Genomic DNA, 230686 nt, shown 5'->3' on the forward strand with positions numbered 1-230686 from the left:
AACCAGGTGAATGGTACCGCCGGTTTTGTAACCGTCCAGCTTTTCCATTTGCAACACCTCGTATATAATACCCTGGCCGGCTACCGAAGCATCGCCGTGGATTAATATAGGTGCAATTTTATCATGGTCGTCGCCGTATTTACTGTCAATTTTAGCACGGGTAATGCCTTCAACCACCGGGCCAACTGTTTCCAGGTGCGATGGATTAGGGCACAAACTTAAGTGTACTTTTTTACCGGTCGAAGCTTCGATATCGGTTGAGAAACCCAAATGATATTTTACGTCGCCACCAATGGTCGACTCTAAATCGTAGTTCTTACCTTCAAACTCGGCAAATATCTCTTTGTACGGTTTGCCCATAATGTTGGCCAACACGTTCAAACGGCCGCGGTGAGCCATACCAATGGTAAACTCCTCGATGCCTAATAATGAACCTTTTTCAATAACCGAATCAAGCGCAGGGATAAGTGCCTCGGCACCCTCTAACGAGAAGCGCTTTTGCCCCAGGAATTTTGTACCCAAAAAGTTTTCGAATCCTACAGCCTGGTTAAGCTTCTGCAACATGCGCGTTTTTTCCTCCTTAGAGAACGACGGCTGGTTGCGTTTGCTTTCCATCCTGTTTTCAAACCATTTGGTTTTAATAGGATTACGCATGTATTTATACTCGGCACCAATGGCCTGGCAGTAAGTATCTTCTAAAAGTTGACGAATGTCGCGCAGTTTGGCAGGGCCTAAGCCAATTTCTACACCGGCATTAAATACAGTATCCATATCGGCTTCGCTCAAACCAAAGGTTTCAAGCTCTTTGCCCGGATAGTACTTGCGGCGCTCTCGTACGGGGTTGGTTTTTGTAAACAGGTGACCGCGTGTACGGTATCCGTTTATCATATTCAGCACGTTAATTTCTTTTAAAACGTGCTCAGGGGTGGCCGAAGAGGCTGTGCCTGCGGCAGATTGAGGTGCCGAACCTTGACCAAAATCGAAACCTTCAAAAAACTTTTGCCAGCCGTAATCAACCGACTCGGTGTCTTGTTTGTAAGCCTCGTATAGTGAGTTTATATAGTCAGCGTTTCCGCTATTAACATAATTTAGACGATCCATCTGAATACCAATCTGTAAAACGGTACAAAACTAAGAATATATGATGTAAACTACACGGTTTAATTTGCTTTTGGTTTTGCATTTTTTTATATTTTGCAGATTAGTGACGGGTACTTAGTGTAAATAACGTTTGAGTTATAAATATTAACTCAAATTAAGCGGTGTGCAAATCTATAGATAGGTTAAAATGTTATTTCTAACGACAGAGAGAAATCTTATACGCTTGATAGATGTATAGTTTTCTCCTTAATTTGAATTACAGGGGAGAAATCAGATAATCATATTTACTCATTCAATCCATCACTCATTCACTCATTGAATTTGGGCGTTGCCTTCGGCCCAGGCTATCCGCTGCAAGTCCTACTTCGCTATCGCTGCGTTCCGGGCTTTACGCTACTATCCTTTACGCAAGCTGCAACTTAAATTTTTTTAACATATTCCTTTTATACTTGTTGTTGCAGACATGATAGCAGTTCCTATATATATTAAGGTACTCGTAGCAGCAGTGTTACTATCCTCATGCATGCAAACCAGTAAACCTGCCGATACCTATATTCCAAAAGATAACGAACCTGCAGTAAAACCCATCATTGTAAAAGCCGGGCAACCCGACGCCGATATTAATACAGGTAATACTGCCCCCGAACAATTAATTGCTTACGCCCGAACATTAAAAGGTATACCTTACAAATATGGATCGTTAAAACCCGACGAAGGATTCGACTGCTCCGGCTTTATTACTTATGTATTCAATCATTTTAATATCGTGGTACCGCGCTCATCGGTTGATTTTACCAATGTAAATACCAGCGTTACTTTAAGTGAGGCCAAACCTGGTGACCTGATGCTTTTTACAGGTACCGATAGCACCAGGCGTGTGGTAGGGCATATGGGCATACTGGTACAAACAGGAAGCGAGCCTATATTTATTCATTCAACATCGGGTAAAGCCAATGGCGTAACCGAAACCCCGCTGAATAGCTATTATCAAGGACGATATGTTAAAACTATCCGGGTTTTTAAGTAGAATAGTCAGTTATAAAATCGCAGTATAACTAATAAGTTAGTTTTTTTTGTTGTTATGATAACTACTGATCTGTAGATTTTGAAAGTAGGTATTGAATTTAATAATTTTAATAAATGTGCTTATTTGGTTAAAAAAAAGCATTTTTAGTAGATTAAATATTGAAGAAATGATAAAAGTAAAAACAAAATAAAATTTGTTGTAACGTTTTGAGTTAATGTTGTGTCTTATGGATATAAAACAAAAAACAATAAGTCATAACCTCAGTTTACAAACAATATGAAAACTTTAAAATCAATAGTATTAGGATTAGCTTTATTAGTAACTGCAAACATTGTTAAAGCCGACGAAATTATCCCTGCTACTGCAAAAACCAAAGCAAACGCTATCACCGCTTATGTAAGCAGCATCACTTTAGGTCAAAATGCCGACTTAGCCGATGTAGTTGACAACAGCGCCAAATTCAATGTTTTGCGTGGTAAAGAAGTGTTGAGCTTTAACAAAGCCGAAATGCTGAAATTTGCTAACGAGAATGAGAACGTTCGCCAGGATTGCAAAACTTCAGTAACCGAAGTTGAGAATAACGACGACATGAGCATCGTAAAAGTTGAAATGAACTTTGGTACTTTTACTCGTACCAACTATGTTACTGTAGCCAATACCGGCGAAGGTTGGAAAATTACCAACGTATACTCGGTATTCAAATCATAAGTAGGATACAAAAAGATAGTTTTAGTTAATCAAAGCCGCTCCTAATAGGGGGCGGCTTTTGTGTTTTATAAGCGTTTGTAGAGATGGCGGTACTTGCATTTTAAAACCTTATTGTATTCAAAAAGGTAGACGGCATCCTTTTCTTTTTAATGTATTAGCCATAATGTTACAAACGTTAATCACCATAAAACGCGATCACTTAAAATTACACCTCATGAAGCATCAGTATTTTGATTAAATGATGCAATTTGTTAACAAACTTGCTGCTATTACTCCCCTAATGTTAAAGAGTTGTTAAATGTGAAAATAACGGACACAAATGTGTAACGTTTGCAGTTAAGGCTTTGTCTTATAGATACAAAAGCAAATGAAAAACACATTATTTAACACTACAAATCTTAACGATATGAAAACCTTAAAATCACTTGTATTAGGCCTGGCCTTATTAGTAGTAGCTAACATTGCAAAAGCAGACGAACCAATTCCTGCTGCCAAATTAACCAAAAACTATGCGGTTGAAGCCTATGTAAACAGCACCACCCTGGGCATCAACGCCGACTTTGCCGGGGTAATTGAAGAGAACGCCAAATTCAATATCTTGCGTGGTAAAGAAGTGTTGAGTTTTAACAAAGCCGACATGCTTAAATTTGCCAAAGAAAACAAAGATGTGCGCCAGGACTGCAAAACTTCAGTTACCGAAGTAGAAAGCAACGACGATATGAGCATCGTAAAAGTTGACATGAACTTTGGCTCCTTTACCCGCACCAACTACGTAACCATTGCCAACACCGGCGAAGGCTGGAAAATTACTAACGTGTATTCTGTTTTTAAATAAGCAGAGAGAAACTCAATATTTATAACAAAAGCCACTCATTTGAGTGGCTTTTGTTGTTTGATATGTCCTTTGCCCTCGCAAGCGTCGCACTTGTGAAGAACATGTACTTACCACCACAAGGGAGAACCTTGCATTTATTCGCTTTAATGGAGTTTGAAATACTTGTTAGGTACACACGACACGCGTGCGTTAGCTAAGGGGCTTTATATCAAGGCAATCTTGCTAAATCGATTATTGACAAATGATATTTACTTTTGTAAAAAAGTATTATAAAGTGTTATCCCTAATTGTAATATTAATGGTGCTTAAAGGCAAAGGAACTATGCTGCTTGGCGTGTTTGCGGGTCTGATAACTATGACTGCTGCTTACTTTCAATGGAGTGAAAAGGATGAAGCTTCTAAAAAGAACAAAATTACTCAAGATGAGTTGAGGCAGTTAAACGAAGAAACGTTAAAGAAAACTCAAGAATTAGCTGATGCTTATAAAGATAATGCCGATTTACAAAAGGCAATTAGTAAAAAATCTGATGATATTGTTGAAATTACTAAGCAGTTATATACACTTTCTCAGCAGAATGCTGAATTACAAAAAGAACTAAATAACCATGTAACTGGAGGAGGAAATTTTCCAATACTGGATTTCTGGACTCATTCTATTGAGGTTACTGGTAAGGGTAAAGCCTTTGTTGCTGAATTCGATTTGTTAAATAAAGGTAAATATCCTCTAAATCATATTTCCTATGCCATTACCGATTTTTCAGGATATGAAATGATGCAGTTTATTAGAATTGCACGTGCACCAGGAGGAAGTTATTCTGTAGACAGTAAGCCAAATTCTTTTTATGAGCAAAATTTTCAAAACATTAACACATGGCAGCAAAGCCGAATTGTAGGGACTTTAAATGTAAATCAACGCTATCCGCTACAAAGCTCTGTGTACAGAGCTAATGGTGATAAAACACCTGTTATAGTTTTTAACATCACTTGGAATGGGGGAAATGTTATTTATTACATCACCTTCAATCAAGATGAGGATATGTTAAAATTGGAAAAAGTGTCAATAATATTAAATGGAAAATCAGTCGAGCCGGGTAAGCATTATGTTTTTAAATGCCATAAGTAAAAATTAAAAAAGCCGGTCTCTCAACCGGCTTTTTTATTATGGATTAGTCTTTCTCGCTTCCTGCATAGGGTTGCCGCCTGTGCTGGCTCCGCGTATGGTGTTTTGCTGTTTAAACAGTTCAAAGCGGGTTGGCGTGTATTCGCGCGGCCAGCTGTTGTTGCCTTCGTTTATGTCGGCAGTTTCACGGTAGGGATCAAGTTTAATGGCTTTTACCTCTTTGGTTTTGGCAAATACCTTGGTTACGTTAAACTCGTTGTGGCGCCAAATGTAGGCCGGTATTTTTTCGAGTTGTTTGCTGCCGTCGGTGTAGGTCCACTCTATAAATAAAGGCATGGGTAGGCCGCCTTTGTTGCTAAAGCTTACTTCGTAAAAGTAGTTTTTGCTATCATACAGTTTCTTTTCTTCAGGGCTCAGGGCATCGTACATGGCCTTGTAGCTTTTATCGGTAGCGGGTGTAGCGGCAAAACGATCCCACTTGCTGTAATAATCTTGCAGGGCAGTATCAGCTTCCACGGCTGAACGCATGCCTGCTTCCTTGTTGCGGGTGGTACTGATGTTGGTTAGGTTACGCTCAAACTGTGCACGGTCATAACTGCCTTCAACCTGTGCATTTTTAGTGTTCAGGCGATAGTATTTCACACTGTCTACAGATATGTCAACCGGGTCGGTGCCGTAAAACCAGCCTCTCCAGTACCAATCTAAATCCACCGCCGATGCATCTTCCATGGTGCGGAAAAAGTCGGTAGGAGTAGGGTGCTTAAAGGCCCAGCGTTGTGCATAGGTTTTAAATGCATAGTCAAATAGTTCGCGCCCCATTACCGTTTCGCGCAGTATATTAAGTGCGGTAGCCGGTTTCGCGTAGGCATTAGGGCCAAAGCGCTGTATGTTCTCCGAGTTGGTCATGATGGGCTCCAGCTCGTTTTTAGGCAGCTTCATGTAATCCACGATCTTATAAGCCGGGCCACGGTTACTTGGGAAGGTAGGGTCCCATTCCTGCTCGGTAAGGTACTGGCAAAAGGTGTTCAGTCCTTCGTCCATCCAGGTCCACTGGCGCTCATCAGAGTTAACGATCATCGGAAAAAAGTTGTGACCCACCTCGTGAATAACCACGCCGATCATGCCGTTTTTAGTGGCCTCGCTATAAGTGCCATCCTTTTCGGCACGACCGTAGTTAAAGCATATCATTGGGTACTCCATACCGTTGCTGGCCTCAACCGAGGTAGCACAAGGGTAAGGGTACGGAATGGTGTATTTGCTGTAAGTTTTAACCGTATGTGCAACCACCTTGGTGCTGTAACGGCGATAAATTGGATAAGCCTCCGGCCCGTAAACCGACATGGCCATCACCTTACGGCCGCCATCAATTTGCGTGGCCATGGCATCCCACACCACACGGCGCGATGATACCCAGGCAAAATCGCGCACGTTTTCGGCATGCCAGTTCCAGGTTTTGCGGGTGGTAGCGTGGCCTTGCAATGCTTTTTTTGCTTCGGCAAGGGTAACTACCTCTACCGGTTCTTTGTGAGAGTTTTGAGCTTTTTGCCAGCGTTGATATTGTGCCGATGTAAGCACCTGGCTGTAGTTAGAACATTGACCCGTGGCATCAACCACGTGATCGGCCGGTACATTAATGGCTACCTTAAAATCGCCAAAGGTAAGTGCAAACTCTCCGCGGCCATTAAACTGTTTGTTTTGCCAGCCCTGAAAATCGCTGTAAACGGCCATACGCGGGTACCATTGTGCCATGGTATACAAGTAGTTTTTATCCTCGGGAAAGTATTCATACCCACCACGGCCACCAATGGTTGAGCGGTCGGATATATTATACCACCATGCTATCTTAAAAACAAATTTAGCGCCCGGTGCCAGTGTTTTGGGCAGCTCAATACGCATCATGGTTTCGTTAATGGTGTATTTAAGGTTATTGCCGGCAGCATCTTTAGCGCTTACAATATGGTTGCCCAAATCAAGGTTATGCCCCATAATGCCCTGCAACTGGCGCAGGCTCATTTTGTCCTGCATCTTGCTTTCCTCAATTTTGGCGTTATCTCCGTCTTTTTTATGCTGATTTTCATCTAACTGCAGCCACAGGTAAGTTAGCGCATCGGGCGAGTTGTTGTAGTAGGTAATGGTTTCGGTACCATCTAAACGCTGTTTATCATCGTCGAGTTTGGCTACAATATCGTAATCGGCTTTTTGCTGCCAGTATTTTGGTCCGGGTGCGCCCGATGCCGAACGGTACATGTTGGGGTCGGCCAGTAAGGTGCTTCCCAATTGTTCAAATTTGTTGCCGTGGTTGCTGCCCGGATTGTATTCAATTTGCTGGGCCTGCAAAGCAGAAGTAAGCAGGAGCGACCCTGCCAGGAGTGAGTAAAATTTTTTCATCGAAAATGAATTAGAGCAAAACGCTCGATGCACATAATAAACGCTATTCCAAATATAGCAGATGAGAGGAATAATGTCCACTCACGGCGCTGAATTTTAAGGATATTAAGTAAAATGAATGATACGATAAGGATGCAAAGCACAATTAAAACCTGCCCAAACTCAAGCCCAAGGTTAAACGCCAGCAGTTGTGCCGTAATATTGCTGCTTTTACCCAGCAGGCTTTTTAAATAGTTCGAAAACCCCAACCCATGTATCAACCCAAAAAACAAAGCCAGTACATAAGTAATACGAAGCGTACCCGGCGAGCGTTTCTTTTTTACTATATTGATGAATGCTGTAATTATGATGGTAACCGGGATGAGGAACTCGATCAACGAAGTATTTACGCTGATGACGTTGAGTGCGCTTAAAGCAAGTGTGATGGAATGACCAACGGTAAATGCTGTAACGAGGATGAGCACCTTACGCCAGTCGGTTAGCAGATAAGAGCCGCAAAGTACGGCAACAAATAAAATATGGTCGTAACCCTGCCAGTCGCAAATGTGCTGCCAGCCCAGTTCAAAGTACAGGGAGAAATCATGCATCGGCTAAAAATAAAAAATATCGATAATAATAGCTTAATTTGTGTGAACACCGATGATTGAATCAGCAATGTTACCATACCTGTTTACTGCCTTTGTTAGCATATTTCATCCGTTTTATGTAAGCGTTACCGAAATTAACCATAACGCCAAAACACAATCGGTAGAGATAAGTTGCCGCATGTTTTATGACGATCTGGAGCATGTGCTCGAAAAACAAAACAATACCAAATTAGATATTGTAAAGCCTGCAAACAAAGAACAGCTGAACCGTTTTATTAGCAGTTATGTGCACCAGCATTTAATTATTAAGGTAGATGGCAAAGTGCTAAACCCCACTTATTTGGGCTTCGAAATTCAGGAAGATGGTGCATGGAGCTACCTTGAAGTTAAGGGCGTTGGCAAAGCGCAAAAAATAGAGGTGCACGATGATCTATTGTATACCGAACACCCCGAGCAGATCAACATGATACATGTAACCGTAAACGGCGAACGCAAGAGCACTAAGTTAGATAACCCCTCGGCCAATGCCTCGTTTAGTTTTAAGTAAGCAGCTATGAGATTTTACTCGGCCAAAAGCACATTTGTGAGTATTGTTATTGGGGCGGCTGTAGCCCTGATGTTTTTGCAAGTTTATATTGTAATTGATAAAGGCGGGCCAAAGTTGTTACTCCTTGTTTTTGCTACGGTTTGCACGTTGCTTTTATGGATGTGGTTTGCAACTTATTACGATGTGGAAGATAACCTGCTTTATTACCGGTCGGGCCCAATTAATGGGAAGATAGATATTAATACAATCCGCAAAATAGAAGTTGGCAAAACTCAATATGTGGGTTTAAAGCCTGCGTTGGCATCAAAAGGATGTGTGGTACATTACAATAAATACGATGATATATACTTATCGCCCAAAGATAAGGATGGTTTTATTGCAGCCCTGCTAAAAGTAAACCCTACTATTGAGGTTGTGGCTAACAAATAAGCAGCTAAAACCAAAGCGGTACGGTGTTTGTTAGGTAACGTTAGTGTAAAGTTGGTGATGTTGCATTAACAATTATAGCTAAAGTTGATATAAATCATTTTATAGCAGTATCTTGTGACCGACATTCACCTAATTCAATTTTTAAAAAAGATTCCTATCATGAAACTTCCATTTTTACCGATAGCCTTAGCCGCTATACTATTTACATCGGCAGGTTGTGTGAGCAAAAAGCAATACACCCAACTGCAATCAAACTATGATACGTTACAAAATAAGCACCGCGATTTGAACGTAAGATTTCTTAACAGCCAGCAAGAACTATCTAACGCTAACGTGCGTGTAAAAAGTCTTGAGGAGCAAATTGCATCAGGCCGTCAAAATCTGGCATCGTTACAGGCTGCTTTAGATAAGTGTTTAACCTCATCTGGCCAGGGTAACGTTAACATCTCTAAACTGGTTGATGAGATCAATTCATCAAACAAGTACATTCAGCAACTGGTTAACAGCAAAAATAAAAGCGACTCGCTTAACATGGTGTTAACCAATAACCTTACCCGCTCGTTAAGCCGCGAAGAATCAAAGGATGTTGATGTACAGGTACTGAAAGGCGTGGTTTACATCTCGCTTTCAGACAATATGCTGTACAAATCGGGCAGCTACGAAATATCTGATAAAGCCAACGCAACACTTACCAAAATATCTAAAATCATTACCGATTATAAAGATTACGAAGTGCTGATCGAAGGTAATACTGATAACGTGCCAATTAAACAAACCAACATCCGTAACAACTGGGATTTAAGTGCGCTGCGTGCATCATCAGTAGTACAGGCCCTGCAAACCAGGTTTAATGTTGATCCTAAGCGTTTAACGGCTGCAGGTCGTGGTGAGTATAACCCGGTTGCCGATAACAATAGCGAAGCCGGTAAAGTTAAAAACCGTCGTACACAAATTATCATTACTCCTAAGCTTGATCAGTTTATGGATTTGATCGATAAAGCTCCTGAAAAACCAGCTACTCCAACTACAGGTCAACAATAATTAATTGTTTATTTATAAAAAAAGCCGTCTTTCTGTTAATTCAGAAAGGCGGCTTTTTCATTATTTGTATTTTGGGATACTCAAGCTGGCCTTTACTCCATATTATAGGTAACAATCCCAATAATTATATGACATTTCTACTTATATGTTATCCATTTTAACGTGCCATCATCGCAATTTGAAGTATTTTAAATAGATTAGAGGTTTAAACTCAACTATTGATGGAACAATCCTCATCACAACCTAACTTAAAAAGCGAATTAGGCCTGCTCGACGGTACCATGCTGGTAGCCGGTTCGATGATAGGCTCGGGTATCTTTATTGTAAGCGCCGATATTATCCGTAATGTTGGCTCAGCAGGCTGGTTAATTGCCGTGTGGCTTATCACCGGTTTTATGACCCTTACTGCTGCCGTAAGTTATGGCGAGTTGAGCGCTATGTTCCCTAAAGCAGGTGGACAATACGTTTACCTTAAAGAGGCATATAATAAACTAATTGCCTTTTTGTATGGCTGGAGCTTTTTTGCGGTAATACAAACCGGAACTATAGCAGCAGTTGGGGTGGCTTTTTCCAAGTTTACGGCCTCTTTTTTATCATCTATGAGCTTTACTGCTAAGTGGGCACATTTGGTTAGTGAGGATACCATATTGTTTACTGCGCCGATAGGCAATTATGACTTCAAGTTTAGTGCAGCCCAACTGGTATCAATTGTCATCATTATTATCCTTACTTATATAAATACCCGCGGTGTAAAAGGGGGCAAGATTATTACAACCACTTTTACCTTAACTAAGCTGTTGAGTTTGTTTGGCTTAATTGCTTTTGGTTTTATTATGCTTAAAGGTGATGTGTGGGCCGCCAACTGGACCAATGCCTGGGATATGCATAACATTAATAAAGACGGTAGCTTTACTTCTTTAACTTTAGCTGCTGGGTTAGGTGCTGTAGCGGCATCAATGGTAGGCTCTATTTTTAGCAGTGATGCCTGGAATAGTGTAACCTTTATTGCGGGCGAGATGAAAAACCCGCAGCGTAATATTGGGTTAAGCTTGTTCTTAGGGACGATGATTGTTACCGTAATTTATGTACTGGCTAATGTGATGTATACCGCTGTTTTGCCATTACACGAAATTGCCACTGCCGAAAAAGACCGCGTGGCTGTTGCTGCTTCAACCGTTATATTTGGAAATATAGGTACTGTTATTATCGCACTTATGATTATGGTATCAACTTTTGGCTGTAACAATGGTTTAATACTGGCCGGTGCAAGGGTTTATTATACAATGGCTAAAGACGGCGTTTTTTTTAAAAAAACTGGTACCCTTAATAAAAATTCCGTTCCAGAATTTGGTTTATGGATACAATGTTTAGTTGCATCTCTGTTATGCTTGAGCGGAAAGTATGGGGATTTGCTGGATATGATTTCCTTTGTAGTGGTTATATTTTACGTGCTTACCATTGTAGGCATTTACATTTTGCGCATAAAACGCCCCGACGCGCCACGCCCTTATAAAGCCTTTGGTTATCCTGTTTTGCCAGCTATTTATGTACTGATGGGTTTAGCCTTTTGTACGCTGCTTATTATTTATAAACCCCAGTATACCTGGCCTGGCCTCATTATTGTACTCATCGGCATCCCTATATATTTTATTTCACAACGTAACGTAAAGCATGAGGATACCGTACTTTCTGATAATTAGTTTTTTAACTTTAAGCACAACCGTACAGGCACAAAAAAAGGTAAGTATAAATGCCGGCCTGCCGCAAAAACTGCAAGCTGCCGTTAACCGTTTGCAACTGGATAGTCAATGCAGCTACGCATCAATATCGTTAACCGTGCTCGATGCCGAAACCGGTGCACCGGTTTTTACCTACCACCCTGATATGGGTTTGGCACCGGCTTCTACCTTAAAAACGGTTACTTCTATAACGGCCTATAACCTGTTAGGGGCCGATTTTAAGTTTCAAACCCGGTTTGGCTACACAGGTACAATTGATGCCAACGGTGTGCTTAACGGCGATGTTATTATAAAAGGCGGCGGCGACCCCACTTTAGGCAGTTGGCGATGGAATGATACCAAAGAAAACTCAATATTAACCAAGCTGGTAACCGCCTTGCAACAGGCAGGAATTAAAAAAATAAACGGCCGAATTATAGGTGATGATTCGGTTTTTGACACCCAGTCTATTCCTGATGGCTGGATATGGCAGGATACCGGTAACTATTATGGTGCAGGTGCATCGGGCTTATGCTGGCGCGAAAACACTTTCGACATTAAATATGAAACCGGCGCAGTGGGGGGCCCGGTAAAAATATTGCGTACCTCACCCGCCATGCCTTATTTTAATTTCAAAAGCGAAGTATCAACCTCCGGCTCAGGCACGGGTGACAAATCATATGCCTACCTGCCTGTTGGTAATAAACAGATGTACATACGCGGGGCTTATGCTATTGATAAGGCTAAAAAAAGCATCAGCGTTGCCCTGCCCGACCCGGCTTACGATGCCGCTTGGCGCTTAACTGATACCCTTCGGCATTTAGGTATTACGGTTAGCAAAGAACCGGAGTCGACTATAACATTTAATTCAAAAACAGAAGTTATCCCCCCAATTGCAAAAGAACTTACAACCATAACTTCGCCCGATTTTAACCAGATTATTTACTGGTTAAACCGAGAAAGTATTAATCTTTACGCCGAACAACTGCTTAAAACCATTGCGCTTAAATCGGGCAAAGAGGTATCAACCAAAACAGGCGTTGAGGTGCTAAAAAGCTTCTGGAAGGAAAATGGAATTGACAGCCGCTCGCTCAACCTTTACGATGGCAGCGGCCTTTCGCCCGGCGACCGTATAACATCCCGCTCCTTAGCCCGTATACTCCTAACCGCGGTTAATCAACCTTGGTTTAGTCCGTTTTATGAAAGTTTACCCTTGTATAACAATATGCACATGAAAAGCGGAACCATTGCCGATGTAGTAGCCTATGCCGGTTACCAAACCCACAACGGACGCAAGTTGTGCTTTTCGGTCATGATTAATAATTATAATGGTTCTACCACCACTATGCGGCAAAAGCTATTTAAGGTGCTGGATGAATTGAAGTAGGTGTTAGAGTCAAGAGTACAGAATCAGGAATCAAGATAAAAGAAGCTAATAAAATCATGTCATTTCGACTTTAGGAGAAATCTTTTCAAAGCGATTAACCTTTCAGTTCGAAAAGATTTCTCGTTATCACTCGAAATGACAAGCGTAGAGAAAATTTATTCAGGGTCTGTACTCTGCACTCTTGTTTCTGTAGTCTCTTCCAAAAACAATCTCGCTACAAACATGGTATCAGCCTTATGGCCATAGCCTTTCAGCACTTTCATCTCTTCAAGCTGAAGACCTAACTCTTTAACCATAAAATCAACAGCATCCTCATTTTCGGCTTTAAAGGCCGAGCAGGTGATGTAAATGATGGGCTTGCCCGGCTTGAGGTATTTAACCACGTTACGAACAATGCTTTGCTGCAAACGCTGGAAAAATTCGATGCGGTGCTCGCCAAACTGGGTGATGAGTTCGGGAGTGCGGCCCCAGGTGCCCGAGCCGGTGCAGGGAGCATCGAGAATTATACCATCAAAGGCATAATTATGCATAATGAAGTCGGGGTTTTGCGTAAGGTCGAGTATCTTTTTCTGATATTTCATTAATCCTGCCTGCCGGAAGCGCTCATCGAGATTAGCCAATATAGACTCACGAATGTCCGATACTACCAACTTTATATCTGCCTGTTGTTCGTGCAAAAGCAACGATTTTCCGCCCGATGCTGCGCAGGCATCCCACCAGTTTTCCCAGCGTTGAGGTTTAAAGTAGTTAGCTGTTTGTTGTGATGAATAATCCTGTACCTCAAACCAATGCTGGTTAGGGAACAAGGTTTCGAGCTTGGTACCGTTGGGTAACGATAGGCAGTTGTTGCCTTCATCCTTAAAAGCAACTTCGGCTTTGGCAAGTATGCTTTTCACCTGCTGTTCAAAACCCTTACGCACGCGTATAAACAAATCGGGCTGAATAAAGAACGAACGTAAAAATTCGGGCGTATCAATACCTGCCGAAAGCTTGGCGTATAACGGGTAAACATCGTGCAGGTTAAATTCAGGGTGAGCGGTTTTAACCAGTTCCAGTTTTTCGTTAAGGGTAAAGGTTATGCAGGCTGCCCACTCGGGCTTAAAGTGTTGTAAAAAAGAGTTGGTTTGCGTGTTGCATAAAAACTCGGCAACCATCAGCCGGTCTTCGGGCGGCAGGTTGGGTAGCGCATTACCTATACGGAAATAGTTATAGATCAACCTGCTGGCCACGCGCCTATCGGTAGAACCCATTTGCTTGTTTTGCCTGAAAAACACAGGCAAAAACTTGCTTAATTGCACATCGCCCGGAAATTCGGCCAGTATGCGCTGAAATGTTTTAAGCTGATTTAAGGCTTTCATTCTACCTGCTTTAGCTCAAAGTTAGTGTATTTTAAAACGCTAACATGAGTGTTTATCCATCCTAATCCCGGCTTTTTAACAAACCAAAATTCATTATGCAATGCCTTATAATGGTGCTGGTCTAAATGTTCAAGCTCGTTACCATCCAAAGCCAGCACTTCACCAAAATACATTCCCTCATCAAAGCCTTTATAAGCATATGCTGATGGCTCACTGTTATATACTTTGCGGTAAGATCTGATAAAATGCACTGTTGCGGCAGCGCGGTAATTTAACCGCTCGGCCGATGTAATATGTGCTTTGATGCGCTGCAGCATATCGGCCTTTAAAAAGGTTAGCTTATCCCAGTTAGGGTGCCCAATCGTAGTTACCGGAAATTTTCGCGAAAGCGTATCTAAAGAGCGTAGGGTGGTAGTTAAAAACTGCTGGTTAACCGAGGGTACAATGAATACGTTTTCTACCTTATTATTAAGATGCTGCCTGAGCGGTGTAAGGTTCCCTTTTGATATGGTAGTATAAATAACCTGTATCCTGCGTTTACTCAACGTATCGATGGCCATTTTAAATGGAGTGGCAAACTTTTTATCGTCACTAAAACCCGATGACAGGATGAATATTTTTAACGGCTTAATATGGTTTCGCACAAACCTGGCTGCCGCAATAGCGTGATACTCCAGGGGCGGGTTGATGGTAATTAGTTTAGGATCGGCAAACTCCTCGGGTGCGGCCGGTGCAAGCGGCGATAATAGTGGCTTTTTGAGTTTTTGAGGCTTACCTATAAAAGTTTTTATACCGTTAGGAAAAACCGGCCCAACAATTAAATCACTACTGTTTACAGCCGGATTAACCGACAGCCCATGTGTGGCCGCTGCATCATCCTTGGTATCAAAAACCTGTAGTTTGTAGTTAAAGCCTTGCCCGGTTAGTGAGTCGAGTGCCAGGCGAAAACCCTGGTAATAATCAACTGCGATGTTAGCACTTTTAAGTTCGGCGGCGTTATAGCCTTTGGCCGAATTTAAGTTATCGAGGCTAAAAGGCAGTAATAGCGCAACGGTTGATATTTTACCTAACTGTGGCTTAACAGCAGGTTTAGTATTTGCATTGTTGCTGTTTTTATCCTTATCGGCCGTTGTGTTGATTGCCGGTTGCGACGGACGTGTTTTGCCAACAGGTTGTACCTTGGGCGAGCAGGCGCTTACCAAAATAAGCGCCAGCAGCCAAAGTTTTATTTTATTCCCACTCAATGGTAGCGGGTGGTTTTGAGCTGATGTCATATACAACCCTGTTAATTCCTTTTACGTTGTTGATGATCTCGTTAGAGATTTTGGCCAGCAGCGGGTAAGGTAAGTGGCACCAATCGGCGGTCATACCGTCTAATGATTCCACTGCACGTAAACATACCACGTTTTCGTAAGTACGTTCATCGCCCATTACACCTACCGATTGTACCGGCAGGTAAATAGCGCCTGCCTGCCAAACTTTATCATAAACACCGCCTTCGCGTAAATTGTTGATGTAAATTGCATCGGCCTGTTGTAAAATGGCAACTTTCTCAGGCGTAACCTCGCCTAATATCCTGATTGCCAAGCCCGGACCGGGGAACGGATGACGGCCTAAAATATTAGGGTCGATGCCTAAAGATTTGCCCACGCGGCGTACTTCGTCTTTAAACAAAGTATTTAGCGGTTCAACCACTTTAAGCTTCATAAAATCGGGTAAACCGCCCACGTTATGGTGCGATTTAATGGTAGCCGATGGACCGTTAACCGATACCGACTCAATAACATCGGGGTAAATAGTACCCTGACCTAACCATTTTACATCCTGTACCTTGTGTGCCTCATCATCAAACACCTCTATGAACACACGGCCAATAGCTTTACGTTTCTTTTCGGGATCTGATAAACCTTCAAGCGCATCGTAAAAACGTTGCTTGGCATCAACACCGGTTACGTTTAAGCCCATGTGCTTGTACGAATCCAATACCGATTCAAACTCATCTTTACGTAATAAGCCGTTATCAACAAAAATACAATACAGGTTTTTGCCAATGGCCTGGTGCAGCAACACCGCCGCAACTGATGAATCTACACCGCCCGAAAGGCCTAAAACCACTTTATCATCGCCCAGTTTTTCTTTTAAACCGGCAATGGTGGTTTCGATGAATGATTCTGAAGTCCATTCCTGATGACAGCCGCAAATGTCAACCAAAAAGTTTTTGAGCAATTGCTTGCCATCTAAACTGTGGGTAACCTCGGGGTGGAACTGTATGGCGTACGTGTCGGTATCTTTAATATGGTATGCAGCAACTTTTACACTATCGGTGCTGGCTATAATTTCAAAGTTATCGGCAACGGCGTTAATGGTATCACCGTGCGACATCCAAACCTGTGAGTTTGCAGGAATATCTTTAAACAGTTTGCTATCCTGGTTAATATACTGCAGGTTAGCACGGCCATACTCGCGGGTGTTAGAGGCCGAAACCTCGCCACCATTGTGCTGGGCTAAATATTGTGCACCGTAGCAAACGCCTAAAATTGGCATTTTGCCGTGGTGAGGCGCAAAATCAAACTGCGGTGCATCGGGCTGACGCACCGAATACGGACTACCAGACAGGATTATACCTTTTACGGTGTTGTCAACTTCAGGAAAATTATTGAATGGATGTATCTCGCAATAGATATTGAGCTCCCGTACGCGGCGTGCTATAAGCTGGGTAAACTGTGAGCCGAAATCGAGAATTAGAATTTTTTCAGGCATGGGCAAAGATAGTTTTTTAGGTTTAGATTTGGGGCATTGGATATGAGATTTGAAATTGGCTCGTTTAATAGATGATTTTTACAACAATTTAAGTATGCAAATACCCTGGCATCATTTATTTAAACCGATATTAATGCTCCTGTTTTTTTGCAGCGTGGGCGTAACCGCCAGTGCGCAAAATGCCGATAGCTTATTTAATGTTTACACTGATTTTAACTTGGCGCGTTTTCAGGATGAGTCATTAGAAGCTTTCCGGTTAGGAGAGGTGCTATTGCCTAAGGCTGATAAACTGCCAGAAAAAGCCCGTGTAAGTTTTTATAACAGCCTGGCTAAGCTTTATGAGGATAACAGCCAGTTTGAAAGGGCGTTACCACTATATGAAAAGGTTGCCGTAGCCCGTCCTGATTATTATGTAGTACATTTGGCGCTGGGGCATATTTACCTGCGCCAGGCCGAGGCGCTGGAAACAAAAGATAAGGCTGTATACACTGCATTGGTAAACAAAATTATACCTCATCTTGAAAAAGTACAGGCTTGCGACCCATATGATGAGAACCTTACTCTGATTAAAAAGCTATACCATAACATTAATAACGATGCTGGTTTTGCCACGCTCAATACCCGTTTAAAAACTTTGAAAAACAAATGCCTCGATATTTTAGAGGATCATTAATTACATGAAAACGCTTAAATATATAGCTAAATTTATAACACGTTTAGTGCTCATCTTGTTGCTGTTTGTAGGCTACCTGCTCATTCAGTACCGCGAAAAAATGCATAACTTAGGCTTTATTAAACTGCAGTGGCAGCTTATTTTTCCGGTAGTGCTTATATTGAGTTTCCTGGGATTATTCATTACAGCAGCCATCAAAAAATATAATCAGGGCGATTTAAATCTGCTGCTCATTGTAAACTCGGTAATGCTCATCATTTACGGCATGGCAATCTTTTTCAGGATCTATGCGTTGATAGGTCATTAATAATACCTCTGAAGGCATGAAGCATATCATCACCCTAACCCTTAGCCCTGTTGTGGACAAAAGCACAATGGTTGACCGCATTGTGGCCGACCAAAAACTACATTGTGACGAACCCCGTTTTGAGCCTGGAGGTGGGGGCATCAACGTATCGCGCGGGTTAAAGCGACTGAATGTTAATTCGGTAGCTATATTTCCGTCGGGCGGGTTAACCGGTCAGCATTTACAAGATTTATTGAAAGCTGAGCATATTAACCAGCTACCCGTACTTACCGAAAGGCTAACCCGCGAAAACTTTATTGTAGTTAACCGGGAGGTGCACGAGGAGTACCGCTTTGGTATGCCCGCCGTTGAACTTTTGCCCAAAGAGGAACTGGAGATATTAAGGGTAATTAAAAACCTGTCGCCCAAACCCAAATTCATGGTGGTGAGCGGCAGCATGCCTCCCGGTTCGAGCGATGATTTTTTTGGCTAAAATTGCGCGTATTGCCCGACAGTATGATGCCAAATTAATTGTAGATACATCGGGCGAGGCCTTAAAAAATGCTGTTGAAGAAGGGGTATACCTGTTAAAACCTAACCAGGCCGAGCTAAGCAAACTTAGCGGTATTGAGGTTAAGGATAAAGAAACGGTTGAGGAAGCTGCCCGTAAAATCGTTGAAAAAGGCAAATGTGAAACTGTTGTGGTATCATTAGGTGCACAGGGTGCTTATGTGGCAAGGCGCGGCTACTCTGAACATATTGAAGCACCCAATGTAGAAAAACGTAGCACCGTAGGTGCTGGCGACAGCATGGTTGCCGGCATGGTTTACGCCGCCGAAAGAGGGTTTGACATGCGACAGATAGTGCGCATGGGCATTGCCTGCGGCAGTGCCGCCACCATGAACCCCGGCCCTGAACTATTTAGGAAAGCCGATGTCGACCGGCTTTACGCAGAGCTGCTGAAGAAAATGAACTAAGAAACTTGTAGAGTCGCAGTACTTTGCGCCTCTTTTTTTACACATAGGTTATAGACACAAAGTATTGTGTCTATACTTTTTTCGGGAAAAGTCTTGGCGCTTGATTCTTGGCTCTTGGCTCTACTTTTTTTTCCTATTTTTGCCTGCTTCAAATAAAGTCTTTTATTAGAGGCTGTAAAGCTCAAGCATGGATATTTCAGTTGTTGTACCTTTATATAACGAAGTAGAATCGTTACCCGAATTAACCGCATGGATAGCCCGGGTAATGGACGAAAACCGTTTTACCTACGAGATATTATTGGTTGACGATGGCAGCCGCGATGGTTCGTGGGAAGAGATATGCAGGCTGCATGAGGGTAATACCGCCATTAAAGGCGTAAAATTCAGGCGCAATTACGGTAAATCGGCAGCGTTAAACGTGGGTTTTGAGGCAGCCCAGGGCAATGTAATTATTACCATGGATGCCGATTTGCAGGATAGCCCCGATGAGATACCCGCTTTATACCGCCGCATAGCCGAAGAAAAGTACGACCTTATTTCTGGTTGGAAAGCTAAGCGTTATGATCCGCTTACCAAAACCATACCCACCAAATTGTTCAACGCCGCTACCCGCAAAATGTCGGGTATCGACAATTTGCACGATTTTAACTGCGGCCTGAAAGCTTACCGCAAAGCCGTGGTTAAAAACATTGAGGTTTATGGCGAAATGCACCGTTACATACCCGTTTTAGCCAAATGGGCCGGCTTTACCAAAATTGGCGAACAGGTGGTTGAACACCGCGCCCGTAAATACGGTACTACCAAATTTGGCATGAGCCGCTTCATTAACGGCTTTCTCGATCTGCTTTCGATATTCTTTGTAGGCAAATTTGGCAAGCGCCCTATGCACTTTTTTGGCTCGATGGGGGTGCTGAGCTTCTTCATAGGGATGATTATGGCTATATGGATTTTAGCTGAAAAATTAATCCATATATCTAATAACGAAAAATATCGTAATGCCACAGACCAGCCTTTGTTTTACTTGGCGTTAGTTGCTATTGTGGTGGGTTTTCAATTGTTCCTAACTGGTTTTGTTGCTGAACTGGTTGCTCGTAGTTCATCAGACAGGAATAACTATCAGATAGAAGATAAAGTGTAACAATGCCTTATTTGTCATCTCGAACGATAGTGAGAGATCTTGTTCGTTGTACAGCCTGTCATTTGAACAAGATTTCTCGTTATCACTCGAAATGACAGCTTTTACAATAAACTACCTTATATAAATCCGAAATCGAACATCCGAATTCCGAAATCTAAAGAATGTTTTTTTCCATCATCATACCTCTATACAATCGTCCGCAGGAAATAAAAGAACTGCTGGAGAGCCTAACTAAGCAAACGTATTTGCAGTATGAGGTGCTGGTTATTGAGGATGGTAGCACGAATGATGCTAAAGACATTGTGGCAAGCTTTGCTAACCGTTTAGATGTACATTACTATTATAAAGCCAACGAGGGCCAGGGCTTTAGCCGCAACTTTGGTTTTGAGCGGGCCAAAGGCAGCTACTTTATCATTTTCGATTCGGATTGTTTAATACCGCCCAATTATCTCGAAACAGTATACCATCGTTTGAGTACAGACTACCTGGACGCTTATGGTGGCCCCGATGATGCTCACCCGTCGTTTACGGCCATGCAAAAGGCCATCAGTTACAGCATGACCTCGCCTTTTACCACAGGTGGTATTCGTGGTAATAAAAAAGGTATCGGGCAGTTCCATCCGCGTAGTTTTAACATGGGTGTGTCGCGTGAGGTTTGGGAAACTGTTGGCGGCTTTATCATCACCCGTTTGGGCGAAGATATTGAGTACAGCATCCGTATACATACCGCAGGCTTTAAAATTGGATTGATACCCGAAGCCAAGGTTTATCATAAACGCCGCACCAGTTACATGCAGTTTTACAAACAGCTGCACTTTTTTGGCAGGGCGCGTATCAACATTTCAAAGTTCTTTCCAAAGGAGTTAAAGCTGGTGCATTTTTTTCCGGCCGTGTTTACTTTGGGCGTATTGTTTACCCTCATAGCCAATGTGTTTGGCTTGCCAATTGCGCTATTGGGTAACTCTGTGTTAATAATAATAATTTTGTTGATATTTTTTCACTCACTGTTTAAAAATCAATCGTTAAAAGTTGCATTTTTGAGCATTGGCGCCGCATTTATTCAACTCATAGCTTACGGACTGGGCTTTATGCAGGATTTTTGGAAGCGTATTATTTTAAAACAACCGTAAACACTCTATGTATCACCCTTTTACCATTTCTGAAACCATTAAGGGCGCATGGGATGTTATTAAGAAAAACTATGTTTCGCTCATAGTATACTCGTTAATAATGCTGATTTGCTACCAGGTAATTCAGTTTCTTTTCGGGTTCATATTTTATTCTGATAATCCTTACGGGCAGGTTGCCAATGTACTGCTGGCCATGTTGGTGCAATCGTACCTTGCATTGAGCTTTTACCGGCTAATTTTTAACCCTAATGGACAGGCAGTATTACGAATTTGAGTTTCGAGATATTATACCATCATTTCGCATGGCGCTCTCATTCGTATCTATTGGTACGTTCTACATCATACTTATTGGCACCATCATATTTTTAAATCTTTTTGTTATAAAAGATGAAACCGTGCGGGTGGTGATGGATATTGTTGAAAAATTGAGCCTTGCTTACTTGCTTATTCGCTCCATATTTTGCCTGTGCTTTATTGTCGACGAAGATTCGGGGCCGGTTGAAGCATTACTGGAAAGTTTCAGAATAACCCGCAATAATTTTTTCAAACTTTTGGCACTTATACTTATTGTGGTTGGTTTTATAGCCATACTGCTCATGATTATTACCATGGCTATAACGGTATTGTTTGATACCGATAGCAATGGCTACATTGTTAGTATTGCAGGTATTGGCTGGTTTGCTATATCGTTCCCTATAGTACAGGTAATGATAATGGTATCGTACCGCAAACTGGTTTACAGCCAAAAAGATGTGGATGATGATGTGTCGGAAACTTTATAAGTAAAGATGGGCTTAAAATCCGTATTGAGCAAGTGGTTTGCCGCCTGGGTAAACCGCGATTTAAACCGCATCAGGCATAATGGTACAGCCTTGCAGCAGCAAACTATGCAACAATTGCTTGCCCAGGCACAAAATACAGCCTTCGGCAAAGACCATCACTTTGAAAACATACACACTTACGAAGACTTTAAACTCAACGTACCCATACGCGATTACGAGGATCTTCGCCCCTACATTGACCGCGTGGTTAATGGCGAAACCGATGTAATGTGGCCGGGCAAACCTGCTTACCTGGCTAAAACATCAGGTACTACATCGGGTGTAAAATATATTCCTATCTCTAAAGAGAGCATGCCAGAGCACATAAAGGCAGCCCGTAATGCCCTGCTCAGCTACATACACGAAACTGGTAAGGCCGGTTTTATTAATGGCAAAATGATATTTCTGCAAGGCAGCCCCATCATGAGTAAAAAACATGGTATCGACGTGGGGCGGCTATCGGGCATAGTGGCGCATCATGTTCCGGCCTATCTCCAAAAGAACCGGCTGCCCAGCTACGAGGTAAACTGCATTGAAGACTGGGAGCAAAAGGTTGATGCCATTGTTGAGGAGACTTATAATCAGGACATGCGCCTCATATCGGGCATACCGCCCTGGTGCCAAATGTATTTCGACAGGCTATCGGCTAAAGCGGGTGGCAAAAAGATCAAAGACATTTTTCCCAACTTTAAATTGTATGTGTACGGTGGTGTGAATTATGAACCCTATCGTGCTCGTATCGAAGAAAGCATCGGTTTCGGCATTGATACCATTGAAACCTACCCGGCATCCGAAGGCTTTATTGCCTTCCAGGATTCGCAAAAGGATAAGGGTCTGTTGTTACTTGTTGACTCGGGTATATTTTACGAATTTGTTCCATCCGAAGAATACTTTAATGCCAACCCTACCCGCTTAAGCCTGGCCAATGTGGAATTAGGTAAAAACTACGCGTTGATTATGAATACCAGCGCCGGTTTGTGGGGATATAGTATTGGCGATACCGTAAAATTCACTTCGCTCAACCCGTATAAAATTGTGGTTACCGGGCGCATTAAACATTATATATCGGCCTTTGGCGAACACGTAATTGGCGAAGAGGTTGAGCACGCCCTCATGAGCGTAGCTAAGCAAGAAGGTCTTGATGTGGTTGAGTTTACGGTTGCCCCACAGGTTACACCAACCGAGGGTTTGCCTTACCACGAGTGGTTTGTGGAGTTTGGCAAGGCCCCTGCCGATATGGAAAGCTTTGCCCAAAAGGTGGATGCCGCTTTGCAGAAAAAAAATATTTACTATTTCGACCTGATTGAGGGTAACATTTTGCGCCCTTTGGTAGTCAGAAGTTTGCAGGCCGATAGTTTTATAAACTTTATGCGTTCGCAGGGTAAACTGGGCGGACAAAACAAAGTACCCAGATTATCAAATGACCGCAAGATTGCCAATGCACTTGCAGGCTATATTATTTAGCCGTAATTTTAAAAGTTTTAAATAACTGTTCAAGCATCACAAAGCAGGCTCAGCCATAGTTTTTAAAGCGGAACAAGAGTTTTATAAATGCACATTACATCTCATCAAGGTATTAAAAATATCGCCATACTTGGCTCAACCGGCAGCATTGGTACCCAAACGCTGGAGGTTATAGCCGAAAACCCCGACAGGTTTAAAGCACACGTAATTACCGCTAACCGCAATGCTGCATTATTAATTGAGCAATCACTCAAATTTAATCCGGCTTATGCTGTTATTTGTGATGATAGCCTTTACCCCCAGGTTAAAGAAGCCCTGGCACATACCCAAATCAAAGTATTGGGTGGCTACCAGGAAGTTAAGCAAATAGTAACCCTGCCCGAACTTGATATTGTACTTACCGCTATGGTAGGTTTTTCGGGTTTGGAGCCAACCATTAATGCCGTAAAAGCCGGTAAGGATATTGCCCTGGCCAACAAGGAAACTTTAGTAGTGGCCGGTGAACTCATTACTGCTTTAGCCAAAGAACATGGCGTTAAATTGTTACCGGTCGATTCGGAGCATTCGGCCATATTTCAGTGTTTGGCCGGTGAGGAGAAAAACCCTATTGAGAAAATTATTTTGACGGCTTCGGGGGGGCCCTTCAGGAGTAAAGACAGGAAGTTCCTGTCAACGGTTACCCGTCATCAGGCCCTTAAACATCCTAACTGGGTAATGGGTGCCAAAATCACTATTGATTCGGCTTCGTTAATGAACAAAGGTTTGGAGGTGATAGAGGCAAAATGGCTATTCGACTTGGAATTAGAGCAGATAGAGGTTATTGTTCATCCGCAATCTATTGTGCATTCACTGGTGCAGTTTCAGGATGGCTCAGTTAAAGCACAGATGGGGTTACCCGATATGAAGCTGCCTATTCAATATGCCTTGGGTTATCCTGAAAGGATAAAGAACGATTATAAACGTTTCGATTTTACTGCCTACCCAACCCTTACCTTCGAAAAACCGGATATGGATACATTCCGTAATTTAGCTTATGCCTTTGATGCTTTGCGGGTCGGCGGTAATATGCCTTGCATTATAAATGCCGCAAACGAAGTTGCCGTGGCCGGTTTTTTGGCCGATAATGTGAGCTTTTTAGGTATGAGCCAGGTTATTGAACAATGCATGCAAAAAATACCAACCATTGCACATCCTACTTTGGATCATTATTTGAATACTGATAAAGAAACACGCATCTTAGCGCAAAATTTAATTGAGCAAATGCCGTTAAAGGCTTTGACTATTTAGAACGTAAAAACACAGAATGGATATAGTGATAATGGTAGGCCAGCTAATACTGGGCCTATCTATACTGGTAATACTGCACGAATTTGGTCATTTTATTGCCGCACGTGCCTTTGGCATTAAGGTAGAGAAGTTTTACTTGTTTTTTGATGCCTGGAACGTGAGCCTGGTTAAGTTTAATTATAAAGGTGTTGAGTACGGCATTGGCTGGTTGCCGCTGGGTGGCTACGTTAAAATTGCCGGCATGATCGATGAATCGATGGATACCGACCAGATGGCAGGTCCGCCGCAGCCCTGGGAGTTTCGTTCAAAACCGGCCTGGCAACGTTTAATTGTGATGCTGGGAGGCATTATTGTTAACATTATCCTTGGTGTACTGATTTTTTGGGTTTTAACTATTAAATACGGCGAAAGCTATACCCCTAACGATCAGGTAAAATACGGTATTGTACCGGGTAGTATTGGCCGTAGCATTGGCCTTAAACCCGGTGATAAAATAATATCAGTTAACGGGCAAAAATTAGTGCGTTTTGAGGATGTCATCAGTTCTAAAGTTTTGATGGGCAACAGCACATTGAATATAGAACGTGGAACTCAAAAGCTTGATGTAAAAGTACCAGGCAGCATATTAAATGATGTATCGGATTTGGGTACCGAGGAATTTATTAGCCGCATGCCCCGCAGTACATTTAAAATTGATACGGTAATTAAGGGTAGTAATGCACAAAAGGCAGGTATAAAAAATGGCGATAGCATTTTAGCCGTTAATGGCAAGCCTATCAGGTTTTTTGATGAACTTACATCGCAGCTTAAATTGTTTAAAAACAAAACCGTAGGGCTCACATTAAAGCGCGATAACGCTCTTATACCGGTAACTGCATTAATTAATAAAGAAGGCACATTAGGCTTTGCCGATGGCCGTTACGGCATACAGGTTAAGCGCGATTTACCAGAAGAGAAGACACTTAACTTTGGCTTCTTCGGTTCTTTACCTGTTGGTGCCTCACGTGCCTGGGGAACATTCAGCGATAATGCCAAAGGCTTAGGCAAGGTATTTACCGGCCAGGTTAAGGCTAATAAAGCCTTATCGAGCCCTATTGGTATTGCCAAGTTGTTTGGTAGCCATGTTGATTGGTTGCGCTTTTGGAGCCTTGTAGGTTTACTGTCAATGGCGTTGGCGTTAATGAACCTGTTACCTATTCCGGCTTTGGACGGTGGTCATGCCCTGTTTTTAATTATCGAAATGATTAAAGGCAAGCCATTAAGCGATAAGTTTTTGGAACGTGCCCAGGTTGTGGGTTTTGTTATTCTTATTACACTCATGGTGTTTGTATTTGGTAACGATATTATTAAGCTGATGAAGAAATAAACGCTGTCTTCATTACCTTGAAAAATCAAAAAAGCCCTCCATCGCGGAGGGCTTTTTTTGTGAATAAAAAACTACTACTATTTACTAAACAAAACTCTTGATTTAAGTTGTTTAAACGCTTAACTTACAGAGGTCAATTTCATGTTATAAGTTTAAAATTGCTATGTGGAGTATACGGTTTAGGAGCAATTTTTCAACTGTATAATTACCGTCAAAACACGGTAGGTGTTCAACAACACAAACTTTATTTTAGCATAAACTTTAAACCCTAATAAACACATGAAAACCCTCATCATCGCCCTCGTTACACTTATTGCAGGTGGCATTGCCGGTTATTACATCGCAGCACAAAAATGTGGTTCGTTGGATTTTTTGGACAAGGATGCTAAAGAAGCCTTTAAGAAACAGGTTATCAATAGTTATAGAGAAAAGCTGCTTGCTGAAAGACTAAATTTTGTTGATCCGCCAACGATTAGAATAGTACCGCCAGAATTTGCTAAGTCATTAATTCAAGAATATTTGCGTCAAAATGAAAGTGTAACTGACCCTTTGCAACAAGTTAGAACGAGGGGAGCTTTATTAAGAGGCTTTTTTATTAGCAGCGATGCCATAAAAAAAATGAGCGACGAGTTTGGTAAAGATTTTGCAGGTATTAGCCTTTATATTGCCAAGCATCCCGATGATATGGGTATCAAGAGTAATAAATTGACAGTTGTTGCATCAAGTGCAAAGAGGATACTTGCAGGAGATTTAGATGCCAATAAACCTAATCTTATCTTTACAAATGGAGCTATGTGGGAATATGTAGATCCATGCCCTACAAATTGTGGTACAGGTGACGGAGATGGAGACGGGGGGCCAAGAGTGCAACCATTAACCTCTGGACCTAAGAAAACGCCTAAAACACAATAATGAGTTTAAGGATATTAATATATTTGTTTTTATTAGCGATAATTTCAACTTACGGGCTGGTTAATTATAAAAAATTAACCAGCCCGTTTAAGCCTCTGATCGCACTTATTAGTTACACGCTTTTTAGTGAGGTTATGTGCCGTATACTCGCAGTTAAGTACCATAATAATATGATCATGTATCATATTATGCTGCTTGTAGAGTACCCGCTTATGGCTACAATTTACAGCAGGCTGTTTACGGTAAAAAACATACAACGTTTTATAAGGTATTCAGTTATTCCATTTGTTGTATTACTGCTCGCTAACTCTTTACTGGTACAAAAGATCAGGTTTTCTCCTTTTCATGTGGAATTCCCTTCACATATATTATTTTTAGCAAACGGCCTGTACTTAATATACTCATTATTACTTTTCGAAGCATTTTTGCACAAACCATCTGACATACCCATTTATAAGCAAGCCGCATTTTGGTTTAATACAGCCATATTAACCTTGTCGTCAACTTTGTTTTTACAGCTTGGTTTGCAAAATTATTTTGTAAGAAATGGTCATAAACCAGAGTTGATAGATACCATCGGGTATCTGATTAACCTTTTAAGTTATGTGCTAATTGGGATAGCTTTTTATACAGATGTTAGCAGATTAAAACAGCCTGTATATGAATCCAATTGATGATAGAGAGATAGAACTGCTTATTGTATCGGCGTTATTGTTTTTTTGTTGTTTAGTAGCCTTCATCATTTATTTTATAATCTTGTATAAAGACCGTCAAAATAAACATAAGCAGGAACAAGAGTTTTTGCAATCAAAATTCAAACAAGAACTACTTAAAGCCCAGCTCGAAATACAGGAGCAAACACTTACTACCATAAGCCGCGAAATACATGATAATATTGGGCAAGTACTATCATTTGTTAAACTCAATTTGGGTTCGGGCTTAACGGGTGGTGTTGAAGTAATGCAGCAGAAAATGACCGAAAGTCGTGAGTTGGTTGCCCAGGCAATTAATGATTTACGCGACCTTTCTAAAAGTCTCAGCTTTCATCATATTATGCATTTGGGTTTAGCTAAGTCTATAGAGATAGCAGCCGAACAAATAAACAAAAGCGGTTTATTAAATATTAATGTTAATATTGATGGAGAGCCTTACAGTTTAGGCGAACAGTCGGAACTGGTATTATTCCGTATTTTTCAGGAGTCATTAAACAATGCTTTAAAATATGCCGAAGCAAGCCATTTTGATATTGATTTGCAGTTTACAACTCAAATATTTAAATTAACCCTCATTGATGACGGTAGAGGGTTTTCGGTTGAAGAACGTATGCTGGAAGGGAGTGGGGCCGGGTTAAAAAATATCGAAAACAGGGCATCATTAATTGGAGCCACCGCATCCATACAAAGCGCACCCGGTAAAGGCTGCACCATCATAGTTTTACTTGACCATACCCTGCAATCACATGCCAACGGAGACCATCCAAATAGTATTAGTTGACGATCATAAGTTATTCAGAAGTGGTATTGCTGCCCTTATTAACAGTATACCCGGTTACGCAATAATGTACGAGGCTGGCAACGGCCTTGAGCTAAGCCGAAAGCTCACCCCTAAAACCAAACCACATATTATACTGCTTGATGTTAATATGCCGCAAATGAACGGTGTGGATACCGCAAACTGGCTTAAAAACGAGTATCCTGATGTTAAGATCATTGTGCTATCCATGTTTGAAGATGCCGATAAGGTATTGGCTATGCTTAAATTGGGGGTAAAGGGGTATATGCTTAAAGATGCCGAACCTGAAGAATTTGCCCAGGCACTTAGTAAGGTAGCCAACAATGAAGTATACTTTCCTCCGTTTGTAACCAAGCATCTGGTACATAACTTTAACCACTCCCAAGAAAAGGTTAAATTAAACAGCCGCGAAATTGAGTTTTTGAAGCTGGCGAGTACCGAAATGACCTATAAAGAAATTGCCGATAAGATGTGTGTAAGCGCCCGCACGGTTGACGGTTACCGCGACCAGCTTTTTGATAAGCTGCAAATTAAAAGTCGGGTGGGTTTGGTGTTATATGCTATCAAAAGTAAGTTGATAGAAATATAATGGTGATTTTGTAAAAAACAAAAGCCCGATCAGTTTACCTGACCGGGCTTTGCCACATCCAGCAATGTTGTTACTAAAGAACTACTGGTATTGTATATAAATAGGTTGCGGTTTGTATTTCAACACTTCTTCGGGCGTAAGCATGTGGTGAGGCGCCTTTTTTAAATCGTTTTTGTAGAAGAGTTTGAAACCGGTGAACTGAACAGGCTCAGGGAAAATATGGTTGCGGTAAGTACCCAGTTTAAGGTCGGGTTCGCCCCATCCGTCCATATCAATAATTACCTGCACTTCGGGGCGCAGTTTAATGTTTTTGTAGTTGGTTACCATTTTACGGGTAAAGCGGTGTACAACAAGCATTTTTGGAGGCAGGTTGTATTTTTTAACTAAACCGGCCAAATACTGGCTGGCATAGTTAATATCTGCAGCATCATATGTGCCAATTTTTTTGCCCGGCTTGCTACCGTCTTTCATCGAAAACTCTGGGTCCATACCAAAATGCACGTTAGGCATTTGCAGGTATTTCTCTAACAGCGGTAACTCGCTTTGTATGGTGCTCAAGGCAACCTGCACATCTAAAAATACCAAAGCATTACCTTTTTTGGCAATAGATAATACCGTATCGATTTGTTTAAACGGCATGCGGTAACGGTATTTACCATCGGCACCGGCTGCGCCTTGTGCTACTACGGCAATATAATGCAGGGCAGGTTGTACCGGTGTTTTCGGATCGGCTTTTTCCCAGGCTTTAACCTCGGTTTTTAGTTTGGCCAGCATTTCTTTTGGCGGTAATTCGCCCAAAATGCCCATTTTTTTGCTGAATAAGTTGCCGTAAAAAGCTACCACACGTTTGTATGGCAATACGGCTCCGCCAACCGGGTAAGGCTGTTTTTTTACAGGCCAGCGGCCGGTTGTATCGCCATTGGCTAAACGTACCAGCAAGCTGTCATATTTAGCCGTATCAATAGGGGTAGTATTTATTCTTAGCGTGTCTTCAGCAGTTTTAGTTGTGGAGACAGTTTTTTTTGTCGAATCGGTTTTACCAGCCGGTTTACCATTACCTGTGCAACTGGTCAACAATACAAACGACGATAATAAAACAGACGAAGAAAAGAGCAGGTTTTTAAATTTCATCATAAAGGTAGCCTTGCAGGCTTAATAACTTGCAGTATGTAATATTTTAGTACCAATAAAATTATTTACCTATCAGTACGTTGTAAATATAAATATTGCCTTTGTTACTTCCCCTTAAAATTCAATTAAATTTTATAAAACTTTCCAAATACGCCCAGCGGTAATTTAGGACCTGCGGTGGCTTGCAGGTATAGTTCACCTATTTCTAAATTTTCTACTTTAGGGTTTGCGCTGCGAATTAAATTCTCCACAATAACCGACGAAAAACCAAGCGAGTAGGTATTGAGTATGAGGAAATGTTCCTGCGGATCTAAGAGTTGCATTACATCGTTCATCATCTCGGTAATATGGTCTTCCAGCTTCCATTTTTCGCCGTTGGGGCCGTGGCCATAGGCAGGAGGATCGAGTATAATGCCGTTGTATTTTTTGCCACGTTTAATTTCGCGTTTAACAAACTTCAGTGCGTCTTCAACCACCCAGCGTATATCTTTAAGGTTCGATATTTCCTGGTTTTCGTTAGCCCAGGTAACCACCTGCTTAATCGAATCAACGTGCGTAGTATCGGCCCCGGCCGATTGTGCAATGAGCGATGCGCCACCGGTATAGGCAAACAGGTTTAATACTTTTGGCTTATTAGTTTTAAAGCGCTTTACGTTCTGTGCAATATAATCCCAGTTTACAGCCTGCTCGGGGAATACGCCAACGTGTTTAAACGAGGTCATGGCCATGCGCAATTTGATGGCAGCATCATTGTTTTTGTATTCAATATGCCAGCGGTCGGGCGTTTTAGGGTTCTTTTTTATCCATTCGCCGGCAGTGGCCGAACGGCCTTTAAAGCGAATATCATGGCGTTTTTGCCATTCGGCATCGGTGAGGGTTTTACCCCAAACGGCTTGCGGCTCGGGGCGTATCAATACAACATTTCCAAAACGTTCCAGCTTTTCAAAATCGCCGCAATCAATCAGTTCGTAATCTTTCCAGTGCGTTGGAGTAAGGAGTTGGATCATTCTATTCGGATTATCTTGTTGTCTGTTTTGAATGGTTAGACTTTACAAAGTTACAAAAAGTGAACTATGATGCACCTCACTTTTCATATATTGCCTATTGTATGCCAATTGAGTATAAAAAAGGTATTAACAAAAAAATAATGGAAATTGATCTTACAGATTGGAAGCTTGATTCAAAATATAATGATGACAAACGTTTGGTTACGGTAACCATTCATTTAAAATACCCTGAAATAGACTCCTTTCTTGGACTGAAACCTATAAAAAGAATAAAACAACTAAATAAGGACCAGATTAATAAATTGAATGCGCTCCTAATGTTTAATGTTTTAACTGATTACGAAGTAATAGGTACACCGAAGAGGCCAAGAGGGATTAAAGCAACTTTGGCCCTAAATTCATTAAAGAAAATTGAAGGCGATAATTTGTATAGTGGTGTTACTGTGCACAATGTAACGCATGCAAAAAAGCGGCCTGTAAAAAGTGAGCCAGGTACAAAGTTCTATTGTGTTAAGATGACCGTTTTGATAGAAATAGAGAAGTTGAAAAGTAAGAAACAAGACATTGAAGAGAGATTTGTCTTAATCAAAGCTACTTCGGCAGATGACGCTTATGAAAAATTAGAACTTCAAAAAGACAGCTATGTTAATCATTATCTAAATCCATATGGTAGGTTAGTTAGATGGCGAATAGATAGCTTTGATGATTGTTACGAAACTGATATTTTTTCACCAAAAGATATAGTTTCAGCTGAAGGCGTTGAAGTGTTTTCGAAATTGAAATCTAAAAAGCGTAAATCAGTTTGGGATGGTAAATTATAAGAAATTGTCCCATCTCTTATAATTTATTCGTATTAATCTACAACTTCTCTCTCGCCGCCTGTGTAAACTTGCTGGCAAATACAAAGTCGTTCAGCTCCTGGTTATCGGTATGGGCAATGTCTTTATTAGTACCTTCCCATGCTTTTTTACCTTGGTGTAAAAAGATAATATGATCGCCAATACCCATTACCGAGTTCATATCGTGGGTTACAATAACGGTGGTTATTTTATATTCCTGGGTAAGCTCATTAATCAATTCGTCAATTACAATGGAGGTTTTTGGGTCGAGGCCCGAGTTGGGCTCATCCACAAAAAGGTACTTGGGTTCCATGGCAATGGCGCGGGCAATGCCCACACGCTTCTTCATACCGCCCGATAGTTCGGCCGGGTAAAGCTTGTTTTTGTCTTTTAGGTTAACCCGGCCCAAACAAAAATTTGCACGGTCTAACTTTTCCGATTTGCTCATTTCAGAAAAAAGGTTGAGCGGAAACATGATGTTTTCCTCCACTGTCATCGAATCAAATAAAGCTGAGTTTTGGAACAGCATACCAATTTCTTTACGAATAGGCACGCGTTGCTCAAAATCCATCTCGGTAAAATCTTCGCCGCTAAAAATCACTTTGCCTTTAGTAGGTTCGTGCAAGCCTACAATACATTTAAGTAAGGTAGTTTTACCCGATCCCGACCCGCCGATGATGAGATTGTTTTTTCCTGCTTCAAATTTGGCGCTTATACCTTTCAGTACTTCATTGTCGCCAAACGTTTTAAAAATATCTTGTATCTCGATCATAGCATTGCGCTCGTAATAATTAAATCAGCAAAAAGAATAAAAATACAGCTGTATACCACGCCGGTAGTAGCCGATTGGCCAACTTCTAAAGCGCCGCCGCTGGTATAAAAACCCTGGTAAGCGCAAACAGAGGTAATAATAAAGCCGTAGAAAAATGCTTTTACCAACGCAACCTGTATAATAATAGGATTAAAACCATCGCGTAAGCCCATTACATAATCGGTGGTTGGAATATCGCCGGTAAAGGCACATGCTAAATATCCACCCAAAATGCCTAATACCATGGAGTAAATTACCAGTAACGGAATCATGGTTATGCCGGCAAATATTTTGGGCGCAATTAAATACCCCGGCGCATTTACTCCCATAATTTCAAGGGCGTCAATTTGCTCGGTTACCCGCATAGTGCCAATTTGTGAAGCAATGCTTGAGCCCACCCGGCCAGCCAGTACCAGTGCCGATATGGTTGGGCTAAACTCTAATATGGTCGAATCGCGCGCAATGCTGCCGGCAATGCTGCGTGGTACCAGCGGACTGGCCAGCTGGAACGCTACCTGTATGGTAGCTACCGCGCCTATGAACACCGAAATAATACCGATAATACCCATTGAACCTATGCCTATGGACACCATCTCGCGCATAATTTCGCCCCAGTAAACTGAAAATTTCTCGGGCTTTTTTAAGCTTAAGCGTATGAGCAGTATGTACCTGCCTAAAGTTGAAAACATGAATGTTGGTATATATGTGCGTTAAAAATACATTTTTATGCTTACGCTTTACAGCAATAAGCTAATTTGACTTACTTTTAAACATGGAAAACGCCCTCATAACCGGTGCCACTCAAGGCATAGGCCGCGCAATTGCGCTTGCATTTGCTAAACAAGGAATAAGTATGGCAATTTGTTCGCGCAATGTGAAAGATTTGGAAAACCTTAAAAATGAACTCCTCGATACAAACCCCAATATACAAGTAATTGCCCACCCGGCCGATTGTAGTAAGAAAGTCGAAGTGCTTGCATTTGCGCAGGCTGCGCAAGACAAACTGGGCTTTATAAAAATAGTTGTAAACAATGTAGGCGCATTTATACCATCGTTAGTGTTGGATGATGCTGATGGTGCTTTTGAAACCATGATGAATACCAACCTGATGCCTGCCTATGAACTTTACCGTTTTTTGGGTAAAAACATGCAGCAGGAGCGTAGCGGACACATTTTTAACATATGTTCGGCAGCTTCAAAAAGTCCGGCAATAAATGCTGGTACTTATAGTGTAACAAAAGCTGCGCTGTATAGTCTTAATACTGTAATGAAGCTCGAAATGCAGGCTTACAACGTAAAAGTTACCGCTGTGCTGCCAGGCTCAACATTAACAGGCTCCTGGGCCGGAACGGAAGTGCACCCTTCCCGGTTTGTGATGCCAGAAGATGTAGCCGCAGCCATCATAACTGCTTACAACATGAGTGTTGGCGCTAACACTGATGAAATTGTGATAAAGCCGGTTTCGGGACAGATTTAACTGAACCATTAAAGCTTAACAAAATGAACAACTATCATAATTATAACAAAAAATTATACCGCGACGAGCAAAATAAAATGATTGGCGGTGTATGTAAAGGCCTGGCCGATTATTTCGACATCGATGTATCCATAGTTCGTGCCATATTCCTGCTGTTCCTGGTTTTAAAAGGCGGCGGCGTGTTAATCTATATCATTTTGATGATCGTATTACCTAAAAAGCCTATTGGCTATTTTAACCCGGGTGTTGATTATACTGTACCGCCCCAGGCCGATTCGGCTCAGCCTTTTGCCTTTGAGCCTGAGCCCAAACGTAAAAATAGTAATGTGGGTTTAATAGCCGGTTTATTACTCATCTTTTTTGGCCTCATACTAACGCTTGATGAGTTTGACGTAATACCCAACTGGGATTTTAGTCACCTGTGGCCTGTTCCGCTGGTAGCTATTGGCCTGATACTTATATTCACTTCGGGCAAAAAAGAAAAACAACTTGATCCTAAACCTCCAATTGAATAACACCATGAGAAACGACAGATTATTTTCGGGGCTGGTACTGGTTATTATCGGCGCCGTATTTTTACTCAACAGTTTTAATGTTATTGATTTTAACTGGTGGAACTTGTTTAGGTTGTGGCCCATATTTCTGGTAATTGGTGGGGTAAACCTGCTGTTATCAAATACTAAAGCAGTATGGGCAACAGTAGTAAAAGTAGCTGTGTTGTTAATAGGGGTAGGCTTCTTGTTGTTTGCCAACACCAAACATTACAATCATTCAAGACCGTTTTGGCATTTTAATTTTAAAGATGATGACGATGGTATTGAGTTTAGTGATGGCGATATAAAAGAAAGGAAAGGCGATAGCGTAGTTTATCAGCAAAAGTACAATGATGAGAAATATGTGCATTTGAATATTGCCGGTGGTGCCACTTCTTATAAACTGGAAAGTGCTTCCGACAGTCTTTTTAAGGCATTAACCTACCAAAGCTTTGGCGATTATTCGTTCACCATGTCAAAAGACGATTCGCTTACCACGCTCAACTTCAACATGAAAGGGCACAATAACAAATTTCATTGGGATAGCGACCACATGAACGAAGCTCGTTTGAGTTTAAGCCCTATTCCGGTTTGGGATATTGAACTTAAAGGCGGCGCTGCCGAAGTCGATTTTGATTTTACAAAGTTCAAAATTCGTAGCGTTGAAATTAACGGTGGAGCAACATCTTCAAAAATAAGGATGGGTGCAACGGTGCCGGTATCTACACTAAGTGTAAACGCAGGTGCATCTGAAGTAGAAATATGGGTACCAAAAAATGCCGGTTGTGATATTGACATGCGCGGCGGTTTAACCTCCAAAAGCTTTGATGATTTCACTAAAGTGAGCGGTAATCATTATGTTACCCCTGATTTTGATAAAGCAACCAACAAAATCTATTTAAAATTCAGAGGAGGCGTATCAGACTTTAAAGTAAAACGATATTAAGCGATTTTTTTTCAACTGATTGATGAAAGGGCGGTTTCTTTTAAAGAGAAATCGCCCTTTGTGTTTTGAGTAGGAAAAATTCAGTGTGTTTAAAGATATTTTGTATAGTAATCTTTATAAAAAGCTATTTCTTTTGGAATTTATAGTAATAATTAATTTACCTTATTAGTATATTACGCAATCAATTACTACTACTTTGAAACGTAAGGACTTTTTATACCTAACCGGGATGGGAATGGGCGCAGCAATGTTGCCAAACCTGTCGGCTTTTGGTTCGCCGGTGCCGCATGATACCGTTTTGCAGCCTGTGGATGTAGCCCTGAAGAAACGCATGGCCGATGTAGCCCTTAATGCGGCCAAAAGTAAAGGCGCTACTTATGCTGATGCACGTATTGGCCGTTACCTTAATCAATCTATCAGTACGCGCGAATCGCGTGTGCAAAATATAGCCAGTTCTGAGTCGTATGGCATGGGCATACGTGTTTTGGCCAATGGCTGTTGGGGCTTTGCCGCAACCGATAAATTGGATAATGACAGCATTGCCCGCGCTGCACAACTGGCCGTAAGCATTGCTAAAGAAAACTCGCGCCTGCAAAGCGAGCCGGTGCAACTGGCTCCTCAAAAAGGCTACGGCGATGTTAGCTGGAAAACCCCTATCGAAAAAAATGCTTTTGAGGTGCCGGTTAAAGATAAGGTAGACCTGTTGCTGGCCGCCAATGCCGAAGCCCTGAAACTGGGTGCAAGCTTCATTAGCAATAACCTGTTCATGATCAATGAGCAAAAGTATTTTGCATCAACCGAAGGCTCGTACATCGATCAGGATATTCATCGCATGTGGCCAACATTTACCATCACCAAAACTGATGCTAAAACAGGTACTTACGAAACCCGTAATGCCCTGAGCTCGCCGGTAGGAATGGGCTTTGAGTATTTAATTCCCGATGAAAAAGAGAAAATCCAGGGCATATTTCCTATCTATAAAAAACGGTATGATATGCTGGAGGATGTGCGCATAGGCACCGCCCAGTTGGCCGAAAAATTGAATGCCAAACCTATTGAACCCGGTAAGTACGATTTAATACTCGATCCAACAAACCTCTTCCTCACCATACACGAATCGGTTGGTCATCCTACCGAGCTTGACCGTGTGCTGGGTTACGAAGCAAATTTTGCCGGCACCAGCTTTTTGACGCTTGATAAATGGGAATCGAAGAAGTTCAATTTCGGTAGCCCGATAGTAAACTTTGTGGGTGATAAAGTTCGTCCCGGCTCGTTAGGCGCCGTAGGATACGATGATGAGGGCGTAAAAACAGGCCAGTGGGATATTATTAAAGATGGTGTACTGGTTAATTACCAGGCCACCCGCGATCAGGCGCATATACTTGGCTTAAAAGAATCGCAAGGCTGTTGCTACGCGCAAACATGGAGCGATGTGCAGTTTCAGCGCATGCCAAATGTTAGTTTACAACCCGGTAAATCTGCTTTAAATGTTGCCGATATGATTAAAAATACCGAGAAAGGTTTGTACATGTTCGGCCGTAATTCTTACTCAATCGATCAGCAACGTTACAACTTCCAATTTAGTAGCCAGTTATGCTACGAAATTAAGGAAGGAAAAGTGGTAGGCATGGTAAAAGGCGCAGCCTACCAGGCCAATACCCAGGAATTTTGGAACTCCTGCTCGGCCATATGTGACGAAAGCGATTTCCGCATGGGCGGTTCCTTCTTCGACGGTAAAGGCCAGCCATCGCAGGCAAGTGCCGTATCGCATGGATGCTCGACAACCAAATTTGATAAAGTAAATGTGATAAATACGAGCCGACGTTTAGGATAGGTTAAATGTAAAAATCGTCATTGCGAGGTACGAAGCAATCTCTGAACTATGTTTGACGAACTTGCATCCGCAGAGATTGCTTCGTTCCTCGCAATGACGATAAGGCCAAAAGAAAATCAAACCAACTAAATATAAATAACCCGCCACTTGTGTTCTCTATTTAAGAAAACCCGGGGGCCTAACCTTACAACATTTGAACAGAAAACAATTTCTCTACCTCACCGGAATGGGTTTCGGTGGGGCAATGCTTAGCCAGGTACCCGTGCTGGGTTCGCCAATATCGCCCGAAGCCATGTTGCAGGGTGGTGTTGATGTGGCTACTAAAAAACGCATGGCCGATGTGGTGCTTAATGCAGCCCGCAGTAAAGGTGCCACTTATACCGATGTGCGCATTGGCCGGTACCTTAACCAGTATGTGGTAACACGCGAAAATAAGGTGCAAAACGTAGTAAATACCGAATCTTACGGTATGGGTATACGCGTTATTGCCAACGGCTGCTGGGGCTTTGCCGCTACTGATAAGCTGGATAACGATAGCATTGCCAAGGCCACCGTACAAGCTGTTGCCATTGCCAAAGAGAATGCCCGCCTGCAAAGCGAACCGGTACACTTGTTGCCCCAAAAAGGCTACGGCGAGGTAAGCTGGAAAGCACCCATAGAACGTAATGCATTCGAGGTGCCTATAAAGGAGAAGGTAGACCTGCTGCTATCGGTAAATGATGCAGCCATGAAAGGCGGTGCCAATTACGTAAACTCCATTATGTTTTTGGTGAACGAGCAAAAGTATTTCGCATCGAGCGATGGTTCGTACATTGATCAGGATGTACATAGGATATGGCCGGTTTTTGGCGTAACTAAAATTGATGCTAAGACAGGTAAATTTCAAACCCGTCAATCATTGAGTTCGCCTCGTGGTATGGGTTATGAATATTTAATGCCTCGCGAAAGCGATAAAATTAAAACTGCGCCCACCACATTGTACCGCGACCGTTACGATATGCTGGAGGATGCCAAACTGGCTGCTGTACAAGCCGAACAAAAGCTAAAGGCAAAATCGGTAGAAGCTGGCAAGTATGATCTAATTCTCGATCCATCGCACCTTTGGTTAACCATCCACGAGTCGGTAGGTCACCCATCAGAGCTTGACCGTGTATTGGGTTACGAGGCCAACTTTGCCGGTACCAGTTTCTTGACTTTGGATAAATGGGAGTCGAAGAATTTTAAATTCGGCAGCGATAAAGTGAACATTGTGGCCGATAAGCTGCAAAAAGGTTCATTAGGTGCCGTTGGGTACGATGATGAAGGTGTAGCCACTAAGCAATGGGATATTATTAAAGACGGCGTACTGGTTAATTACCAGTCCATCCGCGATCAGGGACATATTATCGGGCTTGAAGAATCGCAGGGCTGCTGCTATGCCGATAGCTGGTCGAGCGTTCAGTTCCAGCGTATGCCAAACATCAGCTTACAGCCGGGCAAAACACCGTTGAGTGTTCAAGAAATCATTAAAAACACCGAAAAAGGCATTTACATCATCGGCGATAGTTCATTCTCTATCGATCAGCAACGTTATAATTTCCAGTTTAGCGGTCAGTTGTACTATGAGGTTAAAAACGGGCAAATTGTAGGCATGTTAAACGATGTGGCCTATCAATCAAATACCCAGGAGTTTTGGAACTCATGTACTGCCGTTGCCGATAAGAGCGATTACCGTTTAGGCGGATCTTTCTTTGATGGTAAAGGCCAGCCGCAGCAGGTGAGCGCCGTAAGTCACGGATCGGCCACTGCCAAGTTTAACGGAGTAAATGTAATTAACACAGCAAGAAAAATCTAAACATATCATGTCGATTTTAACAGAAGAACAAGCACGCGCCTTACTCAAAAAAGCGCTCAGCTACTCAAAAGCTGAACAATGCGAAATTAACCTCAACGGAGGCGATTCATCTAACATACGTTATGCGCGCAACTCGGTATCAACCAGCGGTGCTATAAGCCGCAACAGTTTGGTAGTATCATCAGCCTTTGGCAAAAAGGTAGGTACGGCAACTATTAATGAGTTTGACGATGCCTCGTTAGAAAAAGTAGTACGCCGCTCAGAAGAATTGGCCCAGCTGGCTCCAGAGAACCCGGAGTTTATGCCGTTTTTAGGTCCGCAAACCTATGATGCGCCTTCGCCAACTTATGTGGCGGCTACAGCTAACCTTACGCCAAAGCAACGTGCCGATATGGTGCAGCAAAGCTTACAGGTAGCTAAAGACAATAAGCTGACCGCAGCCGGTTTCCTCGAAAATAGCACAGGGTATGCTGCCATGATGAATTCAAAAGGTTTATTTGCCTACAATACTACAACCGATGTGAATTTTTCGGTAACCCTGCGTACCGAAGATGGCAAAGGCTCAGGCTATGCTACTAAAGCCTACAACGATGTAAGCAAGATGGACACGCTGGCATTTTCTAAAATTGCCGCGCAAAAAGCCTCCGGTTCGGCAACTGCCAAAGCGTTGGAGCCGGGCAAATACACCGTAATTTTAGAACCTGCAGCCGGCATTGTGCTGCTCGAACAGCTTTACGGCAGCCTGGATGCTCGTAGCGCCGATGAAGGCCGCAGCTTTTTGAGCAAACCCGGTGGTAAAACCCGCCTGGGCGAAAAACTGGTAGATGAGCGCGTAAACATTTATTCAGACCCGGCAAACCCCGAGTTACCCACCAGCGTATGGAACGGCGACGGCCAGCCGCAAAAGAAGGTTAGCTGGATAGAAAAAGGTGTAGTGAAAAACTTGAGTTACTCACGCTATTGGGCCGAAAAGAAAGGCGTAAAACCACTGCCCGGTGCTGATGGCATTATTATGGAAGGCGGCACCAAAACCTTAGCGGAATTAATCAAAGGAACCGAAAAAGGTATATTGGTAACCCGCCTATGGTACATACGCGCGGTTGACCCGCAAACGCTGCTATACACAGGCCTCACTCGCGACGGTACGTTTTACATTGAGAATGGCCAGATCAAGTTCCCGGTTAAAAACTTCCGTTTTAACGAAAGCCCGGTAATTATGCTCAACAATCTCGAAGAACTGGGCAAATCAGAACGCACGGTAAGCGGCGAAAGCGGCTCGAATGCGTTGATACCACCTATGAAGATCAGGGATTTTACGTTTAGTTCGTTGTCTGACGCGGTTTAAATACTGTTTACATACAAAGGTCGGTTGTTTAACAATCGACCTTTTGTTTTTTACACCACGTCACTGCGATGAACGAAGCAGTCTCTGCGCATGCATATCCCTGAGAAATGTTGGTGTGCTTATCGCTTATCTACCGCTTCTGAGCCGCGGGGGCTCTTTGTTCTTTTCTTGATAAAAGAACCAAAATCAAGTCAACTCCCTATGCTTCGTTTGTCGCACATGCCCCGCCCTGCAAATCCGGGCAGCACCACGGGCTGCTCAGCTTTTGCCCTACTTCGTTCCCACATTGCCCCGCGCTTCAGCAAAACCTAAGAGGCCCTGCCCAACCGCACAGGCCATTATGTGCTGCCCGGCTTTCGCCCCGAAGCTGGGAGATGACGAAGAGAAAAGGAAGCTCGAAGGTAGAGTGAAAAAGCAAGGCGCAGCAGATGCATGCATCTGCTGCGCCTTGCACTGTTAAAAAGAGCGCAGGGCTTCCACAACGCCCGGCCGTGAGCTGGCCTGCGGGGGTGGCAAGGATGGTTGTGGATAGTCTGCCTAAGGCGGATACTTTGTAGCTATGACAAAGTAACAGCCCCCGCGGCGAATGAACGGAAAGCGACAGGCTCGCAAACTTTGCTAAAGTACACTGTCCTCCGTAGGGATTGCTTCGTTCCCCCGCAATGACGACGTGGGGTGCTAAAACATAAAAGGAGAATCGTTAACGATTCTCCTTTTATGTTTTATTGAAATGTAAGCTTATACAGCATCCGATAACGACGAAAACGTAAAGTCCCTGATCTTCATCGGTGGTATCATGTAGCTGCGGTAGCTTTCTACGCTGATAGCGCGTTCGGGCTTACCCAGGGCTTCCACGTTATTTAGCATAATGATGGGGCTCTCGTTAAAGCGCATGTTCTTGATCGGGAATTTGATTTTGCCGTTCTCGATGTAAAACGTACCGTCGCGGGTTAAGCCGGTAAGGGCCAGTACCTGCGGATCGACCATACGGATATACCATAGGCGCGATACCAGGATGCCTCGCTCGGTGCTCTTGATCATTTCTTCGAGGCTCATGTTGCCGCCTTCCATAATAATGTTGCTTGGGCCGGGCTGTGGTTTTACGCCTTTCTTTTCGGCCCAGTAGCGCGAGTAGCTCAGGTTTTTAACTACTCCTTTATCAAACCAATACGTTTTTTCTAAAGGCATGCCGTCGCCGCTCCAGGTACCTGAAGGTAATTCAGGATGAAACGGATCAGAGTAGATGGTTACTTTTTCGTCCAGCAGTTTTTCGCCTAAACGCGTGCCGCCGCCTTTTTTGCTTAAAAAGCTACGACCTTCATCGGCACTGCGGGCATCAAACCTAAACATGTTTTCCATCATGTAGGTAGCTGCGGTAGGCTCTAATATAACGGTGTATTTACCGGGCTCAATAGCGCGTGCACCAACAGAACCGGTTGCTTTTTGGGCTGCAATTTTAGTAGCACCATAAGTATCAAGCTTACTTACGTCGGTAAAGCCACGTGCGGCATATCCCGAGCCGGTACCTTCGGCATTACGGGTAGTTACCGAAAAGGTAACATCGCTTGATTTATTGTAGGCAAACAAACCGGCAGAGTTCATCACTGCGCGAAAATCAGTAGAGTTTTCGAGGAAACCAGCGGCCGATAAATTGGCAGCCTTGGTTACTTCTAAACTTTTTGCTACCAGTTCTGCACGGCTTTCGGGCGTCATGGCGGCTGTTTTTTCATTATAAGTTACCGCATCTTTAAACGTTTGCGGACCCAATGGTGGCATATACTCCGGGTTTGGCGGAGCCAGTTGGGCCAACTCTTCCGAACGGCGAACCACTTTTTCTAACGATGCATCATCAAACTCGTTGATGGTGGCTGTGCCTGTTTTTTTGCCATAGGTTGAACTTACGGCTAAACCTAAGGTACCTATATCGCCCGCAGTTGAAACTGCGTTTAGTGCATAACGTATATTACCGCCTTCGCTACCGCCAAGGCTCACTTCGCAGGCATCGGCTTTTGAATAGCTAAGCACTTTCTTTAATAAAGCCTGTGCTTCTTCTTTGTTAAGTATTGGCATATCCTTAATTATCCAATTTTGCGTTTAACATTAATTACATTCACTCCGGTAAACTTGGTGGTCGATGATCCGTGTGATACGGCGTTAGACTGGCCCGGCTGACCTTTACCATCATTGAAAGCACCGCCTAAACGGTAATCGCTTTCATCACAAACGGCCGCACATGAGTTCCAAAACTCCTGGTTAGTTGCCTGGTAAGCCACATCATTCAGCATACCCACAATTTTGCCGTTCTTAATTTCATAAAACAGTTGACCACCAAACTGGAAGTTATAACGTTGCTGATCAATCGAGAACGAGCCGTTACCCACAATATAAATACCTTTTTCAACGCTTTTGATCATATCGTCAACGCTCAGTTTTGCCTTGCCTGGTGCAAGCGATACGTTAGGCATACGCTGAAACTGTACATCGCTCCAGGTTTGGGCGTAGCAGCAGCCTTGCGATTCTTTAAGACCAATAACATGTGCCTGATCGCGTATGGTTTGGAAATTGGTTAATATACCATCCTTAACAATGTCGAATTTTTTAGGTTGAACACCTTCATCGTCATAACCTACGGCACCTAACGAGCCTTTTTGGTCTCTATCGGCCACAATGTTCATGTTTTTGCTGCCGAATTTGAAGTTGCCCGATTTTAGTTTATCAACTGATAAGAAGCTGGTTCCTGCATAGTTAGCCTCATAACCCAATACACGGTCTAACTCGGTAGGGTGAGCAACCGATTCGTGAATGGTAAGCCATAGGTGTGAGGGGTCTAATACCAAATCGTACTTACCCGGTTCAACAGATTTTGATGATACCTTTTCGGTGGCATTTTTGGTGGCGTTTTTTACGTCTTCCAGCATATCATACCGGTTTTTGTAACGGGTTACAATACCTTGTACTTTTTCAGCTTCTGATGGAATTAAGTACTCATAACCCATGCCTACCGGTGAGCTTAGCGCAGCACGGGTTTCAAAAGCACCTTTAGATGAATCGATTTTAGTTACGCTGAAGTTAGGGTACAGGCGATGAATATCCTGATCAATGTATGAACCATCGGTAGAGGCAAAGAATTTTTGCTCATTAATGGCTAAAATTGTTGAGTTTACAAAGTTTGCACCACCGGCTAAGGCTGCGCCGTTTACCGACATCAGCAGGTCTACCTTTTCTTTAATAGGCACCTCGAAAGCATTTTTTTCGATAGGTGTTTTCCAGCTTACCTCGCCAAAGCCTTTTTGAGGGGCCAGTTGTACGGGCTTGCCGCCAATTTTAGCGTTGGCTTTAGCTACGGCTACAGCGCGTTCGGCAGTTTTGGCAATACCATCTTTGGTTACATTGTTGGTAGCCGCAAAGCCCCAGCAGCCGTTAACCAGTACGCGTATACCTACACCGTACGATTCGGCATTGGCTACGTTGAGCACACGGGTTTCACGGGTAATTACAGCCTGGTTAAGATAGCGGCCAATACGTATATCGGCGTACGATGCACCTTTTGATTTAGCCGTGTTAAGGGCTACATCGGCAAGCTCTTTTTTAATGCGTGCGTCTACCTGATTCAGGGCCTCAGCCGGATCGATAGGCGTACCAAAGGCAGGCAGGTTGGGCAGCATCATCGCGCCGGCACCTACGCCCGAGAGGTAAATAAAATTTCTACGTTTCAAGATTTGATCCTCCTGTTTTGCAGTTAGTTATAGTTTGAGTTTAATAGTTTTTTAGAGCTGAATTGCAAACTTGCGTTCTATCCATAAAAATGTACAAGCTACCAATAAAATCATATAAAACCAGATTTTTGGCACCTCGATATCCTGAGTTTCTTGTATTTGTTTTGTTACAGTTTGCTTTTGAGTTTGATTAGCTGCAAAATCTTTATTGATTTTAATTTTTTGCATTTTTTTTAGGCTGTTCCACTCACTTTTGCTGTAATTATACCACCATTCGGTTGTGTTATTACCTGCTTTGGCTTGTTGCCAGCCTGCTTTTTGCGGCCAGTAAGTATTTTGCCATTGATAAGGTATGGCTGCATTCTGAGCAGAGTTATTTACTTCATCATTTATTAAAGATGAACCCGGTATTGCCGAACCTTGAAACAGTAGTTTTACTGGTTCATTTACGGTCGGAATTGCATCAGCTTTCCAGCTTTGAACCGATGCTGATTTACGTGCCGATTGACCAATTAGCAAAGTCCATAGCGCCGTATAATCAGTTTTATTACCAGACAACAGCCAGGTGTTTGTATGATTAAGCGTGGTAAAAGCAAGCTTGCCCGCACCGGCTAAAGTAATACCTGCTAACTCATGATTTTGTGCGTCGGATGCCAGTACCTGGGTATTGTTACGATAGCTGATGTACGACGGATCGATATTGAGTTTGGCAGTTTTTGCTTTTTGATTTTGCAGCGTTAGCGGTACCGAAAGCTGATCTTTAATGGCCATCGTAGTAACCGGGAAATCGCGCTGTAGCCACGACGCGGCTTTGTCCGAACTATCTGCCCGGACAATCACACCCAATCCTTTTTGCGTTACCTGGTTGCGAAATGCCCCGGCATCGGCAGGTGGAAGTGATTTAAAGGCAGACAGATCGCCAATTACCAAATCAAACTTGTCCAGCACCCCGGCCGATAAATGCTGCAGGTTCATCTTGTCGATGTTCACAAATTCCTCGCTGCTTTTATTTTGGCTAATGAGCGCGCGTGAGGCCACGGCATAACCATTTTCGCCCAGCCAGTTTTTCAAAAAGCGGGTTTCGAAGTTAGGCGCGGCATTCAGCATTAACACTTTCACCGGTTTGGCAGGTTCAATTTGTACGGGGATGCTTTCGTTACTTAGGGTATCATTACCCGACAGTGCCAATAACTGGTAAACAACCCTGCCAGTTGGTTTGGGTACAGTACTTAGTTGGAAAGCGCTCGTTCCTGCGGGAATAATTGCCGAATCTAAAGTGGTATTTAAACCTTTTAAAATCAAGCTAACTGGTTTTTCGATATCATTGTTATACCTACCCTGAACTTGTAGCGGTTCGCCGGTTTTGATTTTGCCAACCCAGTTTACAGCCTGTATTCCTGCCGGAGCCGATGGTGCGGTATAGGCAATGTGCAAGCCGTTCAATTGCTTTAATTCATCCTCGCTTAAACCGTAGCCTACAATTTTCACCTGTTTAAATGCGGGTTGATGATTGGTCAGTTCGTCTAAACTGCTAATGAGTTTAGCTTTGGAATAGCTGCTTTGGATAGCTTTATCCGTGGTATAAACCGGGGTGGCAGGAGGTAGGCTATCTTTATTAAAGCCATCGGTTAGTAATATGGCATCGCTGTTATCGGCAATGTTGGTTTTGCTGCTGTAACTAACGGGAAGTATAATGCAGGCCAAAGCTCCAAGCGAAATCCAGATGGCTAACAATCGCCAAACCAAACGGCGCTTATCGGCACGGCGAATTTCCTGCCAGGTGAAGAGCAGTGCCAGCAGAGTGCAAATGATGATAACCGCTAAAGTCCAGTTCATTGCTAATATTTACCGGTTTAAGTTTTTAAAATAACGTTGCCCCAAACCCATATCGGCCGTTGTGCTTACTGCCGATGGCATAGTTTTGCTGCCGGGCAGACTTTTCTGAATGGCCTTTTCAACAATAGAGCGGTCGGTACCCGATACTTTATTTTCAGAGGCCAGTATGCGTCGCATGGCGCTAACCGCCTTTAAATAAATACCCGGCTGTGCCGATGCCTGTACCGCCAACTGCTGACCGGCCAGCTGCAAAATGCGTTTATCGGCAGCAGTTAAAACCTGATGTTTAGATTGCTCCAGTATGGTTGCTGCCTTTTTCAACGTCTCAAATTTATCGGCAGTTGGTTTGATGTTTTGCTGGCTGACAGGCTCGGTAATCTTGCTCAAGTCGCCGGTTAAGCGCTTCTCCGGCTTAATGGGTGGTGGGTTGTAGCTGGTTTTAGCCACGAATGAGCGTGATTTTTGCTGAAGGTCTTTCAATAACCTTAAAGCTTTATACTCATAAGGCAGCGCTTCCTGCGGCTTGTATAAGCGGAGACGTAACTCGGCTTTCCACATCTCGTTAAGTGTAGCTTTGAGCTGCGCTTTGGCGGCAGGTTCTAAAAATGTCGCATCTTCGGCGTTGTCATGCTTATCGGTAAAGGCGTCCATGACCATTTTGGCATTGCCAAAGTTTTCGGCCTTGCCTATTTCCTGGTTGCCATCGCCCTCGGTTCCGCTTTCGTCTTCTTCTCCTAAAAACTTGCCGTAACGTAGGCGGAGCAGCTTTTGATCGGTACCCAACTCATTACAACGGTTTTTAAAGGCGGTTGCGCTAATGGTGTCTTTTTCTTTAAGTAGTTTTTCGGTATCGAGAATAATTTGGCGCTGGCTGCGGAAATACTCGGGTTTGATGTTAGCCGCGGCCACAATGCCATCCATGCTCAACAGTTGCGCTGTATCCTGAATGGAAACGATGAGTACATCGGTACGGCTTTTTTGCTGGTGCGTGTCTTGCGCCTGAATATAGAAGTACAACTCGTCGCCCGGCTCCATACCCAGTTTGGGCAAATCGATGGTGCGCTGTAAATCGTACTGGCGGTTATGTGCACCAAATGCGGCACTGAATGCAAAAGTGGTATCCTTAAACTTAACCGATTCGCCGCTGCCCTTGGCTACTGTGGCAAATATTTGTGCGTTGCTGATGCCGTAATCATCGGTAACGGTGGTGTTAATAGTCACACGCTGTGTCTCGCCGGCATCAATATGAGTATACTGTTTAGGCGTTTTAATGCGAATAACCGGGATGGCATCTTTAATCATTTGGATTTGGTAAAGGTCAGATAGTTTGCCATCAATGCTTACCTGGTAAAAACCGGCTTTGGTAATGGCTCTTTGTGTTTTCCAATCGGTTTTATTCGAACTACTTAATACTAATTTCTCACGCTCGTTAAATAATAGGAATACGTTCTTAACTTCAATATTAGTGCTTATGTTCCATCCAACCAAGGCACCTTCCTCGGCATCGATAGTGAATTTATCCTGTGTACGGGCACCCTTGCCGGTATAAGTAGGTGGAGTAATTTTTAATGAAATGCCGTCTATTTGGGGTAATATCTTTTCGGGCGGTGTGGCTTTTTGCGATGCGGAATTATTGGAACCGAATAGATTGCCGTTACTCGAAGATTTCCAATATTGACCTATTTTAAAGATTGCTAAACTCAACACCAATGCGCCCACAAATAACCAAGCGGTTTTCTTTAATCGTTGTGTAAATACTGCTGGTTCGCCGTGTAATTGGGTTAGGGTTTGTTCTACCTTGTTGAGTTGCAAGCGCTCTAATAAATTAAGTTCAGCGGCAGGTTTAAGAATGAGTTCGCTGCTTTCTTCCAGTTCGGGGTAGGAGATGTTTAAGTAACGGCAAATGGTTGTAACCTTAGTGCTCCACGGGCGGCGTAAAGTGAGGAGTAAACCCAATGCAATGGCAAATACTAAGATGCCTAACACAATTGCTTGATTAGGTAACAATCGGTACAAAATGCTGCCTGCCAACAAACCGCAGCTTGCCGCCAGTAGTACACTGGCCAGTAACTGGTAGCCAATGTAACGTTGCCTCAATTGGTTTACTTTATGTGATGCTGCCTGCTCCATTATGCAATTTCTGTTTTAGGTTTGCGATGTGCCAGCCAGCGTTCGGCTGCAAAAATGATGATGAGCGTCAGCCAGAAATAACGGCTGAGGCTTTTGTTTTCGATAGACTTTTCAGCGGCTACAGTGTGTTGTTCGGAACCTATTACAGGCATATACTGCTTAGCACTTAGTACTCGCTTATCATATACCGAATTATCCACCTCCGGCTTTACCATCAGTTTAAGCATCCACGCCGGGAAATTGCTGCTCCAAACCAAATTGTTCCACGCCGGGTTAAAGCGGCTGTAGAAATGGTAGATATTGGTTTGGTTTTGCTGCTCCAAAGCTAAAACGGGCTTGCCAAAACCATCCTGCCAAACGGGTTCGGCTTTTATATCGGTAGCGGTTATTGCTTTAAAGAGTCCCACTTTTTCGTCATCAGCCAAAGAAGGAGTAAACTCACCGGCGTTGCTCATCCAGCTGTTTACGCTGGTGGCCTTTCCTTTTTCGTAAACCAATATGTTTTTGGCTAATGCTTTATTAACGGGTTTATCCGACAGCCAAAATAACCACTCAGTATTGGCCTGTATTTGCGCCGGATTAGCAACCGTTTTTATACTGATTGGTCTTTGGCTAAACTGAATTACCGCCTGTAATGCCGCTTCGAGATAGTTAGCATCTAAACTGTTATTATCAGCATAAATAAGGATGTTTTGAGCATCGGTACTAACGGTAACAGGCTCTTGCTTGTTTCCTGTTAAGCTGATTTGCGCTTTGCCGTCGGTTGTGTTAATGGTGTAAGCCGAATTTGCTTTATCATCGTTCTTAAAATTGCTATAGGCATAAGCCGTGCCCAATGGTTTGCTCGTTCCCTGCACCACCCTAATCTCGCCGTTAGCAGTAAACCATGCATCCTGAATCCAGGTACTTACCGAATCGGCCGGGGTGTAGGTTTGCCATTTGAGGTTGAGCGCTACCTGCGGTTTTTCGCCGGTGAAGTACTGCATTTGGTTTGGCGTGAACAAATATACGGGAAGGGTAGAAGCTGTTTTGGTGTCTAACTCCCGCGCTAAGTTCCAGTAATTGGGGAAGGTGGCAGGTGATATTGTTTTGAGAGAATCTTTAGGTTTCAATAAGACTTTCTTTAAGTCGGATTTGGCAAAGCCGCTATTGAAATAATGAAACTCGTAACCCGCTTTGGTAAGCGAATCAACTGTAGGTTTAAACTTCTGATAGGTTTCGGTAAAGGTTTCTTTAGGGATGAGCACCCAGCCTTTTACTTTGGCAGCTTGCATCTTCTTTTGCAAAACCGGCATAGCCAGCAGCAAAGCCAATACAATCAGCAGCAAGCAACGAAGTATGAACAAAGGAATATCCAGCAGTTTAAAACTCCGGCTGCTTTTGCGCGATGCGGCATCAATGAGCGATACGCTGCCCACCTTCAGCACCTTACCCGAGCGGATATTCCACAGGTGTATCAGTACCGGGATGATTATCGCGGCAGCGCCAAAAAGCCATATAGGGGTTAGGAATTGCATAAAGTAGCCCCACCTAAATCCTCCCCGGGAGGGAGGACTTTTGAATTTTTATTGTTGTATATCTATTTGTATTCATTATGTCTGTCAATCTCCCTCTCCTTCAGGAGAGGGCCGGGGTGAGGTTAGCCTTTATTTCTTTGTACTAAAAACGCCCGCAAGGCTTCATCCAACGGTTGCGAGGTGCTGAGCATGCGGTGTACAATGTGTTTGCCTAATAACTGCATCCTGATGTTTTCTAAATGCGAATGAAGCGCCTCTTTGTATTGCTGCTTGGCTTGCGGACCAACCTGTATTACCTCGCCCGTCTCCAGATCTTCTAACGAGGTATAGCCTTTAAAATCGAAGTCCAGCTCGTTTTGCCCCATCAGTTGAAAAACAATGATCTCATGCCTTAATGCCGCCAGCGAATCCAGTAGTTTAAAAATTTCCCCTTCGGGCTGGTACATGTCGGTTATAAAAACAAGTAGTTCTTTTCGACCTGCACCGGCAAACAACTCTTTATAATGTACAGGCTGCGTAAATGTACCCGACGGTTTGATGTTCTCTAACTGGTGATACAACCGCTGCAAATGCTGCGGATCGGGTTTCGAAGCCAGCGAAAATAAGCCGCCTTCTTTAAAAACATATAAGCCCACGGCATCGCCCTGTAAATTGGCTAAGTATGCTAACGATGCCGCCAAATAACGCGCGTAATCAATTTTGCTCAGCGTACCGTCGTGGTGATTCATGGATGCGCTGGCATCTATCAAAAACCTTACGGATATGCTTGTTTCTATTTCCGATTCGCGGATGTAGTACCTGTCACTGCGGGCAAACATGCGCCAGTCGAGCCAGCGTAAATCGTCGCCAGGCTGGTAGCTCCGGTACTGACTAAACTCCAGTCCCGGCCCCTTAACGGTGCTTTTGTTAAAGCCGTTCATAAAACCATCAATAACCGTTTTTGCCAGTAAGGGCAAGGTTTTAATGGTGGTGAGCACTTTGGGGTCGAGCATGGTAATCAGTTGTCTGTTGCGGGTTGTGTGTTGTCTATATTTTATTGCGAGCTAAAACCCGCAACTCACAACAGACAACCCACAACTAAACTTTCGGTCTTTCTAACAATTTTATCAACTCAGCCGTTGCCTTGTCGGAGTTTATACCTTCGGCTTCGGCTTTAAAGTTCATTAATACGCGGTGACGTAGTACCGGTGTTGCCATGGCATGTATATCTTCTAATATTACTGCGTAGCGGCCTTTTAGTAAGGCGCGGGCTTTGGCAGTTAGTATTAAAGCTTGCCCGGCACGCGGACCAGCGCCCCAGCGTACCCACTCTTTTACGTAATCTAAGGTGGTAGTGTCGGGACGGGTGGCGCGGATGAGCTTGCTCACGTACATTACCAAATCCTCGCTTATGCTTACCTGGCGTACCAGGGCCTGGGCCTGTTGTATTTCTTCGGCGCTGATTACCGGGTTAATGGTGGCCTTGCCGGTGCCGGTGGTGCGGTTCAATATTGCAAATTCTTCCTGTTCAGTAGGATAGCCTATTTGTACGAGGAGTAAAAAGCGGTCTAACTGGGCTTCGGGCAGGGGGTAAGTTCCGGCCTGCTCAATGGGGTTTTGCGTGGCTAAGATGAAAAAAGGCTTATCTAACGGATAGGTTTGCCCACCGTAAGTAACTTCAAACTCCTGCATAGCCTCTAACAAGGCCGATTGCGTTTTGGGCGGCGTACGGTTTATCTCATCGGCCAGTATAATGTTGGCAAACAGGGGGCCTTTGTTAAACTTAAAAAAGCGCTTGCCGGTAACGTGGTCTTCCTCCAAAATTTCGGTGCCTACAATATCGGTAGGCATTAAATCGGGCGTAAACTGTATACGGCGAAACGACAGGTGCAACGCCTGCGACATGGTTTTAACCAGCAGGGTTTTGGCCAAACCTGGTACACCCTCTAACAGGCAATGGCCGCCTGCTAAAAATGCCACCAGCAATTCATCCAAAATATGCTCCTGCCCAACAATTACCTTTTGTATTTCAGTTTTTAACTGCGGAAGTTTCGCCAGCAGCGCTTTAACGTGGGTTTCTGTTAGTTCCAAAGCCTAATGTTATTTAAGTAAGCAGTATTGATATTCGTTTAAAGATAATTTGTACACAATAAGGCCAAATAAGATTTGGTTACTTGTATTGAGCATCACAAGATATTGGGATTTGGTGTTAAAAGCAGAATTATTTTGCAACTAATTAAATTAAGTATTCAAAAAATTACAAACACAGCAAATAAAAACGGTAGACGCATAAAATTTTGTACTACTTTTAGAGTTTTAACACAAATGTCATTAAGCTCTAAGTTTACTTTTAAACCCGTTTAAGCTACCATTCGGGCGATTGGGATACCGATCAGCGTATGCCAGCCAATATTTTGAACTCGTTGATGGAATATACCACCATTCCTATCGAAACAAAAGAAAAGGTGGTGGCGCTGAGCAGTCCTGATGTGTTTAACTCGCCTTTTAGTTATATGAGCGGCCACAAACTGGTGCAATTTGATGCCCAGGAGCGCGCCAACTTTAAAAAATATGTGCAAAACGGCGGCTTTGTGTTTGTAGATGATTGTAACCACGACATCGACGGGCTGTTTGCCAAATCGTTCGAGGCGCAAATGTCGTCCTTGTTTGGGCCGCAGGCTTTAAAGAAAATTCCTAATACCCACGAGCTTTACCGCTCATTCTTCACCTTTGAAAAAGGGCCACCAAATACTTCTTTTGAACTTAACGGCTGGGGCGACGACCTGGTGCACGATTACCTGAAAGCCATTACCATTAACGGGCGTATTGCCGTATTATATAGTAATAAAGATTACGGCTGCGAGTGGGATTACGACTTCAGGAACAAGCGATTTTTAGCCGAAGATAATACCAAGTTTGGTGTAAATATTGTGGTTTATGCCATGAGTTCGTAAAGGAACTGTAACTTTGACTGCCCACAAGGCACTCCTACACTATGGATGAGTTTTATGTTAAAGATGAAAAGGGCGAAAGAGGCCCCTTTACCTTCGAAGAGTTAACCGATGGTCGTTTAGAACCCGAAGACCTGGTACGTACCGGAACCTCTGATTGGGCTAAGGCCGGCGATTTAGATGATTTTGCCGAATACTTCCGCTTTGAGGGCTACTACTTTCCTACCGAAACTAACCTGGCCGGTTTTGGCATCAGGTTTCTGGCTTATTTTATTGATCATGTGGCTGTATCTTTCATAGTAGGTATGGGCATGGGCTTGTTCTCGGCCTACCTTCCATTTAAAATGGAAGCATTCGATTTGAAGAACAAAGACATGATGTTTTGGCTACAGGAGGTATACATGGTTGCGATGATTGTGTATAATGTAATTTTTTGTGCCTTGCCTTTAAGCAGCACGCCAGGCCAGGCCATATGCCGTTTAATCATTGTTGATGCCGAGGGCAAAAAAATTAGCATAGCCAAAGTAATTATTCGTAGCCCCATTAAGCTATTATCTGTTGTGTTATACGGCCTCGGAACCATTGCTGTATTTTTTACCCAATACCGCCAGGGCGTGCACGATTTAGTGGCTAAAACTTACGTGGTAAAAAGAGACGTGTTATAACTTTAGTAGCGCCTTGTGAAAATACATATTGTGGGCGCATCATGCGCAGGTTCAACCACCTTGGGTAACGCCTTATCTGCCCAAACCGGTTTACCGTATTTTGATACCGACTTTTACTTTTGGGAGCCATCCGAAATACCTTTCACTATAAAGCGCGACCGCGATGCGCGAATAACAATGCTTCGCGATGCTGTTGCTTTACACCCTAATCATATAATTGGCGGCTCGCTGGTAAGCTGGGGCAATGAATGGTTAGCTGCCTTTGACTTAGTGGTGTTTTTGTACGTTCCACCCGAAATACGAATACAAAGGTTAAAAAACCGGGAGTTAGAACGCTACGGCGACATAATTTATACTGATCCTGAACGCATAAGCGCCTATCAAAAATTCCTCGAATGGGCAGAGGCTTATGACACCAATGCCCCAACCGGTCGCTCCTTGCATGTACACGAAGCTTGGTTGAGCAGGGTTACCTGCCCGGTATTGGAGATAAGGGGCGATACTACCGTTGCCGAACGGGTTGAATTGATCCTTAATAAAATGAAAACCATCAATCCACCTCAATAAATTAACATTCGCTTGAAACAAGGTAAAGTCTATTATGCTTAACTTTGTGTGTTTATATAAAGCTATTTTTTGCGCATATGATGAATGCTGAAGCTGTTAAAGTGCTGCCCGGACAATATTGTAACTCATTAACCCAATACTCGCGTTTTGTAACTCGCGAGGTTACCATTGGCGATGTGCCCATGGGCGGCAATAATCCTATTCGCATACAAAGCATGACCACTACCGATACCATGGACACCCTTGGTACCGTAGAGCAAACCATCCGTATGGTTGATGCCGGTTGCGAGTATGTGCGCATAACAGCCCCCAGCATTAAAGAAGCCAACAATTTAGCCGAAATTAAAAAGCAATTACGCGCCCGCGGTTACAACGTTCCCCTGGTGGCCGATATTCACTTTACGCCCAACGCTGCCGAAGTAGCCGCCCGTATTGTAGAAAAGGTGCGCGTTAACCCCGGCAACTATGCCGATAAAAAGAAATTTGACGAAATAGATTACACCGACCTGCAATACCAGGGCGAGTTGGACCGTATCTTTTCAAAGTTTACCCCGCTGGTGAACATTTGTAAGGAGTACGGCACTGCCATGCGCATTGGTACTAATCATGGTTCGTTAAGCGACCGTATTATGAGCCGTTATGGCGATACCCCACAAGGTATGGTAGAATCGGCCATGGAGTTCATCCGCATGTGCGAGGCGCTTAATTACTATAACCTCTGCATCAGCATGAAGAGCAGTAATCCGCAGGTAATGGTGCAAGCCTATCGCCTGCTGGTGGAAACCATGGTAGCCGAAGGCATGAACTACCCGCTTCACTTAGGCGTAACCGAAGCCGGCGACGGCGAAGACGGTCGCATTAAATCGGCCGTGGGTATTGGTACTTTGTTGGAAGATGGCCTGGGCGATACCGTCCGCGTTTCTCTAACCGAAGAACCCGAAGCCGAAGCCCCGGTAGCTATTGCGCTGGTGCAGAGATACTCAAATAGAGTCAAGAATCAAGAGCCAAGAATCAAGACAGGAGAACTCACAACTGACCCATCGCAGGTTTTTTCCCCCTCTCCTTTGGAGAGGGTCGGGGAGAGGTTTCACAACCCCTACGAATACCAAAAACGCTCCACTTTCGAAGCCAACGCTTTCATTGGCGGACACATGGTGCCTCGTGTGGTAGTTGATTTGAGCAACCGTAACTTAAAAGATCCATCGGTACTGAATGATGCAGGGTACCTGTATTCGCCCGGCTTGGATAAATATAACATGGCCGATCAGTCGGTTGATTTTGTTTACCTGGCCGATAACCTGCCATCTTTTACCTTTCCGGGTAACCTAAAGCAGTTGTATAATTACAACACCTGGTTAACGCTTGCCAATAAAAAGAACTGTCACCCGGTATTTACTTTGGGTGAATATTTAGCCGGTACCGATCATTCATCAGCATTAAATTTAGTGCATATAAAACCGGCCGATTTTAACGCCGAGCAGTTTAAACAATTAGCACAGGATGAAGCATTGGTGTTTGTGTTAGAGACTGATGCCCTGCACGGAATGGCCGAACAACGCTCGTTCTTCTTCAACCTTACCGAAGCCGGGATGAATACCCCGGTAATTATAAAACGCAGTTATGGCTTTGGAGCGGAGAGCGAGGAGCAAGGAGCGCAATTGCAAAGTGAAACGCCAAGCGCTTTATCTATAGTGGATGCTAAAAATTCCGAAGTTTTAATCCCCGCTCCCCGCTCTACCGACCCCGTAACTCTTCTGCAGCTTTACGCCGCTACCGATATGGGTGCTTTACTGGTTGATGGTTTTGGCGATGGTGTTTGGATCGATGCACCTGCTATGCCTGCTGCAGTGATCACTTCAACAGCGTTCGGTATTTTACAGGCCACACGTTCGCGCATATCAAAAACAGAATACATCAGCTGCCCAAGCTGTGGTCGTACGCTGTTCGATTTACAGGAAACCACGCAAATGATACGCAGTCGTACAAGTCACCTCAAAGGATTGAAAATTGGCATTATGGGCTGCATTGTAAATGGTCCCGGCGAAATGGCCGATGCTGATTATGGATATGTAGGCGCTGGTCCGGGTAAAATTACGCTATACCGCGGTAAGGAAGTGGTAAAGAAGAACGTAAATACTATAAACGCGCTCGACGAGCTGATTGGTATCATCCGCGAAGATGGTAACTGGGTTGAGCCGGTAGCTTTAGCATAAAAATAGAAGGAGACTTGCCTCGCGCTAATCTCCTTCACGTTTCATTAAAACAAAAAATCTTACTTAGTTATATTGAAATGCTACTGCAAGTATGTCTTTGTGATTAGTGTCTGCTCTTTTAGTAATTAGGGCAGCCAGTATAATATTAAGAGCCTTTTTAATATGATCTTTGGCCGGATTTAGTTTCATATTAATCGCTTCCTCATATACCAGGCGCAGGCTGTCATCGTAAAATTTAACTAACTGCATTTTCGATCCTTTGTTGCTCTCAATTACCCAGCAGGCTTTTGAGGTGGCAGTTTGTGCATTGGCATAAGTAAAAATTGCGGTGATAAGGGTCAAGGTTAAAACTATCTTTTTCATGTTGTGATTTTTAAATTGTGTTTGATTATGTACCGAAGGTAAGCGGCCACTCAAAGTCTCAAAAGCAAAGTATATACAATAACTATTTGCGCAGATCAATGGCAATTGGGAACGTATCAATGCCGTTGGTGTAAAAAAAGTGCAGCTTAACGTAACAAATAATGCCGTTTGTCGACTGTACCGTGTAGTTGGTAGCAAAATTGGTCACCTAACTGTAATTGCTTGTAAATTAGCTTTATGAAAACCTGGCTTGATCTTAAAATTGGCACCTGGCCTCTTAAAAGGGTTACACTGCACGTGGCATTTTGGGTTATAGTGTACTTTATGTATACCGGTCTTTACGCTATTCAGCTTACATACGCCACTTCAATTCGCAACAACCTGTTTTATATACCGGTTCATATGTTTTACTACTACACGCTGGCATACTGGTTGGTACCCCGATATCTGTTTAACGGGAGGTATATAAAGTTTGAGATATACCTTATACTGCTCATGATAGTATCGACCCTAATAAGCCGGCTGGTTGGTATTTATATTGCAAACCCATACATTTTGCAACACGAACATCCCTCCGATTGGGGTTTTATTGAAGAGCAAAAATGGCCCCTGCATAAACAATTGTTTAACCTGTTAACCTTTGTTAATGCCTGGAAAGCTATGAATATGGTGGTATGGTTCGCACTCGTACTCAAAATGGTAAAACTTTGGGCCGAACGTAAGCAAGCTGCCTTGCAAGCCGAGTTGAATGCTTTAAAAGCACAGGTACACCCTCACTTTTTGTTCAATACGCTTAATAACTTGTATGCGCTAACGCTATCCAACTCACCAAAATCATCGCAGGTAGTGCTGGGTTTATCAGATATTTTAAGGTACATGCTGTACGAGTGTAATACAGAAAACGCATCGGTTAAGCAGGAGGTATTGGTGTTACAGCAATACATCAGCCTCGAAAAACTGCGTTATGAAGACCGCCTGGACTTGAATTTCACTATTGAAGGTGATTTGGAAAATAAGTTCATCGCCCCGCTTATTATGCTGCCTTTTGTTGAAAATGCCTTTAAACATGGCACCAGCGAAAAGCAGGGCGATGTATGGATCAACATAAATTTATCAGTAAGTGGTAACCTTTTAAAATTTAAGGTGTCTAATAGTAAACCGGATAGCTCACCGGCTGATGCGCAAAAGCACCATGGGCATATTGGTCTGCAAAACGTTAAAAAACGACTTGAATTGCTTTATCCATCGGCCCATCAGCTCAAAATTTTTGACGATGATGATGCCTATCTAATTGTATTAGAACTTGAACTTAACCCACAAACCAAACCACAGCCACAATTAGCACCCCATGAAAATACGTACGCTGATAGTTGATGATGAACCGCATGCCATTGAGGTAATTGATAACTATTTGACCAATTTTAGTGACATTGAGGTTATGGGTAAATGCAATGATGCCATGCAGGCTTTCCGCATGTTGCAGCAAAAGCAGGTAGACCTGATGTTTCTGGATATTAAAATGCCCGGCATTAACGGTACCGATTTGCTGCGAAGTATTAAAAAACCGCCCAAGGTTATTTTTACCACTGCCTACAGCGAGTATGCGTTGGATGGTTTTGAACTTAACGCGGTAGATTACCTATTGAAACCTATCCCGTTCGAACGGTTCTTACGGGCAATGGATAAGGTGTACCAATTGAACGATAGCAAATCGGGCGTACAATTAGTGCACGAAAATCTCCCGGCCAATACAGATGCTTTTTTATACCTCAAGGTTGACCGTAAAACCATCAAGCTCAACATAAACGACATTTTGTGGATTGAAAGCCTGCGCGATTATGTAAAAGTGGTAACCGCTACCGAGGTATACATCACTAAACAAAAAATAAGCTTTTTAGAAGAGATGCTCCCCGAACGCCGCTTTGTGCGTATACACCGTTCGTTCATCGTATCCATTAATAAAATAGGTTCGTTCTATTCGGGAGCTATTGAGATAAGCGGGCACGAATTGCCCATTGGCCGTAATTACAAACAAGATTTGCAAAAGCGGTTGCGGATGGAAAATATGCATTTTAGTTGATCACTATCGGAATTGTATAAGCGGCTCTTACGCTTTTGCCATTTAATTTTGCCGGTGTCCATTTAGGCGATAGTTTAAGTACTCTGATTATTTCTTTGTCAGCTTTTGAACCTATGCTTCGCAATACTTTAAAGCTTGAAAGTTCTCCATTTTTTTCTACCATAAATGAAATGATTTCTCGCCCCTTTATGCCTGCTATGCGGTCGGTATTTAATGTTTTTAAGATAAATTGATGAAACCTATCAAATCCTCCGGGAAATGAAGGCATAGTCTGAGGTTCTAAAACCATTCCATTAATTGGAATATCCTCAGGTTTTGCTTTATTGTGATCTTTGATTTTGATGGTTTGAGCTTCTGCTTTTTTAAAGAAGAAGTTAAAACCTATCAGCACTAAACCTACTGATACCCATTTTTTCCAAAAAGGGGCTTTCATACTTGAAATTTGGTTTTGTGTAAAGTGACCACAAATGCTATAATCGTTTTCGGCCATTACCGCCCTAAACTCCTCCACCTTACTATTGGTAAAATCATGAATGGTTTTATTGCACTTATTGCAATGACGGCCATTTGGAGTTGGCGCCATGGCATCCCAGTTTTCGGAACAGGTGAAGCTGAGTTTGACGTTCGTAATCTGATTTTCAGCCAAGGCAGTTAAATATTAAAGACGTTTGTAAATGAAATCTGCAGGGTAGCATTATTCCTTAGTTGTAAAAACAATTGGCACTGTGTACTGCACCCGTACTTTTTTTCCATAGGATTCGCCTGGTTTCCATTTTGGGGAAGCCTTCATTACACGCAGGGCTTCTTGTTCCATAGCAGGATGAGGTATTCGTCCTATTGCTTTCATATCGGTAAGGCTACCGTCACGGTTTACAACAAATGTAATGTTGACACGGGCACCACCAACATCGGCTGCTGCTACAGGGTATTTTAAATTTGCTTTGATATATTCTTGAAACTTAATGTAGCCGCCCGGAAACTCAGGTAGTTTTTCAACTGAAGTAAAAATGGTTGTTTCAAGTTCTTGTTTAGTTAGTTTTTGATCCGGAATTGGCTCATCAATCCGCACAGACTGAGCTATGCTGCTGTTTGTTAACAGGCATAAAACTAATATTACAGCTATTGTAAACAACTGATTTGAATAAGGTTTTAATTTCATATTACAAGTTTATTGGTTCTAAGCTACTAAAATACTTTATTATTAAAAACAATGTCATTTAAGCAATTATTTCTCGATGATGCTTATCCTGTCATCCTTTTTACACAATCTGTAAAATTTAAAACCCATGGGGTGATTACAGGGTTATCCAATAAAACAATATAACCCATGGCTAAAAATGTAGCAGAACAGGTAGTTGATATGCTTGCCAACGCAGGTGTAAAAAGAATATATGCAGTAACCGGTGATAGCCTTAATGAGATTAATGATGCTGTGCGCCGCAGCGACGGTAAAATACAATGGGTACACATGCGCCATGAAGAGGCCGGTGCCTATGCAGCTGCCGCCGAAGCTGAATTGAATGGTATTGCCTGTTGTGCAGGCAGCAGCGGTCCGGGCCATGTGCATTTAATTAACGGTTTGTACGATGCCCACCGGGCTGGTGCGCCAGTAATTGCCATTGCCTCCACCTGTGCATCACACCAGTTTGGTACCGAATATTTTCAGGAAACCAACACCATAAAACTATTTGACGATTGCAGCCATTACAACCAGATAGCCGTTACACCTAAACAATTGCCCCGTATGTTGCAGGCGGGTATTCAGTACGCCATCAGTAAAAAAGGGGTGTCGGTAGTTGGTTTGCCGGGCGATGTTACTTCTATGGATGCCGAAGAAGTGCTTTCATCTACCACTAATTACTATGCCGAACCGGTTATACGCCCTGCCGATCAGGACTTGCAAAAGTTAGCGGCGCTAATTAATGAGAGTGAAAAGATCACCATTTTTTGCGGTATAGGTTGTGCCGATGCGCATGATGAAGTAGTTGAGCTCTCCAAACGTATAAATGCCCCGGTAGGCTATTCTTTCCGCGGAAAGATGTTTGTGCAGCATGATAATCCTAATGAGATAGGTATGACCGGCTTGCTGGGCCTGCCATCGGCCTATCATAGTATGTACGATTCTGATTTGCTGATATTGTTAGGTACCGATTTTCCGTATGAGCAATTTATGCCTACCGATTGCAAAATTGTGCAGGTAGATGTGAAGCCCGAGCGTATTGGCCGCCGCGCCAAAGTTGATCTGGGTTTGTGCGGAAAGATAAATGATACGCTGCAAGCATTATTGCCACTGCTGCCTCAAAAAACTGATGATAGCTTTTTGCAGGATCAACTTGATTTATACAACAAGGTTAAAAATAACCTGCAAACCTATGTAGAAGACAAAGGTACAGCCAATACTATACACCCCGAATATGTGGCAGCTACCATTGATAAACTGGCTAACCAGGATGCTATTTTTACGGTAGATACCGGCATGTGCTGTGTTTGGGGAGCACGCTATATTAAGGGTACGGGTAAACGCAGCATGCTGGGTTCGTTTAACCATGGGTCGATGGCTAATGCTATGCCGCAGGCTATTGGTGCGGCCCTGGCTTGCCCCGACAGGCAGGTGGTGGCCTTAGCTGGCGATGGCGGGTTATCGATGCTATTAGGCGATTTAGCAACCATATCGCAATACCAATTGCCCATTAAAATTGTAGTATTCAATAACCGCTCGTTAGGTATGGTAAAGCTGGAAATGGAGGTAGCCGGCTTGCCCGACTGGCAAACTGATATGCACAACCCCGATTTTGCCCTACTTGCACAAGCTATGGGTATAAAAGGCGTAACGGTAACCGACCCTGAACAAGTAGAAACTGCCCTGCGTGATGCCTTCGCCCACAATGGCCCGGTATTGCTCAACGTAATGACCGACCCCAACGCCTTGGCTATGCCACCCAAACTGGAATTTGCCCAGGTAAAAGGTATGGCCTTAACCATGTCAAAATATATATTGAACGGCCAGGCAGGTGAGGTTTGGGATACCATAAAAGCTAATTACAAGCACATTAAGGATGTATTGTAAGGGATAGAAGCAAGAGCTGAGAACCAAGAGCCAAGAGTGAAAAAGCCGATGATTGAACATAATCATCGGCTTTTTTATGATGCAAAATTACGATTTGTACTTTCCCCACCAACCCGAGGTATAACTCTCGCCGGTTACTTCGGTTGGTTTGCCGGGTTCGGGCACGAAGAGGCTGAGGTTTTCTTTGGCGGCCAGTTCGAGGAGTATATCAATAGGCTCATGCCAAGCGTGCAGGGCAAGGTTAAAGGTACCCCAGTGTATGGGCATCATTTGTTTGCCTTTGAGTGCAAGGTGAGCATTTACGGCACTTAGCGGCCCCATGTGTATATCGGGCCAGTTTTTGCCGTAAGCACCAATTTCGAGCATGGTTAGGTCGAAGGGGCCATAGGCCTCGCCAATATCGGCAAAGCCGTTAAACCAGCCCGAATCGGCTCCGAAAAATATATTGTGGGTATGCCCTTTGATCACAAAGGCACTCCACAGCGTTTCATTACGGTTGGTTATACCCCGGCCCGAAAAGTGTCGGGTTGGAGCCGTGGTAAATGTACAATCGGTGCCTACCTGCGCGGTATCGCCCCAATCCATTTCGGTAATAAGGTGGTGGGCTACACCCCATTTTTTTAGGTATGAGCCAACGCCAAGCGATGTGTAAAATGGTATATTTTTAGTAGCCAAAACGCGTATGGTAGCCTCATCAAAATGGTCGTAATGGTCGTGTGAGATAATGATGGCATCCAGTTTAGGAAGCTGATCCAGCGGTAAGGGGGCTTTAAAAAAGCGTTTTGGACCTGCCCATTGCACAAATGAGGCGCGGCTACTCCAGACCGGGTCGGTGAGGATTCGTTTGCCGTCAATTTCTATCAGCAGGCTCGAGTGCCCCATCCAGGTGATGCGCAGGCCGCTTGCGGGTGGGGTTTGATATATGGCGGCATCTGTGTTAAAAGGTCCTAAAGTTTTTTTTGGGATGCTTTCGGCCTTGTTGTTGATGTATTCCCACAAAATAGCTGGCATTTTGTCAAAGCCGGCCTCATCGGTAGGTATCGGGTTGATGAATTTTTTACCCTCTTTGCGGGAGCCTTTAAGTTGCATATAAACTTTTGGTTCTTAAATGTTATTCTTTAATTTTTTCTTCTGAAAACCGCGAAATTGCCCGATTTTATCCCGGTATTTCATCAAGTGTTTCATGAAACATATTGAATACATGTAACGCCTGTTGTTGAACACCTTGAGTACTGGCATAACTCTGTCAGTACTTTTTACCACTCGTAATTCCGAGTAATCCTATAAAATTGATTAGTTTTCTAATCGTATAAGATTTCTCCTAACGTCGAAATGACAAGGTTATATTTTACAATTTCAATTCTCAGCTAAAAACTCCACTGCCTTGTTGCACAAGAGGTGCAAATCGGCTGGGAGTTCCGGTTGCAAATATGGGTGACCGGCACCAAAAACATGGTCGGCGTTAGGTAATATTACCAGTTGGGCATTGGGTTGCATGGATTTCAGGTCATGCGCATGGCTGGCGGGTACCACGCTATCGGCTGTGCCATGTATCAGCAGCCAGGGCTGGGCAACGTCGGCTGCACGGGCTAATATGTTTAGCCTTCCTGGGTTACGGTCCAAATCATCCAGCAAAGTAGCTTTTACCGGCATTTGCTGTCCGGTGCGGTGGTTAGGAAAGTGCATTACCCCGCTCAGTTTCCATTGCTTTTCTATCTGGGCAGGCCACAGGTTGCGGAAGGTGGCTACCGATGCCATGGTTATTAAGTGGCTTACCCGCTTGTCTTCGGCAGCTTTAATAATGCTGATGCCGCCACCCATGCTGTGGCCAATTAATATAACCGACTGGGCCGCCGGTATAACCGATCCGCTGCTCACCCAGTCTATCACATATTGCAGGTCTTCGAGCTCAATGCTAAATGTATTTTCGCTAAAAGCTATCAGGTCGGCAAAATCCACAGGCTGTTCGGGTGTGGTGCCGTTGTGCGAAAAATTGAATTTGAGGAACCTGAAACCATTTTGGGCAAAGTAACGGGCCACTAAGTGGTGTGTGCCCCAGTCTTTAAAGCCCTTAAAGCCATGTACAAAAATAATGAGCGGTGCGTTGGGTTTAACATCATCATAAGTTAAATCTGTAAGCATAATGCGGCCTTTGGCACCGGGCAGGGTAAATGTTTCGGTAGTGATCATGTAACTATATAAGTGCAGGGCCTACTTTTTTGTTTCGTGATGCCAGGCCAGCCACATCATTAGCAGCGGCTGTAAAAACAAACGCAGCCAGGCAATTAACGGGGTTATAAGGTAGCCGTTAACACGTGTGGGCGCTGCCTGAACCATAGCAATATGTACCGGTAAAAAAGCCGCCAGCATAATAATAAGCAAAGTTAGCCCCAGGTTACGGCTTTGCGGAAAAATAAGCATCAGCCCAAAGGCAACCTCACAGGCTCCGGCAACGTAATTTAATATGTTGGGGTAGGGAAGGTAGTAAGGAATGATGTCGATATATCCATCTGGATGAATAAAATGGTTTATACCGGCCGCCACATAGGCTATGATAAGGATTACCAGGCTGATCTTTTTAAGCATTTTGGTGAGTTGTGAATATTCAATAGTGAGTGTTAGTTAATTAGGTAAGGTAAATATAGGCTAAATTTGATGAGAAGACCAATCAACCACTCACTATTCAACCACTCACCAAACCGCTGTTTATACTCATTCTAAATTGCAGTGTTTGACAAAGTGTTGACATTGGTACATAGTATAACGTAGTACTTTTGTGAGTTAGATTTTTTGTAATAATACATAGGCTTTGAAGTATTTAAAGGTAATAGCTTTTACGCATAAGCAAATTGAACTGAAGGAACTCGGAAAGCTGGTGCTTTGTCAGGAAGACCTTACCGCAAAATTACAACAAGCAAAAGAGCAGTTTAACATTCCCGAAATGTTTTACCTTTCAACCTGTAACCGGGTTGAGTTTGTAATGGCTACCTCGCAACCGGTTGATAAGGATTTTGCCCAGCAGTTTTTGCAATCGTTAAGCGTAGGCTTATGCCCTTATTACATGAATACCTTTATTGATGCCGCTTCTATTTACGAAGACCAGGAGGCATTAACCCACTTATTAAGAACTTCTTGCTCATTGGAAAGTTTGGTAGTTGGCGAAAAAGAAATTTTAGCCCAACTGCGCAAAGCTTATGAAAGCTGCCGCGAGAATGGCCTCACCGGCGATTACCTGCGCATGGTAATGAGTTGCGTAGTTAAAACCGCCAAGGAAGTTTATACCCACACCAATATATCGCGCAACCCCATTTCGGTAGTATCATTGGCTTATCGTAAATTAAAGGAATTAAAGCAGTGTTCAAACTCGCGTGTACTTATTATAGGTGCCGGCGAAACCAACCGCAACATTTCTAAATATCTGCAAAAGCATAAGTACAGCAACTTTGCCGTGTTTAACCGCACGCTGGCCAATGCCCAAAGCATGGCGGCCGATTTAAACGGCGAGGCTTATGATTTAGATGCCCTTAAAACCTACAACAAAGGGTTTGATGTGATCATCACCTGCACATCGGCCACGCAGCCTATCATCACTCCCGAAATTTATAAAACCCTGCTTAACGGCGAAACCGAGCGCAAAACCATAGTGGATCTGGCTGTACCTACCGATACCGCCCCCGAAGTTTTAGAGCAGTTTCAGGTTAATTTTATAGGCGTAAGCACTTTGAACGAAATTGCCAAAAAGAACCTGCAGGAGCGTTACCAGGAGTTGGTGCATGCCGAACGCATTATCAACCAAAACATCGACGAGTTTTTGCCTTTGCTTAAGCAACGCCGCATTGAGGTAGCCATGCGCCAGGTGCCAGAAACCATTAAGCAAATAAAGCACAAGGCATTGAACACGGTTTTTGCCGATGAGGTGCAAGCCATGGACGAGCAATCGCGCCAGGTGCTGGAAAAGGTGATAGCCTACATGGAGAAAAAGTACATTAGCGTACCCATGGTTATGGCTAAAGAGATCATGATCAATAATAATTGATCGGTATATATAAATAAAAACAACCCGCAATGACTCATTATTGCAAAAAGCCCTGCATGCTACTGCTGCACGGTACAGTGTATATTTAGCATTGTTAACGTAATCTGTTTTACTTTTCTGTTGTAGCCGCTTTGTTAAAAGCTGCTTCATGTTATCGTTGTCGTATTTATCATTCACGTTTTTTTAAGCTGATGTTAAACCGGCTATCTGTTTATTATAATTTACGTTAATCATGTTATCTACCATATTAACCCCCAAACCCATCAAACAACAACACACCCGGGTTGCCACTATATTAGCTTTTGCACTATTACCATTATCGGGTTTTGCTACCGATATTTACATACCATCATTGCCCTCCATGTCTACATCGCTGCATGCCAGCAGTATTCAGGTACAGTTTACCTTAACCTTGTTTTTAATAAGCTACGGCGTGGGGCAGCTGTTCATTGGCAGTTTGCTGGATAGTTTTGGCCGCTATAAAATTAGTTTGATTGCCTTGGTACTGTTTGTGCTGGCCAGTTTAGTTATTGCCAATACGCAAAGCATTTTTTTGATTTATGTAATGCGCGTAGTGCATGGCCTCACCGTGGCCGGTATTATTGTGGCCAAACGCGCCTACTTTATTGATATGTTTACGGGCGATAAGCTGAAACACTACCTCAGCATGTTCTCCATTATATGGTCTACCGGGCCAATTGTAGCACCCTTTGTGGGCGGTTACTTTGAGGTAGCCTTCGGCTGGAAATCGAACTTTTACTTTTTGGCCCTATTTGGCGCCATTCTCTTCGTGTTAGAAGTATTGTACAGTGGCGAATCATTACAGCACTTTTCGGAGTTTGCCATTAAAAAAATTACCGGCATTTATGCCTCCATGATAACCACCGCCAGTTTTACCCTGGGTATTGTGATGCTGGCTTTGGCCTACGGTATGGTAATGGTGTACAACATGACCGGGCCGTTTATTATTGAACATGCCCTGCACCTGTCGCCCATTGTATCGGGCTATAGCTCGCTGGTGCTGGGCTTTGCCTGGATGGTAGGCGGCCTGATTGGCAAGGCAACCATCAACCGTCCGTTTTTTGGCCGTATGGTGGTCAATATTATTGTGCAGGTGTTTTTTGTAATTGCCATGCTGCTGGTAATGCCGCATATGTCGAACCTATACACGCTCATCCTGTTCGCATTCCTCATACATGTGGCAGCCGGGTTTACGTTCAACAACTTCTTTACCTTTTGTTTAAGCCGTTTCCCCAAAAACGCAGGCATAGCCAGCGGGTTGACCGGTGGTATCAACTACGTAATCATCTCGTTTTTAAGCTACGGCGTAGTAGCCGCCCTGCCCGCTAATGATTGGCATAATTTGGCGTTGAGCTACTTGTCGATGGTAGTATTATCGGTATTGGTAATGCTGGTGTTGAAAGGGAAAAAGGATGGCTTGGCGGCCGGGTAATAAACTATTCTTGAACCGGAATTTTAAGAATTTTTGGAATTTGCAGAATTGATGGGGTGGGAGCTAATCTAAACACCCTGTCATTTCGAACGATAGAGAGAAATCTTTTAAGAGCGACATAACCCACCATATTATTACTATGGCTGTGGGGGAGAGTGTGGGCTGTCGAAGCACTCTCTGAACTTTTCTTGAACCGGAACTGGTCTTGATTTTTTAGAATTTACAGAAGTAAGTACTGATAGGTAATTCTGTAAATAGTTTAAATTCTTAAAATTCCGGTTCAAACATTTTGGGCGTTTCCCTCCGGGTCGGGCTATCCGCTGCAAGTCCTCGTTTCGCTCCGCTGCACTGTGGGCTTTCCGCTATTATCCCTAATGCAAGCTGCGGTTTGTGGCTAATGTAAGGTTAGAAAATTGAAATTATGCTATCAATTGCTTACACCTAAACTGTCGTTATTGTATTCTTGAATCATCTTTTTCACTTTTGGAATGTTTCTGACTTGTGTTTGCAATCCATCCACCATTCGTTGAGAAAGTTTCAGAGATATATCAATCTTATCTTTATCTACTATTAAGAATCCTTTTGGTTGACCATAATTGAATAAAGCCCGTTGTTCAATTTTTTCATTATAAAAATTAGTTAGGGCATTTAAGTATGCAGTAGTATCATTTTTTGATTTGATTATAAATATGCTGTCGTCTTGAAAAAAACTATTAGTTTGCTGGCTATATTTATCCTTGAAAAATGTAACTGTATAACTTTTAAGAATAACTTCTTCATGTTTTGGAGTCTTTCCATTGCAAGAGAATAATATAAATATCAATAGGGCGTACGTAAGAGTTTTCATAAAGTAACAAACTGGTAAGTCATTATCTATTTAATAAACAGAGCCGTCATTTAAAATTAGTATTTTTTTCTTGCCATTCTATAATTATGCATGGAGTATGAGGGGGCATTAAATATTGTAATTATTAATAAAAACGCACTGCCCCAACTCCCTTTTTCCCCCGAGGCATCAGTGTTTTGCGGGTAGCACAAGCCTAAATTAAAGCACAGCACTAACGTAGCAAATAAACGTAGCCGCAAGTTTTCTTTTGGTTATTTTTCTTTTGTATAGAAGAAAAGTGACATCCACTGGCTTACGGCAAGTACATCTCAATGCTAACAAGGCACAGGCTAAAGCAACCGTAGAAACCGGAGCTGGTACTCAGTAACACCAGAATTATCTCGCCGGTCTGCTCTATTAAAAACGGCGGGTATGGAGTTTTAAATCTTCGCATCATAGGAATGACGATAACGTGACTACATACTTATAAAGGCATTCAAATACGCCCGCAACCGCACGAACCTTGTATCGTTACCGTACAGTTTATATAGTTAAAAATTTAATTAAGATATTGATTAACAGTTATATAAATTGTTCGGCACTGTGTTGGTTATGCAATTATTGAAGAACAAAGTTTTGTAAGTATGCTTAAAAACTACATTAAAATAGCCTGGCGTAACCTGCTTAAAAACAGGGTATATTCCTTCATTAACATTTTTGGGTTGGCCTTAGGTATGTCGGTGTCTATGCTTATTGGTTTGTGGTTGTGGGATGAGGTGTCGTACAACACCTATCACCAAAACTATAATACCGTTGCGCAGGTAATGATTACGCAAAACTTTGACGGACATGTTTATACCCACCCGGCAACTGCACTACCGCTTGCACCCGAACTGCGAACCAAGTTCCCGGCTGATTTTAAGCGTATGGCGCAGGCAACCTGGCCGTTGGAGCTCATGCTCAGGGTTGGTGAGAAAACCGTTGCAAGCAGCGGGTTATTTGCCGAACCTCAAATGTCTGAAATGCTATCGCTCAAAATGTTGTCGGGCCGGTTGGATGGTTTGAAAGATCCAAAATCGGCCTTTATTGCGCAATCATTAGCGCATTCACTTTTTGGCAATGGTAACCCGGTTGGGCAAACCATAACCATTAATAACCAAACCCCGGTTAATGTGGCCGGCGTTTATGAAGATGTGCCTCCTAACTCTACATTTGGAGAAACTAAAATACTTGCCACGTGGCAAGCCTATGTTGATACACAGCCCTGGGTGCGCAACTCTATGAAGGAGTGGAGCAATCATAGCTTCCAGCTTTTTGCGCAGGTTAATGATGGTGCTAATTGGGATGCCATCAACACTAAAATTAAGAATATAGCCAAACCGCATTTTGTAGAGGGTAACGATGAAGTGCAGTTATTTCCTATGAGCAAATGGCATTTATACAATGATTTTAAAGAAGGTAAGATAGCAGGAGGCAAGATCCGCTTTGTTTGGCTGTTTGGTATTATTGGTGTATTTGTACTGCTGCTGGCTTGTATCAACTTCATGAACCTCAGCACCGCACGGTCTGAAAAACGCTCGCGCGAGGTTGGTGTGCGCAAGGCCATGGGCTCGGTTAGGAGGCAGTTGATAGGGCAGTTTTTGAGCGAATCATTGGTAATGGCCGGCTTGGCCTGTTTTTTAGCTGCAGTGCTGGTTGTATTGTTTTTGCCTATATTTAATCAAATATCAAGTAAGCAAATCGCGTTTCCTTGGTTCAACCCGGTGTTTTGGTTGCTTACCATTGTATTTACGGTCATCACCGGATTAATTGCCGGTAGTTACCCTGCCTTCTACCTGTCGGGTTTTAATACGGTCAAAGTTCTTAAAGGCACGTTTAAAGCCGGGCGCTTTGCCGCACTGCCGCGTAAAATATTGGTGGTGATACAGTTTACAGTATCGGTAACATTGATCATCGGAACCATCATTGTGTTTCGCCAAATAAAACATGCTCAAAACAGGCCGGTAGGGTACCAGCGGGAGGGCCTGGTTAATATCCCCATGCGCAGTCCTGATTTAGATGGGCATTATAATGCTATTCGTCAAGACTTCCTGAGAACCGGCGTGGTAGCAGATATGGCCGAGTCGTCGAGCCGTGTTACTGCAATAAGCAGTAACCAGATCGGGTTTGACTGGCAAGGCAGAAACCCCAACACTACCCCCACATTTGGTACCATATCCGTTACGCATGATTATGGTAAAACCATTGGCTGGCAAATAATGCAAGGGCGTGATTATTCGCGCAGTTATTCGGCCGATACATCGGGTATTATCATTAACGAAGCTGCCGCCAAAATAGTAGGTTTCAAAAATCCGGTAGGGCAGACCATCGTCTTTAATAGTAAGCCGCTTACCATAACCGGTGTTGTAAAAGATATGATCATGGAATCGCCTTATATTCCAACCCAGCCTACAGTGTATGTATTGCGTTATGATTGGGCAGGTGAAATTTTGGTACGTATTAAACCAGGTGTACCGGTACATGATGCTATAACTAAGTTAGAAGCCGTGATGAAGAGGCATGACCCGAAAGGGGCATTTGAATACAAATTTGTTGACGACCTGTACGCCAGCAAGTTTGAGAACGAGCAACGCATAGGCAACCTCGCCACACTGTTTGCCATTCTCGCCATTGCCATATCATCATTAGGCCTGTTTGGTTTAGCATCTTTTGTGGCCGAGCAACGCACCAAAGAAATTGGCGTACGCAAAGTACTGGGTGCATCGGTATATAACTTATGGAGTTTATTGTCAAAAGATTTTGTGGTATTGGTGCTAATAGCCTGTTTTATTGCTATCCCACTGGCCTGGTACTTCCTGAGCGGTTGGCTGCAGGCTTATGAATACCGTACAAGTATTTCATGGTGGATATTTGGACTATCAGGGTTAGGTGCCATGTTTATCACCTTGCTTACGGTAAGTTTTCAGGCTATTAAGGCTGCAATAACTAATCCTGTTAAAAGTTTACGAACAGAATAATTCAAACTAACAAAGCCACTCCATGGAGTGGCTTTGTTAGTTAATATGGTTTATGTGTAAGTGTTATTTTACAGGTGCTTCCGCAACTACGGGTTTGGTAGTAACCTTTTTCCAGATGGAGTATGCTCCATAGCTGTATACAACTGCTATAAATAAGTAAATCCAGATGGAAATATTGTACCCGAATATGATAATGTATATATAAGGTACGCTAAAACTCGCGCAAGCAAATAACAGCAGGAACGTAACAGGTTTCTTTGCCCTTAAATTTTTAAGCACTAAACCCAGGAAAGTAAAAAAGAAAACTTTGCTGGTTAAATACAGGCAAGCTAAAAACAGCGGATTAACCCCATGGTCTTCTCCTAAAGTAAAAAGCCAATTTTTAAGCTCTAACAAATATTCCATCATCAATTGCAAGTATTAAACAGTGTACATTGTTTTAGCTCACTACCTAATTAAGGCAGTAAGGGTCTCAGCTATCCTGCAAGCTTCGATCAGTAAGACGTGACCAATTAACGGATGTTACATTAACAAGTTGTAAGTCTTAACCAATTAATATTAAGCCCTGCCCATAAGTTCATCCAGTTTGTTGCGCTCGGTTTGCAGTTCGCGGGCAAGTTTTTTCTCTTTTTCATTGGCTTTAGCCTTGTAGGCTTTGTATTCCTCATCAAGCTCCTCGTAAAGTTTAATGCGGTATTTAGCCTCGCGGCGTGCACTACCCGATTGGAATATCACTATGGCGGCTACAGCACCAAACACAATAACCAATCCCCACATAATACTATTATAAGCCGATTTGGAAACCGACATACCCAATAAACTGATGGCATCAACCTTGGAGTTCGATTCGCTCAGGCTTTGCTCTTTTGTGCTTACATCTGATTGCAGGTTCTGAACTGTTTTTCCCTGCTCGGCTATTTTAGCTTGCAGTTCTTTTACCTTTTTACGTTCGGCACGCAGGGTATCGGTAACGTTTTTATAAAAAGCAGTTAGTGGCGGCTTTTGGTAATTGTAAACTTTCGAGCTAAGGTACTGGTACTGGCCATTCAGGCTTTTATCGGTATTTACCGCTGCCGCTGCTACGGGTTGTTGTGCAGCATACGGATTATTTGCCGCCGGTTTAGCTACATATGCCCCGGCCGGTTTGGGTTTATATACAGGTTTAGTAATGGTTGGCTTGCTTTTTTTGGCAGAATCTTGAGCCGAGGATACAGCAATATTAGTAACAGATAATGCCAGCGCCAGTGCGCATGCGATATGCCGGTTTTTCATAAGCTAATTAAATTTGTATGATATAAACGGGTATAATTCGTTTATATGCTTGCTAATCAGTTGTTGTTTATAATAAAATAAAGGGGTGGCCTTTATAACGAATATAGGATAACCCAACGCAAATTAACAAACCATATTTATATTAGCCCCATGAATATCGGAATTATTGGTTTGGGAGATATGGGTAAGGTGTATGCCAAGGCTTTTGCCAAGGCTGGTTACACCGTTTTTGGATGCGATTTACCCCAAAACCGCGAAAGGCTCGAAGCTGAACTCGAACCATTGAATATTAAATTAATGGACGACGGCAACCAGGTAGCCCGACTGAGCGATTTGCTTATCTACTCTGTTGAAGCCGATAGCATGGAGAGAGTGGTGGCACAAACCAGCGGTTCTATAAAATACGGTGCTACTGTGGCTGGGCAAACATCGGTTAAGCACCCCGAGATAGCCATATTTGATAAATATCTGCCGGCCGATTCGCAGGTGGTTACCTTTCATGCCATGCACGGCGGTGGCTTTGAACCTACCGGGCAAAAGCTCATTCTCATCCGTTACCGGGCCGATGATGCCGCTTACCAGCGCATGCTCGACCTGTTCACAGCCATAGGTTCTGATATTGTTGAACTGGCCGATTACCACGAACATGATAAAATATCGGCCGATACACAAGCCGTAACCCACGTAGGTTTCGAAAGCATGGGCACGGCATGGGCTTCGGCAGGTTTCTTCCCCTGGGAAAATGCTTCTTACTTAGGCGGTATAGATAATGTGAAAATTCTCATCACCTTACGTATATTTAGCTATAAAGCGCACGTGTATGCCGGTTTGGCTATTTTAAACCCGTATGCCAGGCAACAGGTAAAACGTTATGCTCAGTCTGAGTCGGAACTATTTAAACTCATGATTATGGAAGATGAGCAAACCCTGCGCAGCCGCCTTTACAAAGCCCGCGATTTTGTGTTTCATGAAAGCCGTGAACCTATTATGCTCAACGATGCTGTGATGGATGAGTTTACCTTTCATGGCAGTGTAGAAGAACGCAAAGCCAACTCCCACCTCAGTATATTAAGTATGGTTGATGCCTGGTACCACCTGGGCGTAAACCCATATGATAATTTGATTGCTCAAACGCCGCCTTATCGCCTGCGTTTAGGTATTGCCGAATACCTGTTCAAAAACGATGAGTTGCTCGAAGAGTCTATTCAAACTGCTCTTTACGACAAATCCATCCGTGGAGATGATTTGGAGTTTCACTCTGCCGTGCGCGAATGGTCGTCAATTATCAACTACGGCGATATGGAAGGATACAAGAAACACTTTAATCAGGTGCAGTCGTTCTTTAGCCATCGTTTAGAAGAAGGACAGCAGCACAGCGCTGATATGATCAGGAAGTTGATGAAGAAATAATCTAATTAATCAAAATTTTGATTGATTAGATTACTTCATAGGAATTAGTTAAATTTGTTATCATGACCACATTAACCATTGAAATACCTGATAAAAGCACCAAGACTATCATTGAATTGATAAGTCAGTTGGGAGGGAAGGTTGTAACTGATGGGATTGAGGTAAAGAAGCAGCAAGTACTTGATGATATTGAAGAGGCTGTTGTTTTTATAAAGGACTATAAGGCAGGTAAAGTAAAAGCACAAGATATCAATCAACTGCTTGATGAGCTTTAATATAATAATTACGCCTCCTTTTGTGCGTGAACTTAAAAGACTTGCTAAAAAATATCCTTCTGTAAAGCAAGATTTTAGGGAGCTTCTTGAGGAACTCTCATTTAATCCACATATTGGAAAATCAATAGGTAATAGCTGTTACAAGATTCGTTTGGCAATCAGTTTCAAAGGAAAAGGTAAATCAGGTGGTGCACGAGTAATTACTTATGTGCAGATTATTGATGAGGAAATTTTTCTAATTTCTATTTACGATAAATCGGAAAACGACTCCATTTCCGATAAAGACATCATCTCAAAAATTGCCGGCTTGGGCAAATAATCTTAGCGCATCCGGTTGTTCCGGTTAACGTTTTTAAGTAGTATGTCTTCTCATAGCTAATCAATATTGCTTCTCGCTGATTATCAACCTCTAAAAACTTAGAAAATAATTAAGTAACTATTTGACAGCTAATTAAAAATTTCTATCTTTGCCCTCCCTTAAACCGGGAAAACCGCCTTGAGCGAAGCCCTACTGCTTCGATGGGCATAACAAACAAATTATTAAAATGTCAGGAATTATTGGAAAAAAGGTAGGAATGACCAGCATTTTTGATGAGGCAGGGAAAAACATTCCTTGTACGGTAATCGAGGCTGGGCCATGCGTGGTTACCCACGTAAAGTCTGTTGACGCAGACGGTTACGCAGCTGTACAGCTTGCGTACGATGAAAAGAAGGAAAAAAACACTTCTGCTCCTTTAAAAGGTCATTTCCAGAAAGCCGGCACTACGCCAAAGCGTAAGCTGGTTGAATTCAAAACTTTCGAAGACGAAAAATCATTAGGTGACACTGTTACCGTTGAGATTTTTGCTGCGGGAGATTTTGTGGATGTGGTTGGTACCTCAAAAGGTAAAGGATTTCAGGGTGTTGTAAAGCGTCATGGTTTTGGCGGTGTGGGTATGCAAACCCACGGTCAGCACAACCGTTTACGCGCACCAGGTTCACTGGGTGCTTCATCGTGGCCTTCACGCGTATTTAAAGGTATGCGTATGGCTGGCCAAACCGGTAATGCACGTGTTAAGGTGCAAAACCTTGAGGTTGTTAAAGTATTTGCTGAGCAAAACTTGCTGGTTGTTAAAGGTTCCATCCCAGGAGCTAAAGGTTCATTCGTAATTGTGGATAAGTAAGATGGAAATCAACGTATTAAATGTATCAGGTAAAGAAACAGGAGCCAAGGTGCAACTGTCTGATGCGGTTTTCGCAATTGAGCCTAATGACCACGCTATTTATCTGGATGTAAAACAGTATTTAGCTAACCAGCGTCAAGGTACTCACAAAGCAAAACAACGTAACGAAATTGCAGGTTCGACCCGCAAATTGCACAAACAAAAAGGTACTGGTGGCGCCCGTGCGGGTAGCATCAAATCGCCTTTGTTTAACGGTGGTGGCCGTGTATTTGGTCCGCAACCGCGCGATTACAGCTTCAAGCTGAACAAAAAATTAAAGCAATTAGCCCGTAAATCGGCTCTTACTTACAAAGCTCAGGATAACAGCATCGTAGTTTTAGAAGACTTTAACTTCGATAGCATTAAAACCAAAAACTATGTACAGTTAGTTGCTGATTTAAACTTCACCAACGAAAAAACTTTATTGGTGTTACCGGCTGCTAATCAAAATATTTATTTATCAAGCAGAAACCTGAAAAAAGCTAAGGTTGTAACTGCCGATCAGTTAAGCACTTATGATGTGTTAAACGCTGGCAAACTGTTACTTACTACTGGTTCTGTTAAAACTCTGGAGGAAGCGTTCGCTAAGTAATTATGGAGATATTAAAAAAACCTTTACTTACTGAGAAAATTTCTCTGTTGACAGAGAAACTTAATCGTTATGCTTTTAAAGTTGATCACAGAGCGAATAAAATTCAGATCAAAGCAGCAGTAGAAGCAATGTTTGGTGTAACTGTAACTGCAGTAAATACCATGAAATATGCCGGTAAACTGAAGAGTCGCTCAACTAAAGCAGGTACCGTAACCGGTAGACCAGCTGCTTACAAAAAAGCGATCATCACTTTAAAGGATGGTGAAACAATAGATTTTTACAGCACATTATAATTAAGAGAAATGGCAGTTAAAAGATTTAAACCGGTAACCCCGGGTACCCGTTTCAGGGTAGGTGCTGATTACTCTGACGTTACAACCAACGTTCCTGAAAAGTCATTGGTGGTATCGCACAAAAAATCAGGTGGTCGTAACAACACCGGTAAAATGACCATGCGTTATTTAGGTGGTGGTCACAAACAATCATACCGTTTAATTGACTTTAAACGTAATAAATTCGATATCCCTGCAACCGTAGCAACTATTGAGTATGACCCGAACCGTTCGGCTCGTATTGCCTTATTGCATTACGCTGATGGCGAGAAAAGATACATGATAGCTCCAGAAGGTTTAACCGTAGGTCAAACCGTTCTTTCAGGTGCTGGTTCACCTCCAGAGGTGGGTAACACGTTACCATTAAAGAACATTCCTTTAGGTTCTATCATTCATAACATCGAACTTAACCCAGGTCAGGGCGGCGTTATTGCCCGTTCGGCTGGTACATACGCTCAATTGTCGGCACGTGATGGCAAATATGCTATCATCAAATTGCCTTCAGGCGAAACCCGTATGATCCTGTCAACCTGTCTTGCAACTGTAGGTACAGTATCTAACTCTGAGAAAGCAAACGAAGTGTTAGGTAAAGCTGGTCGCAAGCGTTGGTTAGGTCGTCGTCCACGCGTTCGTGGTGTAGCTATGAACCCTGTCGATCACCCTATGGGTGGTGGTGAAGGCCGTTCATCAGGTGGTCACCCACGTTCACGCAAAGGTTTATTAGCTAAAGGCTACAAAACCCGCGACAAGAAAAAAACATCTGATCGTTATATCATAGAAAGAAGGAAGAAATAATGGCACGTTCGATTAAAAAAGGTCCTTATATTGATCATAATCTGGACAAAAAAGTTCAGGTTTTGAATGACTCAAGTAAGAAATCTGTTGTAAAAACATGGTCACGTCGTTCCATGATCTCTCCAGATTTCGTTGGTCATACATTTGCAGTACACAATGGTAACAAGTTTATCCCTGTGTATGTAACAGAAAACATGGTTGGTCACAAACTGGGAGAGTTTGCCCCAACCCGTACATTCCGTGGTCACGCAGAAAAGAAAAAATAAACAATGGAAGCAACACAAAAAGTAAAAAAATCTGTGCGCATCGCACAGCTTAAAACTGAGCAAAAAGCCCAGCAGGGTGGTGCTTCAGTTGCCAAGTTGAATAACTGCCCTACTTCGCCTCGTAAGATGCGTTTGGTGGTAGATCTTATCCGTGGCGTAAACGTAGTTAAAGCACTTAGCATTTTAAAGTTCACTAATAAAGAAGCTGCTATCCGCGTTGAAAAATTATTGCTTTCAGCTATCAAAAACTGGGAAGCTAAAAACGAAGGTAAAAGCATCGATGATAGTAACTTATATGTAAAAGAAGTTTCAGTTGGTGGTGGCCGTCAGTTAAAAAGACTGCGTCCGGCTCCTCAGGGCCGCGGATACCGTATCCGTAAACGCTCAAACCACGTAACTTTAATTGTGGATAGTAAAACCGAAATCAACTAATTAGAAATGGGACAAAAAGCACATCCAATAGGTAACCGTTTAGGAATCATCCGTGGTTGGGATTCTAACTGGTTTGGTGGCAACAACTACTCTGATAAATTAGTTGAGGACGAAAAGATCCGCAAATACTTATCAGTACGTATCGCTAAAGGCGGCGTATCTAAAGTAGTTATTGAGCGTACCTTAAAACGCATCACTGTAACAATTCACACTGCCCGTCCGGGTATCGTTATCGGTAAAGGCGGTCAGGAAGTTGATAAAATTAAAGAAGAGCTTAAAAAGCTTACTAAAAAAGACGTTCAGATCAACATTTTTGAAATTAAACGTCCTGAGCTTGATGCCCAGTTAGTAGCCGAAGGCATAGCTAAGCAATTAGAAGCCCGTATCTCTTTCCGTCGTGCCATGAAAACCACTATCGCATCAACTATGCGTATGGGTGCCGAAGGTATCAAGGTAATGACTTCAGGCCGTTTAGGCGGTGCTGAGATGGCCCGTACCGAGCAGTATAAAGAGGGTAGAATTCCTCTGCATACTTTCCGTGCCGATATTGATTATGCACTGGCCGAAGCTTTAACCACTTATGGCAAAATAGGTGTTAAAGTTTGGATATGTAAAGGTGAAGTTTACGGTAAACGTGATCTTTCTCCAAACATAGGTTCAACCAGCAGCGCAAGCGGCCGTGGCGGACGCCCAGAAGGTGCAGCAGGCTTTGGTAACGAGCGTGGTGGAAACGATCGCCGTCAAGGTGGTGGTGACCGCAGAGGTGGTAACAACCAACGTGGCCCAGGCCAAGGTGGTGGTAACCGTGGTGGCCAAGGTGGTAACCGTCCAGGTGGCCAAAATCGTCAGGGTGGTGGTAACCGTCCGGGCGGAAGCAGATAATTAATCAAGTTGAGATAACATCGTTTAGATATAAAAAGCAAATAAAATGCTACAGCCAAAAAGAACGAAGTTCAGAAAGATGCAAAAAGGCAGAATGAAAGGTGCCGCTACCCGCGGTACTGAGCTTTCATTCGGATCTTTCGGAGTTAAATCACTCGAGGCGGCATGGATCACCAGCCGTCAAATCGAGGCCGCACGTATCGCTGTAACACGTTTCATGAAACGTGAAGGCCAGGTGTGGATCAGGATTTTCCCTGATAAGCCTGTAACTAAAAAGCCTGCAGAGGTACGTATGGGTAAAGGTAAAGGTGCTCCTGAGTACTGGGTAGCGGTAGTTCGCCCTGGTAGGATCATCTTCGAAGCAGAAGGTGTGCCATTGGAAGTTGCTAAAGAAGCACTTCGCCTGGCTGCACAAAAACTGCCGGTACAAACCAAATTTATTGTACGTAGGGATTACGTAGAAGCATAGTCAGTTGTACAGGTTGCGGCCTAATATAAACCGCAACCTGTACCTGATAATTAATTAATAACAGAAGCGTGACGTAAGCATCCAACTTACCTCTCACTCATCAAAATTTTTCAAAAAATGAAAAGCTCAGAAATATCAGCGCTGTCAACCGAGGAGTTGGTTGCTAAAATAGGCGAGGAGAAAACTAATCTTACCAAACTGAAATTTGCTCATGCAGTTTCGGCTATTGAGAATCCTAACCGCATTAAAAATGTACGTAAGGAAGTTGCCCGTTTAAATACTGAATTAACCAAGCGTAAAGCGGCGTCAGCTTCTGAACAGCAATAATTAAAGCGTCGAAACAAAATGGAAAGAAATTTAAGAAAAACACGTACCGGTCTGGTAGTAAGCAACAAGATGGATAAATCTATCGTGGTTGCTGTAGAGCGGAAAGTGAAACACCCGATCTATGGTAAGTTCGTAAACAAAACTGCCAAGTTCATGGCTCATGATGAAACTAATACCTGTGGTATTGGCGATACCGTATTGATTATGGAAACCCGCCCGCTGAGCAAAAATAAAAACTGGAGATTAGTTGAAATTTTAGAGAGGGCTAAATAAGATGGTACAACAGGAATCAAGATTAACCGTAGCTGATAACAGCGGTGCTAAAGAAGTACTGGTTATCCGCGTATTAGGTGGCACAGCAAAGCGCTATGCCTCTGTTGGCGATAAAATTGTAGTAACTGTAAAAAGCGCTATCCCATCGGGTAACGTTAAAAAAGGTACTGTATCTAAAGCCGTAGTAGTAAGAACTAAAAAAGAGGTTCGCCGCAAAGATGGTTCTTACATCCGTTTCGACGATAACGCAGCTGTTTTGTTAAACAACCAGGATGAACCAAGAGGTACACGTATCTTCGGTCCGGTGGCAAGAGAGTTACGTGAAAAACAATTCATGAAAATCGTTTCATTAGCACCGGAGGTATTATAACCATGGAAAAGAAAATTAAATTAAAGATCCGTAAAGGTGACCTGGTGAAAGTTATTGCCGGCGACTCAAAAGGTCAGCAAGGTAAAGTAACTGAAGTTATTGTTGACAAAAACCGCGTAGTGGTTGAAGGTGTAAACATGATTTCAAAACACACCAAACCAAATGCAGCTAACCCTAACGGTGGTATTGTAAAAAAAGAAGCCGCTATTCATATTTCAAACGTTGCCTTAGTTGATCCTAAAACAGGTGAAGCAACCCGCGTTGGCCGTAAAAAAACTGATGCAGGTAAATTAGTAAGAGTAGCAAAAAAATCAGGGGAGGAAATTAAATAATGTCTTACGTTCCAAGATTAAAATCCAAATATAAAGAGGAGATCCGCACTGCACTGAAAGAAAAGTTTCAGTACAAAACAGTAATGCAGGTTCCTAAATTGGAGAAAATTGCCATCAACCAAGGTGTTGGTGCAGCTACTACTGATAAGAAACTTATCGATACTACTATTGCTGAGTTAGCAACCATTACCGGTCAAAAACCAGTAGCATCAAAATCTAAAAAAGATATCTCGAACTTTAAATTACGTAAAGGTATGCCGGTAGGTGTACGTGTAACTTTACGCGATAATAACATGTACGAGTTTTTAGATCGTTTGATTGCTGTTGCCCTGCCACGTATCCGTGACTTTAAAGGTATTAACGATAAAGGTTTTGACGGTAAAGGAAACTATACTTTAGGTATTACCGAGCAAATCATCTTCCCTGAAATTAACATCGATAAGATTAATAAAATTCAGGGTATGGATATTACCTTTGTAACTTCGGCAACTAACGATGTTGAAGCATTAGAATTGCTTAAACAATTTGGTTTACCATTTAAAAATCAAACTCCAGTAAACAATGGCTAAAGAAGGTGTAAAAGCACGCGAAGTAAAACGTGCTAAATTAGTAGCAAGATATGCTGAGAAACGCGCAGCCCTTAAAGCCGCTGGTGATTACGAAGCATTAGATAAATTACCTAAAGCATCATCACCGGTTAAATTGCACAATCGTTGCAAGCTTACCGGCCGCCCACGTGGTTATATGCGTCAGTTTGGTATTTCACGTGTAACTTTCCGTGAAATGGCCTTAGCTGGTAAAATCCCCGGCGTTAAAAAAGCAAGCTGGTAATAGCAAAATAGGTATAACAATTGCCGGTTGCAGGTTGAGAATTAAATTCTTACCTTTGCGGCCGGCAATTTGCAACATATACACGTTTGCAGGTGAGTAGTGGGACTGGAAAGTAGTGATACTTACCACTAAACTATTCGGCCTCAATAAATTGAATTTTTAACCGATGGAAGGTCGTCGTTGTGAAAACGAAGGAAACCGCCGTCATAATTTTATAAGATGAATACAGATCCAATCGCAGATTATCTTACACGAGTAAGGAATGCTATTAAAGCCAACCATAGGGTTGTTGAAATTCCTGCATCAAATCTGAAAAAGGAAATCACTAAGGTGCTTTTCGACAAAGGTTACATCGCTAACTTCAAATTTGAAGATAACGGCCCACAAGGCATTATCAAAGTAGCGTTAAAGTATCACCCTGTAACCAAAGTTTCGGCTATCCGTACGCTTACCCGTGTGAGCAAACCAGGTTTGAGGAAATATGCAGGCATGGACACTATGCCAAGAGTATTAAATGGTTTGGGCATCGCTATCCTGTCAACTTCAAAAGGAGTAATGACTGATAAAGAAGCCCGCGTGCAAAACATCGGTGGCGAAGTTTTATGCTTCGTATATTAATCGTACATAAGGAATTAAAGAAATGTCAAGAGTAGGAAAAGCCCCCATTACTATCCCTTCGGGCGTAACTGTTACTGTTAGTGATGCTAACGTAGTAACTGTAAAAGGCCCTAAAGGTCAGCTCGAGCAGGCGTTAGAAAGTGATATTACTGTATCACAAGAAGACGGCGTATTAACAGTAGTACGTCCAACTGATCAAAAACGTCACAAAGCATTACACGGCTTGTATCGTGCATTAATCAACAACATGGTTATAGGTGTAACCACTGGTTACAAAGTAGAACAAGAGTTGGTTGGTGTAGGTTACCGTGCAACCAATACCGGTAATACCTTAGACTTAGTGTTAGGTTTCTCTCACCACTATGTATTTGAGTTACCTAAAGAAATCAATGTATCCACTACTGCTGAAAAAGGTAAAAACCCAACTATTATCTTGGAGTCAATCGACAAACAGTTAATTGGTCAGGTTGCTGCCAAAATCCGTTCGTTACGTGCTCCGGAGCCTTACAAAGGTAAAGGTGTTAAATTCGTAGGCGAAGTGTTAAGAAGAAAAGCAGGTAAATCAGCATCTAAAAAATAATCGTCATGACAGGTAAATTATCAAGAAGAGACAGAATTAAAAAAGGAATCAGAAAACGTATTTCAGGTTCTGCAGAACGTCCGCGCTTGTCAGTGTTCAGAAGCAATAAAGGCATCTACGCACAGATTATTGACGATGTAGCCGGCAAAACTATAGCATCAGCATCATCTTTATCAAAAGATTTTTCGGCTACAGGTACTAAAGGCGAACAATCAGTTGCCGTAGGTAAACTGATTGCTGAGAAAGCAAAAGCTGCTGGTGTAGAATCAGTAGTGTTTGATAGAAATGGATACTTGTATCATGGCCGTATTAAACAACTGGCCGAAGGTGCACGTGAAGGTGGATTAAACTTTTAACCGTAACGAGTAATGTCAACAATAAATATTAAGAGAGTAAAAACCAGCGAGATCGAATTAAAAGATCGTTTGGTTAGCATACAACGCGTTGCCAAAGTAACCAAAGGTGGCCGTACGTTCAGCTTCTCGGCCATTGTGGTTGTAGGTGATGAGAACGGTGTAGTAGGTTACGGTTTAGGTAAAGCAAAAGAGGTTACTGAGGCAATTGCCAAAGGTATTGATGATGCAAAAAAGAACCTGGTAAAAGTGCCTATCATCAACAACACTATCCCTCACGAGCAAATTGGTAAGTTTTCAGGTGGTTTCGTTTTCTTGAAACCTGCTGCAAACGGTACCGGTGTAATTGCTGGTGGTGCGATGCGTGCTGTATTAGAGAGCGCTGGTGTACATAACGTACTTGCAAAATCAAAAGGTTCATCAAATCCTCACAACGTGGTTAAAGCCACTGTATCGGCCCTGGCGCAACTGCGCGATGCTTATACCGTAGCACAACAACGAGGTGTTAGTTTAGGTAAAGTATTTAACGGATAATCATCATGGCAAAAATCAAAATAACTCAGATTAAAAGCGTGATCGATAGAAGTGAGCGCCAGAAAAAAACTGTTGAGGCTTTAGGTTTAAAGAAAATTAACCATAGCGTTGAAGTTGAAGCTAATCCTGCTATCATTGGCATGATTAGAAAAGTTAATCATTTGGTAGCAGTAGAAAACATTTAATGTTATGAATTTAAGTAATCTTAAGCCTGCAGAAGGTTCTACTAAAAATAGAAAAAGAATAGGCCGTGGTACCGGTTCGGGCCGTGGCGGTACGTCAACCCGTGGCCATAAAGGTGCCGGTTCACGTTCAGGTACTTCAACAAAAGTTGGTTTTGAAGGTGGCCAAATGCCATTACAACGCCGTGTACCTAAGGTTGGTTTTAAAAACCCTAACCGTGTTGAGTACAACAGCATCAATTTAGATGCTTTACAACAATTAGCTGATACATATTCAATATCAACTATTAACTTTGATACCATGAAAGAACATGGTTTAGCATCTAAAAACGACTTAGTTAAAATCTTAGGTCGTGGTACACTGACTGCTAAATTAGATGTTCAGGCACATGCATTTTCTGCTACTGCACAAAAAGCTATTGAAGCAGCCGGCGGTTCAATTGTTAAATTATAATTCTCAATGAAGAATTTTTTCACCACATTATCCAATATCTGGAAAATTGAGGACTTAAGAGTGCGTATTTTAAACACACTCTTATTTCTTTTAATATACCGTGTAGGTTCATACGTTGCTTTACCAGGTGTAGATGCCAATGTTTTGAACAACCAGGCAGCTAAAGAAGGTTTGCTGGGCTTACTTAATATGTTTGCCGGCGGCTCATTCTCACGCGCTTCTATTTTTGCTTTAGGCGTAATGCCTTACATTTCTGCCTCAATTGTGGTGCAGTTACTGGGTATTGCTGTTCCTTATTTTGCTAAATTGCAAAAAGAAGGGGAGAGCGGCCGCAGCAAGATCAACCAATGGACCCGCTATCTTACCATTGCTATTACAATGGCACAGGCAGTAGGTTATGTTCGTTCGCAAATTACGCCAAATGCCATCAGCCCTGTATTAGGTTCGGGTTGGTTTACCCTAAGCTCAATTTTCGTATTAACCGCAGGTACCTTATTTGTGATGTGGTTAGGTGAAAAAATTACCGATAAAGGTATTGGCAATGGTATTTCGTTAATTATTATGGTGGGTATTATTGCCCAGTTGCCAGCTGCTATTATCGATGAGTTTAGCTCACGTGTAAGCGGCGCTAATGCAACAGGTGGCCCATTGCTATTTATTGTTGAAATACTGGCGCTGGTTGGTGTAGTAATGTTTACCATTTTGGTTGTACAAGGTACACGCAAAATTGCCGTACAATACGCAAAACGTATTGTAGGTAACAAGCAGTACGGTGGCGTACGCCAGTATATTCCTTTAAAGGTTAACGCGGCAGGTGTAATGCCTATCATTTTTGCCCAGGCATTAATGTTTATTCCGGCTACAATTTCTTCTTTCTTCCCTGATATTCAGTCGAACAGCGTACTGATGGCCTTATCAAACTATACCTCTTGGTTACACAACCTGGTATTTGCGATACTGATCATTTTGTTCACTTACTTCTACACTGCTATTACGGTTAATCCTAAGCAAATGTCGGATGATATGAAGAAGAACGGTGGTTTCATTCCGGGTGTTGCACCAGGTAATGCTACCTCTGATTATATTGATGCCGTAATTTCACGCATTACCCTTCCGGGTTCAATATTCCTGGCAATTATTGCTATCATTCCGGCTTTGGCCAACATATTACACATTAACAGTCAGTTTGCCCGTTTCTTTGGTGGTACCTCATTGATCATCTTAGTAGGTGTTGTTTTAGATACCTTACAGCAAATTGAAAGTCATTTGTTAATGCGTCATTATGATGGTTTAATGAAAACCGGACGTGTTAAAGGACGTACTGCTGTACCAACAGCTGCTGGTACTGTACCTCCCGCTATTTAAGTTTTAGCATGTCGAAGATTATATTTAAGACTGCTGAAGAAATAGAGCTCATACGGCATAGCGCCCAGCTGGTTGCAAAAACCCTGGGCGAAATTGCCAAAATCATAAAACCCGGTGTTAAAACCATCGAATTAGATAAGCTGGCCGAAGCCTACATCCGTGACAACGGAGGCGTGCCAGCTTTTCTTAATTTCCACGGTTTCCCCAATTCACTTTGTATTTCGCCCAATGATCAGGTTGTTCACGGTTTTCCGGGTCAGCAGGAGTTAAAAGTAGGCGACATTATTTCGGTTGATTGCGGTGTTATCCTCAACGGCTTTTACGGCGATTCGGCTTATACCTTTGCCATTGGCGAGATAAGTGATGAAGCTAAAACTTTGCTTCGAGTTACGCAAGAGTGCCTGAGCAAGGGTATTGAAAAAGCGGTAGTGGGTATGCGCACCGGCGATATTGGTTACGCTGTACAGGAGCACGCCGAGAAACATGGTTTTGGTGTGGTAAAAGAGCTCGTTGGCCATGGTGTGGGCGTTAAGCTTCACGAAAAGCCTGAGGTTCCTAACTATGGCAAACGTGGGTCTGGTGCTAAACTGGAAGAAGGAATGGTAATAGCCATTGAGCCTATGATTAACGCCGGCAAGGCAGGCGTTAAGTTCTGGAAAGACGGCTGGACAGTATCTACCGTTGACGGTAAACCATCAGCTCATTTTGAGCATACCGTAGCGGTTAGAAAGGGTAAAGCCGAGATTCTTTCGTCATTTGAATACATCGAAGAAGTTTTAGCAAAAAATAATTAATAATTCAAAAATTATTTTTATTTTTGCATCCCGATTTACATCGGTATAATAAAGTAATAATCAGTAAAATATGGCCAAACAATCGTCGATTGAACAAGACGGGACTATTAGGGAAGCATTATCAAATGCAATGTTTAGAGTAGAACTGGAAAACGGTCATGAGATTATTGCGCACATATCGGGAAAAATGCGCATGCACTACATCAAAATTTTACCTGGCGACAGAGTAAAACTGGAGATGAGCCCATACGATTTAACAAAAGGCAGAATAACCTACAGATATAAATAATTAACATGAAAGTTAGAGCATCCATCAAAAAGCGTAGCGCTGATTGCAAAATCATCCGTCGTAAAGGAAAGCTTTTTGTTATCAACAAAAAGAACCCTAAGTACAAACAACGTCAAGGGTAATTAAAAACATTGGAATGATTCGTACAACGGTGGCCCGCCGTTCGGTCATTCATTAAAAACAAACAAATATGGCAAGGATATCAGGTATTGATTTACCGAGAAACAAAAGAGGCGAGATCGGCTTAACTTACATTTATGGTGTAGGTCGTTCAACTGCCCAAAGCATCTTAGATAAAGCTGGAATCAGCTATGATGTTAAAGTACAAGAGTGGACTGATGATCAGTTAGCTGCAATTCGTGGTATTATTAACGACGAAGTTAAAGTTGAAGGTGCTTTACGTTCAGAAGTTCAATTGAACATTAAACGCTTAATGGATATTGGTTGTTACCGTGGTACACGTCACCGTAAAGGTTTACCTCTGCGTGGCCAGCGTACTAAAAACAACTCACGTACCCGTAAAGGTAAACGCAAAACAGTTGCTAACAAAAAGAAAGCAACTAAGTAATAAGTAACGATTAATGGCCTGGCAACAGGCCATTAGGAATATACAATTATCAAATGGCCGAAGAGTCCGGTTACGAGTTAACCCAGTAATTCATCGGTTTAATAATTAAAAGAAAAATGGCTAAAGCTAAAAAAGTAACCAAAAAACGTATCGTTATTGTTGAGCCGGTAGGTCAGGCACACGTTAACGCTACTTTCAACAACATCATTATTACCTTAACCAACAGCAGCGGTCAAGCTATTTCTTGGTCTTCTGCCGGTAAAATGGGTTTCAAAGGTTCTAAAAAGAACACTCCTTACGCTGCTTCACAAGCTGCTGCCGATTGCGGTAAAGTTGCTTATGACTTAGGCTTACGTAAAGTTGAGGTTTTTGTTAAAGGCCCTGGTGCTGGTCGTGAGTCGGCTATCCGTACCCTACAGGTTTCTGGTATCGAGGTTACTACTATTAAGGACATCACTCCACTGCCACACAACGGCTGTCGTCCATCAAAAAGAAGAAGAGTTTAATTCATATATTTTTTAAAGCTAAGATTCTGCAGCTACAGGCTGCATGATACTTTAAAAGCACAACAACAACAATGGCAAGATATACCGGACCCAAGTCCAAAATTGCGCGTAAGTTCAGAGAGCCGATCTTCGGTCCTGATAAAGTATTAGAGCGTAAAAATTACCCTCCTGGCATGCACGGCGTGTCAAAACGCAGAGGTAAACAATCTGAGTACGCTGTACAGTTAATGGAGAAGCAAAAAGTTAAATACACTTACGGTGTATTAGAGCGTTACTTCGAAAACTTGTTTCACCGTGCTTCTGCCCGTGAAGGTATCACCGGTACTAACTTACTTCAATTATTAGAGGCTCGTTTAGATAACGCCGTATACCGTTTAGGCATAGCGCCAACCCGTTCTGGTGCACGCCAGTTGGTAGGCCACAAACACATTACTGTTAACGGCGAAGTTGTGAACATTGCTTCATACACTTTACGTCCGGGTGATGTGATTGCCGTACGCGAAAAATCAAAATCTTTGGAGGCTATTACCAACTCGGTAGCTGGCCGCAAGATCAATAAATATAGCTGGTTTGAGTGGGATGCTGCTGCATTAAGCGGTAAACTGTTAAACTACCCAAGCCGCGATGAGATTCCTGAGAATATCAAAGAAAACTTAATCGTCGAGCTTTATTCAAAATAATTAATGATATTGAACTGCGAAATGATTGGCATAGTATGTCAGTCATTTTCGTGGTTACAAATCATCCATTAGTAAACAAACAAAAACAAAGCATATAAATGGCAATTTTAGCATTTCAAAAACCTGATAAGGTTATCATGCAGAAGTCTACCGACTTTGAAGGTACGTTTGAATTCCGTCCGTTAGAACCAGGCTTCGGTGTAACCATTGGTAATGCTTTACGTCGTATCTTACTTTCATCACTGGAAGGTTATGCTATTACCTCGGTACGTTTCTCGGGTGTAACGCATGAGTTTTCAACCATCAAAGGTGTTGTTGAAGACGTTACCGAGATCATTCTGAACCTTAAACAGGTTAGGTTGAAAAAAAGCGGTGACTCTGGTGATGTTGAAAAAATCTTTGTTATCATCAACGGTCAAGACAGTTTCAAAGCCGGTGATATTACTCAATTCTCAAACAACTTTACTGTATTAAACCCTGATTTGCTGATTTGCAACATGGATTCATCAGTAACTTTAGAGGTTGAATTAACTGTAAACAAAGGCCGCGGTTATATTGCGAGCGAAGAAAACAAAAACCCTGATGCTGCCATCGGTGTTATTGCTATCGATTCGATCTATACCCCGATCAAAAACGTAAAATATACCATCGAGAACTATCGTGTGGAGCAAAAAACCGACTATGAAAAATTAGTACTGGATATAGCTACCGACGGTTCCATTCACCCTGAAGATGCACTTAAAGAAGCGGCTAAGATCCTTATTCAGCACTTTATGTTGTTCTCGGATGAGAATATGATGTTAGAGGCTCAGGCTAAAGAAGAAACTAAAGAAGTTGACGAGGAAATTCTGCACATGCGCAAGATCCTAAAAACAGAGCTGGTTGACCTTGACCTGTCGGTTCGCGCGTTGAACTGCTTAAAAGCAGCCGACATCCGCAGCCTGGCCGATCTGGTATCTTACGACGTAGCTGATATGTTAAAATTCAGAAACTTTGGTAAGAAATCATTAACAGAGATTCAGGACTTAGTTAAATCAAAAGGCTTATCTTTTGGTATGAACCTGTCTAAATACAAATTAGACGAAGAATAATTCTTAAAAAGAGAAGCAAGAGCCAAGAATCAAGAGCCAAGGAAAAAAGTCTTGTCTCTTGGTTCTTTGCTCTTGAATCTAATATTTCACCCGGCATAATTCCGAGGGCTTGACGAAAAACCGCCGCCCAACGGTATGCACGTGCCATAACACAAAAAACAATAATGAGACACGGTAAAAAAGTTAACCACTTAGGTCGTACCAAAAGCCACCGCGTGGCAATGATGAGCAACATGGCTACATCATTAGTATTACACAAACGTATTACTACCACATTGGCAAAAGCAAAAGCATTACGTATATACGTAGAGCCTTTAATAACGAAATCAAAAAGCGATACTACTCACTCACGTCGTACTGTGTTTAGCTACCTGCAAAATAAAGATGCGGTAACTATCCTGTTCCGCGAAATTGCTGAGAAAGTTGCTACTCGTCCGGGTGGTTATACCCGTATCATCAAGTTAGAAAACCGTTTAGGCGATAACGCTGAGATGGCCATCATCGAGCTTGTTGATTACAACACTGTATATGGTGCAAAAGAAGCTGCTCCTGCTAAAAAAGCAACCCGTCGTCGTGGCGCTGGTGCAAAAGCAAAAGCTACTGAAGCTGCTCCTGTTGTTGCCGAAGAAGCCGTTGTTGTTGAAGAAACTCCAGCTGCTGAAGAAGCTACACCAGAGGCTCCTGCTGCAAACGAAGAGAATGCAGAAAAAGGCGAATAATTTTAAATTATCATTTATACGCAAAGCGGCCTGTTCATTTGAACAGGCCGCTTTTGTTTTAGAGAAATATATAATACAAAAGCTACTCACCCTATCAGAGCAAATCGCTTTTACATAAAACACTACATCAAAAATTACTTCTCCAATTCAGGCATAAAGTGATTGGTAATTGCCAAACGGTTCCAACCATTAATGGTTAACGCGGCAATGAGTACTTTTTGAACTGTTTTTTCTCCTAAAACGGCAACTGCATTATCGTAAGTAGCATCGCTTACATGGCCTTGTATATTGGTGATTTCTTCGGTCAAGGCTAAAACGGCTTGTTCTTCTGCAGTAAAGAAATTTGTTTCGCGCCAGGCTGGTAATACATAAATACGTTGTTCTGTTTCGCCATATTTACGTGCATCGCGGGTATGCATGTCAAGGCAGTATGAACATCCGTTTATTTGAGAAGTGCGTATTTTAATAAGTTCATGCAGTTTTTTATCTAAGCCACTTTTTTGAACATAGGTTTCTAAACCCAACATGGCTTTGTAAGCTTCCGGATCAATTTGGTTTTGTGCAAATCTTGGTTTCATGATTTCTATTTTTTTAAAGGTTATGTATTATTTGTATTGTCGTTGTTGACAATACAAAAGTGCATATCCCCTCCGGCCGAAATCTTGACCATGATCAAGAAATGAATTAGTGATCTTTTGCTCTTACCCTGCTTAAAAACTCCGGTGAAAAACCCAGGTATGAAGCCAGCATGTATTGAGGTATGCGCTGCACAAAATCAGGGAAACGGCTGGCAAAATGGTGGTACTTTTCTTCGCCCGATAGATCGGCATGGAAAAGCACACGCGTTTGTGCTGCAGCATAAGCCTTTTGATATACCCGCCTGAAATAGCGCTCCAGCTTAGGCAGGCGGTCTAACAGCTCTTCCTGCTTGTCTTGCTTTAATACAACCATTTTGCTCCGTTGCACGGTTTGTAAAAAGAATTTTGACGGCGTGTGCATGGTAAAGCTCATGTAATCGGCAATCCACCAGTTATCAATACCAAATTGAACAATTTGCTCCACGCCGTTATCTTTAATAAAGTACATACGCACACAACCTTCCATTACAAAATATTGGGCATTGCAGGTGTCGCCTTCGCTAAACATAAATTGCTTTTTGCCTAATTCTTCATACTTCAAGTAGCTCACAACCAATTCCTGTTCATCAGCCGTTAAGGGCACAAATTTTTGAATGTGGTTGAGCAGTGGTTCGAACATAAGCAGAGGCTAAATAAATATGTGAATTTATGATTATTTGAAATGTGCGTCAAAACAAATCCCGGCAGTTTTTGCAGAAATTTTGAATGGGTTTATTTGGTAGCCTTATAATAAAGCAAGCCGTCATCAGTATGCGTTTGTTTAAAGCCAGCTTTTAATAATACCCGTTGTGATGCTGTGTTACTTACCGGCGTATCGGCGTTTACTGCTTTAAGTATGCTGAATGTAAAACCCCAGTTGAGCGCTGCTTTTAGAGCCTCAGTGGCATAGTCGTTACCCCATAGGTTTTGGTCGATCATGTAACCTATGGAGGTTTGCCCATAATCATCAGGATAACCACCAAAAGCTATGCCGCCAATAATGGTGTTGCTGGCTTTTAATACCACTTGCCAGTTGGTGTACCACAGGTATAGGTCGGGGTATGATTGCGTATTTGGCAGCCAGAAGTTTTGCATAGCTTCGTTCATCTCTGCCTTAAACTCATCGTTAATAAGCATGGCCGACGGGTTTAACCCTATGCTTTGCTCAAACTCATAACGGTTTTGTGCCGATAGTTTAAGTTGATCATTGGTAAGGGGTATAAGTATTAAGCGTTGTGATTGTATGGTAAACATTTGATAGGTGAAAAATACTGAATAATCAATAATATACAGACCGTCCTTTTTAATTAGGATGGTAGTTAGAGAGATGATTATTTAATTTCAGGCAATATTGCCTTATAAATGCTGGTTGTTGCAGAGGCATTATTTATAGTACGAAGGTATATATTAAATATGCTTAAATGTCAACATGTCACTAAAATGTAATTAGCGGCTGACTAAATGTATAATTTTATGACACCTGAGCGTTATTTAAACTGCCACAGCATATTGGCACAAGCATTGATAATAATGGATGATAATAAATATTAAACATCAGGAAATATCAATCATATGTCTAAAATCATTGGAATCGACTTAGGAACAACAAACTCCTGCGTTGCAGTAATGGAAGGTAACGAGCCGGTAGTTATTGCCAACAGCGAGGGCAAGCGCACTACACCATCAGTAGTGGCTTTTGTTGATAACGGCGAACGCAAAGTAGGTGACCCTGCCAAGCGTCAATCAATCACCAACCCAACCAAAACTGTATACTCGGTAAAACGCTTTATGGGTAACCAGTTTAACGAGGTTACTAAAGAAGCTGAGCGTGTACCATACTCAGTTGTAAAAGGTGATAACAACACTCCGCGTGTTGAAATAGACGACCGTAAATATACTCCACAAGAAATTTCGGCCATGATTCTTCAAAAAATGAAGAAAACTGCCGAAGATTTCTTAGGAAGCGAAGTAACTGAAGCGGTTATTACCGTACCGGCTTACTTTAACGATGCGCAGCGTCAGGCCACTAAAGAGGCCGGCGAAATTGCAGGCTTAAAAGTACGTCGTATTATAAACGAACCTACCGCTGCTGCCTTGGCTTACGGCTTGGACAAAGCACACAAGGATATGAAAATTGCCGTATTTGACTGTGGTGGTGGTACGCATGACGTATCGGTACTGGAGTTGGGCGATGGCGTATTTGAAGTAAAAGCTACCGATGGTGATACCCATTTAGGTGGTGACGACTTTGACCAGGTAATTATTGACTGGTTAGCCGACGAGTTTAAAAACGACGAAGGTTTCGATTTACGTCGTGACCCAATGGCATTGCAACGCTTAAAAGAAGCTGCTGAGAAAGCTAAAATTGAGTTATCAAGCTCGGCCACAACCGAAATTAACTTGCCATACATTACCGCTGTTGATGGTATGCCTAAACACCTGGTTAAGCAATTAACCCGTGCTAAATTTGAGCAACTGGCCGATAGCTTAATTAAACGTACTATTGAGCCTTGTAAAACTGCCTTAAAAAATGCAGGTTACAGCACATCAGATATCGATGAGGTTATTTTAGTAGGCGGTTCAACCCGTATACCTGCCATTCAGGAAGCTGTAGAGAAATTCTTTGGTAAAGCACCTTCAAAAGGTGTAAACCCTGATGAGGTGGTAGCTATTGGTGCTGCTATTCAAGGTGGTGTGTTAGATGGTTCGGTGAAAGACGTGTTACTGTTAGACGTAACCCCACTTTCATTAGGTATCGAAACTATGGGTGGTGTAATGACTCGCTTAATCGAATCAAACACTACCATCCCAAGCAAAAAGTCGGAAGTATTCTCAACCGCGTCTGATAACCAGCCATCGGTAGAGATCCACATTTTGCAAGGTGAGCGCCCTATGGCTGCTCAAAACCGTACACTGGGCCGTTTCCACTTAGATAGCATTCCACCAGCGCCACGCGGTGTACCTCAGGTAGAAGTTACCTTTGATATTGATGCCAACGGTATCCTGCACGTATCGGCTAAAGATAAAGCTACCGGTAAAGAGCAAAAGATCCGTATCGAGGCTTCATCGGGCTTAACTGATGCCGAGATCAAGAAAATGAAAGAAGAAGCAGAAGCTAACGCCGATGCCGATAAAAAAGCAAAAGAAGAGATCGAGAAACTGAACGGTGCTGATGCGCTAATCTTCTCAACCGAGAAACAACTGAAAGAGTACGGCGATAAAATACCTGCTGATAAAAAAGCACCTATCGAGTCGGCTTTAGAGAAGTTGAAAACTGCTTATGCCTCTAAAGATCTGGCAAGTATTGAAACTGCACAAACAGAATTAAATACTGCGTGGAGCGCCGCTTCTGAAGATATGTACAAGGCATCGGCCGAAGGCCAGCCAGGAGCAGAACAACCTGCAGGTGATGCCGGAGCTAATGCACAAAACGGTGGAGACACGGTAACTGATGTTGACTTTGAAGAAGTAAAATAATACTGACTTTATAATAAGTATAAAGCCTCCTGCCATTTTGGTAGGAGGCTTTTTTGTTGATTACCAAAACAGTAGCTAATTAATGAAAATCGATGTGCGTGTGTTGAGTTATGGTGACGTATCACGTAGAATGTATCCGAAAATCTCAGGTTTAGATCATTCAAAATATTGAAAAAGAGGCTCAAAAAGCTGATATAGGTAATATTTCGTGATAGAAGAAAAAGTTAAGTCAAAGCATGTGTCAGGAAATATAAATGTATTAAATTTCTAAAAACCATATATAATTTTGACATTATGATAATTATTTTAGAAAAATTTTAAAATAAAGTTTGAATTTTGACAAAAAATTTAAAGATTTGATGCGGAAAGTTTATATTAGCATCTAATTCAAAAAATAAGAACAAAAAACTATAAAAGTTTTCCTTAATTGTTTAACAACCTACAAAAATGGCATCAAAATTAGAGTACATTTGGTTGGATGGTTACAAACCAACCCAAAGTTTACGTAGCAAAACCAAAATTGAAAAAGATTTTTCAGGAAAACTGGAAGATTGTCCACTTTGGAGCTTTGACGGTTCATCAACTGAGCAGGCACCAGGCGGTTCATCTGATTGTATTCTGAAACCTGTATTTATTTGCCCTGATCCGCAAAGAAAAGAAGGTTACTTAGTAATGTGCGAAGTATTATCTTCAGACGGTAAACCACACGAATCAAACGGCCGTGCTTTAATTGAAGATGATGATAACGATTTTTGGTTTGGTTTTGAGCAAGAATACTTCCTGTGGGACCCTGAAACCAACAAACCATTAGGTTTCCCTGCTGGTGGTTACCCAGGTCCTCAAGGTCCTTACTACTGCTCGGTAGGTGCTAACAATGCATTCGGTCGTGATATTGTTGAGGAGCACTTAGACGTATGTTTAGAGGCTGGCTTAAACGTTGAAGGTATCAATGCTGAAGTTGCTGCCGGTCAATGGGAATTCCAGATCTTCTCTAAAGGTGCAAAAGACGCAGGTGACCAAATTTGGGTAGCCCGTTACTTATTAGAAAGAATTGGTGAAACTTACGGTGTTTCTATCAACTGGCATTGCAAACCGTTAGGTACTTTAGACTGGAACGGTTCAGGTATGCACGCTAACTTCTCAAACACTACATTACGTACCGCTGCAAGCGAAGAAACTTACAAAAAGATCTTGGAAGCTTTCCGTCCGGTAGTAAAAGAGCACATTGAAGTTTATGGTGCTGATAACGATCAGCGTTTAACCGGTAAGCACGAAACTGCTTCTATTAACGATTACAGCTACGGTGTATCTGACCGTGGTGCATCAATCCGTATCCCGTTATTCACAGTACAAAAAGGCTGGAGCGGTTACCTGGAAGATCGTCGCCCTAACTCGGCTGCCGATCCGTACAAAGTAGCTGCCCGCATCATCAAAACTGTAAAATCAGCAGTTTTATAACAAAAATTTGTAAATTGAGGCTAAGTCCCCCGGCAGCGAGTGCACGGGGGACTTTTTATTTTTAAGCCGTTTTGAACCGTAATTTTAAGGATTTATGGAATTGACAGAATAGTTCTATACAAATACTGTAATTACAGTTCCAGTCGTGCCGAATTTATTTCGGCATCCCTCACAAGATAGGTGAAGGTTTTAGTATAGCTTATCAGCTTTGCATGTGAGGTGCTGAAACAAGTTCAGCATGACAGGGTATAGGAAAAATTTAATGATTCTCAAAATTTGAGTTCAAACATCTACTGTACCCTATTCCTTATCGTATTTAAATAAACCGCTGTACCAGCACCCATTAAACTACCCACGGCCACATCGCTGGGGTAATGTAAACCCAAATACATGCGCGAGTAAGCTACCGAGCCTGCCCATAAAGCAGATGGCGCTATCACATACCATTTAGGATAAGCCATAGAAAGTGAAGTAGCTGTACTAAAAGCGGACGATGAATGTCCCGAAGGGAATGAATAATCGCCTGCTATATAAACTGGCATAATGCGGTAATTGCCGCGAAAGGGACGGGGGCGTTTAAGCAATTTTTTGATAAGCAATACCGCGCCATATGACAGTACCGAACTACTGGCTATGTAAGCTGCGTTTTGTCGCATTTCTTTATTACCGCTAATAGTGCCGCCAATAAGTAAGCTCGCAGGTACCAGCGCATTACCATACAAATTGGTTTTCGACATAAAATAGTAAAAATCTGTACGGGCAGGTGTACGGTTTTCGGCAAAGTTTACCATGATATCTGTATCAATTTGGCGAAGTATAGTAGGCTGAGATAACTGAGCATGAGCAGAAATGCCTAATGCAGTAACAAATATTGTAGTTATTATGTAAATAAGTAACGGTTGTTTATTCATCGCGGTGATAATATTGGGTTGTCAATAATTATAAAATGCGCCTAAAGCTGCAAATTAGCATAAAAAGAGTAACCTGCTTTACTAAACGTTAACTTAGCTGTGGTGTTGCATAAATGAACTGGTAATTATTACCTTTAACAAGCGTTTGTTTGGTATATAGCTTGCAGCTGTAAAACTAAACTGCCATAATTAATATTATATGCAGTCCGAACACTATGATAACGTTACAACCGCCTATGAACTATCAGCAACTGCTGGATCAAATTAAACAGCAGGTATTATCGTATTTTAAACTTCGCAATAACGAAGCTCTGCTATACCATAACCGTAAACATACCGAAAATGTGGTTGCGGCAGCTATACAAATAGCTAACCACTACCAGCTAAACGATCAGGAATTTTTTACCGTTACGGCTGCAGCATGGTTTCATGATGTAGGCTACATGGAAGACAAAAACAACCATGAAGAGCACAGCGCCCGCCTGGCCGAAGATTTTTTGAAAGCACATTATCTTGATGATGCCGTAATTGAAGAAATAAAAGGCTGTATAATGGCTACCAAAATGCCGCAACAACCGGTTGGTTTGCTGCAAAGTATTGTGTGCGATGCCGACGTTTTTCATTTAGGTACGGCCGATTTTAATGAGAATAACAAGCAGATGCGCAAAGAGTGCAAAGCTGCATTTAACTGGGATTTTAGCAAGCAGGAATGGCGGCAAAAAACTATTAAGTTTATGCAAATGCATCACTACCATACCGATTATGCTAAGATGCTGCTTGACGATCAAAAAGCTAAAAACCTGCAGGAATTAAAAAATAAGGCTGATAACTGGGAGGAAAAAAGCAAAGAAGATAAGGAAGATAAAAAGGAAAAAGCCTCGGTTACCGTAACCATTGAAAGTAAACCCAACGCCGGCGAAGCTCATGATGTTTACACCGAAAAAGATGTAAAGAAAAAAGACCGCCCCGAAAAAGGTATTGAAACAATGTTCAGGGTAAGCTCGAGCAACCACCAGCGTTTGAGCGATATGGCCGATAATAAGGCTCACATCATGATCACGGTTAACTCTATCATCCTTTCGGCCATTATTAGTTTATTGCTGCGCCGTTTAGAAGATTACAGTTACCTCATCATCCCTACGTTTATTATACTCATGGTAAGTTTAACCACCATGATATTTGCCATTTTGGCAACCCGCCCGTCTATACCCGAAGGTCGTTTTACCCCCCAGGATGTTGACGATAAAAAGGTGAACCTGCTTTTCTTTGGTAACTTTTACCGCATGAATTTGCAGGAATACATTGCCGGTATGCGCAATGTGATGGCTGATCGTGAATATTTATACGGCAGTTTAATTATTGATGTATACTCGCAAGGTGTGGTATTAGGCCGCAAATACCGCTTGCTGCGTATATCATATAACATATTTATGTTCGGGTTAATAGCGTCGGTACTGGCATTCATTTTGGCGTCATCCATAGCCGGTAGCGGTAAACACTAATCTTTATGTACCAGTTCTTTAACCGCGACCTCAGCTGGCTTTCGTTTAATGAGCGCGTGCTGCAGGAGGCCGACCGTGAAAGTTTGCCCTTGCTCGAGCGCATTAACTTCCTGTCTATCTTTTCATCCAATCTTGATGAGTTTTACCGGGTGCGTATGCCGGTATTGGCTGCCCTGCATAAACTCAACAAAAGTAAAAAGGGTGTTGATGAGGTAGAAGTTGAAAACGGGGATGTGCTTAGCGCCCGGCAAATGATACAAAAGCAGCAGGAGCAATACGGCCAGATATTAACGCAGGACATACTCCCCCAGCTAAGTGCCAAAGGTGTAGCGGTGGTTTACAACCAGCATTTCCCGGAAGAGGTGGTGCAGCAGGCTGCCGATTATTTTTTGAGCCAGGTAATGGCCTTTTTGCAGCCGGTGGTGCTAACCGAGGCCAGCACCTTTTTTCCTGAAAATAACCAGCTGTATTTTTTAGTGCAATTTCAGGAAGAGAAGGAAAAACTGGCAGTATTGAACATCCCGTCCGACGAACTTCCGCGGTTTTTTAAAGTAACATCGGGCGAGCAGCAATACATTGTTTTTTTAGATGATATTATACGTTACAATCTCGATAAAGTATTTACCCAGCCCGTTTTAGGCTGTTACAGCTTTAAAGTAACGCGCGATGCCGAGTATGACCTTGAAGACGAATACACCGGTGATTTAGCCGAACAACTTGAAAAGCAACTCAAAAAGCGCGACTATGGTTTAGCTACCCGTTTTTTGCACGAGCCGGGTTTGCCATTGCGCAGTTTGCATGAGGTTAGCCGTTTATTGGGGTTAAAAGAAAGCAGTTTGGTATCAGGCGGTCGTTACCATAATCTTAAAGACTTATCGGCCTTGCCGGTTGATGATGCGACCTTGAAGGTTAAGCGCTGGCCTGTCCTGCGGTTTAATGAATTGCCCGAAACTGTATCAGTATTGGATGCTATTGGCACTAAAGACCATTTGCTGCATACGCCTTACCAAAGCTACGATACCATTCTCCGGTTCTTTAACGAGGCGGCTATTCGACCTGATGTTGAGGAGATATACGTATCATTATACCGGGTGGCCAGCGATTCTAAAATTGTGCACGCCCTTATCAGCGCAGCTAAAAACGGTAAAAAAGTAAACGTACTGGTGGAGCTTAAAGCCCGTTTTGATGAGGCCAATAATATTAAATGGGCCAAAAAACTCAAGGCGGCAGGCGCTAAAATTATTTATAGCGTTACCGCGCTCAAAGTGCATGCTAAAATTGCGCTGGTGAAATTGCGCTCGGGCAATAGGCTGCAATACCGGGGCTTGCTGGCAACCGGTAACTTTAATGAGAACACTGCCCGTTTTTATACCGACCATATTATGCTTACCGGCAACCATAATTTGCTGCGCGAAATGGAACTGGTGTTTATTTTCCTGTCTAAAAAACAAAAACCAACTGATACAGATGCGATGCCTTTCCAAAATATATTGGTAGCACAGTTTAACCTGCAAAATAGGTTTTTGGATATGATCGATACCGAGATCAACAATCACAAACAAGGGCTCCCGGCATCCATCACCATAAAAATGAATAACCTTGAGGAAGAGGTGCTGATTAGCAAACTGTACGAGGCTTCAAACGCAGGTGTTAAAATACAGTTAATTGTACGCAGTATTTGCCGCTTAGTGCCGGGTATACCAAGCCAAAGCGAAAACATTACCGTTACCCGAATTGTTGACCGTTACCTGGAGCATGGCCGTATTTTTATATTTGGTAACAATGGCGATACCCGGGTTTACATGGGGTCGGCCGATTGGATGAACCGCAATATTTATCACCGGATTGAGGTTTGTTTTCCTATATTGGATGAAGCAATTAAGCAGGAAGTGTTGCAAATCATCAACTTTCAGCTGAAAGATAATACCCAGGCCGTGCATATCGACACACAATTGAACAATATACCTGTTATGCAAAGTGAACCGGTTGTACGGTCGCAGCAGCAGATATACGAGTTGTTGCAGCAAAAGTCCTGAAAACTACTATAAACCGTTTAAAATTGAGATGAAGAAATACGCTATCATATACCTGTCGGCTTTGTTGAGTGTTATGAGTTTTTCATGTGCACAAAGCCAGCAAAAAAAAATTACCAGCCCTAAAGGATACGATTTAACCAAGCCAACCAAATATAAAATGCCCGATGATTTGCTCGAAATTTCGGGTATTACGTTTCACCAGGGTAAGCCCGATGTGTTTTACGCCATACAGGATGAAGAAGGCAAACTGTTTTTTGGTAACCTGGGCGATACCCGTGTAGAACATACCAAGTTTGGCAAACACGGTGATTATGAAGATTTAGCCATTTGCAACAACACTGTTTTTGTACTTAAAAGCAACGGTAAAATTTATACATTTCCTTTAGGCGAAATTAAAGACCAGGAGCTTACCCACGTGCAGGAATTAGCCAACATACTACCCGCAGGCGAATACGAAAGCATGTATGCTGATGAAGCTGCCAAAAAGCTTTATGTGCTATGCAAAAACTGCGAAACCGAGAAAACTACCAAAAGCAGTACGGGCTATATTTTTAATATTTTGCCCAACAGTACTGTACAAGCTGCCGGGAATTTCAAAATTGAAGTAAAGCAAATTACCGATTTAATTAAGGATAATAAGATCAAATTTCGCCCGTCGGCAATGGCCCATAACCCGGTTACGAAGGAGTGGTACATTGTATCGGCTGTAAATAATTTGTTGGTAGTGGCCGATGCTTCGTTTAAAGTTAAAGCAGCCTATTCGTTAGAGCACAAAACGTTTTTACAACCCGAAGGATTGGCCTTTGACAGCAAGGGCAACATGTACATATCAAACGAAGGCGATGAGTTTAGCCGTGGCTCGGTATTAAAATTTAACTATTCGGGAGCCAAATAAGTCAGTTTTACGTAATTAGTAATTACAGCTGGTAACAACTTACCGGCCGTGTTTTCTAATTAGCAAAAAGCACATATGCATACTGAGGCATTTCATATAAATAAGCATTTGGCGGGCAATTACCCGGTTGATAGTGTATTGTCGTTTAACCCCTTTGTAAACCACCTCGAAAGGCATCTGCAAACGGCTGATGCAATCAAGGGTAAGTTTTACAGCTTTGCGCTCGAACATTTTAAAAGTGATGCCAATACCGGCCAAACGGCCAATGAAACCTCGCACGATCCGTATGCACTTGAGCTAATATACAGTGCCCTGTCGCCCGTTTTGCAAAGTGAAGATGATTGCTTTTGGGCACTGAGTACGCCCGTTCCTAACGAGATATTGTTTTGTACAGATGCCTTTTTTAACCTCATTACCAGTCGTGATATTAAAGAGGCTGCATCATCAATTATAACTGATGATAAAGAATTTAAGCGTCAGCAGTTAGAGTATGTTTACCGACTCATTTTAAAAAGGCTTTACCATTTTGCCACGGTTTTAAGTAGTAATGTTTATTACACATACACCAATCCGGCTACGGGTTTATTAAGGTATTACCACATACATATCAATACCAATTTTATAGATATTGAGGTAAAGGGACAATTGCCCGATCTGGATTTTGAAACTATTGAGAACTACTTGCAGAACGAGGACGGCGGTATTGATGTTTTAGCCGAAATACTGCCATTGAGCTTGTTTAAGTTCGAAGGCTTCTCGGTAATTACGCTGGAAGATGTAACATCACGGCGTGCCATTGAAGACATCAGGGACGCGATCAGTAATGCTGAAACCGACCAAAAGGAACTTTACAAGCAGGTAATTAATTCGCTCAAAATACTTACCGAAAATAAAGAGGTACGCTTTGGCTTGCTACCATTTTTAAAGTTGAATGGTGAGCCTTTGTTTGATGAATCATCCTGCTCCGAAAGTGTTTTAATGCAGTCGGCAAAACGGTATGGCGTAGCCGAGGAGGCATATATTGCTTTGGTAACCCGCTACGAAAAAGAGCCCAAAGCCAGGTTTTTTAGCTCAATAACCGAAGCTCATCAGGAAAAATATTTTATTTTGAAGGTGCTGCGCGAGTCGGGTATCAAATCGTACGCAGTAATCCCGGTTTTCCATAACAAGCACATTGCCGGTATAATGGAAGTGTACTCAGAAAAAGAGCTGGTATTTTATGAAAACCTGCTGTCGCGACTGGAGTTTGCTTTGCCGCTAATTGCCCAATTACTGCAAAACACTATCGACAGGTTTACCGATTGCATAAATGACGTTATTAAAGAGCGCTACACTTCTATCCAGTCGGCTGTGCAATGGAAGTTTAATGAGGTAGCCTGGGAGCAAATCAAAAATCCGCAAAAGCGTCGTAAAAAAGGCTATCATAATGATATTACGTTTAAAGATGTATATCCGTTATACGGTGCTATCGATATTCGTAATTCAACTATTGAACGCAACCTGGCCTTGCAGCAGGATATGCGCCGGGTTACCAAGTTACTGTTGAAGATATTTTTAACGCTTGATGAGCAATATCCCAACGAGCGTTGGCAGCCGTTAATTGATAAAACTAATAGCTGGTTGCATAAGCTGCAAAACCCCATCAATACCAGCGAAGAGGTTTTAATTAATGAGTTTTTGGAAGACGAGGCCGGGAAGGTGTTAGAAGAGTTTAAAGGGCTGAATCCGGAGAGCGGAGAAGTTATGGACACTTATCTCGAAATGATTTCGCAGGATAATGATGGTCCGGCATTTACACAGCGCAACCGTCTCGAAAACGCCATGCAGAGTATAAATCACTGCATCAATAGTTACTTTGAGCGCGCCCAGCATGAGCTGCAAAAAATATATCCCAACTACTTTGAAAAGTTCAGGACTGATGGCGTAGAGTACGATATTTATGTAGGACAATCCATATTCCCTAAAAAAGCATTTAGTGCCGATTGTTTAAAGAAATTGCGCCTTTGGCAGCTAACCTCCATGGTTGATATTGCCCGCCAAACTCATAAACTGTTAGACCATTTACCTGCCGACCTGCAAACCACCCAGCTTATCTTCATCCATAGCATGGCTATTGATATTTGCTTTAGGAACGATGAGCGCCGGTTTGATGTGGAGGGGGCCTATAATATCCGCTATGAGGTTATTAAAAAGCGTATAGACAAGGTAATGCTCCTGGATGGTTCAGAGCGGTTAACCCAGCCCGGCAAAATTGCTATAGTTTATTTTACCGACGAAGAAGCCCAGGAGCAACTTGGCTACATTAAACAAATACAGAAGCAGAAAATGCTGTTACCCGAGGTAGAAGATTTAAAGTTAGAAGAACTGCAAGGCGTAGTAGGTTTAAGAGCGTTAAGGGTTAGTATTGATTTTGGAGAGTAGATCACCATCATTTTACCAGCTGTAAACAAAAAAGCAACCCCTAACCGAGGTTGCTTTTTTTATATTCCTTAAAAAATACTTAATTCATACCATAAACACTTTCCTGCTCCTGCGCTAATGCTAAAGCGCGGGTACGGCGATCAGAACGTTTGTTAAACATCATACGTTGCAATTTATGAGTTAAAAAAGCCGAACCGGTACCAACCAATACTCCTGCTAAAACATCGCTGGGGTAGTGTGCCCCACGGTACATGCGTGAGTAAGCAGTGGCACCTGCAAAGGCAAAACTTGGCGCAATTACATACCATTTAGGATAAGCCAAACTTACCGATGTAGCTACCGAAAATGCGGTAGAGGTGTGACCTGAAGGGAAAGAGTAATCGGTAGGGGAGGTGTTGCCTTGCAAAACAATTTTATCGCCATAAGTAACAAACGGACGCTGACGCTGAATGGTACTCTTCATCATCATGGTAATAGCGGTGTTACCTAATAATGAAATACCTGTGTTTATTGCCGTTTGCTTAAGTTTTTGATCATGATTAACCATGCTGATGGCCATCAATGTAAGCGGCGTAGCGGCCGACATGTAAACAGCGTGATTGGAAACAAATTTCCATCCGGCATTTTCGTTACCGCCGTTGGGGTTGAATTTGTTTAGTAAATTGATGTCCCAGTTTTGAGCTTTCGCAAACGATGCCTGGATTACCAGCATCAACACAATTAGTTTAAATTTCATCTATAAGTAAGGGTTATTAAGTATAACTTTTTTCTCTATAACTAATACTCTGATAATGAAAGGCTGGTTAATTAGGGTTATATTGTTGCAACTATCCTAAAACGAGGTTTAAAATAGCGTGCCGATTTATAAAATTAATAAAAAATAAATGATTTGCAAGTATTTATCTGATATCTTGAATTCTACAAACGGCTGACAGATAAATAAATTGCATGATTGTTTACAAACTTTTTAAACCGTTTCTGTGGCTTGTTTACGGTGTTGGCGCTGAGTTTGTTTCCTTAAAAGATTAATTACTGAATATGCCCCTATAATTGCGGGGAAAAATAGCAGGAATGAACGCTGTAATAATGTAAATATAGAAAGCAGGGCAGCAGGCACGATCTTGCCAAATAGTACAGATATGCTCACCTCGGCAAAGCCGCTGCCACCGGGGCTTGGTGCAAAGTATATCATAAATTGTATGAGTATTTGTATTGATATTACTTGTACCAGGCTGGCATTTACACCCAATCCTAACAATATCACATACTGCATGCAATACTTATTCATGTATAGCAGGGTGGTTATAATTAAGCTAAGCGGAAACAAAAAAGGATGCTGCTTAATGATAACACTGCAGGTTTGCTGGTACTTAGAAATATTTACATATGATTTTTCAGCCCAGGCTGCCAGTTTTTCTTTACGCTTGGGGAATACGGCAGATAATCCGTTAGCGATTTTTTGGATGATAATACCTACCCAAACCGGTTTCCAAAACGCCAGTAAAAATGCCAACAGGAATAGCAAAAAGAAGCTGAAACCATATTTAAGCATGGCAGGTACTATGCCGCTTACGTAGCTGGTATCCATTAGCATAATGGCTACAAAGCCCGCTAACGGCATAAATATGAGCGTAGCCCCCATATTAATTAGGCTCACGGCAAAGGCATCAATAAAGGTAACGCCCGCGCTGGTATACACATAAATTTGAGCCGGACCAGCACCACCGTGTGCCGGGGTAACCGCCCCCATAAACATATTGGCCACATTGGCCCTGAAACTAACCCAGTGTGACACTTCGGGGTTTAGCTTACGTATGTAAATATGGTTGCGCCAACTGCCCAGCATCAAATCCACAAAAAGCATCCCCAAACAAATGGCAATGTATTTATAGGAGATGTGCTTAAGCGCTTCAACCGTTTGCCCGGTGTTGTTATAAAAAAAGATTCCGGCTATGGTTAAAACTGTAATTAGTGCAAACCAAAGGCTGCCCTTAATAATGATATTCTTATCAAATACCGATTTTACTTCCTCCTTGCCTTCAACTTCTATTTGCTTTTCTTGTTGAGAAGAAGCATTGACGGGGCTACCTGGATTATGGTTTGACATGTTGTGGTATGGTTATGGTTGTTTGGTGAGTTTGTATTGAATATTAGTAAAGCGATTCGCCTTCGGATGCTTTAGGCGTGATGCCTTTCCATTTCAAAATAGAGTTGAACAGGTCTGCGGTACGTGCCGGGTGCGTATTCCAGTTTTTTTGGTTATAAATAAGCGGTACGTTAATGTGCGATTTGTGCAGTGAACCATGCGAACCTAAATGCTCTGGATATTCCCAAAAATCGCGCAGGTCATGCCCTACACGGGCGCTAATTACAATATCGCCGGCACGGCGGCTTCGGAATAACTGGTGTATCTGGAATAACGAGTCGGGGTAATCAGTTTCAAACGTAGCTTCTAAGGCTGCACGGTGGCCGGTTACCTCAATATCACGGCCCTGTTTAAGCGGGTCGGCGCTTTCAGGGCGATAGATGAATTGATCACCACTTACCTGTACGGTGGCTTTACCTTCGGCGCTATGTACTACGTAAGTTTGTTCTGCATTGCCACGGTAAATGCCAAAGTCAACCGCTTGCTCGGCAATCAGGCTATCTAAACGGCTTTTGCCCATGGCAGTCATAATTTCATTTTCACGCAGCGGATGGTCGCCCTCGTGGTTAAGCAGGTGTATGCTGCCAAACGAGTTACCCGAGATCATAACGGCCGATTTTGGATTGCTTTTCCAGATAGTAGGATAGTAAACCGATTTAAGGCCGTTGTTGGTCATCCAATCGCCCAGGTCGAGGTGTTTATCGGTTGGGGTTAGGCCATGATCTGATGTCATTACAAACAAGGTGTCATCCCACCAGCCTTTCTGCTCGAGGAGGGCACGTACTTCGCCCAAACTGTTGTCAACAATCTTATAAGCCTCAATGGTGCGCGGGTCGCGCACGTGGTGATAGTGCGAATCCCAGTCCACACTCGGGAACACGGCAAACAAAAAATCGAAATCTTTGCCCGAGTTCAGCATCTCCATAATGCGTTGGTGCCCTTGCAAATCAACCGGGTGATGGCGTTTCCAAAAGTGGGCACGGGTATACAATAAGCCTTTACCCTTTTTACCTAAATCATACTCATCGGGCACGCTGCGGGTAATCATGTTGTACAGGTTGTACGATTCGCCCATGAGCTCAAACAATGTAGGCTTATCGGCCGGCATATCGGTATTAAACCAGGCCGCTTCGGGTCCGCAGTACGAGCGCATGGCCATTTTGTTCCAGCGGGTACGCTTAAATTCTTTTTTATCAAACCAGCGTATGCCCGTAATACCCATTGTGCCGGGGAAATGTCCGGTTAAAAAAGGCAGGTAAGCGGGTCCGGTGGTTGATGGGAAACAAGTGGTAGCTTTGCGGTAAGTACCTTCGTCAATTATCCGTTTTATGTTGGGGAGTAGTCCCTGGTTTATTAGTTCGGGCATTATTTCGGCATGCGCACCGTCGACCAGATAAAAAAGGGTCCGTTTTTTATTTTGCATTAATGATTACTTGTAATGTAGGGTTGTATTGCTTTAAAGGCGGGTTTTAATAACCGGTAAATATAATTTATAGGATTTAAAATAACCGGTTAATCTTAAATAATCATTAAACTATGCACTGTTTAAATAATAGTAAACGTGCTTTAACAACTTTTTAATATTTATTTTGTAGTTGAATAAATCTCAGCATCACAAATAAACATTTTCGATGTTATTGATTAACTTGTTTTAAATTACAACCAACAACCGGTTAGCCCATAAATGCCTTTGAAAAAATATTACTTATCCTGTTTACTTGCCACAGGTATTACCTTACCTGTAATTACTGCTTCGGCTCAAATTAAAAATAAGCCCGATAGCATTACCGTTGCCGTTGCACCCGATTACAACGACGTAAGTGGCGTACATCGTATTTTACTGGGCGAAAATTATCGCAAAAGAGTGGGGAAAGCCTGTTAAACTGCGCATAATTGACCTAAGCAAAGAAAAAGGCGGTCTTACCATTGAGCAAAAAGGCGGCGGTATGCAAACCAAATCGTTAAGGTTGGTTGATAAAACAGGGCAGGAGTGGGTATTACGCTCGGTGCAAAAATATCCTGAGCGGGTATTGCCGCCAACCCTGCGTTCGGGTTTAACCAAGGCTATCATTCAAGATCAAACCAGCACGGCAAATCCCTTTGCGGCGTTAACAGTTCCTGTAATGGCCGATGCCTTGAAAATTCCGCACTCAAACCCCGAAATTGTTTACGTGGGCGATGATCCTGTTTTAGGAAAATACAGCAAAGATTATAAGAATAGCGTATTCCTGTTCGAAGAGCGTGAGCCGTTAGAATCGGAAAAAACCGACAATACTAAAAAGGTACAAAAGAAACTTCGCGAAGACAATGATGTAGAGTTTGATAAAAAACTGGTATTGCGTGCACGCCTGTTTGACCAGGTATTGGGCGATTGGGACCGCCACGACGATCAATGGCGCTGGGATAAACAAAAAGACGGCGACAAAACCTTTTACACTCCTATACCGCGCGACCGCGACCAGGTGTATTACAAAACATCGGGCATATTGCCCTGGATAGTGGCTCACCAATTTCTTAAAGCAAAGTTTCAGCCTTATAATGCCGAAATACGCGACATAGGTGCCTGGAACTTTAACGGCCGCTTTTTTGACCGCTACTTTTTGCGCGAACTCAACGAAAAAGATTGGAAAGAGCAAATTGAGTATGTGCAAACACACCTTACCGATGAGATAGTTAACCAAGCCATGCACCGTATGCCCGATGAGGTTTATAAACTGTCGGGTCAAAAAATTACTAAAACTTTAATTGCACGCCGGGATAACCTCATAAAAATGGGACTGGAGTACTACAAGTTTTTATCGGGACAGGTTGATGTTCCGGCCAGCGAGAAGAACGAGCATATTGAGGTTGATTTGAAAGACAGTGGGCGGGTAAAGCTTACCATTCGTAATATTAAAAAAGATAACTCCTTAGGTCGTGAGGTGTACAAACGCACCTTTAAGCCCGATGAAACTAAAGAGGTACGTATTTATGGCTTTGGCGGTGGTGATAAGTTTGAAGTAAAAGGAGAAGGAAAATCGCCTATTAAGGTGAGGATGATCGGTGAAAAAGGCAGTGTGGATACCTTTACGGTAAATAAGGAAGTTGATAACCGTGGACGCTTATATATTTACGACCGTAAGGATGAGCAAAATATACTGCCTGATAGAAAACAGGCCAAAATACGTACATCAACCGATACCGGAGTGACTTACTACGAGCGTAAAAACTTTGAATACGACCGCCCCGAACCTATTATTTATGCCCGGTACAATAATGATTATGGTGTAATATTGAGTGCCGGTTATGCATTTACCAAGCACGGCTTCCGTAAGCTGCCTTACGATTGGCGGCAGGAATTATTGGTTAATTATGCCTTTGGCCGTAAATCATTTGTAATACGTTACAATGCCGATTTTAAGCAACTGATCGGTAAAAACGACCTCATGATACATGTTACCTCGCGTGGCCCGCATAACATTAGTAACTTTTTTGGAATAGGTAATAACACACTTTTTGAAAAGGATAGTGAGTTTATCAATTACTTTCGTAACAGGTACGATTATTTGTACGGCGATGCCCGTTTGGCGCATACCTATGGCAAGGTAAAACTAAGTGCCGGTGTAACCAGCCAATATTATCATGCCGGGGTGGGTGATAATGATGATAAGTATTTACAGCAATTTAGCCGGCAAAACCCTAATGAAAGTGTGTTTAGCAACAAAACCTATGCGGGTTTAATTACCGGTGCCGAAATGGATACCCGTAACAGCCAAATGCTGCCTACTAAAGGGGTATACATGAATACTACTTTGCGCGGCTTACAGCAACTCAATCAGGATCATAGCCGCTATGCCCAGTTACTGTCAGAAGTGAGTTTTTACAACGATTTAACCCATGATTCAACCTTTGTACTGGCTACTCGCTTTGGCGGTGGAACAACATTGGGGCATGCCGAATTTTTTCAGCAATTGAAATTAGGCGGATCAGATAATTTGCGCGGCTTTCGTACATGGAGGTTTACCGGTAAAAGCATGGTGTATAACAATATTGAAGCGCGTATAAAGCTGTTTAATTTCAACTCCTACCTGTTTCCAGGCACATTGGGCTTAATAGGCTTCAACGATATTGGCCGGGTTTGGACACCCGGGGAAAAATCGGCCAAGTGGCATGATGGTTACGGTGGTGGCTTCTTTTTGGTTCCGGCCGAGTTACTGCTCATACAAGCAACAATGGCAGGTTCAAAAGAAGGAAAGTTCGTTTATGTAAATTTGGGATATAGGTTTTAAAGATTTGTGATTGGTTAAGTAGTTGATTGGTTGAGTTGTTTCAAAGGAAGTTATATCAAATGAAACAATAGGTGTGCAAGCAGATTGCCAACTAATCAACTAATCAACTAATCAACTAATCAACTAATCAACTAATCAATTCATCTTCAAACATTGGTTAACCGTGCCAATAAGGTCGGTAAGGTCAAAGGGTTTTGCGATAACTGCATCGCATCCAAAGCTAAAAAAGTCGATAGTGTTGGTGGTATAGGCCGAAAAGATAATAACCGGGGTTTTGTGTAACTGCTTGTGCGATTTAATGGTACGGCATATATCTCCGCCATTGCCATCCATCAGCTTAAAATCGAGGATGATAAGATCGGGGTTGTATTCTTCGGCTACGCCAACTATGCCAGTACTGTCAGAAGTTGATTTCACTTCGAACTGCTCGTAAGTAAGCACCTCATGAACTACTTCAAGTATGTCCATATTATCATCAAGCACCAAAATCCGTTTGAGCATACCAATAGTTTAAACTAAAATACGAAGGGAAATGCATGTAATATGCAATCGTGATTTTAATTAATACAAAATTACTAAAAATATTTGTTAATATTTATGTTGTATATTGTCAATTTTGTGTATAAATAAGATATATGAATTTGTTTATTTTTAACTAATAGTTAATATTTAAGGAAAATAATAAACAAAGTTTTGATGCGGTTAGTACACTTAATGAGTGAGTTTCTCTATTTTTAAAAGTAATTCTTCCATCTCAAATGGCTTCGCCAAAAAATCATCGGCTCCTGATTGTATGGCCGATTGCGCAATATCCTTGCTGGCCGATACCATGAGCACCGGTATATGGCGAGTGCTTGCGTTAGCTTTTAATTCCTTGCAAATATCCCTTCCATCACAGCCCGACATCCATATATCAAGCAGCAGCACATCCGGATATTCACTGAGTTTTAATACATCATTACCATCATAGGTTGAACTAACCTGGTATCCATAAAAATCGAGCATTATTTCAACAGCATCCACGATTCCCGGATCGTCGTCTGCAATTAATATTCGCTTGCGCATGTTACACTTGAGTAACCACAAACTTAAAAAATTGTTAATTTAGATGAAGGGTGATTTATTAATTTTTAATGAGAGGGTTAGGGGTGATTAACAGGTAATGCAAAACAGAAGGTTGACCCCTGGCCCTCAACCGATGTTACCCATATGCGGCCTCCCTCGCGTTTAATAATTTCTGATGATATATACAACCCCAGGCCTAACCCCGGAAAAGTGTGCTGCTTGTCACCGCTTACCCGGTAAAACTGCTCAAAAACCTTGTGCTGTTTATCTTCCTTTATACCAATACCAAAATCCTGAACGCAAACGTTTATTTCGTTATTTTTTAGTGAAGTACGCACAATAATTTTATCGGCCTGGGGCGAATATTTAATGGCGTTACTAATGAGGTTGGTAATAACTTGTACAATGCGGTCTTTATCGGCATAGGCGGTGCCGGTAGTGTTCAGCTCAAGGGCAATCTGGTGTTTGCTCGTTGTTCGCTGAAGGTCTTCAACCAATTCGGTAATCAGTTGGTTAAAATCAAAATAATCATCGTTAAACTGCAAACGGCCCGATTGTATTTTGGTAACATCCAATAAATCGCCTATCAAACTGGTAAGCCGGTCAATCTGGTTGTTCATTTTACCCAGCATGGCCGATTTTTCATCGCCTTCGCGCATGAAAATGGTCTGCAAAACCTGGGTGTATGCTTTTAAGCTGGTAACCGGGGTTTTTAATTCATGACTGGCAATGCCTATAAATTCGTCTTTTTGCTGTTGCAGTTGCTTTTGGTCGGTAATATCAACACATGCCCCAACGTAACCTTTAAATATGCCCTCTGCATTATACTGGGGGTTACCGGTGCATACCACCCAGCGTATTTTGCCATTGAGGTGCGTAATCCTGAAAAAGCTTTCATGCACAACCTGGGCTTTAAAATCATTTATAAACTTATCGGCTGCTACCTGTACGTCATCAGGTAAAACACTATTGAGCCAGCCGCTGCCTAAATGCTCATCAAGCGGCCTGCCGGTCCAGTTTACCCAAACCTGGTTTACATACGTAATTTCTCCACTGTTATCAGTCATCCACAACGCAGTGGGTGATGCTGTGGTAATAGCCCTGAAAAGCTGCTCGCTTTCAATAAGTGCTTTACGGGCGGCTATTTCGGGGCGCAAATCGCGCACCACCGAAGCGCGACCTAAAGGCTCTCCGCTTGCCACATCGCGTACCAGGAGGGAGGTGGCATAACCCGGTATAGCTTCGCCGGTTTTGTGATTACGGTAAATAACCTCTCCTTCCCAACGGCCATGCTTTAAAAGCGATGGATTAATTTCTTCGGCCACCCGTTTTACCTGATCGGGCATAACGTATTCAACAGTAGGGCGCTGGGCTTCCTGCAGGCTATCAAAGCCCATCATTTTTTGCCCGGCTTTATTCAGGTAAGTTAGTTTGCCGTCCCAATTACTCAATGCAATTAAATCGGTGCTGTTGTCAATAAGCCATAAGAGCCGTTGCTGCTCCAGTTTGGCCTCAGCATCGGCTGTAATATCTTCAACTATGCCCGAAAAGTGGGTCGGTTTTTTAGTATTGTCGTAAGTGTATCGCCCGGTTACTTTTATCCAATGTACCGAGCCATCGTCCCATACAACCCGTGCTTCGTATGATAACTTGCCTGTGCGTAAAGCTTTTTCGTATGCCGCCTTACGTACTTTTAAATCTTCGGGGTGTACATATTTGATGAATGCCTCGCGGTTTAAATCCACGGCTTCGTTGCCCGTAAGTATTTTGGCAAATAAAGGGGTATAGCTTATGGCATTAGTAGCCAAATGCACCAGGTAACTGCCGGCATCAATATTTTCGAGTGCGAGTTGGGCTAACTGTTCGGCCGATTTTATTTTCTCATCGGCAAAAACCTGCTCGCTTATGTCTAACGTAATTCCCGAAAAACGGTAAGGTTGGCCATTGGTATTAAAATAAGCCTTACCCTTACAATGTAGCCAGCGCAGCTTTTTATCTACGGCACCAATTGTCCTGAATTTAATATCGTAATTACCACCGCTTTCGTGGTTTAAGGCTCTTGTAACCGCTGCATCAACCAGCAGGCGGTCGTTGGGATGTATATATTTTAGTGCTTCCTCATAAACCACTACATCATCCTTTGGAAAGCCATATAACTCTTTGGTGCGCTCATCCCAACTAACCTTATTGGTATCGAGGTTGAGGTACCATGTACCTATTCCTGCTGCTGCTAAAGAAAAATTGAGCTGCTCCTTTATTTCGTGGGCGTGCTTGCGGGCTGTTACCTGCCCCGTAACGTTGGTAGCAGTATTAAGTATAGCCCACACTTTACCCTCAGCATTAAACAAGGGCTTGTAGGTAAATGAGTAATAGTTGTCCTGTAGTTGGCCGTCAATGATCATCTGCACAAGATCTTCCTCGGCTTCATAAGGTTTGCCGGTGGTAAAAACATCTTCGAGCAGTTGAAAAAACGGTTGGCCTTCCAATTCGGGTAATGCCTCTTTAAGGGTCTTGCCTATAACCGAGCCATCTTTGCCCCATGCATCACAAATCATGGCCTTGTTAGCCAGCCTTATGCGCATTTCGCGCCCCTCGTACAATGCAATAGGCGTAGGCGATTCTTCAATAATTGCGCTGAAAACAGCAACATCGGTTGGGGCGTGGTTCATAATAATGATAGTAACAAAAATACATTAATGTTGCGAACGCAACCATAGCCTTAAGTGGTAATAATAAAAAGAAATAAATTTATAATTGATTAATGGCGAATTTCTAATAACTAAAAAAGTGAGTACTGCGCAACCACACTTTCGTATATGTACGGCCTAACTGTTATTGCCGGTTGGGTATGGCCTTTTATGGTATATACAGGCGTTTCTTCATAGCGCGATGCTATAACAACCTGTGTTTGGCCTGCGTGGGGTAAAAACATTTGATGGGCAAGGGTAGGGCAATTATTGTCTTTTGATAAGTGGGAGAGTAGCACCAAACTCATAAACGCAGGTCGGTGGGTGGTAAACAGCTCGACGCGCCTGTTTATTTGACAAGTGCCCACGGCCCCCGGTAATGCGTTTTTTAAGATGGTACGGATAGTTGCCCTGCGCCAGCATTTGCTCATCGTAATTAGCTTCTAAAAATGCAGCGTGGCACTGCTTGAAGTGCTTGATAAGATGCTCACAAGGTGCGCCAATATCGGTAAATACGCCTACATTAACATCATTATAACTTACCACAAAACTATGCGGATGTGCCGCATCATGAAATTTAGGAAAGGCGCTTATGCTTAACCCGCCCACTTGTACCGGCTCATACGCTTTAAAAGTTTGAATTAAATTCTCCTCTAAAAATAAACGCCCGTACTGCATGGTAGCGGTAGTAATGTAAACCGGAAGCTGGTATTTTTTAGACAGAACGGTAAGACCACGAATATGATCAGAATGCTCGTGCGATATAAATATGGCTTTAACCTTTTGCATACTGAGGTTTAACCTCAGCATACGGCGTTCTACCTCGCGGCAGGATATGCCTACATCAACCAGCACGGCTTCGTGCTCATTGCCCACATAGTAGCAATTGCCGTTACTGCCCGAGTTTAGTGATGTTATATACAGCGCCATATTTAATTGCAAAGTAACCGGTTTTTATGCACATATGTTAACATAAGGGTTAAATAATTTCGGCTTAATTTTAGTATGAGGTCCGTTTTATGGAATTTAAAATCTAAAAATTTTAGTAAAAATTAAAAGGTTTTGTTCATCTTTGCCATACATACTCAAATCACAATCATGTACCGTAGCATTAACGATTTCCTGGCCGATTGGCAGCAAGAGGCGGCAAATACCGCTAAAATTTTTGCCAATATAACCGAGGAGGTAAAGGGCATTAAAATTAATCCTAATATACGCTCGTTAGAGCGCCTGGCCTGGCACATTACCGAAACCATAACCGAGATGGGTACCAAAGCCGGTTTGTTTGACAGCAACCTGCTGGAGCATCAGCCGGTACCGGCCACCTTTGCCCAAATTGCAGCCACTCACCAAAAATATAATGCCCTGCTGGCCGAGGCCGTAACCAAGCGCTGGGTTGACTCGGGCTTAACCGATGAGGTACCCATGTACGGCGAGAGCTGGGCAAAAGGAACGGTGTTGAGTGTATTAATTGCCCACGAGGCGCATCATCGCAGCCAAATGACCGTTATTATGCGGATGGTGGGCTTGCCGGTTCCGGGCTTATATGGCCCATCGGCTGAGGAATGGGTGGCTTATGGCATGGCCGTTCAAGAATAAAACTTAACCCTGCATCTGCCTTATAATAAAACGGGCGACCTGTATATTACAGGTCGCCCGTTTTGTATAATGTAACAAGAGGTAGTTTAAGATTAATTCCCTACCAATTATGCATTTGTATATTAAAAACTCTTTCTCGGCCTTTTAGGTCGTTCGGTTTCTGACGATTGGTTGTTGTTATTATTGTTATAGCTCCGGTTGGGGTATGAAGTATTGCGTGGGGCATTGAAATTGCGCTTTGGTGGCGGTTTTACCGGGCGTTCTTCTGATAGTTTGACAGTTAGCTCTCTGTCGACCATTGTGGTACCATCCAGGGCTGCTGCGGCTTGTGCAGCACCATCCTCGGTAAGCATTTCAATAAAAGCATAGCCCTTGCATTTACGGGTTTGCTTATCACGTACAATTTTAATGGTACTTATGTCGCCATGAGGGGCAATAAGCTTCGCCAGTTCAATTTCAGTAATTTCGAGTGGGAAACCGCTCACGAATAGTTTTACCATAACAATGTAAAGTACGCTAATTTAGCGCAAATATTGTGCAAGAAATGAATTATAGCCCATAGTAAATTTGCTGCTCATAAAAAACATATCTAAATTATACTCCAAGGCGTTTTATGTTAAATGGAAATAAGATGGTGACCAATAATTAGCTCATAATAAACTATCTAAAACCTCCACACCAATATGCGGCTGGTTTTTTGCCCTTGCGACATGGTGATGGTCTTTACATCTGTAGCACCTAAATAGTCGAGCGATTTGTAGCAACCTGGTAGCGTTGTTTTTTGTGAAATTAATGATGAAAACCACTTGCATGATTTGGCAAACTGTTTACTCTCGCTCATTATTTTGTTTAGGAAACGTGGTTCGCCACCCTCACACCAAAGCTCGTTGTTGCGGCCGCCAAAATTTAAACCGGGGTTGGTATCTTGTCCAAGTTTTTCCCATTTACGTTGTGATTTTTGCAGTACCTCTTTTGACGATGAATGGAACGGGGGGTTGCACATCGTAATGTCGAATTTTTCACCGGATTTTATAATGCCTTCAAAAATGTGCGCATATGAAGTTTGCTTACGTATATCAATTGCTCCCGCAAGACCATTGTCTTTAACGATCTTTTGGGCCGATGCCACAGCAATGTAATCAGCCTCGCTGCCAACAAAGCTCCATCCATAAGCTTTGTGCCCAATAAGCGGATAAATGCAGTTGGCGCCCACACCAACATCCAGTACTTTGATGCTATTGCCGGTTGGCACCTTGCCGTTGTTATCTTCGGCTAATACATCGGCTATATAATGAATGTAATCGGCACGGCCGGGGATAGGCGGGCATAAAAATCCTTCAGGAATATCCCATGAAGCAATGCCATAACTTTGTTTTAGCAATGCCTGGTTAATGGTTTTAACGGCCTCAGGGTTGGTAAAATTAACTGTTGGCTCGCCCTGTTCATTTTCGGTAACGAATTCGCGCAAAGCGGGCAGGGCTTTTATTAACGCTTTAAAATCATATCGCCCACGGTGTAAATTACGCGGGTGTAAATTGGTTTTCTCGGTACTGTTACTTGGTATTTTGTTTGCCATTATAAAATGCTCTTTAAGTTGGCCGGCGAATAGTTGATAGATTTTAAGGTTTTGTTATCGTGTTTACGGTAAACCAAAAATAGATCGTCCTCATTTTTATAATAAGCTTCGCAGCCATCTTTTTGTTTATAGTGTGCTATGGTGGCATTTGCCTCTTCTATAGTTTGGCAAGCCTTGCTCATGTTAGAGCGGTGTACCTCATCAAACAAAGTTTTAAATTTTTCGCCCAAACCAAATTCCAAAATAGCGCCAGCCAACACATATTGTATATCGCACAGGGCATCGGCCACCTCTGTTAGATCATTATTTTCAATAGCTTCCTGCAGTTCTTTAACCTCCTCGGCTAATAGCGACACGCGTAAGTTACAGCGTTCTTTCGAAGGAATAGCCGGGCTGCTAACCACCGGGTGTTTAAACGTTTTATGAAATTCGGCTACCTGGTTTAGTGCGCTTGGTTCTTGCATGTTTTTAGCAAAATGTATTGCGGTAAAATTAGGGTATTAAATCTGTTTTTTTTGGGGAGAAATTTAGGCTTTATCAATTTGATGCTTGAACTGGAAAACTGAAAATATTAAGAAAATTGTAGCTTTGAAATACAGATAATTTAGTCTGTTAGTTTAATAAGTTTTCAAGGTGAGACTGTTTAACTTTTTGTACAAAAAACCTATCTTCAAAAATAGAATTGATTATTTCTATGAACATCCTGAATTGTTAGTAGATATTGAATTTGCCAACCGTACTAACAAGAAAAAAGAGTTTGGGTTGAGCTATCTTGTCAAGAATTTGAAATTGATTCTAATACAGAATATCGTATAGTTACTCACGACAAATATTTTAGAATCGAATTTGATTCGGATGATTCGATAATATTTTATCTACAACATAGTTTTGGTTTTAAGTTATATAAACGTCCGGTATCAGAGCAAGTAAAAAATCCTCACGATTGGATATTAGATTGTGACACGTCAGAAATAAATTAAAACCATTTTTTAATAGAAAATAGCAGTACAATAATATTGAGTACCATAGCGCTAAGCAGTTGGTTCGGGTATCCACTCAACCTTTGGTTCTGTAGCTGAAATTACATCGATCAAATCATCACATACTAACAAATAGTGCTTTAAATCATAATCGTCAAATATTCCATAACCTTCTTCTTTAAACCAGTTCAAATATTTTGAATTGGACGAAACATTGAAAGGATTAGTCCAGGTTTCTTCTGAAAGGAATTTCATCCTTCCCGACTCCAGCGTATAACGATATGTAAAACATCCTCTAAAGCTCACTTGGATATACCTATTCCCATCATTTGGATATGTAGCCATAACAATCGTCAATACATTTGCTTCATGCTTTATTGAGTATAAATATATATTAATAGGAACTCCTTGTAAAGGAGAAAACGGCTCATAGTGGTCTAAATTCATTTAATTTTGAAGCTAAGCCCTTTTTATCGAATAAACAAAAAAAGCTGCCTCTTCCGAAGCAGCTTTTTTTATATTAAGCTTATCAAACAACTATGCATACATTTCATCACGCTGTTGTTGTACAACATCGCTGGTAATGTAGTCATCGTAGCTCATCATTTTATCAATGATGCCTTTTGGTGTTAATTCAATTACGCGGGTGGCTACGGTTTCGGTAAGCTCATGATCTCGCGATGTGAATAGGATAGTGCCTTTAAAATCTTTCATGCCGTTGTTGAGGGCGGTAATCGATTCCAGGTCAAGGTGGTTGGTTGGCTCATCAAAAATCAGCACGTTAGGTTGTTGCAGCATCATGCGGCTAAACATGCAACGCATTTTTTCACCACCCGAAAGTACGGTGCTTTTCTTCAAAACTTCTTCGCCCGAGAATAACATACGGCCTAAAAAGCTACGGATAAATTGTTCATCCTTGTCGCCGGGAGCATATTCGCGCAACCAGTCAACCAGGTTTAAATCTTTGCCTTTAAAATACTCGGCATTATCAATCGGCATATCGGCCGGGTTAATGGTAATACCCCATTTAAAGCTGCCGGTAAAATCGGTATCTCTACCGGTTAAAATATCGTAAAATGCCGTTGTGGCCAAGCTGTTTTTGGAAAGGATGGCAATTTTATCGCCTTTACCTACCATGAGGTTAATGTTTTTAAACATCACCTCGCCGTTAAGCGTTTTGCTCAGGTTTTCAATCTGTAAGATCTGGTCGCCCGCCTCGCGGCTTTGCTGGTTAAACATAATAGCCGGATACTTACGGTTCGATGGTTTAATTTCATCGAGGTTAATTTTATCCAAAGCCTTTTTACGGCTGGTGGCCTGTTTTGATTTAGAAGCGTTGGCGCTAAAGCGGCTGATGAATTCCTGTAACTCTTTAACCTTCTCTTCCAGTTTCTTATTCTGATCTGACCGTTGTTTTAAAGCCAGCTGGCTCGATTGATACCAGAACGTGTAGTTACCTGTATAAATGGTCATCTTGCTAAAGTCAATATCTACCACGTGCGTACACACAGTGTCTAAAAAGTGCCTGTCGTGCGATACCACCAGTACAATAGCCTCGTAACCGGCCAAAAAATCTTCAAGCCAGCTAATGGTATTAATGTCCAAGTCGTTGGTAGGCTCATCCAGCAACAAAATATCGGGTTTTCCAAATAGCGCCTGTGCTAATAACACACGTACCTTTTGCGTACCGTCAAGCTCTTTAAGTAATTTATAGTGCGTATCTTCTTTAATACCTAAGTTACTCAATATGGTGGCAGCGTTGCTTTCGGCATTCCAGCCGTCCATTTCGGCAAACAGGTTTTCCAGTTCGCCGGCACGCTCACCGTCGGCATCGGTAAAATCCTCTTTAAGATAAATGGCATCTTTTTCTTTCATGGTGTTGTAAAGCTCTTTGTAGCCCATCAACACGGTTTCGATAACCGGAAACTCGTCAAACTCGTAGTGGTTTTGTTTTAAAACCGCCATACGCTCGCCGGGAGTAAAACTCACCGAACCGGTAGTAGGATCAATATCGCCCGAAAGAATTTTGAGGAAAGTAGATTTACCAGCACCGTTTGCGCCAATAATGCCATAACAGTTGCCTTGTGTAAACTTTAAGTTTACATCCTCGAATAAGATGCGCTTACCAAAGCGCAATGATAAATTTGAAACGTTAATCATGCAGTTCTTTGAAAAAGAATTTGGGCAAAAATACGGTAAAAATGCCACAGTTTTCGCGTTTTGGGCATTAAAATCAACAACATATGTGTTACCGTGACACTAAATGTGCATTTTAAGTAATACTAATAATTTGATATTCTTAACTTAAGAATTGTTTTATTGAAAACTTTTATAGATAATAATAAACATAACTGCCAAAAATTGAAAAATGCCTCTTAGGGTGTCAAAAACACAACTTATGGACGTTCTTTTGCGTTTAATATTACAAAAACACACCATTATTATGTTAGCAATAATAGCAGGATTAGTAGTAGTAAATGTAATAGTTGCAGCTTACAACTCGCAAAGCAAAAGAGTTTATTAAACTTTTAACCAGCCGCAGTTTTACTGCAAAGGCTTCATTTATAAAAACACAACAGGCCGACTATTTTGGTAGCGGCCTGTTTTTTTATTTTATATAGTACTTACTACTTACCCCACTCGGCAGGGTTTTCGCGCCATTTTTTTAACAGTTCTACACTTTGCTTGTTAATGTATTGCTTTTCTTCGGCAAACTCTAACATAGCCGGGTAGTTTGACAGGGTTATATAACGACATTTGGCTTTTTTGAAATTATCATCGGCCACATCAAACCCATAAGTAAATATGGCTGCCAAACCTGCAACTTCATAACCGGCAGCACGCAAAGCATCAACGGCCTGTAAGCTGCTTTTTCCGGTAGATATCAGGTCTTCAATTACTACTACACGATTGCCGGGCATAATTTCGCCTTCGATCATGGAGCCCGTACCGTGTTCTTTAGGTTTAGAGCGTACGTAGATAAAAGGTAAGCCTAATTCTTGCGCTACCAACGCACCTTGTGGTATGCCCGCTGTGGCTACACCTGCAATACATTGTACCGAGCCAAATTCTTCCTGAATGGCCTGGGTGAGTTTTTGACGAATGTAGGTACGGATAGATGGATGAGATAACGTTACGCGATTATCACAGTAAATTGGCGATTTCCATCCCGAAGCCCATGTAAAAGGATTGTCGGGTTGTAATTTAATTGCTTTAATTTGCAACAGAAATTCAGCCACTTGCTGTTCAATCTCATTTTTATTAAACATGGCACAAAAATACAGAATTTATATCAACCAAAAGGTGGTTTTAATTACGCAATCGGTACCAATGCATCCCGAGCAATACGAACAGCTTGACCAACAATCGTTTGATTTGAAAACTTTGTACCATAAAATTATTACCGACAACGCCAGGTTGTACTATTATATACTGGTAAATGATGCCAAATCTTTCCTCAAAAAGGTGATGAAAAGCGTTACTTTAATAGAGGCAGCCGGTGGTTTGGTGAAGAATGACAAGGGACATTATCTTTTCATTTTCCGTAACGGTAAATGGGACATCCCTAAAGGAAAACTGGAAAAAGGTGAAAAGCCTAAAGATGGTGCCGTGCGCGAAGTAGAAGAGGAGTGCGGTATTGCTATTGACGAATGCGGCAAAAAGATTGTGAACACCTACCACGTTTACACAAGCAAAGGCGAAGTGGTGCTCAAAAAAACTTACTGGTACAAAATGAAATACTTTGGAAAAGCCAAACTTAAACCACAGGTTGAAGAAGGCATAACCGAAGTACGCTGGATGACCAAAAAAGACATTGGGCTAGTGGTAGATAACACCTTTCCATCAATTATGGATGTGCTGCTTAAACGTGATTTACTTTCAGATATTCCAGCGCCTCTTTCGGAATAAACTGGCTTACATCGCCATTGTGCTTTAACACCTCGCGCACTATGGTTGAGCTGATGGATGAGTAGCCGGGTTTGCTTACAATAAAAATACTCTCAATATCGGGGGCCAGTGCATGATTCATTTGTGCAATGGCCTTCTCATATTCAAAGTCAGACACGGTACGTATACCGCGTATCATGTAGTTGGCATCAATACTCTTACAAAAATCTACCGTTAAGCCTTCGTAAGCTATGATGTGAATTTTAGGTTCCATTTCAAATACTGCCCTCAGCATTTGCTGGCGTTGCTCAATACTTAAAAAGCTTTGTTTAGAGCTGTTTACGCCAATGCCTATGTACAGCTTATCAAACAAACTAAGCGAGCGTTTTACAATATCAACATGTGCTTTGGTAACAGGATCGAACGAGCCGGGGAAAAGGGCGATTTTCATAGTTACGTATTGGGGTATAGCAAAGGTAATTTTTTGATTTGGGATTTGTGCAAATGGCGTGTTATAATTAAAATATCAGTTAAATCTTTTTGGCAAACAGCCTGTTATTGTGTTAACAAACACACAACACACCAATATGGCTATTATAGGCGAACTTATTAAGGCTGCAATTGATTTTACGGGCAAAGTAGTAAAGCAACCTGATCCGGTTAAGGCGCAGCAGGAGGTGCTTTATGATCTGCTTAACGATGCTAAAGACACCGCCTTTGGCATGCACTATAATTTTGAAGGCGTTTTAGATAGCCAGGATTTGTACAGTGCCTTTGCACAAACGGTTCCGGTGTTTGATTACGACCGTTTAGAAAAAGAGTGGTGGCACCGTATTGTAAAAGGCGAAAACGATATTACCTGGCCTGGCGAAACCCATTACCTGGCCCTCAGCAGCGGTACCACCAGCCACAGCAAAACCATACCGGTAACCGATGATATGCTCGATGCTATTAAGCGCGCCGGTATGCAACAGGTGGCAGCCTTAAGTAATTTTAATTTGCCACCCGAGTTTTTCGAAAAGCAAATACTCATGCTGGGCAGCAGTACCGATTTAAAAGACATTAACGGCCATAAGGCAGGCGAAATTAGCGGCATAAGTGCCAGTAACATTCCGTTTTGGTTTAGGGGTTATTATAAGCCCGGTAAAGACATTGCGCAAATAAGCGACTTTGATGCCAAGATAAAGGAGATTGCCCGACAAGCTCCCGAATGGGATATTGGCAGCCTGTCGGGCATACCGGCATGGATCGAGCTGATGCTGAAAGAGGTAATTAAAACGCATAAGCTTAAAAATATTCATGAGATATGGCCAAACCTGGCGGTGTATACCTCGGGCGGAGTTGATTTTGAACCTTATCGTAAAAGCCTCGAAAAGCTGCTGGCCCACCCGCTGATTTATATTGATACTTACCTGGCCTCCGAAGGTTTTTTGGCCATGCAAAAACGGCCTGATATTACTTCGATGGCGTTGGTGGTTGACAACGGTATCTTTTTTGAATTTGTACCTTTTGAAGAAAAGAACATTACCAGCGATGGTGGTGTAATTGACGGTGCCGAGGTACTTACCCTTGCCGATGTTGAGGAAGGTAAAGAGTATGTTCTGCTGATTTCGACCGTAGCCGGTGCCTGGCGTTACACCATTGGCGATACCGTTACCTTTACCGATGTAAGCCGTTACGAAATTAAGATTACCGGCCGCACCAAGCAGTTTTTAAATGTGGCCGGTTCGCAGCTTTCGGTATTGCAAATGAACAAGGCTATACAGGCTATGTGCCATCAGTATAGTACCAATATGGAAGAGTTCATCGTGGCAACCATTCATCGTGGAGACGAACTGATAGACCGCTGGTATATTAGCAGTGATACTCAGTTAGATGATGTTCAACTGGCAAAAGACCTCGACCAAAACCTGCGCGATAATAACAAGAACTACGCCGTAGCCCGTACCCGTGCCCTCAAAGATGTAGAGGTGGTAACCATTCCGGTAGAGACCTTTCATCAATGGGCCGAGCAAAATAAAAAACGTGGCGGCCAGGTGAAAATTCCGCGTGTAATGAAAGAGGCTCAATTTTTGGAATTTGAAGAGTTTGTGAAGAAAAATCGGCCGTAATTGCGCTTTTTTCTCAATTCCTCTCTTGAGAGGGGGCGCGTGAGGAAGAGTGCGGGCAGGGGTGTGTCATTTGAACTTTCTATACAAAAGGACACAACCCTCTCAAGCTGGGAATCGCACAAGCCCTAATCATGCTTGCTATTTTAATCCGTAATCGGCTTCTTCAATTCTTTAATCAAATCCAGTATCTGCTGTGGCGACAGGTACAGGCGTTTGATGCGCTCAATATATTCGGGCGGTAAATCGTGATTGTGCAGGATGTAGTTTTTGGTTTTAATGATGTAGTTGCCCATGCCATGTTCAACCGCATAACGGTCGGCGTTGCGTTCGGCCTGCATCAGGTAATTGTCTGACGTGATGTATTTAATGCCGAAGCCTATCATTTGCCAGTTGCTGCGGTTATGGTAATCAATAACATGGCCCAGTTCGTGCCCTATCCAGCCTATGAGTACATCTTTAGGAGCATCCTGTATGGGCATAGTTTTATGTACCATTACAAACAAAGGATTTATTTTGACTATGTACCTGCGCTTGTTTTGTCCGCTGAAAAAGCTGCCCACAACGGGCTGCGATAGCATGGTTGATTTACTGGTGTGTGGGTCGAATACAAAATCTATCGGTGTGTTATTTAGTTCGGGATAGAATTTTAGCGCGGCAATTATCTCATCTTTTAAAAGTACCGGGATGGTTTTACGCTGATAATAGGTATTGTGCTGATTGGCACCGGCTATGGCAGCAGCATTTGATGAAAAGTAAGTAAGTACATAAACAAAGGCCGTGACTACAATTATAACCAGGGCAATTACGATAATGTATTTCCTGCGCATAGGTTTAAAACGCTATAATTTCATAATAGTTCATGGGTATTTTCTCAATTTAAAATAGTTTTTTTGCCTCACAAAAGGCATTTACCTACCATGCAGCAGCTTAACCACGATAACAAAATTTTCGAAAAGATAACCTACACCGGCCAGATCATCAATGGACGCGAGTTTCAGGAATGTGCTTTTAAACAGTGCGACCTGAGCGAAAGTAATTTTGGCAATAATAAGTTTATTGATTGTGTATTTGAAGGCTGCAACCTATCGATGCTGAAACTGGCTAATGCCACCCTGAGTAATGTGGTATTTAAAGACTGCAAAATTTTAGGCGTAAACTTTCACGAGTGCAGCGACTTTTTATTCAGCGTAGAATTTGATAACTGCGTGCTGGATTATGCATCATTCGCCGGGAAAAAGATGCCGAAAACTAAATTCAATAGATCATCGGTAAAAGAGGTAAGTTTTATACAGGCCAACCTGAGCGGTTCAAAGTTTGCCGATTGTGATTTAGACCGGGCACTGTTTAACCGCACCGATTTAACCGCTGTTGATTTTTCCACCGCTAAAAACTTCGATATCGACCCCGAGATCAATACGCTTAAAAAAGCCACCTTCGCGGCCGATAGCCTGCGTGGGTTGCTAACACGGCATCAAATTAAAATTGTTTAACATCTATCCGCAGCAGTTCCTCGTAGGGGTTTCCGGTTAATTTGAGTGCTCGGGCAAAGGCAGGTTCGGTTTTTAAACCTTGTTTTTTAAGGCTGATAATTTCCTGGCGGAAAGCTTCGCCTTTACGCTGTAACAGCTCGTGCTCAATAAGCATGTGTAGGTAGCCGTATTGCTGCTTAACGGGTGTTTGTTGGCCAAATATTTCTACTTCAAAATCATAGGCCATAAAGTTGGCTATTATGGTTTCGTTACCGGTTATTGTGGTTTCGTAAAGGTTGAAGTTGGGGTAGGTTGAAAAGTGCGCTCGTAAATGATTTACAAACTCTTTTTTGTTTTGATACGCGCATAAAACATCCAAATCGCTGCCTTCAATATCAATGTTAATGGGTATGGTGCCAACCAATAGGGAAGAGTAGGGCAGGAGGAGTTCCATAATACGATGCTCCACCAAAACATTATATGCCTGCTGTTGCCGGGCGGTGCCGGTAGATAGATAAGCTATATTGTCAAACTTAATAATATTGTTCATTGGGTTTTTGACAAATGGTAGTGAGGGAAATTACGGTTGTGCTACAAACTCCGGGATTGCTTCGACGGCTCCGCACAAGCTCTACGCTGTCTCGCAATGACGTGTTTTTAGAGTCCAAGGTTGGTGTTTCCTTTTACTCTCCGCTCTCTGCTCCCTCATCCCCGCTCTCCATCGTAAAAAACGAAAACGAGGAATGCCCATACCTGCGCTGCTCTGTGAAATTTGGATGATTGCCCAGGTTTTGCATCGATTGATGTTCAACAATAAGTAAACCGCCGGGTAAGAGCAGGTTTTTGTCGAATACTATTTTAGGTATTTCGGGTATGCGGCTCAGGTCGTATGGCGGGTCGGCAAAAATGAGGTCGTATTGGTCGGTCTCAATTTCGAGGTACTTAAACACATCGGCCTTAAAAGTTTTTATTTGCGTAAGGCCGTGCTGGCGTGCTGCATCTTTAAGGTAATTTACGCAATGTATACTGCGGTCAATGGCCATCACACTTTCGGCATAGCGCGATGCAAATTCCAGGGCCAGGTTACCCGTGCCACTAAACAGGTCGAGCACTTTTATGCCGTCTAAATCGATCTGGTTTTGCAGAATGTTAAACAGAGCTTCCTTAGCCAGATCGGTAGTTGGCCTAACGGGCAGGTTTTTGGGTGGATTAAGGCGCAGGCCTTTTAAGCGTCCGCCAATGATGCGCATAGGGTAAGTGCAGTAAGTGACAATAACTGGTGTTTGGGCAGTTCGTCGGGTATTTGGGCAACCACAATGTTGTTTAATTCCACTGTTTTAAATATACCGGCTAAAATATCGTGGTAACGGTTATCGCCCGGGGCTATGTTGCCACTCAATATTACGGTTACAGTACTCATATCGAGCTTTAACTGCTGGCAAACAAATACAGCGTAGTAAGCCAGCTCGTCTTCGTGTGTAAACTCAAAGGTATTAAACAGGTTTAGCTTGCCTTGCCTAAAATAGGCCATATCAAACTGCTCTCCGTAAACATTAATATATAAATGATAACCCGATGGATGATTGCCGGCAATAGCCTGCAGCCACCCGGCCGCGCCAAATAATACACGCTGCATATCATAGCGCTGTATGCCTCGGGTTTGTATGGGGGCAGCTTTAAAAACTACCTCATTATCGGTATCAAGCGGTTGTGCAAAAACGGTGTCGCTTGCTTGTACATCTAAAAAACGGGCTACACCGGCTATGCCATCCTGTTCAATAATTTCTGCAGGCAACAGGGTAAAATGCGACGAGGATATAGCCGTAATTACATTCTGGTACTCAAAGTTAAGCACCTCCTGTACTTCGCCATGGCGTGTAAGTTCATGCAGGTGGGCATCATGCCGCCATACCATCAGCTGTTTGCCATGCATAATAGCCAGCGAAAAATTAACCATACCTAATTGCAGTAACAAAGTATAGTTGCCAACTTGCGTATGGCTAAAACTCGGGTCAATGTAATGGTATAACGAATCATTCATGGTTACCGGGCAAAAGTAACTAATTTTTCATTGTTTTGTTAAGCATTAAGGCCATTTTTGCACTATGCCCGCACAAGAGCAAATCAGTAAATCGTTTCCGCACCAGCCATCTGCACAACAGCAGGAGTTGTTTGTACGCCTGCACCAGTTTTTGTTGAGCAACAATGGGCACGAGTGTTTTTTGATGCGTGGTTATGCAGGTACGGGTAAAACTACAGTGCTGGGTGCTTTGGTTAAGGCATTGCGCTCGTACGGCTTAAAATCGGTTTTGCTGGCACCAACGGGCAGGGCGGCCAAGGTAATTACAGGCTACTCGGGGCGTAAGGCATTTACTATTCATAAGCGCATTTACCGTAAAAAATCGGCCATGAATGTTGACGAATCATTTATGCTGGCTACCAACATGGCCGAGGATACGCTGTTTATTGTGGATGAGGCCTCCATGATATCCGACGAACTAAGCGGTAACAACTACGACACCCTGCTGCATGATCTGGTAAGTTACGTTTACAATATGAAAAACTGTAAACTCATGCTTGTTGGAGATACCGCACAGCTGCCACCCGTAGGTTCGGCGTTTAGCCCTGCGCTGGATGCTAAACTGCTGCGCGAGGAGTTTGCCTTACAGGTGTTTGATTATGAATTGACAGATGTGCTGCGCCAGCAAAAAAACTCGGGTATTTTGCACAACGTTACTGCCGTGCGCGAACTCATTCGCAGCGAACAGGAGGTATTTCCGCAAATAGTTACCAAAGGTTATAAAGACGTTTACCGTATGACGGGCGAACGACTGGAGGAGGGCCTGAATTATGCTTACAGCAAATACGGGCACGATAGTACTTTGGTCATATGCCGGTCGAACAAAAACGCCAACCTGTACAACCAGCAAATACGTAATCGCATACTTTTTAGAGAAGAGGAGTTAACCGGCGGCGACCAGGTGATGGTGGTGCGTAACAACTACTTTTGGCTGCAGGAACGTGAAGAAGACAGCACCGGCTTTATTGCCAACGGCGATATTGCCCGCATAAAAAAGGTGCGCCGGGTTGAAGAATTGTATGGCTTTAGGTTTGCCGATGTACAGATGGAGTTTATTGATTACGCCGAAGACCCGGTGTTTGACTGTAAGGTGCTGTTAGACACCCTATACTCTGATTCGCCTGCCTTACAATCTATCGACCAAAAACGATTTTTTTTGGAGGTGATGAAAGATTACGACCACATACCCATGCGGCGCGATAAACTGAATGAGCTGAAAAAAAATCCTTACTACAATGCCCTGCAAATTAAGTTTGCTTACGCCGTAACTTGTCATAAGGCTCAGGGCGGGCAGTGGGAGGCTGTTTTTGTAGACCAGGGGTATTTAACGGATGAAATGCTGAACACGGATTTTTTGAGGTGGTTTTATACCGCCTGTACCCGGGCAACTACTGAATTGTACCTGGTAAATTTCAGCCCAAAGTTTTACACCGAGCCGCCGCCAGAATATTAGGACATAAAAAAAGCATCTGTATAAAAGATGTTTTTACAAACAAGGTTTACACAGATGCTGATGCAAGGTTAGGCTTTTTGAAAAAAACGGGTTTAGTAGTGCGGCTCTTTCATTTTAAAAATGATGACTACCAACAGGCACATCAGCGAAAAAATTGCTGAAATAAAAGGTAACGCCTTTTTCATAACTCATTTATTTAGGTAAATAATATAAAGATGTACGCAATTGTACATTTTTGTGATACAATTTTGTAACCACAATTTAACTTTTAGGAATTTTTTAAAGCCTTTAAGTTACAGCATGATAAAGTGTAATAAACGTGATGTTTTGTTGTAAAATAGATAAGTTGAATTAAACACTTAGTGTATTACAAAATGAACAGCGTACAGTATTTAAACCTGTTTTATGCTCGTAATATTGCGTAGGATGGGGTTTTGTGTGCTGATTGTTACAAATAGTGTAATCAAAAACGCTAAAAATATTCTTTAAAGGAGTAGCGGACTATTTAATGCGAGGCAGGCGTATGGTAAAAGTAGTGCCTGTACCTTCGGCGCTGCGCACATCAATACGGCCGTGGTGTTTCTCTACGATTTGTTTAGATATACTGAGGCCTAATCCGGTCGATTTTTCACCCTTTAAGCCCCGTCGGCCCGATTTGGAAAAACGGTCGAATATGTTTGGAATTAATTCGGTAGGAATACCTACGCCATGGTCGGTCACCTCAATTTGAACATAGGTTTCCTGCTCGCTCAGTATAATGTCAATCTCATCGCCATCATTAGAAAACTTGGCTGCATTGCTAATGAGGTTATCCAATACACGGTTAAACTTTTCCTGGTCAATAAGGGCATGTACAGGCTGAGCCGGGGCTGTTAAAATAAGTTTATTGGTAAAGCTGCTCACGCGTTCCCAAACTGGTATTGCGCTGCGCAAAAAGTCGTTCATGTTTACCAACGACTCGCTCATTTGGTTGCTGTTATCGTTGCGGGCAACTTCCAGCAAATCATTAATAATTGCCAGAGCCTTACGGCACGATGTTTTGATCATGCTCATGTTTTCCTGCATATCTTCATCCAACTCATCCATTTCAATTAGTTGGGCTATTGATTCAATGGCACCAATGGGGTTACGCAAATCATGCGCTACCATGCCTAAAACATCATTTTTAAACCCGCTGGCTTTTTCTATTTCAATGTTTTTTTCTTTAATAATGCGGTATTGCAGGTGTTGGCTGGCCCGGTAAGAGTAAATATGCCTCGATACGAAAAAGAAAATGCCCGAGAGTACGATGAGCAAAAGTTCATTATATAAGATCTCGGTTGGATCGGCATGGGTGTAAAGCAATAGAATGCTGAACAGGAATATATTAACCAGGGTTAACAGCACACTTTCCTGATATTCAAACGTGTAAACACCGGCTACTGCAATAAGTGCAATCAGGTATATAATAATACTGTTGCTGGGATCAGACGTGGCTATGAAGGTGAATACTATGCCACATGCCAGCAAATACGAGCTAAATAACAGGGTATGTGCAAGGGATAGCTGCAGGCCGTTTCCACGGGATCGAAGCCGTTTAATAAGCAGATGACCAACAAAGTAAAATACAGGCGTTATAAATATGGTTGCCCAGTTAGCTATGCTAAACTCAGGAAAATTATGAATGCGGGTAAGGCTGGGCGGTAATACGGTTACAAAAAAGCGTATTGCCACACTTAAAATAAAAAATATTATACAAGCTACTTGTATAGTATTTAAGTTTTGTAGTGTATAATACTTTTGATACCCTATGCGGTATAGCTTAGGAATGCTTTTAAAGTAGTAGGTCTCCATCAGGTGTTTCAAAACTAATGGTTTTAAACAATATTGATTAAATAGGATAGTCTAATTTCACACATTTTAACTTGTTTGGGGTAAAAATTAACTCGGTAGAAAATTTGGAGTTTGTCGTTATCTGCTTTTGTGGTATAAGCAAAAGCAGCGTGATGCCTAAACCAGTTATATTTTGTAATTGCAGATGTAAATTAGACAAAATGTCGCCCGAAATCATTACTTGTATGACGTTTTTTCAGGAGAATTGCATTGGCAAACTGTTTGACTATAACTTACTACCATGAATTTTAACAACTTTACCATCAAAGCACAGGAGGCTGTACAAAAGGCTTCCGAAATAGCAACCGGTAATCAGCAACAGGCTATAGAAAATGCCCACCTGCTGAAAGGTTTGTTACTGGTTGATGAAAACGTAATAAGCTATTTATTAAAAAAGCTGAACGTTAACATAAGCCGCTTAAACGATACACTCGATAAGCAAATCGAAGCGTTCCCGAAGGTAAGCGGCAGCAATGTATACCTGTCATCTAACACCAATACCGCTCTGCAAAAGGCGCAGAGTTACTTAAAAGAATTTAAAGACGAATTTGTATCGGTTGAGCATATTTTATTGGGCATATTATCGGTAAATGATAAGGTGAGTAGCGCCCTTAAAGATTATGGCGTTAACGAAAAGGACCTTAAACTGGCCATTGTAAGTTTACGTGGTGACAGCAAGGTGACCGATCAAAACGCCGAAGCTACTTACAACGCGCTTAATAAATACGCCCGTAATCTCAACGAATATGCCGAATCGGGCAAGTTAGACCCGGTAATTGGTCGCGATGAAGAGATACGCCGGGTGATACAGATATTGAGCCGTCGTACTAAAAACAACCCAATACTGGTTGGCGAACCGGGCGTGGGTAAAACCGCTATTGCTGAGGGTATTGCCTTCCGTATTATAAAAGGCGATGCGCCCGATAACCTGAAAAACAAAACCGTGTACTCGCTGGATATGGGTGCGCTGGTAGCAGGGGCCAAATACAAAGGCGAGTTTGAAGAACGCCTGAAAGCCGTAATAAACGAGGTGATTAAAAGCGATGGCGACATTATTCTCTTCATCGATGAGATCCACACCCTGGTGGGTGCCGGTGGGGGCGAAGGTGCCATGGATGCCGCAAACATCCTGAAACCAGCCTTAGCCCGTGGAGAATTACGTGCCATTGGTGCTACCACGCTTAACGAGTATCAAAAATATATTGAAAAAGATAAGGCCCTCGAGCGGCGTTTTCAGCGTGTGCTGGTTGACGAGCCAGATGCTGCCGATGCCATATCGATTTTACGTGGCTTAAAAGAACGCTACGAAACCCACCACAAGGTGCGGATTAAAGACGAAGCCATTATTGCCGCGGTTGAAATGTCGCAACGTTACATTGCCGACCGCTTTTTGCCCGATAAGGCTATCGACTTAATGGATGAGGCAGCCTCAAAATTGCGCCTCGAAATGAACTCGGTACCCGAAGCTGTGGACGAACTGGAGCGCCGCATTATGCAGCTCGAAATTGAGCGCGAGGCCATCAAACGCGAGGGCGATGACCGCAAGATAAAAGACCTGAGCGAAGAGATAGCCAACCTTTCCTCGGAGCGCGATTCGTTACGGGCCAAGTGGCAGGGCGAAAAGGATTTGGTAGACGGTATTAACTCCAAAATTGAAGCCATTGAAGCCTACAAACTGGAAGCCGACCAGGCCGAACGAGCAGGTGATTATGGCAAGGTAGCCGAGTTACGCTATGGTCGCATCCGCGATACCGAGGCCGAGGTGGAAAAGCTTAAAGAAGCCCTGCGCGAAGATCAGGAAGATCACCGTATGTTGAAGGAAGAAGTTACTGCCGATGATATTGCCGGTGTGGTATCGCGCTGGACAGGCATCCCGGTATCAAAAATGATTCAGAGTGAGCGCGAAAAGTTGCTGACCTTGGAGGATGAGTTGCACAAACGTGTGGCTGGTCAGGAAGAAGCCATAGAGGCCATAAGCGATGCCATTCGTCGTAGTCGTGCCGGTTTGCAGGATAAACGTAAGCCCATTGGTTCGTTCATCTTTTTAGGGACAACCGGCGTAGGTAAAACCGAGTTGGCTAAGGCTCTGGCTGAGTTCCTGTTTAATGATGAACACTCTATGGTACGTATTGATATGTCGGAGTACCAGGAACGCCATGCCGTTAGCAGGCTTATTGGTGCGCCTCCGGGCTACGTAGGTTACGATGAAGGCGGACAATTAACCGAAGCCGTGCGCCGCAAACCATACAGCGTTATTTTGCTGGATGAGATTGAAAAAGCTCACCCCGATGTGTTTAACATACTGTTGCAGGTGCTGGATGATGGGCGCTTAACCGATAACAAAGGTCGCGTGGTGAACTTTAAAAACACCATCATTATCATGACCTCTAACATTGGTTCGCACATTATACAGGAGAACTTTGTAAATTTTGAAGATAGCGATAAAGAAGAGGTAGTGGCTAAAACCAAAAATCAACTGTTCGATATTTTGCAAAAAACCATTCGTCCCGAGTTTTTAAACCGTATCGACGAGATTATCATGTTTACCCCGCTGGGCCGTAACGAGCTTGCCGAAATTGTGAAACTACAATTTAAAGGTTTGCAGCACACGCTCGCCGAAATGGGTATCCAGATAGAAGCAACCGACGAAGCACTCGACTGGCTGGCTCAACTGGGTTACGATCCAACTTATGGCGCACGTCCGCTCAAGAGGGTTATCCAAAAAAAGATCCTCAACGAGCTAAGCAAGCAAATACTGGCTGGTAAGGTGGATAAGGACAGCAAAATAAAGCTGGACATGTTTGATAACCAGTTCGTGTTTTTGAACGAGTAAGTCTCGTCTCCTCCTAAAGGTGGATCTATTATATATTATAAAAGGGAATTACCGGTGAGGTGGTTCCCTTTTTTGTTTCTCCAACCCCGTCATTGCGAGGCAGAAGTGGGACGAGCGTGCGCCGCCGAAGCAATCTCTGAACTGTGCCTGGACGCTTTGCAACTGCAGAGATTGCTTCGTACCTCGCAATGACGGTTGGTGATTGTCTTTAACAATTTCTGCAAAAAAATCTCTAATAGTATTTGGACTGCTTCTAAATAATGTTAAATTTGCCTCTGTAATATGATGACCGGGGTTAAGACTAAAACTACTGAAAAATTTACCGAAGTATTCGGCTCTAAAGCCGGTACGGTGTACCAAAGCGACCGTGAAGGTTGCTGGTATATTGATTTTGCCGGTAAACTGGTTAAGTTTGACTACCGCACGCTATTACTCCTCAAAAAATCTATTTACCGCGTTGATATTGAGCAATTGATATTAGACAACGGTAAATCGCCCGAGATAGAAATGGTATTTATTTGCGCCTGCAACCATTGCTATTTCCTCAGCATACTGCAAATCATCGCCCTTAAAGAGTTACTGGAAGGTGCTTTTGCCATGTTTGAACTGAACCAGATACTGCACGACAGGCTGCATAGGATGGTAGTTTAAAGAGGGAGTAAAGAATACAGAGTCAAGAATCCAGATTTTGTATATCGTGTTACCTTTCTGTCTGTACTCTTGATTCCTGACTCTATACTCTGTCAATCACTAATTTAGACTTATTTCATATTGTCTTTATATTGTACAACCTGTTGTTATAGCACTATTTTTGTGTGTATTCCATTGGATACAACAATCCCTAACTGTAATATAACATGAAAGATATAATGCGTATAAAGAGTTTGGTATCTGCTGATATTGAAACCCTTTTAAACCAGCAAATAAAGAAAGAAGCTCATTCATCAGCAATGTACCTGGCCATGGCTTCATGGTGTAATCAAAATGGTTTCGATTATTCATCTGACTACTTTTTTAAACAGTCGGAAGAAGAGCGTATGCACCAGTTGAAATTATTTAAATATGTTTTAGATATGGGTGGCCGTGCGGTATCACCTGATGTAAGCGGTCTTAAACAAGATTATACCAGCCTGCGCGAAGTATTTGAAGACGCTTTGGAAGCCGAGATTGCCATCACCCAATCATTCAAAAATATTGCAGCTACCTGCATGAAAGAGCAGGACTTTGTTACTTTCGAATTTTTGAACTGGTTTATGAAAGAGCAACGCGAAGAAGAATACAAAGCCCGCCGTGCGCTGGAACTATTCGAAGTTATTGGCGAAGAAGGTACCGGTCTTTGGGAAATTGACAAGCATGTTAATAAAATTAAATACGACAGCGAAACTGCCGGGGCATAATTATATACAAGAACTAATTACTAAGGAGCCGGTGTATTTTTGCACCGGCTTTTTTTGTGGTTTGTCTTATCACGTCATTGCGAGACAGGAGGGAGGGGGCGTAGGGAGTCGAAGCAATCTCTGCGGTGGCAAATTTCGTCATGCTCAGTTCAGAGATTGCTTCGACGGCGCCCTTCTTTTCCCCTGCTGTCTCGCAAAGACGTGTTGGGTGAAACTCATTATTTACCTATTCCGCAAAAAACGGATTTTAACCCTCGCTGTAATTTTATACGTTTGCCCTAATGAATACTGCTTTACACAACCCGGCCTTTAATGCCTTAACCACCGGCAACAGTCATTTAGCTAAAGGTACCGGCGAGGTCAGATATTTCGACCCAGAAGTATCGCCCATAGTAGGTTTGGCAAGGCATGATGGCAATCTGCTGAATAGTTTGCATGAACAAATAGCAGATGATAGTCCGCGCGTGGTATTTACTCCTGAGGAGATACACATTCCGTCAAGCTGGAAACTGCTAAGATTTATAAGCGGCTACCAAATGGTACATAACAACCCGGTTGCTGCTGCAAATAATGGTAGTGCGGCCACTTTGCCTTTAACCCATGAGCATATTCCGCAAATGCTGGAACTTACCAAACTAACGGCTCCCGGTCCGTTTGATAGCCGTACCATTGAGTTTGGTTATTATGAGGGTGTATTTGACGGCAATAAAGTAGTAGCCATGGCCGGCCAGCGCATGAACCCCGGCCAGTACACCGAAATAAGCGCCGTATGCACTCACCCCGATTATTTGGGACGGGGATACGCCCGTCAATTGCTGCTGAGTCAGGTTAACCGCATGAATGCCGCCGGAAACATTCCTTTTTTGCACGTGCGTGATGATAACGAGCGGGCCATCAATGTTTATAAAAGCCTGGGTTTTGAAATAAGCTCGGTGATGAATTTTTATTTTATAAAGAAGGCATAATCTTGTAATAGTGTGAAATAGCCTTTTTTCTCTTTTATCGTCTCCCAGCTTCGGGGTGAAAGCCGGGCAGCACAAGGTGGCCAGTGCGTAGGCAAGGGCCTCTTAGATTTTGCAGAAGCGTGGGACAAGCGGGAACGAAGTGGGGCAAAAGTTAAGCAGCCCGTGGTGCTGCCCGGCTTTGCAGGTTGGGCATGTGCGGCAAACGAAGCATAGGGAGGTGACTTGAATTTTTGCTACCTTTTGTTTCAAGACAAAAGTAGTAGCCTCCGCGGCAATGAGCGGTAACCGAGAGACTTGTATGATTACAAAATCTTTACAATCAGCCAATTGCAACGATCCTTATTTATCCCTAAATTGCTTTAAATTAAAAGCAAATTCCGGCTAAAACAACATGAAACTATACTTACCATACGTTTTAGCGCTCGCCTGTTTGCTGCATCCTGTGTTGGGCAAAGCGGCCTCGTTGCTTATCCCTATGGATATTACGCAAAAAGATCATCTTAAATCATACGGCATTGCTTTTTGGGTGCTTAAACATGATGGCGAGGTAGATTGGCTGCTGAACTACAGGGGTGGCAGCTTTATGCTGAAGTATGATAGGGATACCGAGGCCGAATGCAAAATACGCGGCGTAAGCTACGAGGTGCTGCCCGATGTCAAAGCCAATGTGCTACTCGCCGAAATTGCCGATCCATCAGTTAACATGGAGGTGATGAAATTGCAAAAAGCGCCCCGCATTGCCGTTTACTCGCCGCAGGATAAGGGCGGTTTAGAGGATGCCGTGGTGCTGGTACTCAACTATGCCGAAATTCCATTTAGTTATATTTACGATGAAGCTGTACTCAAGGGCGACCTGGATAAATACGACTGGCTGCACCTGCACCACGAAGATTTTACCGGCCAGTACAGCAAAATGCTCGGTGGTTTTCGTAACCAGGAATGGAACGCGCAGAACAAGTTGAAGCAGGAAGCGCTGGCCCGTAAAATGGGATTTAAAAAAGTATCGAAAATGAAACTGGCCGTGGCACAGCACATACGCGATTATTGCTCTGGCGGGGGCTTTTTGTTTGCCATGTGCTCCGGGGCCGATAGTTTTGACATAGCCCTGGCAGCCGCCAGCACCGATATTTGCCCCGCCCAATACGATGGCGATGGAGTAGACCCTGATGCACAGTCCAAACTCGATTTCAGGCAGACATTTGCCTTCCAGAATTTCATGGTAAATACGATGGGGCGCTCGCGGCGGTTCAGCGACATTGATGTGTCGGACACGCGTGGCATTCCGCAATCATCAGACTTTTTTACGCTGTTCGATTTTTCGGCCAAGTGGGATTTTGTGCCCAGCATGCTCACCCAAAACCACGACCGTGTTATTAAAGGCTTTAAAGGACTGGCAACTGCTTTCGATAAAACTAAACTTAAACCCGGTGTAACCATACTGGGCGAACTCAAAACCGCTAATGAAGCCCGCTACATACACGGCGAATACGGCAAAGGCCAATGGACCTTTTACGGCGGCCACGACCCCGAAGACTATCAGCACTCCACCACCGAACCACCAACCGACCTGGCCCTGCACCCAAACTCACCGGGGTATAGGTTGATCTTGAATAATGTGCTGTTCCCGGCGGCTAAGAAAAAGAAGCAGAAGACTTAATTTTTAAATCAAAGTGATAAGAAATATAACTCAAGATATTAGAAATGCAATTGCTACAGAAGTGCTGTGGGGGCTAAATGATATTTATGAGTTTGCCGAAGTGGCTGAGCTGTTTAACTTTAAAATAACCTATTGGGATGAGGGGGAAAACTGGGCATATATTGAATACAATGATGTTAGTCTTGGATATATCTGGAGAAAGCATCCGTTAATGTTTCTCTCAGCTTCTCATAAAAATGAGTTGAAAAAGCTTTTAACCGAATTTAATTATGTGATTGATATTTTTGTTGATGATTTTGGAGGTGAAGATTTGATCATCGACTTTGACCAACAAATTATGGAGAGATTAAGTGGTGAACTCCCTTATGATGTACCCGTGTCTGTCTCTGATATTTGGAGTTATAGTGTAACGTGGTAGTCTAATCTTTTTTGGTAAATTTAATTTAGCCTGACTGATCCCTTTTGGCTTCTCGTTTGTTGATCATGTTGATAAAACATCGATCATGACTTTACAAGACAGAATAAAAGAAAAAATAACCGGCCAGTTAAAAGACAGCGTCAATGAGCAAAGCATTGATACGCTGAGCCAACTGTTTACCGCCGAGGTTAAATTTATAGCAACCTCCTTTGCCGAGTATGGAAGCAAGCACCCGGAATTGGAAGTACATGAGTTATTTGACGAATGGTATAATAACCATTTTACCGACCCGCAGATAAAGACTTTTGAATAATGTATAGTGTAAAGCTATTTTAGTACTGACAGCATTGTGCGGGTGTTCAAGGTGTTCAATTGCGTTGCATGCGTTCAATACGTTCATGAAACACTAAAATTGAACATCCGGAAACACCGGGACTTTTCGTGGGATTTCGCGGTTTTCAGAAGTAAAAATCGGAGCGATAAAGCAAAAAAGCAGGCCAACCCGGCCTGCTTTTACTACTACTGTTAAACATTTTATAAAGAACTATGGATTGGCTTATTCAACCGCTGCGCGCAGCATGAGTGCGCCTACGGTAACATTGGTGCGGCTATCAATAATAATAGCCCCGCCGTTGGCTTTGTTGTTTTGGTAAACGTCAAAAGCCAGCGCATCGGCCGTTTTGATGATGATACGGCCTATATCGTTCAGTTTAAATTCTTCCTCGTAAACCTTATCTAACGTGTTGATATTGAACTTATACAACACCTCCTGTATACGGCAGCGGGTAACCTTGCTATTATGCTGAATAAGGTAGGTAAGCGAGGTGTCTAACGCACGGGTATCCATCCAGCACAGGTCGGCTTCAATTAATTGAGATACCTCGGGTTTAGCCGAACTATTTACCAGCACATCGCCACGACTAATATCAATTTCGTCTTGTAAATGTATAGTAACCGATTGTCCTGCAACGGCTTCGTCAAATTCCTTGTCAAGTAATTCTATTTTAGTGATGGTTGAGCTGAAGCCTGATGGCAACACTGTAACCTTATCATTCACCTTAAAGTTTCCGCTCGATATACGACCGGCGTAACCACGGTAATCGTGCAGTTCTTCGGTTTGTGGCCTCACCACCCACTGCACCGGGAAACGGGCGTGAGCCGCGCTGTCATCTACCGGAATTTCGGCCGTTTCGAGGTGCTCCAACAAGTTTTTGCCATTGTACCAGGTCATATTAGCCGATTGATTTACAATGTTATCACCTTTCAAAGCACTTACCGGAATATAGGTTACATTTTGCAGGTTGAGTTTAGATGCCAGCACTTTATACTGACCAACAATCTGGTTAAAAGTAGCCTCGTCATAGTCAACCATATCCATCTTATTCACACAAACCACTACCTGCGGAAGTGCCAATAACGATACCAGGAACGAATGTCTGTTGGTTTGCTCCACAACACCTTTACGGGCATCAATGAGGATAATAGCCAGGTTTGAGTTAGATGCACCAGTAACCATGTTACGGGTATACTGAATATGCCCCGGAGCATCGGCTATGATGAACTTACGTTTTTCGGTTTGAAAGTATTTGTAGGCTACATCAATAGTAATGCCCTGCTCGCGCTCGGCTTTGAGGCCGTCGGTTAAGATGGCAAGATCAATGGTGCCGTCGTCATTTTTACGGTTAGAACGATGCAGAGCCTCCAGCTGGTCGGCCAAAATAGCATCAGTATCATATAACAGGCGACCAATGAGGGTGCTTTTACCATCATCAACACTACCTGCGGTTATAAACTTTAATATCTCCATTATTTAATCTTAATCGTCATTGCGAGGCGGAAGTGGCCTGTGTGCGTGGAGCTGAAGCAATCCCGGAGTTTTGTGCAGCCACTTGAGTTAGTGCAGTACACTTCGAGATTGCTTCGGCGGCGCCCCTTCGGCCCCACTGCCTCGCAATGACGCGTTTATTTATGACTTAAAAATACCCACCCTTCTTACGGTCTTCCATAGCCGCTTCCGATACCTTGTCGTCCATGCGGGCACCGCGTTCACTTATTTTGGAGGCGCTTATTTCATCAATAATATCGTCGATCAGGTAAGCATCCGATTCTACTGCAGCAGTACAGGTCATATCGCCCACGGTACGAAAACGCACGTTGCGCCGGGTAATTACATCTTCCTCGTCCATATTCAGGAACTCGGCGGCTGCCATTAATTGGCCGTTGCGGGTAATACAATCGCGCTCGTGCGCGAAGTAGATCGTCGGCAGGGCAATGTTTTCACGGCGGATGTAGTTCCACACGTCAAGTTCGGTCCAGTTACTTATGGGGAATACGCGTACGTTTTCGCCTTTGTGAATTTTACCGTTGTAGATGTTCCAAAGCTCGGGGCGCTGGCGTTTTGGGTCCCATTGGCCAAACTCATCACGCACCGAAAATATGCGTTCTTTGGCGCGGGCCTTTTCCTCATCCCTGCGGGCACCGCCTATACAGGCATCAAACTGGTGATGGGCAATGGTATCTAACAAAGTAACGGTTTGCAGGGCATTACGGCTGGCATTTTTACCTTTTTGCTCAATGGCCTTGCCCTGGTCAATAGAATCCTGCACATGGCCAACAATTAATTTTTCGCCCAAACGTGCTACCATTTCATCGCGGTACTGAATGGTTTCGGGGAAATTATGGCCGGTATCAATATGTACCAGCGGGAACGGAAATTTACCCGGACGGAAAGCCTTTTCGGCCAAACGCACAAGTGTTATAGAATCCTTACCACCCGAAAATAGCAGGGCAGGTTTTTCGAACTGACCGGCAACCTCGCGCAAAATATGTATGGCTTCTGCTTCCAGTTCGTCCAGGTAATCCAGGTTATGTTTACTCATGTTACTCACAAAATTATTTACTCACTGCATGCAAACCACATTCTTTTTTCGATTGGTCTTCCCACCACCAGCGGCCGGCCCTGAAATCTTCGCCCGGTTGTACGGCGCGCGTGCAGGGGGCACAGCCAATGCTCGGGAAACCACGGTCGTGCAGGGTATTGTAGGGGGTATGTTATTATTCTTAATGTAGGATTTTACTTCGTCCAGCGTCCAGTCAAAAATAGGGTGGAACTTAGCCAGTTGGTTCCCTTCATCCCATTCCACATTGTCCATGTCAAGGCGGTTAGCCGATTGTTCGGCGCGTATGCCGGTTATCCAGCACTGGCTGCCGGCCAAAGCGCGTTTTAATGGCTCAATTTTGCGTATGCCACAGCATTCCTTGCGGTTCTCTACCGATTCGTAAAAGCTGCTGGGGCCTTTTGCATTTACCATTTGTTCGAGCGCCTCATGCTGCGGATAGTAAGCATGGATAGGTTTTTCGTACATTTCCATAGTACGGTTCCACACGTAATAAGTTTCGGGGAACAGCCTGCCGGTTTCGAGCGTGAAAACTTTAATGGGCAGGTTGTTGGCAAATATCATGTGACTGATCACCTGATCTTCCCAACCAAAACTGGTTGAAAATACCACCTTACCCGGAAAGGCATCAGCCAGCCAGGCCAGCGCCTCAACCGGCGACAAACCCAATGTATGTTCTTTTATATGTTGAACGATGCTGTTCATCTACAAAACTTTTGAAGCGAAGCCATAGATACTTCTAAGACTTACCAATATAACAATAATGCCTACGGCCACCATAATTACCTTAACCGATATACGGTTTGATATACGAGCCGCGATAGGTGCCGCCAGCGCGCTGCCAATTATTAACCCGGAAATAGCACTCCATGGCGCACTATTAAGCATGATAAGGAACGTTAGTGACCCTATCATCGCTATAAAAAAACGAGTTAATTTAACGGTTCCTAATGAAAAACGTGGGTGACGGCCACCTGCAATTAACGATGAAAGCACGATAGAGCCCCAGCCGCCACCGCCAACGGCATCAATAAAACCACCGCCTAAGCCCAGTAGTGATATGCGTTTAATCTTCTTATCGCCGGCTTTACGTTTACCGGCCTTGAATGCTTTGGATAAAATTACCGAACCAAGTATTAACGTGTATACCGACACCAGAGGCTTGGTATACATGCTGTAATGCTCTAACGACGACACCAGATAGGCACCCGTTAAAGCGCCTAATATGCCCGGAATGATGAGTAGCTTAAACAACTTCCAGTTTACGTTGCCCATGCGGTAGTGCATCCAGCCGGCAATGCCGTTGCTCATAATTTCCGATAAATGCACCGCCATACTTGCCGATGCCGGACTTATGCCCATAGATAATGAGAATGCTGTAGAGGTTACCCCATACGACATACCGATGGCTCCATCAACCATAGCAAACACAAAACCTGCTGCCAGGAAATAATAAAACACATGGTCAATGCCCGCTACATAAGCTTGAAACCCGGGCTCGTTAAACCAAAGTGCAGTTACGGCAATACCTAATGATACCACGATGGTAAGCCATATGAGCCATTTAAAGTTTTTCTTTTTAACTGGCTTAGATTCAACCAATGAGGCAGTAGCTTTGTTAAGCGCAATTACCTTGCTGGTAAAATCGCCACTGAGCGTGTTACGTAAAGCGCTCATTTGCTGTAGCGTAGTATCAAGTTCGGCAGGCAGGGCTTCGTTCAAAACCTCTTTAAGGCGTTTAGCTACCGTAGGCGATTTGCCGTTAGTTGATATAGCCACTTTTAAATCGCCTTTTTTAACGATGGAACCTAAGTAGAAATCGCAAAATTCGGGCTTATCGGCCACGTTAATGAGTAGTTTGCGTTCATGCGCGGCCTTGCGAATTTGCTCGTTCAACACATTATCAGCTGTGGCAGCAACCACTACTTGCGCCTCATTCAAATCATCGGCCTCAAAACTTTTTTGGTTGATGGTTACCTGCGGATATTTCGATGCAAAATCAATAAGTTCGGGCAATACCGTTTCGGCCACAATGGTTACCTTAGCCAACGGACTATTATTGAGCAAGGCCGTCAGCTTTTCTAAACCTACATTACCTGCGCCAATAAGCACGGTGTGCAAATGGTTCAGCTTCAAAAAAACGGGAAAAAGCTGGTTGCCCCGCCCGGTTTCTGTAGCTGCCAAAGGGGCTATATCGTTATTCCTGGCCAACGAGCTCATAAAATTCGCGAATAGGTTGAAACTTTGGATGCAGGGAAACCACATCGCCAAATACCATCATAGCCGGAGCCTTAACTTTATTTTCTTCTGCCAGTTCAACAATGGTATCTACAATGCCTATCACCACTTTTTCATTAGCGGTGGAACCACTTTGAATTAAAGCTACCGGTAAGCGTTGCTTGCCTTCTGCTTTAAATATCTCGGCAATTTCGGCCAGTTTGTGTAAGCCCATTAAAACTATTACGGTGGCCTTGCTATGAGCAGCATCGTACAGGTCTTTTGATATTTCCTGGTTAGCAGTAGTTGCCGTTACTACCCAAAAACTTTCGCTCAAACCGCGGTGGGTTACCGGTATTTGCTGCAAGCCGGGTACGCCAATTGAACTTGATATGCCCGGAATAACCACGGTTGGAATACTATAAGAAGCGGCAAAATCCAACTCCTCATAACCACGGCCAAACACAAACGGATCGCCGCCTTTCAAGCGTACCACGTGGCCGTAGTTAATGGCATAATCTATCATCAGTTTATTAACCGCATCCTGTGAGTATGAATGATCGCCCGAACGCTTACCTACATATACCTTATGTGCAGTTTCAGGAGCAAAGCTCAACAGTTCTTCGTTTGCCAAAGCATCGTACAAAACCACATCGGCAGTTTGCAAGGCTTTCATACCTTTAATGGTAATCAGTTCGGCATCACCCGGGCCAGCACCAACTAAAGTGATCTTAGGTTCTTTTACAGCTTGTTTATTTTCGGTGGTAGTAATAATCATGATACTTTGAGCGCCTCTCTGTTCGCTTTCATCTCGGTTAAAAATTCTTCGGCACTTTTTTGGTAAGCTGAAGCAAATGCTTCTGAGGGTTCATTCTGGTTAATTTGCAACACCAAATCATTAAATGATACAGGTAGTTTTACCAGGCCGGTATCAACAAAGTGTGCATCAAATTCTTTTATAACAGTTGCCTGGGTGCTGCAATTAACGGCTTTATCTAAAAGCAGGGCTTTAGCCGAGCTTAAAAAAGTGTTGTAGCTATGATAAATAGCATCGGCCCAACGGCTTTCGGCGTAGGCATCTTTGCCCCAGCCCAGCTTTTCCTCGGCTTCAAACAAAAGGGTTGCTACCAAATCTACCATTACGCCGGCACATTCGCCCACGCCAATGGCAGTGGCAAAGGTTTCTTCGTGCCCCCAGTCCACAAACTCCTCTTCGGTAAGGGTGGTTAAATCGGCCAGTGGTTTCAGTAACTGGTAAAAGTAGTCTTTACCCTTGCTGTCGTAGTAGTTATGAAAAGTTTCCTCGCTAACGGCGTTGGCTTTGTAATCATTCAAAACCGAACGTAAAACATCGGTAGCGCGTTTAGCCGGCACTTTAATTACTTTATCGGCTGCGCGACCAATACCATCGCCAACGGTTCCGCCGCCTAATAGTACCTGTACCGATGGCAGTACGCGTTTATCAGCCTTTAAAGAGCTACCGTGGAAACCAATATGTGCTAACCCATGCTGACCGCAGGAGTTCATGCATCCGCTTATCTTTATTTTGATGTCGCGATTATAAATCAGGTCTTCGTATTCGTTGTAAATAACGTCTTCCAATACTTTTGAAAGTGTCATGCTATTGGAGATACCCAAGTTACAGGTATCGGTACCCGGGCAGGTGGTAACATCGGCCACGCTGTCAAAACCCGGTTCGGCCAGTTGCAAAGCATTTAAGGCATTGAACAGGGCTGGTAATGATTCATTGCGGGCATATTTTAATAATAAGCCTTGGTTTTGGGTAACCCGAATTTCATCGGCTACCAAACCACGAATGCCGGCAACAAATTTACGGGCTTCGGGGGTATGAATATCGCCTACAGGCACTTTAACATACACACCATAAAACCCGGTTTGCTTTTGTTCAAAAACGTTAGTGGCTAACCATTGCTCGTATTTTAACGGATTATCAATGGTTACGTCAATATTGCTAACAGCTTCGGGCGCCTCGGGTTGAGGTACGGCATCGCGGTTAATTTTGAAGGTTTTTACCTTGTTGGCAGTTTTTTCCAGTTCGGCTAAACGCAGCACCTCATCAATGCCAATTTTGGCAACTAAAAATTTTAAACGCGCCTTGTTACGGTTGTTGCGCTCACCATAACGGTCAAACACGCGTATAACTGCTTCGGTGTAGGGTATCAGTTCATCCTCAGGCAAAAACTCTTTTACAATATGTGCCAATGAAGGTTGAGCGCCTAAGCCGCCGCCCATCATTACTTTAAAGCCGCGTTCTTCACCCTGTAATTTAGGAATAAAGCCCAGATCGTGTATATAGCTAAAACCTGTATCGGCCTCGCTTGATGAAAATGATATTTTAAACTTACGACCCATTTCCTGACAGATAGGGTTGCGTAAAAAGTATTCAAATACAGCATGAGCGTAGGGCGACACATCAAACGGTTCCTGCGGGTCTATACCCGAAGCGGGCGAAGCCGTTACGTTGCGCACGGTGTTACCGCAGGCTTCGCGCAGGGTAATATCGTCTTGCTCCAGTTTTGCCCAAAGCTCGGGGGTACGGTCGAGACTAACGTAGTGTATTTGTATGTCCTGACGGGTGGTTAAGTGCAGGTTGCCGCTGCCGTACTCGTCGGCAATATCGGCAATGCGCAGCAGTTGCTTAAAAGTAACCTTGCCAAACGGCAATTTAATACGTACCATTTGCACACCAGGTTGACGCTGCCCGTATACCCCGCGCGCCAGGCGCAGGCTTCTAAACTTTTCGTCGTGTATTTTACCCTCGCGAAAAGCCTTGATCTTGCGCTCAAGGTCAATAATATCTTTCTCTACTACCGGGTTCTCCAGTTCAGTCCTGAAACTTTGCATGTTTAACAGTATTCAAAAAAGCCTCTTTCAGTTGTTACCCGAAGAGGCTTTGTATAGATTAATCACTTAAAAACGGTTCTATAAAAGCCTTTTCATGTTGCTGTATTACAGCAGCAAATACACATAAAATAAACAATGTTGGTGTTAGAGGCTTTCATTATTATTTCAAATATATATAAAGTATATAGAAGTAGTAGGGATTTTATTTAAATTTTTTGTAAATGACATTGAAATGTATTGATGGCGATGCAAATAAAATTTCATAAATTGAATATTAACAGAATTTAGTTTTGTAGAATCGTTTTTTTTAATTTGAAAACAGGTAGACTTTATCACAGGCTTTTTGTACCGAACCTTTTAAGGAGGAATTGCTGGAATTTTTATGCTACTTGTTTCGATAGCTCACCATGTGGATAGGGTATGTTACAAGTTGAAAGGATTGAGCGCAACTACTTAACCAATCAATAACTTAATAACTAACACTTGGGCGTTGCCTCCGGCCCGCGCTATCCGCTATAAGTCCTCACTTCGCTATCGCTACGTTCCGGGCTTTCCGCTACTTACTATCGCTAACGCAAACTGCGGTAGGATGTAAATATAACTGAAAGTAAATTTTCATGTAACCCATAAGTGACTTATTATTGCGTAACCAAAAGGTTACTTATTTATGGAGCGCGACATTATCATCAGTTGGTATTACCCACATCCGCCCGGATTGGTTTGGCAATATCTTACCGTACCCGAATTGCTGAGCCAGTGGTTTATGAAAAACGATTTTAAGGCCGAGGTTGGTCACCGGTTCAACTTTATTAACAAACCCATGCCCGCAGTAGGGTGGGATGGCATTGTATACAGCGAAGTGCTGGAAATAATCCCCCAGCAAAAACTGGTGTTTGACTGGAAAGCCGGGCCTAAGCCGGGCGTTATTAATATGGAAACGGTATTGATATGGACGCTCACACCACATGATGAGGGCACGTTGCTTAAACTCGAACACCGGGGCTTTAAGGGAATGAAAAATTACCTCGCGAGCTTTATGATGGAAAAAGGCTGGCAAAAAATATTGGGCAAAAGGTTTTACCGTTTATTGGAGGGCTACGCAAATGAGCAAAAATAAATTGGACGTATTTCAGGCCATAGCAGACCCAACACGGCGCGCCATACTCATTATGCTGGCTACGCAGGCTTTGCCGGTAAACGCGCTGGCAGGTAAGTTTGAAATGAGCCGACCAGCCGTATCTAAACATATTAAAGTACTGCACGAATCGGGCCTGGTAAAAATTACCGATTCGGGGCGGGAGCGTTACTGCTCGCTTAACCAACAAGGGTTTACCGAGGTAACCAACTGGTTTGCCTTCTTTGATAAATTCTGGAACGAGAAACTGAACAACCTCGAAATCTTACTAAATCAACAACATAAAACCAATAACCAATGAATGCACCCTATGTAATTGAGCGGGTTTTTAACGCCCCGGCAAGTAAGGTATGGTATGCCATAACCAATGCCTATGAAATGAAGAAATGGTATTTTGACCTGCCCGGATTTACACCCGAAGTGGGATATACCTTCAGCTTTTTTGGAGGCCACGAAGATGGCATACAATACAAGCACCTGTGCCGAGTAACCTGTGCTATAGAAAATGAGCGGCTGAGTTATACCTGGAGCTATGAGGGGTATCCGGGCGAATCGGAGGTGGTTTTTGAGCTATTTGCCGAAGGGAAGCAAACCCGATTAAAGTTGACCCATATAGGGTTAGATACCTTTGACCCCGGCAATAAAGATTTTGCTGCCAGCAACTTTGCATCCGGATGGGAGTATATTATTAGTACAAGTTTGGACGGGTATTTAAATAAATAAAATCAAAGCCCTGCCATCACTTATGATGAGCAGGGCTTTTTATAGGGGAAATATAAATTTGTTATAAACTGTTATAGTAAGTGATAACTTTTTGCAAGTCGGCATCTTGCTTTAAATTGGGCTTATGGGTTTTAAAATAGGTTTTCATAGCAATAGTGTTATTAGATAACAGGCTCAATATATTATCATCTGATTTTTTCAAGAGAACCATTTTGTTATCTATATATAAATAGTAGGTGTTATTATCAACTATCTTTTTTTCAACTACTGCCGATGAATACGGCTTGCTAACAACCAATTCTTTGGATAGCTTTTTTAGTAAAGTTGTTTTACCTTCAACTAAAACCTGATATAAAGTATTTAAATCATAATTTTTTACAGAAGGATACCCGCTTTTAAACCGTTTTCCATCTGAGCTAATGAAGTTTAAACTATTCAGGCTTTTAAAATAAATTAAGCTATAATCCGACGCTTTTTCGGCCAAAACCTTATCAGTTAAAATATCATACTTTATTTTAACATTTTCATATTTTGTACCGTCACTGGTTTCTAAATCTGCCGCTTGCCAATCATCAAATAAAAACGGATTGCCATCAACATCATTGTAAATATAATTGTTAACAGGCTGAGGATTAAACGTAGGTAATATAATTCCTGTATTCATAAATTTCATTTGTGCATTTGCTGTACGCACATTTGATAAATTGATTACGACAATACCTAACAAGCATAATTTGCCAAAACTGAAGTTTTTCATACGTGATAATAGGATTAAATTAAAAATATACTCAGAGTTGTAAATGCTTATTAGACAGATGTATTTATAAAAGGTTTAATTATTAATTTGGAAATCTTCTGCGTAGCACAGCATAAAACTTATCAACCGTGGCGGGTTTTTCTTCCCAATGGTTTTTGAGCACGTAGTTCATTTTTAAAAACTTATCGGCCTCGTCAAAGCTGCGGTAGCGGTTGAGTAGCTCAATAGCTTCGTTGTAGGCCATGCCGTAACCATTAAATAAGTCTTTAACAAACAGTAATCTATCGTTCATGTTAATGGCCGCTTTAATATCGGTAACCGGTGACTGCTGCTGATGGTGTTGTGGTTGAGCAACAGGTGCCGATTCGCCGCGTAACTGCGCTGCCAGGCGCTCATGTAATGACAGCGGTTGCTCGGGCTCCAGTTTTGGTGCTTCGGGTTCAACGGGCGGCGTATAAGTTTGGATGGTTTTAGGCTCTTCTACCGGTGGCTGGTACGTTTCGTGGGTAAATACCGGCTTTTCCTCTTCTGCCGGGGTAATCACTTCGCGTTCTGCAAAGGTTTCAGTTGATTCCGGTTCGGCTGCAACGTGCTCGGGCGGTGTTGTATTTAAAGGTTGGCCATATTTTGCCAAAATCGATTCATAAGTTTCCGGCTCATGTTGGGGGTGTTCATCCCGTGTTGCGGTAACTTGTTCTTCGGGTTCGGCAGGGGTAAGGTCAACATGCGGTGGAGCAGGGGCTTCTTCTTCGGTATAGCTACTTTGCAATTCAAAAGTATGTTGTTCTTCGCTTACCTGTGGCTCATGGCGAGTAAAGTCGAAGCTATCGTGCTCATGAGCAGGTTCAATGTTAATGTTATGCTCGTGGTGCTGCTCCGGTTCGGGCTCGCTGTATTGGGTAAATACCGGTTGAACAGGTTCTTCGTTAACAAGTTGCTCTGGCTCTGTATATGGGGTATAATCCGGTTGTGCAGGTTCTTCGTATTTTGGATGCTCAACTTCCGGGGTATACTCTTGTTCTGGCGTGTGTGTGGCCGGTTCTTCGTAACTAAATAATTGTGGTTGTTCAACTTCGGCTACAGGTTCTTCATAGCTAAATTGCTGTTGTTCCTGGTATTCTTCGCTTTCAGTTTCTTGTTGTTCGGTTTCGGCCGTTATATCGGTTTGGTAAGTTAAAGCACTTTCGGCTAATGGCGGTAGTATTGTTTCTTCTATACCAGTTTGTTGGGTGGCATCATCAACATAAACGTCATCCGGCTCGTGATGTTCGGGCAGGGCAGGTATAATGTTTTGTTGCTGGGCGTTTATCTTACGCAGTATCTCGTTATGGTCGGTCAGGAATTTGGCATTGGCCGCAAAAAGTTCCAGTTCGAGGTCGTTTATATTGGTCTCTACAGACTGTAAATATTCGTATTGCTCGTTCAGTTCTTTGAGGATATTGCCTATCTTTTTTAATATTTCCTGTTGTTTCATGTAAGACGGTGTTGAAAATGTAGCCATTCAAAAGTAAGATATAATTCTGATATTAGCCCGCTGTAAAAGTTTTGGAATGTTGTTTAGCGAAGATGTTTTTAGAAGGAAGAATGAGCATGGCGGTAGTGTTGAAGTGGTATGCGGATCAATGTTTTCGGGTAAAACCGAAGAGCTGATACGCCGTTTACGCCGCGCCCAGATTGCCCGTTTGAACGTGGAAATATTTAAGCCCAACACCGATACCCGTTATGCCGAAGATGAAGTGGTATCGCACAACCAAACCAGTATTCCTTGCTCACCGGTCGAAAGTTCATCGGCCATATTACTGCTGGGCAGCAATGTTCAGGTAGTAGGTATTGATGAGGCCCAGTTTTTTGATGATGAACTACCTAATGTGTGCAATGCGTTAGCCAACAGGGGAGTGCGCGTAATAGTAGCCGGCTTGGATATGGATTACAAAGGCAAACCCTTTGGCCCTATGCCAGCTATTATGGCCATGGCCGAATCGGTTACCAAGGTGCATGCTGTTTGCGTACAATGTGGCAACCCCGCCCTGTACTCGTACCGCCTGGTATCAAGCGATAGCCGTGTATTATTAGGAGAAAAAGAAAGCTACGAACCACGGTGCCGGTCGTGTTATCAACTACCCTGAAATTCATTCGGGTAACCCCCGAACATTTTAATACACCCGGTGGTTATACAGGTATAATACTGCCAATTATGGGTACCAAAGTTGTTGCCCTTTTGCATTGTAATGCCGATGCAGAAGAGGCGTTTGAAATGGAGCTTAAAAAGCTTGTAGAAACTTCATTGCTTGATGAAGGTTGCATTAAGTACGAATTATATCAATACCAGCACGAAACCTGCCACTATATTATTATTGAAGAATGGCAGAGTGAGCAAGCTTTGGCAAAGCATCGCGAGGCGCCTCATTATAAACATTTTGGACGTGTTGCCCCGGTTTTACTGGCGGCTCAACCGCAAATCAAAGTGCTGGAAAGACTGGTATAAACTATCAGTTTAAAAAATTTTCAAAATATTTTCATCGGCTCAAACAAAAAAACGTTTGTGCCTATTATTAATGCGTGAGCGTGTATTTGTGGTTTTTTGCCTTTAATACTTGCCGAATTTATTTGATACCATATCCGTTTACATACCATGGCTAAGAAAGTACTGCTTATAGAAGATGATAAAGATATAAGAGACACTATTATATATGCTTTGAGAGAGCATGACTATGAGGTTATTGCCTCAGAAGATGCTAAAATATTAAAGACAGTAACGGAAATGAAGCCCGATTTGATTTTGCTGGACAACTGGCTTACCGATTGGAAAAGTGATGCCAACGGTCAGCAATTAAGCAAAGAGCTGAAAAGCCATCCGGCTACCAGCCATATTCCGGTGGTAATAGTTTCGGCAGTGAGTAATATTAAGGAAGTTAGCGAAGCCGGCATGGCCGATGGTTATTTAAAGAAGCCGTTTGATTTGACAGATTTGTTTGCTATTGTTGAGAAGCACATAGCCTGAGCCTGATTTTAGCACGAGCTATCAGACATAAATCTCATATACAACAAAAGCCACTCATTTGAGTGGCTTTTGTTGTATATGAACGATTGACTTAATCAACCATTCAACTCAATAACTAATAACTACTTCTTAGCGTATTTAAAGTTTTTACCGATGAATTTAGCGTTGGCGCCTAATTCTTCTTCAATACGCAGGAGTTGGTTGTATTTTGCTATCCGGTCTGAACGTGAAGCTGAACCGGTTTTAATTTGACCACAGTTTAAAGCAACGGCTAAATCAGCAATGGTAGCATCTTCAGTTTCGCCCGAGCGGTGGCTCATTACCGATGTGTAACCACTGGTTTGTGCTAATGATACCGCGTTGATGGTTTCGGTTAACGAACCAATTTGGTTTACCTTAACCAGGATAGAGTTACCAATATGCTGATCAATACCTTGTTGTAAGCGGGTTACGTTGGTTACAAATAAATCATCGCCTACTAATTGTACTTTATCGCCAATTTTGTCGGTTAAAATTTTCCAGCCATCCCAATCGTCTTCGGCCATGCCGTCTTCAATTGAAATGATAGGGTATTTGGCAGCTAAGTCGGCTAAGTATTGGGCTTGCTCTTCGCTGGTGCGGATAGCGCCTTTTTCGCCTTCAAACTTAGTGTAATCGTATTTGCCGTTTACATAAAATTCAGATGCAGCACAATCAAATGCTAAGCTAATTTCAATACCTGGTTTGTAACCTGCTTTTTCAATGGCTTGTAAAATGGTTTCAACGCCATCTTCGGTACCGCCAAAGGTTGGTGCAAAACCACCTTCGTCGCCCACAGCAGTTGACAGGCCACGGTCATGAAGGATTTTTTTCAAGGTATGAAATACCTCAGCACCCCAACGCAAAGCTTCAGAGAATGAAGGTGCGCCGGTAGGCATGATCATAAATTCCTGGAAAGCAATAGGAGCATCAGAGTGCGAACCACCGTTAACGATGTTCATCATCGGGATTGGCAGGGTGTTAGCGTTTACACCGCCAATGTAACGGTACAGGGGCTGACGGCTCTCTTGTGCAGCAGCTTTAGCCACAGCTAATGATACACCTAAAATAGCGTTAGCACCTAATTTGCCTTTGTTGTGAGTGCCATCAAGGTCGATCATTAACTGATCGATGGTGTTTTGCTCAAAAACATCAACACCAACTAATTCTTTGGCAATAATATCGTTTACGTTGGCAACGGCTTGTAAAACGCCTTTACCCATGTATTTGCTTTTATCGTTATCGCGTAGTTCAACGGCTTCGTGGGCACCTGTTGAAGCTCCAGACGGAACAGCCGCACGGCCTAAAGCACCGTTTTCGGTTAATACTTCTACTTCAACTGTAGGGTTACCGCGCGAATCCAGAATCTGGCGGGCATGTACATCAATTATTAAGCTCATTTGCTATCAAGTTTTGGTAATGTATGGTTATACAATTAATTGCGCGCTAAGATAAGCGCAAAAATATGACATTCAAAAAGTAAATGTGAATACTTAGTGTTTTGTTTACAATAACTTAATTTAAACAAAACGCAGCATGATTTCTATTTAAATTAGCGCAGAGAAGTGCGTGTTATTTTGATGATTTACGCTGGATGTTATAAATGGCGTTAAGGTGAAGGTAATACTTGCGGTTGCTACTGGTGGAGCTGTTAAACTGGTGCAAAATACCGGCCGTAATGCCAAAGGGTTTGGTTATCTGGTAGCCTAAAAGTCCGGCAAAACGGCTCCGCTCAAAATGGGGTTGCTTATTGTTGAAAAAGAGTTCAGCATAAACAATACCGTATAAGGCTCCTGGCTCAACTTTAGGTTTATTAATAGGAGTGATAGTGCTAAAGCGGTACCTGAAACGGTTACGATAACCTGTATTAAACCAACGCTGTTCAATACGGTACCTGTGCTCAAAACGTACCCTGCCTAAATATTGGTTTGAAGTAAATTGCTGCCAAAACCTAAACTCCTCTAATTGCGGGCCATCATCTATATCTTCAAAATCGTAAGTTACATAGCGGCCAATGCCCAGTAGAGCTGCATTATTTTTATCGAGATTATAGCTTACACCGCCTTTAACTTCATAATAGTAAAAGGTGTTGGTAACGCCGTAATTACGGTTTTGAGCTTCCATGTATCCGCCCCATCTATGCTCCATGCTGCCGGGCAAATTAACGGTAAGTACATTCCATCCGCCTAAGCCATTGTATTGTGCATGAGCAGTTTTAAATAAAGTAATAAGTAAAACTATAACGAGTAACCTACGAGACATAAAAAACGCCTTTGTTAAGAAATGGTTAACAAAGGCGCAAATATATACTATATATAAAATTAATGTTAACAAATATTATTCCCATATAAAGGTTTTTATGGCTACTGCATAAATGCCAATGCCCCAAACTAAAAGTATTAACAATTGATGGGTTACATCTCCCAAACCGGCTCCTTCAAAAGCAACCTTACGCATGGCGTTGTTAAGGTGGGTGAGGGGCAATGCATTGCTGATAGGTTGCAACCACGACGGAAAAGCATTGGTAGAGAAAAACGTACCCGAAAGCAGGAACTGTGGCAGCGTGATAATATTTGATAGCGGCGGTATACTCGTTTCGTTTTTAGCAATGCCCGATATGATGAAACCAAAGCCCATGAAAATTATCAAGCCTACAAATGATAGCAGCAGCATGTTTAAAACCGTTACTGCGCCATGTATCAGCGTAAAACCAAAAGCGTAATGACCTATGCTGATAATAATGATGGAGCCTAACAAGGCAAAGCTTACCCGGGCCAGCATTTCGCCCGTAATGATACTGTAACGCTTTACAGGTGTGGCAAAAAAACGCTTGATTACCAAAGTTTGGCGCAAGCTCAGGAATACGAAAGATGTGCCAAATACACCAATGTTGAGCAATGAGAAACCTAACTGACCAGGCAGTATAAAGTCGATGTACTTATACTCGCGGCCTTTAATGGTGGTTTCGGTCATGCTGGCAACTTTGGGTTGGTTGTTGGGCATAGCCTGGGTGTTAAACTGGTATAACAGACTTTTAAGCATAGATCTCAACATGTTGCCTTTTTCCTGCGATGCCGCGGTGTACGTTACATCAATGGTGTAGGCCGGTAAGCCCTGGTGCTTTTGTATGTTGATTACGGCATCTAAGCTACCTTTCGACAGGTTTTTATCTAAATCGGCCTGACTCAGCTTTTTTGACAGGTTTATTACTTTGTAGTTTTTCAGTATCTGGTAAACCGGATTCAGTGTATCTGAATTTTTAGCCAAACCCACATCAACTGATACAGCGCCACCGCCAATATTGGCAAATATAACGATGAATATTAACGGAAACAGCAAGCTGAACACCACAGCCGACGGGCTGCGGAATATGGAACGTAAACTGGCTTTAGTTATGGCAAGAGTTGCGCGGGTGTTGTTGTAAGTGGTCATGATACCTCTCCCCAGCCCTCTCCAAGGGAGAGGGGGCTTTTAAATTGTGATTGAGTAAATTATATATGATTGATAGGTTCTTAAAGCCCTCCCCTTTGGGGGAGGGTTGGGAGGGGTTCTATTCCCGCCATTCCTTCCCCGTAAGGTTAATAAACACATCCTCAAGGTTGGCTTGCTTAACCTGTTTTTTGCGCTCAAACCCGGCGGATACCAGTTCGTCAATAAAACTGTCGGGACTGTTAATGCCCACTATGCGACCGCCATCTACAAAGGCAACGCGGTCGCATAGTTCTTCGGCTTCGTCCATATAATGAGTGGTAATAACCACGGTGCTTCCCGCATTTCTTATCTCGCGTATCAGTTCCCAAAGGTTGCGGCGTGCCTGTGGGTCCAGTCCGGTTGTGGGCTCGTCTAAAAAGACGATGCGAGGATTGTTGATTAAGGTTGTGGCGATCGAAAAACGCTGTTTTTGTCCGCCCGACAAGGTTTTATATTGAGCTTTGGCTTTATCAGTTAGCGCCACCTTGGCGAGCATGTCCATGGGGTTAATACGTACACCGTACAGACCCGAAAACAAATTGAGCAGCTCGATAAGATTTAGGCCCGGGTAATAACCGGCAGCCTGTAACTGTACACCTATACGCTGTTTAATCTGGTTGGCCTGTGTATCTATCGAGAAACCATCAACCGTAACCTCGCCCGAGGTTTTGGTGCGGAGGGTTTCGATAATTTCGAGGGTAGTGGTTTTGCCTGCTCCGTTAGGGCCAAGCAAGCCAAAAATTTCGCCCTCGTATACCTCAAAGCTAATACCTTTTACTGCGGTAAAATCGGCATACTGTTTTACCAGATCGTTAACAGTGATAATAGGTTGTTTTGCCATGATGTAAAAGTACTATGGCGCTGTAATTTTACGAAGCACTTTTCGGCGAATGGTAGGTTTTTGGCGGTGAATGGTGGGAGTGTGGATGTAAAATAAAAACAGACACAAGTGTTGTGTCTATAAGTTGATGTATGTGGCGTTTCTAAAAATCCAAAGGCCCCAACCTTTTCATATTCTGCATAATCAAATACCTTCTGTGCCTTAAAAACCGGGTAGGATTAGTGGCTGAACGCTTTAACGGGCTGGGGAAAATTGATGCAATAGCGGCAGCTTCGCGACGGGTAAGGTTGGCGGCTGGTTTATGAAAGTAGGCTTGTGCGGCTGCTTCGGCACCGTAAATGCCATCGCCCATTTCAATTACATTGAGATATACCTCCATAATGCGCTGCTTGCTCCAAAAAAGTTCAATAAGCATCGTAAAATAAGCCTCAGACCCCTTACGCAACCACGAGCGGCCTTGCCACAAGAAAACGTTTTTGGCTGTTTGCTGCGATATGGTGCTGCCGCCAATTACCTTTTTGCTATGGGCATTTTTTTTAATGGCGCGCTCAATGGCTTTAAAGTCGAAACCGTTATGTTCTAAAAAGGCCTGGTCTTCGCCGGCAAGGGCAGCCTTTTTCATGTTGATGGAAATCTCGTCAAAATCTTTCCATGTTTTGTCAATTTTCCACGGCTTGCCAGCGGCCTTACGCTCAAAGCCCCGGCTAATCATGAGCCAGGTAACAGGTGGGTTCACAAACTTGTAAAACAGTACCCAAAGTATGGTAATGCCTATAAATGCAAGTACGAATATGCGTACAAAACGCCAAATGAGTTTTTTTATGCCTTTGAGTACCATACCTCTCCCAACCCTCTCCAAAGGAGAGGGCTTTTAAATAAATGTGATTTAAAAATGCCTCTAAAATAACAAAGCCCTCTCCAACAGGAAAGGGCTTTGTTTATATTTCACCCCTTCCCTCTCCTTTGGAGAGGGAAGGGGTGAGGTCTTACTCAGCTACAACTTCAAACGGAACCTGTACTTTAACCTCTTTGTGAAGGTTTAAGGTTGCGGTGTATTCACCAACAAATTTAGGGTCTTCGTTGAAAGTGATGCGACGACGGTCAACTTCAAATCCTTGGTTTTTCAAAGCATCAGCAACCTGAATAGTGTTAACAGCACCGAAGATTTTGCCGCTTTCGCCAGCTTTAGCACCGATGGTTAATTTAACACCTTCTAAACGGGCAGCAACCTGATCTGCATCCTTACGGATCTTGTCTTGTTTAAACTGAGCTTGTTTCAAGTTTTCAGCTAAAACTTTGCGTGCCGATACGGTAGCCAGGATACCAAAACCTTTAGGGATTAAAAAGTTACGGCCGTAACCGGCTTTTACTTTAACCACATCGTCTTTCTCGCCGAGGTTTTTAACGTCTTGTTTTAAAATAATGTCCATTTTGTTAATCCTCCTTTATTTTAACGAGTCAGTTACGTAAGGTAATAAACCAATGTGACGGGCACGTTTAACAGCCTGGGCCACTTTACGCTGAAATTTTAATGAAGTACCGGTTAAACGACGCGGTAATACTTTACCTTGATCGTTAATGAACTTTAATAAAAAGTTAGCGTCTTTGTAATCAATATACTTAATACCATTCTTTTTAAAACGGCAGTATTTTTTGCGGTTATCGTCCACTTTAGGAGCGGTAACGTATTGAATTTGATCGTTTGCCATAATTAAGCTGCTGCCTCCTCTGTTTTAGGTTTTTTGTTAAAAGCACCGCTACGTTTTTTGTCGTTGTAGGCAACGGCATTTTTGTCTAAAGCAATGGTCAGGAAACGCATAACACGCTCATCACGTCTAAATTCGATCTCCAGTTTATTGATTAATTCACCCGGAGCGCGGAATTCGGTGAGGTGGTAGTACCCTGTAGATTTTTTCTGAATAGGGTACGCTAATTTTCTCAAACCCCAATTGTCCTCTTGAACAATTTCGGCTCCGTTATCGGTAAGGATCTTGCTAAATTTGGCAATTGCCTCTTTAGCAGCCTCGTCTGATAACAACGGGGTTAGAATGATTACGGTTTCGTACTGTTGCATTTTATACGTTTTGTTAATTAATTCCTCGTGTAAAACGGGGACGCAAATGTAGAAAGATTTCGCGAAACGTGCAAGGGTTTTTAATATAATTAGCTGATAGCGTGAATGCTCATAGTGCAATTAGCTACTATCATATTAAAAAAGTCACTGAATAGGCTCTTAGCCTGGTATAATATGCCGTTTTAAACCTCTATATCCTTAAACAGCTCTTCAAGGTCGAGACTGAAACCGGGTAGTATATCGGTTGTAACCATATCGCCGCCGGTAAGTAGCCTTGATGCCTGGTAGCTGCCATTCACCAACATGTATTTTAAAAAAGTTCGCTCATTAGGGTGAATAATCCAGTACTCCTGCACACCAGCCTCTTCATAAACTTCGTATTTGTTTTGAAGCTCTTTTTTGTTGTTGCCGGGAGATAATATTTCCACCACAATATCGGGAGCACCTATTGCACCACGGGCATCTATTTTTGATGGATCGCAAATAATACTTACATCGGGCTGGAGGACAGTTGTTATTTGAGAATCATTAATAGTTCTTGATAGGCGTACATCAAAAGGGGCAGCAAATACCTGGCATGGCTTGCCTTTTAAATAGTTATAAAGTTCGCTGCTTACAATGCCTGAAATGCGCTGGTGTACAGTGCCCGGTGCCGGGCTCATCTTAAATATCTTACCCTTAATTAACTCCAAACGCTCGTTAAATTGCCACTTTAAATAATCGGCATAAGTGTAGCTTTTTGATAGATCAAGGTCTGAAAACTGCATGTCGTTTTTAATGTATCAATAGTAAAGGTACAATAATCATGCAAAAATATGCATAGGTAGTTTGTCGTCAAATCATCAAGAGTCATACATATCAGCTACCATATCCTGCATCATCTGTTCCTGTTTTACGTCCTTTATAAAGCGCAGATAGTCTTTAAACCATGTTTTTGGTCTTTTTATTGATGCTTCGATTTCCATTTTAATGGCATCATTTCCTTTCTTTAAATAATTGCGTTGAGTGGCAAATTTTTGCGGACTAAAGCTGCCGTTCTTGTCAATAAAATCCTCGATCATATCACCGCTCATGTAATGCTGCATTGCTATCCATTGCTTGAGTTCGTTCAGTTGCTTTTGCAAAATCTTGTTATAGCGTTTCAGCATATCATCGGCAATTTTGGTAGCCTTGGTTTCGTTATCGTCCAGGTATTGAATTTGTAATTTTAGTAATGCAAAAAAGTCGTTTTCCTGGTAGGATTTGGTTACCTGCTTTACAATCTCGGTGAATTCATTTCGTTTATCTTCATCTCTTTCCAAATCGGGGTGGAATTTTTTAATGAGCCGCATGTAAACACTTCGGGCATCGCGTGTCAATACCTTATCTTCTTCAGCTTTTTTAATGGCAGTTTTAGACTTTGATCTGGTTTCCTGAGCCTCATCTTCATCTGGATTTTCATCTAATTCGGCTTGCTTTGTTTTATTAAAATGATGGCGGTTCTCGGCAAAGTAATTCTCTTCACCTTTTTCAAGCATTTCTTTAATATTGATATCGAAACCATATAACTCGTTAAATTTTTTCGACATCGACTGTGATTCGTAATCATTCACAATATCATCTACGCTGATGTTGCCGTATTTCTCCAAAATAGCAGCCACTTGTTTATCCTGGTATCCAAAAATCCTGAGCAAGGCCTCAGATGATTCGGTCATGTAAATATCCAGCCACTCTTTGTTTTGTTTACCAACACCTAATCTATCGGCTGTGCCATCAATTGCTAATAAAAGTTTTCGCTTTAAAACGGTGTTTTGCTGCATTAATGGTTCTAATTCAGCAGTTATTTTAACGTGTGCTTTTTGCAGGCCATTTTCCAAATTAGCATTATACTCTTGTTGGCACTCTATTTGGCTCAACAGTTTTTCATACTTCAGTTGAAACTTTGACTGGTTCTTTTTCGATTTGTTGTTTTCACTGATGGCTGGTTTCATAAGTAATGCAATTTGGGTAAAATGTGCCTTAATGGCAAATTTCCCATGTTTGTAGTCGGGAAGTAAGTTCATGATTTACAAAATCTTTCTTCTCTTCAATCTCATCTTTTCACCATTTAGCACTCACAACTCACCGCTCACTATTTCCCCTTTCGGCAAATTTGCCTAACTTAGTGGCTGTGGATAATTTTATAGTTTCGGCCCGTAAATACCGCCCGGTTACTTTTGAAAGCGTTGTAGGTCAGCAACATGTGACCAATACTTTAAAAAATGCTATCAGGAATAATCAGCTGGCGCAGGCATTTTTATTCTGCGGACCGCGTGGGGTGGGTAAAACAACGTGTGCACGTATATTAGCTAAAACCATAAACTGCACCAACCTGCAGCCCAATGGCGAGGCTTGCGGTGAGTGCGATTCATGCCGTGCTTTTCAAAATGGAAACTCATTTAATGTACACGAACTGGATGCGGCATCGAACAATTCGGTTGATGATATACGCAGCCTAATTGAGCAGGTACGCATACCGCCACAAGCTGGCCGCTACAAAGTGTACATCATCGATGAGGTGCACATGCTATCGCAGGCCGCATTCAACGCTTTCCTGAAAACGCTGGAAGAGCCGCCTAATTACGCCATATTTATATTAGCCACTACCGAGAAGCATAAAATTCTTCCTACCATACTTTCGCGCTGTCAGATTTTTGATTTTAACCGCATCCGGGTAGAAGATATGGCCAATCACCTGGCCTCCATTGCGCAAAAAGAAAGCATTGGTTTTGAAAACGATGGCCTGCACATCATAGCCCAAAAAGCCGATGGTGGTTTGCGCGATGCCTTATCGATGTTTGACCAGATCGTAAGTTTTTCGGGCGGAACGGTTACCTATCGTTCGGTTATCGAAAACCTGAATATTCTTGATTACGACTATTATTTTAACGTAACTGATAGCCTGCTAAGCGAAGACACTACCAAAACGCTGCTACTGTTTGATGAAATATTATCGAACGGTTTTGATGGGTCGCATTTTATTACCGGTTTGAGTGGGCACCTCCGTAACTTGCTGGTAGCTAAAGATGCGGCAACGTTAAAGCTTTTAGAGGTGAGCGAGGGCATCCGTCAAAAGTATTTACAGCAATCGCAGCAGGCCAGTACATCGTTCCTGCTATCGGCTATGAATATTGCCAACCAGTGCGATTTGAGCTACAAACTGAGTAAAAATCAGCGGCTACAAGTAGAGCTGGCACTGCTCAAAATATGCCACTTACAAGCCGCATTTACTTCCGCCAGCATGCCAGCCGTTAACGGTCAGGACTTAAAAAAAAACTCTGAACCAAACGTAACAGCTGCTCCGCAGCCACCAAAACCAGCTGTTAGCACGCCTACGCCGGCGGTTTTGGCACCTCAAGCACCAGTAGCGGCGCAGGTTGAGGAACCTAAGCCAGCATACCAGGCTACACCATCTTTGAATGCAACACCTGCAATAACTTCAACGCCATCGTTGTCGCCACAGTCGCAGGTGCATCATCAAACCGAGGCGTTGCCGTCGGCATCGCCGCAGCCCGAGATAGCTAAACCAGCTCCACCAGTAAGGCCATTAACCGGGTCGTTGTTGACTACGCCTTCATTAACCCCATCATTAAAAGGAGGCGTAGCAAGCACAGCCGTAATTGAGGATGAGGAAGATCCATATGTTTATGGTACAGATAAGGAAAGCTTTACCAACGACAGCTTTTTAAAATGCTGGAACGATTATGTGGCTAAGGTAAAAGCAGAGAATAAATCCACACTTGTGGCTATATTAACTACCAGTGCACCGGTGATGCTGCAACCTTATGTATTTGATCTGATCATAAGCAATCGTACACAGGAAGTTGTTTTTAGGGAAGAAAAGCCGGGCTTAATGAATCATTTGCGTACAACGCTACGCAATTTTGATATTGAAGTAAATGCCCGCGTAGATGAGCAGGTTGTGGTAAGAAAGCCTTATACCTCGATTGAAAAATTTCAACACATGGCTGCCAAAAATCCCAACTTAATGGAGCTTAAAAAGACTTTTGGGTTGGATTTTGATTAATACACATAAAAAAATGTCATCTCGAACGATAGTGAGAGATCTTTTCGAATAAACAGGTGTAAACTATTTAGGTTCGCAACTTACTCCTTCGAAAAGATTTCTCGTACCTCGGAATGACATTCTTTATAAACAAAGAGGCCTTAGGTCAAAGGCTCACAGTACCAAAACGTTGATTTTTAATCTTGGTTCTTGGCTCTTGCTTCTTGTCTCTAACCAAATCTATTTCAAAAAGTCTTCGTCCTCATCCTCGCCGGCAATATCGCTGTCGGTTTTATCGTAACCTTCGGCAATATCTGCGTCGTTTTTAGGATAGCCTTCTTCGTCAAGGTCATCGCGGTCGTCTTCGGGAGTGTGAGCTAATGCTTCGTCAGTGGGATCGAGTTCAACAATTTTGCCGTCGTCAATGTGCATGCCTAAACCTTCCACATCTGTTTCGAGCGAACGATTTTTGTCGTACTCGCCTAAAGTATCGTATGGGTTAGATTCGTCGTAGTCAGAGTTTGCATCGGCACCGTTAGGAGCAGATGTTTCAAATAATGCCGGTGGGTCGTAATCCGGGTCGTCGCTTTCTACCTCAATTTCGTAGCTGTTGGTTTCCGGATCATATTTCAGGTCTTGAGCGGCAGTTTCTTCGCCCAATTCGTCTTTTAGCTTTTTATCTCTGTCCTGGTTTTCATCATTAAACTCAGGATAGAAGGTATCTTGATTTTTCATACAGGTTTAATTTGTTGTGTAGGATTAACATCTGCAATCACCACAAAGTTTTTAAACCCGGCCAAATTTATCGGTGAAAAAAAGGAAGATTATTTACGAATTGGTTTACGGTAGGAGGTGAAACCACCAATTGTAAAGCGCATGCCCACCACAAACTGGCTATAAACATCTTTACGAGTACCTGCTTTAATACCATCTAACTGGTCGCCCAGCATGTAGTTAAACTGGTAACCTAAATCAACCTTAATAAAAGGCTCATCGTAACTATTAAATATCTTGAACTCGTAACCGGCCTTTAGTGGTACAAAAAACTCGCTGCTGGTGTTGCGGCCATAGGAGGTATAATCAGGTATGTACAATGATGAACGATGAATTTCGGCCATATTGTTGTAAATAACACCCACGCCACCGCTTACATATATATTACGTAGGGCATTAAAAATAGTGCTGTTATCGTAACGCAATAGTTCGCCTGCCTGTACCTGTGCCCTGAAGCTTACGGCCGTATAGTTATTTTTAAACTGACGGCCAGACAGTGTGTTAACTGAATCGCCCCCGGCCAAGCGGCCAAACTGTACTTCGGCAATATAATTAAGGAAAGGGGTATGGTTATAAGCAAATACCAAATGCGCTGCGGCGGTGCCTCTTACGGTTTCGGCATCGGTATAAGCATAGTTTAACGCAGCGGCAAAGCCAATATCATACTGGCCGTACATGTAACCTAATTGTGCTTTAGCCAACAGTGTTGCAAAGCATATACATAAAGTAAGTATTATCTTTTTCAAAACTATGGTAGGCGGCTATAGGTGTAAATATTGGTTATGGTAGTAACACTTCCAGTGGTTGCATCTGTTGTAGATGAAACGAGTTCTGACAGCTGTAACTGATTTATGGAAATGCCTTCTACATTATATCGCACTAAAAATTCCCCGCTTTTAAAAGATAGCGTAGATGCAGCGCTGTTGCTGGAGTAATATCCCTGGAAAGCTTTTTGGTAAATTGTTGATGATAGTATGGCACGGTTGCCGGTATCAAAAATAAAATAATCATTAGTTGTACCGGTGTAAGGTATAGTGTTGGGTTGGGCAATACCATCAATTTCGGTCACTGGTAACATTTCTTCAAGTTGCCATTTGCCAATTAATTGTGCGTTTTGCAGGTTTGCAGGTAATATTGGTGGGTCTTGCTTGCACGATGAACTTAAAATGGCCAATGCAAACACCAAAAAAACGTAAATCTTTTTCGTCATATCTATATCCGCCTTAAAATTAACATTTTATTTAAAATGTCACTAATTTTTGATATTCGGCATCAAACAAAAAGTTTAAGGTATAAAATAATAGGCCAATACTCAAAATGCATATATTTGGGCGTTTTTAAAAAAAATACAACTACAACATAACTCCATATGTCAAAAATTAAAGTAGAAAATCCGGTAGTTGAACTGGATGGCGACGAGATGACCCGCATCATCTGGCAATTTATTAAGGATAAACTGATTCTTCCGTACCTGGAAGTAGATTTGAAGTACTACGATTTAGGTATCGAGTACCGCGACGAAACTAACGACCAGGTTACTATTGATGCTGCCAACGCTATTAAAGAGTACGGTGTAGGTATTAAATGTGCTACCATTACTCCTGATGAGGAGCGCGTTAAAGAATTTGGTTTGAAACAAATGTGGAAATCGCCAAATGGTACTATCCGTAACATTCTGGACGGTACTGTATTCCGTGAGCCTATTGTAATGAGCAATGTACCTCGTTTGGTTCCAAACTGGACTGCCCCAATTTGCATTGGCCGTCACGCATTTGGCGATCAGTACCGTGCTACCGATTTTGTTACTAAAGGCAAAGGTAAATTAACTGTAACCTTCACCCCTGAAGATGGCGGCGAAGTACAATCATACGAAGTATTTAACTTTAAAGGTGATGGTGTGGCTTTGTCAATGTACAACACCGATGAATCGATCATTGGTTTTGCACACGCTTGCTTTAACCAGGCTTTAATGAAAGGCTGGCCTTTATACCTGTCAACCAAAAACACCATCCTTAAAAAATACGATGGCCGTTTTAAAGACATCTTTGAAGAGATTTACCAGGCAGATTACAAAGCTAAATTTGCCGAAGCTGGTATCGTATACGAGCACCGTTTAATTGACGACATGGTTGCATCGGCCTTAAAATGGATCGGTAACTTTGTATGGGCTTGTAAAAACTATGATGGCGACGTACAGTCTGACACCGTTGCACAAGGTTTTGGTTCATTAGGTTTAATGACCTCTACTTTGGTTACTCCTGATGGCACCGTAATGGAAGCCGAAGCAGCGCACGGTACGGTAACCCGTCACTACCGTGAGCACCAAAAAGGTAACCCAACTTCAACTAACCCTATCGCTTCTATCTTTGCCTGGACCCGTGGTTTAGAGTTCCGTGGTAAACTGGACGGTAACCAGGAGCTGATCGATTTTTGCCACACTTTAGAGCAGGTTTGTATTGAAACTGTTGAAAGCGGCAAAATGACCAAAGATTTGGCTATTACCGTTAAAGCTAAAGTAGAGCACGGTGTTGATTACTTATACACCGAAGAGTTTTTGGAAGCCATTAACGAAAACCTGAAAGCTAAACTGGTTAAGTAATTACCCTTTGAGCTTTTGATATTAAAAATGCCCTGCTGAAAAGCGGGGCATTTTTTGTTTATATTCGGTAGGAATTCTTCTTTAAACAAACCTGTAATTATATGAAATACTATACCTCTATTCTTATTGCAATGTGCTGCACATTTTTATCATTTGGCCAAACGCAAAAGTTGTTTAATATTGAAGAAATAACTCTTACTGATACAATTGAACAAAAAAGGATAGCAAATTCGCTCCAGGAAAAACCAGTTTTGTATGAGGATGATAAATACGTGGTTAGAAGAACATGCAGCGGTGAATGGGGTGGGTCGGTGTATTTCAAAAATAAGCTTACTAAAGTTGAAAGGGCATGCAGTGCTACATGTGCAATTGCAATACTCAAAAATAAAGCTAAGTATTTAGTGGTAAGCAGTCTTGCTCACATGAGTGGCTTTTCATCGGTTGTTGAAATAGAAAATCCTGAATTGTTGGATGTGTTTAAGCTTCCGCCACCACGAAAAAGAGTTGGAAAAAAACAAATTCGATATGTAGGCGACGATGAATCTAAATCATCAAAAGGGACAAAAGTATCGGTTGACACTATAGGCATAGAAGCAATTGCCGCATTTGTTTATCAAGAACAAGCATATTATATCATATCAGGTAGAGAGGGGACCTTCATATCCAAAATTGAAAGCGGAAAATTTATTCGTATAACCAAAATTGGGAACACAAACATTTGGACTTATGAAACTATGTTTAAAAATACTAAAGGTGGTTTTAATGTTCTTTTTACTGGGTTTAAAGACAAAGGTTATATTGACGTAACTGGTAATCGGATAATTATCTGCTATTTTAAATAACTACTTATTTAATGTGTGTTTAAAAACCATTTATGCCTTTTTCTATTTCTATATATTATTTTAGCATTTCAAAATCAACCAACTAATGTCAACACTCTATCCTCTAAAATTTAAAACCATTTACAAAGACAAAATATGGGGCGGTCAAAAGATCAAAACCTATTTACATAAAGATTTTGGCAACCTGCCTAACTGCGGCGAAACCTGGGAAATATCGGGCGTAAAATCGGATGTTTCGGTGGTTGACAATGGTGCATTGCAAGGCCAGTCTTTAGCGGCATTATTAGAAGAGCATAAAGAGGCATTGGTTGGCAAAGCCGTTTACGAACGTTTTGGCAACGAGTTTCCATTATTGGTAAAGTTTATCGATGCCAACGAAGATCTTTCGATACAGGTGCACCCTAATGATGAACTGGCCCGTAAACGTCACAATTCATTTGGCAAAACCGAAATGTGGTACGTTATTGAGGCCGATCCGGGTTCGAGTTTAATTGCCGGGTTTAGCGAAGAGGTAAGCCAGGAGGTTTATGTAGAAAAGCTAAACAGCGGCCACCTCACTGATATATTGAACCGCGAAGATGTTAAAGCCGGTGATGTTTTCTTTTTACCAGCCGGCCGTGTTCACACTATTGGCAAAGGCTTGCTGATTGCCGAAATTCAGCAAACTTCAGACATTACCTATCGCATTTACGATTTTGACCGTGTAGACGATAAAGGCAACAAGCGCGAACTGCATACAGAGGAAGCGTTAGCAGCTATCGACTACAAAAAGTATCCTAACTATCGTACAGACTACACCCCGGTAAAAAACGAAGACGTACACCTGGTAAGTTGCCCATACTTTACTACTAACGTAATGGACTATACCGAGGCGGTGAGCAAAGATTATTCATCGCTCGACTCATTTGTTATTTATGTGTGTTTAGAAGGTAGCTACGAGCTTAAATATAACGGCGAAAGCTACCCGGTGAAAATGGGAGAGTGCTTGCTGCTACCCAACACGGTAGATAAGGTAGAGCTAACAACCGAAGACGGCTTCAAAATATTGGAAAGCTATATTGCCTAATATTAGTGTAGGGTAATGGCTACCATGTTTAAATCAAAAATAGGGTTGGAGTTGGTAATACCTTTAGGTATTATTTTAATTGGTACATCAATACCTATGATTTTGGATGGTGCATGGCCCGGACTTATTATTGTTGGATTGGTTGCATTATTTTCAGCACATATGCTATTAACAACATACTACGTGGTTGATAACGGTATGGTTAATGTGCGTTGCGGATTCTTTGTTAATCGGAATATTGAAATTGGTTCGATTAAAAGTATTAAGGAAACAAATAATGCTTTTAGTTCGCCAGCTGCATCATTAGACAGGCTCGAAATTAATTACAATAAATACGATTCGGTAATGATCTCGCCCAAAGACAAAGCCGGCTTTATAGCCTTGCTTAAAAGCATCAAGCCCGATATTGAAGTGAAACTAAAGGAAAAATAAAACAACAAAGCCGCTAATTAGCGGCTTTGTTGTTTTATACGGTAGTTAATAAGTTGCCAAATAATTGTACGTGCCAACTGTTTTGTAAAGGTACTTCCCACTTGGTTTGCAGTTCATCAAGTGTTTGCACCAGGTTATTGTATACAATGGTGCCTGCGTTTATTTTGCCTGTTTTAATCAACTCTTCAAACTCGTTACGTGGTACGGATAAAATATTATCGCCGTCACGATAGGCCAGGTTAAACCTGTCGAAAAGGTTAATATTGTATTGTTGTTCCAATTCCTTCATCACCCTTACCGATTTATCTATCGAGCAGCCACTGGCACCGGCCTGGCTCTCGTCAACCACTAAAATAAGGAAGCGGTTATATTTCACAGCAGCGCCTGCTTTAAGTTCATTATTATGCGCCGTCCAGCTTTGGGTGAACTGGTTTAGCTGCTCTTGTACTTGCTGAGTTTGGCTATCGGTTAATTCCTTATCCGACTGATAGATCCATACTCTCGAATTTTTAGAAAATTGCATAAACAAAGTTATCAAATTTGTATTTTAGAGTTAAGGTTTTTGTTGTCATGTTGAGGTTAAGATTTTTACAGGCCAGAATGGCTTGCATTGCAGGTGTTTTAATTACTTTGATAACGGCGTCGGGTTTCACAGTTTTTAACTGGAACAGGCAGCAGGCATTGTTATGGAGCAGCCAGTGCTTATACCAGGCTTTTAACACAGATGAAGTGAAGCTAAAAAATTGGGAATTGAACATAACCCCCGATTACTTTGTACGGCTGCGTAAAACTTATCCTAATGGTAAACAGGAGTATTTCTCTTTCCATCTCAAAAGGTTTAATACAATTGATTACTACGGAAACACCACTCGCGGCCTGCTCTGCTTTAAAACCCAGGCCGATGATATCATTGTACAAACTCATAATGACCGCAAGGGCAACATCGATTCGATGGCCACCACGTTAAAAATCTCGGTTAAAAACATGAGCGCCGAACGCCTGGATAGTCTTTTAACTGCGTTGAATTACCTGAAGCAGCAATGATCGAAAAATATTTTTGAAAATTATTTCTCTTGCTTTCAGGTAGATAGCCGTTGGTTGTGGCGTTGATGTGAATTATTTTAAAAATGAGTTTCCACAAATAAAAAAAGAAGCTATATTTGCATTCCCAAAACGATGGTGCCATAGCTCAGATGGTAGAGCAAAGGACTGAAAATCCTTGTGTCACTGGTTCGATCCCAGTTGGCACCACAAGTTTAAAAGCCTCTCAGAGAAATCTGAGAGGCTTTTTTATGTGCCCTTTCCCCATCAGGTGAATCTTTAAATTCATAGTTTACCCGAATGTTATAATGATTTAAACTATAGCAATAAAGCACTATTCATTGAGCCACTGTAATGCTGCTTCTAAAGCTAAATCTGCTCCGCCATCTTTGCCAGAGGCAATTGTTACATCGGGTTGTATATTAACCTTATATATCTTTTGGTTTCTATCGGCTACGTATCTTGTGGCGAGGTACATATATGCACCGGTTGATAATTTGAATCCCTGATTGGCAGTAATGTAGCCTGAGGTGGGGGTTCCAAATAACTTTGCATTAGGTTTACCTACAAAACCAAGTACAGTCATTTCGCCGCTACTCCCTGTTCCCGAACCAATCAATACTGCAATTTTATTATTGATGTTACGTAATGTATACGGCTTTTTAACAACCACACCCTTATTCCCATTTATGCCCGAACTTCCATGTTTGTATGTCCAGGCGGTACCTTTTACATTCTTTGCTTTAGGGCTAACAAAGTAACCTAATTTGCCCTCCCCGGTAAGCGGGCCTAAACCTGCAATCATGGGATACATGTTTCCACCGCCATTTTGCCTAAGGTCTACTATCCAGCCTTTAATAGTTTGTTTAGTATCCAGGTCTTGTATGAGTTGCTGTATTTTGGTAGCAAAGTTAACGCCGGCAGTATCACTGGTTGATGCAAATGCAGGAACAGCTATGTAACCGCAATTATTATTAATTAGCCTGGCTATTGGTTGCTCCGTAACACTGTTACGAACTGCATAATTTTGTGCAGTTGTTTTTGCCTGATAAAGTGAATGTTTATCGCCGGCGGCTCGAAGCTTGGATATGATTAGATCCATAATTGCGGGGCTATCATCCATGGTCATGCCGCTTGTGGCAAGCTCTGCAATGTTTTTATCAACTTCATTCCAGTTAACTGAGTCGGCATATAGTGAATGGCGCTTAACTATATCTGTAACTTCTTTCCCGAACTTTATTAATTGATTACTGGCACTGGTATCTACCTTGGGCAATTCCTCAATGGCAAAATCATCAAACCATGCCGATCCATTTCCCATATTTCCATCCCCAAAGTGCGGCTTGTTAGATATGGTATCGGCAACTACTTCAACTCCGGGGTTTGCAATTTGGCAAAAGGTTGATGTAAAAGTAAAACAGAGGCATAATAATAGGATAAGTTGCTTCATGAGTAAGGTTAAATGGAGTGGTTGTTAAATTTTGTAAACGATAACTCGTAAACGTTATTGTGTAAAAGGACCAAAGATGAGTATTGAATTTATCGGTTCCCTGCTTATTTTATAATTGTAATCAAAATTATTGATGTATGGCGTTAATTTAACTTTCACATAGATAATTTAAGTACAGGCCTTGGTTTAACCCAGTTGTAGTAATAATAACAAAGCCCTTCAGATTTTCCTGAAGGGCTTTGTTATTTACTGTAAGCTTTTATTAAACGCTCAATGTCGGCAGGCTGAAACCAAAGGTGCTACCCTCGCCAATAGCGCTTTTTACCCATATTTTGCCTTGTTGTGCTTCAATAAAGTCTTTAGAGATGGCCAATCCTAAACCGGAGCCTGCTTTGTTTTGCCCATCGGTTGGTACCTGGAAATACCGGTCGAACAGGCGTTTCTGGTATTGCTCATCAATGCCTTTGCCAAAGTCGCGTACCGAAAACTCTACCAGCCTGTGATTGGCCGTAAGCTGAATAACGATCTTGGATTTCTCCGAACTGTACCTTAAAGCATTAGAGAGGAAATTAACCAGTACCCAAGCGGTCTTTTCTACATCAGCCTGCACTTGTGGCAATTTATCATCTTTAACAATATCTAATTGTACGCCTTTTTGCTCTGCCTGAAATTTAACTGAACTGATAGCATAATCAACAATTTGCACGGGACTAACCGGCATATAATTGAGTTGGATGTTCCCGGTTTCTACTTGCGACAGTTCTAAGAGTTCGCTGGTTATTTTGAGCAGGCGGGCACTGTCTTCTTCAATATGGCTTACCAACTGCTGCTGTTCGGTATTCATGCTACCCACCCTGTTATCATTCAACAGTTTAAGGCTCATTTTTATGGATGATATAGGCGTTTTGAGTTCATGCGATATGGTGGCAATAAAATTGGTTTTAGCCTCGTCGCGCTCCTTAAATTCGGTTATGTTACGCAGCACATAAACCTTGCCGGCCTCTTTGGTGGCTATTTTAACAGCGTCGCCCTGTTTATCCAGGTTGGGTACCACAATATCGCGGCTTTGCAGCTGAAAATGTGATTCTTTGCCATCGAGCACAATTTTGAGCGTTTTTAGTGCGGTTTCATTACTCAGTATCGATTTAAACAGGTCGTTATTCTGAATCATATTGCGGCTGTTTTGGCCAATAATGCCGGGTTCATTTATGTTAAGAACCTTGCGTGCAGCATCATTCATAAACAGAATTTCTTCCTTCTCGTTTATACCTACAATGGCATCCTGCATTTGCTCAATAATGGTCTCAATGCGGCGTTTTTCAGATAGTACGGTGGCCAGGTTGCTGTTCTCCCATTCATTAAGGCGCGATGCCATGTCGTTAAAGGCTTTAGCTACCTCGGCAAATTCATCATTTTCCTCAAAATGAAGCCGCTTGCTGTAGTTTTTTTGTCCAATCTCGCGTATACCTTCCAGCAATGCCCTTAGCGGATTGGCAATAAAACCCGGAAAGTTTACGCTGAAACTAAATAAGAGCAAAAAGGTAAACGTGCCTGCAAAACCCAGTATAAGCCCGGCATCATTAACTGATTTGCGGGCAGCATCGTTTTTACGTACAATGGCCTGCATATTTAATAACTCAATGTGGCGCAGGTGTGCACGCGTTTCACGTTCAGATTGGGGATTGGCAGATGGTGATGCTTTCAATCTTTCAAAAGCCTTACGCAATGCTTTAACCGCTTCATGCTCGCCTTTTTCGGTAATGTTATGCTCTTCATTAATAAGTTGCCTGTTAAATTCTGCCGTAACGGCCGGCAATAGGGGCAATGCATTTTCATCAAGCAGGGTGCGCATTTCGCGGGTGTAACTCAGGGTTTCATAGTTATCTTTCAGTATAACCTTAGCGCTGTTTGATATTTGCTGAATGTAGTACAAAGATATGATGCCAAAAAACATCACAATTATAAACAGGAAGCCGAAGCCCAGGCGGAGTTTGGTTTTTATTTTCATGACAGTATCACTAAATCGGTTTCGGTAGCAGCTATCATTTTTAGCAGCTCGTTAAAAACAGTAGTCCTCAAAATAACCTGGAATAAACTCAAATGTGGCTTACCTATGCAAATGGTCGTAATATCACGTTCTTCTGTCATTTTCATAATGGTTTGAGTAATGTGGTCGCTTTTAAGCTTAATTACTTCCGCCCCAAGTTCGGTGGCAAGTTTAAAATTGTTGATCAGGTGCCGCTGCTTGTCCAGCTTTATACGGTCCAGGCTCTCGCTGCTGCTTTGCACGTACAATACGATCCAGGGCGAGCGGTAATAGGAGGCCAGCCGTGCAGTTTTACGTATCACAATTTTAGCCGTTTCGGCGTTTGACGATATACAGGCCAGGAATTTTTCGGGCCTGAGCTTAATTTGTTTAGGTATTTCTACATCAATTTTACGCTCGAGGTGATGGGCTACTTCCTTCAAAGCTATTTCTCTTAGCTGCAATATTTTATCACTCCTGAAAAAGTTTTGCAGGGCACGCTCAACTTTGCTTTGCTCGTATATTTTACCGTCGCGCAGGCGGTCGATCAACTCATCGGCGGTAAGGTCAATATTTACGATCTCATCGGCCAGTTGCAATACTTTGTCGGGTATGCGTTCGGTAATGGTTACGCCTGTAATTTCCTCAACCTCTTCGTTCAGGCTTTCGAGGTGCTGTATGTTCACCGCTGTAATTACGCTGATGCCTGCTTCCATTATATCCAGCACATCCTGCCAGCGTTTGTTGTTTTTGCTGCCCTCAATGTTGGAGTGAGCTAACTCGTCAACAATTACTACCTCGGGATGCCGGTTAAGGATACCTTGCAGATCCATCTCCTCCAGTTCTTTACCTTTATAAAAAGCTTTGCGGCGCTGTATAAAGGGCAATCCATTGAGCAGGGCATGGGTTTCGGTACGGTTATGGGTTTCTATATACCCTATTTGAATGTCGATGCCGTTGCGCAGCAGGGCATGGGCCTCTTGCAGCATACGATAGCTTTTGCCTACGCCGGCGCTCATGCCAATATAGATCTTGAGCTTGCCCCGACGCGATTTTTTCACCAGTTCGATGAAATCTCTGACCGAATTGTCTTTATGTTCATTTTCCGGCATCGTACTATTCTTTTTTTTACGGTTAAAAACCGCGATATTCCGCAATAAGTCGTGATTTAATCCGGGTGTTTAACATGGTGTTCAATTAAACATGTTGAACACTTTGAACACCCGGATTATCTCTGCATACAAACCTAAAATGCGTAAACTGCTGCCAAAGCAAATTGCCCTGCGCGTTTGGTTACGTCGCCATTGCTTTTAACAAACGTGTTGTTTTTGGCATTGTCTAAACGTACCTCGGGTATAAACGTTAAGCCGCCTGCCTTAACATTAGCTGTTAAGGTAAATGCCTTTACATCATTACCAGCACCAAGGCGCGAGTAGAATATCGAGTTATCTGTTTTTGATTTATTTTTGAAATACTCGGCACGTAAACCCAGGGTTATGGCACCTGATATAGCATACTGTGGGTATAAGGCTGCCCCGCTAAAGCCACCATCGCTATCGGGCAGTGAAAAATCGGCTGCGTTTAAGCCCAGTTTAAACTTGTCGGTAATTTGATATGCGGTGGTTAGATCAAGCTCGGTGCCCGAAAACTTTCCGCTCAAAACGTTCAGGTAAGCCGTCCAGCCTTTAACCGGACTAATCATTAACTGACCACCAAAGGTTGATACATCCCGGTTTGATTTGTAAATATTCCAGTAATCGTTAAAAACACCGGCCATAAGGCTTACTTTATCATTAAATGTATAAGTAAACTTTAAACCCGCATTTTGAAAAGGACCGTTGGTAAATAAGTAAGAAGTAGAGTAGTTGAAGTTGCCAACCGGCGATATCACCTCATAACCTACAAAGGTGCTCATATAACCTGCCGTAACATTCAGTTTATCAGTTAAATCATATCCTACGTACAGGTTTTGAATATGGAAACTGTTGGTTTGCTCGTCATTTACCCCATCGGCATTAGGAATTGATTGTGCCTGGCCGCGAGGACCGAACGACAGTTCGCCTACAAATAGGGCTTTGTTGTATTTCTTTTTAACGCCCAGGTCAACCATACCAATAGATACCGAGTTAGCCTCGTTGGCAAAGCTGGTGGCTATATTCGTATTTTTTTTACCGGCGAAATCCATTTTGTAATACGTATCAACCGAACCGAAAAATGTAAGTCCGGGGTCGGTGGTTTTGGTAGTGTCTTGTGCGTGGGCAAACAGGCCACCTGCAAGCAGGCAAGAGGTGAGTAAGAGTGTTTTCATGTTTAAAATTATTGTAGGGTATGTAGTGGTCATATCTTTTACTAAAGGATGAAGCAGTACCGAACGTTACTTTAGGCAACGGTGGTAAACAGTAACGGCTTCATCCTTTTTGTAATAGATTTTTCAGGTTAAAAATAGAAGATTATTTTTTCAATTCATCCAATGCAATGTTCAATTGCAACACATTTACAGTAGACGGACCAAACAAACCCAGTAATGGTTTTTTAATCTGTTTTTCAACAAGTAATTCTACCTGCTGCTCATTTAAACCACGGTTAACGGCTACGCGTTTAACCTGCAGACGTGCTGCTTCGGGCGAAATATCAGGGTCTAAACCACTGCCCGATGCGGTTACCAGATCGGCCGGGATATCGGTTTTTTTGATGCCGGGGTTGTATTTCAACAGCGTATCTACACGGTTGCTTACCTCTTTCAAATAATCGGCATTGGTTGGGCCTTTGTTAGAGCCTGCCGAACCGGCGGCATTATAACCCACGGCTGATGGACGGCTCCAGAAGTATTGAGGCTTGTCGAACTTTTGACCAAGTAGAGAATAGCCTACTACCTTGCCATTTATGGTTACGGTCTCTCCATCGCCGTGGCCCTTTGATAGTTTGCCGGCAAAGGAAATAAGTACAGGATATATGATACACAATAGTACGGTAAGTACTGCGGTTAGTCTTAAAGACTGGATTATATAGGGTTTCATGATTTTGTTTGTTAACCCCTCCCAACCCTCCCCGGGGAGAGGGCTTTGAAGAGCTTAAATTTTAATGTTATTAAATATAATTTATAAACTCCCTTCCGCCTTAGGCGGAGAGGGCCGGGGAGGGGTTACACCATCATCCCCACCACCAAGTCAATCAGCTTAATGCCGATGAACGGTGCAATTACACCGCCCAAGCCATAAATAAGCAAGTTGCGACGTAACAGCGCGCTGGCGCCTATGGGTTTGTATTCAACCCCTTTTAATGCCAGCGGAATCAACAACGGAATAATAATGGCGTTAAATATTACGGCCGATAGTATAGCACTTTCAGGACTGTGCAGGCCCATAATATTCAGGCTTTGCAAAGCAGGTATCGAAGCTATAAACAGCGCAGGAACAATGGCAAAATACTTGGCCACATCATTAGCAATACTAAAGGTGGTTAGCGTACCGCGGGTAATTAGTAACTGCTTGCCTATCTCTACAATTTCAATAAGTTTGGTAGGGTCGTTGTCTAAGTCAACCATGTTACCGGCTTCTTTGGCGGCTTGGGTGCCGCTGTTCATGGCCACACCAACATCGGCCTGGGCAAGGGCGGGGGCATCGTTGGTACCGTCGCCCATCATGGCTACCAGTTTACCGGCGGCTTGTTCCTGCTTAATGTAGTTCATTTTATCCTCGGGCTTGGCCTCGGCAATAAAATCATCCACACCGGCTTTTTCGGCAATGTATTTGGCGGTAAGCGGGTTATCGCCGGTTACCATTACGGTTTTTACGCCCATTTTGCGCAGACGCTCAAAGCGTTCGGCAATGCCGGGTTTAATAATATCCTGTAACTCCACAGTGCCCAAAATTTCTTCGTTTTGGGTTACCACCAATGGGGTGCCACCGTTTGATGAAATGGCTTCCACACGCTCCTTAACCGCAGCCTGCATGGTATGGCCTGCGTTTAAAGCCAGTTTACGCATCGAGTCATAAGCCCCTTTACGTATACGCAATCCATCGGGCGTATCAATACCGCTCGAACGGGTTTCGGCAGTAAATTTTATAAAAGTAGAACCCTGTGGCGCATTTAACGGAACCCGGTTGTTGCCGTGTTGTGCCAGTTCGATAATCGATTTGCCTTCAGGGGTTTCGTCGGCCAGAGAAGCAAGTACACAGGCTTTTACCAACTCTTCGGGCGATATGCCCGGCGCAGGCCAAAACTGGGTGGCTTTACGGTTACCAATAGTTATGGTGCCGGTTTTATCTAATAAAAGCACATCAATATCGCCTGCTGTTTCTACGGCTTTACCGCTTTTGGTAATTACGTTGGCGCGTAATGCCCTGTCCATTCCGGCTATACCAATGGCCGATAGTAAGCCGCCGATGGTAGTAGGTATTAAACATACAAACAGCGAAATGAGTGCGGCAATGGTGATGGGCGTGTTGGCATAATCGGCAAAGGGTTTTAGCGTTACGCATACGATGATGAATACGATGGTAAAGCTGGCCAGCAAAATGGTAAGGGCAATTTCGTTAGGGGTTTTTTGGCGCGATGCTCCTTCAACCAGGGCTATCATCTTGTCCAAAAAACTTTCGCCCGGCTCAGTGGTCACCATAACTTTAATACGGTCAGACAGTACTTTGGTACCGCCCGTTACCGACGACTTATCACCGCCAGCCTCGCGTATTACCGGGGCCGATTCGCCTGTGATGGCCGATTCGTCGATAGTGGCCAAACCTTCAATAATTTCACCATCGGTTGGTATGGTGTCACCCGACTCGCAAACAAACACGTCGCCTTTGCGCAACTCGTTCGACGAGCGGGATACAACGGTGCCATCATCGAGTAGCACATTGGCGGGTGTTTCTTCGCGGGTTTTGCGTAAGCTATCGGCCTGTGCCTTACCGCGTGCTTCTGCAATGGCCTCGGCAAAGTTGGCAAATAACAGGGTAAGCAACAGGATAAGGAAAATGATAAAGTTGTAACCCCAGGTGCCCTGGCCGCTGTACATAAAGCTGTAAACGGTAACATAAAGCATTACGGCAGTGCCAACCTCCACGGTAAACATTACCGGGTTGCGGAGCATTACCTTAGGGTTTAGCTTGATGAACGACTCTTTTAGTGCAGACTGCACCAAAGCCGGTTCGAATAATTTATTAGATTGATTTTTCATCACTATATATGAATCAATTATTTAATCATGGAAAAGTACTCTGCAATAGGGCCAAGCGCCAGTGCAGGGAAATAAGACAGGGCATTGAGTACCAGGATAACGGCCAGGGTCATGAAACCAAAAGTGAACGTATCGGTACGCAGGGTGCCGGCGCTTTCGGGCACGTATTTCTTTTGTGCCAGTAAGCCTGCAATTGCTAACGGACCAAAAATTGGCAGGAAACGACCAAGGATGAGTATTACACCTGTAACCACGTTCCAGAAAATATTGTTATCGCCCAGTCCTTCGAAACCCGAACCGTTGTTGGCATTGGCGGAAGTGTTTTCGTACAGCATTTCGCTAAAGCCATGGAAACCGGGGTTGTTTAACCAGTTGGCGGGTTTAACAGCCCAATCGGCATTGCCGTGAGATGTAAACACATAGGCAGATAAGGCTGTGCCAGCCATAATCAACAGCGGACTTAACAACGTTATGATAGCAGCTATCTTTACCTCGCGCGCTTCAACCTTGTGGCCCAAAAACTCCGGTGTACGACCAACCATCAGTCCCGATATAAATACGGCAATAATGAGGTAAATGAAGTAGTTTAGTATACCCACACCGCATCCGCCAAAAAAGCCGTTAATCATCATGCCCAGCAATTGCCATGCGCCTGTGAGCGGCATGGTGCTGTCGTGCATGCCATTAACCGATCCGGTTGATACAATGGTGGTTAGCGTACTCCAGTAGCCGGTAGCCATTGGGCCAATACGTACTTCTTTGCCTTCCATTGCCCCGGTGGTTTGCTGTATGCCCATTTTGGCAATGGCAGGGTTGCCGCCCAGTTCGCTGCTTATGGTGGGTATCATGAGCATGAACATACCAATGGTCATGATGCTGAATATTACCCATCCCAATTTCCTCCTGCGGATGAAATAACCGAAAGCAACAATCATTGCCATTGGGATAATCATTTGAGAGATTATCTCGGTCATGTTGGTAAGATAGCTGGGGTTTTCGAGCGGGTGGGCCGAGTTAGCGCCAAACCAGCCGCCACCGTTGGTGCCGAGGTGCTTGATGGCAATCATTTGTGCCGCCGGTCCGCGCGATACATTTACCGTATCACCCTGCATCGATATAAATTGGTCTTTACCGGCATAGCTCGATGGGGTACCGTTAAAGGTTAATATTAAGGCTACTACAACTGATAATGGTAACAATAAACGGGTAATAGCTTTTACAAAAAACTCCCAAAAGTTACCAATGTTAGTGGTGGTTTTATCGCGAAATGCCTTAAACAAACCAACCGCCGCCGCAATACCGGTAGCTGCGCTGGTAAACATCAAAAACATAATAATAAAATGTTGGGTAAGGTAGCTTACGCCGCTTTCGCCCGAGTAGTGCTGCAAATCGCAGTTTACCACAAAGCTGATTATGGTGTTAAAGGCCAGGTCGGCGGTCATGCCTGGGTTGGCATCGGGGTTAAGCGGAAGCTTATCCTGCCACATTAAAACGGCAAAACCGTAAACCAGCCACAATATGTTAATGGTCATTAAAGCCTTTAAAAACTGTTTCCAGTTCATGGGTTCGTTAGGGTTAATACCCGACAGTTTAAAAAGGAAGCGTTCAAACGGCTTCATAAAATCCGTCCATACCCGTTCGCCGGCAAACATTTTGGCCAGGTACTTACCCAGCGGAATGGCAATAGCCACGGTAATAACAAAGGATGCAATGATGCCTAAAAGTTCAGTATTCATTGTTTGAGAAGGTTAAAATTTTTCGGGTTTAAGCAGTACATACACCATGTATGCAAAAACTGCCAGGGAAATGATAAATAAGGCTAACATAGTGTTCAGATTTTTTCGAACCAGTCGATTGATTTAAAGATGAGCCAGCATAAAACCAGCAAAACCGTAAGAAGAAGTATAGCAAGCATATTACTTTGTTTTATTCCCTATAGCCAAGGTTGGTGCCAGTGATTTTGTTTAGCTGTTAAGTTGGTGATTATTAAGATATTGTGATTTTATTTGGGGGTTTTGTGTTTTTGGGTGGATAGGAAACCCTTTCATTTTGGTAGGGTTGGTTTTTCATTTTGGAAAGGGAGGGGGGATAGAGTCAAGAATCAAGATAATCGTCATTGCGAGACAGAGAGGGTAGAGGATGGGGTGTCGAAGCATCATTGGAGAATAATAACCCTCACTGTCATTTCGAACGATAGAGAGAAATCTTGTTCGAGCTATAAGTTTTTGTGTTGTGCTTTAACTTATTGCAGTGCCCTGTTAGCACAGGTAAAGTGGTTTTACCCACGCCTGTGGATGTACTTTTTCTTTTGCTAAAAGAAAAAGTACCAAAAAGAAAAGGCTGCGGCTACGTCCTGTTGCTACTTAGGTTTGTGCTTTTACTCGGGTCTGTGGTTGCCGCAACATTCCTGATGCCGCGAAAGAAAGGTTACGTTAGGACAGTGCTTTGGGTTGGAGGAGCAACGCAGGCTTGGCCTGCAGTTGCCGTTGCGTAGCAACTCTTACAGCTACTGTTAAAAGAAGCGTCGGCCTGCCAGCGCACCCGGCCGGGATTATGGCCTGTGCAGTGGTAGGGATTGCGATGGCTTGATTTATTCACCATTGTTTGTTTCTTTTGGTGTTCATGAGGTCGCTACGCTTAGTTTTTTGTTACTTTTTGTATCAAGACAAAAAGTAATGGGCCTCTGCGGCCAAGAGCAGACTGCAGAAAGTTATTAGCACAAGCCAGAGTTAAAAACGCATAAACTAACGTAGCCCCAAGTCGAAAACTCACTAAGTAATCCTATACTCATCTAACTTCCTATACAACGTAGTTAATCCAATACCCAATAAACGGGCGGTTTCAGTTTTGTTGCCGTTGGTGTGGGTCAGTACTTTTTGTATGTGGCGGCGTTCTACGGTTTCCAAATCAAGCGAATCGGGTGATACCGTTTCCTGGTTAAAACCGGGAGGGAGCAGGTCAGGGGTAAGGGTATCGCCATCGGCCAGGATAACCACGCGCTCCATCAGGTTTTTGAGTTCACGGATATTGCCTTTCCAGTGGTGGCGGTTAAGCGCTTGCGAAAATTCTTCACTCAGCTTAAACGGCGCTTTGCCCAAACCGCCTGCAAATTCTTTGAGGTAATGTTTAGCCAGCAATTCAATATCACCGCGCCGTTCATCCAAAGAGGGTAGGCTGATGGTGAATACCGATAAGCGGTAAAACAAATCTAACCGGAAACGACCGGCCTCGGCTTCTGCTTGTAAATCGCGATTGGTGGCGGCCAGTATGCGTACGTTTACTTTGGTGGTTTGCGTGTCGCCCACCTTTATAAAGGTTTTGTTTTCGAGGAAGCGTAACAGCTTGGCTTGCAATTCGAGGTTTACTTCGCCAATTTCATCTAAAAATACAGTGCCGTGCCGGGCTTCTTCCAAAAGACCTTTTTTGTCTTTCAGTGCCCCGGTAAATGCCCCTGCTTTGTAGCCAAAGAGTTCGCTTTCCAGCAATTCGGCGGTAAAGCTGCTGCAGTTGATAGCCACAAAAGGCATCTGCCTGCGCTGACTTTCATAATGTATGGCCGATGCAAAAACCTCCTTACCGGTACCGGTTTCGCCCAGTAGTAAAACGGTGGTATCGGTGGCCGCAACTTTGCGGGCAAGGGTAATGGCTTCGGTTATAGGTTTGGAATTGCCTATAATGCCGGCCAGGGTTTGTTTACCATGCACTTTTTGGCTTTGCTCAAAAGCGCGCAGTTGTATCTCGGCTTTTTCTACCGCCTGGTAAAGCAAGGGTATTATCTTTTCATTATCGTCGCCTTTAGTAATGTAGTTGAATGCCCCGTTTTGGATGGCCTTTACCCCATCGGCAATGGTGCCGTAGGCTGTTAGGTTAATCACTTCTATGTAAGGCTTTTTTTCTTTAATGGTTTTCACCAGTTCAACGCCGTTAACATCGGGTAGTTTAACATCGCTCAATACCACCAAAACGTCTTCCTGGGCAAGAAGTTTGATACCCTCTTTACCAGTTGCCGCCTGTAATACCCTGAAACCCTCCAATTCGATGATGCGCGATAGTAAGCTGCTCAGTTTCTTTTCATCATCAATAATTAGTATGGTTGGTTTCATTTTAAAAAGCAATTAACGCCTCAAATGTAGTGTTAAGATTGATTTTTAGCGAAAACAAAAAAGGGCGGCAAATTTTGCCGCCCTTTATAAGCTTGCCTCATGATTTACAATACGCTTCGCCTTAACAAATCACTTCCAAAGCGATAGGTCAATGTAATTTCATGCGTGGCGTTACCTAACCTGCCGCCCACATTGTTTGATGATGAACCAAACTGGTAACTGTAACCCAGTTTCAGTAAATCAGAATTGATAGAAATAATGCCCGCCATCTCATTATTGGTACGATAATTCAAGCCTAAACCAACGGTGTTTTTTACGTAAACCGACATGGACATATCGGCCACAAACGGAACGCCCTTGGTGTAGGTAGCTAAGAATGCGGGTTTGGCACGCACGTCGTCATCTTCTTTACCAAAAAGGTAAGCTCCTGCAAAATTGTAATGGTTGCGGAAAAAGTCGGCCGTTTGTACAGAGGCATTACCTAAGTCGCGGATGCTCAATTCAGGTACCGATACGCCGAAATAATACTGATCGGGCGAATAGATCATCACACCAAAACCCACGTTGGGCTTGTTCTCGCGCACATCGTTACGAAAAACCGGGTCGTTAGGATCTAATGACGAGTAGTTGGCTACATATCTGCGAATGCCTAAATTCAGCGATACGCCCAGGAACTGCTTTTGACCCAGTTGAATGCCTTTAGCAAAAAAGCCGTTGATCTCGGTAAGGTGCTCCACAAAAAACTGGTCGTTAAGCACCATTAAACCGGCTGCGCCGTTAATGGATTCGATAGGCAGGTTGCCGTTAAATATAAAGGTAGACGGCGAGCCTTCAACCCCAACCCACTGGCGGCGTAGTAATGCGCTAAGCGACGCATTTTTATCGAGCAGTGAATAAGCCGAGTTAAGCGGCGTAAGGTTATTCATGTACTGGCTGTAGCTAAAAAACTGCTGCGCCTTTGCCTGCATACTACCTATAACCAGCAGTAGGATGGCTATGAATTTACCTGTTTGTTTTTTATTTAATAATATCATGATAAGTATTCCGGCTAATTCTAATTATTGATATTTTAATACAAAGGCTCCTTCAATGCGTTGGCCTTTTCCGTTGGACATAAACTGAACCACGTAAAAGTAAGTGCCTCCCGCCTGTAATTGCCCGTTAACATTGGAGCGGCCCTCAAAGCGTGTCGACGTATTGTCGTAGTGGGTAGTTTCCCAAACCTTAACCCCGTTACGGTTATAAACAGTTACCATATGCACCGGGAACTTGGTTATACCCTCAATAAACAGGAAGTCGTTTATGCCATCACCATTAGGTGATACCGCTTTGTGAATTTCTATTTCAGGTTTACCTAAAATGTTTATCACTTCTACAGCTTGTGTAACAGCTATTGCCGGCAGGTAATTATTATTGCCCGCTTGGTTTGCGGTAATGGTAGTAGCACCTAATTGGCGGGCTGTTAAAGTTGTGCCTTGCAGGGTAACAATATTTTGGTCGGCAATGGTAAAGCTAACCGGTAAACCCGAGCTTGCCGTTACATTTTGCAGCGAGTAAGTTTCACCCTTAACAATACGAGGTATGGCTGCAAACGTAATGTTTTGTTGCGCTTTGTTTACCACCAGCAATTGTGTTTGCGGCTGTGTTAAGCTATAGCCACTGGTTGATGGATATAAAGCCGTAATGATAGCCGTACCCGCACCTGTGATATGGATGTTTCCGTTTACTATAGTAGCTACCGCAGTATTGCTGGAAGTATACTGAACCGGCTCGTTAACGGTACTTGTTGCCCCCGGGTTAAAATCGGCATCGCCATAAGTTTTGGCAGGTAAGTTACCAAAGGTAATAATGGCCGAAGCGGGAGTAATGGTAAACGTGCCATTGGTATAAGTAAAGGCATAATTGTTTGATACCCCGCCCGACGGAACCAATGCGTAAGTGCCCGGTAAACTGGTAGTTGTAGCAATCGTACTTACAGCAGGTACAACTGTTAAGCTGGTTGGTGTATCGCCATTAACAAAGCCACTGTAACTCATTACAAATGTTGGATTGGCTGTACCATAAATGCGGCTTGCATCAGTAGCCTGCACCAACAGCGTTGCTTTGTTTATCACCAGGTTTTGGGTAGCTACCGGCGCTGCATTGTAAGTGGCGTTGCCGGCTTGGGTAGCGGTAATGATAACATTACCTGCGGCCTTAACAGTTACTGTGTTTCCGCTGATAGTGGCCACATCGGTGTTGGAACTGGTGTATGTAACGGCCAATCCTGAACTTGCCGTTGCCGCAAGCTGGAATGAGGTGTTACCATAAGTTTTTTCCGTAAGCGTACTAAATGCGATGGTTTGATTGAGTTTAGGCACACTAACGGTAAACGAGCGGTCTATGGCAGTTGCCGGGTTAAATATTGCGTTACCCGGTTGCGAAGCAGTGATGGTTACATTACCGGCACCAGTAATAGTAATTAAACCGGTAGCCGAAACCGTGGCCACATTATTACTTGAACTGCTGTAAATAATATCGAGCCCTGATGATGCTGTAGCACCAGCATTGAAAGGTGCATCAGTCGTGAGCTTATCGCTAATCGCCGCAAACGTAATCGACTGGTTAGTTTTAGTGCCAGATGTTTGAGTGTTCACCACTAAAGATTGCGTAGCAGTTGCCGCGTTGTAATTAGCATTACCGGATTGTGAAGCAGTGATAGTTACATTGCCCGCCTTGATAATTGTAACGATATTGCCGCTTACCGAAGCAATTCTTGGATCAGATGAGCTAAAGACAATCGGCAGACTTGACGATGCGGTGGCAGTTAAAGCGAACGGCGCATCGCCCACAACCTTGTTCGGGATAGCCGCAAAAGAGATGGTCTGGTCAAGTTTGGTTGGAACTGAAATAGGGATTACCACGAATGATTGTGTAGCAGTTGCTGGGTTATAATTAGCATCGCCGGCTTGTGAAGCGGTAATGGTTACATTACCTGGCCCAACAATATGTACGGTATTGCCGCTTACAGTAGCCACGCTCACATTCGAACTTGAGAATGTAACAGGCAATCCAGAATTAGTAGAAGCCGAAACTGTAAAGTCAGGGTCGCCAACAGTTTTGTTCGGGATCGCCACCAAGGTGATGGTCTGGTTCTGCTTCGTTGGCACCGAAGCAGGACTTATAACAAATGATTGTGTAGCCGTGGCAGCGTTGTAAGTCGCATCTCCAATTTGCGAGGCAGTAATAGTTATGTTACCTGCTTTGATAATGGTTATGGTATTACCACTCACCGAAGCAACGCTTGGATCAGATGAACTGAAGGTAACCGGTAAACTTGATGTTGCGGTGGCTATTAAAGCGAACGGTACATCCCCCAGTGTTTTATTGGTAATAGCTGCAAAGGTGATGATCTGGTCAAGCTTGGTTGGAATTGAGACAGGGCTAATCACGGATGATTGTGTAGCGGTAGCGGGATTGTAAGTTGCGTCGCCGAGTTGCGAAGCGGTGATGGTTACATTACCTGCTTTGATAATGGTTACGGTATTACCATTCACCGAAGCAACACTTGGATCAGATGAACTGAACGTAACCGGCAGGGTTGATGATGCGGTTGCTGATAAAGCGAACGGTGCATCACCAACTGTTTTACTACCTATGGCAGCAAACGTAATGGTTTGATTCAATTTACCAGGCACCGAAGCCGGGCTAACCACGAATGATTCTGTAGCAGTAGCAGGGTTGTAAGTTGCATCACCGCCTTGCGAAGCGGTGATAGTTACGTTACCTGCTTTGATGATCGTAACGGTATTGCCGCTTATCGAAGCCACACTTGGGTCAGAGGAGCTGAATGTAACCGGCAGGGTTGATGATGCGGTTGCTGATAAAGCGAACGGTGCATCACCAGCTGTTTTACTACCTATGGCAGCAAACGTGATGGTTTGATCCAATTTACCAGGTACAGAAGCCGGGCTAATCACGAACGATTGCGTAGCGGTAGCCGGGTTGTAGGTCGCATCACCGCCTTGCGAAGCGGTGATAGTTACGTTACCTGCTTTGATAATGGTAACGGTATTGCCGCTTACCGAGGCCACGCTTGGGTCAGATGAGCTAAAGGTAACAGGCAAACTTGACGAAGCAGTTGCACTCAACATAAACGGCACATCACCAACTGTTTTGTTGGTAATAGCTGCAAAAGTGATGGTCTGATCAAGCTTCGTTGGAACTGACGCAGGACTAATCACGAATGATTGTGTAGCAGTTGCAGGGTTGTAAGTCGCGTCGCCAGCTTGCGAGGCAGTAATGGTTACGTTACCTGCCTTGATGATTGTAACGGTATTGCCACTTACCGAAGCAATGCTTGGATCAGAAGAACTAAAAATAACCGGCAGGCTTGACGATGCGATTGCTGATAAGGCGAACGGCGTATCTCCAACTGTTTTATTACCTATCGAAGCAAATGTAATAGTTTGATCAAGCTTGGTAGGAACTGAAGCCGGGCTAACCACGAATGATTGTGTAGCGGTAGCCGCGTTGTAAGTTGCATCTCCGATTTGAGAAGCAGTAATAGTTACGTTACCTGCTTTGATGATCGTAACGGTATTGCCGCTTATCGAAGCCACACTTGGGTCAGATGAACTGAACGTAACCGGCAAACTTGACGATGTCGTTGCAATTAAAGCAAATGGAGCATCACCAACTGTTTTATTAGCTATCGAAGCAAATGTAATAGTTTGATTAAGCTTGGTTGGAACCGAAGCCGGGCTAACCACGAATGATTGTGTAGCTGTTGCAGGATTATAAGTTGCATCACCGCCTTGCGAAGCGGTGATAGTTACGTTACCTGCATTGATAATGGTTACGGTATTGCCATTTACTGAAGCCACGCTTGGATCAGATGAACCGAACGTAACCGGCAGGGTTGACGAAGCAGTTGCTGATAAAACAAACGGTGCATCACCAACTGTTTTATTACCTATGGCAGCAAACGTGATGGTTTGATCCAATTTACCAGGCACTGAAGCCGGGCTAATCACGAAAGATTGCGTAGCGGTTGCCGGGTTGTAGGTCGCGTCACCTGATTGCGAGGCAGTGATGGTTACATTGCCTGCTTTGATGATCGTTACAGTATTGCCATTCACCGAAGCAATGCTTGGATCAGACGAACTAAAGGTAATAGCCAGACTTGAAGATGCGATTGCTGATAAGGCGAACGGTGCATCACCAACTGTTTTATTACCGATGGCGGCAAAGGTAATGGTCTGGTTTAATTTATTTGGCACCGAAGCTGGGCTCACTACGAATGATTGGGTAGCGGTGGCCGCATTGTAATTAGCGTCGCCGGATTGTGAAGCAGTGATAGTTACGTTACCTGCTTTAATAATTGTAACGGTATTGCCGCTTACCGAAGCAATGCTTGGATCAGATGAACTGAAGGTAACCGGCAGGGTTGATGAGGCGGTTGCTGATAAGGTGAATGGCGCATCGCCAACAATTTTATTACCTATGGCAGCAAACGTGATGGTTTGATCCAATTTACCAGGCACTGAAGCCGGGCTAATCACGAAAGATTGCGTAGCGGTTGCCGGGTTGTAGGTCGCGTCACCTGATTGCGAGGCAGTGATGGTTACATTGCCTGCTTTGATGATCGTTACAGTATTGCCATTCACCGAAGCAATGCTTGGATCAGATGAACTGAACGTAACCGGCAGGGTTGACGAAGCAGTTGCACTCAACATAAACGGCACATCACCAACTGTTTTTTTCCCTATGGCAGCAAATGTGATGGTTTGATTAAGCTTGGTAGGAACTGAAGCCGGGCTAACCACAAATGATTGCGTAGCGGTAGCCGGGTTGTAAGTCGCATCACCCGATTGCGAAGCCGTGATAGTTACGTTACCTGCCTTGATGATTGTAACGGTATTGCCGCTTATCGAAGCAACACTTGGATCAGATGAACTGAACGTAACCGGCAGGGTTGACGAAGCAGTTGCTGATAAAACAAACGGTGCGTCTCCAACTGTTTTATTACCAATGGTGGCAAACGTGATGGTTTGATCAATCTTCGTTGGAACTGAAGCTGGACTTACTACAAAAGATTGCGTGGCAGTTGCAGGGTTGTAAGTCGCATCACCTGATTGCGAGGCTGTAATGGTAACATTACCCGCTTTAATAATCGTAACAGTATTGCCACTGATCGAGGCCACGCTTGGGTCAGATGAACTGAAAGTAACCGGCAGGCTTGACGATGCGATTGCTGATAAGGCGAACGGCGTATCTCCAACTGTTTTATTACCTATCGAAGCAAATGTAATAGTTTGATCAAGCTTGGTAGGAACTGAAGCCGGGCTAACCACGAATGATTGTGTAGCGGTAGCCGCGTTGTAAGTTGCATCTCCGATTTGAGAAGCAGTAATAGTTACGTTACCTGCTTTGATGATCGTAACGGTATTGCCGCTTATCGAAGCCACACTTGGGTCAGATGAACTGAACGTAACCGGCAAACTTGACGATGTCGTTGCAATTAAAGCAAATGGAGCATCACCAACTGTTTTATTAGCTATCGAAGCAAATGTAATAGTTTGATTAAGCTTGGTTGGAACCGAAGCCGGGCTAACCACGAATGATTGTGTAGCTGTTGCAGGATTATAAGTTGCATCACCGCCTTGCGAAGCGGTGATAGTTACGTTACCTGCATTGATAATGGTTACGGTATTGCCATTTACTGAAGCCACGCTTGGATCAGATGAACCGAACGTAACCGGCAGGGTTGACGAAGCAGTTGCTGATAAAACAAACGGTGCATCACCAACTGTTTTATTACCTATGGCAGCAAACGTGATGGTTTGATCCAATTTACCAGGCACTGAAGCCGGGCTAATCACGAAAGATTGCGTAGCGGTTGCCGGGTTGTAGGTCGCGTCACCTGATTGCGAGGCAGTGATGGTTACATTGCCTGCTTTGATGATCGTTACAGTATTGCCATTCACCGAAGCAATGCTTGGATCAGAAGAACTAAAAATAACCGGCAGGCTTGACGATGCGATTGCTGATAAGGCGAACGGCGCATCTCCAACTGTTTTATTACCTATCGAAGCAAATGTAATAGTTTGATTAAGCTTGGTAGGCACTGAGGTCGGGTTAACCACGAAAGATTGTGTAGCGGTTGCAGCGTTGTAAATCGCGTCGCCGATTTGTGAGGCAGTGATGGTTACGTTACCTGCTTTGATAATCGTAACGGTACTACCGCTTACCGAAGCCACGCTTGGATCAGATGAACTGAAAGTAACCGGCAGGGTTGACGATGCGGTTGCTGATAAAGCGAACGGTGCATCGCCAACTGTTTTGTTCGGAATGGCGGCAAGCGTAATAGTTTGTTCAAGCTTAGTAGGTACCGATGCTGGGCTAATCACGAACGATTGCGTAGCGGTTGCCGCATTATAAGTCGCATCACCTGATTGCGAAGCCGTAATGGTTACATTGCCTGCTTTGATAATGGTAACGGTATTGCCGCTTACCGAAGCCACGCTTGGGTCAGATGAGCTAAAGGTAACAGGCAAACTTGACGAAGCAGTTGCACTCAACATAAACGGCACATCACCAACTGTTTTTTTCCCTATGGCAGCAAATGTGATGGTTTGATTAAGCTTGGTAGGAACTGAAGCCGGGCTAACCACAAATGATTGCGTAGCGGTAGCCGGGTTGTAAGTCGCATCACCCGATTGCGAAGCCGTGATAGTTACGTTACCTGCCTTGATGATTGTAACGGTATTGCCGCTTATCGAAGCAACACTTGGATCAGATGAACTGAACGTAACCGGCAGGGTTGACGAAGCAGTTGCTGATAAAACAAACGGTGCGTCTCCAACTGTTTTATTACCAATGGTGGCAAACGTGATGGTTTGATCAATCTTCGTTGGAACTGAAGCTGGACTTACTACAAAAGATTGCGTGGCAGTTGCAGGGTTGTAAGTCGCATCACCTGATTGCGAGGCTGTAATGGTAACATTACCCGCTTTAATAATCGTAACAGTATTGCCACTGATCGAGGCCACGCTTGGGTCAGATGAACTGAAAGTAACCGGCAAACTTGATGTTGCGGTTGCTGATAAAGCGAACGGCACTTCACCAACTGTTTTATTACCGATGGCAGCAAACGTAATGGTTTGATCAAGCTTACCAGGCACCGAAGCCGGGCTAATCACAAATGATTGCGTAGCGGTAGCAGCGTTATAAGTCGCATCACCGCCTTGCGAAGCGGTGATGGTTACATTGCCTGCTTTGATGATCGTTACAGTATTGCCATTCACCGAAGCCACACTTGGATCAGAAGAACTAAAAGTAACCGGCAGGCTTGACGATGCGGTTGCTGATAAAGCGAACGGTGCATCGCCAACTGTTTTGTTCGGAATGGCGGCAAGCGTAATAGTTTGTTCAAGCTTAGTAGGTACCGATGCTGGGCTAATCACGAACGATTGCGTAGCGGTTGCCGCATTATAAGTCGCATCACCTGATTGCGAAGCCGTAATGGTTACATTGCCTGCTTTGATAATGGTAACGGTATTGCCGCTTACCGAAGCCACGCTTGGGTCAGATGAGCTAAAGGTAACAGGCAAACTTGACGAAGCAGTTGCACTCAACATAAACGGCACATCACCAACTGTTTTGTTGGTAATAGCTGCAAAAGTGATGGTCTGATCAAGCTTCGTTGGAACTGACGCAGGACTAATCACGAATGATTGTGTAGCAGTAGCAGGGTTGTAAGTCGCGTCGCCAGCTTGCGAGGCAGTAATGGTTACGTTACCTGCCTTGATGATTGTAACGGTATTGCCACTTACCGAAGCAATGCTTGGATCAGAAGAACTAAAAATAACCGGCAGGCTTGACGATGCGATTGCTGATAAGGCGAACGGCGCATCTCCAACTGTTTTATTACCTATCGAAGCAAATGTAATAGTTTGATTAAGCTTGGTAGGCACTGAGGTCGGGTTAACCACGAAAGATTGTGTAGCGGTTGCAGCGTTGTAAATCGCGTCGCCGATTTGTGAGGCAGTGATGGTTACGTTACCTGCTTTGATAATCGTAACGGTACTACCGCTTACCGAAGCCACGCTTGGATCAGATGAACTGAAAGTAACCGGCAGGGTTGACGATGCGGTTGCTGATAAAGCGAACGGTGCATCGCCAACTGTTTTGTTCGGAATGGCGGCAAGCGTAATAGTTTGTTCAAGCTTAGTAGGTACCGATGCTGGGCTAATCACGAACGATTGCGTAGCGGTTGCCGCATTATAAGTCGCATCACCTGATTGCGAAGCCGTAATGGTTACATTGCCTGCTTTGATAATGGTAACGGTATTGCCGCTTACCGAAGCCACGCTTGGGTCAGATGAGCTAAAGGTAACAGGCAAACTTGACGAAGCAGTTGCACTCAACATAAACGGCACATCACCAACTGTTTTGTTGGTAATAGCTGCAAAAGTGATGGTCTGATCAAGCTTGGTTGGCACCGAAGCCGGGCTAATCACGAATGATTGTGTAGCAGTTGCAGCGTTGTAAATCGCGTCGCCGATTTGTGAGGCAGTGATGGTTACGTTACCTGCTTTAATAATGGTAACGGTACTACCGCTTACCGAAGCAATGCTTGGATCAGATGAACTGAAAGTAACCGGCAGGGTTGACGATGCAGTTGCTGATAAAGCGAATGGCGCATCACCAACTGTTTTGCTCCCTATCGAAGCAAATGTAATAGTTTGATTAAGCTTGGTTGGAACCGAAGCCGGGCTAACCACGAATGATTGTGTAGCTGTTGCAGGGTAATATGTGGCATCACCAGCCTGAGAAGCGGTAATAGTGACATTTCCCTGGCCAACGATGTGCACCGTATTGCCATTCACAGTCGCCACAGCAGTATTGCTGCTCGTAAATACTATAGGTAAGCTTGAGTTAGTCGAAGCAGAAATTGTAAAATCAGGATCGTCAACAGTTTTATTTGGAATAGTTGCAAACGTAATGGTTTGGTTAAATTTGGTTGGAGTAGCAGGAACAACGGTAAACGATTGCAGAACCTCAGGCGCCGGGTTGTAAGTTGCATTGCCTGGTTGAGACGCTGTAATGGTTACATCCCCAATTCCAACAATAGTAATAAAGTTACCGTTAATGGTTGCTACTGCTGTGTTATTGCTGGTTAAAATTACCGGAAGCCCCGATGTGGCAGTTGCAGGTGCGGTAAATGGCGAATCGCCTAAAGTTTTATTGCTTATCGACGCAAATATAATCAGCTGATCGTTTTTGTTTGGCAATGTTGTGGTTTCAACAATAAAACTCCGGGTTATTGGCGTAGCTGCATTATATGTACTGTTTCCGCTTTGCGAAGCAGTGATAGTTACACTTCCTTCACCTACAATGTGTATTAGTCCGGCAGCAGAAACCGTTGCCACAAGGTCATTCGAACTTACATAAGAAACCGGCAAGCCCGAGGATGCACTGGCACCCGCATTAAAGTCCGGATTGCCGACAACCTTATCAGCAATTGCTGCAAAAGTGATGGTTTGATTGAGTTTAACCGGCGGGGCGGGGTTCACTGTAAATGTACGCGCTACATTAGGAGCTGCATTGTATGTAGCATTTCCACTTTGCGAAGCAGTGATAGTTACGGTTCCTTCACCCACAATGTGAATTAGTCCGGCAGAAGAAACCGTTGCCACAAGGTCATTCGAACTTACATAGGAAACCGGCAAGCCCGAAGATGCGCTGGCACCTGCGTTAAAATCCGGTTCGCCAACTACCTTATCAGCAATTGCTGCAAAAGTGATGGTTTGATTGAGTTTAACCGGCGGGGCAGGGTTCACTGTAAATGTACGCGCTACATTAGGAGCTGCATTATATGTGGCGTTTCCACTTTGTGAAGCAGTAATAGTGACGGTCCCTTCGCCCACAATGTGAATGAGTCCTGTTGAAGAAATTGTTGCCACAAGGTCATTCGAACTTACATAGGAAACCGGCAAGCCCGAAGATGCGCTGGCACCTGCGTTGAAATCCGGGTCGCCAACTACCTTATCGGTAATTGCTGCAAAAGTGATGGTTTGATTGAGTTTAACCGGCGGGGCAGGGTTCACTGTAAATGTACGCACTACATTAGGAGCTGCATTATATGTGGCGTTTCCACTTTGTGAAGCAGTAATAGTGACGGTCCCTTCGCCCACAATGTGAATGAGTCCTGTTGAAGAAATTGTTGCCACCAGCTCGTTCGAACTTACATAAGAAACCGGCAAGCCCGAAGCTGCGCTGGCACCTGCATTAAAGTCCGGGTCGCCAACTACCTTATCAGCAATTGCTGCAAAAGTGATGGTTTGATTGAGTTTAACCGGCGGGGCAGGGTTCACTGTAAATGTACGCACTACATTAGGAGCTGCATTATATGTGGCGTTTCCACTTTGTGAAGCAGTAATAGTGACGGTCCCTTCGCCCACAATGTGAATGAGTCCTGTTGAAGAAATTGTTGCCACCAGGTCGTTCGAACTTACATAAGAAACCGGCAAGCCCGAAGCTGCGCTGGCACCTGCATTAAAGTCCGGGTCGCCAACTACCTTATCAGCAATTGCTGCAAAAGTGATGGTTTGATTGAGTTTGGCAGGGGCAATCGTAAAGGTTTGGGCTACTGGTGTTGCTGCAAACCAATTGTTGTTACCCGGTTGTGATGCGGTAATAGTAACAGTTCCTTGTCCGGTAATGGTAACTACACCAGTGGCCGATACTGTTGCAACCGTATTATTTGAACTGCTGTATTGTACACTTAAGCCCGATGAGGCTGTGGCATCGGCATTAAAGGTTGGGTCGCCTACTTGTTTATCAGGAATACTCGCAAAGGTGATAGTTTGATTGCCTTTGTTTACATTAAGTAGTTGATACGAATTTTGCGCAGCATTAAAATTAGCATTTCCGCTTTGAGAAGCCGTGATAATTACAACCCCTGCGCCATTAATGGTTACCTTATTACCACTAACTGAGGCAATGGCCGGGTTAGAACTGGTGTAGGTTACTGTAAGCCCCGAAGTGGCTGTTGCCGAAAGATCAAAAGGAACATCTCCCATCATTTTATCGGGCAGGGTCGCAAAATCAATTGTTTGATCGGCTTTGCCAACGCTTAGAATTTGCAAAACTGCTTCGGCTGCATTGTAATTGGCATTGCCTGGTTGTGTTGCAGTTATTATTGTTGCACCAGCTCCGTTAATGGTTACGGCACTGCCGCTAATACTTGCCACCAAGGGGTTAGAACTGTTATAACTTATCGGTAGGCCCGAAGTTGCTGTGGCCGTTAAATCAAAGGCTGCATCGCCCATGCTTTTGGTGGGCAAGGCAGCAAATGCAATAGTTTGATTGGCTTTATTAACGGTTAATGTCCTGGTGATAGATGCGGCTGCTAAATAGTTAGTGTTGCCTGGTTGCGATGCCGTAATTTCAACGGTACCTGCGCCCACAATAGTTATGGTGTTATTGGTAATGGTGGCTACTGCAGGGTTGGCGCTGGTAAGCGTTACAGGCAAGCCCGAAGTACTGCTGGCATCAACCTCAAATGGTAAATTTTCGTATGTTTTGGTTGGCAGTGGAGCAAAAGTGATAGTTTGACCGGCCTGGCTAATGTTTAAAGTTTGAGGTACGCTAACAGCTGCATTGTAATTTGCGTTTCCGCTTTGTGATGCTGTTATGATAGCTTCACCCGGGCCAATTATGGTTACAGTATTATCAACAATGGTAGCTACCAAGGGATTGGAGCTACTGAAAGTAATAGGCAATCCCGATGTTGCAGATGCAGTTAAATTAAAAGGTGCATCGTTATAAATTTTACCGGGTAGGGCTGCAAAGGTTATGGTTTGATTGGCTTTGCCTACATTTAAAGTCTGAACAGCATCGGTTGCCGCATTATAATTTTCGTTGCCGGGTTGCGATGCCGTAATTACTGTGGTACCTATACCTATAACGGTAACAGTGCTGCCGGTTACTGTAGCTACCAACGGATTTGAACTGGTGTAGGTAATTGGTAAGCCCGATGAAGCCGATGCAGTCAAAGTAAAATCAGGATCGGCATAAGCTTTGGCAGGTAGCGTAGAAAAGGTTATGATTTGATTGGCTTTGTTTACGGTTAACTGACGCGATATGCTTGCGGCAGGATGATAACTGTTACTGCCCGGCTGTGTGGCCGTAACGGTTGTATTGCCTACGCCAACTATAGTTACTATGTTGCCACTAATGGTTGCTACTGCAGGGTTAGAACTGGTATAGGTAAGCGGTAAGGCCGAAGTGGAGGTGCCGGTTAGCGCAAAATCAGGATCGGCATATTGCTTAATGGGCAGGGCTGCAAAACTTATAGTTTGGTTGGCTTTGGCAATATTTAAAGTTTGCGTAATACTTGTTGCCGCATTATAATTATTATCACCTGGCTGTGAGGCTGTAATGTCAACCGATCCCCCCGATAAAATTGTTATCGTGTTGCCGTTAATTTTGGCAATGGTGGTGTCTGAGCTGGTGAAGATAACCGGTAGTCCCGAACTGGCTATAGCTGTTAGTGTGTAAGGCGCAATACCATAAGTTTGATCGCTTAACGCAGCAAACGCAATAGTTTGATCGATTTTGTTTACCGTAAATGTGCGGATTACAGGTGTTGCAGCATCGTAAGATGCCGAGCCTTCCTGGGTAGCGGTGATATCCACAACGCCTGCGCCTACTATGGTCACGGTATTGCCCGATATGGTGGCCACCTGCGGATTAGAACTTACAAAAGTTATAGGCAAACCCGACGTTGCGTTGCCTGTTAAAACAAATGGAGCATCGCCATAATTTTTATTGGTTAACGCAGCAAAATTAATAGTTTGTGCAACCTTACTGATGGTTAAAGTACGTACAACATTGGCAGCTGCACCGTAATTTGTATTGCCCGCCTGTGATGCCGTAATGGATACCGTGCCAATTCCTGTAATAATAGCCGTATTTCCGCTTATCATTACTATGTTCTCGTCCGAACTGGTAAATGTAACCGGAAAGCCCGAGGTAGTTGTGGCCGATAAAGTAAATGGCGGAGAATTAAATGTTTTATTAGGTATTGCCGCAAAAGTAATGGTTTGTGTAGCTTGTGTTATGGTTAACTCACGCGTTAGCGATACAGCATTGTACACATCATTATCTGTTACGCTTGCGGTTATATTGGCTGTACCTATGCTCACCAGTTTTACCTGGTTGTTTTCAATCTGCGCTACTGCCGGGTTATCTGATGTATACACTATACCCGCACCATAATTTGCCGATGCCGGTGTAAAGTTTCCACTGTTATACCTGCGCGGAGAAAAGGTGGATATAAATGTAATTACCGGGGTTGATTTTACCACATTTAACACAGTGGTAGCAGTTACCGCTGCAAATTTATCACTGCCCGGAACGGTTGCCGTTATGTTAGCAGTACCAACAGTAAGCATATTTACCCGTCCGTTAACAATGGTTGCTACCGCCGGGTTATCGCTGGTAAAGGTAACCGGTGCGCCAAGGGAAACAGTAGCCGGTATAAAATCGGAGGTGTTGAAATTTCTTGGATTTAAGGTAGCAAAGGTAATTACCGGGGTTGATTGCACTACCGTCATGGCAACGGTTGCAGTTTTGCCTACATAGCGGGCATTATCGGGTATAGTTGCTGTAATGTTGGCGGTACCAATGCCAACCAGGTGTACCTGATTATTAACAATGTTAGCAACCGAGGGGTTATCACTTGTAAATGTAATTGATGCTCCCAATGTTGCCGTTGCCGGTGCAAAATCAATTGTGCTGTATGGTCTTGCATTTAGTCCGCTTATAAAATTAATACTGGCCGATACCTTTTCAACCACAAGTGGCATTGTAACTATTTTGCCTTCATATTGCTCGCTATCGGCAATGGTTGCAGTAATATTGGCCGTGCCCGGGTTAACCATTTTTACCTGGTTATTTACAATGGTGGCTACGGCCGGGTTATCGCTGCTAAAGGTAATGTTGGCGCCAAAGTTTGCAGTAGCTGGGGTAAATGCTGTTGCATTATATGCACGTGGACTAAAATTGCTTACAAACGTAATTGTAGGAGATGCTTTTAATACCGTTAATGGCGCGGTAACCGATGTGCCCACATATTTGTCGCTTTCCATAACAGCAGCTGTAACATTGGTGGTACCGGGGGCAACCATATTGAGTTTTCCGCTTACAATAGTTGCTACTGCAGGGTTATCGGTACTAAGCACCAAAGGGGCTCCTAAAGTAACCGTGGCCGGGACAAAATCGCCGGTGTTGTATGTTCTTGGGCTAATGTTGCTAACAAGAGTTACTACCGGTTCGGCCTTTAAAACAGTAAAGGGCATAGTAAGCGTTGTGCCGGTGTATCGCTCATCTTCGGCAATAATTGCGGTAATATTTGTAGTACCTGCTCCAACCATATTAACCCGGTTATTCACTATGGTTGCCACGGCCGGGTTATCGCTGGTAAAAGTTACAGCCGCACCCAGGGTGGCGGTGGCTGCCGTAAAATCGGTGGCATTGTATATTCTTGGGCTAAAATTACTTACAAAGTTAATAGCAGGCGTAGCTTTTTCAACTAACAGTTGCCGGGTAAGGGTAGTTTCTTCATAACGGTTGTCGCCGGCAATGGTTGCTGTAATATTGGCTGTGCCGGCACCTACCATATTAATTTTGCCGCTTACTACCGTGGTAACGGCGGTATTATCGCTCGAGTAGGTTATTGTTGCACCAAGAGTTGCGTTTGCTGCCGTAAAATCGGTTGTGCTGTATTGGCGCGGGCTAAAATTATTGATAAACGTAATTGCGGGTTCGGCCTTATTAACAGTTAAGGCCATGGTAAGCGTAGTGCCGTTATAATTATCATCATCGGCAATGGTAGCTGTTATATTAGCTGTACCAGCCCCTATCATTTTTACCTGGTTGTTAACAATAGTGGCTACTGCCGGGTTGTCGCTTGTAAAAGTTACCGTAGCTTTTAAATTAGCCGTAGCCGGGGTAAAGGCTGTTGTACTGTAGGTACGCGGGCTAAAGCTGCTAACAAAACTAATAACCGGCGATGCCTTGATTACGGTAAGTGTTGCCGATGATGTAGCCGCTTCATATTGGGAGTTTGCAGGTTGACTGGCCGTTATAGTTGCCGTACCAATCCCGGTTACATGAACTTTATTGTTTACTATGGTTGCTACTGCCGGATTATTGCTGCTGAAGGTTAAGGCTGCATTGGAGTTTGAAGTTGCCGGGGTAAAATCACCACTTCCATATTGCCTTGAAGATAATGAGGCATTAAATGTAATAATTGGCGTACCTAAAAATGCACCTATGTGTGTAGCTTTATTTGTGCCCGGTTTAGCATAAAAAAGTGTATTCTTTTTTGCATAAACATTTACCGTAAGCAACAGCAGCACAGCAATTCCTGTAATTAAATTTAAGGGGCGAAATTTAATACGAGTAATGGTGTATACCATATGTATTGTGATTAAGGTTTAGATAAAAACACCATATTACCTCCCGGCAATGTGTATCCTTGTGACCGTTAAATTTTAATTAATACGAAATTAATTTCAATTCTATGATCCGGAACAAAAATCATTTAGAACGAGATGCAATATTGATAACAAATTGACCGTACAAATAATACAATGTTTATTTAATGTGATATTATTTACAAATATATACAAATAATATGCATGTTTTTGCCCTTATAACTGTTTTTTTAGGGGTGAAAACACGGTGTAATTAATAGTTAAGATATTATTAATGCTTTAATTAATAATTGCTCATAATCTGTATAAATAATGTTGTTTTTTTAGTATATCTAAGTATTTATTGTAATGTATGTTTTACAATAAAATTTGATAACAGCGTATTTCTAATCAAATTTTAATTTAAAATATATTTCAAGCTTACCCCATCGCGGGTATTGCGTATCAATTAATAAAAGAAGAGTTTTCAAGGTAAGAGGGTATGATTGCAGAAGCGATAAAGATATGCAAGTTTTATTTTAAAATATAATATTTTTTCCTGTAACGAAATGGTGACAGTTATATGCAGAAAATCGTATATGAGAAATTTGAAATTATTATGCTGAATTTTGCAAATTTTATTAATTTTATGGCAAATTAGTGCAAAACTAATATAATCGTGAGGGTGAAGTGATTTACTAATATTGAATAAAGCATAGTTATTATAGTTGCTTTGGTAAATTACTGTGCGTACTGCCTGTTATTTAAAATTATTTTCCATAATTAAATATGTTATTCAACTCCCTGAGTTTTGCAATATTCCTGCCTATTGTATTTGCTTTATACTGGTTTGTATTCAACCGGTCGTTAAAAGTGCAAAACCTGCTTTTGTTATTTGCCAGTTATTATTTTTATAGTTGCTGGGACTGGCGCTTCCTGTTCCTGCTGGCATTTTCAACCTTTTTAGATTATTATTCTGGCCTTAAAATCCATCATTCTCAATCACAGAAATGGCGTAAAACCTGGTTAATAATTAGTGTGGGTATCAATCTTGGATTTTTGGGGTTCTTTAAATACTACAACTTTTTTGCGCACTCCTTTGCCGATATGATGATGGCTGGTTTTCATTACAAAATGAATATAGCCACACTCAATGTTTTACTGCCCATCGGTATATCATTTTATACTTTCCACGGGCTATCCTATGTATTTGATATATATAACCGCAAAATTGAACCTTCAACCAATTTTGTGCAATACTCATTATTTGTAAGTTTTTTCCCGCTGTTGGTTGCCGGTCCTATCGAGCGTGCTACTCACTTACTACCGCAGGTTGAAAAGCCGCGCCATTTTGATTACAGCCGTGCGGTTGATGGTTTGCGCCAGATACTATGGGGCTTGTTCAAGAAAATTGTTATTGCCGATAACTGCGCCCAAATTGCTAATACTATATTTAACAACTCCGACCATTACTCAGGTTCGGCATTGGCACTGGGTGCCATTATGTTTGCCTTCCAGATATATGGCGATTTTTCGGGCTACTCTGACATGGCATTAGGAACAGCACGGCTGTTTGGCTTCGAACTGCTGCGCAACTTCGCCTATCCATATTTTTCGCGTGATATTGCCGAGTTTTGGCGCAGGTGGCACATCTCGCTATCATCATGGTTTAAAGATTATTTGTATTTTCCGCTTGGCGGCAGCCGAGGCGGAATGCTTAAAACCGTTCGCAATACCTTTGTTATATTTTTGGTGAGCGGTTTTTGGCACGGCGCAAACTGGACCTTTGTGGTTTGGGGTGGTTTAAACGCTTTGTTCATTATGCCTTCGGTTTTATTTAAAACCAATCGTAAAAATCTCGAAACGGTAGCTCAGGGTAAAGTATTCCCAACCATCAGGGAGCTTTTGCAAATGATCATCACGTTTACGCTTACCGTTTTTGCATGGATATTCTTCCGGGCCGAAAGCTTAACGCATGCGTTTAAGTATATTAAAGGCATTCTATCTAAAACTTTATTTCAAAACCCGTTTCATTACGGCGAATTAAGGCCGGCAATTTTGTACATAGCATTATTAATACCATTCTTTTTTATGGAGTGGCTGGGTCGTGAAAATAGGTATGCCATCGAAAAATTTGGCATAAAATGGCCACGTATGATAAGATGGAGCTTTTATGCTATTATGTTCTTCATTATTGGTATGTATATGCAAACTGAGGTAACTGAGTTTATTTATTTTCAGTTTTAAGCATGAAGAGCTTTTTAACAAGGTTACTCTATTTTTCGGTTTATGCCATTTTGGTATATTTTATTGCTACGGCATTTGTAGGTTCCTTTTTTCCTGATAGGTATAAAAAGAACCTCAAATATGTATTGGGTGGCAATGGAAATATGTATACCCGTGTAAGGCAGGCTGATAGTGTGAAAAATGTAGATGTGCTGGTTATTGGTTCATCACACGCCTATCGGGGGTATGACCCTCGTATTTTTGCAGCTCATGGTATAAAAATGTTTAACCTGGGTTCATCTGCCCAAACTATGTTGCAAACAGAGGCTTTGCTTAAACAATACCTTAACCATATTCACCCTAAATTTATCATCTACGATGTTTATCCTGTTTTTTTAGGATCGAACGGTATCGAGTCGGCATTGGATGTGGTATCAAACGGCCATGTTGATGGCAGTACATTTAATATGGCTTTGCGTACCAATAGTATAGAGGTTTATAATACCATGTTTTACTCCTACTTCAGGGAGCGTGCCGGGCTAAATAAAAACTTTACCGAATCTCTCAAAAAGGACAGTGATACTTACATATCAGGCGGATTTGTGCAATCTTACGAGGTGTCCTCTCCCGAAGATCGTATGTATGCAAAGGCCAGTGCCTATAAGTTTGATGACAAGCAAATTGCCGCGTTGAAACGTATTGCCGCTATGTTTAAAGCGCACAATATACCCTTTGTGCTATTACAGGCACCACTGCCGGTAAAGCGTTATACCGCCATTACTAATAATTCTTCGGTCGATTCGCTGCTTTCGGGCGTTGGTAAATATTATAACTTTAATAAATTAATTACTATTCCCGATTCGATGTTTGCCGATAATAGCCACCTTAACCAGTGGGGAGTAAATATTTATAATACAGCAGTTATTAAGCAATTAAAGCTGGGTAAAACCAGTGCAGCAGCTGTTGCCAATAGTATTAAGCAGTAAATTGTGTTCGTAAAAATCTATACTTTCTTTAAGTAAATGAAGCGTTTTTTAACAAGTTTATTAGTGTTTGCCTTATACGGCCTTGTATTATATGTAATTATAATAGTAGGGTTTGGCAAGTTTGCACCCACTATGCTCAAAAAGAACCTGAATTACAAGTTAGGAGGTAGTGGTTTTTTATACAGTCGTTTGCAAGAAGCTAAGCAGTCAAAAGATGTGGACATTGTGTTTTTGGGCTCGTCTCATGCCTACCGTAGTTATGATACCCGAATTTTCAAGCAAGCAGGTTTCAGTTCATTTAATTTAGGTTCATCTGCCCAATCGCCTTTAATAACCGAGGTTATTATGGAAAAGTATCTGGATCGGCTTAATCCTAAATTAGTTGTATTTGATGTTTATCCTAAAGTGTTTGGTTTGGATGGCGTAGAGTCGGCATTAGATTTAATAGCTAATGATGATGTTGATGCAAAAGAATTCGAGCTTGCTGCAAGAGTTAATAACATAAAAACTTACAATACGCTTTTATATTCGTTTGTGAGGCAAAAGCTTTCGCTAAACGCAGGTTTTAAACAACCTGTGCATCATGCAGCCGATACTTACATTGCAGGTGGGTATGTGGAGAGTTACAAACAATACCGTTCAAAGCGGCCAATAACTAAAGGGGCATATGTTATAAACCAAAAACAAAAAGAAGCATTTGAACGCATAATTGAGAATTTGAAAAAAAGAAAAATTCCTTACGTGTTAATTCAGTCGCCTATTAGTAAAAAATTATATAGTTCGATAAGTAACAACGCTGAGATGGATAAACTTTTTTCGGGTTATGGGGCTTACCATAATTTTAATACATCCTTGTCATTTCCTGATAGCTTGTTTTTCGACGATAACCACCTCAATCAAAATGGGGTAAATATCTTTGATAAAAAGGTGATTGATCAAATGCATCTGCAAAAAAATGCAAGCGGGAAAATATCTTTAAAACTATAATAAAGCATCATTCTCAATATGCTATTTAACTCTCTAAGTTTTGCAGTGTTTTTACCAATAGTATTTATACTATATTGGTTTGTATTTAATAAATCGCTTAGGCTGCAAAACTTTCTGCTGCTCTTAAGTAGTTATTATTTTTATAGTTGCTGGGACTGGCGCTTCCTCTTCCTCCTGGCATTCTCAACTTTTTTGGATTACTATTCGGGATTAAAAATCCATAATTCACAATCGCAGCATTGGCGTAAAATATGGCTGGTTTTGAGTGTGGGTATAAACCTTGGTTTCCTTAGCTTTTTTAAGTACTACAATTTCTTTGCGCACTCCTTTGCCGATATGATGATGACCGGCTTTCATTATAAAATGAATGTATCTACCCTCAGTATACTATTGCCGGTTGGTATATCCTTTTATACATTCCATGGTTTATCATACGTGTTTGATATTTATAACCGCAAAATTGAACCTTCTACCAATTTTGTACAATATTCATTATTTGTAAGCTTTTTTCCGCTGCTGGTTGCTGGCCCTATCGAGCGTGCTACACACCTGTTGCCACAAGTTGAAAAACCCCGGCACTTTGATTATAGCCGTGCGGTAGACGGCTTGAGGCAAATATTGTGGGGATTGTTTAAAAAGGTAGTTATTGCCGATAACTGTGCACAAATAGCCAATATCGTTTTCAATAATTCTGACCATCATACAGCCAGTGCCCTGATATTGGGAGCATTGATGTTTACCTTCCAGATATATGGCGATTTTTCGGGGTACTCAGATATCGCCTTAGGTACGGCCCGGTTATTTGGTTTTGAATTGTTGCGCAACTTCGCTTACCCTTACTTTTCGCGTGATATTGCCGAATTTTGGCGCAGATGGCACATTTCGCTATCATCGTGGTTTAAAGATTATTTGTATTTCCCGTTAGGTGGCAGTCGTGGCGGAATGCTGAAAACCGTGCGCAATACCTTTATAATATTTTTGGTGAGTGGTTTTTGGCATGGCGCCAACTGGACCTTTGTGGTTTGGGGTGGTTTGAACGCCTTATTCATCATGCCATCAGTAATATTTAAAACCAACCGTAAAAATCTCGAAACAGTTGCACAGGGTAAATTATTTCCAAACCTGAGAGAATTATTGCAAATGGTAATCACTTTTGCGCTTACCGTATTTGCCTGGATATTTTTCAGGGCTGAAAGCCTGAGCCACGCATTCCGTTACATAAAAGGAATTTTCTCTCAAAGCATTTTTGCATCAACCAATGTACCGTTGGGCGTTTTACCTGTACTGGTAGTAGTATTTTTAATAATGGAATGGCTGGGGCGTGAAAATAAATATGCCATAGAAAAGCTAAAGGCAGGTAAAGTTCCTGCTATAGCCAGATGGGGGCTTTATTATACCATGGCGGCATTAGTGTATGTATATGCAAATAACGAACAGGTGTTTATATATTTTCAGTTTTAACAAATGAAGAAGTTTTTAACCCGTTTGTTATTGTTTTTTACGGTAACAGTTATTGTAAACATAGTGTTAAATAATACACTGCCAATAGCAGGTGATGAGCGCTTTGATAGCCGTTACCAGTACTTGCAGCAAAACATAAAACAGTACAACACGCTGTTTTTTGGCAGCAGCCGTACCTTGCGCCATATAATCCCTTCAGCCTTTGATTCGGTAAGCAGGGCTGGTAATGTGAATACCCGATCATATAATTTAGGCACTCCGGCTAATAAATCGCTCGAAACCTATACCCAATACGAACGGTTTTTAAATGACTACAAAGCTTCCGGGAATAAAAATATTAGTTACGCCTTTATCGAAATTCATCCCTTAGATGGCGTAACCAATAAAAACATGACCACCCGTAAAGGGTATTACTGGATGAGCAGTAGTAACATGAAGTTTATATGGAGCTATTTCAAAAGCACTATTCATAACTCTAAATCCAGGTTGCAGATGTGTGGTAACTATGCATTTGCTTACTTATTGCGCCAGATTGGCTTTAACTATATTGACCTTACCAAGCCCGACCCCGACAGGCAATTAAATATCGGCTTTAAAAAAGACGGCTACATATCACTTGAAGACGAGGTTAAATACACTAACAGCGATGACCGTCGTAAAGAATTGACTGATATCAGGGAGAAGTTTGAAGTTGATAGTAATTCGTTAAATACAAGAAGGATAGCGGTAGAAAACGAGTTTAAAACTGCTGATAAGCCACAAACGCCACCGTTAGCACACCTTCAAAAATTAAAACAGCTTTTAGAGAAATCGTCCCAGCTTGGAATAAAACTAACTTTTGTAATTCAGCCGAGGTTGGGTAGCTACACCGAAGTTTTAGCACTTAAAGCGGCGTTGCCACAAAACACGGTTATAGAAATTGCCAATCCATTAACACATACTGGTTTATGGCAAGTTAAAAATGCTTACGATGTTGGCCATATGAAGGTTGCCGGTGCAAAAATGTCAACCGTTCTTTTAGCGCAGCAATTTGATAATATTGTTAAGGTACAGACCCCCTAATTATACTGTTAGTTAAGATTGTGATTGAGTTTTTTGATTGTGATTTTAAATAAGATATGTTGGTGTAAATGTTAAGGTGAAATTAATTTATGATTAATTTGCATCTTAATCGTGCTTTTATTGATGTTTTTATAATTTTTGAGAAGTTTCGTTAAAAATATATTTGTTTTGAATGCAATCATTGAGTAGTTTTGTTACTCAAAGATTGGTGAATAAATGTTAGATGCTTTAATTACCTCGAAAACAAGATTGAAATTGCTGATGAAGTTTTTCCTCAACGGCGATAACAAATCTTATTTGCGCGGACTGGAAAGTGAGTTTGGAGAATCGAGTAATGCAATTAGGGTAGAGCTTAACAGGTTTGAGGATGCCGGTCTGCTGGTTGCCAAGGTTGATGGTAATAAAAAAATATACCAGGCTAATAAACAGCATTCGGTTTATAAAGATATTTATAACCTGCTTATTAAGTTTGTAGGCATCGATGAAATTATTGAGAAAGTTTTATGCCGCATTGGCGATTTGCACTCGGCCTACGTTATAGGCGATTTTGCGCGGGGCATTGATAATAAAATTATAGACTTGTTGCTGGTAGGCAATGAGCTTGATAAAATGTATGTTTATAGCTTGCTTGAAAAAGTAGAGCGCTTAATTGGTCGTAAGGTACGTGTGCTTATCGTATCGGCCGAAGAGGCGGAGAGCTTTACCAAAAACAACCCGCATTTGCTTATTTGGCATTGCGATACCAATGAAACTGCTGTAAAACTCTAACCCGGATTATTATTACGATACGAAGATTATAACAACTGTATGGCTTTAGACTTAAAACATTCTCCATTAGGATACTTCAGATATTTCTACGATACGCTGGGGAACCAGTTAATCTTCAATATTGTACTTTCGGTATTCCTGGGCTTGCTGGATGGTTTGGGTTTGGCATTGTTTATACCACTGCTGCAGTTTGTAAACGAAAGTGGCGGTGCTGGTAATGCCGATGCTATGGGTGGTTTGGCATTTGTGGTAAAGGCCTTTGGTTTAGTAGGATTGCCGTTAAACCTGGTAACCGTATTAGGTTTTATGGTTTTGGTTTTTGTTATAAAAGGCCTTTTAAACTATTGGCTGTCTATGGAGCAAATTGATTTGCGTCAGCGCTATATGATAGCCCTGCGCATGAAGCAGATCGAAGACCTTGACAACCTGAGCTACCAGGGCTTTTTAAGACTCGACGCCGGCCGCATACAAAACGCGGTTACTGCCGAGGTTGGCAAAAATATACAGGCCATGATTCAGTTTTTGGGTACCCTTAAATCGATCATCGTATTAATATCATATATAATTTTAGCGTTTATAGCCAACTGGCAGTTTGCCTTCTTTATTATTGCAGGCGGCGCGTTATCAAATTTCTTATACAAGCAAATAACTGAAAGTGTTAAGGCCACTTCAATCGAAATTTCGAGAAGAGGCAACCTCTTCAGTGGTTTTATAATTCAGGCCATACATGCTTTTAAATACCTGAAAGCCACGAATCATTTTTATGAATTTTCAAGCAAACTCAAAACCGTAATTGATGAGGTTGTAAAGTTAAATCGTAAAATAGGGCGTTGGCAATCAGTAACCGGTAGTACCCGCGAACCTGTTATCATCTTCATTGTGGCTGCCGTAATTATCATACAGGTAAACTTTATGGGCAGTACGCTGGGTTCAATATTACTAAGTTTATTGTTATTCTATCGTGCACTTAACGGCCTGGTGCTGGTACAAATGTCATGGCAGGGCTTTATGCAAAACTTAGGTGGTTTGCAATCTATTTCTGATTTAAAGGTGTTGATGCATAAAGAACGCGAAATTCAGCCCGAACTTAAGTTTGGCGAATTCACCAGTTCTATCGAGCTTCGGAATTTAAATTTTGCTTACAATAGCAAGCCGGCTCTTACTAACATCAATATGGTAATTCCTAAAAACCATACCGTTGCCTTTATTGGCGAGAGTGGGTCGGGTAAGTCAACGCTGGCTAACGTAATTACCACGCTACTGCGCACTACTGATGGCAATTTGCTGGTTGATGGTAAAAATATTTACGACTACAACTTAGATAGCTTTAGAACGCATATCGGGTACATTTCTCAAGACCCGGTTATTTTTTCAGATAGTGTGTACAACAACGTAACCTTCTGGGCCGAACGTACTGCCGAAAATGAAGAAAGATTCCGTGAGGTTATCAGGAAAGTATCGTTAGTAGAGTTTATTGAAAACTTGGAAAATAAAGAAGATACGGTGATGGGCGATAACGGTATTTTAGTGTCGGGAGGTCAAAAACAACGTATTTCTATAGCGCGTGAGTTATTTAAAAGAGTAGATATTTTAATACTTGATGAGGCTACATCGGCGCTCGATTCGCAAACCGAACGCTTTATACAAGATAGTATTGATGAGTTGCAGGGCGAGTATACCATGATCGTAATTGCTCACCGCCTATCAACCATTAAAAATGCCGATGTAATTTACCTGATGGATAAAGGACAGATATCAGCATCGGGTAATTATGAACAATTACTCAATATTTCAGAACGATTCCAGAAAATGGTATCATTACAACACGTATAACCAACCAATCCAATAATTAAAACGAATATAAAATGAAATCCAATTTAAAGGCATACATACAGGGCGGCCAAACACCATCGGGTCAAGTGCGTGTTAGCGGTGCCAAAAATGCCAGTACACGTTTACTAAGTGCTGCTTTAATTGCTGATGAAACGGTAACGCTCAACAACTTTCCAACCGAACTGGTGGATGCCCGCTACAAAATGGATTTTATTGATAAATGCGGCGGAAAAGTTACCATTAACGAGCTGGAGCAAACCGTAACAGTTGACCCAACAGGTTATGAGCTTGCCGATTTAACTGATTATAATTACCCTATCCGTACCACGTATTTGTTGGTTGCGGGTCAAATCAAACGTTCGGGTGTTGCTCGTATACCTTACCCGGGTGGCTGTAAAATTGGCGACCGCGGCTATGATCTGCACATGATGGTTTGGCAACAATTAGGTGCCACCGTTACCGAAAAACCTGATTATATTGAAGTGAGCGCACCTAACGGTTTTCAACCGGGCGAAATCAACTTCCCTATATCAACTATTGGTGGTACCGAAAACGCTTTAATTTCAGCCTCAATTGTTGATGGCGAAACTATTATAAAAAATGCTTACATCAGCCCCGAGGTTGATAGCTTGATACAATTTTTGCGTTCACTGGGTGCTAAAATTGATGTGGTTGGTAACAGCTTCATCAAAGTTGTTGGTGCTAAATACCTGCGTGGATCGATCTTCCAGGTGATGCCCGATCGTATTGAGGCTATTACCTGGATCGTTTACGGCATTATATCAGGTGGCCGTATTACGGTAGAGGATGTGCCTTTTGATACCATGGAAATTCCGCTGATACATTTAAAGCACATGGGTATCGATTTGTATCGTAATAATAACAATGTAATTGTATCTCCGGAGTGTTTAACCAACGGACAAATTCAACCTTTTGAATTGGCTTGTGGTACCCACCCTGGTATTATATCAGATATGCAGCCGTTTTACACCATGTTGGGCTTACACGCCAATGGTACCAGCCGTATTTACGATTACCGTTACCCGGAACGTTTAAAATATTGTGCCGAGTTAAACAAGTTTTACGATAATGCCTTAACCTGGAAGCCGGGCGCTATTACCGTAGAAGGTGGAAAATCTATCAGTGGCGCAGTAGCTGAGTCGACCGACTTACGCGGAAGTATGGCCGTTGTTATTGCCGGTTTACTGGCTGAAGGTCAAACCACTATTCATAATGTTGAAATGGCCCTGCGCGGTTACAACAACATGGAGCAAAAATTGAAAGATCTTGGCGTTAACATTACAGTAGAATAAGGCTATTTAACAGCACATTTAATCTACTAAAACCTATGAAGGCTTATACCAATTTTAATCTTAAAGAGTATAACTCATATCGCTTGAGTGCAGTGTGCCGCAACGCATACTTCCCGGAGTATGATGAGGATATCCGTAGCCTGTTTTCAGATCCCGATCAAAAAAAGATCGTACTGGGTGGCGGTTACAACGTTATCCTTTCTAAAGATTATTATGATGCCGATTTTGTAATATTTTCCGGTACGTACAATAACATTACCCTCAAGGGCGAAGACCAGATTAGCTGCCAGGCGGGGGTTGATATGAAAGACCTCAGCGAGTTTGCATTAGCTAATGGTCTTACCGGGTTAGAAATTTACTACGATATACCAAGCTCCTTAGGAGGTGCCGTGGTAATGAATGCCGGTGCGGGTGGCGAAGACATTAAAGCCCTGCTGATTGATGTTTATTATTACGACCCCAATAACGATACCTTTAATACCATTACTGTTGAAGAAATAAACTTTGAATATCGTAACAGCTTCTTTCAAAAGAATCCTGAAATGATTGTATGCCGTGCGTTGCTGCAGTTAAAAAAAGGTGATTCTGATGAAATTAAAGCCAAAATGGATAAAACCAAAGAGGCGCGCTGGGCAAAGCAACCGCGCGAATATCCTAATGCCGGCAGTGTATTCAAGCGCCCTCCGGGCAGGTTTGTTGGTCCTATGATTGATGAGCTGGGCTTAAAAGGTTACACCATTGGCGGTGCCAAAGTATCTGAAAAACATAGCGGTTTTATTATTAACCATGCTAATGCTACCGGTTCCGATATTATGGAACTCATCAGTAATGTGCAGGGTAGGGTAAAAGAAAAGTTTGAAGTCGATCTCGAAGTAGAACAACGTATTATATAATACTACATATGAGCAGTTATCCTTTGGTGAGTATTATTACGGGGTATTATAACCGTAAAGAAAACTTACAGCAATCTATTCAAAGTGTGCTTGATCAAAGTTATCCTAACTTTGAATATATCATATTTGATGATTGCTCAACAGACGGCACCTCTGAGCTTATTGCTGCCTTTAATGATCCGCGTTTGAGGGTACTAAGGCACGAAAAGAACATGGGCTTTACCAAGGGAATAATTGCAGCCATAGCCGAGTCAAGGGGCGAGCTCATTGCCATTCATGGTGCAGGCGATGTGTCGTTTAAAGAGCGGATAGCCAAGCAGGTACAGCACATGCTTGATAACCCTAACGTGGCTATTGTTGGTTGTTTGCTCGAAGATGTTTCTAAAGAGGGCAAAGTAATACATAATCCTATAGCTGATGCTAATGCCAAAGCCCACTTTACGCAGGGCGAGGTAATGTACCGCCGGTCGCAGTATTTTCAAACCGGTGGCTATAATGCTATTTTTAAATACGGCCAGTTTACAAACCTTAAACGCGAGTTGTTAAAACTTGGCGAAGCCGGTTTTGTGAACGAGTTATTATACCAGCGTATACACTTTGATAACGGTGTTACCAAGAACCCTAAAAAACGGGTTGAGCAGCGTATATACATGCACATAGGGCAGGAGCTGGCTATTAAGGAAAGTATATTTTATGTTGATGTATCATCCATCGCCATTAAAATTTGCCTCGAAAACCTTGATATGGTAATTGGTACGCCGCAGGAAGACTTGCTGGTATTCCATTTAAAAAAGAAAGGCTCATACGCCTACCTTTTATATAAGCTGTATAAACAAAAAGCGTTGAGTGCCAACTTTTTTGCGAAGCGGGTATTTAAATTGTTAAACTAACAAGTGCGGGCTTAAATAATGAGCGAGAATAGCCTACATACAAGTGCTGATAGCAATAGTGCAGAACTGGTATCTGTGATTATTCCTTGCTATAATTCGCAAAACTTTATACACAGGGCTATTAACAGTGTATTTGCTCAAACACATAAGCACTGGGAACTCATATTGGTTGATAACAACTCGGCCGATAATACTCTTGAGATGTTGAACACCTATGCCCAAAAGTATCCCGGGCTTATAAAGGTTTACCAGGAAACAAAAAAGGGAGCTCCGGCTGCACGCAATAAAGGTTTGGTACATGCACAGGGCGAGGTTATACAATACCTTGATGCTGATGACGAATTGTTGCCCGGCAAAATTGAAGGGCAGCTGAATTTAATGCAGCAGCAAGGGGCGCAATTAATAGCAGGTGAAGCTATTTTTGTAGCACGAAACGGTGAGACCGAAGTGCGCACACCGCGTAAACTTTATATAAATGATGCATGGGTTGCGCTGATAAAATCTCAGATCGGGATTACCAGCGCAAATTTATTTGGCAAGGCTGCCTTGCTATCCATAAACGGGTGGGATGAATCCCTAAAATCATCGCAGGAATATGACCTGATGTTTAGGATGATGCAAAACCCCGGTGTTAAAGTAGCCTTTGACCAACGCCCGCTAACACTGATACATAAATTGGAGAGTGGTATTTCGGCAAGTGATGATAAAAGCAGGTTTGCGCAGATTATTGATTCGAGGGTGCAATTGCGTTTGCGAATCAAAGATTTTTTGAAACAAGCAAATTTGCAAAGCCCCGAACGGGCTGATGCGGTGCAAACTTATATATATGATGAACTGATGCGTAACCGCTTCATTATTCCGGCTTATGTAAGCCAAAAAATGAAGTCGTTAGGTATGCGCATTCCGTTAAAGGTGCAGGTTAAGGATTCGCTGAATAAAATTAAAAGAACTATAAAAGGCTGATAAGTATGGTACAGGTATCAATCATCATTCCTACTTATAAAGACTGGCACCGCCTGGAGCTTTGCTTAAAGGCTTTAGCTGACCAAAGCTTTAGCCAAAATGCCTTCGAAATAATTGTGGTAAACAATTATGCTCATGATACCGTACCTGCAGGGTTTTTTACACCTGGCAACTGCACCATCATTACCGAAACCAACCACGGCTCATATGCCGCCCGTAACGCTGCACTGAAAATAGCTAAAGGCGATATTTTAGGCTTTACCGATTCGGACTGTGTACCTGATAAAGACTGGATTAAAAACGCGGTAGCGTATTTTACTACCCATGCTGATATTACAAGAATAGGTGGACCGCTGCACATATTTTTTAAAGGCAAAGGCCCAACCTTTACCGAATTGTTTGATATGAAATATGCCTTTCCACAGGAGAGCTATGCCAAATCGGGTTTTGCGGTAACGGGCAACTTATTTGTAAAGCGGGTGGTGTTTAATACTATTGGCCCGTTTGATGAAACTGTAGAATCGGGCGGCGATTACCTGTGGGGACAAAAAGCAGAGGCCGCCGGATTGAAAATAGCCTATTCGGCCGATGTTGCAGTAAACCACCCGGCCCGCGATTCAATTAAAGAACTTTACAAAAAGGAGAAAAGGGTAGGAAAGGGGCAAGCCAGCTTTTTACCTTATCAGCCGGGGCCAAAGCTCACAACCTTTTTGAACTACTTACGCCACTTTAAGCCAAATTGGATATATGTAAATGATATATGGCATAACACGCCCGGAACTACCAAAGTTCAGCGGTTATGGCTTATTCATTTGCAGCATTTTTTGGCTATGGTAAGATATCATCACAGGCTTAAACATCAAATAAAAAAGAGTAACAAGAAGTGAAGGTATTACACGTAAATACAGTTGATTTTGGCGGTGCGGCTACCGCATGTCTGCGCATACACAAAGGTTTGCTCAAACACGGTGTCGACTCTAAAGTGTTGTTTTTAAAGCGTACCAAAAACGTTGAAGAAACTTATACTTATTCGGATGCGCCAACAGGGCTTATAGGTCGCTTGTGGGACCGCGTGCTGGGCAAAATCAGGTTTATACGTGATAATGGTAAGATAGACAGGATACAGCAGAAGTTGAAGCCAGGCATGCTGTACTCCAATCCAACATCTTATCATGATATTACCAAAAGCCCGCTATATAAAGAGGCCGATATAATTCAGTTAAATTGGGTGCGTGGAATGATAGATGAACCATCATTTTTTGCCAAAAGCACCAAGCCCGTAATATGGCGTATGCCCGATTTATATACCTGCGGCGGAGGCTATCATTACGAAACCGGTTTCCCGTTTAACGAACTTGCTGCTGAACTGAAAACTAACGAAAAAACAAAGATAAAAGCGCTTAAAAAGGCTAACTTAACCATGGTGCCCATATCAAACTGGGTGAAAGAGAAAGCTGATGCAAGCCGTGTTATCGGGCGTTTTAAAAAGCAGGTTATACATAACGGCATTGATAGTAATAACTTTAAACCACACGATGCTGCTTTTGCACGTAACGAGTTTAACCTGCCACATGATAAAATAATTCTGTTGTTTGGTGCCGATATTCCGGCCGATGAACGTAAGGGTTACGGTTTGCTTTTGGATGCCCTGAAACTCATTAACCGCAATGATTTGTGCATTTGCGTTTTTGGCAGCGGCGAAGTGCCTAAGGCCGATAATGTATACCACGTGGGCCATGTAAATAGCGAAAAGGTATTGAGCATTCTATACTCGGCTGCCGATTACTTCATCATGCCTTCTATTGAAGAGGCCTTTGGGCAGGTAACCATTGAGTCAACCGCTTGCGGTACGCCGGTGGTATCGTTCCCTAATGGTGGCAGTAAGGATATTATTATTGATGGGCTGAACGGTTACCTGGCTGCCGATTTTACAGCCTCAGCATTGGCCGATGCTATAAACAAAGCATTGGATACCCAATTTGACCGTAAAGCAATTGTAGAAGATACGCTCACCCGGTTTAACATCAACGATAAAATAAACGAGTACATCACATTATATAAATCATTGTTAAAAGCATAAGTATATTTAATGAAGCTCTCTGTAATTACCATTAACTACAACAACGCCGCCGGTTTGCAAAAAACCATGCAATCGGTCATCACGCAAACGTATACCGATTTTGAGTACATCGTTATAGACGGTGGCTCAACCGATGGAGGTGTTGATGTAATTAAAGCTAATGAGCAGGGCGTAAATTATTGGGTTAGCGAAAAAGACCGTGGCATTTGGAATGCCATGAATAAAGGTATTGCCGTAGCCAAAGGCGAGTACTGCCTGTTCATGAATTCGGGCGATTACTTGGCAACACCTGCCGTTTTGGAGGAAGCCGTAAAATACCTCAACGGCAAAGAAATTATTTATGGCGATGTGTATTTTATTTATGAAGACGGCACCGTAAAAATACCTACTCACGAAGCCGACATCGACCTGTTTAAGTTAACCTATACCAACCTGCCGCACCAGGCCACTTTTATAAAAACAAGTTTGCTTAATGCCATTGGCGGTTATCGCGAAGAATATAAAGTAGCGTCCGACTGGTTTTTCCTGTTACAGGCACTGGTTGACCATAAGGCTGAGTTTGAGAAGATACCACTGATCATCAGCTATTTTGATAAAACAGGCGTTTCGAGCAGTATTGCTTCGGGGCATGAAAACCTGGATGCCGTAAAAAAGCATTACCCATACCTGTTAAGCCAGTTTGAACGTAATGCCGAATTGCGTTACTATCAGTTGTCAAAGCCTCATCAAATGCTTAAAAAGGTATTGCGAACAATAAAAGGCAAGTAATGGAAGCTACAAAAAACAACACACCCAAAATTGCTTTTGTAATACCTTATTACGGAAGGTTTCCGGCGTATTTTTCTTTGTTTTTCGACTCGATAAAGGATGCCCCGCTGGACATTATTATGTTTGCCGAAAGCATGCCTACCATGGCTTTACCCGCTAACGTAAAAGTTAACTTGAAGCCTTATGCCGAAATTCAGCAACTGTTTAACTCCAAACTGGGTATAAAAGTAGCGTTTGATAAGCCTTACAAGTTTTGCGACCTTAAACCTACCTACGGCTATATATTCGAAGAATACCTAAAAGAGTATGACTACTGGGGATCGATAGATACAGATTTGATCGTGGGCAACTTTGCCAAATTTGTAAATGCCGATACACTGAATAATATTGACTTTTTTAGTGGTATAAAAGAGTATGTGTCGGGTTCATTTTTCCTGTTCAGAAATACAGAGCGGTGCAATACCCTGTTTATGAAAAGCCGCGACTGGCAAAAATGCTTCCAGGAAGTGGAGTACACCGGCTTTGACGAATGCGGTGGCAACTTTTTCCAGGATCTAAAGGATGGCAAAAGCATCTTCGATATAAAAACCAACATACACAGCCTCACTGAAGTAATATTTACCGAGCAGCAACAGGGCTTGAACTGTTATTTTGAAGATGTAATACTTGAGCCCAGCGGCGAAGAAGCGGTAACTGTAAATAAAGGCCAGGTGTTGTACAGGGGAAAAGAATATCTCCTTGTGCACTTTATTTATTTTAAGGCTACCTATTATTTTCACATCAATCCAACGCTCAAGCCTACTTATTATATCAATAGCTTAGGTACTTTTAAAAAGTTTCCAAGCAAGGTAAATATGTTTTTTTCGGCCAACTTTTTTAATGCCTGCCGCAATAAGGTGAATATCAATTTGCGCAAAATTCACCCAAAGCTTAAAGTATAATCTAAACCCTGGTTAACATGATTTTTAAATTATTATTTAAGATAGAAAACTGGTACAAAACCAAACGGTCTGAATTCTTAAAAGTGTTTTTTGCTAACTGCGGCAAAAACGTTCAGATAGATTCGACCTGCGTAATACTGGGTTCGGGCGGGTTTAGTATTGGCGATAACACATACATATCGGCTTATACCACAATTTACGCAAGGTTTGGGGTAAGCATAGGAAAAAACTGTACCATTTCGAGCAATTGCGGAATTTCATCATACAACCATGTGCAAAATTCATTAAACCGTATTGCCGATGAACCTAACGATCATAAATACTCCAAACCGGTAAAAATTGGTAATAACGTTTGGATAGGCATGAACGCTTGTATTTTACCCGGCGTTGAAATTGGCGATAATGCCGTAATTGGCTCGGGTAGCGTGGTAACCAAAAGCGTACCTGCAAACGAAATTTGGGTAGGCAACCCTGCCCGTTTTATTAAAAAGCTCGAACTATAATCATAATATTGATACTTAATGCTTAAAGAGTTAGACGGCTTCAGGGCTTTAGCAGTAACCTTGGTTGTACTATTTCATGCCGGGTTTTACACCAAAGCAATACCCGGCTTTAATGAAGTGATAGGCACGGGTTATTTAGGCGTGCAGATATTTTTTATCCTGAGCAGTTTGTTACTCTCGAGGCAAAACCTGCTATATTACCCCCAAACGGTTAATAAAAAACAATATACCCTTACCTTTTTTAAAAAGAGGTTATTGCGCATAGTGCCGCTTTATTTAATCTCGTCTATTGTTTTAGCAGCATTCAGCTATAAAAGCATCGATTTTAGTTTTTGGAAGATCATTCAGTACGTTCTGTTTATAAAAGACGACCTGCATGTAAATGTGGTTATATGGTCGTTGTTTGTTGAGGTAAGGTTTTATATTTTATTGCCTGTGCTCATGGGCGTGCTGTTTTCTTTACAAAAGCATAAAGTAACTATATTCCTGGTACCGGTACTCGTTATTTTGTATAGCTACTGGTATCGTTATACACAACTTAGCCTGCCTTACAATAAAGAAATTTCGGAGCGGTTATATTCCTCACTTTCGGCCAATGTAGATTGTCTGGGCTGGGGGATGATCATTGCTATACTTTATGAACGGTATAAAGCTCTTTTATTTAAACCGGCAACTATAACAGCCATTGCAACCCTGCTGCTGGTGCTTATTTTTGGCTTAATGTATGTACAGTATCATAAGGTTTATCCGCCATTGGTGCGTATTGTAACGCCGTTAAACAATATATGCTGGAGTGCACTTATACTGATGGTAATGCTGGGTAAAACCACTATATTTAATAAAATACTATCGGCTAAAGCAGCGGTGTATGTATCCATGCTGTCGTATAGCATTTACCTGTGGCACTTGCCTATACGTACTTATATAGTGGAGGTATTACAACAACTTTTAACCGGTAATTCGGCAAAATATATTGTTGTATTGCAGCTTATACTAACCTTGGGTTTATCTTTACTGGTATCAGCCCTGAGTTATCGTTTTATAGAAAAGCCTTTTTTGAACAAAAAAAGCGCCTGATAAATTAAATTACAGTAACAGATATATGACCTTTTCAATTGTAATTCCCACATGTAACCGTAACCATTTGCTGGCTATTTGTTTAGATAAGCTATTACCACAGGTGCAGCAGGGAAATTACACTTATGAAATTATTGTAACTGATGACAGCACCGGCAATATTGCCAAAGCTCTTATTGATGAAAAATATCCGTGGATAAAATGGGTGGCCGGCCCCAAGCAAGGCCCGGCAGCTAACCGTAACAACGGTGCTAAAAATGCCCAAAACCAATGGCTCATTTTCTTAGATGATGATTGCGAGCCTGATAATGATTTGGTTTTAAACTACGCCAAAACCATCGAAAGCAATTTGCAAGTAAGGGTAATGGAGGGGGCAATATACTCTGATGATGTAATTAAGCCCATGTTTACAGCACCTGTTAACACAACGGGCGGGCATTTATGGTCGTGCAATTTTTCGATACAAAAAGCACTGTTTGATGAGCTGGGTGGCTTTGATGAAAATTATAAATTCCCCAACCTTGAAGATAACGATTTAAACAAACGTATACGCCTTGCCGGCAACCAGGTTCCTTTTGTAAGTAATGCGCGGGTATATCATCCACCGCGCCCTATCGCGTCACCAGAAAAGTTTGCCCGGTATCATGAAAGCTGGATGTATTACCATGCCAAATTTGGCGAACGCAAAACCCTGAAAGATTTGCTGGTAACCATATCACGCGCCAGGCTAAATACCATTAAAGATGCCCCTAAGGGTTGGGCTTCGGTAAAAGCGCTATACAATTATTTTGTGGAAATTGCCCTTACCGTTAATAATAGCCGCAAATGGAAAAAGGTATAGTTTATAACTCATATCATTGCTAACAGGAATGTCTTTAAAATCGATCATAAAAAGTACCTTGTTAAAGTTACGGCTGCGCGGTGTAAACTGCCGCAATATAGATGCCTGGACGTACATAGGTAAATATACTATTCTCAAAACGGCTGATAGCCGCAGTTCCATTAACTTTAACCAGCGGATTGATTTGCATAACTACGTATCGCTGGTGGCAGAGGATGGAGGGCAGATCAATTTTGGCAAACGCGTTTCAATCGGCGATTACTCAACCCTGCGTGCAAGCCGCGCTCAAATAACCATTGGCGATAATACCATGCTGGCTCAAGGGGTAAAGCTTATTTCAACCAACCATGCCTATAAGGATAAAAACAAGCTCATACACGAGCAGGATATAGATACCGAAAAGATTGGCATAACCATAGGCAGCGATTGCTGGTTGGGCGCAGGTTGTGTGGTTTTGCCGGGTGTAACCATTGCCAATGGGGTGGTAGTAGGTGCCAATGCCGTGGTAACCAAAGATGTACCTGAGTATGCCATAGTGGTAGGTATTCCGGCTAAAGTAATTGCTTACAGAACTTAATCTCCCATGGAATCTAAAATAATTGTACATGTTTCGCAGATAGATATTTCGCCCGAAACCGGCATGGGTAGGGTGGAGTATTACTGGAAAGATGCTTTTGAACGTGCCGGATACCAGTTCATTCATATTGGTCCTACCGAGGTTGGTCCGGTAAAACATGGCGCTTTGTTTCCGCGTAAAGCCTATCAGTATTTTAAAAAATTAAACATAAAGCCGCTGTGCTTTATAGTGCACGAGCCTGCTGCCGGAGCATTTGTTAAAAAAGGCATTCCGTGTTTTGTGGAGAGTCATGGCGTTGAGCGTCGTAACTGGGAAGCCACTTTGAACGGTACAGTTCCGGGTATAAAAGAGGAGCCAATTAAATGGCGCACACGATTATTGTACCCTATATGGCGTTTAAGCGGTTGTGACAAGGGCTTGCGCTATGCCAATAAGCTGCTATTGATCAATACTGATGATAAGGTCTTTGTTAAAAAAAGATATAACCGCGAGGATAAAGATATACTGGTTTTTAAAAACGGCGTAAATGCCCTTCCCCCGGTTGAGGGAAGCAATAATGGAACATTTACTGTGCTGTTTAATGCCACCTGGGTAATGCGTAAAGGTGTACGTGTGCTAATTGATGCTGCCGCACTTTTGTATAAACAAGGACTGAAAATCAACTACCTGCTTATTGGCGGTAGCCGCGATGAACAAACTGTTTTAAGCAGTTGGCCCCATGAATTACACCCGTTTGTAACCGTTGTGCCCCGCTTTAAACAGCAGGAAGAAGTTAATTACCTGGCCAAAGCATCAGTATTGGTACTGCCAAGTTATGCCGAAGGCCAGCCACTGAGTTTATTGCAGGCTATGGCCGCCGGTAAGTGTGCAATTACGTCTAACGCCGATGGGCAAAAAGATTTGATCACCAATGGTGTAAATGGTTTCTTGTTTACCAATGGAAGCCACGAGGAGCTTGCCGATCAAATTAAACATTGCTACAACAACCCCGAAGTAGTAGCCGGCGTAGGAGCTAATGCCAAAGAATATACCCGCAACTTAACATGGGAAAACGTATCAAACCAAATTGTTGAATTTGTAGTGGCCAACAGCAAGTAAGCATATGAGTTATTTTTTACAGCAGGGTTTCTTTGTATTGCGGGTGCGTTACCTTAACAAAATATCAGGTGGCCTACGCAGGTTAAGATATACCTTGCAAGGAATGAAGGTGGGCAAAGGCACAACCCTGCCCAGGCTGAAAGTTACCTGGCCGCACCAGGTTTCGGTGGGTGATAATTGCCTGCTGGAACACGATATATATTTTAAGTACGATGGCATATGGAAACCCGGCCCCATCATTAACATTGCCGACCGGGTTTTTATAGGCACAGGCTGCGAGTTTAACATTACAAAGGGCATAACCATTGGTAATGATTCGCTGATCGCATCGGGTTGTCGTTTTATTGACCATAACCACGGTACTGAACCGGGCGAATTGATGCGCCTGCAAAATGGTGCCGAAGAAGCCATAACTATTGGGCAAAATGTATGGCTTGGTTGCAACGTGGTGGTGTTAAAAGGTATAACTGTGGGCCATGGGGCTGTTGTGGCGGCAGGATCTGTATTAACTAAAACCATTCCCCCTAACGAAGTTTGGGGAGGAGTGCCCGCTAAAAAGCTAAAAGACCGGTAATAATATTTAACTGCGGCAAAAAAGTATATTTACAAACTAACCAATAAACAAATGTCATAATAAAATAATACATTAAAATATTTGTATTATCTTTAGCATTTGTTGGCGAAACCGTTAATAAAACGTGTTTTAATTTTGAAAATCATTAATTTGATTTTAATTGCACGTTTAGTAATGGTTAACTGTTACACATACATTTACCTGCTTTGAAGATACTTTTCCTGTCATATAAGTTTTACCCTGAAGTTGGCGGCATTGAAACTATGTCTGACATATTGTGCAATGGTTTGCACCAGCACGGGTTTGATTTAAAAGTGGCAACCACAACTACCGCAACAGGAAATGAGCAACGTCCATATCAAATTATACGCAATCCTTCAAAAAAACAATTGCTCCAATTGCACTTTTGGGCCGATCTGGTGTTTGAGAATAACCCAACGCTAAATTTATCGTGGCCTAATATTATTACGCGCAAACCTCTTATTGTAACGCTCCATACCTGGATAGCCCGGGTTGACGGACAAAAAGGCTTGCAGGATAAAATAAAGCAGTTTTGGTTAAAACGTGCAAAAAAAGTGCTTGCCTGTAGCAGTGCATTGGCTAAAGAAAGTTACCCCGAGGCTTCGGTTATTCATAATCCGTATAACGATGATCTATTTAAGCTGAACCCGGCAGTTACACGCAACAAGAAATTTGTTTTCCTGGGGCGTTTAGTGTCTGATAAAGGTGTTACTTTGGCCGTTAAGGCATTTGATGGTTTTTTGAAAAAAGCAGCCGATAGTAATGCTACCTTAACTATAATTGGTGAAGGCCCCGAAAAAGAAAATTTACAACAGCAAGCGCAGCAATTGGGTATTGCTGACAGGATAATATTTGCCGGCACCAAAAAGGGTGAAGAACTGGTAAACCTGCTGAACGAACATGAGGTTATACTCATTCCATCGGTATGGGAAGAACCTTTTGGTTTGGTTGCGCTTGAGGGCATGGCTTGCGGTTGTATACCCATAGCCTCGCAAAGTGGCGGTTTATCTGAAGCTGTAGGCCAGGGAGGACTATTGTTTGAAAAAGGTAATGTTGATGCCCTTACGGATTGTATGCTTAAATTAAATCTCGATGAGCAGTTAAAACACACACTCATCTCTAATGGTATTCAGCATTTAAAGCAACATAAACTGGAGTATATTCTGGGTAAATATATAAATACTATTAATCAGGTAATTAGTAAGCGTTAACAGCATGGGTAAAGTTATTGTATTGCATCCAACCGGAAACACCTTTTTAAGGGCTATTGCAACAAGTTTGGCAAAAGCAGGTAAGTTGGAAGCTTTTTATACTTCAGTGGCCTCTTTCCCGGGTTCAACGCTGCAAAAGCTTGGCGGGATAGGGCCATTGGCCGAAATTAAACGCCGCGAATTTGACCCTATTCTCCAGCCTTATACGCACATGTACCCCTGGATTGAGTTAGGGCATGTAATAAGTAACAAACTTAAACTCAAAAGCCTTACTGCACACGAAAAGGGTGTGTTTAGTATGGATAATATTTATCAAAGTTTAGATAAGCACGTTGCCGGCCAGCTTTCAAAGTTTTCAAAAGCAGGTTTAAGCAGCGTTTATGCCTACGAAGATGGTGCACTGGCCACGTTTGAAAAAGCAAAAGCCATGAACCTTAAATGCGCATATGATTTACCCATAGCCTATTGGGAAACAGGTAGAAGGTTGATGAACGAAGAGGCTTTGCGTTTGCCACAATGGGCTGTTACACTGGGTGGCGGCATTCAGGATTCGTCAGCAAAACTGGAACGTAAGGTTGCCGAATTGCAACTGGCCGATGCGGTTATAGTACCAGGTAATTTTGTAAAAGATTCACTGCCCGATTGGGCTCAAAATAAAGAGATCATAGTTTCTCCTTTTGGTTCGCCGGTAACCCCTTCCTATAATGCCGCTGCTAAACAACATGACCCTAATAAGCCGCTGCGGGTATTATTTGCAGGATCAATGGGGCAGCGTAAAGGGCTTGGTGATTTGTTTGAGGCGGTAAAAATGCTCAATACCCCAAACGTGGAGTTGGTGGTAATGGGCTCACTATTAACCGATGCAGATTTCTATAAAAATCAGTTTCCGGGTTTTACTTACGAAAAAGGACGCCCTCACGCGCAAGTACTCGAATTAATGCGCACATGTGATGTTTTCTGCTTACCTTCAATTGTTGAAGGCAGGGCATTGGTTATGCAGGAAGCCATGAGCCAGGGACTGCCACTTATTATAACGCCTAACACCGGTGGCGACGATTTGGTAATTGAGGGCGAAACAGGTTTTCTCGTGCCCATCAGATCGCCCGAAGCAATTGCCGGAAAGATTACGTGGTTTCTTGAAAACAGGGACAAGATAAAAGATATGGGCATACGCGCACAACAACACGCCGCAGCATACACCTGGGAGAAATACGCAAATAACATAATGCCTGCTATTATTTAATAAAAGAGCAAGATTACCTTGATAATAGTAAAAGACATATTAGACTTTTTAAAGAGCTTTAAAAAAGACAAAAAGCTGCGTTTAAGTAGTAAAGAAAAACAGATTGCTGATATAAAGCGCTGGATTTGGATATACTTTTGGCTTTTGGTTTTTGAAGGTGCTTTACGTAAATGGGTATTGCCTTTTTTGGCTACGCCACTCCTCATCGTGCGCGATCCGGTAGCTATAATTCTTATCATCAAAGCACAAAATGCCGGCTTGTTTAAAGTAAACGGTTTGGTAATAGTGGCATGGATTGTAACCATATTATCGTTTTTGATGACCATGCTGGTTGGGCATCGTAACGTATATGTAGCATTTTTTGGCGCACGTATTATGCTGCTGCATTTTCCTATTATATTTTTAATAGGCGCAGTTTTTACCCGCGAGGATGTACTGCGCGTGGGAGAGATTGTGATGTGGCTGGCTATACCTATGACCGTATTAATGGGCTTGCAATTTTATAGCCCGCAAAATGCATGGGTAAACCGGGGCATAGGCGGAGACGAAGCCGGAGGTGGATTTGCAGGAGCCATGGGATTTTTCCGGCCTCCCGGAACGTTTTCATTCATTAACGGGTTGGTGTCGTTTTACGGCTGGGTAACTGCTTATGTCATGTTTTTTTGGTTGGATGAGCGTCCCTATATCAAAAAATGGTTGTTATTTGGCATAACCGGTTGTGTGGTTGCAGCTATTCCTTTATCAATTAGTCGTACATTCTTTTTTCAGGTAATTGTAAGCGGTGTGTTTGCCGCGGTTATAGCTTTGCGCAATCCTAAAATATCAGGTAAGTTTATGATGGCCGGTGCATCTATACTAATATTATTTACTGTTTTGGGCAAAGCAAGTTTTTTTCAAACTGGTACAGCAGCATTTACCGAGCGCCTAACTGTGGCTAATAATGCCGAAGGTGGTGCCGAAGGTGTATTTTTAGGACGCTTTATTGGTGGCTTATTAGGTGGTTTAACTGAAAATGCCAACGTGCCGTTTTTTGGATACGGTTTGGGTTTAGGTACCAATGCCGGTGCTAAACTCCAAACAGGTGCCACCAAGTTTCTGTTCAATGCCGAAGTTGAATGGGGAAGGGTAATTGGCGAGATGGGCTTTCTTTTGGGAGTAATTACCATTTTTTGCCGTGTTGCAGTAACTTTTGATATGACATTAAAATCTTTTGCAGCAATAGGTAAAAAAGATTATTTGCCCTGGATGTTATTGAGCTTCATATTAATAAATGTTGCACAAGGCCAGTGGGCGCAGCCAACCTCGCTTGGCTTTGGGGTTTTTACAGGCGGACTAATTTTGGCTTTATTAAGGCCTGTTAAACGAAGAGTTGTGTCATCGCGATGAAAGTAATCCTGATATCTAACTACATCCCCGATGGGCAGGAAAGCATGAAGCGTTTTGCCGAAATGCTTCACCGCGAGTACCCAACGTTTGGCATCGAAACCGAATTATGGTATCCCACGGTACTCTTTGGCTCAGGTTTTAAATCAACCAATGCCGGTTTGGGTAAATGGTTAGGATATATTGATAAATGGATTTTGTTTCCGTTGATTTTGCGTTGGCGGGTATTAGTAGGCGGCTTAAATAAGCCGGGCGTACATTTTCACATAGGTGATCATTCCAATTCGCCTTACCTGGCTCACCTACCGTCCAACCAATCGCTAATCACCTGCCATGATGTAATTGCCATACGCGCCGGGTTAGGATTTACCGATTCAAATCAGCAGGCATCATCATTCGGTAAAATTTTGCAAAGGTGGATTTTAGGAAATTTAAAAAAGGCTAAACGCTTGGCTACGGTATCGCAGTTTACCTTAAATCAGTTAAAAGAGCTTGCACCTGAAGTAAAAGATAAAAAATGGGAGGTAATACTTAATCCGTTTAATGCCGAATTTGGCCCCCTAAGCGAGGCCGAAAAAGATCGTTTGTTGCAAAATACAGGTATCAAAAACGGGCAAAAGTTTATTCTGCATATAGGCTCAGGGTTACCGCGTAAAAACCGGCCCATGCTGCTAAAAATGGTAAATGAGCTTAGTGACAAATGGGATGGATACATTTGCTATGCTGGTGATGAACCGGATAGTGAATTGTTAGATACAGCCAAGCAGTACGGCTTGCAAGACAGGGTAGTTTACATCATTAAACCACCTCATGAGGTATTGCGTGCACTTTACAATGCTTGCGAAGCCTTCGTGTTTCCTTCGTTTAACGAAGGGTTTGGCTGGCCTTTAATTGAGGCACAGGCCTGTGGTGCACCGGTAATAGCCAGCAACTTTGAACCTATGCCCGAGGTAAGCGGCGGAGCGGCCATTCATGCCGACCCCTACAAGCCCCAGGAGTTTGCCGAAGCTTTGCTCCGTTTACAGGATGAGCATTTTCGCTCTGAACTTATTGCAAAAGGCTTTGAGAATTGCAAAAGGTTCCAAATGGAAAAGATTATGAAACAATATATAGCGCTTCATGAAGCACAGGTATCTTAAAATTACAAAGCATGTTTCGTAAAATCCTTACATTAATTCTGCCGTGGTCGTTAAAAAGGCGTGCCCTGCAAAAATGGTTTGGGTACGAAATCCATCCAACGGCCAAACTGGGTTTAACGTGGGTTTTTCCGCATAAACTGGTTATGGGCCCGGGTGCGCGCATTGACCATTTTACAGCTGCCGTACATTTGGATTATATTGAACTGGGTAAAAATGCAAGCATAGGTCGTAGTAATTGGATAACCGGTTTTAGCACACATACTGAGTCAAAGCATTTTAAGCATCAAACCAACCGCAAAACCGAGTTAATTTTAGGCGAAGAAGCGGCTATAACCAAAAATCATCATATTGATTGTACCAGTGCTATACATATAGGCCGGTTTTCTACCATTGCCGGTTATAACTCGCAGTTGCTTACGCACTCAATAGATGTGTTTGAAAACAGGCAGGATAGCGCATCAATTACCATTGGTGAATATTGTTTTGTAGGCACCAACGTAGTGGTTTTGGGCGGCGCAACCTTGCCGGCGTATTCGGTATTAGGGGCTAAGTCGTTATTAAACCGTGCTTATACCGAAACGTGGATGTTGTATGCCGGAGTGCCGGCCAAGCCAATAAAACAAATTCCGGCAACGGCAAAATACTTTACCCGCACCGAGGGCTTTGTTTACTAAAAGCAAAAATTAGTTATGAAAATATTGTTTATTGTTCCTTCGTACAAACCGGCTTACATATATGGCGGCCCCATAGTGGTAGTGGCCTTGCTGGCCGAGCAGTTGGTACAAATGGGCAATGAAGTTAGCGTATACACCACTACTGCAAACGGTAAAACTGAGCTGGATGTAACACCCGGTGCCGAAGTACTGGTTGATGGCGTAAAGGTTACTTACTTTAAACGCGTAACCGGCGACCATACCCATGCCTCGCCTGATTTATGGAAGCATTTGGGTAAAACCGTGAAGCAGTTTGATGCCGTACACATACACTCATGGTGGAACCTGTTGGTTATTGGTGCAGCATGGGTGTGTAAACGTAACGGCGTTAAGCCTGTGCTGTCGCCGCATGGTATGTTTAGCAATTATATACTCGAAACCAATAACTCGGGCAAAAAGCGTTGGATACATAAGCTAATCGGGAAAAAAATGCTGGAGAATAGCTGGCTTCACGTTTCTACCCAATTAGAGTGGGACGAATCTCAGGCTATTATACCCGGTTGGAAAGGGGGCATCATCCCTAACCTGGTTAAGCTTTCAGAAAAAAAATACACACGTAAGCATAACGATATTTTTACGATTGCATTTCTTTCGCGTGTTGATCCTAAAAAGGGGCTTGACGTGTTGGTAAAAGCTTTGGCCGGTGTTGATTTTGATTACAAACTGAAAATTGCCGGTTCGGGCGAAGAAGAGTATATCAGCTCCATAAAAAAGATGGCTGCCGATTTGGGCAATGCCGATAAGCTGGAATGGGTAGGCTGGAAAAACGGCGAAGATAAGTTTGAGTACCTGGCTGGTGCCGACTTGTTTGCACTAACCTCTCACAGCGAAAACTTTGCCATCGTGGTTATCGAGTCTTTATCAGTAGGTACACCGGTAATGATCAGCAACAATGTTGGTCTGTATCAATACATCCAAAAAAATGATTACGGCTGGGTAACCGACATGCAAATAAGCGAAATAACCGCGCAGTTGAATGCAATAGCCAAAGCGACAGATAAATTGCAACGTATTAATAACGAATTGCCGGGCATTATTAAACACGAGTATGATGGTGCTAACCTGGCTAAGCAATATGTTGATTTATATAACAAGGCCAATTCGGGCAAACTGGCCTGAAAATCAAAAGATATAATTGAACCCTATGAAAGCAGGACAAAACGTTTTACAAGCCTTAATACTTACCAAAAACGAAGAACCCAATATAAAACGGGTGCTTGATAAACTTACCTGGATTGAACGTGTGGTAGTATTAGATAGCGGAAGCACCGATGCAACGCTTAATATTATTAAGGCTTACCCCAATGTGGAAGTAGTTTATCGTGCTTTCGATAGTTTTGCACAGCAATGCAATTACGGCTTGGATTTACTCACAAGTGAGTGGGTGTTAAGCTTGGATGCCGATTATGTATTAACTGATGATTTTATAACCGAAACACAGCAGATATTATCTTCTCCGGGCAATAACGTAGGTTATTTCACCCGTTTTGAATTTTTGGTTTTTGGCCGTCAATTGGTAAGTAATAACACTACACCACGTGCCGTATTGTTTAAGCTCAATGCCGGTTCATACTTTGACGACGGACACGCGCACCGTCTTAAAATTGAAGGTTTAACGGGGAATTACAAAGCCAAAATACTGCATGACGACCGTAAATCCCTCTCGCGTTGGTTGGCTAACCAGGATGGGTATTCAGTAAAAGAATGTGATAAGTTGCTGCATAACAATGGCGAAAAACTATCGTTTAGCGCAAAAATTAGGCGAAATAAGGTGATTGCGCCATTCTTTGTATTCTTTTATTCGTTGTTTGTAAAAGGTTTAATATTTAATGGTTGGGCAGGCTGGCATTATACTTTGCAGCGCACAATGGTGGAAATATTATTGGCCATAAGGCTTATAGAAGAAGAAAAACTGAAATAGGAGAATATGAGCATAGAGTGTTCTGCAACACGTTTTTTTTGAATATCTTACACAAATAATTAAAAAGCATCTATTAAACTATAATACTTTGAAAAACAGTAATTTATACAAGGCTTTACCCTTGGTTTTCTTTTTGGCTGTTATGATGACATTTTCATCATGTTCCTACAAGACCAGAAATACGATGTTTCATACTGCCAAACCTGTTAATGTTGATAGCATTAAAGATGTTTATGTATTACAGCCGGGAAGCGACCCCGACCAAAAAACGCATATAATTACTATAAGCGATATATTGAGTATCCGCAACCTGCAAAACCCTAACCTTATTTCCGGATTATCATCTGGTATGTCGTTTACTTCAACCATTTTACCTTACAGGGTTGATGCTGATAGTACTGTGGCCTTACCAGTTATAGGCCGTGTTAATTTGGTTGGCCTTACCATGTTGCAAGCCGAAAAAAAGCTGACAGAGATTTACCAGAAGCCGCCTTTGATGTTGCGCGATCCCATTATTAATATTACCGTAACCAATGCTAAGGTTACACTTTTGGGAGAAGCAAACAGGCAAGGAAATTTTTTATTGGTTAAAGAGCGTACTACACTTATAGAATTGCTTGGTGAGGCCGGTGGATTAAATGTGCGGGCCAACAAAAAAACAGTTCAGATCATAAGAGGTAATCCTAAAAATCCGCAGGTTATATATGTTAACCTGCGTAATATTAATGCTTTAGCAAGCGATAAGTTGTTGCTTCAAAATAATGATATTATTTATATTCAACCTAATCGCTTTTCGCTTGGTATCGACCAGCTTCAGCAAATCTTGCCTTACATAAGTGCGGTAACACTCCTTATAAATACCGGCTTGTTAATTGACAGGATAACATCACGATAAGCTTATAACACTGAACATACATCTTTTATGGAAGATAAGAATATTGAATTTGAGAATGAACCTGCCGGTGGTAAAATTAATATCGGTAAAATTCTTAAGGTTTTTCTCAGCCGTTGGTATTGGATTGCCGCTTGTATAGCCCTTACAGTTACCGGTGCTTACGTATATTTAAAGTTTACACCCGAAGTTTTCAGTACGGGAGCCATTATTAGGATGGCTGAAACAAAAACAACATTTACGGAACTTGTTAACCTTGGCGATCAATCGGGCGGGAACAACGAAACAGAAATGTTTATCCTGAAATCGCAATCGTTATTGGAGAGCGCTGTTGAGAAACTTGACTACCCTGTTGCTTATTATGTAAAAGGGAGAGTAAAAGACATTAATGTATACCCTAAAAAGCCGTTTCCTGTTGAAATTGTATCAGCCGATAGTTTGATAAGGGGAATACTTGACTTTGAGATTTTACGCAAAGATGCATCAACTTTTCATCTGAAATACAAAAAAGGAGGCAAAGAAGTAAAGCGTATTTGCAAATTTGGCCAAGTACTTTCATTCGGCAATTTGAAATTTATAGTGCGTGAGGGTATACACATGGGTAATCTCGACTATAAAATACATTTCAATTCAATTGTGAATATGGTGCCCGAGATTAGGCGTAATCTCAATATTATCAGTGCCACCAAATCTTCAATCATAACTTTAAAGCTCACCGGATCTAATCCTGTTTTAATTGCCGATATAGTAAATTCAATAGTATCTGAATACATTAAGAATGATGCCGATCGTAAAAGACAGGCCGCTACTCAAACTATTGATTTTATTGATAGCCAGTTAGAGCTGTTTTCTGAACAAAGAAATAAATCGCAAACAGCGCTTGAAGATTATAAGCGAAACAACGACATTGTTAACCTGAGCTCTAAAGCACAGACCATGTTAACCAGGATTAACACTAATGAGTCGCGCAGAAACGAATTGGAGATTGAGCGTTTGTTTATTAACCAGCTTGAATCAGAGTTAAAGCAAAACCGTCATGCCATTACACTCAACTTAGGTGTAGGAGGGCAAACCGAGTCTCTTCTATCGAGCTTAATAGCTAACCTTAATGCCTTAATCAAAGACCGGAATATAAAAATTGAGCAGTTTGATGAGCACTCATCAATTATTCAGATTATTGACGAGCAGATTGAACAAATTAAATTAGCCGCAATAAACAACACACGGTTGCTCAAAGAACGTAATAACAAAACAATAGCATTTTTAGATAACGAAATAGCTGAAATCAAGCAGCAATTAAAAGGTTATCCTACCGATGAGCAAAACCTGTTTAACCTGCAAAGTAATTTTGATATCAAGGAAAAGGTTTATACATTCCTTAACGAGAAAAAGCTTGAATCTGAAATCAGTCGTGCAGCTACAGTTGCTAATTCAAGTTTAGTTGAAAGTGCCAAGCCTAACTTTGGAGCCATAAGCCCTATTTCGGCCAGTATTTATCAAAATGCAGTTGTTTTTGGCCTTATGCTTGGACTTGGATTAATATTTCTCGTTCGCTCGTTAAGCCCTTATATACATGACCATGCTGAGGTTCAAATTAATTCAACTGTACCTATTTTAGGTATGATTAAAAAACATAACGAGGTTTTAAATGATGATGACAAGCAAAGTTTAACCCTGTTAAACTCCAAATCGGCATTTGCAGAGGCTATTCGATCGGTGCGTACCAATTTGAGCTTTATGCAAAGCGATCAATCTTCAAAAGTTATTTGTATTACTTCCGAAGTGGCAGGGGAGGGTAAATCGTTCGTGTCTGTAAACTTGTCGAACAGTTTGTGTTTGATGGATAAAAAAGTGATTCTGATTGCTGCGGATTTGAGAAGATCCCGCCTGCACAAAACATTCGACCTTACATCTGATCATAAAGGCTTGAGTGAGTATTTGTCCAATCAATCAGAACTTACTGATATTATCAACAAAACGCCGGTTGAAAACCTGTCATTCATATCCTCAGGCAAAATACCACCAAATCCATCCGAACTTTTGCACCGCGACAAAATGAAGGAATTATTGGCTATTTTGAAAAAAGAGTATGACTATGTTATTGTTGATACGGCGCCTATTGGTTTAATATCTGATGCTATTCCGTTAATTCAGCTGTCTGATATTAATATATTCGTAGTGCGTTCAGGGGTATCAAAAATTAGTGCGGTTAAATTACCTGCCCGTATTGATAAAGAGTACAGGATGAATAAATCATGTATCATCATGAATGCTTTTGAGCCTAATGCTTTTCATGCCAGCTTCTTCTCATCAGAGGGTGCCGAGGGTAATTACAATAGCTACTATTATGCCGATTATAATTATCATTCGCCATATTATGATGATGAACCGCGTCAAAAACCGTTGTGGAAAC

216 protein-coding genes, 1 tRNA gene and 2 pseudogenes (2 of these 219 cut by a window edge) are annotated in these 230686 nt (G+C 42.6%); 135 read left to right on the forward strand and 84 right to left on the reverse strand.

Annotated features, from left to right (window positions below):
- Nucleotides 1–1101, reverse strand: the start of a protein-coding gene (locus QE417_RS18155; RefSeq protein WP_311952001.1) for a 2-oxoglutarate dehydrogenase E1 component. 1713 nt of this gene lie to the left of the window's left edge; only the first 1101 of its 2814 coding nucleotides appear in the window; the start codon lies at nt 1099–1101; its stop codon lies off the left edge, out of view.
- Nucleotides 1102–1624: 523 nt separating this feature from the next.
- Here QE417_RS18155 and QE417_RS18160 point away from each other — a divergent pair.
- The 4 genes from QE417_RS18160 to QE417_RS18175 all read left to right on the forward strand — a co-directional run bounded on the left by QE417_RS18160 (nt 1625) and on the right by QE417_RS18175 (nt 4794).
- Nucleotides 1625–2128: a C40 family peptidase gene (locus tag QE417_RS18160; protein WP_311952002.1), complete on the forward strand. Its 504-nt coding sequence runs from the start codon at nt 1625–1627 to the stop codon at nt 2126–2128.
- A gap of 276 nt (nt 2129–2404) precedes the next feature.
- Nucleotides 2405–2836, forward strand: a complete 432-nt coding sequence (locus QE417_RS18165) for a nuclear transport factor 2 family protein (protein WP_311952003.1) — start codon at nt 2405–2407, stop codon at nt 2834–2836.
- A gap of 406 nt (nt 2837–3242) precedes the next feature.
- Nucleotides 3243–3671, forward strand: a complete 429-nt coding sequence (locus QE417_RS18170; RefSeq protein ID WP_311952004.1) for a nuclear transport factor 2 family protein — start codon at nt 3243–3245, stop codon at nt 3669–3671.
- A gap of 241 nt (nt 3672–3912) precedes the next feature.
- Nucleotides 3913–4794, forward strand: a complete 882-nt coding sequence (locus tag QE417_RS18175) for a hypothetical protein (RefSeq protein ID WP_311952006.1) — start codon at nt 3913–3915, stop codon at nt 4792–4794.
- 36 nt (nt 4795–4830) lie between these two features.
- Here QE417_RS18175 and QE417_RS18180 read toward each other — a convergent pair whose 3' ends face one another.
- Together QE417_RS18180 and QE417_RS18185 are read right to left on the reverse strand one after the other, a co-directional pair.
- Nucleotides 4831–7179 carry a M1 family metallopeptidase gene (locus QE417_RS18180; RefSeq protein WP_311952008.1) on the reverse strand — a complete coding sequence of 783 codons (2349 nt, stop codon included), beginning with the start codon at nt 7177–7179 and terminating at the stop codon, nt 4831–4833.
- Nucleotides 7176–7766 (reverse strand): HupE/UreJ family protein, encoded by a 591-nt coding sequence (locus QE417_RS18185; RefSeq protein ID WP_311952010.1) that lies wholly within the window; start codon nt 7764–7766, stop codon nt 7176–7178. Before QE417_RS18185 ends, QE417_RS18180 begins: the two co-directional genes overlap by 4 nt.
- Before the next feature lie 52 nt (nt 7767–7818).
- On the opposite strand from QE417_RS18185, the gene QE417_RS18190 reads away from it, so the two are divergent.
- The 5 genes from QE417_RS18190 (at nt 7819) to dacB (ending at nt 12888) form a co-directional block, all read left to right on the forward strand.
- Nucleotides 7819–8313 (forward strand): DUF6702 family protein, encoded by a 495-nt coding sequence (locus QE417_RS18190; RefSeq protein ID WP_311952012.1) that lies wholly within the window; start codon nt 7819–7821, stop codon nt 8311–8313.
- A 6-nt stretch (nt 8314–8319) separates the two neighbouring features.
- Complete coding sequence (locus QE417_RS18195; RefSeq protein ID WP_311952014.1) at nt 8320–8742, forward strand: PH domain-containing protein; 423 nt, start codon at nt 8320–8322, stop codon at nt 8740–8742.
- A gap of 159 nt (nt 8743–8901) precedes the next feature.
- Nucleotides 8902–9783 carry a flagellar motor protein MotB gene (locus QE417_RS18200; protein ID WP_311952016.1) on the forward strand — a complete coding sequence of 294 codons (882 nt, stop codon included), beginning with the start codon at nt 8902–8904 and terminating at the stop codon, nt 9781–9783.
- A gap of 221 nt (nt 9784–10004) precedes the next feature.
- Complete coding sequence (locus QE417_RS18205) at nt 10005–11483, forward strand: APC family permease (RefSeq protein ID WP_311952018.1); 1479 nt, start codon at nt 10005–10007, stop codon at nt 11481–11483.
- Complete coding sequence (dacB, locus tag QE417_RS18210; protein WP_311952022.1) at nt 11455–12888, forward strand: D-alanyl-D-alanine carboxypeptidase/D-alanyl-D-alanine endopeptidase; 1434 nt, start codon at nt 11455–11457, stop codon at nt 12886–12888. The genes QE417_RS18205 and dacB overlap by 29 nt, the downstream gene beginning before the upstream one ends.
- Nucleotides 12889–13043: 155 nt before the next feature.
- On the opposite strand, the gene QE417_RS18215 is transcribed toward dacB, so the two are convergent.
- Genes QE417_RS18215 through guaA form a run of 3 tightly spaced genes read right to left on the reverse strand, consistent with a single transcriptional unit; the run spans nt 13044 to nt 17006 of the window.
- Entirely contained in the window at nt 13044–14246 is a 1203-nt protein-coding gene (locus QE417_RS18215; RefSeq protein WP_311952024.1) for an RsmB/NOP family class I SAM-dependent RNA methyltransferase, read from the reverse strand.
- Nucleotides 14243–15520: a hypothetical protein gene (locus QE417_RS18220; protein WP_311952027.1), complete on the reverse strand. Its 1278-nt coding sequence runs from the start codon at nt 15518–15520 to the stop codon at nt 14243–14245. Before QE417_RS18220 ends, QE417_RS18215 begins: the two co-directional genes overlap by 4 nt.
- Nucleotides 15477–17006, reverse strand: coding sequence for a glutamine-hydrolyzing GMP synthase (gene guaA, locus QE417_RS18225; protein WP_311952029.1), 1530 nt, complete (start codon nt 17004–17006; stop codon nt 15477–15479). Before guaA ends, QE417_RS18220 begins: the two co-directional genes overlap by 44 nt.
- Nucleotides 17007–17139: 133 nt before the next feature.
- On the opposite strand from guaA, the gene QE417_RS18230 reads away from it, so the two are divergent.
- The 14 genes from QE417_RS18230 (at nt 17140) to QE417_RS18295 (ending at nt 29161) form a co-directional block, all read left to right on the forward strand.
- A complete protein-coding gene (locus tag QE417_RS18230) occupies nt 17140–17679 on the forward strand; it encodes a hypothetical protein (RefSeq protein ID WP_311952032.1) in 540 nt (179 codons plus the stop codon).
- A gap of 4 nt (nt 17680–17683) precedes the next feature.
- Nucleotides 17684–17986 carry a hypothetical protein gene (locus QE417_RS18235; RefSeq protein ID WP_311952035.1) on the forward strand — a complete coding sequence of 101 codons (303 nt, stop codon included), beginning with the start codon at nt 17684–17686 and terminating at the stop codon, nt 17984–17986.
- A gap of 16 nt (nt 17987–18002) precedes the next feature.
- Nucleotides 18003–18458, forward strand: a complete 456-nt coding sequence (locus QE417_RS18240; protein WP_311952038.1) for a PfkB family carbohydrate kinase — start codon at nt 18003–18005, stop codon at nt 18456–18458.
- Entirely contained in the window at nt 18451–18942 is a 492-nt protein-coding gene (locus QE417_RS18245) for a 1-phosphofructokinase family hexose kinase (protein ID WP_311952041.1), read from the forward strand. The genes QE417_RS18240 and QE417_RS18245 overlap by 8 nt, the downstream gene beginning before the upstream one ends.
- 187 nt (nt 18943–19129) lie before the next feature.
- Nucleotides 19130–20080: a glycosyltransferase family 2 protein gene (locus tag QE417_RS18250; RefSeq protein ID WP_311952044.1), complete on the forward strand. Its 951-nt coding sequence runs from the start codon at nt 19130–19132 to the stop codon at nt 20078–20080.
- A gap of 161 nt (nt 20081–20241) precedes the next feature.
- Nucleotides 20242–21210 (forward strand): glycosyltransferase, encoded by a 969-nt coding sequence (locus QE417_RS18255; RefSeq protein WP_311952047.1) that lies wholly within the window; start codon nt 20242–20244, stop codon nt 21208–21210.
- 7 nt (nt 21211–21217) lie between these two features.
- Nucleotides 21218–21484 carry a hypothetical protein gene (locus QE417_RS18260; RefSeq protein WP_311952049.1) on the forward strand — a complete coding sequence of 89 codons (267 nt, stop codon included), beginning with the start codon at nt 21218–21220 and terminating at the stop codon, nt 21482–21484.
- A complete protein-coding gene (locus QE417_RS18265) occupies nt 21459–21992 on the forward strand; it encodes a glycerophosphoryl diester phosphodiesterase membrane domain-containing protein (RefSeq protein WP_311952051.1) in 534 nt (177 codons plus the stop codon). The genes QE417_RS18260 and QE417_RS18265 overlap by 26 nt, the downstream gene beginning before the upstream one ends.
- 6 nt (nt 21993–21998) lie before the next feature.
- Nucleotides 21999–23495 carry a GH3 auxin-responsive promoter family protein gene (locus QE417_RS18270; RefSeq protein WP_311952054.1) on the forward strand — a complete coding sequence of 499 codons (1497 nt, stop codon included), beginning with the start codon at nt 21999–22001 and terminating at the stop codon, nt 23493–23495.
- Between the two features lie 87 nt (nt 23496–23582).
- Nucleotides 23583–24782 (forward strand): 1-deoxy-D-xylulose-5-phosphate reductoisomerase, encoded by a 1200-nt coding sequence (locus QE417_RS18275; protein WP_311952057.1) that lies wholly within the window; start codon nt 23583–23585, stop codon nt 24780–24782.
- 16 nt (nt 24783–24798) lie between these two features.
- Nucleotides 24799–26148 (forward strand): RIP metalloprotease RseP, encoded by a 1350-nt coding sequence (rseP, locus tag QE417_RS18280; protein ID WP_311952059.1) that lies wholly within the window; start codon nt 24799–24801, stop codon nt 26146–26148.
- A 279-nt stretch (nt 26149–26427) separates the two neighbouring features.
- Nucleotides 26428–27060, forward strand: coding sequence for a hypothetical protein (locus QE417_RS18285; protein ID WP_311952062.1), 633 nt, complete (start codon nt 26428–26430; stop codon nt 27058–27060).
- Between the two features lie 660 nt (nt 27061–27720).
- Complete coding sequence (locus QE417_RS18290; RefSeq protein WP_311952064.1) at nt 27721–28554, forward strand: sensor histidine kinase; 834 nt, start codon at nt 27721–27723, stop codon at nt 28552–28554.
- A complete protein-coding gene (locus QE417_RS18295) occupies nt 28520–29161 on the forward strand; it encodes a response regulator transcription factor (protein WP_311952067.1) in 642 nt (213 codons plus the stop codon). Before QE417_RS18290 ends, QE417_RS18295 begins: the two co-directional genes overlap by 35 nt.
- An 81-nt stretch (nt 29162–29242) precedes the next feature.
- Here the strand turns inward: QE417_RS18295 and QE417_RS18300 are convergent, their stop codons facing one another.
- Both QE417_RS18300 and QE417_RS18305 read right to left on the reverse strand, forming a co-directional pair.
- Nucleotides 29243–30292: a hypothetical protein gene (locus QE417_RS18300; RefSeq protein WP_376717552.1), complete on the reverse strand. Its 1050-nt coding sequence runs from the start codon at nt 30290–30292 to the stop codon at nt 29243–29245.
- 125 nt (nt 30293–30417) lie between these two features.
- On the reverse strand, nt 30418–31299 hold the full coding sequence (locus tag QE417_RS18305; RefSeq protein WP_311952072.1) for a class I SAM-dependent methyltransferase: 882 nt from the start codon (nt 31297–31299) through the stop codon (nt 30418–30420).
- A gap of 140 nt (nt 31300–31439) precedes the next feature.
- On the opposite strand from QE417_RS18305, the gene QE417_RS18310 reads away from it, so the two are divergent.
- On the forward strand, nt 31440–32120 hold the full coding sequence (locus QE417_RS18310) for a DUF4288 domain-containing protein (RefSeq protein ID WP_311952074.1): 681 nt from the start codon (nt 31440–31442) through the stop codon (nt 32118–32120).
- 37 nt (nt 32121–32157) lie between these two features.
- Here the strand turns inward: QE417_RS18310 and QE417_RS18315 are convergent, their stop codons facing one another.
- Nucleotides 32158–32910, reverse strand: coding sequence for an ABC transporter ATP-binding protein (locus tag QE417_RS18315; protein WP_311952075.1), 753 nt, complete (start codon nt 32908–32910; stop codon nt 32158–32160).
- Nucleotides 32907–33638 (reverse strand): MlaE family ABC transporter permease, encoded by a 732-nt coding sequence (locus QE417_RS18320; protein ID WP_311952077.1) that lies wholly within the window; start codon nt 33636–33638, stop codon nt 32907–32909. The genes QE417_RS18315 and QE417_RS18320 overlap by 4 nt, the downstream gene beginning before the upstream one ends.
- An 83-nt stretch (nt 33639–33721) precedes the next feature.
- Here QE417_RS18320 and QE417_RS18325 point away from each other — a divergent pair, with 83 nt between their 5' ends.
- The 6 genes from QE417_RS18325 to QE417_RS18350 all read left to right on the forward strand — a co-directional run bounded on the left by QE417_RS18325 (nt 33722) and on the right by QE417_RS18350 (nt 40918).
- Complete coding sequence (locus QE417_RS18325) at nt 33722–34426, forward strand: SDR family oxidoreductase (RefSeq protein WP_311952079.1); 705 nt, start codon at nt 33722–33724, stop codon at nt 34424–34426.
- A 23-nt stretch (nt 34427–34449) separates the two neighbouring features.
- Nucleotides 34450–34941 carry a PspC domain-containing protein gene (locus QE417_RS18330; RefSeq protein ID WP_311952081.1) on the forward strand — a complete coding sequence of 164 codons (492 nt, stop codon included), beginning with the start codon at nt 34450–34452 and terminating at the stop codon, nt 34939–34941.
- Nucleotides 34942–34945: 4 nt separating this feature from the next.
- Nucleotides 34946–35905: a LiaI-LiaF-like domain-containing protein gene (locus tag QE417_RS18335; RefSeq protein WP_311952083.1), complete on the forward strand. Its 960-nt coding sequence runs from the start codon at nt 34946–34948 to the stop codon at nt 35903–35905.
- A gap of 196 nt (nt 35906–36101) precedes the next feature.
- A complete protein-coding gene (locus QE417_RS18340) occupies nt 36102–37739 on the forward strand; it encodes a TldD/PmbA family protein (RefSeq protein ID WP_311952084.1) in 1638 nt (545 codons plus the stop codon).
- Between the two features lie 193 nt (nt 37740–37932).
- A complete protein-coding gene (locus QE417_RS18345; protein WP_311952087.1) occupies nt 37933–39573 on the forward strand; it encodes a TldD/PmbA family protein in 1641 nt (546 codons plus the stop codon).
- 7 nt (nt 39574–39580) lie between these two features.
- On the forward strand, nt 39581–40918 hold the full coding sequence (locus tag QE417_RS18350) for a TldD/PmbA family protein (RefSeq protein ID WP_311952090.1): 1338 nt from the start codon (nt 39581–39583) through the stop codon (nt 40916–40918).
- Nucleotides 40919–41656: 738 nt separating this feature from the next.
- Here QE417_RS18350 and QE417_RS18355 read toward each other — a convergent pair.
- The 7 genes from QE417_RS18355 to QE417_RS18385 form a co-directional block, all read right to left on the reverse strand.
- Nucleotides 41657–42988 (reverse strand): TldD/PmbA family protein, encoded by a 1332-nt coding sequence (locus tag QE417_RS18355; RefSeq protein ID WP_311952093.1) that lies wholly within the window; start codon nt 42986–42988, stop codon nt 41657–41659.
- Nucleotides 42989–42996: 8 nt separating this feature from the next.
- Nucleotides 42997–44634, reverse strand: coding sequence for a TldD/PmbA family protein (locus QE417_RS18360; protein WP_311952096.1), 1638 nt, complete (start codon nt 44632–44634; stop codon nt 42997–42999).
- 51 nt (nt 44635–44685) lie between these two features.
- Complete coding sequence (locus tag QE417_RS18365; RefSeq protein WP_311952099.1) at nt 44686–46470, reverse strand: hypothetical protein; 1785 nt, start codon at nt 46468–46470, stop codon at nt 44686–44688.
- A 9-nt stretch (nt 46471–46479) separates the two neighbouring features.
- Nucleotides 46480–48600: a DUF4175 family protein gene (locus QE417_RS18370; protein WP_311952102.1), complete on the reverse strand. Its 2121-nt coding sequence runs from the start codon at nt 48598–48600 to the stop codon at nt 46480–46482.
- The gene (locus QE417_RS18375) at nt 48600–50117 is read right to left on the reverse strand and encodes a BatA domain-containing protein (protein ID WP_311952105.1); all 1518 of its coding nucleotides are present in this window, start codon (nt 50115–50117) and stop codon (nt 48600–48602) included. The genes QE417_RS18370 and QE417_RS18375 overlap by 1 nt, the downstream gene beginning before the upstream one ends.
- Nucleotides 50118–50239: 122 nt before the next feature.
- The gene (locus tag QE417_RS18380; protein ID WP_311952108.1) at nt 50240–51109 is read right to left on the reverse strand and encodes a DUF58 domain-containing protein; all 870 of its coding nucleotides are present in this window, start codon (nt 51107–51109) and stop codon (nt 50240–50242) included.
- An 85-nt stretch (nt 51110–51194) separates the two neighbouring features.
- On the reverse strand, nt 51195–52187 hold the full coding sequence (locus QE417_RS18385) for an AAA family ATPase (protein ID WP_311952111.1): 993 nt from the start codon (nt 52185–52187) through the stop codon (nt 51195–51197).
- A gap of 278 nt (nt 52188–52465) precedes the next feature.
- Here QE417_RS18385 and QE417_RS18390 point away from each other — a divergent pair.
- From QE417_RS18390 to ispG, 4 genes and pseudogenes are all read left to right on the forward strand, one after another.
- Nucleotides 52466–53050: pseudogene (locus QE417_RS18390) on the forward strand (DUF4159 domain-containing protein); the annotation flags it as partial.
- A 41-nt stretch (nt 53051–53091) separates the two neighbouring features.
- Complete coding sequence (locus QE417_RS18395) at nt 53092–53712, forward strand: RDD family protein (protein WP_311952113.1); 621 nt, start codon at nt 53092–53094, stop codon at nt 53710–53712.
- A 15-nt stretch (nt 53713–53727) separates the two neighbouring features.
- Nucleotides 53728–54279 carry a shikimate kinase gene (locus tag QE417_RS18400; RefSeq protein ID WP_311952115.1) on the forward strand — a complete coding sequence of 184 codons (552 nt, stop codon included), beginning with the start codon at nt 53728–53730 and terminating at the stop codon, nt 54277–54279.
- Nucleotides 54280–54359: 80 nt separating this feature from the next.
- Nucleotides 54360–56492 (forward strand): (E)-4-hydroxy-3-methylbut-2-enyl-diphosphate synthase, encoded by a 2133-nt coding sequence (gene ispG, locus QE417_RS18405; RefSeq protein ID WP_311954684.1) that lies wholly within the window; start codon nt 54360–54362, stop codon nt 56490–56492.
- Between the two features lie 63 nt (nt 56493–56555).
- Here ispG and QE417_RS18410 read toward each other — a convergent pair whose 3' ends face one another.
- Nucleotides 56556–56855: a hypothetical protein gene (locus QE417_RS18410; protein WP_311952118.1), complete on the reverse strand. Its 300-nt coding sequence runs from the start codon at nt 56853–56855 to the stop codon at nt 56556–56558.
- Nucleotides 56856–56937: 82 nt separating this feature from the next.
- A complete protein-coding gene (locus QE417_RS18415) occupies nt 56938–57063 on the reverse strand; it encodes a hypothetical protein (RefSeq protein ID WP_311952120.1) in 126 nt (41 codons plus the stop codon).
- A gap of 29 nt (nt 57064–57092) precedes the next feature.
- Here QE417_RS18415 and QE417_RS18420 point away from each other — a divergent pair, with 29 nt between their 5' ends.
- Together QE417_RS18420 and QE417_RS18425 are read left to right on the forward strand one after the other, a co-directional pair.
- The gene (locus tag QE417_RS18420; protein ID WP_311952123.1) at nt 57093–58229 is read left to right on the forward strand and encodes a sensor histidine kinase; all 1137 of its coding nucleotides are present in this window, start codon (nt 57093–57095) and stop codon (nt 58227–58229) included.
- Entirely contained in the window at nt 58204–58935 is a 732-nt protein-coding gene (locus QE417_RS18425; RefSeq protein ID WP_311952126.1) for a LytR/AlgR family response regulator transcription factor, read from the forward strand. The genes QE417_RS18420 and QE417_RS18425 overlap by 26 nt, the downstream gene beginning before the upstream one ends.
- Here QE417_RS18425 and QE417_RS18430 read toward each other — a convergent pair.
- Together QE417_RS18430 and QE417_RS18435 are read right to left on the reverse strand one after the other, a co-directional pair.
- On the reverse strand, nt 58928–59581 hold the full coding sequence (locus tag QE417_RS18430) for an energy transducer TonB (RefSeq protein ID WP_311952128.1): 654 nt from the start codon (nt 59579–59581) through the stop codon (nt 58928–58930). The genes QE417_RS18425 and QE417_RS18430 overlap by 8 nt on opposite strands.
- Nucleotides 59582–59629: 48 nt before the next feature.
- The gene (locus QE417_RS18435) at nt 59630–60094 is read right to left on the reverse strand and encodes an energy transducer TonB (protein ID WP_311952130.1); all 465 of its coding nucleotides are present in this window, start codon (nt 60092–60094) and stop codon (nt 59630–59632) included.
- A 168-nt stretch (nt 60095–60262) separates the two neighbouring features.
- On the opposite strand from QE417_RS18435, the gene QE417_RS18440 reads away from it, so the two are divergent.
- Nucleotides 60263–62002: a thiamine pyrophosphate-dependent enzyme gene (locus QE417_RS18440; protein ID WP_311952132.1), complete on the forward strand. Its 1740-nt coding sequence runs from the start codon at nt 60263–60265 to the stop codon at nt 62000–62002.
- Between the two features lie 87 nt (nt 62003–62089).
- Here QE417_RS18440 and QE417_RS18445 read toward each other — a convergent pair whose 3' ends face one another.
- From QE417_RS18445 to QE417_RS18455, 3 genes are all read right to left on the reverse strand, one after another.
- Nucleotides 62090–63091, reverse strand: coding sequence for an MBL fold metallo-hydrolase (locus QE417_RS18445; protein ID WP_311952133.1), 1002 nt, complete (start codon nt 63089–63091; stop codon nt 62090–62092).
- Between the two features lie 267 nt (nt 63092–63358).
- Nucleotides 63359–64192 carry an alpha/beta hydrolase gene (locus tag QE417_RS18450; RefSeq protein WP_311952135.1) on the reverse strand — a complete coding sequence of 278 codons (834 nt, stop codon included), beginning with the start codon at nt 64190–64192 and terminating at the stop codon, nt 63359–63361.
- A gap of 21 nt (nt 64193–64213) precedes the next feature.
- Nucleotides 64214–64588, reverse strand: coding sequence for a DoxX family protein (locus tag QE417_RS18455; protein ID WP_311952137.1), 375 nt, complete (start codon nt 64586–64588; stop codon nt 64214–64216).
- 223 nt (nt 64589–64811) lie between these two features.
- Here QE417_RS18455 and hemA point away from each other — a divergent pair, with 223 nt between their 5' ends.
- Both hemA and QE417_RS18465 read left to right on the forward strand, forming a co-directional pair.
- Nucleotides 64812–66038, forward strand: a complete 1227-nt coding sequence (hemA, locus tag QE417_RS18460; RefSeq protein WP_311952140.1) for a glutamyl-tRNA reductase — start codon at nt 64812–64814, stop codon at nt 66036–66038.
- A gap of 232 nt (nt 66039–66270) precedes the next feature.
- Nucleotides 66271–67491, forward strand: coding sequence for an MFS transporter (locus QE417_RS18465; protein WP_311952143.1), 1221 nt, complete (start codon nt 66271–66273; stop codon nt 67489–67491).
- Nucleotides 67492–67918: 427 nt separating this feature from the next.
- On the opposite strand, the gene QE417_RS18470 is transcribed toward QE417_RS18465, so the two are convergent.
- Complete coding sequence (locus tag QE417_RS18470) at nt 67919–68338, reverse strand: hypothetical protein (protein ID WP_311952145.1); 420 nt, start codon at nt 68336–68338, stop codon at nt 67919–67921.
- A gap of 623 nt (nt 68339–68961) precedes the next feature.
- Between QE417_RS18470 and QE417_RS18475 the strand changes: the two genes are divergently transcribed.
- On the forward strand, nt 68962–71334 hold the full coding sequence (locus QE417_RS18475; RefSeq protein WP_311952147.1) for an ABC transporter permease: 2373 nt from the start codon (nt 68962–68964) through the stop codon (nt 71332–71334).
- Between the two features lie 63 nt (nt 71335–71397).
- Here the strand turns inward: QE417_RS18475 and QE417_RS18480 are convergent, their stop codons facing one another.
- Together QE417_RS18480 and QE417_RS18485 are read right to left on the reverse strand one after the other, a co-directional pair.
- Entirely contained in the window at nt 71398–71742 is a 345-nt protein-coding gene (locus QE417_RS18480; protein ID WP_311952148.1) for a hypothetical protein, read from the reverse strand.
- A 150-nt stretch (nt 71743–71892) separates the two neighbouring features.
- Nucleotides 71893–72606, reverse strand: coding sequence for a hypothetical protein (locus tag QE417_RS18485; RefSeq protein WP_311952149.1), 714 nt, complete (start codon nt 72604–72606; stop codon nt 71893–71895).
- 150 nt (nt 72607–72756) lie between these two features.
- Here QE417_RS18485 and QE417_RS18490 point away from each other — a divergent pair, with 150 nt between their 5' ends.
- The 32 genes from QE417_RS18490 to rplQ all read left to right on the forward strand — a co-directional run bounded on the left by QE417_RS18490 (nt 72757) and on the right by rplQ (nt 90127).
- Entirely contained in the window at nt 72757–74016 is a 1260-nt protein-coding gene (locus QE417_RS18490) for a prephenate dehydrogenase (RefSeq protein WP_311952150.1), read from the forward strand.
- 62 nt (nt 74017–74078) lie between these two features.
- Nucleotides 74079–74291 (forward strand): hypothetical protein, encoded by a 213-nt coding sequence (locus QE417_RS18495; protein WP_311952152.1) that lies wholly within the window; start codon nt 74079–74081, stop codon nt 74289–74291.
- Nucleotides 74281–74610 (forward strand): type II toxin-antitoxin system RelE family toxin, encoded by a 330-nt coding sequence (locus tag QE417_RS18500; RefSeq protein WP_311952154.1) that lies wholly within the window; start codon nt 74281–74283, stop codon nt 74608–74610. The genes QE417_RS18495 and QE417_RS18500 overlap by 11 nt, the downstream gene beginning before the upstream one ends.
- A gap of 226 nt (nt 74611–74836) precedes the next feature.
- Nucleotides 74837–75454 carry a 50S ribosomal protein L3 gene (rplC, locus tag QE417_RS18505; protein WP_311952156.1) on the forward strand — a complete coding sequence of 206 codons (618 nt, stop codon included), beginning with the start codon at nt 74837–74839 and terminating at the stop codon, nt 75452–75454.
- Between the two features lies 1 nt (nt 75455).
- On the forward strand, nt 75456–76085 hold the full coding sequence (rplD, locus tag QE417_RS18510; protein WP_157539801.1) for a 50S ribosomal protein L4: 630 nt from the start codon (nt 75456–75458) through the stop codon (nt 76083–76085).
- Nucleotides 76086–76087: 2 nt separating this feature from the next.
- Nucleotides 76088–76378 (forward strand): 50S ribosomal protein L23, encoded by a 291-nt coding sequence (gene rplW, locus QE417_RS18515; protein ID WP_311952158.1) that lies wholly within the window; start codon nt 76088–76090, stop codon nt 76376–76378.
- 9 nt (nt 76379–76387) lie between these two features.
- Nucleotides 76388–77212: a 50S ribosomal protein L2 gene (gene rplB / locus QE417_RS18520; protein ID WP_311952160.1), complete on the forward strand. Its 825-nt coding sequence runs from the start codon at nt 76388–76390 to the stop codon at nt 77210–77212.
- Complete coding sequence (rpsS, locus tag QE417_RS18525) at nt 77212–77478, forward strand: 30S ribosomal protein S19 (protein ID WP_311952162.1); 267 nt, start codon at nt 77212–77214, stop codon at nt 77476–77478. Before rplB ends, rpsS begins: the two co-directional genes overlap by 1 nt.
- Nucleotides 77479–77481: 3 nt before the next feature.
- The gene (gene rplV / locus QE417_RS18530) at nt 77482–77910 is read left to right on the forward strand and encodes a 50S ribosomal protein L22 (protein WP_311952164.1); all 429 of its coding nucleotides are present in this window, start codon (nt 77482–77484) and stop codon (nt 77908–77910) included.
- A 6-nt stretch (nt 77911–77916) separates the two neighbouring features.
- The gene (gene rpsC, locus QE417_RS18535) at nt 77917–78792 is read left to right on the forward strand and encodes a 30S ribosomal protein S3 (protein ID WP_311952165.1); all 876 of its coding nucleotides are present in this window, start codon (nt 77917–77919) and stop codon (nt 78790–78792) included.
- A gap of 46 nt (nt 78793–78838) precedes the next feature.
- Entirely contained in the window at nt 78839–79261 is a 423-nt protein-coding gene (gene rplP, locus QE417_RS18540; protein ID WP_311952168.1) for a 50S ribosomal protein L16, read from the forward strand.
- A gap of 117 nt (nt 79262–79378) precedes the next feature.
- Nucleotides 79379–79588, forward strand: coding sequence for a 50S ribosomal protein L29 (gene rpmC, locus QE417_RS18545; protein ID WP_311952171.1), 210 nt, complete (start codon nt 79379–79381; stop codon nt 79586–79588).
- A gap of 18 nt (nt 79589–79606) precedes the next feature.
- Nucleotides 79607–79861: a 30S ribosomal protein S17 gene (rpsQ, locus tag QE417_RS18550; protein ID WP_157539793.1), complete on the forward strand. Its 255-nt coding sequence runs from the start codon at nt 79607–79609 to the stop codon at nt 79859–79861.
- Between the two features lies 1 nt (nt 79862).
- Nucleotides 79863–80231, forward strand: a complete 369-nt coding sequence (rplN, locus tag QE417_RS18555; RefSeq protein ID WP_157539792.1) for a 50S ribosomal protein L14 — start codon at nt 79863–79865, stop codon at nt 80229–80231.
- A 2-nt stretch (nt 80232–80233) separates the two neighbouring features.
- Nucleotides 80234–80563 (forward strand): 50S ribosomal protein L24, encoded by a 330-nt coding sequence (gene rplX, locus QE417_RS18560; protein ID WP_311952176.1) that lies wholly within the window; start codon nt 80234–80236, stop codon nt 80561–80563.
- Nucleotides 80563–81132, forward strand: coding sequence for a 50S ribosomal protein L5 (rplE, locus tag QE417_RS18565; RefSeq protein ID WP_311952178.1), 570 nt, complete (start codon nt 80563–80565; stop codon nt 81130–81132). Before rplX ends, rplE begins: the two co-directional genes overlap by 1 nt.
- Nucleotides 81125–81394, forward strand: coding sequence for a 30S ribosomal protein S14 (gene rpsN / locus QE417_RS18570; protein ID WP_157539789.1), 270 nt, complete (start codon nt 81125–81127; stop codon nt 81392–81394). Before rplE ends, rpsN begins: the two co-directional genes overlap by 8 nt.
- A 219-nt stretch (nt 81395–81613) precedes the next feature.
- Nucleotides 81614–82012, forward strand: coding sequence for a 30S ribosomal protein S8 (gene rpsH / locus QE417_RS18575; protein ID WP_311952183.1), 399 nt, complete (start codon nt 81614–81616; stop codon nt 82010–82012).
- A gap of 22 nt (nt 82013–82034) precedes the next feature.
- Nucleotides 82035–82592 (forward strand): 50S ribosomal protein L6, encoded by a 558-nt coding sequence (gene rplF / locus QE417_RS18580; RefSeq protein WP_311952185.1) that lies wholly within the window; start codon nt 82035–82037, stop codon nt 82590–82592.
- A gap of 5 nt (nt 82593–82597) precedes the next feature.
- Nucleotides 82598–82948, forward strand: coding sequence for a 50S ribosomal protein L18 (gene rplR / locus QE417_RS18585; RefSeq protein ID WP_311952189.1), 351 nt, complete (start codon nt 82598–82600; stop codon nt 82946–82948).
- 12 nt (nt 82949–82960) lie between these two features.
- Nucleotides 82961–83479 carry a 30S ribosomal protein S5 gene (gene rpsE, locus QE417_RS18590; protein WP_376717533.1) on the forward strand — a complete coding sequence of 173 codons (519 nt, stop codon included), beginning with the start codon at nt 82961–82963 and terminating at the stop codon, nt 83477–83479.
- Nucleotides 83480–83484: 5 nt separating this feature from the next.
- On the forward strand, nt 83485–83664 hold the full coding sequence (gene rpmD, locus QE417_RS18595) for a 50S ribosomal protein L30 (RefSeq protein ID WP_157539784.1): 180 nt from the start codon (nt 83485–83487) through the stop codon (nt 83662–83664).
- A 4-nt stretch (nt 83665–83668) separates the two neighbouring features.
- The gene (gene rplO, locus QE417_RS18600; protein ID WP_311952192.1) at nt 83669–84115 is read left to right on the forward strand and encodes a 50S ribosomal protein L15; all 447 of its coding nucleotides are present in this window, start codon (nt 83669–83671) and stop codon (nt 84113–84115) included.
- A gap of 6 nt (nt 84116–84121) precedes the next feature.
- On the forward strand, nt 84122–85480 hold the full coding sequence (gene secY / locus QE417_RS18605) for a preprotein translocase subunit SecY (RefSeq protein ID WP_311952195.1): 1359 nt from the start codon (nt 84122–84124) through the stop codon (nt 85478–85480).
- 8 nt (nt 85481–85488) lie between these two features.
- On the forward strand, nt 85489–86274 hold the full coding sequence (gene map / locus QE417_RS18610; RefSeq protein ID WP_311952198.1) for a type I methionyl aminopeptidase: 786 nt from the start codon (nt 85489–85491) through the stop codon (nt 86272–86274).
- Between the two features lie 70 nt (nt 86275–86344).
- The gene (gene infA, locus QE417_RS18615; RefSeq protein WP_022833270.1) at nt 86345–86563 is read left to right on the forward strand and encodes a translation initiation factor IF-1; all 219 of its coding nucleotides are present in this window, start codon (nt 86345–86347) and stop codon (nt 86561–86563) included.
- 5 nt (nt 86564–86568) lie between these two features.
- A complete protein-coding gene (rpmJ, locus tag QE417_RS18620; protein WP_157539780.1) occupies nt 86569–86685 on the forward strand; it encodes a 50S ribosomal protein L36 in 117 nt (38 codons plus the stop codon).
- A gap of 68 nt (nt 86686–86753) precedes the next feature.
- The gene (gene rpsM / locus QE417_RS18625; RefSeq protein WP_311952215.1) at nt 86754–87131 is read left to right on the forward strand and encodes a 30S ribosomal protein S13; all 378 of its coding nucleotides are present in this window, start codon (nt 86754–86756) and stop codon (nt 87129–87131) included.
- Nucleotides 87132–87247: 116 nt separating this feature from the next.
- Nucleotides 87248–87637 (forward strand): 30S ribosomal protein S11, encoded by a 390-nt coding sequence (rpsK, locus tag QE417_RS18630; RefSeq protein WP_311952218.1) that lies wholly within the window; start codon nt 87248–87250, stop codon nt 87635–87637.
- Nucleotides 87638–87708: 71 nt separating this feature from the next.
- Complete coding sequence (rpsD, locus tag QE417_RS18635; protein WP_311952220.1) at nt 87709–88317, forward strand: 30S ribosomal protein S4; 609 nt, start codon at nt 87709–87711, stop codon at nt 88315–88317.
- A gap of 98 nt (nt 88318–88415) precedes the next feature.
- Complete coding sequence (locus QE417_RS18640; RefSeq protein WP_311952222.1) at nt 88416–89408, forward strand: DNA-directed RNA polymerase subunit alpha; 993 nt, start codon at nt 88416–88418, stop codon at nt 89406–89408.
- Nucleotides 89409–89572: 164 nt separating this feature from the next.
- Nucleotides 89573–90127 carry a 50S ribosomal protein L17 gene (gene rplQ, locus QE417_RS18645; RefSeq protein WP_311952224.1) on the forward strand — a complete coding sequence of 185 codons (555 nt, stop codon included), beginning with the start codon at nt 89573–89575 and terminating at the stop codon, nt 90125–90127.
- Between the two features lie 134 nt (nt 90128–90261).
- Here the strand turns inward: rplQ and QE417_RS18650 are convergent, their stop codons facing one another.
- From QE417_RS18650 to QE417_RS18660, 3 genes are all read right to left on the reverse strand, one after another.
- Nucleotides 90262–90705 (reverse strand): carboxymuconolactone decarboxylase family protein, encoded by a 444-nt coding sequence (locus QE417_RS18650; protein ID WP_311952227.1) that lies wholly within the window; start codon nt 90703–90705, stop codon nt 90262–90264.
- 106 nt (nt 90706–90811) lie between these two features.
- Complete coding sequence (locus QE417_RS18655; RefSeq protein ID WP_311952229.1) at nt 90812–91384, reverse strand: Crp/Fnr family transcriptional regulator; 573 nt, start codon at nt 91382–91384, stop codon at nt 90812–90814.
- Nucleotides 91385–91476: 92 nt separating this feature from the next.
- Nucleotides 91477–91998: a GNAT family N-acetyltransferase gene (locus QE417_RS18660; RefSeq protein WP_311952232.1), complete on the reverse strand. Its 522-nt coding sequence runs from the start codon at nt 91996–91998 to the stop codon at nt 91477–91479.
- Between the two features lie 318 nt (nt 91999–92316).
- On the opposite strand from QE417_RS18660, the gene dnaK reads away from it, so the two are divergent.
- A complete protein-coding gene (gene dnaK, locus QE417_RS18665) occupies nt 92317–94221 on the forward strand; it encodes a molecular chaperone DnaK (protein ID WP_311952235.1) in 1905 nt (634 codons plus the stop codon).
- 447 nt (nt 94222–94668) lie between these two features.
- A complete protein-coding gene (locus QE417_RS18670) occupies nt 94669–95679 on the forward strand; it encodes a glutamine synthetase beta-grasp domain-containing protein (RefSeq protein WP_311952238.1) in 1011 nt (336 codons plus the stop codon).
- A 290-nt stretch (nt 95680–95969) separates the two neighbouring features.
- Here the strand turns inward: QE417_RS18670 and QE417_RS18675 are convergent, their stop codons facing one another.
- A complete protein-coding gene (locus QE417_RS18675) occupies nt 95970–96590 on the reverse strand; it encodes a phosphatase PAP2 family protein (protein WP_311952241.1) in 621 nt (206 codons plus the stop codon).
- Between the two features lie 236 nt (nt 96591–96826).
- Here QE417_RS18675 and QE417_RS18680 point away from each other — a divergent pair, with 236 nt between their 5' ends.
- From QE417_RS18680 to QE417_RS18695, 4 genes are all read left to right on the forward strand, one after another.
- Nucleotides 96827–98092, forward strand: coding sequence for a Pycsar system effector family protein (locus tag QE417_RS18680; protein ID WP_311952243.1), 1266 nt, complete (start codon nt 96827–96829; stop codon nt 98090–98092).
- Nucleotides 98093–98097: 5 nt separating this feature from the next.
- Nucleotides 98098–100128 (forward strand): polyphosphate kinase 1, encoded by a 2031-nt coding sequence (gene ppk1, locus QE417_RS18685; protein WP_311952246.1) that lies wholly within the window; start codon nt 98098–98100, stop codon nt 100126–100128.
- A gap of 28 nt (nt 100129–100156) precedes the next feature.
- On the forward strand, nt 100157–101023 hold the full coding sequence (locus QE417_RS18690; RefSeq protein ID WP_311952250.1) for an SdiA-regulated domain-containing protein: 867 nt from the start codon (nt 100157–100159) through the stop codon (nt 101021–101023).
- Between the two features lie 75 nt (nt 101024–101098).
- Nucleotides 101099–103444 (forward strand): hypothetical protein, encoded by a 2346-nt coding sequence (locus QE417_RS18695; protein WP_311952253.1) that lies wholly within the window; start codon nt 101099–101101, stop codon nt 103442–103444.
- A gap of 79 nt (nt 103445–103523) precedes the next feature.
- Here QE417_RS18695 and QE417_RS18700 read toward each other — a convergent pair whose 3' ends face one another.
- The 3 genes from QE417_RS18700 to QE417_RS18710 all read right to left on the reverse strand — a co-directional run bounded on the left by QE417_RS18700 (nt 103524) and on the right by QE417_RS18710 (nt 107013).
- A complete protein-coding gene (locus QE417_RS18700) occupies nt 103524–104180 on the reverse strand; it encodes a phosphatase PAP2 family protein (protein ID WP_311952257.1) in 657 nt (218 codons plus the stop codon).
- 231 nt (nt 104181–104411) lie between these two features.
- Nucleotides 104412–105551, reverse strand: coding sequence for a lysylphosphatidylglycerol synthase transmembrane domain-containing protein (locus tag QE417_RS18705; RefSeq protein WP_311952260.1), 1140 nt, complete (start codon nt 105549–105551; stop codon nt 104412–104414).
- Nucleotides 105552–105594: 43 nt separating this feature from the next.
- A complete protein-coding gene (locus tag QE417_RS18710) occupies nt 105595–107013 on the reverse strand; it encodes an alkaline phosphatase family protein (protein ID WP_311952263.1) in 1419 nt (472 codons plus the stop codon).
- A gap of 261 nt (nt 107014–107274) precedes the next feature.
- On the opposite strand from QE417_RS18710, the gene QE417_RS18715 reads away from it, so the two are divergent.
- Together QE417_RS18715 and QE417_RS18720 are read left to right on the forward strand one after the other, a co-directional pair.
- Complete coding sequence (locus QE417_RS18715; RefSeq protein ID WP_311952266.1) at nt 107275–107472, forward strand: hypothetical protein; 198 nt, start codon at nt 107275–107277, stop codon at nt 107470–107472.
- A complete protein-coding gene (locus tag QE417_RS18720) occupies nt 107411–109858 on the forward strand; it encodes a BamA/TamA family outer membrane protein (protein ID WP_311952268.1) in 2448 nt (815 codons plus the stop codon). Before QE417_RS18715 ends, QE417_RS18720 begins: the two co-directional genes overlap by 62 nt.
- A gap of 135 nt (nt 109859–109993) precedes the next feature.
- Here QE417_RS18720 and QE417_RS18725 read toward each other — a convergent pair whose 3' ends face one another.
- The 5 genes from QE417_RS18725 to QE417_RS18745 form a co-directional block, all read right to left on the reverse strand.
- Nucleotides 109994–110359, reverse strand: a complete 366-nt coding sequence (locus tag QE417_RS18725; protein WP_311952271.1) for a response regulator transcription factor — start codon at nt 110357–110359, stop codon at nt 109994–109996.
- A 210-nt stretch (nt 110360–110569) separates the two neighbouring features.
- Complete coding sequence (locus QE417_RS18730; protein WP_311952273.1) at nt 110570–110923, reverse strand: response regulator; 354 nt, start codon at nt 110921–110923, stop codon at nt 110570–110572.
- 77 nt (nt 110924–111000) lie between these two features.
- Nucleotides 111001–113592, reverse strand: a complete 2592-nt coding sequence (locus tag QE417_RS18735; RefSeq protein WP_311952275.1) for a PAS domain S-box protein — start codon at nt 113590–113592, stop codon at nt 111001–111003.
- Between the two features lie 110 nt (nt 113593–113702).
- Nucleotides 113703–113855 carry a hypothetical protein gene (locus QE417_RS18740; RefSeq protein ID WP_311952278.1) on the reverse strand — a complete coding sequence of 51 codons (153 nt, stop codon included), beginning with the start codon at nt 113853–113855 and terminating at the stop codon, nt 113703–113705.
- Nucleotides 113856–113877: 22 nt separating this feature from the next.
- The gene (locus tag QE417_RS18745; protein ID WP_311952280.1) at nt 113878–114540 is read right to left on the reverse strand and encodes an MBL fold metallo-hydrolase; all 663 of its coding nucleotides are present in this window, start codon (nt 114538–114540) and stop codon (nt 113878–113880) included.
- 168 nt (nt 114541–114708) lie between these two features.
- On the opposite strand from QE417_RS18745, the gene QE417_RS18750 reads away from it, so the two are divergent.
- Nucleotides 114709–115209 carry a DinB family protein gene (locus QE417_RS18750; protein ID WP_311952283.1) on the forward strand — a complete coding sequence of 167 codons (501 nt, stop codon included), beginning with the start codon at nt 114709–114711 and terminating at the stop codon, nt 115207–115209.
- 122 nt (nt 115210–115331) lie between these two features.
- Here QE417_RS18750 and QE417_RS18755 read toward each other — a convergent pair whose 3' ends face one another.
- The 6 genes from QE417_RS18755 to pyrE form a co-directional block, all read right to left on the reverse strand.
- Complete coding sequence (locus QE417_RS18755; RefSeq protein ID WP_311952285.1) at nt 115332–115709, reverse strand: RNA recognition motif domain-containing protein; 378 nt, start codon at nt 115707–115709, stop codon at nt 115332–115334.
- 164 nt (nt 115710–115873) lie between these two features.
- Nucleotides 115874–116785 (reverse strand): 23S rRNA (adenine(1618)-N(6))-methyltransferase RlmF, encoded by a 912-nt coding sequence (rlmF, locus tag QE417_RS18760; protein ID WP_311952287.1) that lies wholly within the window; start codon nt 116783–116785, stop codon nt 115874–115876.
- Entirely contained in the window at nt 116785–117249 is a 465-nt protein-coding gene (locus QE417_RS18765; protein ID WP_311952289.1) for a nucleoside triphosphate pyrophosphohydrolase family protein, read from the reverse strand. The genes rlmF and QE417_RS18765 overlap by 1 nt, the downstream gene beginning before the upstream one ends.
- A gap of 567 nt (nt 117250–117816) precedes the next feature.
- Nucleotides 117817–118212 (reverse strand): hypothetical protein, encoded by a 396-nt coding sequence (locus QE417_RS18770; RefSeq protein WP_311952291.1) that lies wholly within the window; start codon nt 118210–118212, stop codon nt 117817–117819.
- A gap of 90 nt (nt 118213–118302) precedes the next feature.
- A complete protein-coding gene (locus QE417_RS18775; protein ID WP_311952294.1) occupies nt 118303–119925 on the reverse strand; it encodes an ABC-F family ATP-binding cassette domain-containing protein in 1623 nt (540 codons plus the stop codon).
- Nucleotides 119926–120392: 467 nt separating this feature from the next.
- On the reverse strand, nt 120393–121034 hold the full coding sequence (gene pyrE, locus QE417_RS18780) for an orotate phosphoribosyltransferase (protein ID WP_311952296.1): 642 nt from the start codon (nt 121032–121034) through the stop codon (nt 120393–120395).
- Here pyrE and QE417_RS18785 point away from each other — a divergent pair.
- A complete protein-coding gene (locus QE417_RS18785) occupies nt 121033–121674 on the forward strand; it encodes an NUDIX hydrolase (protein WP_311952298.1) in 642 nt (213 codons plus the stop codon). The genes pyrE and QE417_RS18785 overlap by 2 nt on opposite strands.
- Here the strand turns inward: QE417_RS18785 and coaD are convergent.
- Nucleotides 121628–122104: a pantetheine-phosphate adenylyltransferase gene (coaD, locus tag QE417_RS18790; protein WP_311952300.1), complete on the reverse strand. Its 477-nt coding sequence runs from the start codon at nt 122102–122104 to the stop codon at nt 121628–121630. The genes QE417_RS18785 and coaD overlap by 47 nt on opposite strands.
- Before the next feature lie 136 nt (nt 122105–122240).
- On the opposite strand from coaD, the gene QE417_RS18795 reads away from it, so the two are divergent.
- A complete protein-coding gene (locus tag QE417_RS18795; RefSeq protein ID WP_311952301.1) occupies nt 122241–123764 on the forward strand; it encodes a GH3 family domain-containing protein in 1524 nt (507 codons plus the stop codon).
- A 143-nt stretch (nt 123765–123907) separates the two neighbouring features.
- On the opposite strand, the gene QE417_RS18800 is transcribed toward QE417_RS18795, so the two are convergent.
- Nucleotides 123908–124591 (reverse strand): hypothetical protein, encoded by a 684-nt coding sequence (locus tag QE417_RS18800; protein WP_311952303.1) that lies wholly within the window; start codon nt 124589–124591, stop codon nt 123908–123910.
- 90 nt (nt 124592–124681) lie between these two features.
- On the opposite strand from QE417_RS18800, the gene QE417_RS18805 reads away from it, so the two are divergent.
- Nucleotides 124682–125254 carry a pentapeptide repeat-containing protein gene (locus QE417_RS18805; RefSeq protein WP_311952306.1) on the forward strand — a complete coding sequence of 191 codons (573 nt, stop codon included), beginning with the start codon at nt 124682–124684 and terminating at the stop codon, nt 125252–125254.
- Here the strand turns inward: QE417_RS18805 and QE417_RS18810 are convergent.
- From QE417_RS18810 to QE417_RS18820, 3 genes are all read right to left on the reverse strand, one after another.
- Nucleotides 125241–125783 (reverse strand): DUF4269 domain-containing protein, encoded by a 543-nt coding sequence (locus QE417_RS18810; RefSeq protein WP_311952307.1) that lies wholly within the window; start codon nt 125781–125783, stop codon nt 125241–125243. The genes QE417_RS18805 and QE417_RS18810 overlap by 14 nt on opposite strands.
- 133 nt (nt 125784–125916) lie before the next feature.
- On the reverse strand, nt 125917–126483 hold the full coding sequence (rsmD, locus tag QE417_RS18815; RefSeq protein WP_311952309.1) for a 16S rRNA (guanine(966)-N(2))-methyltransferase RsmD: 567 nt from the start codon (nt 126481–126483) through the stop codon (nt 125917–125919).
- Nucleotides 126459–127274, reverse strand: coding sequence for a DUF3822 family protein (locus QE417_RS18820; protein ID WP_311952311.1), 816 nt, complete (start codon nt 127272–127274; stop codon nt 126459–126461). The genes rsmD and QE417_RS18820 overlap by 25 nt, the downstream gene beginning before the upstream one ends.
- 64 nt (nt 127275–127338) lie before the next feature.
- Between QE417_RS18820 and QE417_RS18825 the strand changes: the two genes are divergently transcribed.
- Nucleotides 127339–128766: an ATP-dependent DNA helicase gene (locus tag QE417_RS18825; RefSeq protein WP_311952313.1), complete on the forward strand. Its 1428-nt coding sequence runs from the start codon at nt 127339–127341 to the stop codon at nt 128764–128766.
- Between the two features lie 501 nt (nt 128767–129267).
- On the opposite strand, the gene QE417_RS18830 is transcribed toward QE417_RS18825, so the two are convergent.
- Nucleotides 129268–130611 carry a sensor histidine kinase gene (locus tag QE417_RS18830; protein WP_311952315.1) on the reverse strand — a complete coding sequence of 448 codons (1344 nt, stop codon included), beginning with the start codon at nt 130609–130611 and terminating at the stop codon, nt 129268–129270.
- A 268-nt stretch (nt 130612–130879) separates the two neighbouring features.
- Between QE417_RS18830 and clpB the strand changes: the two genes are divergently transcribed.
- The 7 genes from clpB to QE417_RS18865 all read left to right on the forward strand — a co-directional run bounded on the left by clpB (nt 130880) and on the right by QE417_RS18865 (nt 138221).
- Entirely contained in the window at nt 130880–133471 is a 2592-nt protein-coding gene (gene clpB, locus QE417_RS18835; RefSeq protein ID WP_311952318.1) for an ATP-dependent chaperone ClpB, read from the forward strand.
- 282 nt (nt 133472–133753) lie between these two features.
- Nucleotides 133754–134122 carry a hypothetical protein gene (locus tag QE417_RS18840; RefSeq protein WP_311952319.1) on the forward strand — a complete coding sequence of 123 codons (369 nt, stop codon included), beginning with the start codon at nt 133754–133756 and terminating at the stop codon, nt 134120–134122.
- Between the two features lie 206 nt (nt 134123–134328).
- Nucleotides 134329–134868, forward strand: coding sequence for a ferritin (locus QE417_RS18845; protein WP_311952321.1), 540 nt, complete (start codon nt 134329–134331; stop codon nt 134866–134868).
- A 281-nt stretch (nt 134869–135149) separates the two neighbouring features.
- Complete coding sequence (locus tag QE417_RS18850) at nt 135150–135833, forward strand: GNAT family N-acetyltransferase (protein ID WP_311952323.1); 684 nt, start codon at nt 135150–135152, stop codon at nt 135831–135833.
- 391 nt (nt 135834–136224) lie between these two features.
- Nucleotides 136225–137490 (forward strand): asparagine synthetase B, encoded by a 1266-nt coding sequence (locus QE417_RS18855; protein ID WP_311952325.1) that lies wholly within the window; start codon nt 136225–136227, stop codon nt 137488–137490.
- Between the two features lie 13 nt (nt 137491–137503).
- A complete protein-coding gene (locus QE417_RS18860) occupies nt 137504–137908 on the forward strand; it encodes a hypothetical protein (RefSeq protein ID WP_311952328.1) in 405 nt (134 codons plus the stop codon).
- Nucleotides 137909–137993: 85 nt separating this feature from the next.
- On the forward strand, nt 137994–138221 hold the full coding sequence (locus QE417_RS18865) for a hypothetical protein (RefSeq protein ID WP_311952330.1): 228 nt from the start codon (nt 137994–137996) through the stop codon (nt 138219–138221).
- A 243-nt stretch (nt 138222–138464) separates the two neighbouring features.
- Here the strand turns inward: QE417_RS18865 and QE417_RS18870 are convergent, their stop codons facing one another.
- The 6 genes and pseudogenes from QE417_RS18870 to QE417_RS18895 form a co-directional block, all read right to left on the reverse strand.
- The gene (locus QE417_RS18870) at nt 138465–139715 is read right to left on the reverse strand and encodes a sulfate adenylyltransferase subunit 1 (protein WP_311952332.1); all 1251 of its coding nucleotides are present in this window, start codon (nt 139713–139715) and stop codon (nt 138465–138467) included.
- A gap of 166 nt (nt 139716–139881) precedes the next feature.
- A complete protein-coding gene (gene cysD / locus QE417_RS18875; RefSeq protein WP_311952334.1) occupies nt 139882–140787 on the reverse strand; it encodes a sulfate adenylyltransferase subunit CysD in 906 nt (301 codons plus the stop codon).
- A 13-nt stretch (nt 140788–140800) separates the two neighbouring features.
- Nucleotides 140801–141510 (reverse strand): annotated as a pseudogene (locus tag QE417_RS18880) (phosphoadenylyl-sulfate reductase).
- Nucleotides 141511–143025 (reverse strand): TSUP family transporter, encoded by a 1515-nt coding sequence (locus tag QE417_RS18885; RefSeq protein WP_311952335.1) that lies wholly within the window; start codon nt 143023–143025, stop codon nt 141511–141513.
- On the reverse strand, nt 143003–143800 hold the full coding sequence (gene cobA / locus QE417_RS18890) for a uroporphyrinogen-III C-methyltransferase (RefSeq protein WP_311952338.1): 798 nt from the start codon (nt 143798–143800) through the stop codon (nt 143003–143005). The genes QE417_RS18885 and cobA overlap by 23 nt, the downstream gene beginning before the upstream one ends.
- Nucleotides 143797–145887, reverse strand: coding sequence for a nitrite reductase (locus QE417_RS18895; protein WP_311952341.1), 2091 nt, complete (start codon nt 145885–145887; stop codon nt 143797–143799). Before QE417_RS18895 ends, cobA begins: the two co-directional genes overlap by 4 nt.
- A gap of 667 nt (nt 145888–146554) precedes the next feature.
- Between QE417_RS18895 and QE417_RS18900 the strand changes: the two genes are divergently transcribed.
- The 3 genes from QE417_RS18900 to QE417_RS18910 are packed head-to-tail and all read left to right on the forward strand — an operon-like array spanning nt 146555 to nt 147745.
- On the forward strand, nt 146555–147004 hold the full coding sequence (locus tag QE417_RS18900) for an SRPBCC family protein (RefSeq protein ID WP_311952343.1): 450 nt from the start codon (nt 146555–146557) through the stop codon (nt 147002–147004).
- Nucleotides 146991–147323 carry an ArsR/SmtB family transcription factor gene (locus QE417_RS18905; RefSeq protein WP_311952345.1) on the forward strand — a complete coding sequence of 111 codons (333 nt, stop codon included), beginning with the start codon at nt 146991–146993 and terminating at the stop codon, nt 147321–147323. Before QE417_RS18900 ends, QE417_RS18905 begins: the two co-directional genes overlap by 14 nt.
- The gene (locus QE417_RS18910) at nt 147320–147745 is read left to right on the forward strand and encodes an SRPBCC family protein (protein ID WP_311952346.1); all 426 of its coding nucleotides are present in this window, start codon (nt 147320–147322) and stop codon (nt 147743–147745) included. The genes QE417_RS18905 and QE417_RS18910 overlap by 4 nt, the downstream gene beginning before the upstream one ends.
- A 61-nt stretch (nt 147746–147806) precedes the next feature.
- On the opposite strand, the gene QE417_RS18915 is transcribed toward QE417_RS18910, so the two are convergent.
- Both QE417_RS18915 and QE417_RS18920 read right to left on the reverse strand, forming a co-directional pair.
- Entirely contained in the window at nt 147807–148502 is a 696-nt protein-coding gene (locus QE417_RS18915) for a hypothetical protein (protein WP_311952347.1), read from the reverse strand.
- An 82-nt stretch (nt 148503–148584) separates the two neighbouring features.
- The gene (locus QE417_RS18920; RefSeq protein ID WP_311952348.1) at nt 148585–150003 is read right to left on the reverse strand and encodes a hypothetical protein; all 1419 of its coding nucleotides are present in this window, start codon (nt 150001–150003) and stop codon (nt 148585–148587) included.
- A 49-nt stretch (nt 150004–150052) separates the two neighbouring features.
- Here QE417_RS18920 and QE417_RS18925 point away from each other — a divergent pair, with 49 nt between their 5' ends.
- The 3 genes from QE417_RS18925 (at nt 150053) to QE417_RS18935 (ending at nt 151503) form a co-directional block, all read left to right on the forward strand.
- Nucleotides 150053–150628, forward strand: a complete 576-nt coding sequence (locus QE417_RS18925) for a thymidine kinase (protein WP_311952351.1) — start codon at nt 150053–150055, stop codon at nt 150626–150628.
- Nucleotides 150610–150987 (forward strand): putative quinol monooxygenase, encoded by a 378-nt coding sequence (locus QE417_RS18930; protein WP_311952353.1) that lies wholly within the window; start codon nt 150610–150612, stop codon nt 150985–150987. The genes QE417_RS18925 and QE417_RS18930 overlap by 19 nt, the downstream gene beginning before the upstream one ends.
- 147 nt (nt 150988–151134) lie before the next feature.
- A complete protein-coding gene (locus QE417_RS18935; RefSeq protein ID WP_311952354.1) occupies nt 151135–151503 on the forward strand; it encodes a response regulator in 369 nt (122 codons plus the stop codon).
- A gap of 122 nt (nt 151504–151625) precedes the next feature.
- Here the strand turns inward: QE417_RS18935 and eno are convergent, their stop codons facing one another.
- The 10 genes from eno to QE417_RS18985 form a co-directional block, all read right to left on the reverse strand.
- Complete coding sequence (eno, locus tag QE417_RS18940; RefSeq protein WP_311952355.1) at nt 151626–152921, reverse strand: phosphopyruvate hydratase; 1296 nt, start codon at nt 152919–152921, stop codon at nt 151626–151628.
- 172 nt (nt 152922–153093) lie between these two features.
- The gene (locus tag QE417_RS18945; RefSeq protein ID WP_311952356.1) at nt 153094–153783 is read right to left on the reverse strand and encodes a DUF2490 domain-containing protein; all 690 of its coding nucleotides are present in this window, start codon (nt 153781–153783) and stop codon (nt 153094–153096) included.
- A gap of 75 nt (nt 153784–153858) precedes the next feature.
- Nucleotides 153859–154953, reverse strand: coding sequence for an ABC transporter permease (locus QE417_RS18950; protein ID WP_311952359.1), 1095 nt, complete (start codon nt 154951–154953; stop codon nt 153859–153861).
- Nucleotides 154954–155071: 118 nt separating this feature from the next.
- Entirely contained in the window at nt 155072–155833 is a 762-nt protein-coding gene (locus QE417_RS18955) for an ABC transporter ATP-binding protein (RefSeq protein ID WP_311952361.1), read from the reverse strand.
- Between the two features lie 142 nt (nt 155834–155975).
- Nucleotides 155976–156671, reverse strand: a complete 696-nt coding sequence (gene mtgA, locus QE417_RS18960) for a monofunctional biosynthetic peptidoglycan transglycosylase (protein WP_311954687.1) — start codon at nt 156669–156671, stop codon at nt 155976–155978.
- A gap of 148 nt (nt 156672–156819) precedes the next feature.
- Nucleotides 156820–157263, reverse strand: a complete 444-nt coding sequence (gene rplI / locus QE417_RS18965) for a 50S ribosomal protein L9 (RefSeq protein WP_311952364.1) — start codon at nt 157261–157263, stop codon at nt 156820–156822.
- Nucleotides 157264–157278: 15 nt separating this feature from the next.
- Entirely contained in the window at nt 157279–157542 is a 264-nt protein-coding gene (gene rpsR / locus QE417_RS18970; protein ID WP_311952365.1) for a 30S ribosomal protein S18, read from the reverse strand.
- A gap of 2 nt (nt 157543–157544) precedes the next feature.
- The gene (rpsF, locus tag QE417_RS18975) at nt 157545–157907 is read right to left on the reverse strand and encodes a 30S ribosomal protein S6 (protein WP_311952367.1); all 363 of its coding nucleotides are present in this window, start codon (nt 157905–157907) and stop codon (nt 157545–157547) included.
- A 182-nt stretch (nt 157908–158089) separates the two neighbouring features.
- A complete protein-coding gene (locus QE417_RS18980) occupies nt 158090–158674 on the reverse strand; it encodes a Uma2 family endonuclease (RefSeq protein WP_311952369.1) in 585 nt (194 codons plus the stop codon).
- 75 nt (nt 158675–158749) lie between these two features.
- Nucleotides 158750–159949, reverse strand: a complete 1200-nt coding sequence (locus QE417_RS18985; protein WP_311952371.1) for a hypothetical protein — start codon at nt 159947–159949, stop codon at nt 158750–158752.
- A gap of 107 nt (nt 159950–160056) precedes the next feature.
- Between QE417_RS18985 and QE417_RS18990 the strand changes: the two genes are divergently transcribed.
- Nucleotides 160057–161952: a DNA polymerase III subunit gamma/tau gene (locus tag QE417_RS18990; protein ID WP_311952373.1), complete on the forward strand. Its 1896-nt coding sequence runs from the start codon at nt 160057–160059 to the stop codon at nt 161950–161952.
- Between the two features lie 219 nt (nt 161953–162171).
- On the opposite strand, the gene QE417_RS18995 is transcribed toward QE417_RS18990, so the two are convergent.
- The 3 genes from QE417_RS18995 to QE417_RS19005 all read right to left on the reverse strand — a co-directional run bounded on the left by QE417_RS18995 (nt 162172) and on the right by QE417_RS19005 (nt 163915).
- Complete coding sequence (locus QE417_RS18995) at nt 162172–162666, reverse strand: hypothetical protein (protein ID WP_311952376.1); 495 nt, start codon at nt 162664–162666, stop codon at nt 162172–162174.
- Nucleotides 162667–162755: 89 nt separating this feature from the next.
- On the reverse strand, nt 162756–163451 hold the full coding sequence (locus QE417_RS19000; protein ID WP_311952379.1) for a hypothetical protein: 696 nt from the start codon (nt 163449–163451) through the stop codon (nt 162756–162758).
- Between the two features lie 2 nt (nt 163452–163453).
- Nucleotides 163454–163915, reverse strand: a complete 462-nt coding sequence (locus QE417_RS19005; protein ID WP_311952382.1) for a hypothetical protein — start codon at nt 163913–163915, stop codon at nt 163454–163456.
- Nucleotides 163916–164074: 159 nt separating this feature from the next.
- Here QE417_RS19005 and QE417_RS19010 point away from each other — a divergent pair, with 159 nt between their 5' ends.
- The 4 genes from QE417_RS19010 to QE417_RS19025 all read left to right on the forward strand — a co-directional run bounded on the left by QE417_RS19010 (nt 164075) and on the right by QE417_RS19025 (nt 167644).
- On the forward strand, nt 164075–165304 hold the full coding sequence (locus QE417_RS19010; protein WP_311952384.1) for an NADP-dependent isocitrate dehydrogenase: 1230 nt from the start codon (nt 164075–164077) through the stop codon (nt 165302–165304).
- Nucleotides 165305–165405: 101 nt separating this feature from the next.
- Complete coding sequence (locus QE417_RS19015; protein ID WP_311952387.1) at nt 165406–166146, forward strand: hypothetical protein; 741 nt, start codon at nt 165406–165408, stop codon at nt 166144–166146.
- 85 nt (nt 166147–166231) lie between these two features.
- Nucleotides 166232–167212: a type I phosphomannose isomerase catalytic subunit gene (locus QE417_RS19020; RefSeq protein WP_311952390.1), complete on the forward strand. Its 981-nt coding sequence runs from the start codon at nt 166232–166234 to the stop codon at nt 167210–167212.
- Nucleotides 167213–167227: 15 nt separating this feature from the next.
- Nucleotides 167228–167644 carry a PH domain-containing protein gene (locus tag QE417_RS19025; protein WP_311952392.1) on the forward strand — a complete coding sequence of 139 codons (417 nt, stop codon included), beginning with the start codon at nt 167228–167230 and terminating at the stop codon, nt 167642–167644.
- A gap of 34 nt (nt 167645–167678) precedes the next feature.
- Here the strand turns inward: QE417_RS19025 and QE417_RS19030 are convergent, their stop codons facing one another.
- Complete coding sequence (locus tag QE417_RS19030) at nt 167679–168167, reverse strand: ABC transporter ATPase (RefSeq protein ID WP_311952395.1); 489 nt, start codon at nt 168165–168167, stop codon at nt 167679–167681.
- Nucleotides 168168–168244: 77 nt separating this feature from the next.
- Here QE417_RS19030 and QE417_RS19035 point away from each other — a divergent pair, with 77 nt between their 5' ends.
- Nucleotides 168245–168688 (forward strand): hypothetical protein, encoded by a 444-nt coding sequence (locus QE417_RS19035; RefSeq protein ID WP_311952396.1) that lies wholly within the window; start codon nt 168245–168247, stop codon nt 168686–168688.
- Between the two features lie 134 nt (nt 168689–168822).
- Nucleotides 168823–168895: transfer RNA gene (locus QE417_RS19040), tRNA-Phe, on the forward strand.
- 124 nt (nt 168896–169019) lie between these two features.
- On the opposite strand, the gene QE417_RS19045 is transcribed toward QE417_RS19040, so the two are convergent.
- The 11 genes from QE417_RS19045 to QE417_RS19090 all read right to left on the reverse strand — a co-directional run bounded on the left by QE417_RS19045 (nt 169020) and on the right by QE417_RS19090 (nt 197912).
- Complete coding sequence (locus QE417_RS19045; protein ID WP_311952399.1) at nt 169020–170135, reverse strand: S41 family peptidase; 1116 nt, start codon at nt 170133–170135, stop codon at nt 169020–169022.
- 262 nt (nt 170136–170397) lie between these two features.
- The gene (locus QE417_RS19050; RefSeq protein ID WP_311952401.1) at nt 170398–172143 is read right to left on the reverse strand and encodes a HAMP domain-containing sensor histidine kinase; all 1746 of its coding nucleotides are present in this window, start codon (nt 172141–172143) and stop codon (nt 170398–170400) included.
- Nucleotides 172140–173273 carry a sensor protein KdpD gene (locus QE417_RS19055; protein WP_311952404.1) on the reverse strand — a complete coding sequence of 378 codons (1134 nt, stop codon included), beginning with the start codon at nt 173271–173273 and terminating at the stop codon, nt 172140–172142. The genes QE417_RS19050 and QE417_RS19055 overlap by 4 nt, the downstream gene beginning before the upstream one ends.
- A gap of 134 nt (nt 173274–173407) precedes the next feature.
- The gene (locus QE417_RS19060) at nt 173408–174469 is read right to left on the reverse strand and encodes a porin (RefSeq protein WP_311952406.1); all 1062 of its coding nucleotides are present in this window, start codon (nt 174467–174469) and stop codon (nt 173408–173410) included.
- 142 nt (nt 174470–174611) lie between these two features.
- A complete protein-coding gene (locus QE417_RS19065) occupies nt 174612–175178 on the reverse strand; it encodes a K(+)-transporting ATPase subunit C (protein ID WP_311952407.1) in 567 nt (188 codons plus the stop codon).
- Nucleotides 175179–175303: 125 nt separating this feature from the next.
- Nucleotides 175304–177337: a potassium-transporting ATPase subunit KdpB gene (gene kdpB, locus QE417_RS19070; protein WP_311952410.1), complete on the reverse strand. Its 2034-nt coding sequence runs from the start codon at nt 177335–177337 to the stop codon at nt 175304–175306.
- A 17-nt stretch (nt 177338–177354) separates the two neighbouring features.
- A complete protein-coding gene (kdpA, locus tag QE417_RS19075; protein ID WP_311952413.1) occupies nt 177355–179073 on the reverse strand; it encodes a potassium-transporting ATPase subunit KdpA in 1719 nt (572 codons plus the stop codon).
- A gap of 12 nt (nt 179074–179085) precedes the next feature.
- Nucleotides 179086–179163 carry a potassium-transporting ATPase subunit F gene (locus QE417_RS23695; RefSeq protein WP_188418949.1) on the reverse strand — a complete coding sequence of 26 codons (78 nt, stop codon included), beginning with the start codon at nt 179161–179163 and terminating at the stop codon, nt 179086–179088.
- Nucleotides 179164–180108: 945 nt separating this feature from the next.
- On the reverse strand, nt 180109–181440 hold the full coding sequence (locus tag QE417_RS19080) for a sigma-54-dependent transcriptional regulator (protein ID WP_311952416.1): 1332 nt from the start codon (nt 181438–181440) through the stop codon (nt 180109–180111).
- Nucleotides 181441–181544: 104 nt separating this feature from the next.
- Nucleotides 181545–182474 (reverse strand): PorP/SprF family type IX secretion system membrane protein, encoded by a 930-nt coding sequence (locus QE417_RS19085; RefSeq protein WP_311952419.1) that lies wholly within the window; start codon nt 182472–182474, stop codon nt 181545–181547.
- A 24-nt stretch (nt 182475–182498) separates the two neighbouring features.
- On the reverse strand, nt 182499–197912 hold the full coding sequence (locus QE417_RS19090; RefSeq protein ID WP_311952422.1) for an MBG domain-containing protein: 15414 nt from the start codon (nt 197910–197912) through the stop codon (nt 182499–182501).
- A 786-nt stretch (nt 197913–198698) separates the two neighbouring features.
- Here QE417_RS19090 and QE417_RS19095 point away from each other — a divergent pair.
- From QE417_RS19095 to QE417_RS19240, 30 genes are all read left to right on the forward strand, one after another.
- Complete coding sequence (locus tag QE417_RS19095; protein ID WP_311952424.1) at nt 198699–200156, forward strand: MBOAT family O-acyltransferase; 1458 nt, start codon at nt 198699–198701, stop codon at nt 200154–200156.
- Between the two features lie 2 nt (nt 200157–200158).
- Entirely contained in the window at nt 200159–201121 is a 963-nt protein-coding gene (locus tag QE417_RS19100) for a hypothetical protein (protein ID WP_311952426.1), read from the forward strand.
- 345 nt (nt 201122–201466) lie between these two features.
- Nucleotides 201467–202108, forward strand: a complete 642-nt coding sequence (locus tag QE417_RS19105) for a hypothetical protein (RefSeq protein ID WP_311952429.1) — start codon at nt 201467–201469, stop codon at nt 202106–202108.
- A gap of 192 nt (nt 202109–202300) precedes the next feature.
- On the forward strand, nt 202301–203569 hold the full coding sequence (locus QE417_RS23745) for an MBOAT family O-acyltransferase (RefSeq protein WP_311952431.1): 1269 nt from the start codon (nt 202301–202303) through the stop codon (nt 203567–203569).
- 3 nt (nt 203570–203572) lie between these two features.
- On the forward strand, nt 203573–204631 hold the full coding sequence (locus QE417_RS19115) for a hypothetical protein (RefSeq protein ID WP_311952434.1): 1059 nt from the start codon (nt 203573–203575) through the stop codon (nt 204629–204631).
- 261 nt (nt 204632–204892) lie between these two features.
- A complete protein-coding gene (locus QE417_RS19120) occupies nt 204893–205399 on the forward strand; it encodes an ArsR family transcriptional regulator (RefSeq protein WP_311952437.1) in 507 nt (168 codons plus the stop codon).
- A 39-nt stretch (nt 205400–205438) separates the two neighbouring features.
- Nucleotides 205439–207232, forward strand: coding sequence for an ABC transporter ATP-binding protein (locus QE417_RS19125; RefSeq protein WP_311952439.1), 1794 nt, complete (start codon nt 205439–205441; stop codon nt 207230–207232).
- Between the two features lie 32 nt (nt 207233–207264).
- Nucleotides 207265–208545, forward strand: a complete 1281-nt coding sequence (locus tag QE417_RS19130) for a UDP-N-acetylglucosamine 1-carboxyvinyltransferase (protein WP_311952441.1) — start codon at nt 207265–207267, stop codon at nt 208543–208545.
- A 35-nt stretch (nt 208546–208580) separates the two neighbouring features.
- Entirely contained in the window at nt 208581–209438 is an 858-nt protein-coding gene (gene murB / locus QE417_RS19135; RefSeq protein WP_311952443.1) for a UDP-N-acetylmuramate dehydrogenase, read from the forward strand.
- Nucleotides 209439–209446: 8 nt separating this feature from the next.
- Nucleotides 209447–210328 carry a glycosyltransferase family 2 protein gene (locus tag QE417_RS19140; protein WP_311952445.1) on the forward strand — a complete coding sequence of 294 codons (882 nt, stop codon included), beginning with the start codon at nt 209447–209449 and terminating at the stop codon, nt 210326–210328.
- Between the two features lie 18 nt (nt 210329–210346).
- A complete protein-coding gene (locus tag QE417_RS19145; RefSeq protein WP_311952448.1) occupies nt 210347–211291 on the forward strand; it encodes a glycosyltransferase family 2 protein in 945 nt (314 codons plus the stop codon).
- A 5-nt stretch (nt 211292–211296) separates the two neighbouring features.
- Nucleotides 211297–212178, forward strand: coding sequence for a glycosyltransferase (locus QE417_RS19150; RefSeq protein ID WP_311952450.1), 882 nt, complete (start codon nt 211297–211299; stop codon nt 212176–212178).
- Entirely contained in the window at nt 212175–213371 is a 1197-nt protein-coding gene (locus QE417_RS19155; RefSeq protein WP_311952453.1) for a glycosyltransferase, read from the forward strand. The genes QE417_RS19150 and QE417_RS19155 overlap by 4 nt, the downstream gene beginning before the upstream one ends.
- Before the next feature lie 9 nt (nt 213372–213380).
- A complete protein-coding gene (locus QE417_RS19160; protein ID WP_311952457.1) occupies nt 213381–214139 on the forward strand; it encodes a glycosyltransferase family 2 protein in 759 nt (252 codons plus the stop codon).
- Nucleotides 214139–215080: a DUF6625 family protein gene (locus QE417_RS19165; RefSeq protein WP_311952459.1), complete on the forward strand. Its 942-nt coding sequence runs from the start codon at nt 214139–214141 to the stop codon at nt 215078–215080. The genes QE417_RS19160 and QE417_RS19165 overlap by 1 nt, the downstream gene beginning before the upstream one ends.
- A 17-nt stretch (nt 215081–215097) precedes the next feature.
- On the forward strand, nt 215098–215583 hold the full coding sequence (locus tag QE417_RS19170; RefSeq protein ID WP_311952462.1) for an acyltransferase: 486 nt from the start codon (nt 215098–215100) through the stop codon (nt 215581–215583).
- Between the two features lie 18 nt (nt 215584–215601).
- Nucleotides 215602–216660 carry an acyltransferase family protein gene (locus QE417_RS19175; protein ID WP_311952465.1) on the forward strand — a complete coding sequence of 353 codons (1059 nt, stop codon included), beginning with the start codon at nt 215602–215604 and terminating at the stop codon, nt 216658–216660.
- A gap of 25 nt (nt 216661–216685) precedes the next feature.
- On the forward strand, nt 216686–217501 hold the full coding sequence (locus QE417_RS19180) for a glycosyltransferase family 2 protein (RefSeq protein ID WP_311952469.1): 816 nt from the start codon (nt 216686–216688) through the stop codon (nt 217499–217501).
- A 28-nt stretch (nt 217502–217529) separates the two neighbouring features.
- A complete protein-coding gene (locus QE417_RS19185) occupies nt 217530–218078 on the forward strand; it encodes an acyltransferase (RefSeq protein WP_311952472.1) in 549 nt (182 codons plus the stop codon).
- A gap of 6 nt (nt 218079–218084) precedes the next feature.
- Nucleotides 218085–219176 carry a glycosyltransferase gene (locus QE417_RS19190; RefSeq protein WP_311952475.1) on the forward strand — a complete coding sequence of 364 codons (1092 nt, stop codon included), beginning with the start codon at nt 218085–218087 and terminating at the stop codon, nt 219174–219176.
- A 4-nt stretch (nt 219177–219180) separates the two neighbouring features.
- The gene (locus tag QE417_RS19195) at nt 219181–219750 is read left to right on the forward strand and encodes an acyltransferase (protein WP_311952478.1); all 570 of its coding nucleotides are present in this window, start codon (nt 219181–219183) and stop codon (nt 219748–219750) included.
- Between the two features lie 206 nt (nt 219751–219956).
- Nucleotides 219957–220982: a glycosyltransferase family 4 protein gene (locus QE417_RS19200; protein ID WP_311952480.1), complete on the forward strand. Its 1026-nt coding sequence runs from the start codon at nt 219957–219959 to the stop codon at nt 220980–220982.
- Nucleotides 220983–220986: 4 nt separating this feature from the next.
- Entirely contained in the window at nt 220987–222225 is a 1239-nt protein-coding gene (locus tag QE417_RS19205) for a glycosyltransferase family 4 protein (protein WP_311952483.1), read from the forward strand.
- Nucleotides 222226–222243: 18 nt separating this feature from the next.
- Nucleotides 222244–223611 carry a hypothetical protein gene (locus QE417_RS19210; RefSeq protein ID WP_311952485.1) on the forward strand — a complete coding sequence of 456 codons (1368 nt, stop codon included), beginning with the start codon at nt 222244–222246 and terminating at the stop codon, nt 223609–223611.
- Entirely contained in the window at nt 223608–224747 is a 1140-nt protein-coding gene (locus QE417_RS19215) for a glycosyltransferase family 4 protein (protein WP_311952488.1), read from the forward strand. Before QE417_RS19210 ends, QE417_RS19215 begins: the two co-directional genes overlap by 4 nt.
- Nucleotides 224748–224758: 11 nt before the next feature.
- A complete protein-coding gene (locus tag QE417_RS19220) occupies nt 224759–225421 on the forward strand; it encodes an acyltransferase (RefSeq protein WP_311952490.1) in 663 nt (220 codons plus the stop codon).
- 15 nt (nt 225422–225436) lie between these two features.
- Complete coding sequence (locus QE417_RS19225) at nt 225437–226579, forward strand: XrtY-associated glycosyltransferase XYAG1 (RefSeq protein ID WP_311952494.1); 1143 nt, start codon at nt 225437–225439, stop codon at nt 226577–226579.
- Between the two features lie 25 nt (nt 226580–226604).
- Nucleotides 226605–227381 carry a glycosyltransferase family 2 protein gene (locus tag QE417_RS19230; protein ID WP_311952496.1) on the forward strand — a complete coding sequence of 259 codons (777 nt, stop codon included), beginning with the start codon at nt 226605–226607 and terminating at the stop codon, nt 227379–227381.
- 184 nt (nt 227382–227565) lie between these two features.
- Nucleotides 227566–228276, forward strand: coding sequence for a polysaccharide biosynthesis/export family protein (locus QE417_RS19235; RefSeq protein WP_311952498.1), 711 nt, complete (start codon nt 227566–227568; stop codon nt 228274–228276).
- Nucleotides 228277–228303: 27 nt separating this feature from the next.
- Nucleotides 228304–230686, forward strand: the 5' portion of a protein-coding gene (locus QE417_RS19240) for a GumC family protein (protein ID WP_311952501.1). 17 nt of this gene lie beyond the right edge of the window; the window shows 2383 of its 2400 coding nt (coding positions 1–2383); the start codon lies at nt 228304–228306; its stop codon lies off the right edge, out of view.

The organism is Mucilaginibacter terrae (assembly GCF_031951985.1).
GTDB lineage: Bacteria > Bacteroidota > Bacteroidia > Sphingobacteriales > Sphingobacteriaceae > Mucilaginibacter > Mucilaginibacter terrae_A.

Coding starts and splice junctions, on each gene's coding strand:
- QE417_RS18160 (WP_311952002.1), top strand. CDS start 1,625: ATGCAAACCAGTAAACCTGCCGATACCTATATTCCAAAAGATAACGAA.
- QE417_RS18165 (WP_311952003.1), top strand. CDS start 2,405: ATGAAAACTTTAAAATCAATAGTATTAGGATTAGCTTTATTAGTAACT.
- QE417_RS18170 (WP_311952004.1), top strand. CDS start 3,243: ATGAAAACCTTAAAATCACTTGTATTAGGCCTGGCCTTATTAGTAGTA.
- QE417_RS18175 (WP_311952006.1), top strand. CDS start 3,913: ATGATATTTACTTTTGTAAAAAAGTATTATAAAGTGTTATCCCTAATT.
- QE417_RS18180 (WP_311952008.1), bottom strand. CDS start 7,179: ATGAAAAAATTTTACTCACTCCTGGCAGGGTCGCTCCTGCTTACTTCT.
- QE417_RS18185 (WP_311952010.1), bottom strand. CDS start 7,766: ATGCATGATTTCTCCCTGTACTTTGAACTGGGCTGGCAGCACATTTGC.
- QE417_RS18190 (WP_311952012.1), top strand. CDS start 7,819: ATGATTGAATCAGCAATGTTACCATACCTGTTTACTGCCTTTGTTAGC.
- QE417_RS18195 (WP_311952014.1), top strand. CDS start 8,320: ATGAGATTTTACTCGGCCAAAAGCACATTTGTGAGTATTGTTATTGGG.
- QE417_RS18200 (WP_311952016.1), top strand. CDS start 8,902: ATGAAACTTCCATTTTTACCGATAGCCTTAGCCGCTATACTATTTACA.
- QE417_RS18205 (WP_311952018.1), top strand. CDS start 10,005: ATGGAACAATCCTCATCACAACCTAACTTAAAAAGCGAATTAGGCCTG.
- dacB (WP_311952022.1), top strand. CDS start 11,455: ATGAGGATACCGTACTTTCTGATAATTAGTTTTTTAACTTTAAGCACA.
- QE417_RS18215 (WP_311952024.1), bottom strand. CDS start 14,246: ATGAAAGCCTTAAATCAGCTTAAAACATTTCAGCGCATACTGGCCGAA.
- QE417_RS18220 (WP_311952027.1), bottom strand. CDS start 15,520: ATGACATCAGCTCAAAACCACCCGCTACCATTGAGTGGGAATAAAATA.
- guaA (WP_311952029.1), bottom strand. CDS start 17,006: ATGCCTGAAAAAATTCTAATTCTCGATTTCGGCTCACAGTTTACCCAG.
- QE417_RS18230 (WP_311952032.1), top strand. CDS start 17,140: ATGCTCCTGTTTTTTTGCAGCGTGGGCGTAACCGCCAGTGCGCAAAAT.
- QE417_RS18235 (WP_311952035.1), top strand. CDS start 17,684: ATGAAAACGCTTAAATATATAGCTAAATTTATAACACGTTTAGTGCTC.
- QE417_RS18240 (WP_311952038.1), top strand. CDS start 18,003: ATGAAGCATATCATCACCCTAACCCTTAGCCCTGTTGTGGACAAAAGC.
- QE417_RS18250 (WP_311952044.1), top strand. CDS start 19,130: ATGGATATTTCAGTTGTTGTACCTTTATATAACGAAGTAGAATCGTTA.
- QE417_RS18255 (WP_311952047.1), top strand. CDS start 20,242: ATGTTTTTTTCCATCATCATACCTCTATACAATCGTCCGCAGGAAATA.
- QE417_RS18260 (WP_311952049.1), top strand. CDS start 21,218: ATGTATCACCCTTTTACCATTTCTGAAACCATTAAGGGCGCATGGGAT.
- QE417_RS18265 (WP_311952051.1), top strand. CDS start 21,459: ATGGACAGGCAGTATTACGAATTTGAGTTTCGAGATATTATACCATCA.
- QE417_RS18270 (WP_311952054.1), top strand. CDS start 21,999: ATGGGCTTAAAATCCGTATTGAGCAAGTGGTTTGCCGCCTGGGTAAAC.
- QE417_RS18275 (WP_311952057.1), top strand. CDS start 23,583: ATGCACATTACATCTCATCAAGGTATTAAAAATATCGCCATACTTGGC.
- rseP (WP_311952059.1), top strand. CDS start 24,799: ATGGATATAGTGATAATGGTAGGCCAGCTAATACTGGGCCTATCTATA.
- QE417_RS18285 (WP_311952062.1), top strand. CDS start 26,428: ATGAAAACCCTCATCATCGCCCTCGTTACACTTATTGCAGGTGGCATT.
- QE417_RS18290 (WP_311952064.1), top strand. CDS start 27,721: ATGAATCCAATTGATGATAGAGAGATAGAACTGCTTATTGTATCGGCG.
- QE417_RS18295 (WP_311952067.1), top strand. CDS start 28,520: ATGCCAACGGAGACCATCCAAATAGTATTAGTTGACGATCATAAGTTA.
- QE417_RS18300 (WP_376717552.1), bottom strand. CDS start 30,292: ATGAAATTTAAAAACCTGCTCTTTTCTTCGTCTGTTTTATTATCGTCG.
- QE417_RS18305 (WP_311952072.1), bottom strand. CDS start 31,299: ATGATCCAACTCCTTACTCCAACGCACTGGAAAGATTACGAACTGATT.
- QE417_RS18310 (WP_311952074.1), top strand. CDS start 31,440: ATGGAAATTGATCTTACAGATTGGAAGCTTGATTCAAAATATAATGAT.
- QE417_RS18315 (WP_311952075.1), bottom strand. CDS start 32,910: ATGATCGAGATACAAGATATTTTTAAAACGTTTGGCGACAATGAAGTA.
- QE417_RS18320 (WP_311952077.1), bottom strand. CDS start 33,638: ATGTTTTCAACTTTAGGCAGGTACATACTGCTCATACGCTTAAGCTTA.
- QE417_RS18325 (WP_311952079.1), top strand. CDS start 33,722: ATGGAAAACGCCCTCATAACCGGTGCCACTCAAGGCATAGGCCGCGCA.
- QE417_RS18330 (WP_311952081.1), top strand. CDS start 34,450: ATGAACAACTATCATAATTATAACAAAAAATTATACCGCGACGAGCAA.
- QE417_RS18335 (WP_311952083.1), top strand. CDS start 34,946: ATGAGAAACGACAGATTATTTTCGGGGCTGGTACTGGTTATTATCGGC.
- QE417_RS18350 (WP_311952090.1), top strand. CDS start 39,581: ATGTCGATTTTAACAGAAGAACAAGCACGCGCCTTACTCAAAAAAGCG.
- QE417_RS18355 (WP_311952093.1), bottom strand. CDS start 42,988: ATGCCAATACTTAACAAAGAAGAAGCACAGGCTTTATTAAAGAAAGTG.
- QE417_RS18365 (WP_311952099.1), bottom strand. CDS start 46,470: ATGAACTGGACTTTAGCGGTTATCATCATTTGCACTCTGCTGGCACTG.
- QE417_RS18370 (WP_311952102.1), bottom strand. CDS start 48,600: ATGGAGCAGGCAGCATCACATAAAGTAAACCAATTGAGGCAACGTTAC.
- QE417_RS18375 (WP_311952105.1), bottom strand. CDS start 50,117: ATGCAATTCCTAACCCCTATATGGCTTTTTGGCGCTGCCGCGATAATC.
- QE417_RS18380 (WP_311952108.1), bottom strand. CDS start 51,109: ATGCTCGACCCCAAAGTGCTCACCACCATTAAAACCTTGCCCTTACTG.
- QE417_RS18395 (WP_311952113.1), top strand. CDS start 53,092: ATGGATGAGTTTTATGTTAAAGATGAAAAGGGCGAAAGAGGCCCCTTT.
- ispG (WP_311954684.1), top strand. CDS start 54,360: ATGAATGCTGAAGCTGTTAAAGTGCTGCCCGGACAATATTGTAACTCA.
- QE417_RS18410 (WP_311952118.1), bottom strand. CDS start 56,855: ATGAAAAAGATAGTTTTAACCTTGACCCTTATCACCGCAATTTTTACT.
- QE417_RS18420 (WP_311952123.1), top strand. CDS start 57,093: ATGAAAACCTGGCTTGATCTTAAAATTGGCACCTGGCCTCTTAAAAGG.
- QE417_RS18425 (WP_311952126.1), top strand. CDS start 58,204: ATGAAAATACGTACGCTGATAGTTGATGATGAACCGCATGCCATTGAG.
- QE417_RS18435 (WP_311952130.1), bottom strand. CDS start 60,094: ATGAAATTAAAACCTTATTCAAATCAGTTGTTTACAATAGCTGTAATA.
- QE417_RS18440 (WP_311952132.1), top strand. CDS start 60,263: ATGGCTAAAAATGTAGCAGAACAGGTAGTTGATATGCTTGCCAACGCA.
- QE417_RS18445 (WP_311952133.1), bottom strand. CDS start 63,091: ATGCAACTTAAAGGCTCCCGCAAAGAGGGTAAAAAATTCATCAACCCG.
- QE417_RS18450 (WP_311952135.1), bottom strand. CDS start 64,192: ATGATCACTACCGAAACATTTACCCTGCCCGGTGCCAAAGGCCGCATT.
- QE417_RS18455 (WP_311952137.1), bottom strand. CDS start 64,588: ATGCTTAAAAAGATCAGCCTGGTAATCCTTATCATAGCCTATGTGGCG.
- QE417_RS18465 (WP_311952143.1), top strand. CDS start 66,271: ATGTTATCTACCATATTAACCCCCAAACCCATCAAACAACAACACACC.
- QE417_RS18470 (WP_311952145.1), bottom strand. CDS start 68,338: ATGAAAACTCTTACGTACGCCCTATTGATATTTATATTATTCTCTTGC.
- QE417_RS18475 (WP_311952147.1), top strand. CDS start 68,962: ATGCTTAAAAACTACATTAAAATAGCCTGGCGTAACCTGCTTAAAAAC.
- QE417_RS18480 (WP_311952148.1), bottom strand. CDS start 71,742: ATGATGGAATATTTGTTAGAGCTTAAAAATTGGCTTTTTACTTTAGGA.
- QE417_RS18485 (WP_311952149.1), bottom strand. CDS start 72,606: ATGAAAAACCGGCATATCGCATGCGCACTGGCGCTGGCATTATCTGTT.
- QE417_RS18490 (WP_311952150.1), top strand. CDS start 72,757: ATGAATATCGGAATTATTGGTTTGGGAGATATGGGTAAGGTGTATGCC.
- QE417_RS18495 (WP_311952152.1), top strand. CDS start 74,079: ATGACCACATTAACCATTGAAATACCTGATAAAAGCACCAAGACTATC.
- QE417_RS18500 (WP_311952154.1), top strand. CDS start 74,281: ATGAGCTTTAATATAATAATTACGCCTCCTTTTGTGCGTGAACTTAAA.
- rplC (WP_311952156.1), top strand. CDS start 74,837: ATGTCAGGAATTATTGGAAAAAAGGTAGGAATGACCAGCATTTTTGAT.
- rplD (WP_157539801.1), top strand. CDS start 75,456: ATGGAAATCAACGTATTAAATGTATCAGGTAAAGAAACAGGAGCCAAG.
- rplW (WP_311952158.1), top strand. CDS start 76,088: ATGGAGATATTAAAAAAACCTTTACTTACTGAGAAAATTTCTCTGTTG.
- rplB (WP_311952160.1), top strand. CDS start 76,388: ATGGCAGTTAAAAGATTTAAACCGGTAACCCCGGGTACCCGTTTCAGG.
- rpsS (WP_311952162.1), top strand. CDS start 77,212: ATGGCACGTTCGATTAAAAAAGGTCCTTATATTGATCATAATCTGGAC.
- rplV (WP_311952164.1), top strand. CDS start 77,482: ATGGAAGCAACACAAAAAGTAAAAAAATCTGTGCGCATCGCACAGCTT.
- rpsC (WP_311952165.1), top strand. CDS start 77,917: ATGGGACAAAAAGCACATCCAATAGGTAACCGTTTAGGAATCATCCGT.
- rplP (WP_311952168.1), top strand. CDS start 78,839: ATGCTACAGCCAAAAAGAACGAAGTTCAGAAAGATGCAAAAAGGCAGA.
- rpmC (WP_311952171.1), top strand. CDS start 79,379: ATGAAAAGCTCAGAAATATCAGCGCTGTCAACCGAGGAGTTGGTTGCT.
- rpsQ (WP_157539793.1), top strand. CDS start 79,607: ATGGAAAGAAATTTAAGAAAAACACGTACCGGTCTGGTAGTAAGCAAC.
- rplN (WP_157539792.1), top strand. CDS start 79,863: ATGGTACAACAGGAATCAAGATTAACCGTAGCTGATAACAGCGGTGCT.
- rplX (WP_311952176.1), top strand. CDS start 80,234: ATGGAAAAGAAAATTAAATTAAAGATCCGTAAAGGTGACCTGGTGAAA.
- rplE (WP_311952178.1), top strand. CDS start 80,563: ATGTCTTACGTTCCAAGATTAAAATCCAAATATAAAGAGGAGATCCGC.
- rpsN (WP_157539789.1), top strand. CDS start 81,125: ATGGCTAAAGAAGGTGTAAAAGCACGCGAAGTAAAACGTGCTAAATTA.
- rpsH (WP_311952183.1), top strand. CDS start 81,614: ATGAATACAGATCCAATCGCAGATTATCTTACACGAGTAAGGAATGCT.
- rplF (WP_311952185.1), top strand. CDS start 82,035: ATGTCAAGAGTAGGAAAAGCCCCCATTACTATCCCTTCGGGCGTAACT.
- rplR (WP_311952189.1), top strand. CDS start 82,598: ATGACAGGTAAATTATCAAGAAGAGACAGAATTAAAAAAGGAATCAGA.
- rpsE (WP_376717533.1), top strand. CDS start 82,961: ATGTCAACAATAAATATTAAGAGAGTAAAAACCAGCGAGATCGAATTA.
- rpmD (WP_157539784.1), top strand. CDS start 83,485: ATGGCAAAAATCAAAATAACTCAGATTAAAAGCGTGATCGATAGAAGT.
- rplO (WP_311952192.1), top strand. CDS start 83,669: ATGAATTTAAGTAATCTTAAGCCTGCAGAAGGTTCTACTAAAAATAGA.
- secY (WP_311952195.1), top strand. CDS start 84,122: ATGAAGAATTTTTTCACCACATTATCCAATATCTGGAAAATTGAGGAC.
- map (WP_311952198.1), top strand. CDS start 85,489: ATGTCGAAGATTATATTTAAGACTGCTGAAGAAATAGAGCTCATACGG.
- infA (WP_022833270.1), top strand. CDS start 86,345: ATGGCCAAACAATCGTCGATTGAACAAGACGGGACTATTAGGGAAGCA.
- rpmJ (WP_157539780.1), top strand. CDS start 86,569: ATGAAAGTTAGAGCATCCATCAAAAAGCGTAGCGCTGATTGCAAAATC.
- rpsM (WP_311952215.1), top strand. CDS start 86,754: ATGGCAAGGATATCAGGTATTGATTTACCGAGAAACAAAAGAGGCGAG.
- rpsK (WP_311952218.1), top strand. CDS start 87,248: ATGGCTAAAGCTAAAAAAGTAACCAAAAAACGTATCGTTATTGTTGAG.
- rpsD (WP_311952220.1), top strand. CDS start 87,709: ATGGCAAGATATACCGGACCCAAGTCCAAAATTGCGCGTAAGTTCAGA.
- QE417_RS18640 (WP_311952222.1), top strand. CDS start 88,416: ATGGCAATTTTAGCATTTCAAAAACCTGATAAGGTTATCATGCAGAAG.
- rplQ (WP_311952224.1), top strand. CDS start 89,573: ATGAGACACGGTAAAAAAGTTAACCACTTAGGTCGTACCAAAAGCCAC.
- QE417_RS18650 (WP_311952227.1), bottom strand. CDS start 90,705: ATGAAACCAAGATTTGCACAAAACCAAATTGATCCGGAAGCTTACAAA.
- QE417_RS18655 (WP_311952229.1), bottom strand. CDS start 91,384: ATGTTCGAACCACTGCTCAACCACATTCAAAAATTTGTGCCCTTAACG.
- QE417_RS18660 (WP_311952232.1), bottom strand. CDS start 91,998: ATGTTTACCATACAATCACAACGCTTAATACTTATACCCCTTACCAAT.
- dnaK (WP_311952235.1), top strand. CDS start 92,317: ATGTCTAAAATCATTGGAATCGACTTAGGAACAACAAACTCCTGCGTT.
- QE417_RS18670 (WP_311952238.1), top strand. CDS start 94,669: ATGGCATCAAAATTAGAGTACATTTGGTTGGATGGTTACAAACCAACC.
- QE417_RS18675 (WP_311952241.1), bottom strand. CDS start 96,590: ATGAATAAACAACCGTTACTTATTTACATAATAACTACAATATTTGTT.
- QE417_RS18680 (WP_311952243.1), top strand. CDS start 96,827: ATGAACTATCAGCAACTGCTGGATCAAATTAAACAGCAGGTATTATCG.
- ppk1 (WP_311952246.1), top strand. CDS start 98,098: ATGTACCAGTTCTTTAACCGCGACCTCAGCTGGCTTTCGTTTAATGAG.
- QE417_RS18690 (WP_311952250.1), top strand. CDS start 100,157: ATGAAGAAATACGCTATCATATACCTGTCGGCTTTGTTGAGTGTTATG.
- QE417_RS18695 (WP_311952253.1), top strand. CDS start 101,099: ATGCATACTGAGGCATTTCATATAAATAAGCATTTGGCGGGCAATTAC.
- QE417_RS18700 (WP_311952257.1), bottom strand. CDS start 104,180: ATGAAATTTAAACTAATTGTGTTGATGCTGGTAATCCAGGCATCGTTT.
- QE417_RS18705 (WP_311952260.1), bottom strand. CDS start 105,551: ATGTCAAACCATAATCCAGGTAGCCCCGTCAATGCTTCTTCTCAACAA.
- QE417_RS18710 (WP_311952263.1), bottom strand. CDS start 107,013: ATGCAAAATAAAAAACGGACCCTTTTTTATCTGGTCGACGGTGCGCAT.
- QE417_RS18715 (WP_311952266.1), top strand. CDS start 107,275: ATGCCTTTGAAAAAATATTACTTATCCTGTTTACTTGCCACAGGTATT.
- QE417_RS18725 (WP_311952271.1), bottom strand. CDS start 110,359: ATGCTCAAACGGATTTTGGTGCTTGATGATAATATGGACATACTTGAA.
- QE417_RS18730 (WP_311952273.1), bottom strand. CDS start 110,923: ATGCGCAAGCGAATATTAATTGCAGACGACGATCCGGGAATCGTGGAT.
- QE417_RS18735 (WP_311952275.1), bottom strand. CDS start 113,592: ATGAACCACGCCCCAACCGATGTTGCTGTTTTCAGCGCAATTATTGAA.
- QE417_RS18740 (WP_311952278.1), bottom strand. CDS start 113,855: ATGTTTTTACCCCACGCAGGCCAAACACAGGTTGTTATAGCATCGCGC.
- QE417_RS18745 (WP_311952280.1), bottom strand. CDS start 114,540: ATGGCGCTGTATATAACATCACTAAACTCGGGCAGTAACGGCAATTGC.
- QE417_RS18750 (WP_311952283.1), top strand. CDS start 114,709: ATGTACCGTAGCATTAACGATTTCCTGGCCGATTGGCAGCAAGAGGCG.
- QE417_RS18755 (WP_311952285.1), bottom strand. CDS start 115,709: ATGGTAAAACTATTCGTGAGCGGTTTCCCACTCGAAATTACTGAAATT.
- rlmF (WP_311952287.1), bottom strand. CDS start 116,785: ATGGCAAACAAAATACCAAGTAACAGTACCGAGAAAACCAATTTACAC.
- QE417_RS18765 (WP_311952289.1), bottom strand. CDS start 117,249: ATGCAAGAACCAAGCGCACTAAACCAGGTAGCCGAATTTCATAAAACG.
- QE417_RS18770 (WP_311952291.1), bottom strand. CDS start 118,212: ATGAATTTAGACCACTATGAGCCGTTTTCTCCTTTACAAGGAGTTCCT.
- QE417_RS18775 (WP_311952294.1), bottom strand. CDS start 119,925: ATGATTAACGTTTCAAATTTATCATTGCGCTTTGGTAAGCGCATCTTA.
- QE417_RS18785 (WP_311952298.1), top strand. CDS start 121,033: ATGGCACAAAAATACAGAATTTATATCAACCAAAAGGTGGTTTTAATT.
- pyrE (WP_311952296.1), bottom strand. CDS start 121,034: ATGTTTAATAAAAATGAGATTGAACAGCAAGTGGCTGAATTTCTGTTG.
- coaD (WP_311952300.1), bottom strand. CDS start 122,104: ATGAAAATCGCCCTTTTCCCCGGCTCGTTCGATCCTGTTACCAAAGCA.
- QE417_RS18795 (WP_311952301.1), top strand. CDS start 122,241: ATGGCTATTATAGGCGAACTTATTAAGGCTGCAATTGATTTTACGGGC.
- QE417_RS18800 (WP_311952303.1), bottom strand. CDS start 124,591: ATGCGCAGGAAATACATTATCGTAATTGCCCTGGTTATAATTGTAGTC.
- QE417_RS18805 (WP_311952306.1), top strand. CDS start 124,682: ATGCAGCAGCTTAACCACGATAACAAAATTTTCGAAAAGATAACCTAC.
- QE417_RS18810 (WP_311952307.1), bottom strand. CDS start 125,783: ATGAACAATATTATTAAGTTTGACAATATAGCTTATCTATCTACCGGC.
- rsmD (WP_311952309.1), bottom strand. CDS start 126,483: ATGCGCATCATTGGCGGACGCTTAAAAGGCCTGCGCCTTAATCCACCC.
- QE417_RS18820 (WP_311952311.1), bottom strand. CDS start 127,274: ATGAATGATTCGTTATACCATTACATTGACCCGAGTTTTAGCCATACG.
- QE417_RS18825 (WP_311952313.1), top strand. CDS start 127,339: ATGCCCGCACAAGAGCAAATCAGTAAATCGTTTCCGCACCAGCCATCT.
- clpB (WP_311952318.1), top strand. CDS start 130,880: ATGAATTTTAACAACTTTACCATCAAAGCACAGGAGGCTGTACAAAAG.
- QE417_RS18840 (WP_311952319.1), top strand. CDS start 133,754: ATGATGACCGGGGTTAAGACTAAAACTACTGAAAAATTTACCGAAGTA.
- QE417_RS18845 (WP_311952321.1), top strand. CDS start 134,329: ATGAAAGATATAATGCGTATAAAGAGTTTGGTATCTGCTGATATTGAA.
- QE417_RS18850 (WP_311952323.1), top strand. CDS start 135,150: ATGAATACTGCTTTACACAACCCGGCCTTTAATGCCTTAACCACCGGC.
- QE417_RS18855 (WP_311952325.1), top strand. CDS start 136,225: ATGAAACTATACTTACCATACGTTTTAGCGCTCGCCTGTTTGCTGCAT.
- QE417_RS18865 (WP_311952330.1), top strand. CDS start 137,994: ATGACTTTACAAGACAGAATAAAAGAAAAAATAACCGGCCAGTTAAAA.
- QE417_RS18870 (WP_311952332.1), bottom strand. CDS start 139,715: ATGGAGATATTAAAGTTTATAACCGCAGGTAGTGTTGATGATGGTAAA.
- cysD (WP_311952334.1), bottom strand. CDS start 140,787: ATGAGTAAACATAACCTGGATTACCTGGACGAACTGGAAGCAGAAGCC.
- QE417_RS18885 (WP_311952335.1), bottom strand. CDS start 143,025: ATGAGCTCGTTGGCCAGGAATAACGATATAGCCCCTTTGGCAGCTACA.
- cobA (WP_311952338.1), bottom strand. CDS start 143,800: ATGATTATTACTACCACCGAAAATAAACAAGCTGTAAAAGAACCTAAG.
- QE417_RS18895 (WP_311952341.1), bottom strand. CDS start 145,887: ATGCAAAGTTTCAGGACTGAACTGGAGAACCCGGTAGTAGAGAAAGAT.
- QE417_RS18900 (WP_311952343.1), top strand. CDS start 146,555: ATGGAGCGCGACATTATCATCAGTTGGTATTACCCACATCCGCCCGGA.
- QE417_RS18905 (WP_311952345.1), top strand. CDS start 146,991: ATGAGCAAAAATAAATTGGACGTATTTCAGGCCATAGCAGACCCAACA.
- QE417_RS18910 (WP_311952346.1), top strand. CDS start 147,320: ATGAATGCACCCTATGTAATTGAGCGGGTTTTTAACGCCCCGGCAAGT.
- QE417_RS18915 (WP_311952347.1), bottom strand. CDS start 148,502: ATGAAAAACTTCAGTTTTGGCAAATTATGCTTGTTAGGTATTGTCGTA.
- QE417_RS18920 (WP_311952348.1), bottom strand. CDS start 150,003: ATGGCTACATTTTCAACACCGTCTTACATGAAACAACAGGAAATATTA.
- QE417_RS18925 (WP_311952351.1), top strand. CDS start 150,053: ATGTTGTTTAGCGAAGATGTTTTTAGAAGGAAGAATGAGCATGGCGGT.
- QE417_RS18935 (WP_311952354.1), top strand. CDS start 151,135: ATGGCTAAGAAAGTACTGCTTATAGAAGATGATAAAGATATAAGAGAC.
- eno (WP_311952355.1), bottom strand. CDS start 152,921: ATGAGCTTAATAATTGATGTACATGCCCGCCAGATTCTGGATTCGCGC.
- QE417_RS18945 (WP_311952356.1), bottom strand. CDS start 153,783: ATGTCTCGTAGGTTACTCGTTATAGTTTTACTTATTACTTTATTTAAA.
- QE417_RS18950 (WP_311952359.1), bottom strand. CDS start 154,953: ATGACCACTTACAACAACACCCGCGCAACTCTTGCCATAACTAAAGCC.
- QE417_RS18955 (WP_311952361.1), bottom strand. CDS start 155,833: ATGGCAAAACAACCTATTATCACTGTTAACGATCTGGTAAAACAGTAT.
- mtgA (WP_311954687.1), bottom strand. CDS start 156,671: ATGGTACTCAAAGGCATAAAAAAACTCATTTGGCGTTTTGTACGCATA.
- rplI (WP_311952364.1), bottom strand. CDS start 157,263: ATGGACATTATTTTAAAACAAGACGTTAAAAACCTCGGCGAGAAAGAC.
- rpsR (WP_311952365.1), bottom strand. CDS start 157,542: ATGGCAAACGATCAAATTCAATACGTTACCGCTCCTAAAGTGGACGAT.
- rpsF (WP_311952367.1), bottom strand. CDS start 157,907: ATGCAACAGTACGAAACCGTAATCATTCTAACCCCGTTGTTATCAGAC.
- QE417_RS18980 (WP_311952369.1), bottom strand. CDS start 158,674: ATGCAGTTTTCAGACCTTGATCTATCAAAAAGCTACACTTATGCCGAT.
- QE417_RS18985 (WP_311952371.1), bottom strand. CDS start 159,949: ATGAACTTACTTCCCGACTACAAACATGGGAAATTTGCCATTAAGGCA.
- QE417_RS18995 (WP_311952376.1), bottom strand. CDS start 162,666: ATGAAAAATCAAGATACCTTCTATCCTGAGTTTAATGATGAAAACCAG.
- QE417_RS19005 (WP_311952382.1), bottom strand. CDS start 163,915: ATGACGAAAAAGATTTACGTTTTTTTGGTGTTTGCATTGGCCATTTTA.
- QE417_RS19010 (WP_311952384.1), top strand. CDS start 164,075: ATGTCAAAAATTAAAGTAGAAAATCCGGTAGTTGAACTGGATGGCGAC.
- QE417_RS19015 (WP_311952387.1), top strand. CDS start 165,406: ATGAAATACTATACCTCTATTCTTATTGCAATGTGCTGCACATTTTTA.
- QE417_RS19020 (WP_311952390.1), top strand. CDS start 166,232: ATGTCAACACTCTATCCTCTAAAATTTAAAACCATTTACAAAGACAAA.
- QE417_RS19025 (WP_311952392.1), top strand. CDS start 167,228: ATGGCTACCATGTTTAAATCAAAAATAGGGTTGGAGTTGGTAATACCT.
- QE417_RS19030 (WP_311952395.1), bottom strand. CDS start 168,167: ATGCAATTTTCTAAAAATTCGAGAGTATGGATCTATCAGTCGGATAAG.
- QE417_RS19035 (WP_311952396.1), top strand. CDS start 168,245: ATGGCTTGCATTGCAGGTGTTTTAATTACTTTGATAACGGCGTCGGGT.
- QE417_RS19045 (WP_311952399.1), bottom strand. CDS start 170,135: ATGAAGCAACTTATCCTATTATTATGCCTCTGTTTTACTTTTACATCA.
- QE417_RS19050 (WP_311952401.1), bottom strand. CDS start 172,143: ATGAAAATAAAAACCAAACTCCGCCTGGGCTTCGGCTTCCTGTTTATA.
- QE417_RS19055 (WP_311952404.1), bottom strand. CDS start 173,273: ATGCCGGAAAATGAACATAAAGACAATTCGGTCAGAGATTTCATCGAA.
- QE417_RS19060 (WP_311952406.1), bottom strand. CDS start 174,469: ATGAAAACACTCTTACTCACCTCTTGCCTGCTTGCAGGTGGCCTGTTT.
- QE417_RS19065 (WP_311952407.1), bottom strand. CDS start 175,178: ATGAAACCCTATATAATCCAGTCTTTAAGACTAACCGCAGTACTTACC.
- kdpB (WP_311952410.1), bottom strand. CDS start 177,337: ATGAAAAATCAATCTAATAAATTATTCGAACCGGCTTTGGTGCAGTCT.
- kdpA (WP_311952413.1), bottom strand. CDS start 179,073: ATGAATACTGAACTTTTAGGCATCATTGCATCCTTTGTTATTACCGTG.
- QE417_RS23695 (WP_188418949.1), bottom strand. CDS start 179,163: ATGTTAGCCTTATTTATCATTTCCCTGGCAGTTTTTGCATACATGGTG.
- QE417_RS19080 (WP_311952416.1), bottom strand. CDS start 181,440: ATGAAACCAACCATACTAATTATTGATGATGAAAAGAAACTGAGCAGC.
- QE417_RS19085 (WP_311952419.1), bottom strand. CDS start 182,474: ATGATATTATTAAATAAAAAACAAACAGGTAAATTCATAGCCATCCTA.
- QE417_RS19090 (WP_311952422.1), bottom strand. CDS start 197,912: ATGGTATACACCATTACTCGTATTAAATTTCGCCCCTTAAATTTAATT.
- QE417_RS19095 (WP_311952424.1), top strand. CDS start 198,699: ATGTTATTCAACTCCCTGAGTTTTGCAATATTCCTGCCTATTGTATTT.
- QE417_RS19100 (WP_311952426.1), top strand. CDS start 200,159: ATGAAGAGCTTTTTAACAAGGTTACTCTATTTTTCGGTTTATGCCATT.
- QE417_RS19105 (WP_311952429.1), top strand. CDS start 201,467: ATGGAAAAGTATCTGGATCGGCTTAATCCTAAATTAGTTGTATTTGAT.
- QE417_RS19115 (WP_311952434.1), top strand. CDS start 203,573: ATGAAGAAGTTTTTAACCCGTTTGTTATTGTTTTTTACGGTAACAGTT.
- QE417_RS19120 (WP_311952437.1), top strand. CDS start 204,893: ATGAAGTTTTTCCTCAACGGCGATAACAAATCTTATTTGCGCGGACTG.
- QE417_RS19125 (WP_311952439.1), top strand. CDS start 205,439: ATGGCTTTAGACTTAAAACATTCTCCATTAGGATACTTCAGATATTTC.
- QE417_RS19130 (WP_311952441.1), top strand. CDS start 207,265: ATGAAATCCAATTTAAAGGCATACATACAGGGCGGCCAAACACCATCG.
- murB (WP_311952443.1), top strand. CDS start 208,581: ATGAAGGCTTATACCAATTTTAATCTTAAAGAGTATAACTCATATCGC.
- QE417_RS19140 (WP_311952445.1), top strand. CDS start 209,447: ATGAGCAGTTATCCTTTGGTGAGTATTATTACGGGGTATTATAACCGT.
- QE417_RS19145 (WP_311952448.1), top strand. CDS start 210,347: ATGAGCGAGAATAGCCTACATACAAGTGCTGATAGCAATAGTGCAGAA.
- QE417_RS19150 (WP_311952450.1), top strand. CDS start 211,297: ATGGTACAGGTATCAATCATCATTCCTACTTATAAAGACTGGCACCGC.
- QE417_RS19160 (WP_311952457.1), top strand. CDS start 213,381: ATGAAGCTCTCTGTAATTACCATTAACTACAACAACGCCGCCGGTTTG.
- QE417_RS19165 (WP_311952459.1), top strand. CDS start 214,139: ATGGAAGCTACAAAAAACAACACACCCAAAATTGCTTTTGTAATACCT.
- QE417_RS19170 (WP_311952462.1), top strand. CDS start 215,098: ATGATTTTTAAATTATTATTTAAGATAGAAAACTGGTACAAAACCAAA.
- QE417_RS19175 (WP_311952465.1), top strand. CDS start 215,602: ATGCTTAAAGAGTTAGACGGCTTCAGGGCTTTAGCAGTAACCTTGGTT.
- QE417_RS19180 (WP_311952469.1), top strand. CDS start 216,686: ATGACCTTTTCAATTGTAATTCCCACATGTAACCGTAACCATTTGCTG.
- QE417_RS19185 (WP_311952472.1), top strand. CDS start 217,530: ATGTCTTTAAAATCGATCATAAAAAGTACCTTGTTAAAGTTACGGCTG.
- QE417_RS19190 (WP_311952475.1), top strand. CDS start 218,085: ATGGAATCTAAAATAATTGTACATGTTTCGCAGATAGATATTTCGCCC.
- QE417_RS19195 (WP_311952478.1), top strand. CDS start 219,181: ATGAGTTATTTTTTACAGCAGGGTTTCTTTGTATTGCGGGTGCGTTAC.
- QE417_RS19205 (WP_311952483.1), top strand. CDS start 220,987: ATGGGTAAAGTTATTGTATTGCATCCAACCGGAAACACCTTTTTAAGG.
- QE417_RS19215 (WP_311952488.1), top strand. CDS start 223,608: ATGAAAGTAATCCTGATATCTAACTACATCCCCGATGGGCAGGAAAGC.
- QE417_RS19220 (WP_311952490.1), top strand. CDS start 224,759: ATGTTTCGTAAAATCCTTACATTAATTCTGCCGTGGTCGTTAAAAAGG.
- QE417_RS19225 (WP_311952494.1), top strand. CDS start 225,437: ATGAAAATATTGTTTATTGTTCCTTCGTACAAACCGGCTTACATATAT.
- QE417_RS19230 (WP_311952496.1), top strand. CDS start 226,605: ATGAAAGCAGGACAAAACGTTTTACAAGCCTTAATACTTACCAAAAAC.
- QE417_RS19235 (WP_311952498.1), top strand. CDS start 227,566: ATGTTTCATACTGCCAAACCTGTTAATGTTGATAGCATTAAAGATGTT.